Origin of the sequence: Pseudomonas baltica, from assembly GCF_031880315.1 — a bacterium.
In the GTDB taxonomy this organism is placed as follows: domain Bacteria; phylum Pseudomonadota; class Gammaproteobacteria; order Pseudomonadales; family Pseudomonadaceae; genus Aquipseudomonas.
Genome location: NZ_CP134771.1, coordinates 572,112 through 802,797, shown reverse-complemented (window position 1 = coordinate 802,797; position 230,686 = coordinate 572,112). Strand labels below are relative to the sequence as shown.

General features: G+C 63.9%; 186 protein-coding genes and 3 pseudogenes (2 of these 189 only partly in view). 105 read left to right on the top strand and 84 right to left on the bottom strand.

The window, feature by feature from the left end; all coding sequences use genetic code 11:
• Positions 1-759, bottom strand: the 5' portion of a protein-coding gene (gene rimI, locus REH34_RS03540; protein WP_311970783.1) for a ribosomal protein S18-alanine N-acetyltransferase. Its footprint begins 339 nt before the window's first position; 759 of the gene's 1,098 nt are visible here — the first part of the coding sequence; its start codon is at positions 757-759; the stop codon falls past the left edge of the window.
• A gap of 94 nt (positions 760-853) precedes the next feature.
• Between rimI and REH34_RS03535 the strand changes: the two genes are divergently transcribed.
• The 7 genes from REH34_RS03535 (at position 854) to REH34_RS03505 (ending at position 10,640) form a co-directional block, all read left to right on the top strand.
• The gene (locus tag REH34_RS03535) at positions 854-2,440 is read left to right on the top strand and encodes a RimK family protein (RefSeq protein WP_311970782.1); all 1,587 of its coding nucleotides are present in this window, start codon (positions 854-856) and stop codon (positions 2,438-2,440) included.
• Positions 2,441-2,467: 27 nt separating this feature from the next.
• Positions 2,468-3,400 carry a magnesium transporter CorA family protein gene (locus REH34_RS03530; protein ID WP_311970781.1) on the top strand — a complete coding sequence of 311 codons (933 nt, stop codon included), beginning with the start codon at positions 2,468-2,470 and terminating at the stop codon, positions 3,398-3,400.
• Positions 3,401-3,554: 154 nt separating this feature from the next.
• On the top strand, positions 3,555-3,644 hold the full coding sequence (gene kdpF / locus REH34_RS03525) for a K(+)-transporting ATPase subunit F (protein ID WP_226504855.1): 90 nt from the start codon (positions 3,555-3,557) through the stop codon (positions 3,642-3,644).
• A 3-nt stretch (positions 3,645-3,647) separates the two neighbouring features.
• Positions 3,648-5,342: a potassium-transporting ATPase subunit KdpA gene (kdpA, locus tag REH34_RS03520; protein WP_311970780.1), complete on the top strand. Its 1,695-nt coding sequence runs from the start codon at positions 3,648-3,650 to the stop codon at positions 5,340-5,342.
• Between the two features lie 13 nt (positions 5,343-5,355).
• The gene (gene kdpB, locus REH34_RS03515; protein WP_311970779.1) at positions 5,356-7,404 is read left to right on the top strand and encodes a potassium-transporting ATPase subunit KdpB; all 2,049 of its coding nucleotides are present in this window, start codon (positions 5,356-5,358) and stop codon (positions 7,402-7,404) included.
• A gap of 20 nt (positions 7,405-7,424) precedes the next feature.
• A complete protein-coding gene (gene kdpC, locus REH34_RS03510) occupies positions 7,425-7,985 on the top strand; it encodes a potassium-transporting ATPase subunit KdpC (RefSeq protein ID WP_226504852.1) in 561 nt (186 codons plus the stop codon).
• A 15-nt stretch (positions 7,986-8,000) separates the two neighbouring features.
• Entirely contained in the window at positions 8,001-10,640 is a 2,640-nt protein-coding gene (locus REH34_RS03505) for a sensor histidine kinase KdpD (protein WP_311970778.1), read from the top strand.
• A 97-nt stretch (positions 10,641-10,737) separates the two neighbouring features.
• Here the strand turns inward: REH34_RS03505 and REH34_RS03500 are convergent, their stop codons facing one another.
• From REH34_RS03500 to REH34_RS03490, 3 genes are read right to left on the bottom strand one after another with little or no spacing between them, the layout of a single operon-like run.
• Positions 10,738-12,114 (bottom strand): LLM class flavin-dependent oxidoreductase, encoded by a 1,377-nt coding sequence (locus tag REH34_RS03500; protein ID WP_311970777.1) that lies wholly within the window; start codon positions 12,112-12,114, stop codon positions 10,738-10,740.
• A gap of 19 nt (positions 12,115-12,133) precedes the next feature.
• Positions 12,134-12,979, bottom strand: coding sequence for an amino acid ABC transporter permease (locus REH34_RS03495; protein WP_311970776.1), 846 nt, complete (start codon positions 12,977-12,979; stop codon positions 12,134-12,136).
• Positions 12,976-13,680 (bottom strand): transporter substrate-binding domain-containing protein, encoded by a 705-nt coding sequence (locus REH34_RS03490; RefSeq protein WP_226504907.1) that lies wholly within the window; start codon positions 13,678-13,680, stop codon positions 12,976-12,978. Before REH34_RS03490 ends, REH34_RS03495 begins: the two co-directional genes overlap by 4 nt.
• A 452-nt stretch (positions 13,681-14,132) precedes the next feature.
• Between REH34_RS03490 and sfnG the strand changes: the two genes are divergently transcribed.
• The 6 genes from sfnG to REH34_RS03460 all read left to right on the top strand — a co-directional run bounded on the left by sfnG (position 14,133) and on the right by REH34_RS03460 (position 21,322).
• On the top strand, positions 14,133-15,233 hold the full coding sequence (gene sfnG / locus REH34_RS03485; protein ID WP_311970775.1) for a dimethylsulfone monooxygenase SfnG: 1,101 nt from the start codon (positions 14,133-14,135) through the stop codon (positions 15,231-15,233).
• A 128-nt stretch (positions 15,234-15,361) separates the two neighbouring features.
• Positions 15,362-16,282 carry a sugar ABC transporter substrate-binding protein gene (locus tag REH34_RS03480; protein WP_311972036.1) on the top strand — a complete coding sequence of 307 codons (921 nt, stop codon included), beginning with the start codon at positions 15,362-15,364 and terminating at the stop codon, positions 16,280-16,282.
• Between the two features lie 65 nt (positions 16,283-16,347).
• Positions 16,348-17,919 carry a sugar ABC transporter ATP-binding protein gene (locus REH34_RS03475; RefSeq protein WP_311970774.1) on the top strand — a complete coding sequence of 524 codons (1,572 nt, stop codon included), beginning with the start codon at positions 16,348-16,350 and terminating at the stop codon, positions 17,917-17,919.
• Positions 17,906-18,910, top strand: coding sequence for an ABC transporter permease subunit (locus REH34_RS03470; protein ID WP_311970773.1), 1,005 nt, complete (start codon positions 17,906-17,908; stop codon positions 18,908-18,910). The genes REH34_RS03475 and REH34_RS03470 overlap by 14 nt, the downstream gene beginning before the upstream one ends.
• The gene (locus REH34_RS03465; protein WP_311970772.1) at positions 18,907-19,887 is read left to right on the top strand and encodes an ABC transporter permease; all 981 of its coding nucleotides are present in this window, start codon (positions 18,907-18,909) and stop codon (positions 19,885-19,887) included. Before REH34_RS03470 ends, REH34_RS03465 begins: the two co-directional genes overlap by 4 nt.
• 91 nt (positions 19,888-19,978) lie before the next feature.
• The gene (locus tag REH34_RS03460; RefSeq protein WP_311970771.1) at positions 19,979-21,322 is read left to right on the top strand and encodes an ABC transporter substrate-binding protein; all 1,344 of its coding nucleotides are present in this window, start codon (positions 19,979-19,981) and stop codon (positions 21,320-21,322) included.
• Positions 21,323-21,377: 55 nt separating this feature from the next.
• Here REH34_RS03460 and REH34_RS03455 read toward each other — a convergent pair whose 3' ends face one another.
• The gene (locus REH34_RS03455) at positions 21,378-22,616 is read right to left on the bottom strand and encodes an acyl-CoA dehydrogenase family protein (RefSeq protein ID WP_226504842.1); all 1,239 of its coding nucleotides are present in this window, start codon (positions 22,614-22,616) and stop codon (positions 21,378-21,380) included.
• Between the two features lie 388 nt (positions 22,617-23,004).
• Between REH34_RS03455 and REH34_RS03450 the strand changes: the two genes are divergently transcribed.
• Genes REH34_RS03450 through REH34_RS03405 form a run of 10 tightly spaced genes read left to right on the top strand, consistent with a single transcriptional unit; the run spans position 23,005 to position 33,399 of the window.
• The gene (locus REH34_RS03450) at positions 23,005-24,207 is read left to right on the top strand and encodes an SfnB family sulfur acquisition oxidoreductase (protein ID WP_311970770.1); all 1,203 of its coding nucleotides are present in this window, start codon (positions 23,005-23,007) and stop codon (positions 24,205-24,207) included.
• A 16-nt stretch (positions 24,208-24,223) separates the two neighbouring features.
• The gene (locus tag REH34_RS03445; RefSeq protein WP_311970769.1) at positions 24,224-24,670 is read left to right on the top strand and encodes an acyl-CoA dehydrogenase; all 447 of its coding nucleotides are present in this window, start codon (positions 24,224-24,226) and stop codon (positions 24,668-24,670) included.
• 4 nt (positions 24,671-24,674) lie between these two features.
• The gene (locus REH34_RS03440; protein WP_311970767.1) at positions 24,675-26,075 is read left to right on the top strand and encodes an LLM class flavin-dependent oxidoreductase; all 1,401 of its coding nucleotides are present in this window, start codon (positions 24,675-24,677) and stop codon (positions 26,073-26,075) included.
• Between the two features lie 16 nt (positions 26,076-26,091).
• Positions 26,092-27,057 carry an acyl-CoA synthetase gene (locus REH34_RS03435; protein ID WP_311970766.1) on the top strand — a complete coding sequence of 322 codons (966 nt, stop codon included), beginning with the start codon at positions 26,092-26,094 and terminating at the stop codon, positions 27,055-27,057.
• Complete coding sequence (locus REH34_RS03430) at positions 27,054-27,833, top strand: ABC transporter ATP-binding protein (protein ID WP_311970765.1); 780 nt, start codon at positions 27,054-27,056, stop codon at positions 27,831-27,833. The genes REH34_RS03435 and REH34_RS03430 overlap by 4 nt, the downstream gene beginning before the upstream one ends.
• On the top strand, positions 27,830-28,711 hold the full coding sequence (locus REH34_RS03425) for a branched-chain amino acid ABC transporter permease (RefSeq protein WP_311970764.1): 882 nt from the start codon (positions 27,830-27,832) through the stop codon (positions 28,709-28,711). Before REH34_RS03430 ends, REH34_RS03425 begins: the two co-directional genes overlap by 4 nt.
• A 1-nt stretch (position 28,712) precedes the next feature.
• Complete coding sequence (locus REH34_RS03420; RefSeq protein WP_311970763.1) at positions 28,713-29,777, top strand: branched-chain amino acid ABC transporter permease; 1,065 nt, start codon at positions 28,713-28,715, stop codon at positions 29,775-29,777.
• 25 nt (positions 29,778-29,802) lie between these two features.
• Entirely contained in the window at positions 29,803-31,158 is a 1,356-nt protein-coding gene (locus REH34_RS03415; protein ID WP_311970762.1) for an ABC transporter substrate-binding protein, read from the top strand.
• Positions 31,148-31,942, top strand: coding sequence for an ABC transporter ATP-binding protein (locus REH34_RS03410; RefSeq protein ID WP_311970761.1), 795 nt, complete (start codon positions 31,148-31,150; stop codon positions 31,940-31,942). The genes REH34_RS03415 and REH34_RS03410 overlap by 11 nt, the downstream gene beginning before the upstream one ends.
• Before the next feature lie 23 nt (positions 31,943-31,965).
• The gene (locus REH34_RS03405) at positions 31,966-33,399 is read left to right on the top strand and encodes an FAD/NAD(P)-binding protein (protein WP_311970760.1); all 1,434 of its coding nucleotides are present in this window, start codon (positions 31,966-31,968) and stop codon (positions 33,397-33,399) included.
• Between the two features lie 50 nt (positions 33,400-33,449).
• Here the strand turns inward: REH34_RS03405 and REH34_RS03400 are convergent, their stop codons facing one another.
• Positions 33,450-34,556 (bottom strand): sigma-54 interaction domain-containing protein, encoded by a 1,107-nt coding sequence (locus REH34_RS03400; protein WP_409373239.1) that lies wholly within the window; start codon positions 34,554-34,556, stop codon positions 33,450-33,452.
• A gap of 2 nt (positions 34,557-34,558) precedes the next feature.
• A complete protein-coding gene (locus REH34_RS03395; protein ID WP_311970758.1) occupies positions 34,559-35,746 on the bottom strand; it encodes an acyl-CoA dehydrogenase family protein in 1,188 nt (395 codons plus the stop codon).
• A 229-nt stretch (positions 35,747-35,975) separates the two neighbouring features.
• Between REH34_RS03395 and selD the strand changes: the two genes are divergently transcribed.
• Both selD and mnmH read left to right on the top strand, forming a co-directional pair.
• The gene (gene selD, locus REH34_RS03390; protein ID WP_226504829.1) at positions 35,976-37,010 is read left to right on the top strand and encodes a selenide, water dikinase SelD; all 1,035 of its coding nucleotides are present in this window, start codon (positions 35,976-35,978) and stop codon (positions 37,008-37,010) included.
• The gene (mnmH, locus tag REH34_RS03385) at positions 37,010-38,110 is read left to right on the top strand and encodes a tRNA 2-selenouridine(34) synthase MnmH (protein WP_311970757.1); all 1,101 of its coding nucleotides are present in this window, start codon (positions 37,010-37,012) and stop codon (positions 38,108-38,110) included. The genes selD and mnmH overlap by 1 nt, the downstream gene beginning before the upstream one ends.
• Positions 38,111-38,136: 26 nt before the next feature.
• On the opposite strand, the gene REH34_RS03380 is transcribed toward mnmH, so the two are convergent.
• From REH34_RS03380 to ehuB, 5 genes are all read right to left on the bottom strand, one after another.
• Positions 38,137-39,192 carry a permease gene (locus tag REH34_RS03380; protein ID WP_311970756.1) on the bottom strand — a complete coding sequence of 352 codons (1,056 nt, stop codon included), beginning with the start codon at positions 39,190-39,192 and terminating at the stop codon, positions 38,137-38,139.
• 76 nt (positions 39,193-39,268) lie between these two features.
• Positions 39,269-40,060 (bottom strand): amino acid ABC transporter ATP-binding protein, encoded by a 792-nt coding sequence (locus REH34_RS03375; RefSeq protein ID WP_311970755.1) that lies wholly within the window; start codon positions 40,058-40,060, stop codon positions 39,269-39,271.
• Positions 40,053-40,703: an ectoine/hydroxyectoine ABC transporter permease subunit EhuD gene (gene ehuD / locus REH34_RS03370; RefSeq protein WP_311970754.1), complete on the bottom strand. Its 651-nt coding sequence runs from the start codon at positions 40,701-40,703 to the stop codon at positions 40,053-40,055. Before ehuD ends, REH34_RS03375 begins: the two co-directional genes overlap by 8 nt.
• Complete coding sequence (gene ehuC, locus REH34_RS03365) at positions 40,700-41,380, bottom strand: ectoine/hydroxyectoine ABC transporter permease subunit EhuC (RefSeq protein WP_226504824.1); 681 nt, start codon at positions 41,378-41,380, stop codon at positions 40,700-40,702. Before ehuC ends, ehuD begins: the two co-directional genes overlap by 4 nt.
• 138 nt (positions 41,381-41,518) lie before the next feature.
• Positions 41,519-42,391, bottom strand: coding sequence for an ectoine/hydroxyectoine ABC transporter substrate-binding protein EhuB (gene ehuB / locus REH34_RS03360; RefSeq protein WP_226504823.1), 873 nt, complete (start codon positions 42,389-42,391; stop codon positions 41,519-41,521).
• Between the two features lie 501 nt (positions 42,392-42,892).
• On the opposite strand from ehuB, the gene REH34_RS03355 reads away from it, so the two are divergent.
• The 8 genes from REH34_RS03355 to REH34_RS03320 are packed head-to-tail and all read left to right on the top strand — an operon-like array spanning position 42,893 to position 53,550.
• A complete protein-coding gene (locus REH34_RS03355; RefSeq protein WP_226504822.1) occupies positions 42,893-43,720 on the top strand; it encodes a class II aldolase/adducin family protein in 828 nt (275 codons plus the stop codon).
• A gap of 9 nt (positions 43,721-43,729) precedes the next feature.
• Positions 43,730-44,698 carry an ABC transporter substrate-binding protein gene (locus REH34_RS03350; protein WP_226504821.1) on the top strand — a complete coding sequence of 323 codons (969 nt, stop codon included), beginning with the start codon at positions 43,730-43,732 and terminating at the stop codon, positions 44,696-44,698.
• A gap of 6 nt (positions 44,699-44,704) precedes the next feature.
• Complete coding sequence (locus REH34_RS03345) at positions 44,705-47,161, top strand: TonB-dependent receptor (protein ID WP_311970753.1); 2,457 nt, start codon at positions 44,705-44,707, stop codon at positions 47,159-47,161.
• A 12-nt stretch (positions 47,162-47,173) separates the two neighbouring features.
• Positions 47,174-48,538: an LLM class flavin-dependent oxidoreductase gene (locus tag REH34_RS03340; protein WP_311970752.1), complete on the top strand. Its 1,365-nt coding sequence runs from the start codon at positions 47,174-47,176 to the stop codon at positions 48,536-48,538.
• Positions 48,535-50,130, top strand: coding sequence for an ABC transporter substrate-binding protein (locus REH34_RS03335; protein WP_311970751.1), 1,596 nt, complete (start codon positions 48,535-48,537; stop codon positions 50,128-50,130). Before REH34_RS03340 ends, REH34_RS03335 begins: the two co-directional genes overlap by 4 nt.
• Positions 50,127-51,113 carry an ABC transporter permease gene (locus tag REH34_RS03330; protein WP_226504817.1) on the top strand — a complete coding sequence of 329 codons (987 nt, stop codon included), beginning with the start codon at positions 50,127-50,129 and terminating at the stop codon, positions 51,111-51,113. The genes REH34_RS03335 and REH34_RS03330 overlap by 4 nt, the downstream gene beginning before the upstream one ends.
• Entirely contained in the window at positions 51,110-51,922 is an 813-nt protein-coding gene (locus REH34_RS03325) for an ABC transporter permease (protein WP_226504816.1), read from the top strand. Before REH34_RS03330 ends, REH34_RS03325 begins: the two co-directional genes overlap by 4 nt.
• Complete coding sequence (locus REH34_RS03320) at positions 51,919-53,550, top strand: ABC transporter ATP-binding protein (RefSeq protein ID WP_226504815.1); 1,632 nt, start codon at positions 51,919-51,921, stop codon at positions 53,548-53,550. Before REH34_RS03325 ends, REH34_RS03320 begins: the two co-directional genes overlap by 4 nt.
• A gap of 156 nt (positions 53,551-53,706) precedes the next feature.
• Here REH34_RS03320 and gudD (REH34_RS03315) read toward each other — a convergent pair whose 3' ends face one another.
• Positions 53,707-55,059 (bottom strand): glucarate dehydratase, encoded by a 1,353-nt coding sequence (gene gudD, locus REH34_RS03315; RefSeq protein WP_311970749.1) that lies wholly within the window; start codon positions 55,057-55,059, stop codon positions 53,707-53,709.
• Positions 55,060-55,087: 28 nt separating this feature from the next.
• Complete coding sequence (locus REH34_RS03310; protein WP_311970748.1) at positions 55,088-56,452, bottom strand: MFS transporter; 1,365 nt, start codon at positions 56,450-56,452, stop codon at positions 55,088-55,090.
• A gap of 331 nt (positions 56,453-56,783) precedes the next feature.
• Between REH34_RS03310 and REH34_RS03305 the strand changes: the two genes are divergently transcribed.
• A complete protein-coding gene (locus tag REH34_RS03305; protein ID WP_311970747.1) occupies positions 56,784-57,494 on the top strand; it encodes a FadR/GntR family transcriptional regulator in 711 nt (236 codons plus the stop codon).
• A gap of 24 nt (positions 57,495-57,518) precedes the next feature.
• Here REH34_RS03305 and REH34_RS03300 read toward each other — a convergent pair whose 3' ends face one another.
• From REH34_RS03300 to REH34_RS03255, 10 genes are all read right to left on the bottom strand, one after another.
• Entirely contained in the window at positions 57,519-58,526 is a 1,008-nt protein-coding gene (locus tag REH34_RS03300; protein ID WP_311970746.1) for a HAMP domain-containing sensor histidine kinase, read from the bottom strand.
• A 6-nt stretch (positions 58,527-58,532) separates the two neighbouring features.
• On the bottom strand, positions 58,533-60,017 hold the full coding sequence (locus tag REH34_RS03295) for an ATPase domain-containing protein (protein WP_311970745.1): 1,485 nt from the start codon (positions 60,015-60,017) through the stop codon (positions 58,533-58,535).
• A complete protein-coding gene (locus REH34_RS03290) occupies positions 60,014-60,448 on the bottom strand; it encodes a hypothetical protein (RefSeq protein WP_311970744.1) in 435 nt (144 codons plus the stop codon). The genes REH34_RS03295 and REH34_RS03290 overlap by 4 nt, the downstream gene beginning before the upstream one ends.
• 105 nt (positions 60,449-60,553) lie before the next feature.
• Positions 60,554-61,279, bottom strand: coding sequence for a Crp/Fnr family transcriptional regulator (locus REH34_RS03285; protein WP_311970743.1), 726 nt, complete (start codon positions 61,277-61,279; stop codon positions 60,554-60,556).
• A gap of 74 nt (positions 61,280-61,353) precedes the next feature.
• Positions 61,354-69,990 (bottom strand): GH36-type glycosyl hydrolase domain-containing protein, encoded by an 8,637-nt coding sequence (locus REH34_RS03280; protein WP_311970742.1) that lies wholly within the window; start codon positions 69,988-69,990, stop codon positions 61,354-61,356.
• Positions 69,991-70,300: 310 nt separating this feature from the next.
• Positions 70,301-71,365 carry an Ldh family oxidoreductase gene (locus REH34_RS03275; protein WP_311970741.1) on the bottom strand — a complete coding sequence of 355 codons (1,065 nt, stop codon included), beginning with the start codon at positions 71,363-71,365 and terminating at the stop codon, positions 70,301-70,303.
• Positions 71,366-71,367: 2 nt separating this feature from the next.
• Positions 71,368-72,738, bottom strand: a complete 1,371-nt coding sequence (locus REH34_RS03270) for an MFS transporter (protein ID WP_311970740.1) — start codon at positions 72,736-72,738, stop codon at positions 71,368-71,370.
• 56 nt (positions 72,739-72,794) lie between these two features.
• Positions 72,795-74,135, bottom strand: coding sequence for an MFS transporter (locus tag REH34_RS03265; protein ID WP_311970739.1), 1,341 nt, complete (start codon positions 74,133-74,135; stop codon positions 72,795-72,797).
• A gap of 42 nt (positions 74,136-74,177) precedes the next feature.
• A complete protein-coding gene (locus REH34_RS03260) occupies positions 74,178-75,077 on the bottom strand; it encodes a dihydrodipicolinate synthase family protein (protein WP_311970738.1) in 900 nt (299 codons plus the stop codon).
• Between the two features lie 11 nt (positions 75,078-75,088).
• On the bottom strand, positions 75,089-76,273 hold the full coding sequence (locus REH34_RS03255) for an enolase C-terminal domain-like protein (protein WP_311970737.1): 1,185 nt from the start codon (positions 76,271-76,273) through the stop codon (positions 75,089-75,091).
• Positions 76,274-76,426: 153 nt separating this feature from the next.
• Here REH34_RS03255 and REH34_RS03250 point away from each other — a divergent pair, with 153 nt between their 5' ends.
• Both REH34_RS03250 and REH34_RS03245 read left to right on the top strand, forming a co-directional pair.
• On the top strand, positions 76,427-77,308 hold the full coding sequence (locus REH34_RS03250; protein WP_311970736.1) for a LysR family transcriptional regulator: 882 nt from the start codon (positions 76,427-76,429) through the stop codon (positions 77,306-77,308).
• A 152-nt stretch (positions 77,309-77,460) separates the two neighbouring features.
• Positions 77,461-77,958: an MgtC/SapB family protein gene (locus tag REH34_RS03245; protein WP_226504806.1), complete on the top strand. Its 498-nt coding sequence runs from the start codon at positions 77,461-77,463 to the stop codon at positions 77,956-77,958.
• A gap of 68 nt (positions 77,959-78,026) precedes the next feature.
• Here the strand turns inward: REH34_RS03245 and REH34_RS03240 are convergent.
• The 3 genes and pseudogenes from REH34_RS03240 to REH34_RS03230 all read right to left on the bottom strand — a co-directional run.
• A pseudogene (locus tag REH34_RS03240) lies at positions 78,027-78,437 on the bottom strand (glyoxalase); the annotation flags it as partial.
• A 60-nt stretch (positions 78,438-78,497) separates the two neighbouring features.
• Positions 78,498-79,355 carry a transporter substrate-binding domain-containing protein gene (locus REH34_RS03235; protein ID WP_311970735.1) on the bottom strand — a complete coding sequence of 286 codons (858 nt, stop codon included), beginning with the start codon at positions 79,353-79,355 and terminating at the stop codon, positions 78,498-78,500.
• A 94-nt stretch (positions 79,356-79,449) separates the two neighbouring features.
• The gene (locus REH34_RS03230; RefSeq protein WP_226504804.1) at positions 79,450-80,238 is read right to left on the bottom strand and encodes a 2OG-Fe(II) oxygenase; all 789 of its coding nucleotides are present in this window, start codon (positions 80,236-80,238) and stop codon (positions 79,450-79,452) included.
• A 106-nt stretch (positions 80,239-80,344) separates the two neighbouring features.
• On the opposite strand from REH34_RS03230, the gene REH34_RS03225 reads away from it, so the two are divergent.
• A complete protein-coding gene (locus REH34_RS03225) occupies positions 80,345-81,268 on the top strand; it encodes a LysR substrate-binding domain-containing protein (RefSeq protein WP_311970734.1) in 924 nt (307 codons plus the stop codon).
• 55 nt (positions 81,269-81,323) lie between these two features.
• Positions 81,324-81,452 (top strand): annotated as a pseudogene (locus REH34_RS03220) (LysR family transcriptional regulator); the annotation flags it as partial.
• Here REH34_RS03220 and REH34_RS03215 read toward each other — a convergent pair.
• Positions 81,441-82,154, bottom strand: coding sequence for an NUDIX hydrolase (locus tag REH34_RS03215; RefSeq protein ID WP_226504802.1), 714 nt, complete (start codon positions 82,152-82,154; stop codon positions 81,441-81,443). The pseudogene REH34_RS03220 and the gene REH34_RS03215 sit on opposite strands and share 12 nt — an antisense overlap.
• Positions 82,155-82,320: 166 nt before the next feature.
• Here REH34_RS03215 and REH34_RS03210 point away from each other — a divergent pair, with 166 nt between their 5' ends.
• The 3 genes from REH34_RS03210 to nadE are packed head-to-tail and all read left to right on the top strand — an operon-like array spanning position 82,321 to position 85,041.
• Entirely contained in the window at positions 82,321-82,968 is a 648-nt protein-coding gene (locus tag REH34_RS03210; protein WP_311970733.1) for a nicotinamidase, read from the top strand.
• Between the two features lie 7 nt (positions 82,969-82,975).
• A complete protein-coding gene (gene pncB / locus REH34_RS03205; protein ID WP_311970732.1) occupies positions 82,976-84,205 on the top strand; it encodes a nicotinate phosphoribosyltransferase in 1,230 nt (409 codons plus the stop codon).
• Positions 84,205-85,041 carry an ammonia-dependent NAD(+) synthetase gene (nadE, locus tag REH34_RS03200; RefSeq protein ID WP_311970731.1) on the top strand — a complete coding sequence of 279 codons (837 nt, stop codon included), beginning with the start codon at positions 84,205-84,207 and terminating at the stop codon, positions 85,039-85,041. The genes pncB and nadE overlap by 1 nt, the downstream gene beginning before the upstream one ends.
• A 39-nt stretch (positions 85,042-85,080) precedes the next feature.
• Here nadE and REH34_RS03195 read toward each other — a convergent pair whose 3' ends face one another.
• Entirely contained in the window at positions 85,081-86,097 is a 1,017-nt protein-coding gene (locus tag REH34_RS03195) for a substrate-binding domain-containing protein (RefSeq protein WP_311970730.1), read from the bottom strand.
• 324 nt (positions 86,098-86,421) lie between these two features.
• Between REH34_RS03195 and REH34_RS03190 the strand changes: the two genes are divergently transcribed.
• From REH34_RS03190 to REH34_RS03150, 9 genes are all read left to right on the top strand, one after another.
• Entirely contained in the window at positions 86,422-88,095 is a 1,674-nt protein-coding gene (locus tag REH34_RS03190; RefSeq protein WP_311970729.1) for an ABC transporter substrate-binding protein, read from the top strand.
• Positions 88,096-88,260: 165 nt separating this feature from the next.
• The gene (locus tag REH34_RS03185; RefSeq protein WP_311970728.1) at positions 88,261-89,214 is read left to right on the top strand and encodes an ABC transporter permease; all 954 of its coding nucleotides are present in this window, start codon (positions 88,261-88,263) and stop codon (positions 89,212-89,214) included.
• 2 nt (positions 89,215-89,216) lie between these two features.
• Complete coding sequence (locus REH34_RS03180) at positions 89,217-90,110, top strand: ABC transporter permease (RefSeq protein ID WP_226504795.1); 894 nt, start codon at positions 89,217-89,219, stop codon at positions 90,108-90,110.
• 2 nt (positions 90,111-90,112) lie between these two features.
• Entirely contained in the window at positions 90,113-91,171 is a 1,059-nt protein-coding gene (locus REH34_RS03175; protein WP_311970727.1) for an oligopeptide/dipeptide ABC transporter ATP-binding protein, read from the top strand.
• Entirely contained in the window at positions 91,168-92,175 is a 1,008-nt protein-coding gene (locus REH34_RS03170; protein WP_311970726.1) for an ABC transporter ATP-binding protein, read from the top strand. Before REH34_RS03175 ends, REH34_RS03170 begins: the two co-directional genes overlap by 4 nt.
• Positions 92,172-93,344 (top strand): amidase, encoded by a 1,173-nt coding sequence (locus REH34_RS03165; protein ID WP_311970725.1) that lies wholly within the window; start codon positions 92,172-92,174, stop codon positions 93,342-93,344. The genes REH34_RS03170 and REH34_RS03165 overlap by 4 nt, the downstream gene beginning before the upstream one ends.
• A 143-nt stretch (positions 93,345-93,487) precedes the next feature.
• Positions 93,488-94,744, top strand: a complete 1,257-nt coding sequence (locus REH34_RS03160) for a Zn-dependent hydrolase (protein ID WP_409373307.1) — start codon at positions 93,488-93,490, stop codon at positions 94,742-94,744.
• Between the two features lie 432 nt (positions 94,745-95,176).
• A complete protein-coding gene (locus tag REH34_RS03155) occupies positions 95,177-96,220 on the top strand; it encodes an extracellular solute-binding protein (RefSeq protein WP_311970724.1) in 1,044 nt (347 codons plus the stop codon).
• Positions 96,217-97,941: a GGDEF domain-containing protein gene (locus REH34_RS03150; RefSeq protein WP_311970723.1), complete on the top strand. Its 1,725-nt coding sequence runs from the start codon at positions 96,217-96,219 to the stop codon at positions 97,939-97,941. The genes REH34_RS03155 and REH34_RS03150 overlap by 4 nt, the downstream gene beginning before the upstream one ends.
• 60 nt (positions 97,942-98,001) lie before the next feature.
• On the opposite strand, the gene REH34_RS03145 is transcribed toward REH34_RS03150, so the two are convergent.
• Positions 98,002-98,307 (bottom strand): hypothetical protein, encoded by a 306-nt coding sequence (locus REH34_RS03145; RefSeq protein ID WP_311970722.1) that lies wholly within the window; start codon positions 98,305-98,307, stop codon positions 98,002-98,004.
• 65 nt (positions 98,308-98,372) lie between these two features.
• On the opposite strand from REH34_RS03145, the gene REH34_RS03140 reads away from it, so the two are divergent.
• A complete protein-coding gene (locus REH34_RS03140) occupies positions 98,373-98,774 on the top strand; it encodes a VOC family protein (protein ID WP_311970721.1) in 402 nt (133 codons plus the stop codon).
• 18 nt (positions 98,775-98,792) lie between these two features.
• Here REH34_RS03140 and REH34_RS03135 read toward each other — a convergent pair whose 3' ends face one another.
• Positions 98,793-99,674 carry a LysR substrate-binding domain-containing protein gene (locus REH34_RS03135; RefSeq protein ID WP_311970720.1) on the bottom strand — a complete coding sequence of 294 codons (882 nt, stop codon included), beginning with the start codon at positions 99,672-99,674 and terminating at the stop codon, positions 98,793-98,795.
• Positions 99,675-99,749: 75 nt separating this feature from the next.
• Between REH34_RS03135 and REH34_RS03130 the strand changes: the two genes are divergently transcribed.
• The gene (locus tag REH34_RS03130; RefSeq protein ID WP_311970719.1) at positions 99,750-100,514 is read left to right on the top strand and encodes a sulfite exporter TauE/SafE family protein; all 765 of its coding nucleotides are present in this window, start codon (positions 99,750-99,752) and stop codon (positions 100,512-100,514) included.
• Between the two features lie 119 nt (positions 100,515-100,633).
• A complete protein-coding gene (locus REH34_RS03125) occupies positions 100,634-101,020 on the top strand; it encodes an ester cyclase (RefSeq protein ID WP_311970718.1) in 387 nt (128 codons plus the stop codon).
• Positions 101,021-101,074: 54 nt separating this feature from the next.
• Here REH34_RS03125 and REH34_RS03120 read toward each other — a convergent pair whose 3' ends face one another.
• Positions 101,075-101,971 carry a DMT family transporter gene (locus REH34_RS03120; RefSeq protein WP_311970717.1) on the bottom strand — a complete coding sequence of 299 codons (897 nt, stop codon included), beginning with the start codon at positions 101,969-101,971 and terminating at the stop codon, positions 101,075-101,077.
• A 90-nt stretch (positions 101,972-102,061) separates the two neighbouring features.
• On the opposite strand from REH34_RS03120, the gene REH34_RS03115 reads away from it, so the two are divergent.
• Positions 102,062-103,393, top strand: coding sequence for a PLP-dependent aminotransferase family protein (locus tag REH34_RS03115; RefSeq protein WP_311970716.1), 1,332 nt, complete (start codon positions 102,062-102,064; stop codon positions 103,391-103,393).
• On the opposite strand, the gene yfcF is transcribed toward REH34_RS03115, so the two are convergent.
• Positions 103,394-104,020, bottom strand: coding sequence for a glutathione transferase (gene yfcF, locus REH34_RS03110; protein ID WP_311970715.1), 627 nt, complete (start codon positions 104,018-104,020; stop codon positions 103,394-103,396).
• Positions 104,021-104,147: 127 nt separating this feature from the next.
• A complete protein-coding gene (locus REH34_RS03105) occupies positions 104,148-104,705 on the bottom strand; it encodes a thioredoxin domain-containing protein (protein ID WP_311970714.1) in 558 nt (185 codons plus the stop codon).
• A 201-nt stretch (positions 104,706-104,906) separates the two neighbouring features.
• On the opposite strand from REH34_RS03105, the gene REH34_RS03100 reads away from it, so the two are divergent.
• Positions 104,907-105,572, top strand: coding sequence for an ATPase (locus REH34_RS03100; protein WP_311970713.1), 666 nt, complete (start codon positions 104,907-104,909; stop codon positions 105,570-105,572).
• Positions 105,573-105,826: 254 nt separating this feature from the next.
• The gene (gene mntP, locus REH34_RS03095; RefSeq protein ID WP_311970712.1) at positions 105,827-106,390 is read left to right on the top strand and encodes a manganese efflux pump MntP; all 564 of its coding nucleotides are present in this window, start codon (positions 105,827-105,829) and stop codon (positions 106,388-106,390) included.
• A 244-nt stretch (positions 106,391-106,634) separates the two neighbouring features.
• Here mntP and REH34_RS03090 read toward each other — a convergent pair whose 3' ends face one another.
• Both REH34_RS03090 and REH34_RS03085 read right to left on the bottom strand, forming a co-directional pair.
• Positions 106,635-107,705, bottom strand: coding sequence for a diguanylate cyclase (locus REH34_RS03090; RefSeq protein WP_311970711.1), 1,071 nt, complete (start codon positions 107,703-107,705; stop codon positions 106,635-106,637).
• A 174-nt stretch (positions 107,706-107,879) separates the two neighbouring features.
• Positions 107,880-108,785, bottom strand: a complete 906-nt coding sequence (locus REH34_RS03085) for a LysR substrate-binding domain-containing protein (protein ID WP_226504776.1) — start codon at positions 108,783-108,785, stop codon at positions 107,880-107,882.
• A gap of 147 nt (positions 108,786-108,932) precedes the next feature.
• Here REH34_RS03085 and REH34_RS03080 point away from each other — a divergent pair, with 147 nt between their 5' ends.
• The 20 genes from REH34_RS03080 to REH34_RS02985 all read left to right on the top strand — a co-directional run bounded on the left by REH34_RS03080 (position 108,933) and on the right by REH34_RS02985 (position 137,609).
• Positions 108,933-111,965 carry an FAD-binding and (Fe-S)-binding domain-containing protein gene (locus tag REH34_RS03080; protein ID WP_311970710.1) on the top strand — a complete coding sequence of 1,011 codons (3,033 nt, stop codon included), beginning with the start codon at positions 108,933-108,935 and terminating at the stop codon, positions 111,963-111,965.
• Positions 111,966-112,054: 89 nt separating this feature from the next.
• Positions 112,055-113,659 (top strand): tetratricopeptide repeat-containing response regulator, encoded by a 1,605-nt coding sequence (locus REH34_RS03075; protein ID WP_226504906.1) that lies wholly within the window; start codon positions 112,055-112,057, stop codon positions 113,657-113,659.
• Complete coding sequence (locus tag REH34_RS03070) at positions 113,656-114,348, top strand: HAMP domain-containing sensor histidine kinase (RefSeq protein WP_311970709.1); 693 nt, start codon at positions 113,656-113,658, stop codon at positions 114,346-114,348. Before REH34_RS03075 ends, REH34_RS03070 begins: the two co-directional genes overlap by 4 nt.
• A 255-nt stretch (positions 114,349-114,603) precedes the next feature.
• Positions 114,604-116,865, top strand: coding sequence for a catalase/peroxidase HPI (gene katG, locus REH34_RS03065; protein WP_311970708.1), 2,262 nt, complete (start codon positions 114,604-114,606; stop codon positions 116,863-116,865).
• Positions 116,866-116,981: 116 nt separating this feature from the next.
• Positions 116,982-117,656 (top strand): hypothetical protein, encoded by a 675-nt coding sequence (locus REH34_RS03060; RefSeq protein ID WP_311970707.1) that lies wholly within the window; start codon positions 116,982-116,984, stop codon positions 117,654-117,656.
• Entirely contained in the window at positions 117,653-118,213 is a 561-nt protein-coding gene (locus tag REH34_RS03055; protein WP_311970706.1) for a SpoIIE family protein phosphatase, read from the top strand. The genes REH34_RS03060 and REH34_RS03055 overlap by 4 nt, the downstream gene beginning before the upstream one ends.
• Positions 118,214-118,224: 11 nt before the next feature.
• A complete protein-coding gene (locus REH34_RS03050) occupies positions 118,225-118,782 on the top strand; it encodes a SiaB family protein kinase (protein ID WP_226504771.1) in 558 nt (185 codons plus the stop codon).
• A gap of 21 nt (positions 118,783-118,803) precedes the next feature.
• Complete coding sequence (locus tag REH34_RS03045) at positions 118,804-119,190, top strand: DUF1987 domain-containing protein (RefSeq protein ID WP_226504770.1); 387 nt, start codon at positions 118,804-118,806, stop codon at positions 119,188-119,190.
• A gap of 14 nt (positions 119,191-119,204) precedes the next feature.
• Complete coding sequence (locus REH34_RS03040; RefSeq protein ID WP_311970704.1) at positions 119,205-119,945, top strand: GGDEF domain-containing protein; 741 nt, start codon at positions 119,205-119,207, stop codon at positions 119,943-119,945.
• 331 nt (positions 119,946-120,276) lie between these two features.
• Positions 120,277-125,406, top strand: coding sequence for an AAA family ATPase (locus REH34_RS03035; RefSeq protein WP_311970703.1), 5,130 nt, complete (start codon positions 120,277-120,279; stop codon positions 125,404-125,406).
• Between the two features lie 203 nt (positions 125,407-125,609).
• Positions 125,610-126,845, top strand: a complete 1,236-nt coding sequence (locus tag REH34_RS03030) for an SfnB family sulfur acquisition oxidoreductase (protein ID WP_311970702.1) — start codon at positions 125,610-125,612, stop codon at positions 126,843-126,845.
• A gap of 4 nt (positions 126,846-126,849) precedes the next feature.
• Positions 126,850-128,088, top strand: coding sequence for an SfnB family sulfur acquisition oxidoreductase (locus REH34_RS03025; RefSeq protein ID WP_311970701.1), 1,239 nt, complete (start codon positions 126,850-126,852; stop codon positions 128,086-128,088).
• 36 nt (positions 128,089-128,124) lie between these two features.
• Complete coding sequence (locus tag REH34_RS03020; protein ID WP_311970700.1) at positions 128,125-129,519, top strand: LLM class flavin-dependent oxidoreductase; 1,395 nt, start codon at positions 128,125-128,127, stop codon at positions 129,517-129,519.
• Positions 129,516-131,246: an ABC transporter ATP-binding protein gene (locus tag REH34_RS03015; RefSeq protein WP_311970698.1), complete on the top strand. Its 1,731-nt coding sequence runs from the start codon at positions 129,516-129,518 to the stop codon at positions 131,244-131,246. Before REH34_RS03020 ends, REH34_RS03015 begins: the two co-directional genes overlap by 4 nt.
• 24 nt (positions 131,247-131,270) lie before the next feature.
• Positions 131,271-132,938 (top strand): ABC transporter substrate-binding protein, encoded by a 1,668-nt coding sequence (locus REH34_RS03010; protein ID WP_311970697.1) that lies wholly within the window; start codon positions 131,271-131,273, stop codon positions 132,936-132,938.
• Between the two features lie 64 nt (positions 132,939-133,002).
• Entirely contained in the window at positions 133,003-133,974 is a 972-nt protein-coding gene (locus REH34_RS03005) for an ABC transporter permease (RefSeq protein ID WP_311970696.1), read from the top strand.
• Positions 133,971-134,822, top strand: a complete 852-nt coding sequence (locus tag REH34_RS03000) for an ABC transporter permease (RefSeq protein ID WP_311970695.1) — start codon at positions 133,971-133,973, stop codon at positions 134,820-134,822. The genes REH34_RS03005 and REH34_RS03000 overlap by 4 nt, the downstream gene beginning before the upstream one ends.
• Before the next feature lie 210 nt (positions 134,823-135,032).
• Entirely contained in the window at positions 135,033-135,875 is an 843-nt protein-coding gene (locus REH34_RS02995) for a MetQ/NlpA family ABC transporter substrate-binding protein (RefSeq protein WP_226504760.1), read from the top strand.
• On the top strand, positions 135,872-136,963 hold the full coding sequence (locus REH34_RS02990) for an ATP-binding cassette domain-containing protein (protein WP_311970694.1): 1,092 nt from the start codon (positions 135,872-135,874) through the stop codon (positions 136,961-136,963). Before REH34_RS02995 ends, REH34_RS02990 begins: the two co-directional genes overlap by 4 nt.
• The gene (locus tag REH34_RS02985; protein ID WP_226504758.1) at positions 136,956-137,609 is read left to right on the top strand and encodes a methionine ABC transporter permease; all 654 of its coding nucleotides are present in this window, start codon (positions 136,956-136,958) and stop codon (positions 137,607-137,609) included. Before REH34_RS02990 ends, REH34_RS02985 begins: the two co-directional genes overlap by 8 nt.
• Positions 137,610-137,730: 121 nt before the next feature.
• Here the strand turns inward: REH34_RS02985 and REH34_RS02980 are convergent, their stop codons facing one another.
• The 4 genes from REH34_RS02980 to REH34_RS02965 form a co-directional block, all read right to left on the bottom strand.
• Positions 137,731-139,062 carry a hypothetical protein gene (locus REH34_RS02980; protein ID WP_311970692.1) on the bottom strand — a complete coding sequence of 444 codons (1,332 nt, stop codon included), beginning with the start codon at positions 139,060-139,062 and terminating at the stop codon, positions 137,731-137,733.
• Between the two features lie 198 nt (positions 139,063-139,260).
• Complete coding sequence (locus REH34_RS02975) at positions 139,261-142,200, bottom strand: DUF6543 domain-containing protein (RefSeq protein WP_311970691.1); 2,940 nt, start codon at positions 142,198-142,200, stop codon at positions 139,261-139,263.
• Between the two features lie 111 nt (positions 142,201-142,311).
• Positions 142,312-143,928 (bottom strand): acyl-CoA synthetase, encoded by a 1,617-nt coding sequence (locus tag REH34_RS02970; protein WP_311970690.1) that lies wholly within the window; start codon positions 143,926-143,928, stop codon positions 142,312-142,314.
• A gap of 175 nt (positions 143,929-144,103) precedes the next feature.
• Positions 144,104-144,832, bottom strand: coding sequence for a DUF4198 domain-containing protein (locus REH34_RS02965; protein WP_311970688.1), 729 nt, complete (start codon positions 144,830-144,832; stop codon positions 144,104-144,106).
• Positions 144,833-145,111: 279 nt separating this feature from the next.
• On the opposite strand from REH34_RS02965, the gene REH34_RS02960 reads away from it, so the two are divergent.
• The gene (locus REH34_RS02960) at positions 145,112-146,212 is read left to right on the top strand and encodes a glycerophosphodiester phosphodiesterase (RefSeq protein WP_409373236.1); all 1,101 of its coding nucleotides are present in this window, start codon (positions 145,112-145,114) and stop codon (positions 146,210-146,212) included.
• Positions 146,213-146,382: 170 nt separating this feature from the next.
• Here the strand turns inward: REH34_RS02960 and prpF are convergent, their stop codons facing one another.
• The 11 genes from prpF to glgX form a co-directional block, all read right to left on the bottom strand.
• Positions 146,383-147,570, bottom strand: a complete 1,188-nt coding sequence (gene prpF / locus REH34_RS02955) for a 2-methylaconitate cis-trans isomerase PrpF (RefSeq protein WP_311970687.1) — start codon at positions 147,568-147,570, stop codon at positions 146,383-146,385.
• A gap of 134 nt (positions 147,571-147,704) precedes the next feature.
• Positions 147,705-150,299, bottom strand: a complete 2,595-nt coding sequence (gene acnD, locus REH34_RS02950; protein WP_311970686.1) for a Fe/S-dependent 2-methylisocitrate dehydratase AcnD — start codon at positions 150,297-150,299, stop codon at positions 147,705-147,707.
• A 251-nt stretch (positions 150,300-150,550) separates the two neighbouring features.
• Positions 150,551-151,678 carry a 2-methylcitrate synthase gene (prpC, locus tag REH34_RS02945; protein ID WP_311970685.1) on the bottom strand — a complete coding sequence of 376 codons (1,128 nt, stop codon included), beginning with the start codon at positions 151,676-151,678 and terminating at the stop codon, positions 150,551-150,553.
• Between the two features lie 66 nt (positions 151,679-151,744).
• The gene (gene prpB / locus REH34_RS02940; RefSeq protein WP_311970684.1) at positions 151,745-152,635 is read right to left on the bottom strand and encodes a methylisocitrate lyase; all 891 of its coding nucleotides are present in this window, start codon (positions 152,633-152,635) and stop codon (positions 151,745-151,747) included.
• Positions 152,632-153,342, bottom strand: coding sequence for a GntR family transcriptional regulator (locus tag REH34_RS02935; RefSeq protein ID WP_311970683.1), 711 nt, complete (start codon positions 153,340-153,342; stop codon positions 152,632-152,634). The genes prpB and REH34_RS02935 overlap by 4 nt, the downstream gene beginning before the upstream one ends.
• A gap of 100 nt (positions 153,343-153,442) precedes the next feature.
• On the bottom strand, positions 153,443-154,846 hold the full coding sequence (locus tag REH34_RS02930) for an MFS transporter (RefSeq protein WP_311970681.1): 1,404 nt from the start codon (positions 154,844-154,846) through the stop codon (positions 153,443-153,445).
• Positions 154,847-155,092: 246 nt separating this feature from the next.
• Positions 155,093-156,046, bottom strand: coding sequence for a 2-hydroxyacid dehydrogenase (locus REH34_RS02925; RefSeq protein ID WP_226504747.1), 954 nt, complete (start codon positions 156,044-156,046; stop codon positions 155,093-155,095).
• Between the two features lie 57 nt (positions 156,047-156,103).
• On the bottom strand, positions 156,104-157,525 hold the full coding sequence (locus REH34_RS02920) for a sodium:solute symporter family protein (RefSeq protein WP_226504746.1): 1,422 nt from the start codon (positions 157,523-157,525) through the stop codon (positions 156,104-156,106).
• A 126-nt stretch (positions 157,526-157,651) separates the two neighbouring features.
• Positions 157,652-159,004, bottom strand: a complete 1,353-nt coding sequence (gudD, locus tag REH34_RS02915) for a glucarate dehydratase (protein ID WP_311970680.1) — start codon at positions 159,002-159,004, stop codon at positions 157,652-157,654.
• Between the two features lie 202 nt (positions 159,005-159,206).
• Positions 159,207-160,250 (bottom strand): LacI family DNA-binding transcriptional regulator, encoded by a 1,044-nt coding sequence (locus REH34_RS02910; RefSeq protein ID WP_311970679.1) that lies wholly within the window; start codon positions 160,248-160,250, stop codon positions 159,207-159,209.
• A 155-nt stretch (positions 160,251-160,405) separates the two neighbouring features.
• A complete protein-coding gene (glgX, locus tag REH34_RS02905) occupies positions 160,406-162,592 on the bottom strand; it encodes a glycogen debranching protein GlgX (RefSeq protein WP_226504904.1) in 2,187 nt (728 codons plus the stop codon).
• A gap of 349 nt (positions 162,593-162,941) precedes the next feature.
• On the opposite strand from glgX, the gene REH34_RS02900 reads away from it, so the two are divergent.
• The 4 genes and pseudogenes from REH34_RS02900 to REH34_RS02890 all read left to right on the top strand — a co-directional run bounded on the left by REH34_RS02900 (position 162,942) and on the right by REH34_RS02890 (position 167,418).
• Positions 162,942-164,057 carry a Gfo/Idh/MocA family oxidoreductase gene (locus REH34_RS02900; RefSeq protein WP_311972035.1) on the top strand — a complete coding sequence of 372 codons (1,116 nt, stop codon included), beginning with the start codon at positions 162,942-162,944 and terminating at the stop codon, positions 164,055-164,057.
• Between the two features lie 218 nt (positions 164,058-164,275).
• A pseudogene (locus REH34_RS30105) lies at positions 164,276-165,046 on the top strand (MCP four helix bundle domain-containing protein); the annotation flags it as partial.
• Positions 165,038-165,901: a methyl-accepting chemotaxis protein gene (locus tag REH34_RS30100; RefSeq protein ID WP_409373306.1), complete on the top strand. Its 864-nt coding sequence runs from the start codon at positions 165,038-165,040 to the stop codon at positions 165,899-165,901. The pseudogene REH34_RS30105 and the gene REH34_RS30100, both read left to right, overlap by 9 nt.
• 128 nt (positions 165,902-166,029) lie before the next feature.
• The gene (locus REH34_RS02890; RefSeq protein WP_311970677.1) at positions 166,030-167,418 is read left to right on the top strand and encodes an FAD-linked oxidase C-terminal domain-containing protein; all 1,389 of its coding nucleotides are present in this window, start codon (positions 166,030-166,032) and stop codon (positions 167,416-167,418) included.
• A gap of 52 nt (positions 167,419-167,470) precedes the next feature.
• On the opposite strand, the gene REH34_RS02885 is transcribed toward REH34_RS02890, so the two are convergent.
• Genes REH34_RS02885 through REH34_RS02875 form a run of 3 tightly spaced genes read right to left on the bottom strand, consistent with a single transcriptional unit; the run spans position 167,471 to position 171,565 of the window.
• Positions 167,471-168,895, bottom strand: a complete 1,425-nt coding sequence (locus REH34_RS02885) for an efflux transporter outer membrane subunit (protein WP_311970676.1) — start codon at positions 168,893-168,895, stop codon at positions 167,471-167,473.
• Positions 168,892-170,463, bottom strand: a complete 1,572-nt coding sequence (locus REH34_RS02880; protein WP_311970675.1) for an MDR family MFS transporter — start codon at positions 170,461-170,463, stop codon at positions 168,892-168,894. Before REH34_RS02880 ends, REH34_RS02885 begins: the two co-directional genes overlap by 4 nt.
• A complete protein-coding gene (locus REH34_RS02875; RefSeq protein WP_311970674.1) occupies positions 170,456-171,565 on the bottom strand; it encodes an HlyD family secretion protein in 1,110 nt (369 codons plus the stop codon). The genes REH34_RS02880 and REH34_RS02875 overlap by 8 nt, the downstream gene beginning before the upstream one ends.
• 110 nt (positions 171,566-171,675) lie before the next feature.
• Between REH34_RS02875 and REH34_RS02870 the strand changes: the two genes are divergently transcribed.
• Entirely contained in the window at positions 171,676-172,377 is a 702-nt protein-coding gene (locus REH34_RS02870) for a CerR family C-terminal domain-containing protein (protein ID WP_311970673.1), read from the top strand.
• Positions 172,378-172,460: 83 nt separating this feature from the next.
• Here REH34_RS02870 and REH34_RS02865 read toward each other — a convergent pair whose 3' ends face one another.
• On the bottom strand, positions 172,461-172,769 hold the full coding sequence (locus REH34_RS02865; protein WP_311970672.1) for a putative quinol monooxygenase: 309 nt from the start codon (positions 172,767-172,769) through the stop codon (positions 172,461-172,463).
• 158 nt (positions 172,770-172,927) lie between these two features.
• On the opposite strand from REH34_RS02865, the gene REH34_RS02860 reads away from it, so the two are divergent.
• Positions 172,928-173,383 carry a bifunctional diaminohydroxyphosphoribosylaminopyrimidine deaminase/5-amino-6-(5-phosphoribosylamino)uracil reductase RibD gene (locus tag REH34_RS02860; protein WP_311970671.1) on the top strand — a complete coding sequence of 152 codons (456 nt, stop codon included), beginning with the start codon at positions 172,928-172,930 and terminating at the stop codon, positions 173,381-173,383.
• Positions 173,384-173,493: 110 nt separating this feature from the next.
• Here REH34_RS02860 and REH34_RS02855 read toward each other — a convergent pair whose 3' ends face one another.
• Both REH34_RS02855 and REH34_RS02850 read right to left on the bottom strand, forming a co-directional pair.
• Entirely contained in the window at positions 173,494-173,937 is a 444-nt protein-coding gene (locus tag REH34_RS02855) for a type II 3-dehydroquinate dehydratase (RefSeq protein ID WP_226504735.1), read from the bottom strand.
• The gene (locus REH34_RS02850; protein ID WP_311970670.1) at positions 173,934-175,301 is read right to left on the bottom strand and encodes an MFS transporter; all 1,368 of its coding nucleotides are present in this window, start codon (positions 175,299-175,301) and stop codon (positions 173,934-173,936) included. The genes REH34_RS02855 and REH34_RS02850 overlap by 4 nt, the downstream gene beginning before the upstream one ends.
• A gap of 144 nt (positions 175,302-175,445) precedes the next feature.
• On the opposite strand from REH34_RS02850, the gene REH34_RS02845 reads away from it, so the two are divergent.
• The gene (locus REH34_RS02845; RefSeq protein WP_311970669.1) at positions 175,446-176,330 is read left to right on the top strand and encodes a LysR family transcriptional regulator; all 885 of its coding nucleotides are present in this window, start codon (positions 175,446-175,448) and stop codon (positions 176,328-176,330) included.
• A 113-nt stretch (positions 176,331-176,443) separates the two neighbouring features.
• Here REH34_RS02845 and REH34_RS02840 read toward each other — a convergent pair whose 3' ends face one another.
• Complete coding sequence (locus tag REH34_RS02840; protein WP_311970668.1) at positions 176,444-177,301, bottom strand: LysR substrate-binding domain-containing protein; 858 nt, start codon at positions 177,299-177,301, stop codon at positions 176,444-176,446.
• A 348-nt stretch (positions 177,302-177,649) separates the two neighbouring features.
• Between REH34_RS02840 and REH34_RS02835 the strand changes: the two genes are divergently transcribed.
• Genes REH34_RS02835 through metC form a run of 11 tightly spaced genes read left to right on the top strand, consistent with a single transcriptional unit; the run spans position 177,650 to position 188,207 of the window.
• On the top strand, positions 177,650-178,489 hold the full coding sequence (locus REH34_RS02835; RefSeq protein ID WP_311970667.1) for a transporter substrate-binding domain-containing protein: 840 nt from the start codon (positions 177,650-177,652) through the stop codon (positions 178,487-178,489).
• Between the two features lie 22 nt (positions 178,490-178,511).
• Positions 178,512-179,348 carry a transporter substrate-binding domain-containing protein gene (locus tag REH34_RS02830; RefSeq protein WP_226504730.1) on the top strand — a complete coding sequence of 279 codons (837 nt, stop codon included), beginning with the start codon at positions 178,512-178,514 and terminating at the stop codon, positions 179,346-179,348.
• Positions 179,345-180,763 (top strand): FAD-binding oxidoreductase, encoded by a 1,419-nt coding sequence (locus tag REH34_RS02825; protein WP_311970665.1) that lies wholly within the window; start codon positions 179,345-179,347, stop codon positions 180,761-180,763. Before REH34_RS02830 ends, REH34_RS02825 begins: the two co-directional genes overlap by 4 nt.
• Positions 180,760-181,980, top strand: coding sequence for an aminotransferase class I/II-fold pyridoxal phosphate-dependent enzyme (locus tag REH34_RS02820; protein ID WP_311970664.1), 1,221 nt, complete (start codon positions 180,760-180,762; stop codon positions 181,978-181,980). Before REH34_RS02825 ends, REH34_RS02820 begins: the two co-directional genes overlap by 4 nt.
• Complete coding sequence (locus REH34_RS02815) at positions 181,977-182,702, top strand: amino acid ABC transporter permease (protein ID WP_311970663.1); 726 nt, start codon at positions 181,977-181,979, stop codon at positions 182,700-182,702. Before REH34_RS02820 ends, REH34_RS02815 begins: the two co-directional genes overlap by 4 nt.
• Positions 182,692-183,372: an amino acid ABC transporter permease gene (locus tag REH34_RS02810; RefSeq protein ID WP_226504726.1), complete on the top strand. Its 681-nt coding sequence runs from the start codon at positions 182,692-182,694 to the stop codon at positions 183,370-183,372. The genes REH34_RS02815 and REH34_RS02810 overlap by 11 nt, the downstream gene beginning before the upstream one ends.
• Positions 183,362-184,180, top strand: a complete 819-nt coding sequence (locus REH34_RS02805; protein ID WP_226504725.1) for an amino acid ABC transporter ATP-binding protein — start codon at positions 183,362-183,364, stop codon at positions 184,178-184,180. The genes REH34_RS02810 and REH34_RS02805 overlap by 11 nt, the downstream gene beginning before the upstream one ends.
• A gap of 40 nt (positions 184,181-184,220) precedes the next feature.
• Complete coding sequence (locus REH34_RS02800) at positions 184,221-184,811, top strand: cysteine dioxygenase (RefSeq protein WP_311970662.1); 591 nt, start codon at positions 184,221-184,223, stop codon at positions 184,809-184,811.
• Positions 184,808-185,458 carry a glutathione S-transferase C-terminal domain-containing protein gene (locus REH34_RS02795; RefSeq protein ID WP_311970661.1) on the top strand — a complete coding sequence of 217 codons (651 nt, stop codon included), beginning with the start codon at positions 184,808-184,810 and terminating at the stop codon, positions 185,456-185,458. The genes REH34_RS02800 and REH34_RS02795 overlap by 4 nt, the downstream gene beginning before the upstream one ends.
• A 33-nt stretch (positions 185,459-185,491) precedes the next feature.
• On the top strand, positions 185,492-187,051 hold the full coding sequence (locus tag REH34_RS30095; protein WP_409373234.1) for a rhodanese-like domain-containing protein: 1,560 nt from the start codon (positions 185,492-185,494) through the stop codon (positions 187,049-187,051).
• 7 nt (positions 187,052-187,058) lie between these two features.
• Positions 187,059-188,207 (top strand): cystathionine beta-lyase, encoded by a 1,149-nt coding sequence (gene metC, locus REH34_RS30090; protein ID WP_409373233.1) that lies wholly within the window; start codon positions 187,059-187,061, stop codon positions 188,205-188,207.
• Positions 188,208-188,341: 134 nt separating this feature from the next.
• On the opposite strand, the gene REH34_RS02785 is transcribed toward metC, so the two are convergent.
• The 12 genes from REH34_RS02785 to REH34_RS02730 form a co-directional block, all read right to left on the bottom strand.
• Entirely contained in the window at positions 188,342-188,632 is a 291-nt protein-coding gene (locus tag REH34_RS02785; RefSeq protein ID WP_311970660.1) for a hypothetical protein, read from the bottom strand.
• Between the two features lie 132 nt (positions 188,633-188,764).
• Positions 188,765-189,943: an alpha-hydroxy acid oxidase gene (locus tag REH34_RS02780; protein ID WP_311970659.1), complete on the bottom strand. Its 1,179-nt coding sequence runs from the start codon at positions 189,941-189,943 to the stop codon at positions 188,765-188,767.
• Positions 189,940-191,517: an ABC transporter substrate-binding protein gene (locus tag REH34_RS02775; RefSeq protein WP_311970658.1), complete on the bottom strand. Its 1,578-nt coding sequence runs from the start codon at positions 191,515-191,517 to the stop codon at positions 189,940-189,942. Before REH34_RS02775 ends, REH34_RS02780 begins: the two co-directional genes overlap by 4 nt.
• A gap of 141 nt (positions 191,518-191,658) precedes the next feature.
• Positions 191,659-193,251, bottom strand: coding sequence for a rhodanese-like domain-containing protein (locus tag REH34_RS02770; RefSeq protein ID WP_311970657.1), 1,593 nt, complete (start codon positions 193,249-193,251; stop codon positions 191,659-191,661).
• 26 nt (positions 193,252-193,277) lie between these two features.
• On the bottom strand, positions 193,278-194,420 hold the full coding sequence (locus REH34_RS02765) for an LLM class flavin-dependent oxidoreductase (protein WP_311970656.1): 1,143 nt from the start codon (positions 194,418-194,420) through the stop codon (positions 193,278-193,280).
• Positions 194,421-194,423: 3 nt separating this feature from the next.
• Positions 194,424-195,224 carry a class II aldolase/adducin family protein gene (locus REH34_RS02760; RefSeq protein WP_311970655.1) on the bottom strand — a complete coding sequence of 267 codons (801 nt, stop codon included), beginning with the start codon at positions 195,222-195,224 and terminating at the stop codon, positions 194,424-194,426.
• The gene (locus REH34_RS02755) at positions 195,221-196,192 is read right to left on the bottom strand and encodes an ABC transporter ATP-binding protein (protein WP_226504716.1); all 972 of its coding nucleotides are present in this window, start codon (positions 196,190-196,192) and stop codon (positions 195,221-195,223) included. Before REH34_RS02755 ends, REH34_RS02760 begins: the two co-directional genes overlap by 4 nt.
• Positions 196,189-197,217, bottom strand: a complete 1,029-nt coding sequence (locus tag REH34_RS02750; protein WP_311970654.1) for an ABC transporter ATP-binding protein — start codon at positions 197,215-197,217, stop codon at positions 196,189-196,191. The genes REH34_RS02755 and REH34_RS02750 overlap by 4 nt, the downstream gene beginning before the upstream one ends.
• The gene (locus REH34_RS02745; protein WP_311970653.1) at positions 197,214-198,044 is read right to left on the bottom strand and encodes an ABC transporter permease; all 831 of its coding nucleotides are present in this window, start codon (positions 198,042-198,044) and stop codon (positions 197,214-197,216) included. Before REH34_RS02745 ends, REH34_RS02750 begins: the two co-directional genes overlap by 4 nt.
• Positions 198,041-199,021, bottom strand: a complete 981-nt coding sequence (locus REH34_RS02740) for an ABC transporter permease (RefSeq protein WP_226504713.1) — start codon at positions 199,019-199,021, stop codon at positions 198,041-198,043. Before REH34_RS02740 ends, REH34_RS02745 begins: the two co-directional genes overlap by 4 nt.
• Before the next feature lies 1 nt (position 199,022).
• Positions 199,023-199,832 carry an SDR family oxidoreductase gene (locus REH34_RS02735; RefSeq protein WP_311970652.1) on the bottom strand — a complete coding sequence of 270 codons (810 nt, stop codon included), beginning with the start codon at positions 199,830-199,832 and terminating at the stop codon, positions 199,023-199,025.
• Between the two features lie 26 nt (positions 199,833-199,858).
• Complete coding sequence (locus tag REH34_RS02730) at positions 199,859-201,451, bottom strand: ABC transporter substrate-binding protein (RefSeq protein WP_311970651.1); 1,593 nt, start codon at positions 201,449-201,451, stop codon at positions 199,859-199,861.
• 1,075 nt (positions 201,452-202,526) lie between these two features.
• Here REH34_RS02730 and REH34_RS02725 point away from each other — a divergent pair.
• From REH34_RS02725 to REH34_RS02690, 8 genes are all read left to right on the top strand, one after another.
• Complete coding sequence (locus REH34_RS02725; RefSeq protein WP_311970650.1) at positions 202,527-203,414, top strand: ABC transporter permease; 888 nt, start codon at positions 202,527-202,529, stop codon at positions 203,412-203,414.
• Positions 203,401-204,159 carry an ABC transporter ATP-binding protein gene (locus tag REH34_RS02720; protein ID WP_226504709.1) on the top strand — a complete coding sequence of 253 codons (759 nt, stop codon included), beginning with the start codon at positions 203,401-203,403 and terminating at the stop codon, positions 204,157-204,159. The genes REH34_RS02725 and REH34_RS02720 overlap by 14 nt, the downstream gene beginning before the upstream one ends.
• 43 nt (positions 204,160-204,202) lie before the next feature.
• Positions 204,203-205,216 (top strand): hypothetical protein, encoded by a 1,014-nt coding sequence (locus tag REH34_RS02715; protein WP_311970649.1) that lies wholly within the window; start codon positions 204,203-204,205, stop codon positions 205,214-205,216.
• Between the two features lie 3 nt (positions 205,217-205,219).
• Positions 205,220-206,461 (top strand): acyl-CoA dehydrogenase family protein, encoded by a 1,242-nt coding sequence (locus REH34_RS02710; RefSeq protein WP_311970648.1) that lies wholly within the window; start codon positions 205,220-205,222, stop codon positions 206,459-206,461.
• Positions 206,458-207,759: an NtaA/DmoA family FMN-dependent monooxygenase gene (locus tag REH34_RS02705; RefSeq protein ID WP_311970647.1), complete on the top strand. Its 1,302-nt coding sequence runs from the start codon at positions 206,458-206,460 to the stop codon at positions 207,757-207,759. Before REH34_RS02710 ends, REH34_RS02705 begins: the two co-directional genes overlap by 4 nt.
• Positions 207,760-207,795: 36 nt before the next feature.
• The gene (locus REH34_RS02700) at positions 207,796-209,178 is read left to right on the top strand and encodes an MmgE/PrpD family protein (RefSeq protein WP_311970646.1); all 1,383 of its coding nucleotides are present in this window, start codon (positions 207,796-207,798) and stop codon (positions 209,176-209,178) included.
• A gap of 19 nt (positions 209,179-209,197) precedes the next feature.
• Positions 209,198-210,829, top strand: coding sequence for a rhodanese-like domain-containing protein (locus REH34_RS02695; RefSeq protein WP_311970645.1), 1,632 nt, complete (start codon positions 209,198-209,200; stop codon positions 210,827-210,829).
• Between the two features lie 251 nt (positions 210,830-211,080).
• Positions 211,081-213,114: a M10 family metallopeptidase C-terminal domain-containing protein gene (locus REH34_RS02690; RefSeq protein WP_311970644.1), complete on the top strand. Its 2,034-nt coding sequence runs from the start codon at positions 211,081-211,083 to the stop codon at positions 213,112-213,114.
• Between the two features lie 85 nt (positions 213,115-213,199).
• Here REH34_RS02690 and REH34_RS02685 read toward each other — a convergent pair whose 3' ends face one another.
• From REH34_RS02685 to REH34_RS02620, 14 genes are all read right to left on the bottom strand, one after another.
• Positions 213,200-213,919: a UTRA domain-containing protein gene (locus REH34_RS02685; RefSeq protein ID WP_311970643.1), complete on the bottom strand. Its 720-nt coding sequence runs from the start codon at positions 213,917-213,919 to the stop codon at positions 213,200-213,202.
• 48 nt (positions 213,920-213,967) lie between these two features.
• A complete protein-coding gene (pnuC, locus tag REH34_RS02680) occupies positions 213,968-214,552 on the bottom strand; it encodes a nicotinamide riboside transporter PnuC (protein WP_226504701.1) in 585 nt (194 codons plus the stop codon).
• 13 nt (positions 214,553-214,565) lie between these two features.
• The gene (locus REH34_RS02675) at positions 214,566-216,677 is read right to left on the bottom strand and encodes a TonB-dependent siderophore receptor (protein ID WP_311972034.1); all 2,112 of its coding nucleotides are present in this window, start codon (positions 216,675-216,677) and stop codon (positions 214,566-214,568) included.
• A 145-nt stretch (positions 216,678-216,822) separates the two neighbouring features.
• Positions 216,823-218,979 carry a phosphotransferase gene (locus tag REH34_RS02670; RefSeq protein ID WP_311970642.1) on the bottom strand — a complete coding sequence of 719 codons (2,157 nt, stop codon included), beginning with the start codon at positions 218,977-218,979 and terminating at the stop codon, positions 216,823-216,825.
• Positions 218,976-219,896 carry an ABC transporter substrate-binding protein gene (locus REH34_RS02665; protein WP_311970641.1) on the bottom strand — a complete coding sequence of 307 codons (921 nt, stop codon included), beginning with the start codon at positions 219,894-219,896 and terminating at the stop codon, positions 218,976-218,978. The genes REH34_RS02670 and REH34_RS02665 overlap by 4 nt, the downstream gene beginning before the upstream one ends.
• 673 nt (positions 219,897-220,569) lie before the next feature.
• Positions 220,570-221,382 carry a methyltransferase domain-containing protein gene (locus tag REH34_RS02660; protein WP_311970640.1) on the bottom strand — a complete coding sequence of 271 codons (813 nt, stop codon included), beginning with the start codon at positions 221,380-221,382 and terminating at the stop codon, positions 220,570-220,572.
• Between the two features lie 179 nt (positions 221,383-221,561).
• Positions 221,562-222,683, bottom strand: coding sequence for a sigma 54-interacting transcriptional regulator (locus REH34_RS02655; RefSeq protein ID WP_311970639.1), 1,122 nt, complete (start codon positions 222,681-222,683; stop codon positions 221,562-221,564).
• Positions 222,684-222,861: 178 nt separating this feature from the next.
• A complete protein-coding gene (locus REH34_RS02650) occupies positions 222,862-223,905 on the bottom strand; it encodes an ABC transporter substrate-binding protein (RefSeq protein WP_311970638.1) in 1,044 nt (347 codons plus the stop codon).
• Positions 223,906-223,919: 14 nt separating this feature from the next.
• Positions 223,920-225,038 (bottom strand): FAD-dependent oxidoreductase, encoded by a 1,119-nt coding sequence (locus REH34_RS02645; protein ID WP_311970637.1) that lies wholly within the window; start codon positions 225,036-225,038, stop codon positions 223,920-223,922.
• Positions 225,035-226,378, bottom strand: coding sequence for an FAD-dependent oxidoreductase (locus REH34_RS02640; protein ID WP_311970636.1), 1,344 nt, complete (start codon positions 226,376-226,378; stop codon positions 225,035-225,037). Before REH34_RS02640 ends, REH34_RS02645 begins: the two co-directional genes overlap by 4 nt.
• Positions 226,375-226,665, bottom strand: a complete 291-nt coding sequence (locus tag REH34_RS02635; RefSeq protein WP_311970635.1) for a (2Fe-2S)-binding protein — start codon at positions 226,663-226,665, stop codon at positions 226,375-226,377. The genes REH34_RS02640 and REH34_RS02635 overlap by 4 nt, the downstream gene beginning before the upstream one ends.
• Positions 226,665-227,459, bottom strand: coding sequence for an ABC transporter permease (locus REH34_RS02630; RefSeq protein ID WP_226504690.1), 795 nt, complete (start codon positions 227,457-227,459; stop codon positions 226,665-226,667). The genes REH34_RS02635 and REH34_RS02630 overlap by 1 nt, the downstream gene beginning before the upstream one ends.
• A 2-nt stretch (positions 227,460-227,461) precedes the next feature.
• Positions 227,462-228,328, bottom strand: coding sequence for an ABC transporter permease (locus REH34_RS02625; protein WP_311970634.1), 867 nt, complete (start codon positions 228,326-228,328; stop codon positions 227,462-227,464).
• Positions 228,325-229,353, bottom strand: a complete 1,029-nt coding sequence (locus REH34_RS02620; protein ID WP_311970633.1) for an ABC transporter ATP-binding protein — start codon at positions 229,351-229,353, stop codon at positions 228,325-228,327. Before REH34_RS02620 ends, REH34_RS02625 begins: the two co-directional genes overlap by 4 nt.
• A 244-nt stretch (positions 229,354-229,597) precedes the next feature.
• Between REH34_RS02620 and REH34_RS02615 the strand changes: the two genes are divergently transcribed.
• Both REH34_RS02615 and REH34_RS02610 read left to right on the top strand, forming a co-directional pair.
• Positions 229,598-230,437 carry an IclR family transcriptional regulator gene (locus REH34_RS02615; protein ID WP_311970632.1) on the top strand — a complete coding sequence of 280 codons (840 nt, stop codon included), beginning with the start codon at positions 229,598-229,600 and terminating at the stop codon, positions 230,435-230,437.
• A gap of 144 nt (positions 230,438-230,581) precedes the next feature.
• A protein-coding gene (locus tag REH34_RS02610; protein WP_409373231.1) for a carbohydrate porin crosses the window boundary here: on the top strand, positions 230,582-230,686 show its 5' end (the start). Its footprint extends 1,254 nt past the window's final position; 105 of the gene's 1,359 nt are visible here — the first part of the coding sequence; its start codon is at positions 230,582-230,584; its stop codon lies off the right edge, out of view.

Sequence of the window (230,686 nt, the reverse complement as noted above, 5' to 3'; positions counted from 1 at the left end):
ACGCATGACTTCTTTTTTTTCCTCGCTGCGCACGCCGCTGAGGAACAAAGGACCGTCGATGCTGACTTGCAAGCGCACTTTGAAACCCCGCCGCCAGGCTGCTAACGCCAGACCCTGGGGGCTGCAACCGCCGTGGCCCGATGTCATGAATACCGTCGTGGCTTCGCGCCAAAGTTGGACTTCTTCACGTCGAGCCAGCGGGCGACCCCGTGCCAATGCGGCCATGGCCATCAGCAAGCATGCCGGGCCACAGGTGAACTCGGTGGTCTGTTGGTAATAGGGCACCTGCCGGACTTTGCCCTCCGGCCGCTGAATGATGCGTTTCTCGAATCGGAGGGCTTCGCTATGGTCCTCGTAGTAGTCGCTGACCACTGCAAACGGGCGATACCCGGTCTTCTCGTAAAGCCTGATAGCGACGGCGTTATCGGCGCGAACCTCGAGTCGCACATAGGCGCAGTCATGCGCTCGGGCGTTATTTTCCGCCTGCTCGAGCAGGCGCATGCCTAGCCCCTGGCCGCGGCCGAGCGGGGATATCGCAATAGAATAAAGCCTGGCCAGTGAGGTCCCGCGGTGGAACAGCAGCAGGGCATAGCCCATCAAGTGTCCTTGCGCCTCGGCAACGATCAGGCTGGCGTTGGCGCGGCTCAACATCCACTGAAAACTGCGTGGTGTCATGCGGTCAAGTGTAAAGCACTGTTCTTCCAGCGCGAGCAGTGCTGGAAGATCCTGGGACGTAGCGGTACGGAATATAAAGTTCATGTTGGGCGCCGTAAAACTTTCGTAAAGAAACGAGACTTTTTCAAAGGTTCGTGATTAATAGTAATGCACGTGTTCCTCATCAGGTCAAAGAGAAATGACATCGGCACAAGTTGGTTGGCGCGAAGTATCGAGTAAAACTGAAAGTTCGGCAAGTGCGGCAAAAGTGGCGATCGAAACTGAGCGCAAAGGGCAGAGTCAGCTGATCATTATCGTTGAGCGCAGGGAGGATTGGGCTAAGTATTTTCCCAGCGAAGACTTGGTGACCGCCAAGGAATATCTCGAGCGGCCCTGTAATAAACAGCCTGGCAAACGCGTGCAGGTCATTAACTTGTGCAGAAGCTTCAAATACTTGGGTCATGGTTACTACTGCTCGCTGCTGGCCGAGGCGCGTGGTCATAAAGTTATTCCTTCGGTAAAAAGCATTAGCGAACTGGCGCGTAAGTCGTTATATGGTCTGGCGCTTGACGATATGGAAAAAAACATCGAGAAAGTGCTAGGTGAACACGCCTATCGGGGTACCGAGGGATTTACACTCAGCCTTTATTTCGGCCGCACCGACATGGAGCCATTGCAGGATATTGCACGCCAGCTGTTTGAAGCGTTTCCATGCCCGATAATGCTGGTCGAATTTCGAAAATCTACTACCTGGCAGATTGCTGGCATCAAGCCTGGCGCCCTGCACAAGCTTCGGGAAGACCAGGCCGGCCAGTTCGCTACCGCGCTGGATGGCTTCAGCCGACGACTGTGGCGTCAGCCTCGCTCCAAACGCCTGGCGCGCTATGACCTGGCGATTTTGCATAACCCCAACGAAGCCTTGGCGCCATCTAACGCCAAGGCACTGGAAAACTTCATCCGTGTTGGCCAAGGGATGGGGATTGATATCGAGTTGATCGAGCGTAAAGATTATTCACGCTTGGCGGAATATGACGCTTTGCTGATTCGCGAAACTACCAGCGTCGATGATCATACGTATCGATTTGCCAAAAAGGCAGAAAGTGAAGGGCTGGTCGTCATGGATGACCCGACCTCGATCTTGCGATGTACCAACAAGGTGTACCTCACCGACTTGATGCGCAGCCACCAGTTAGCGATGCCGGCCAGTGAAATTCTTTACAAGGATAATCCTCGGGAAGTGCAGCAGGTAGGACAGCGACTGGGTTTTCCCCTGGTATTGAAGATTCCCGACGGCTGTTTTTCTCGCGGGGTAATTAAAGTGCAGAACCAGGAGGCGCTGCTCAAGGCAACGGCAGAGTTGTTCGAGCACTCCGTGCTGCTGCTCGCTCAGGAGTATCTTTACACGGAGTATGACTGGCGAATCGGCGTATTGAACCGCAAGCCTATATTTGCTTGCCAATACTTCATGTCCAAGGGGCACTGGCAAATTTTCAATCACAAGGCAAAAGGCGCTGATGTCATCGGTGAATGCCGAACCTTGGCCATCGAAGATGTGCCCGCGACGGTCGTGGATCTTGCGGTTAAAACAGCCGGCTTGATCGGCGATGGGCTTTATGGGGTGGACCTCAAACAGGCCGGCGACAATGTCGTGGTCATCGAGGTCAACGACAATCCCAACCTTGACGCCGGTATCGAGGACGCCCATTTGAAGGATGGTCTGTATACCGTGGTGCTGGAGGAGTTCGTTCGGCGCCTGGAGCTGAAGCGACGCGGTATGACTTGGTAGTGAACGTCAGCAAGGTCCGGGAAAATCATGATCAATAGTTATCGCCTCACCCCGCGAGGCTTGCAGCCTGTCGACGACATCAACGGTGAAGTGCTGCTGTTCATCGATCCTGATTCCGAGGAATGCGAGCAACTGAAAAAACGATTTCACATCGACGAACATGGCTTGGCTTCGGCGCTCGATCCCGATGAAGTCTCGCGGATCGAGTTCCACCCCGACAGCCTCTTTCTGATATGGAAACGTCCGCAAAATTACTCGGGCGGTGACAGCTTCTCGTTCGAGGTCTCTTCCTTTGGCCTGTTGCTAAGTGATGACCGCCTGGTACTGATTGCCCCGGACGATTCGCAGATGCACGGGCTGGGCGAGCGCCATCCCTTACTGACACCGCTGGACGTCTTGCTGGATATGCTGTTTGGCAACGTGCATCACTATCTGGGGCACCTCAAGGTGATAAAGATGGTCGCGCGGGAGCTGCAGCAGCGTTTCAACAGCTCGATGCAAAACCACCACCTGGTGCAGATGTTCAATCTCAGCGAAAGCCTGATCTACTACGTCAACGCGATCCACAGCAATGGCACGGTTCTCTCAAGACTGCGCAACCACGCCGAGAAAAATCACTACGGCGCCCAGGTCATCGCACTGATCGACGACCTCATCATTGAAAACACCCAGTGCTACAAACAAGCCGAGATCTACTCGACGGTCTTCGCGGGCCTGATGGATGCTCGGGGTAATCTGGCGAATAACACCATGAATGACATGCTGCGCAAGCTCACCTTGATCACGGTGGTATTCCTGCCACTGAACCTGATCGCCAGCGTAGGGGGCATGTCCGAGTTCAGCATGATGACCGCCGCTATCCCGTGGTGGGTTGCCTACCCGTTGCTGCTGCTGGCGATGCTTGCGATGGGCGCGGCAATGGTCTGGTTCTTGACCCGCATGGCGCGGTGCGCGCGGTAGTCAGCCCGTCGATAGCGCTGCGGCCATGTGCGTTTGCCGGCAAAAAATTACACATTCTTTATGCATTCGCAGCCACTGCCATCTAGAGACTTTACGGGCATCACCGGGAAAATCTCCATCACGCGGCCTACACCGTACCTTGGAGATTCTGGTAATGAACGTTCTGGATGGGATTTCACTCATGCTCGCCATAGGGCTGTTTGCCTACCTTCTCGTCGCGCTGCTGCTCGCGGACAAGGGGTAAGCCATGCACAGCTATGACTATGGTTTGATCATCGCGTTCTTGTTGTTGGTGCTGGTGCCCGCGCCGTTTCTGGGGCGTTTCTATTACAGGGTGATGGAGGGCCAGCGGACGTTCCTGACGCCGGTACTGTCGCCCATAGAGCGCGCTTGCTATCGGTTGTCCGGGGTCGACGCCAAGGCTGACCAAAGCTGGCAGCACTACACCTTGGCGCTGCTGGTATTCAACCTGGCCGGCTTCGTGCTGCTATGGTTGATGCTGATGTTTCAGGGCGCTCTGCCACTCAACGACCAGCACTTTCCCGGCATGGAATGGACGCTGGCATTCAACACCGCCATCAGTTTCATGACCAATACCAACTGGCAGTCGTACAGCGGTGAGGCTTCGCTGTCGTACCTGAGCCAGATGGTCGGCTTGACCGTGCAGAACTTCGTCAGCGCGGCCACCGGTATCGCCGTGCTCGTCGCGTTGTGCCGCGGTATTGGTCGTCGCTCGGCCAACTCGATCGGCAACTTCTGGGTCGACATGACCCGTGCCACCCTCTACGGCCTGCTGCCGCTGTGCCTGATCCTCGCGCTGTTTCTGGTATGGCAGGGCGTACCGCAGACCTTCGCTCATTATGTAGGTGGCCTGACCTTGCAGGGCGCCGACCAGGTCATTCCTCTCGGGCCGGCGGCCAGCCAGATCGCCATCAAGCAGTTGGGCACCAACGGTGGCGGCTTCTTCGGCGTCAACTCGGCGCATCCGTTCGAGAACCCCACGGCCCTGAGCAACCTGTTCGAACTGGTGTCGATCATTCTGATTCCGGCCGCGCTGGTGTTCACCTTTGGCCACTACGTGAAGGATCTGCGTCAGAGCCGGGCGATCATGGCCTGCATGTTGACGTTGTTCCTGATCGGTGGCGCGGTTTCGCTGTACGCCGAGTATCAACCCAACCCGACTCTCAATCTGCCGATGGTCGAGCAGACGGCGCCGCTCGAAGGCAAGGAAAGCCGCTTCGGCACCACCGCTAGCGTGCTGTGGTCAGTGACCACTACGGCGGCCTCCAACGGCTCGGTCAACGCCATGCATGACAGCCTCAATCCACTCAGCGGCATGGTGGCCATGGTCAACATGATGCTCGGCGAAGTGGTGTTCGGCGGCGTCGGTGCGGGGCTCTATGGCATGTTGCTGAACGTGCTCATCGCGGTCTTCCTGGCCGGCTTGATGATCGGTCGCACTCCCGAATACCTGGGCAAGAAGCTGCAGGCCCGGGAAGTCAAATTGCTGGTGGCGACATTGCTGGTGATGCCGGTCGCCGTGCTGGTACTGGGCGCCATCGCCTCGGCGCTGCCCGGTCCTGCCGGGGCGGTCAGTAACCCTGGGCCGCATGGTTTCAGCCAATTGCTGTACGCCTACACCTCGGCAGGCGCCAACAATGGCTCGGCGTTCGGTGGCTTCAGTGCCAACACACCGTTCCACAACCTGATGCTGTCGCTGGCGATGTTGATCGGGCGCTTTGGTTACATCCTGCCGGTACTGGCCTTGGCGGGCAGCCTTGCCATGAAGAAGACGGCGCCGGTCAACGGCAATACCTTTCCCACCCATGGCCCGCTGTTCGTGGCGCTGTTGACCGTGACCATCCTGCTGGTGGGCGGCTTGACGTTCTTGCCGACGCTGGCCCTGGGGCCGATCGCTGAACAACTGAGTATGGGTTTCTGAGGCCTGGACGATCATGACTATTCCTGTTGCTACACCCGCTGTTCAACAACCGGTCAAGACGACGATGTCGGCCCTGTGGCGTCCCGCCCTGGTGCAGGCATTCGTGAAGCTGAACCCCCGCGAACTCAAGCGCTCGCCCGTGATGCTCGTAGTCGAATTGACAGCGATCCTGACAACGGCGCTGTGTGCGATACCGGACCCGACAGTACCGACATTCATCGCGGTGCAAATCGCCGTCTGGTTGTGGTTCACCGTATTGTTCGCCAACTTTGCCGAGGCCCTCGCCGAAGGCCGCGGCAAGGCCCGTGCGGACAGCCTCAAGGCCGGCAGCCAAGGGCTTGAAGCACGCCGGCGCACGTCCGGTGATATCTACGAAACGGTGCCGGCCGGCAGTCTGCGCAAAGGTGACGTGGTGCGCGTTCAGGCCGGGCAGATGATCCCCGGCGATGGCGAAGTGATCCAAGGCATTGCCGCGGTCAACGAAGCAGCCATCACCGGCGAATCCGCACCGGTCATTCGTGAGTCCGGCGGTGATCGCTCTGCGGTCACCGGCAATACGCAGGTGGTGTCGGACTGGTTGATTGTCAGAATCACCGCTGATCCGGGCGAGTCCACTCTGGATCGTATGATCGCTCTGGTGGAAGGCGCCAAACGGCAGAAGACCCCCAACGAGGTCGCGCTGGACATACTGCTGATTGGTCTGACGCTGATCTTCCTGCTGGTCGTCGTCACCCTGCAACCCTTTGCGCACTTCTCTGGCGGTAGCCTGCCGCTGGTGTTCCTGGTGGCCTTGCTGGTGACGCTGATCCCCACCACCATTGGCGGTTTGCTTTCGGCGATCGGTATCGCCGGCATGGATCGTCTGGTGCGCCTGAACGTGATCGCCAAGTCCGGCCGTGCGGTAGAGGCCGCCGGTGACGTGCACGTGCTGCTGCTCGACAAGACCGGCACCATCACCTTCGGTAACCGCCGTTGCAGCGCGCTGTATGCCGCCCCCGGTGTAACGGCACTGGAACTGGCCGAGGGCGCGCTGCTGGCATCGCTCGCCGATGAAACGGCAGAGGGCAAATCGATCGTCGAGTTCCTGCGCACGCTGCACAAGATCAACGAGCCGGCCACCTCGCAGCTGCTCCCGGTCGCCTTCAGTGCCGAAACCCGCTTGTCGGGCGTCGACTATGGCGCTCATGTCTACCGCAAAGGCGCCGTGGATTCGTTGCTCAAGTTCGTCGACATGCAGCGCCTGGACTTGCCCGCCGTATTGGCGCGCGAGATCGACAAGATCGCGCAAAGCGGCGGTACGCCACTGCTGGTGTGCCGTGACAAGCGCCTGCTGGGTGCCATCCACCTCAAGGACGTGGTCAAGCCCGGTATCCGTGAGCGTTTCGAAGAGCTGCGTCAGTTGGGTATTCGCACCGTGATGGTGACCGGCGACAACCCGTTGACCGCCGCAGCGATCGCCGCTGAAGCCGGCGTCGACGATGTGATCGCCGAAGCCACACCGGAGAAGAAACTCGCCCGCATCCGCCAGGAGCAGGAAGACGGGCGCTTGGTGGCCATGTGTGGCGACGGCGCCAACGACGCGCCGGCGCTGGCCCAGGCCGACGTCGGCATGGCCATGAACGACGGTACCCAGGCGGCACGTGAAGCGGCCAACATGGTCGACCTCGACAGCGACCCCACCAAGCTGCTGGACGTAGTACGTATCGGCAAGGAACTGCTGGTGACCCGCGGCGCGCTGACGACCTTTTCGATCGCGAACGACGTGGCCAAGTACTTCGCCATCCTGCCGGCGCTGTTCGCCGCGATCTATCCGCAGCTGGGCGTGCTCAACGTCATGGGCCTGACCAGCCCGCAGAGCGCGATTCTCTCGGCCATCGTGTTCAACGCCTTGATCATCGTGGTGTTGATTCCTCTGGCCCTGCGTGGCGTACGTGTCAAGGCCGCCAGCGCGGCCCACCTGTTGCGCCGCAACCTGCTGATCTACGGCGTCGGCGGCCTGATCGTGCCCTTTGTCGGCATCAAGGCCATCGACGTACTGCTGACCGCGTTGCACTTGGTATGAACCTGACTGGAGCTTCGAACATGAGCAATTTAATTCGTCCGGCGGTTAGCCTGGTCGTCCTGATGACCCTGATCACTGGCGTGGCCTATCCCCTGGTCGTCACGGGTATCGCTCAGGTGGCCTTCGCCGATCAGGCCAACGGCAGCCTGGTACGCGACGGCGCTGGCAAAGTACGCGGCTCGTCCTTGATCGCCCAGGATTTCAGCGGCGACGAGTGGTTCCATCCGCGCCCCTCGGCGGGGGCCTTCGCCACCGTCGCCAGCGGTGCCAGCAACCTGGCACCGAGCAATCCGGCGCTGGCGACGCGCGTCAAGGACGATGCCGCCAAACTGTATGTGGACGGGCAGGGGCCGGTGCCCCTGGCCCTGTTGACGACCTCGGGCAGCGGCCTCGATCCTCATCTATCGCCCGCTGCCGCGGCGTATCAAGTGGCAAGGGTAGCGGCGGCCCGTCAAGTCTCCGAGCAGTCCCTGCGAGACCTGATCGCGGCGCATACCGAGACTTCGCTGGTAGGCCCGCCGGTGGTCAACGTGCTAGCGTTGAATGCCACACTGGTACAGATGCCCACAGCCTCCCGATGATAGCGAGCAATCCCGATGAGTGACTCCGGCCGCGCCGATGCCTTGCTGGCAGCCTTACCCCGTAGCGGGCGGGGGCGCCTCAAGGTGTTCCTCGGCGCTGCGCCGGGGGTAGGCAAGACCTACGCCATGCTGCAGGCGGCCCATACCCAGCAGCGCCAAGGCGTCAGGCTGCTGGCGGGTGTCGTCGAAACCCATGGCCGGGCTGAAACCGAAGCCTTGCTGGTCGGGTTGGCGCAACAGCCCATGTTGCGCAGCCTGTACCGCGAGGTGGCGCTCGAAGAAATGGACCTCGACGGGCTGCTCAAAGCCAAGCCGCAGTTGGTGCTGGTGGACGAACTGGCTCACAGCAACGCACCTGGCAGTCGGCACGCCAAGCGTTGGCAAGATGTGCAGGAGTTGCTGGCGGCCGATATCGATGTCTACACCACCGTCAACGTCCAGCACCTGGAAAGCCTCAACGACCAGGTGCGCGGTATCACCGGCGTGCAGGTTCGCGAGACGGTGCCCGACTGGGTCTTGCAGGAGGCGTATGAACTGCTGCTGATCGATCTGCCGCCGCGCGAACTGCTCGAGCGCCTGCGCGACGGCAAGGTCTATGTGCCTGAGCAGGCGCGTGCGGCCATCGACGCGTTTTTCAGCCAGACCAACCTCAACGCGCTGCGCGAATTGGCCATGCAAACGGCAGCGGCTCAGGTCGATGCCGACCTGGCGCAGGGCTACCGTCGCCTGGGCCAGGACGCCCCCACGGTGCGCGGCCGGCTGTTGGTCTGCATCGACAGCGACGATCAGTGCGAACGGCTGGTGCGTCATGCCAGCCGCATCGCGCAGAACCGTCATTTGCCCTGGTCCGTGGTGCATATCGACACTGGCAGTGTCAAAGACGAGACCGCTCGCCAGCGCTTGCATCAGGCTCAGCAATTGGCCGAACGCCTGGGCGGCGAAGTGGTGGTGCTGCGTGCCAGTGGCGTCGCTCGCACCTTGATCCAGCACGCCAGCGATCGGCGCGCCAGCTTGCTGCTGGTGGGCCAATCGCGGCGGCGGATCATCGGCATGGGTTTGTCGGCCAGGTTGCTGCGCGAACCCTCGGGGCTGGAGATCAACGTGCTGCCCCGCGTCGAATCGCCGGTGCAGCGGCGCAGCCATGTCACGCAAGGCTGGCGCTGGAGTGATTACTCGCTCGCCCTCGCCGCGACGCTGCTGGCCAGCGGCTTTGCGTGGGGCGTATCGCTGGTCATGGACTTGCCCAATATCTCGCTGGTGTTTCTGGCCGCAGTGCTCCTGGTGGCGGTGCGCAGCAGCCTTGGGCCGGCGCTGGCCAGTGCCGTCTTGTCATTTCTGGCCTATGACTTCCTGTTCATACCGCCCACCTTTTCATTAAGCATCCAGCGCGAAGAAGACGTCCTGACGCTGATGTTCTTCCTGCTGATGGCCGCCCTCACGGGCAATCTGGCTGCGCGCCAGCGTCGGCAACTCAGTGCCTTGCGCGAGGCGCAGGCACAGACCGCCCGCTTGCTGGAATTGTCCCGCAGCCTGGCCGCCTCGACCGACCAACAGGCTGTGCTCAATGCCGCATCGCAGCATCTACAGGGCTGGCCGGGCCTGGAGATCTGCCTGCTGGAAAAGTCAGGCGATACCTGGATCGTGGCCAATGGCGGCAACGAGCAATTTTCCGAGTCTGAACGGGCGGCGGGCGAATGGGCGGGGCGCCACGACCAGGCCGCCGGCAAAGGTACCGGCACCTTGCCCGCCGGTCGCTGGTGGTGGTGGCCGGTATCGCTTGAGGGCCAGGTGCTGGCGTTGATGGCGGTGTCCGAGCGCCACGAAGGTGCGCTGAATGGTGAATTACGCAGGCTGCTCGGTGCGTTGAGCCAGCCGTTGGCCCAGGCCCTGGCGCGGGCCAATCTGGTTCAAGACCTGGAGGCCGCCCGTTTGCATGGCGAGACCGAGCAACTGCGCAGCGCTCTGCTGGCGTCGGTGTCCCACGATCTGAGAACACCGCTGACATCGATGCGCGGCAGCATCGATAGCCTGTTGGAACTGGGTGATCTCATCCCACCGAGCGATCGCGTCGAACTGCTGGAAGGCACCCGCGACGAAGCCGAGCGCCTGGACCGCTACATCCAGAACCTGCTGGACATGACCCGCCTCGGCCACGGCGCCTTGAAACTGGCACGCGACTGGGTCGCGCCTGCCGATATCGTCGGCAGTGCCGTCGGTCGACTGCGCACGGTGCTTGCCGGTCTCAAGGTCCGCGTGCAGGTACCGAGCGAGATACCGCTGCTTTACGTGCATGCCGCGCTGATCGAACAGGCCTTGGTCAACGTGCTCGAGAACGCCGCGCGGTTCTCGCCGCCCAACGGCCGTATCGAAGTCGAAGCCGCCGTGCATCAGGCGTTTATGGTCTTCAGCGTCAGCGACGAGGGGCCGGGCATCCCCCACGAGGAGCGGGCGAAGATCTTCGACATGTTCTATACCGCGGCCCGTGGTGATCGAGGCGGACAGGGTACGGGGCTGGGCCTGGCGATCTGCCAAGGTATGGTCGGCGCCCATGGTGGTCGTGTGGAGGTCGATCAGGGGATCGACGGCAAGGGCACCTGTATCGCGCTGTGGCTGCCGTTGCCAGCGCAGCCTTATGCCGAGTTGGAGGCAGATTGACGAGCCAACCCTCAACCCTTTTGATCATTGACGGCGAACCGCAGATCCGTTTCCAGCCCCCGGCCATGATCCATCTGGACCGGTTCCCAGCGTTACCTCACTCGCCAAACCGAAACGAAGCCCCATACGCCGAATCCGGCAGATGGTCTCTACCATCCGCGCGCAACCGCGAGCGCAAGGTCCCACGGTGCGGCTCGGTGCGATACAGCCCGCGTCGCTGCAGCTCGGGCACCACCCATTCGACGAAGTCTTCCAGGCTGCCGGGACTGATCAGCGGGTTGAGCATGTAGCCGCTGGTGCCACTGATACGCGCGTGTTCTTCGATGCGCTCGGCCACCTGTTGCGGCGTGCCGACCAGAATCAGATCAGTGCCGCGGGTAACGTTGGCAAAGCGCTGTTTGACGTCGCCGGCGGTAAGCGGCTTGCCACTGCCGTCGGGGTGCATCACGTAGGAGGTCATGCCTTCGGTGTGCGTCGACAGTGGATCTCCGTCGGCGTAGCGGCTGATGTCGATGCCGGTATCACCGGCGTAGCTGACCAGTTGCGCTTGCAGGTGATAGTTGCTTTGCAGGGCGTCATATTTGCGCTGCGCCTCGATCTGCGTTTTGGCGGTGACGATGCGCAGTACGGTCAGGGATTTGACGTCCTCGGCGCTGCGACCGCGGGCCTGCGCCTGCGCCCAGATGTCTTCCAGGCCCTGGCGAATCTCGTGGGGATTGGACTTGGCAGTGAAGATCATCTCGGCGTGCTTGGCGGCGAACGTTCGGCCACGGCCCGACCAGCCGGCCTGGATCAACAGCGGCGTGCGCTGCGGCGAGGGCGCAGTCAAGTGCGGGCCTGCCACCCGGTAGTGCGCACCTGAGTGATTGATCGGGCGGATCCGATCGCCCCGCGCATACAGCGGCGTGGACTTGTCCGCGACCACCGCATCATTGGCCCAGCTGCCTTCCCACAGCTTGTAGACCACGTCGAGGAACTCCTCGGCGCGCTCATAGCGATCATCGTGCTTGATCATTTGCTCCAGCCCGAAATTGCGCGCTGCACTGCTCAGGTAGGAGGTGACGATGTTCCAGCCCACCCGGCCATTGGTCAGGTGATCGAGGGTGCTGAAGCGCCGCGCATGGCTGAACGGGTGCTCGTAGCTGGTGCTCACCGTGACCCCGAACGCGAGGTTCTCGGTGACTGCGGCCAGGCCCGGAATGATCATCAGCGGATCATTGGCGGGGGCCTCGACGGCCCACTTCATGGCTGCATCGGCATTGGCGCCGAACACGTCGTAAAACCCCAGCACGTCACCAAAGAACATCAGGTCCAGATGCGCCTGGTCGGCGATACGTGCCAGGTTGGTCCAGTAGCTCAGTGAGTTGATGGCCAGGCGCTCGTCAGCCGGGTGTGTCCACAGGCTGGGGGCGCCACCGCAGCCCACGCTGGCCTGTTCGTAGAGGGCGAACAACAGAGGTGTTGGATCGGACATGGGATTTCCTGAAATGGGTTCAGCGCGGGTTTTTGAAACCCTTGCCGAAGTGGCGCTCCAAACGGTGCTGGATCAACTCGAGCCCGATGGACAGCAGCCAGTAGATGACGGCCGCGGTGGTGAGCATTTCGATGTAGCGATACGAAGAGCGGCCATACGACTGTGCCAGAAACATTACCTCCCAGACCCCCATCACCGACACCAGCGATGAATCCTTGAGCATTGAAATGAACTGACTGGTCGCCGGCGGTACGATGGTGCGCATGGCTTGCGGCAGCACGATGTGGATGAAGGTCGCCGTGGGTGTGAGGCCTAGCGCCGCAGCCGCTTCGCGTTGGCCAGCGGCGACCGAGACGATCCCCGCGCGGAAGATCTCGCTCAGGTACGCGCCATAATTCAATGACAGCGCAACGATGCCCGCGCTGATCGCGCCTGGCACGATACCCAGTTGCGGCAAGCCCAGGTAGATCAGCAGGATCTGGATCAGCAGCGGTGTGCCGCGAAAGAACGACACGTAGAAACTGGCGATGCCGAACGCAACCGCGCTGTTCGATAGCCGCGCCAAGGCGGTGATGAAGCCCAGGATCAGCGACAGCCAGATCGAGCAGAAACACAGGAAGAACGTTAACGCCGCGCCCTGCAGAAAACCGTCCGGGCCCAAGTGCACGCCGACCAGATTCGGCAGCTTGTCGAGGATGATCGAGAACTTCAGATTGAAGCTCATGAAAAACAGCACGCACACACCCAGCAGCGCCGCCCACGTCAAGTAGACGCGGCTGCGAAAACCAATGCGTGCGCGCACGCGGCTCAGCCACGATTCAGGTGCGCGACGGGTAGATGCAGAACGTGGGTCGAGGGCTGTCATTGGCTGATATCGGAGCCGATCCACTTCTGCGAGATCTTGCTCAACGTACCGTCCGCCTTCAGTTGGCCAAGCACCTCGACGACCTTCGCGTGCCACTGCGGGTCGCCTTTTTCGATAGCCACCACATTGGGCTCGGCATACAGCGGCTCACCGACAATCTTGAACCGCGGGTCCTGGGCGATGCGCTCGTGGGCGGTGATCAGGTTGGTGACCATGGCATCGAGCCGCACACCGCTGCCCAGGGCCAAATCCTGGAAGGCCACGGTTTCGTTGTCGTAGGGAGCCACTTGCACGGCGCTGAAAGGGTAGCTGATAGGCTTGTCTTCGGCGCCCTCGATCACCAGGTCCTTGTTGAGGTAAGCCTCATAGGTAGAGGCACTGATGACCCCGACCTTCTTGCCGGACAAGTCCTTGCCGCCGGTGATGGCCGTATCCTTGGCATTCACCACCACCACTGCCGGGGACTGATAGTAAGCCACCGGGAAATCGAACACTTCAGCGCGCGCCTTGCTGGGTGTCATCGAGCAAATACAGATGTCATAGCGCCCACTCCAGTGGCCCGCCGCAATCACATCCCAGGAGGGCGTTTCGATCTTGAGTTTGACTCCCAGCCGCGCCGCCACGGCCTTGGCCACGTCGACATCGAAGCCGTCCAGCTGATTCTGGTCATTGAGAAACGAAAACGGCGGATAGCTTTCCATCAGCACTTCGGTCAGTTCGCCCTTTTGCGTGACCCGATCAAGGGTTGCACCGGCGAAGGCCGACGAGCAGGTCACCAGCAATGCCAGGCCGATGGGGAAAAATTTGTTATGTTTCAAAGCCAAACTCCGGGGCGAAAAATTCGGCGAGATTAGAACGTGTTGAACCGGTGCATGGGTACGGCTTTTTTTATCTAGGGCACTTGCTTTTGGGTATATCGAAACAGGGCATCCTTGACGGGCGTGCGGGGCTTGTATCGAGGCGCCCCGTAAAACGGTCAGTTGTCTGTGGAGCAACAGTTGTTCAGCAGATTGTTCACTGCCCTGTGTGGGTCTCAGGTATCAATAGATCATCCAAGATATTGATACTTATTGAAAAAACCATTTGGCACGATTACTGCGATTGCTCTTGTACAGCGAGATGATGTCCATCTCGGCGGTGCACAGAGGTCAATATGAGTCAGCAACCTGTGAAATTTGCCTACTGGGTCCCCAATGTCAGCGGCGGGCTGGTGGTCAGCAAGATCGAGCAACGCACCAGTTGGGATATCGATTACAACCGCAAGCTGGCGCAGATCGCCGAGCGCTCCGGCTTTGAATACGCCCTGACCCAAATCCGCTTTACCGCCGGTTACGGCGCCGAGTTCCAGCACGAGTCGGTCGCCTTCAGCCATGCTTTGCTGGCAGCCACGGAAAAACTCAAGGTCATCGCTGCCATCCTGCCCGGCCCCTGGACGCCTGCGGTTGCGGCCAAGCAACTGGCGACGATCGATCAGCTCACGGCGGGGCGGATCGCGGTGAATATCGTCAGCGGCTGGTTCAAGGGCGAATTCACCGCCATCGGCGAGCCGTGGCTGGAGCATGACGAACGCTATCGCCGTTCCGAAGAATTCATCCGGGTACTCAAAGGTGTCTGGACCACCGACAACTTCACCTTCAAAGGTGATTTCTATCGCTTCCACGACTACACCCTGCGGCCCAAACCGCTGCAACAGCCTCATCCGGAAATCTTCCAGGGCGGCAGTTCGCGGGCGGCCAGGGACATGGCGGCGCGGGTCTCGGACTGGTATTTCACCAACGGCAACAGCGTTGAAGGGATCAAGGCCCAGGTCGAAGACATTCGCGCCAAGGCGGCTGCCAACGGCCACTCGGTGAAGATCGGCGTCAACGCTTTCATCATCGCCCGCGACACCGAGGCACAAGCCCGCGCGGTGCTCGCCGAGATCATCGACAAGGCTGACCCTGAAGCGGTCAACGCGTTTGGCGACGCCGCCAGGCAGGCCGGCAAGGCCAGCCCCGAAGGCGAAGGCAACTGGGCCAAGTCCAGCTTCGAGGACCTGGTGCAATACAACGATGGCTTCAAGACCAATCTGATCGGTACGCCGCGCCAGATCGCCGAACGGATCGTCGCGCTGAAAGCGGTTGGCGTTGACCTGGTGCTGTCGGCGTTCCTGCACTTTCAGGAAGAGGTCGAATATTTCGGCGTGCACGTGCTGCCGTTGGTGCGCGAACTCGAATCAGCCCAAGCGAGCCATACCAAGGCGGTGCCAGCATGACTGCTGCGCTTGTCAGCCGCGCAGCGGTTCCGCTGTCGGACAACGCCAGCCGTCGTGGCAGCCGGACCGCCCTGCGCTGCAGGCAGCTGGTCTGGTCAGCACTGACGCTGGCCCTCATCAGCATTGGCATGAGTGCCTCGGCCCACGCCGATGACGCGAGCGTGCCATCGCTGGCGGGCAAACGTATCGCTATCAGCATGACCGGTACCAGTCACTACTTCGATATCAAGGCCTTTCAGGCACAAGTCGATGAGGTCAAGCGCCTGGGCGGTACGCCGATTACCCTGGATGCCGGTCGCAATGACAAGAACCTGGTGACGCAGTTGCAAACCGTGGTCACCCAGAAACCCGATGCGGTGATCCAGACCCTCGGCACCCTGAGCGTGATCGATCCCTGGCTCAAGCGTATCAGCAAGGCCGGCATCCCGCTGTTCACCATCGATGCGCCCTCGCAATACAGCCTCAATAACACCACCTCGGACAACATCGCCACGGGCAAGGCGTTGGCAGACCAGCTGATCGCCGACAGCGGCGGCAAAGGCAACATTCTGGTGTTCAACGGTTTTTACGGGGTGCCGGTGTGCGCCATTCGATATGACCAGTTGAAGCTCGCCCTCAAGGATCACCCCGAGCTGAAGATCATCCAGCCAGAATTGCGCGATGTGATCCCCAACACTGTGCAGGACGCCTACAGCCAGATCAGCGCGTTGCTCAACAAGTACCCCAAAGGCAGTGTCACGGCGATCTGGTCGGCGTGGGACATTCCCCAGCTGGGGGCCAGCAAAGCGCTGGTAGACGCCGGGCGTAGCGAAATCAAGACCTATGGCGTCGACGGCACGCCCGAGGTGCTGGATCTGCTCAAGCGCGATCATTCACCTATCGGTGCGGTGGTGGCGCAACAGCCCGCCCTGATCGGCAAGACAGCGGTGCAGAACGTCGCACGCTACCTGGCCGGTCAGCACGACCTGCCCAAGGAAACCCAGGTGCCGACCTTGTTGACCACGGCGGCGAACGCCCAGCAGGTACAACAACTCAGGGGGGATCAATGAGCTCAGGCCCTGGCGGCTAAAAGGCCGCTGGTGCCACAACGCAACCGCCTCCCAAGGAGCCCGAGATGAGCAGCAACGCTACGGACAGTCACGCGCCGCCCCCGGCCCTGCACCTGCAGGGCATTCATAAACGCTTCGGCCCGACCCAGGCGCTGGACGGTGTCGACCTGCGCGTCGAGCGCGGCTCGGTGCATGGCCTGGTGGGGGAGAACGGTGCGGGCAAGTCGACCCTGATCAAGGTGCTGGCCGGTATTCACCGTGCCGACAGCGGTACGCTGGCCGTGGATGGGCAATCCTTCACCGCACTGAGCCCCAGGCAGATCGAAGCCCTGGGGGTGCATTTCATTCACCAGGAACGGCTGTTGCCGCCCAGCTTCAGCGTCGGCGAGGCGCTGTTTTTCGGTCAAGAACTCAAGCGCGGGCCGTTTATCCACCGTCACGCCCAGGACCGCGAGGGTGCGCGGCTGTTGCGCGAGTACTTTGCTCTGGAGTTCCCGGCGGGCGCGCTGGTGGGGGAGCTGGACAGCGCCCAGCGGCAGATCCTGCAGATCACTCGCGCGCTGCTGGCCAAGCCGAAAATCCTGGTGTTCGACGAGCCCAGCGTGTCACTGGTCAAGCGCGAGGTCGATCAACTGCTGGCGATCATTCGTCGATTGCGCGATCAGGGCCTGTCGATCCTGTACATCTCCCACTACCTGCAAGAGATCGAAAGCCTCTGCGATCAGGTCACCGTGTTGCGCAACGGCCGCGCCGTGGCGGTGGTCGACCCGCGGACCACCTCGACCGCGCAGATCGCTCGGTTGATGGTCAATCGCGAGGTAGGCGAGATGTATCCCAAACCCACCGTGGCAGCGGGTGATGTACTGGTCGAGCTCAAGGGCCTGGGGGCAGGGGGTGCCTACCGCGATATCGACTTGCAGGTGCGCCGGGGCGAGGTAGTGGGCTTGACCGGGCTGGTCGGTTCCGGGGCCAATGAGTTGCTCAAAAGCCTGTTCGGGCTGGTCCAGCCGGATCAAGGCAGCCTGGCCTTGCACGGGCGCCTGACGCGTTTTCGCTCGGCCCGCGACGCGGTGCGCCAAGGCGTCGCGTTGGTGCCCGAGGAGCGCCGCAGCCACGGGGTTGCGCCGCTGCTCTCGGTGCTCGAAAACCTCACCCTCGCCGGGCTCGCGCGCTTCAGTCGGCGGGGCTTGCTGGACGGGCCGGCCCAGGCCCGGGAAAGCGACCGGCTGATCAGCGAGCTGGGCATCAAGACCGCCGGCCGGGACGCCATGGTGCAGCAACTCAGTGGCGGTAACCAACAGAAGGTCGCGCTGGGCAAATGGCTTAGCCGCGACTGTGCGCTGTACCTGCTCGACGAACCGGGGGTGGGCATCGATATCGGCGCCAAGGTCGAGATCTACCGGTTGATCGGCCGCTTGGCCGAGCGCGGTGCGGCGGTGCTGGTGCTGTCCTCGGACTTGCCGGAATTGATCGGCATCACCGACCGCATCCTGGTCATGCACCGCGGCGCCCTGGCCGGGGAATTCGACGCGCGCGCAGTCGACAGCGACCGTCTGCTGGCCTGCGCGACCGGTGCCAGCGAATCCTCATCAATCTCCCATCTGCCCGCGCGCGAGACTGCCCATGTCATCGTCTGAAATCTTTGCCCGAGCGCAGCACGGCCTGTCCCGGCGGCTCGCCCTGTTGATATTGCGCCGCGGGGCGCTGTTTGCGTTCCTGTTGATCCTGCTGGTGTTTGCCGTGAGCGCGCCGAACTTCCTCAGCATCACCAATGTGGTCAACGTCTTCACTCAATCGGCGATTCTCGGCGTGCTCGCCTTCGGGCTCACGTGCGTGGTGATCGGCGGTGGCTCCAATGTGGTCTCCGGCGGGCTGGACCTGTCGCTGGCGGCCAACCTGGGTCTGTGTGCCGCGGTCTACAGCCGGTTGAACAACGCCGGATTGCCGGCCTGGCAGGCGATCGGCCTGACCCTGCTGTGCGGCCTGGCGGTGGGCGTACTCAATGGCTTGAGTGTGGTGCTGTTACGCCTGCCGCCGTTGCTGGCGACGCTGGCCAGCATGAACCTGGTGGCCGGGCTGGAACTGGTGCTGACCCAGAACACCGTGCTGCCCACCGACTCGCCTCTGCTCGACACCTTGGCCGATGGCACCTGGCTGCAGGTGCCAGTGCTGGCCTGGGTGCTGTTAAGCGTGGCGTTGCTGCTCGGCCTGTTGATCCAGCACAGCCCTTACGGTCTGCGTTTGTATGCGGTAGGCGAATACCCCGAGGCGGCGCGGGCTGCCGGCTTGGGCCTGGGCCGCTATGTGTTTTCCAGTTACCTGCTCGCCGGGTTGTGCGCTGCGGTCGCGGCGTTTTGTTCGGCGGCGTTGTTCAGCGGCAGCACCACCGGGTCCGGGGAAGTGCTGTTGTCGGTGGTCGCGATCGCCTTCCTGGGCGTGGTGTTCTCCAGGCGCCTGGTGGCCAACATCCCCGGCACCTTGCTGGCGACCCTGCTGCTGGGGTTTCTGGTCAACGGTTTCCAGCTGCTGAACATCTCCAGCTTCTGGGTCAACGGCGTGCAGGGGGTGTTGATTCTGCTGGTGGTCGCGGTGTCCGGGGCGTTGCGCAAAGAGGAGGGCGGCCAATGACCACGCTTGCGCCAACGCCGTTCTCCACTGTGCTGCTGGCGCGCGTGCTGCGCGCCATCCTGCCGTTGCTGATCGTGCTCATCGTCGGCTTTTTCGCGGCCACCGCGCCGGGGTTTCTCAGCGTCGGCAACCTGAGCAGCCTGTTGCTCAATAACTTCGTGCTGTTGGCCATCGTCGCCATCGGCATGACCTGGGCCGTGGCGGCGGGTGGCATCGACCTGTCGGTGGGCACCGCACTGGACTTCTCCAGCCTGGCGTTCGTAGTGTTGCTCAATGGCGACCACGGGCTGGGGCTGGCGATCGTCGGGGCATTGTTGGCCGCAGCGCTGGCTGGAGGTTTCAATGCGCTGTTGATCGCCGGGCTGCGGATCACGCCGTTCCTGGCCACTCTGGGCACTTTGTTCATCGGCACCAGCGTGCAGCAGTTACTGTCCGACGGTGGCCAGCCGATCTACATCGCCCAGAACGCGCTGCCTGGCATCACGGCCGTGACGGTGCTGGGGGTGCCTTTGGTGTTGTGGCTGGTGGCCGTCGTGGCCCTGGTGTACGGGGTGATCCTCGGGCGTGGCCGCCTGGGGCGCGAGATTCTCGCGGTCGGTACCCAGGTGCAACTGGCGCGTTATTCCGGGCTGCCGATTCGTCTGATCGCCCTCAAGGTCTTCCTCGCCAGCGCGTTGGCCTGCGCGGTGGCGGGCATCGTTCTCAGTTCGACGGTCAACGCCTACGTGCCGATGTCGGGCAATGCCTACCTGATCAACGCCATCGGCGCGGTGTTCATGGGCACCACCTTGAGTCGCACCGGGCGCCCCAATGTGCCGGGCACGTTGCTCGGGGTGCTGTTCATCAACGTCATCGCCAATGGCTTGCTGCTGATCGGCTGGAACTTCTACTGGCAGCAGGTCGCCACGGGCGCCTTGATCCTGTTGGTGCTGGCTTTCAGCTTCAGCAGCCGGCGCCTGGCGCACCAGTCGGTGTGAGCGTTCACTCAACGATAGCCGCCGTGCGGCCCACGACCCACGGCGTGCTCAGCGCGCGGTTTTCTGACCTCCCATCCTGAAGGTTCTACCCATGCTTGATTTGAAACATCGCCTCCTGGCGCCGTGGCTGGCGGCCACGGCCTTGGCGGCCTGCCTGCTGCCGACCGTCGCGGCCGCCGCCCCGACCCGCCAGTACATCCCGTTGCCCAGCTTTCGCGTCGGGCCTTACGCCTCCAGTGGCGTGCCGCTGTTCGGCGGCATCATCGACTACCTGACCTACGTCAACGAAGCCCAGGGCGGCATCAACGGCGTCAAGCTCAGTTGGTCCGAATGCGAAACCGGCTGGACCGCCGACAAGGGCGTGGAGTGCTACGAGCAGATGAAGGACGGTCGCGACGGTTCGCCGACGCCGTTCTTCTTCCCGATCTCGGGGCCGATCGCGGCGGCGGTCAACGACCGTACCGTGCAGGACAAGATCCCGCTGGTGACCATCGGCTATGGCATCACCGATGCCACCGACGGCGCGATTTACCCGTGGAATTTCCCGCTGATGGCCAACTTCTACAGCCAGTCCTCTTCGGTGGTGAACTACATCGCCGAGCAGGAAGGCGGCTTCGACAAACTCAAAGGCAAGAAGATCGTCACCGCCTACAACGACTCGCCGCCCGGGCGCGAGACCATCAAGTCCATGGCCTTGCTGGCCAAAAAGTATGGCTTCATCGATGTGCAGATCCCTATCGCTCTGCCGGGTAGCGAGCAGACGGGCGTGTGGCGGCAGATCCATCAGGAAAAGGCCGATTGGGTGTTTCTGCGCGGCTGGGGCGTGCTGACCCCCGTGGCGATCAAGACGGCAGTGCGCTTCGGTTTTCCGGCCGACCACCTGATCGGTGATATCTGGTCCGCGTCCGAGGAAGACGTATTGCCTGCCGGCGCCTCCGCCAAGGGCTATCTGGCGATCACGCCGAATCCGGGCGGTCGCGATTTCCAGATTCTGCAAGATATCAAGAAGTACGTAGTCGACACCGGCAAGAGCAACCTCAAGGACCCCAACAGTTTTGGCAGCGTGTTCTACAACTCGGGTGTGACCCAAGGCATCCTGATGGTCGAGGCGCTGCGCAAGACCCAAGAGAAGTACGGCCACCGAGTGGTCAACGGCGAAGAGACCCGCTGGGGCCTGGAAAACCTCAAGATCGATGCCGCGCAGATCAAGGCGTTGGGCGCCGAGGGCTTGTTGCAGCCGATCAACGTCACCTGCAACGACCACGAAGGCGGTGGCTCGGTGCGCGTGCAGCAGTGGGATGGCGAAAAGTGGCACACGGTCAGCGACTGGGTGACGGCCGACCGCGCGTTGTTGCGTCCGCTGATCGATGCCGGGGCGGCGGCCTATGCCAAGGAAAAGGGCATCACGCCACGCGATTGCAGCAAGCCGTTCTGATGTTCAGGCAGGGCGCAGGCCAGGCGCATCGGCGTCTGGCCTGCGGGTAGCGCGATCAGTCGGCTTTGCTGCCATTGCCGATCTGCCACACGTAGTTGGGCTCGGTGCCGTTGATTTTCCAGTCGCCGACGATGCGCGCCTTGTAGATCAGCGGGTTGTGTGAAGCCACCGTGCGGGCGTTGCGCCAGTGGCGGTCGAGGGCCTTGTTGACACTGATGCCCGAGGCGCCCAGCGCGTTGAACAGGTCGGTGGCGGCCCGCAGGATCAGTTCCGACACCACCACTTGCGCCTTGGCGGTTTCGATTTCGGCATCGATGTTGGCCTGACGTTCCTCCTGCGGGTCGTCGCCAAAGCGCGCAACGTAAGCGCGCTGCAAGGGCTCGGCCGAGCGCAGGGTCGCGGCCTCGGCGGCATAGACCTGGGCGCTGATCTGCCCGACCACTTGCTGGATCTGCGCGTCGGCGCTGACGCTGTCGGCATTGCCGTGGCTGTAGACGCGTTTGCGCTCGCGCACTTCCTGGGCGATATCCCGTTCGATGGCGCGGCCGATGCCGGACAACGCCGCGAGCAGCACCAGTTGGTAAAAGGCCGTCTGGTACTTGAAGCGGGTTTCGAAGGGGATCACCTGCTCGGCGGGCAGCGGCACCTCGACATACACCGAGGTGCCGCTGCCGGTGGTGCGCTGGCCGAAACCGTCCCAGTCATCGCTGTGGGTCACGCCAGGGTGATGGGCATCCACCACGGCAATCACGTCGGCGCCATTGTCCGAACGCTGCGCGTACACATCGATCCAGTCGGCAAAGATGCTCCCAGTGCTGTAGTACTTGGCGCCATTGAGCACGTAGTTCGCGCCGTCCGGGCGCACTTGAGTGATCACCTTGCCGAGCTTGACCGCGCCGACTTCGGTCCAGCCGTTGCCCACCAGTTCGCCGGCCACAAAGCGTGCGAACCATTTATCCCGATCCGCGCTCGGCGGGGCGTTGAGGCGGTCCTCGACAAAGGCGAAGTGGGCACGCAAGGACTGCGGGATATTGGAATCGGCTTCGGCCAGCTCGATCAGCAGTTCGAACAGCTGGCCGACCGAGGCCCCTGCGCCACCGTACTGCACCGGTACCCTGACGGCACCGAAGCCCGCCTGCTTGAGCCAGCGGATTGGCTCATAGGGCAGGCTGCGCGATTGTTCACGCTCGACGTTGCCTGCGGCGATCTGGCGGAACAGCGGGCGAAAGCGATTGGCGAGGGCCTCGTAATGGGTCCCCTCGGACAGCGGGTTGAACGCGGACGTCAGGCTCATGGCAGTGCTCCATCAATGAATAGAAAAGCTCGTCACGCTGCGAATGCATAGTCTGTGCCGTCAGATAACCCATTGAAATAAAACAGAATCCATTGGTTTTATGAATCGCCTCTGTTGGTGGGGCAGCAGCGCGACAACAGCCTGTGCAAAAACCGTACAACGGCGCGCTGCGCTCACTAACGCATTCGCCAGCCAGGCCCAGGGATGCCCCGCGGCAGCTGCCATAGGGGCAACTGTTGTTCAGGCAACAGCAAGTTGACAGATTGTCGGTCTGGCATCGGCGCTCACCGCATCAAATGTACTCAATCCACTGATATATATAGATAAATAAAACAGGCACGGGCTGTGCAAAGGACTCCACAGTGATTTTCCGAATTGGAGTCTGCCCATGAGCGTTCCTGCATCAAAACCGCCCAAGGCCCATGTGATCGCCTCGGATGCCGAAGCCATCGAAGTGGCGAAGGCGCTGGCTGTGCGCTTTGCCGAAGAAGCCTCGGTACGCGACCGTGACCGGCGCTTGCCGGTGGCCGAGCTCGACGAATTCTCTGCCAGCGGCCTGTGGGGCATTACCGTGCCCAAGGCCTACGGCGGTGCCGGGGTGTCGTACGTGACGGTGGCCGAAGTGATCAAGATCATCTCCGCCGCCGACTCGTCCCTAGGGCAGATTCCGCAGAATCATCTCGGTGTGCTCAATGGCCTGCTGCTGACTGGGACCGAGGAGCAAAAGCGTTACTACTTCGCCAAGGTGCTCGAGGGCTATCGCTTCGGCAATGCCTTCTCGGAGGCCAAGAGTAAAAACGTGACCGCCTTCGAGACCCGCATTCGCTTCGAGGGCGACCACGCCGTGGTCAATGGCGAAAAGTTCTACTGCACGGGCGCCTTGTTTGCGCACATCGTCCCGGTGGTGGGCGTCGATGAGCACAACCGCGGCTTTATCGCCTTCGTCGAGCGGGACAACCCCGGCCTGACCATCATCGATAGCTGGGACGGCTTCGGTCAGCGCACCACCGCCAGCGGTGGCGCCGTGATCAAGGACGTGCGAGTACCCTTGAGCGCGGTGATCCCCGCGCACAGGGCCTATGACGTGCCGACCGCCGATGGCCCGATCTCGCAGATCATCCAGGCCGCCGTCGATACCGGCATCGCCCACGGTGCCTTCGAGCAGGCGCTGATTCATGCGCGCTTGGCCCGCCCTTGGGTCGACAGCCAGTTGCAGCATGGCTGGCAGGACCCGTTCACCCTCGCGGCCATCGGCGATCTGCAATGGCGCCTGCACGGTACCGACGCGATCCTCGCCAAGGCCGGCCGCGCGGTAGACCACGCCCTGGCCGCGCCGAGCGAGGAGAGCGTCGCCGAGGCGTCCGTGGTGGTGGCCCAGGCCAAGGTGCTGTCCGCCGAAATCGCCTTGCTCGCCAGCAGCAAACTGTTCGAACTGGCCGGTACCCGTTCGGTACTGGGCAAGCACAATCTCGACCGCTTCTGGCGCAACGCGCGTACCCACACCCTGCACGATCCGGCGCGCTGGAAGTATCACCTGATCGGTAATCGCCTGCTCAACGGCGTCCCGCCGCCACGCCATGCCTGGAATTGATCGAGGAATCACGACTATGAACAGCCCGGCAATCGCCTTGCCCAACCAGCTCTCAGTGGCCGCCCACGACTTGCAGCATGCCCGCCAGGGCCTGCAACTGACCCTCGATTTCGTTCGCGAACACGCCCGGCCTTGGCCGCTCAGCGGTTTGCAACGCGCGGTCGAAGACCCTTACATCATCAGTCGCTTCGGCGACCTGCAGATTCGCATCGAAGTCGCCGCCGCCCTCTATGAGCGTGCCCAAGCCTTTGTCGGCAGCCCGGCCGAGGCGCTGGTGGCGACGGCCGAAGCGGTGATCGCCAGTGCCGACGCCTTGCAAGCGGTCGGCAACGCCCAGCAGGAACTCACCGGCAGCCGCTCCGAATACCCGGCCCTGGCCGCGCGCGAGCCGCTGCGCTGGCAGTACCAGATCATCGGCAACCAGCGCCTCAATGGCGTCGCGCCGCCGCAGCTCGAGGAATAATTCGATGTCCCGTGAAATTCGTCTCAACGCTTTCGACATGAACTGCGTCGGCCACCAGTCGCCCGGGCTCTGGGCGCATCCGCGCGACCGCTCGTGGCAGTACAAGGACCTGGAATACTGGACCGACCTGGCGAAAATCCTCGAGCGCGGCAAGTTCGACGGCTTGTTCATTGCCGACGTGCTCGGCATCTATGACGTCTACCGGGGCAACGGCGACGCCGCGATTCGTCAAGCCACCCAGGTGCCGGTCAACGATCCGCTGCAACTGATCACGCCCATGGCTTTGGTCACCGAGCATCTGGGCTTCGGCCTGACGGCTTCGCTGTCATTCGAGCATCCGTATCCATTCGCCCGGCGCCTCTCGACCCTCGATCACCTGACCAAAGGCCGTGCGGGCTGGAACATCGTTACCTCGTACCTCGAAAGCGGCGCCAAGAACATGGGCCAGCAAGCCCAGACCGAGCACGACGCGCGCTATGACTACGCCGAAGAATACCTCGAGGTTTGCTACAAACTCTGGGAGGGCAGCTGGGAAGAGGGCGCCATCCTGCGTGACCGCGAGCGGCGGATTTTCAGCGATCCGAGCAAGATCCACGAGATTCAGCACTTCGGCAAACACTTCCAGGTGCCGGGTATTCACTTGTGCGAACCCTCGCCGCAGCGCACTCCGGTGCTTTATCAGGCCGGCGCCTCGAGCCGCGGCAAGCAGTTCGCCGCCGAGCAGGCCGAGTGCGTGTTCGTCGCCGCGCCCTCCAAGGTGCTGTTGAAAAAAACCGTGGCCGATATCCGCCGCCGCGCCGCTGAAGCCGGCCGTGATCCGGCGAAGGTCCTCATCTTCAACCTGCAGACGGTGATCCTGGGCGAAACCGATGCCAAGGCCAAGGCCAAGTTCGAAGAGTACAAAAGCTGGGTCAGCTACGAAGGCGCCATGGCGTTGATTTCGGGCTGGACGGGCATCGATTTCAGTCAGTTCAAACCCGACGAACCGCTCAAGCATGTGCACACCAATGCCATTCAATCGGCGGTCGAGACCTTCTCCACGGCGGATCCGAACACGGTCTGGACGCCCAACGAACTGGCCAAGTGGGTCGGTATCGGTGGCTTTGGTCCGCTGTTCGTCGGCGGTCCGCAAACCGTGGCCGACTTGCTTGAGGAATGGGTCGCCGACACCGACGTGGACGGCTTCAACCTTGCCTATGCGGTCACTCACGAAACCTTCACCGACGCCGTTGAGATGCTGGTGCCCGAGTTGCAGAAGCGCGGTGTGTACAAGAAGGACTATGCGCCAGGCACTCTGCGCGAAAAATTGTTCGGCGACGGGCCGCGCCTGGCGGCCGGGCACCCGGGCGCGGCGTATCGCAACCTGGCCGAGTGGCAGCGCACGCGGCAAAAGGATCGCGCTTGATGAAAAGGATGACGCCATGACCTTGCATGAATTACGGCTGCGGGCGGTACCGTCGGCGACGTCGCCCGAGCCGTCACCCACCGCCCAGCGCCTGACCCATTGGGCGCAGGCGGCACCCTTGCAGATCGCCTTGCGCCATCGACGTCAGGGCGAGTGGTACGCCTGGCGCTGGATCGATGTGCTGCGCGAAGTAGAGCAATTGGCGGCGGGGCTGCGCCAGCAGGGCTTCAGCGAGCGTTCCCGGCTGGCCGTGAGCGGCGCCTACGAGACCGATCTGCTGTTGTTGAGCCTGGCGGCCCAGGCCAGCGGCGGCACGGTGGTGGGGGTACCGCGGCCAGCCTCGAGCGCCGCACTGGCGGCGCAGCTGCAGGCACTGCGGCCGACTCACGGTTTTGTCCAGGATCGCCGCGATCTGCCCCACTGGCAGGGTTGCCACGAGCGGGTCGCGGGCCTGCGCTTGTTGATTGCCGCACAGCCGCCGCTGGTCGACAGCGGCCCGTTGCCGGTGCTCGGCATCGGCCGCTTGCTGGGTGAGCGGCCATCGCCGACGGCGTTGTTCAGCCTTCCCGCCGGCAGCGACGCGACGTTGCTCTGGGTGGAAGAGGGCACCGACTGGGAAGCCGGCCTGGAGGTGATTCTCGGCCAGTGGCTGAGCAGCGGCCAGGCCTTGGCGTTTCCCGAGAGCCCAGGTTCGGCGTCCCGTGATCGGCGGGCAGTGGTGCCAACCGGACTGCTGCTGTCGAGTGCGCGATTGCAGGTGCTGGCGCAGGAGATCGAAGCCCGCCTGCCGCCCCCTGGCAGCTGGCGCCGAAGGCTCTGCGACTGGACCATCGAGCAGCCCCGACGCGGCCTGCGCCGGTTGTTGAAACAACGCGTGCAACGCCTGCTGGGTTTCGAAAACCTGCGTTCGATCTGGCAGGCACCCAACCACACGCAAGCGCATCACCCCTGGACCCTCGAATCCGGCAAGGACGTCGCATGAGCCAGCCAGCAGAAAACATCCTGCAAGTGCGCGGCATCTCTCTGGCGTTCAAGGGCGTCAAGGCCATCAATGACTTCTCTTTCGAGGTGCGCCGCGGCGAAATCTGCGCCCTGATCGGCCCTAACGGCGCGGGCAAAAGCTCGCTGCTCAACATCCTCAACGGCGTATACAGCTTCGATGCCGGCGAAATCATCTTCGAAGGCCGCGGGTTTCGCCAGATCGATCCCTTGAGCGCCGCCCGCCAGGGCATTGGGCGGACCTTTCAGAACAACGCGCTGTTCAAGAAGATGAGCGTCATCGACAACATCCTGACCGGGCTGTCGCGTCACACCCGCAGTCATTTTCTCGCCCAGGCCTTGCAGTGGCCGAGCGCGCGACGCGAGGCCGAGCAGTCTCGGGCCAAGGCCGAAGGCATCCTCGGGTTTCTCGACCTGCAGGCGCAACGCGACGTGCTGGTCGGCAACCTCTCCTACGGGCTGCAAAAGCGCGTCGAACTGGGCCGCGCGTTGATCGCCGCGCCCGCGCTGTTGTTGCTCGACGAGCCGATGGCGGGGATGAACGCCGAAGAGAAACAGGAAATGGCCGGTTATATCGCCGATATCAATCGCTCGCTGGGGACCACGGTGGTGCTGATCGAGCACGACATGGCGGTGGTCATGGACCTGTCCGATCACGTTGTGGTGCTCGACTACGGGCGCAAGGTGGGCGATGGCACACCGGCCGAAGTGCAGGCCAATCCGCAAGTGATTTCGGCTTACCTGGGGGTGGGACATTGATGGCGTTTCTGGAAACCCTGATCGGCGGCTTGCTGGCCGGGACCTTGTATTCGTTGGTGGCGATCGGCTTCGTGCTGATCTACAAGGCCAGTGGCGTGTTCAATTTCGCTCAGGGCTCGATGCTGCTGTTCGCGGCACTGACGTTCGTCAGCCTGCATGACCAGGGCGTGCCCTTTGCCTTGGCGCTGTTGCTGACGGTGCTGGTGATGATCGTTGGCGCGCTGCTCATCGAGCGCCTGGTGCTGCGCCCGCTGGTCAACCGCTCGCAGATCACCCTGTTCATGGCCACGCTGGGCCTGTCGTTTGTCATCGAGGGCCTGGCCCAGGGGTTGATGGGCGCGCAGGTACGGGCGCTGGACCTGGGTATCGACGATGTGCCGCTGTTCATCGGCGGCATCATGGTCAGCCAGTTCGACCTGATCGCGGCTGGCGCGGCGGTGGTGCTGGTGGTGGTCCTGGCGTTGCTGTTCAACAAGACCCGCATCGGCATCTCTCTGCGCGCAGTGGCCGACGACACCACGGCGGCCTTGTCCATCGGTATCAACCTCAATCGCGTGTGGCAGATCGTCTGGTCCGTGGCCGGGGTGGTCGGGCTGTTCGCCGGGCTGCTGTGGGGGGCTCGCCAGGGCGTGCAGTTTTCGCTGTCGCTGGTGGTACTCAAGGCCCTGCCGGTGCTGATCATCGGTGGGTTCACCTCGATAGGCGGAGCGATCGTCGGCGGCCTGATCGTCGGCGCTGCGGAAAACCTCGCCGAGGTCTATATCTGCCCGCTGATTGGTGGCGGCATCACCCCATGGTTCGCCTATGTGCTGGCCTTGGCATTCCTCTATATCCGTCCCGCCGGCCTGTTCGGCGAGCGGGCCATCGAGCGCGTCTGACATGAGCAAAACCTCTTACAGCCTGCCCCTAGAGCCGGTCATCGCGCCGCTGCGCCTACACAAACGCAAGGTGCCCTGGGCGTTGCTGGGCGTGTTGCTGATCGCCTTTGCTGCGGTGCCTGGGCTGGGCAACGATTACTGGCTGAATGCGATCTTCATTCCGTTTCTGGTGTTGTCCCTGGCCGGGCTGGGCCTGAACCTGCTGACCGGCTACACCGGGCAGACCTCGGTCGGCGCTGCGGGGTTCATGGCGGTGGGCGCCTTCGCCACCTATGGCTTGCTGCTGCGCGTACCTGAATTGGGGCTGCCGTTGTCGCTGCTCGGCGCCGGCGTGATCAGCGCGCTGGTGGGCTGGTTATTCGGCTTGCCCAGTTCGCGGATCAAGGGTTTCTACCTGATGGTCACCACCTTGGCGGCGCAGTTTTTTCTGGAGTGGCTGTTCGTCAAGTTTCCGTGGTTCTACAACAACGGCGCCTCGGGGACCATTTCTGCACCGCACCTGACGCTGCTCGGTCACGACCTCAACAACCCGGTGGATCGCTACCTGCTGACCCTGGTCACCGTGGTGATCCTGACCTGGGTTGCGGTGAATCTGGTCAAGAGCCAGGTAGGCCGCAACTGGATGGCCATTCGCGACATGGATACCGCCGCTGCAGTGGTCGGCATCGACGTGGTGCGTTACAAGCACCTGGCCTTCGCCATCAGTTCGTTCTACCTGGGCATCGCTGGCGCGCTGTGGGCGTTCGCCTATCTGGGCACGGCCAGCGCCGGCAGTTTCGACATCAATCGCTCGTTCCAGATTCTGTTCATCATCATTATCGGCGGCATGGGCAGCATCGCCGGCAACTTCGTCGGCGCGGCCTTTATCTGCCTGCTGCCGATCTTCCTCGACCACGCCGGCCAGGCGCTGTTCGGCGGTGCGGTGGACGCGGGGCAATTGCAGAACCTGCAAAAAATCATTTTTGGCGTGCTGATCATCGTGTTCCTGATCAAGGAGCCCGAAGGCCTGATTCGCCTGTTGAAAAACGCCCAGGAGCGGCTGGCCCGATGGCCGCTGCGTTTCTGATGTTCATGTGAGGACGAGTCATTTCATGCGAAACACATTCAAGCGTTCACTGCTGGGCATGGGTATAGGTCTGGGGATGAGCCTCGGCCTGGGTCTGATGGCGCTGGCGCCCACGGTACAGGCCGCCGCCGACCAGCAGTTCTTCCCGTTGGCCAATTATCGGGTTGGAGCCTACGCCTCCAGTGGCGTGCAGATCTGGGCCGGGATGATCGATTACCTGCGCTACATCAACGAGGTCGAAGGCGGCATCAACGGCGTCAAGCTGGTCTGGCAGGAGTGCGAGACCGAGTGGACCGCCGAGAAGGGCATCGAGTGCTACGAGCGCTTCAAGAATGGCCAGGACGGCGCGCCTGTGGCGGTCTACCAGCCCAATGGTGCGCCGGCAGCCTACGCCTTGAGCGAGCGCGCCGAGGTCGACAAGATCCCGCTGATCACCATGGGCTACGGGCGTACCGAGGCCACCGACGGGCGCGTGTTCCCGTACAACTTCCCGGTGATGCTGACCTTCTACAGCGAGGCTTCGGCATTCGTGAACTTCGTCGCTGAACGCGAAGGCGGCCTCGACAAGCTCAAGGGCAAGAAGATCGCCACCGTCTACCACGATTCAGCCTATGGCCGCGAAACCCTCGGGCCGATGAAGTTGCTGGCCGAGAAGTACGGTTTCGAGAATATCCAGATTCCAGTCGCCGACCCTGGCAGCGAGCAGTCTGCCCAGTGGCGGCAGATCCACCAGTTGCAGCCTGACTGGGTGTTCCTGCGCACCTGGGGGGTGTCGACCCCGGTGGCGGTGAAGACCGCCGCGCGCTTCGGTTTTCCGGTGGACCATATCGTCGGTGATATCTGGGCCAGTTCCAGTGAAGACGTGTTGCCCGCAGGTGCCGCCGCCAAAGGCTACCTGGCCCTGACGCCGTACCCGGCCGGCAGCGATTTCGAGATTCACAAGCGCCTCAAGCAGTACATCCTCGATCAGGGCAAGAGCGACCTCAAGGACCAGCGCAATTTCGGCAGCGTGTACTACAACTCAGGGTTGGTGAACGCCGCCGTGGCGGTTGAAGCGATACGCGCCGGCCAGGCCAAGTTCGGCCATCGCCCGCTTACTGGCGAGGAAGGGCGCTGGGGGCTGGAGCATTTGCACATCGATGACGCCCGGCTCAAAGCCATGGGCTACCTGGGCTTGATGCAAAACCTGACGCTGTCGTGCTCGGACCACGAAGGCGGTGGCGCGGCGCGGGTCCAGCAATGGGACGGCAGTCAATGGACCCTGGTCAGCGACTGGATCGCCGCCGATCGAGCCCTGTTGCGCCCGTTGATCGACGAAAAATCCGCGGCATTCGCCAAAGAGAAAAACATCGTGCCCAGAGACTGCAGCCATGACCAGTGACCCCGCCGCGACGCCTGCTTCGCGCCCACCACCCGGCGCCGAACAGGCCGACAGCATCCTGCGCGTCGATGATATCGAGGTCATTTACGATGCTTCGATCCTGGCCATCGCCGGGGTCACGCTGGAGGTCCCCCGTGGCGCCATCGTCGCGCTGCTGGGGGCCAACGGCGCCGGCAAAAGCACCACGCTGAAGGCCATCTCCGGGCTGGTCCGTGCAGAGCGCGCGCGGGTCACCCGCGGCAGCATCGAGTTTCTCGGTGCTGCCGCGCCGTTATCGCCCAGCGAGCGGGTGCGCCAGGGCATGGTGCACGTGCTGGAGGGCCGACACGTGTTCGGCCAGTTGACCGTCGAGGACAACCTGCGCAGCGGCGGTTTCGTGCGGCGCCTGTCGCGCCAGCGCATGGAAGAGGATCTGGAGCGCATTTACGCCTGGTTCCCGCGGCTCAAGACCAAACGCAAGACCCAGGCCGGATTGACGTCCGGTGGCGAACAACAGATGGTCGCGATTGGCCGGGCGTTGATGACCCGGCCTACTTTGGTATTGCTCGACGAGCCTTCGATGGGCCTGGCGCCGATCATCGTCCAGGAAATTTTCGAGATCGTCGCGCAGCTGAACCGTGATCAGCAGGTGAGTTTTCTGATCGCCGAGCAGAATATCAATGTCGCGCTCAAATATGCTTCCCGGGCCTATGTGCTGGATACTGGCCGAGTGGCCGCTGCTGGCTCGGCGGATGACCTGCTGGCGCGTGGCGACTTGCAAGACATCTACCTGGGCAAACGTTGAATCCATCCGAGAGTGAGTGAACCATGAGCGAGCCACAAGGCGGACAGGCCACCCCGGCCATCCGCGAGGCCGATGTGCTGATTGTTGGGGGTGGCCTGAGCGGCACCTTGTTGGCCATGCAGTTGCTGCGCCTGCCTGGGGCGCGGCACATCGTGGTATTCGAACCACGCGCCGAACTGGGCCGGGGCGAGGCCTACAGCGCGACGCAGCTGGGTCATACCCTCAATGGCAATGCGGCGCGCATGAGCGTCGATCCCGATGACGCCGACGACCTGACTCGCTGGCTGCAGGCACATATCGACGCCGGTGGCTGGCCCGAGGCCGCAGAGCAGGATGTCACCGTCGCCCATTTGTTTCCCCCGCGCGGGCTGTTCGGGGTGTATGCCCAGCAACGTCTGAGCGAGGCATTGGCCCTCGCCCAGGCCCGCGGCTCGAGCCTGCGCCACGTGCGCGACGAAGCCGTCGACCTGCAGACCGACGCGCAGGGCGTGACCTTGACGCTGCGCGGCGGTGAGCGCTGGCGCGGCGCGGCGGCAGTATTGGCCACCGGCATGTTCGCGGCGGCGCATACCGCCCAGCGCCAGTCCAGCGGCCTCAATGCCGTGGCGCTGGGGCCGTGGAACGTCGAGCAGATGCGCCGCCTCGACAAGCGCGCCCGCGTGCTGATCATCGGCTCCGGGCTGACCATGATCGACGCCTTGGTGTCGCTGGACCAGGCCGGCCACCGCGGGCCGATCGAGGTGTTCTCGCGCCACGGCCTGCTGCCGCAGGTGCGTCGTCAACCGCCGGCCTGGGAAGACTTCCTCAGCCTGGCCCCCGAGATTCGCAGCCCGCTGCAACTGCTGCGCGAACTGCGTCGCCAATGCCATCTGGCTGCGCAAGCAGGCATCGACTGGCAAGCGCCACTGGACACCGTGCGGGTGCATATCGCGCGGCTGTGGAGCCAGGCCAGCGATGGGCAGCGCCGCCAGTTCGTGCGCCATGTGCGGCCGTGGTGGGAAAGCCATCACCATCGCTCGCCACCCCAGGGCAACGCGCTGCTCGAACGCTTGCTGAGTGAGGGGCGCCTGAGTATCCACGCCGCCTCCTTGCAGGGGCTGGAGACCAGTGATGACGGCAAGCAGCGCATTCGCCTGCGGTATCGCGGGCAGACGCAGACCACGGTGGTGGAAGGCGATGCACTGATCAACTCCACCGGCATCGAATACGACTGGCGGCGCGTCGATAAACCCCTGCCTCGGCAACTGCTGAGCGATGGTTTGATTGCGCCGGGCAACCTCGGCCTCGGTATCGCCGCGGACGGCGGTGGGGCGGTGCTCGACGCGGCCGCGCTGGCCGCCCGGCGGCTGTTCGCCATGGGCCCGCCGCTGCGCGGGATGTGGTGGGAAAGCACTGCCGTGACCGATGTCGCCCTGCAGGCCAAGGCGCTGGCGGCGCGCTTGGCAGCGCTGGAGTGAGGGCCTCGGGGTGACAGGGCTTCTAAAGTGACAGGCCTGGGGCCGAGCCTTCAGATTGACAGATTGAGCATGCGCTCGCCCTGCACGTTTTCGGTCGGGCGGCGCTTGTTGACCGCCAGTTCGCCAATCTTGATCAGCCGTGTACGGGTCACGTTGCGGCTCAGGCCAAGCATATTGGCGGTGTGCACCTGGTTGTAATGGCAGAAGCGATAGGCCGCGCGCAGCAGGGTATCTTCGACTTTCTCATGGAGGGCGCCGGCCTGTTCTTCGAACAACTTCTTGAACGCCCGCTCCAGCAAGGCTTTGGCCGAGTCATCGCTGGGTGCAGTGTCTTCGTGGCGTTCGATGCGCAGGCTCGACAGGCGCAAGTCGTCGCACTGGATCAGCCCCTCGCGGCACACCAACAAGGTGTGGTGAATGACGTTTTCCAGCTCGCGGATATTGCCCGGCCAGCTGTAGCTGGTGAGCTTGCGCTCGGCATCCGGTGTCAGGCGTATCTCGCCATAGCCGAGCCGTGCGCTGTAGGCGGCGATGAAGTGGCGAATCAGCGGCAGGATATCGCCGGGCCGTTCGCGCAACGGGCTGAGCTCCAGGTTGACGACGTCCAGGCGATAGAACAGGTCCTCGCGAAAGTGCCCGGCGTTGATGGCTTTTTCCAGCTGCACATTGGTCGCCGCCAGCACCCGGACATCGATGGGGATGCTCTTGCGCGAGCCCAGTCGCACCACTTCGCGCTCTTGCAGCACGCGCAGCAGCTTGACCTGGATGCCCATGGGCAGGTCGCCGATTTCATCGAGGAACAGGGTGCCGCCGTTGGCCTCTTCGAACCAGCCGGCCTTGGCACTCAGGGCGCCGGTGAAGGCGCCTTTCTCGTGGCCGAACAGCTCGGCCTCCACCAGCGATTCCGAGAACGCCCCGCAGTTGACCGCCACGAACGGCCGATTGCGCCGCGCGCTCAAGTTGTGGATGTGACGGGCGACCAGTTCTTTGCCGGTCCCGGTCTGGCCGATGATCAGTACGCTGGCTTCGCTGGGCGCGACCTTTTCCAGGTGCGCGAGCAAGGCCTTGGATTTCGGGTCCTCGAACACCTGTGCAGTGGCGCGGATGGAGGTCGCCAAGGCGGGCGAGGGCGGTAAGGTCAGAAGCTGCATGGGCATCCCTATGAGTAGAACGTGGGCGTGGGCAGGTTCTGGTTCAATGCCCAGTCACCCAATTCGTGAAGTTTGTAGTCCAGCGGGTCGTGCAGGCTTTGGGTGCGCAGGTTGCGCCAGTGGCGGTCGAGGCCCACGGATGCATGGGTCGAGCGGGCGCCGGTGACTTCAAACACCTTGCTGCACAGCTCGAGGCCGTGGCGCTGGGCGGCGACCTTGGCGGTGGCGATGGTCACCGCCAGTTGCCCGCGCTCGTCGGCGCTCAGCCTGGCGCCCTTGGCCCAGGCCTGGTCCAGGCGCTGCGCGGCCAGCTCGACCAGCAGCCGGGCACTCTCCAGACTGACCCAGAAATCGCCGAAGTGCGCCAGGACGTATGGGTCCTGGCCGCTGTTCGAGGCGCCCGACTTGAACCACGGGCGGGTCTCGGTGAGGGTGTACTGGCGCGCTTCAGCGAACGCGCCCTGGGCGATGCCGAGGAAGATATTGGCGAAGTGCAGTTGCGCGATCAGGGGCCGCAGGCAGGCGAACGGGGTGCTCAGCGGGCCGGGATCGAGGAGCAGGTCGGATTCCTCGACGCGCACTCGTTCGAAGGTGGCGCTGCCGCTTTCGGTCTGGCGTTGGCCCATGTTCTGCCAGTCGTCGTGCACGGTGATGCCGGTGCGCGCGGTGGGGATCGCGCCGATCAACAATTTGCCGCCCGCGCTTTCATCCACCGCCGAGGCGACGAGCATTTGCGAGTCGCTGGCGCCGGAACAAAAACTCTTCTTGCCCGAGAATTCCCGCCAGCCGCCGAAGGTGCGCACCGTGGTGCGGGTGTCCAATGGATTGAGGGCGTTGCCCCAGAACCAGTTCTTGCGGGCGGTGAGTTCAAACCACGGCTGCCACTGCTCGGCGCTGCCGAACAGGCGCACGGTGGCCAGCATCAGGTGATGAAAGCCGAACACATGGGCAATCGAGCTATCGACCCGGGCGAATTCGCGGACCACCTCGAAGGTGTCGCTCCAGCTTGCGCCCAGGCCGCCGAACTGGCGCGGAATGCTCAGGGCCAGCAGGCCGCTCTCGCGCAGGGCATCGCGTTCGGCTTTGGGGGTGCCGCCACGCTCGTCACGCTCAACGGCGGTGCGGGCGAACTCGGTGGCCAGCTCCCGCGCGGTGTGCAGTGGGCAATGGCGGGCGTCTTGCAAAGAAGCAGTCATGCTCAGGGACCTCGATCTGTCTGCAGGCTGATGAGCTGTTCGCCCGGCAACAGTTGCTGGGCGGATAGTTGCAACGATGCGCTGATCATATTTGACATAAAGGCTCTAACAGAAATAACCAAATCGCATGTGCATAGCTCTATTGCTCCGCTGGCCCCTGTCGCGGCCCGCACGTGGGCCTCGCGCGCTCTGGTAGACTGCTGCCCCTTCACAGACACAAGGGCATCCCATGAGCGAACCCGTCCGCTTGACCCAGTACAGCCACGGCGCCGGCTGCGGCTGCAAGATCTCGCCTCAGGTGCTGGAAGTGATCCTTGCCGGCAGCGGCGCACAAAACCTCGACCCGCGCCTGTGGGTGGGCAACGCTTCGCGTGATGACGCGGCGGTGTATGCCATCGATGAAGAGCGCGGCGTGGTCTCGACCACCGACTTCTTCATGCCGATCGTCGACGACCCTTACGATTTCGGGCGCATTGCCGCCACCAACGCGATCAGCGACATCTACGCCATGGGCGGCGATCCGATCATGGCCATCGCCATTCTCGGCTGGCCGGTCAACCTGCTCGCACCGGAGATCGCCCGCGAAGTGATTCGCGGTGGCCGCGCGGTGTGCGATGCCGCCGGCATCCCCCTGGCGGGCGGGCACTCGATCGATGCCCCGGAGCCGATCTTCGGCCTGGCGGTCACCGGCCTGGTAGAAAAGCGCTTCATGAAGCGCAACGACACCGCCACCCTTGGCTGCACACTGTACCTGACCAAGCCTCTGGGCATCGGCATCCTCACCACCGCCGAGAAAAAGGGCCTGCTGCGTGACGCCGACATCGGCCTGGCGCGCGACCAGATGTGCACCCTCAACACGCCCGGCAGCCGCTTCGGCAAACTGGCCGGAGTCACGGCGATGACCGACGTCACCGGTTTCGGCCTGCTCGGCCACCTGGTGGAAATGGCCGACGGCAGCCAGCTGACCGCCCGCTTGCAGGCCGATGCCGTACCGCGTCTGGCCAGCGTCGATCACTACCTGGAGCAAGGCTGCATACCAGGCGGCACGCTGCGCAACTTCGACAGCTACGGTGGGCGTATTGGCCCATTGACCGAGTGGCAAAAGCACCTGCTCTGCGATCCGCAGACCAGCGGTGGCCTGCTCGTAGCGGTGACGCCAGAAGGCCAGGCGCAGTTCCTGCAGACCGCCACCGAGCTGGGCCTGGACCTGCAACCGATCGGCACCCTGGTCGAGCGACAGACACACGCCGTCGAGGTGTTCTGATGCGCGACAACAGCGCCGATCTGCGGCATATCTTCTTGAACGACATCCCGCTGATGGATGTTCGCGCGCCGGTGGAATTCGCCAAGGGCGCCTTCAGCCAGTCGCGCAACCTGCCGCTGATGAACGACGCCGAGCGCGAGGCCGTCGGCACCGCCTACAAGCAACAGGGGCAGCAGGCCGCCATCGAGTTGGGGCACCGGTTGGTGTCCGGCGCGACCCAGCAGGCACGTATCGAGGCCTGGGTCGAGTTCGTCCAGCGTCAGCCCGAGGGCTATCTGTATTGCTTTCGCGGCGGCCTGCGCTCGCAGATCACTCAGCAGTGGCTCAAGGATGTCGCCGGTATCCCGTACCCGCGGGTGCTGGGTGGTTACAAGGCAATGCGCACCTTTTTGCTCGACACGGTCGAAGACGCGGCGCAGTCATGTGAGCTGGTGCTCGTCGGCGGCTTGACCGGGTCTGGCAAGACCGAGGTACTGGTCGAGTTGAACAACAGCCTCGACCTCGAAGGCCACGCCAACCATCGCGGCTCCAGTTTCGGCAAACGGGTCAGCGGTCAGCCCGCGCAGATCGATTTCGAAAACGCCCTGGCAGTGGACATCCTCAAAAAGCGCCACCGCGGTGCGGAGTTCCTGGTGCTGGAGGATGAAGGGCGCGCCATCGGCAGCCGCGCCGTGCCGTTGTCGCTGTTCCGGCAGATGCAAGCCGCGCCGATGGTGTGGCTGCAGGACAGCGTCGAGCGGCGGGTCGAGCGGATTCTCAAGGATTACGTGATCGACCTGTGCGCCGAGTTCGTCGCCGCCAATGGCGTGGAGCAGGGTTTCAACGCCTTCGCCGAACGCCTGCGCCAGAGCCTGGCAAGCAACCTCAAACGCCTGGGCGGCGAGCGTTACCAGCGCCTGGCGGCGATCATGGACGATGCCCTGGCGGTACAACTGGCCGGTGGGCAGGTGGACGCTCATCGGCAGTGGATCGAAGTGCTGCTCAACGAGTACTACGACCCGATGTACGCCTATCAGCGCGACAGCAAGGCCAAGCGCATCGAGTTTGCCGGTGATCACGCGGCGGTCAGAGCGTACCTGCAACAGCGCCGCCGTGCCTGAACTCGGCGGCGTTTCAAGCCCAAAAGTCAGAGCAACAGCGCACCGGCGGCGCCGCTGACGATGCCCACCAGCATGGTCAGCAACGCCACGGCCACCAGCACCTGGCGGTCGAAGGATTTACGCAGCATCAACAGCGACGGCAGGCTGACACTGGGCAGCGTCATCAACAGTGCCACGGCGGGTGCAGTCCCCAGGCCCAGGCCCATGAGGGTCTGCACGATGGGGATTTCCGCCGCCGTGGGAATCACGAACAGCGTGCCGACGATCGCCAGCGGCACCAGCCACAGCCAGCCGTTGCCCATGGCGCCATCCACGTGGGGGAACAGCCAGACGCGCGCCGCGCCGAGAATCAGCACCGCCACCACGTAAATCGGGATGGTGGTCCAGAACAGCTGCCACAGCGTGCGCATCCAGCGCGTCAGCAGGCTGCCGGTGTCGACATTGCTGGCCACTTCAACCGCCTCCACCGCCGCATCCGGCAAGGCCTCTGGCCGCGAGATGCGCTGCGCAAACAACGCTACGCCCAGCACCAACGCCACACCGGCCACCAGGCGCAAGGCAGTGAACTGCCAGCCGAGCACGAAGCCCATGAAAATCAGCGTGGCAGGGTTGAGCACCGGATTGGCGATCCAGAACGCCAGGGCCGCGCCCACCGATACGTTCTGCCGGCGCAGCCCGGCCGCCACCGGCGCTGCGCAGCAACTGCACATCATGCCCGGCAGGGCGAACAGGCCACCGCGTAGCGTCGAGCCGAAGCCGGCCTTGCCGAACGCCCGCAGGAGCCAGTCCCGGGGGATCAGCACCTGCACCAGCGACCCGAGGATCACCGCCAGCACGGCGGCTTTCCAAATGGCCAGAAAATACACCTGGGCATAGGCGAGGGCGGCACTCAGCGGCGAATCTGGGTGATCGTTGATGATCGAGCCACCGATGCTGTGGCTGTCGGCCGCGACGAACGACTTGAGGTAATACGGCGACCACTTCACGTAGTACAGGCCGATCACGGCCACCAGCACGAACAGCGCCGGCTTGCACCAGAATGTCCAGGGGCGTGTGGAAGAGGGGAGTGACTGACTTGTCATGATGAAATCCGCAGCGTGGGCAAACGGCGATGATACGCGATCGCTGCCCAGGCCGCAGTGCCTTACGGCTGGGCAGTCAGCGCTGCTCGACACGATTCAAGAAGCGCCGGGTCCTTTCGTCTGCAGGCTCGACCAGAATCTCGCGGGCGCTGCCGTCGGCCAGGATTCTGCCGCCTTCCATGAACAGCACCCGGTCGGCGATTTCCTCGGCGAACTTCATCTCATGGGTGACCAGCAACAGCGTGGTGTTTTGTGCGTGGGCGATGGCACGGATCACGGCCAGCACTTCGCCCACCAGCTCCGGGTCCAGCGCGGAGGTTACCTCGTCGAACAACATCACTTGCGGACGCATGGCCAGCGCGCGCGCAATAGCGACACGCTGCTGCTGACCGCCGGACAACTGGCCGGGGTAGGCCGCCGCCTTGTGCTGCAGGCCTACCAAGCCGAGGTATTCATGGGCGCGCTGCTGCGCCTCTTCCTGGCTGAGTTTCAACACCCGCAGGGGTGCTTCTGTGATGTTTTCCTCCACGGTCAGGTGCGGGAACAGGTTGAACTGCTGAAACACCATGCCGACCCGATGCACCACCGGGGCTCTGGCCGACCACGGCCAGCGCCAGCCTGAACGCACGGCGGGCACTGCGGCACCGGCCACTTCGATGCTGCCTTGCTGATAGGTTTCCAGGCCCTTGATCAGGCGCAGCACCGTAGACTTGCCGGAGCCGCTGGGGCCGATCAGGGCGACCTTCTGGCCCTGGGGAATGCTCAGGTCGAGGTGATCGATGACCCGGGTCTTGCCGAAGTCCTTGACCACCTGCTTCAACAGGATCTGTGCCGGTGCCCCAGGGAGGCCGTGTGCGAGATCAGACATGACGGCGCCTTTCGAGAAATTTGAACAGCAGGGAAGTGGGCAGGCTGATCGCCAGGAACATCAACGCCATGACCGTGTAGGGCTCGTTGTAGCGATAGGTCATGCCGGCGATCTGCTTGGTTGCCTGGAACAGCTCGGGGATGGTGATGACCGCCAGCAGGGGCGTTTCCTTGAACATGCCGATCAGGTAATTGCCGAGGATGGGCAGCATCGGTTTCAGTGCCTGGGGCAGGATGATCCGCTGCCAGGTCGTGGCCGTGTCAAAATCCAGGGCCCGTGCCGCTTCCCATTGCCCGGCGGGCACTCCTTCGATGGCGCCGCGGTAGGCTTCGGCGATATACGCGCCGTAATAGAGGCCCAGCCCGATCACCCCCGTGGAGATCGGCGGCAGGGTGATACCGATCAACGGAAACGCGAAAAACAGCACGTACAGCTGCACCATCAAGGGCGTGTGGCGAAAGAAGCTCAGGTAGGCGCCGCTCAGCCGCTGCAGCCATACGCTTTTCGAGCGCTGAACGATCGCCAGCACCAGCCCCACCACCACAGCCAGCAAAAATCCCAGCACCACGACTTGCAAGGTGACGAGCAGACCCTGAAGCAAATCCGGCAGGATCGACCAGGCAAAGGTGTAATCGAAATTCATGGCGGCGACTCCTGACGCCAGGCGGTCATGTGCCGCTCATAGCGGCGTACCAGCCAGCTCAATGGCCAGGCCATGAGGAAATAACAGACCAGCACGATGCACCAGATCAAGGTTTGCTGGCCCAGCGTGGTAATCAACTGCGCGCCGGAAAAGGTCAGGTCGCTCAGGCTGATCAGCGACACCAGCGAGGTGGTCTTGAGCAGCTCGACCAGTTGATTGCCCATGGGCGGCAACATGAAGGGCAGGGCCTGGGGCAGGATGATCCGCCGCAGCGCCGTGAATGAATCGAAGTCCAGGGCGCGCACCGCGTCGCGCTGGCCACGGCTGACGTTGGCCAGTGCCGAGCGCACGATTTCCGAACCATAGGCCGAGAAGGTCAGGCCCAGGCCGATGACCCCGGTGGTCATCGGCGACAGCCTGATGCCGAATAGCGGAAGAATGAAGAACAGATAAAACAGCAATACCAACGCCGAAATACCGCGCAGGATTTCGACGTACACCGTGGCCAGCCACCGGAGCGCTCGCCAGGGCGACAGGCGCATCAGGGCAATGATGAACGACATCACCACCACGACGATCTGCGCCAGCAAGGTGATTTTCAGGGTCAACAGCGCGCCCGACGCCAACTGCCGGGCAATGAAGCCGGCAGTGTCTAGAACAGCAGGATCAAAAACCATCACATCAGCTCCAGGCCCGCCAGTGTTGGGTGGGTGAAGGTCAGCATTCATTCGCCTGAAAAGCCGGTTTCATCCCGGCTTGGCGTGTACAGGGCAGGCATCGAGAGGTCTCGTTGTGCATCCGAGGTCACTGCCGCGTCAGAGGCTGCAGCGCTGCTCGGCGGTCACGCTGGTGTCCGGCAGTTCGTTCTCGGTGTAGCCGTATTTCTGCAGGATCTTCAGCAGCTCGCCCGAAGCGCGCAGCTTGGCCAGTTGCTCGTTGAAGGCAGCGGTGAATGCAGGGTCGTTTTTCGGCAGGCCGTAGGCGTGGTAATTCCAGGTGGGTTTGCCTTGGGCGTCGGGGATCTGTTCATACGGCAGCGCCCTCTCGATGGTCGGGCTGTTGGCCTTTTTCACCAGGCTGATGATCTCGGCGTCCGGAAAGTACACCACGTCGACGCGGTCGGCCTGCAGGGCGGCCAGGGCCTCGGTGTCCTTGTCGAACAGCACCACATTGGCGCTGGCGATACCGCTGTCCTTGGCTTCCTGTACCTGATTGCTGCCAGGCTGGGTGGCCAGTCGCGCTTTGCCGTTGGCGGCGACGTCCTTGAGGCTGTGCAGCTTCAGCGGATTGCCGGCCTTGACGATAAACGCACCGCCGGAGCGGGTGACCGGGTTGGAGTAACCGATGACCTTGCAGCGCGACGGATTGATGAACAGCCCGGCGCCGATCAGGTCGAAGCGCCCGGCCGCGAGCCCAGGGACCAGTGAGCCGAAGTCGGTGATCGGCGTTTCAATCTTGTTGATGCCCAGCGGCGCCAGCACGGCTTTCAATATCTCGACGTTGGCGCCGGTGGCCTTGCCGTCGGTGCCGATGTAGGCATAGGGCTGCTCGTTGGCGATACCGGCGGTGAGGCCGTCGGCCCGACCCTTTTCCAGCAGCCCTGCCAGTGCGGGGAACGAGCACAGAGCGCTCAACAGCAAGGCTGAGCCGAATACAGCGGGCAGCGATAAAACTTTGCGGGCATTCATGAAGGAGGCTCCAAGACAAATAGTGAAGCGCGTTCCCTGCGAAGTTCATCGTCGACTGTGCAGCACCCTGTCGATCCGCACCGCTCTGTACAATCGCTAGGGCATAGGGACACAGCGCTATAAAGGAGTGGCGATTCCAAGCATATGGTTCTAAAGGATTACTTCTAAATACCCTTTATGCATAACCTTATAGCCGGATATGACGTTTAAAAGCACAGGTTCTCTAGCGGTATTCAGGATAAGCGACCGTTATCGAAAGCACGGCAGCGCAGGTTTTATGCTGGTAACGCTACCATTCGACCTCGAAGGGAGAAGATGCAATCTACGCATCATTTGCACGGTTTATAATCAGATCTGTTAATTATCAGCTTATGCATTAAAAGAATTTTACACGGCGTTTTTATACAAATATTGTCGTGTCCGGCTTATTACAAAGCCAGGCACCCCGACCCCCACACGGAGGAGGATAACCATCCCCCTTCTATCTGTGAGGGCCTGTTCATGAGCCACCGTTTCCCCCAGAGCATCTACACGCTGCCGTCCGACAACCATCGTCTGACCCTGCACAGCATTCCTCGTCATAGCGATCCCCTGCAAGAGCGCCAGCACCGCAAGGAGCGGCTGGCGGCGTCCTATCGGCTGTTCGCCCGCTACGGTTTCGAAGTTGGCGTGGCCGGCCACTTTACCGCCCGCGATCCGCTGGAGCCGGACCACTACTGGATCAATCCGCTGGGCGTGCCGTTCTCGCAGATATCCGTGTCGCACCTGCTGCGGGTCAATGGTCACGGGCAGGTGGTGGAGGGTGACGGCGTGCTCAACACCAGCGCTCTGGAGTTGCACTACGATCTGCAGCGCGCACGGCCCGAGGTCGTCGGCATCGCCCATCTGCATGGTTTTCATGGGCGGGTGTGGTCGTCGCTGGGGCGCCTGTTCGACCCCATCACGGCGGAGTCCGCGGCCTTCCACAACGACCAGGTGCTGTTCCCTCGTCATCAACTGCGCAATGCCGAAGGCGGGCTTGAGCAAGACCGCGACACGGTCAGCCGGGCCTTCGTCGAACACTTCGCCGACAACAGCCTGTTGATCTGGCAGAACCATGGCCTGTGGACGGTCGGCGAGTCGGTGGAAAGCGCCGCCTGGCGTTTCATCATTGCCGATGACACCGCCCGCGCCCATCTGCTGGCCCACGCAGCGGGCGCGCCGGTGATTCCGGCATTGGACCATCCGCCAGCAGAGAGCAACAAGGCGCGCCACGAGTTTTTTGGCTGGCTGAATTTCTTGCCGCTGTGGGACCGCATCCGCGTCGAAGAACCCGACCTCCTGGACTGAGGACACGCCATGCAGCACTTCTCACGACGCCGCTTGCTCGGCGTCGGTGCCACCCTGTGCGCGGGCGGCTGGCTAGGCGCCCCGGCGTTGCAGGCCGCCGAACCCCCGCTGCGGGTGTGGCGCTACAAGGGCCTGGCCGCGTCGTTTCTCGACCTCGCCGGCCAGGACCAGACGCCTTACCCGGTACAGTGGGTCGACACGGCCGGAGGCAACATCGTGCTCGAAGCCTTGCGCAGCGGCGACCTCGACTACGCCTACATGAGCGAGATACCGCCGGTGTTCGCTCAGGCGGCAGGCTCGCCGCTGGCGCTGATCGCCTCGTTCGAGGGGGACGCCAACGACACCGCCGTGGTGGTCAAGCGTCAGTCCGCCATCCACCAGGTGGCCGACCTCAAGGGCAAGAGCATCAGCTACGTGCGGGCCACCAACAATCATTTCTTCCTGCTCGACCTGCTACAGAAAAACAGCCTGACGCTGCAAGACATCACCCCGGTGCCGATGCCCATGCAGGACGCCCTCACGGCGTTTCGCAGCGGCCACATAGATGCTGTGGTGGTGGGCGGTATCAGTGCCTTGCAGGCCGAGTCCGGCATGGAGGGACGCTTGCTGCCCGACACCCGTCGCTATGGCTCGAGCAATTACCTGATCGCGACCACGGCCCAGGCGCTCGATGACGCGGGACGAAGGGCACGCATCGGCGACTTTCTGCTGCGCGAACGGGCCACTTGGGACTGGGTGCAACAGCACCCGCAAGCCTGGGCTGCGCGTAGCCAGGCACTGACTGGGATCGATCAGGCGCTGTACCTGCAACAGGCCGAACGGCGCAGCCGACCAGGGCGCCTGGTGGCCTTCAACGACACCGCCGTGAACACCCAGCAGCAGGTCGCCGATACATTTTTCAACAGCGGCTTGCTGCCCCGCCCGGTGGATGTCCGCCCACTGTGGCGCAACGATTTCTCTTCCCTTTTGAATGGTTGAATCGACATGAAGCTGATCGCCAATGCTGTCTCGCTGCGTCTTGCCCCCTTGCTGCTGGCCGGCTTCGCCCTGCAACCGGCCTTTGCCGACAGCACCGACACCGACGACACCCTCGGCACCGTTATCGTCACCGGTTCGCGCGGCAGCGAAGCGCGCACCGTCACCAGCAGCCCCGCGCCCATCGACGTCATCAGTGGTGCGCAGCTGCAGCAGGCCGGTGGTGGCAGCCTGCGCGCTGCGCTGTCGAAAGCCTTGCCGTCGTTCCAGCAGCGCCCGTCCGGATCGTCCAACGACAGCATCGCGCGGCCCTATAGCCTGCGCGGCCTCAACGGCTCCAACGTGCTGGTGCTGGTCAACGGCAAGCGCCGCCACAACAGTGCGGTGATCAACCTCGACTCCACCGCCGCCTACGGCACCAATCCGGTGGATCTGGACATGATCCCGGTGAGCGCCATCGATCACATCGAAGTGCTGCGCGACGGTGCCTCGGCGCAATACGGCTCGGACGCCATCGCCGGGGTGATCAACATCATCCTCAAGCAGAACGATCACGGCGGCACGGCCAGCACCTCGTATGGCCAATACTACAAGGGCGATGGCGGCACCCTTCGCCAGACGCTCAACAACGGCTTCGCGCTGCCCAACGATGGCTTCTTCAACCTGTCGCTGGATGCCAAGTCGCAGCAGACCGCCACCCGCTCGCGCGCCGCCACCGGGGCGTTCTACTACCCCCAGGCCGACGGCTCGCCCGACCCGCGTGAGGCCACGGTCGACCACGACGTGCAGAAAAACGGCCTGCCGAAAATCAAGGACATCAAGGTCGGCTATAACGCCGAACTGCCGCTGCAGGATGACGTCAGCCTGTACTCGTTCTCGACCTACAGCCACCGCGAAGCCAAGGGCGGGCAGAACTACCGCCGGCCCAACTCCACCAATATCATTCCGGCGATCTACCCGGACGGCACGGCGCCGTTCTACACCCTGGACGAAGACGACTACCAGGCCGCGGCAGGGGCCAAGGGGCTGGCCGGCGAATGGCACTGGGACCTGAGCTCGACCTTCGGCCGCGACGTCGGCCACTCCGGCGCCGACGAAACCCTCAACGCCTCGCTGGGGCCCAGCAGCCCGACTCACTTCGACACCTATACCAGCACCTTCGATCAGTGGACCAACAACCTCGATATTACCCGCGCTTTCGAGGTCGGCCTGAGCAAGCCCCTGCAACTGTCTGCCGGCCTGGAGCACCGCCATGAGCGCTACAAGACCGAATCCGATGATGCGTTGGCCTACCTCAACGGCGGCTATATCTACCCCAGCGGCCCCCTGGCCGGCAGGCCCGCTGCCGTAGGCGCCCAGGGCGCGATTACCCTGACCCCGGAAGACGCCGGCCAGGCCAGCCGCAACAGCTACGCCAGCTATGTGGACCTGGGCCTGAACCCCACCGAGAAGTTCTACGTCGGCGTGGCCGGGCGTTTCGAGCATTACGATGACGACTCGGGCAACACCGCCAGCGGCAAGCTATCGCTGCGCTACGACCTGACCTCGACTTTCGCCCTGCGCGGTACCCTGAGCAACGGCTTTCGCGCGCCATCGCTGTCGCAGTCGGTATATGCGCAAACCTCCAACCAGTACACCTTGGTCAATGGCGTGGCGCAGTTCGTCGAGGCCAAATCGGTGCGGGTCGATTCGCCCTTGGCGCAAGCGCTCGGCGCCGAGTCGTTGAAACCGGAGAAATCCCGCAACCTCAGCCTGGGCTTCACCTGGCAGCCCCTGCCAGCCGCCAGTGTGACCCTGGACGCCTACCAGATCGAGATCAAGGATCGCATCGCCCAGACCGGCTTTCTTTCTGGCGCCGGGGTCAATCAGGTGCTGGTCGCCAATGGCTTCAAGCCGGGCTACCAGATCAAGTACTTCACCAACGCCGCCGACACCACCACCCGCGGCATCGACCTGGTCACCGACTATCGCGTCGATTACGGCGCCTATGGGGCGGTCAAATATGGCGTGGCCTTCAACTACAACAAGACCCAGCTGGACGACATCAAGTCGACCCCTGCGGCGCTCACTGCGGCCGGCAGCAACCTGCAGTTGTTCGACCGGGTTGCCCAGGGCTACCTGACCGTCGCCAACCCCAAGACCAAGTTGATTTTCAGCAGCAACTGGAAGATCGACCGCTTCACCGTCAACGCCGCACTCACCCGTTACGACAAGGTCACCGCCCGCGACGCCAACCCCGACTACGACGTGACCTACGGCGCCAAGTGGCTGACCGATCTGGAAGTCGCCTACGCCGTGACCCACGACTTTGAGGTGGCGGTGGGCGCCAACAACCTGTTCGACGTGCGCGCCGACAACAACGGCTACCCGGCGGGCGACATCAACGGCTTCCCGCGCTTTGGCAGTATTTCGCCTTTCGACCCCTACGGCGGCTTCTGGTACACGCGCCTGAGCTACAACTTCTGACAAGGATTGGCCATGAGTACCTCGCACAAGCAGATCATCCTCGGCGCGTTCATCCCCAGCGCCGGTATCACCGGTTCGAGCTGGCGCCATCCTTCCGCCCAGCCGAACGCTTTTCAGGACTTCGAGCATTTTCGCCAGTTGGCCGACACCCTCGAAAAAGCCCGCTTTCACGCCTTGTTTTTCAATGACACGGTCAATATCGAGCCCGACCTGGAGCTGATCGCCAACGGCCCCAACAGCGTGCGCTGGGACCCGCTGGTGCTGCTCCCGGCATTGGCGCTGACCACCCGCCATATCGGCCTGATCGCCACGGCGAGCACCACCTACAACGAGCCGTACAACATCGCCCGCAAGCTGGCCTCGATCGATCACCTGAGTGGCGGTCGGGTCGGTTGGAACCTGGTGACGTCGCTGGGCGGCGGCGAAAACTTCAACCGCGACGCCCATGTGCTGCACGCCGACCGTTACGAGCGCGCCGAAGAGTTCTACGACGTGGTGACCGGTCTCTGGGACAGCTGGGAAGACGACGCCTTCGTGCAGGACAAGGCCAGCGGACGCTGGGCAGACACCGACAAACTGCACGTGCTCGACCATCACGGCAAGCACTTCCAGGTCCGTGGACCACTCAATGCTTCGCGCTCGGCGCAGGGTTACCCGGTGATCGCCCAAGCCGGCTCTTCGGATTCGGGCAGGGCACTGGCGGCGCGGGCCGGGGAGCTGATCTTCACTGCGCAGCACACCATCGAGCAGGGCGTGGCATTCTATCAGGAGATCAAGCAACGCGCCGCCGCGCTGGGGCGCGATCCCGAGCACTTGAAGGTCCTGCCTGGGGTGTCCACCGTGGTCGGCCGTACCCAGGCCGAGGCCGAAGACAAATACGAACAGTTGCAGGCGCTGCTCGAACCCAAAGCGTTCTTGCGCTCGATTTCGCGCTTCGCCAGCCTGGGCTTCGATCTGTCGCAGTTGCCCTTCGATTCGGTGGTTCCGCTGCCGCCCGAGCAGTTCGACACCAACACCCACAAGAGCCGGCAGAAACTGGTGTTCGACCTGATTCGTCGCGAACGGCCCACCGTGCGCCAGCTGTTCAACAAGCTCACGGCGGGCGGGCATCGGATCCTGATCGGCACCCCGCAGAGTATCGCCGATGACTTCCAGGCGTGGTTCGAGGCCGGTGCTGCGGACGGTTTCAATGTGATGTTCTCCGGCCTGCAACAGGGCATCAGCGATTTCGCCGAACAGGTGGTACCGGAGTTGCAGTGCCGCGGGGTGTTCCGGCGCGAGTATCAGGGCACCACCCTGCGGGAAAACCTCGGTTTGCCGCGCATCCCCAATCGGCATGCCGGCCGGCGCGCTGCGGCCCGTGGGGTGTCGGTATGAGCCAGCGTGTATTTTTACCCGTGGTGGCGCTCGCCAGTGCCATGGTCGTGTTGCTGGCCGCCTGCGGGCCGCAAGCCGATGCCCCGGCCAAGGTGGCAAATGTCGCGCCCCAGGTCGGCGGCACGCTGCGTGTCGCGCTGGACGGTGACCCGCAGTGTGTCGACCCCCAGCAGGCGGGCAACAACACGGCGTTGAACGTCGGCCGGCAACTGGTCGATTCCCTCACGGATCAGGACCCGAAAACCGGCACCATTGTGCCGTGGCTGGCGGAGCGCTGGGAAATCTCCGATGACTCTCGTCAATTCACTTTTCATCTGCGCGACGGGGTGACCTTCAGCGACGGCAGCCCGCTGAATGCCGAGGCGGTCAAGGCCAACCTTGAAGGCATCGTCGCCCTTGGCGCTCGTTCGATACTGGGCGGTACCTACCTGGCCGGCCTGGAGCAGATCCAGACGCCAGACCCCCATACCGTGGTGGTGCGCTTCAAACAATCCAACGCGCAGTTCCTGCAAGCGACTTCGACCATGAGCCTGGGGCTGCTGGCGCCGAGCACCGTGGCGCTGGCGCCGGCCGATCGTTGCCAGGGCCAATTGATCGGCTCCGGGCCGTTCACCTTGAAGGCTTTCGTGCACAACCAGGCGGTGTCGCTGCAGGCGCGCAAGGACTACGCCTGGCCGTCGAGCCTGGCCGCTCACCCAGGCCGCGCCTGGCTGGATAACCTGGAGTTTACTATCATCGCCGAGTCCGGTGTGCGCCTGGGCAGCCTCGCGTCCGGGCAGATCGACGTCAACACGGCGGTATCGCCGCAGGATGAAGGCAGTATCGAGCAGCAGGGCCTCAAGCTCCTGACACGGGCCAATCCGGGGGTGGTGTATGTGCTGGTGCTTAACGAAACCTCGCCGCTGTTCACCGATGGCCGGGTGCGCCAGGCGCTGAACAAGGCCATCAATCGTGCGGATTTCCAGCCGATCATCTCGCGCTATCAACGCCCGGCCACGGCGCTGCTGGCCAGCAGCACGCCGTATTACCGTGACTTGTCACCGTTGCTCAAGGCCGACCCCGGCGCCGCGCGGAACTTGCTCGAGCAAGCCGGCTGGCTGCCCGGCGCCGACGGTATCCGGCAGAAGAACGGCCAGCGCCTGTCGTTCAAACTGACGTACTGGCAGACCGTGCCGATTCTGGAGCTGGTCCAGCAACAGTTTCGCGAAGTGGGTGTGGAGCTCCAGCTCAACAAGACCACCATCAGCCAGGTCACCGCCATTCAGGCGAGCGGCGACTATGGCGCTCGGTTTCTCAACCTCACGCGTGCCGACCCCGATGTGTTGCGCACGGTGTTCCAGGCCCCCGGCTATAATGTCAGCAAACGCGAGCCTGGCCCGGTGGACGAGCGCCTCGCCCAATCGGCGGCGACCCTGGACGCCAAACAGCGCCAGGCATTGATCGATGATGCCAGCCAGCAGTTGATCGAGGGCGGGCACGCCCTGGCACTGATCGAGCTGGCGACGGTGATCGCTCGCGGGCCCAAGGTACACGGCCTGCATTACGAAGCATCGTCACGCTTGCAGTTCTATGACACCTGGGTGCAACCATGAGCCAGGCCCTGACCTTGACCCGCGCGCGCATTCCCATCGGTGCGCTGCTGGTGCGCGCGCTGGCACGCGTGGGCCAGGCCGCGCTGGTGCTGTGGGCGGCCTTCACTTTGTCGTTCCTGATCCTCTACGCGCTGCCCAGCGACCCGGTGAGCATCATGCTCAACCAGAGCGGCGAACAGAATGCGGTGGACGCGCAGCAGGTGGCGGCACTGCGTGCCGAATATCATCTGGACCAGCCCTTGGCCACGCAATACACCATCGCCCTGGGCCGGGCGCTGCAGCTCGACCTGGGCCGTTCGATACAGACTGGCCAGCCAGTGGTGCCGGCGTTGTGGCAAGCCTTGCCGGCCACTGCGGCGCTGAGCATCGTGGCGCTGGGTTTGTCGCTGCTGGCCGGTGTCAGCCTGGCACTGGCGGCCACGTTGAGTCGCTGGCGCTGGTTGCGCGATGCGTTGCTGGGCTTGCCGGCGGTTGCGGTTTCGCTGCCGACGTTCTGGCTGGGGCTGCTGCTGTTGCAGTGGTTGTCGTTCGGCTGGCACTGGTTTCCGGCCATGGGCAATCGCGGTTGGGCCTCTTTGGTGTTGCCCGCGCTGACGCTGGCGATCCCGACCTCGGCCGTCATCGCTCAAGTGCTGGCGCGGTCTTTGGCGGCGGTGGGCCGTCAACCCTTCATCGATGTGCTACGCGCCAAGGGCCTTGGACGAATTCAGGTGGTGCTGCGCCATAGCCTGCACAACGCGCTGGTACCGGTGCTGAGTCTGTCGGGGGTGATCGTCGGTAATCTGCTGGCCGGCTCGGTGGTCACCGAGACGGTGTTTTCCCGCGAGGGCATTGGGCGTCTCGCCCAGGCCGCCGTCAGCGTTCAGGACATTCCCATGGTGCAGGGCGTGGTGTTACTGGCAGCGCTGATTTTCGTCAGCGTCAACCTGTTGGTCGACGCCTTGTATCCCTTGCTTGATCCGCGCCTGGGCGGTGCCCGATGAACCTGTGGCGGCGTCGGCCGCTGTTGCCATTGGGCTTGATCGTGCTGGCGCTGGCGATCGGCTGGGCACTGTGGCCGGATCTGTTCGCCCAGCAGGACCCTCTGTTGGGCGTGCCGGCCCATGCCTTGCAGGCCCCCGGCGCCGCGCATTGGTTCGGCACCGATCAACTGGGCCGCGACCTGTACAGCCGCACTGTGCACGGTGCCGGGCTGTCGCTGCGCGCGACCCTGCTGGCGGTGTTGATCGCGTTGCTGTGCGGCATCGTCCTGGGCGTGCTGGCCGGATTCTTCGGCGGTTGGGTCGATGGCTTGCTGATGCGCATCGTCGAAGTGTTGATGGCCATCCCGACCCTATTGCTGGCCATGGCGGTGATTACCGTGCTGGGCTTCGGCACGGTCAATATCGCCTTGGCGGTGGGGTTGTCGTCGGTGGCCACGTTTGCCCGGCTGGTGCGCGGCGAGGTCATGCGTTGGCAGGCCAGCACCTTCGTCGAGGCAGCGCATGCCTGCGGCGTCGGGCCCTGGACGGTGATTGCCCGGCACATCCTGCCCCACGCCACCGGGCCGGTGCTGGCCTTGGCGGCACTGGAATTCGGTAGCGCGGTACTGGCGGTGTCGGCCCTGAGTTTCCTCGGCTTCGGCGCGCCGCCGCCGCAACCGGAATGGGGTTTGCTGGTGTCGGAGGGGCGCAACTATCTGCTCGCGGCTTGGTGGTACACCAGCCTGCCCGGGCTGGTCGTGGCCTGCACGGTGGTGGCTGCCAACCAGTTGGGGCGCGCGCTGCAACAGTACAACGAGGTAAGACCATGAGTGCCGACAACGTTTTGCAGGTCCAGGACTTGAGCATCGATTACCACACTCACGCCGGCCCTGTGCCCGGCATCAGTGAGGTCAGTTTCACGGTGGCGGCAGGCGAGGTGCTGGCCATCGTCGGTGCGTCCGGCTCGGGCAAATCCACCACTGCCTCGGCGCTGATCGGTTTGCTTGCCGACAACGCACGGCTGACGGGCGGGCGGCTGATCATGGCGGGCCATGACCTGACCGACGCCAGCGAGGCACTCTGGAAAACCCTGCGCGGGCGCACCGTAGGTTTCGTGCCCCAGGACCCGGGCCAGTCGCTGGACCCGGTCAAGCGCATCGGCGAGCAACTGATCGAAGCCATGACCGTGCACGGTGTACCCCGTCGCCTGGCCCGCGAGCGCTGCGTCGAGCTACTCACGCGTGTCGGCCTGGCGCAGGCGCATCGTTTGCAGCGGCGCTATCCGCATCAGCTGTCGGGCGGCATGCGCCAGCGCGTGCTGATCGCCATGGCCGTGGCCAACGATCCGCCGCTGATCATCGCCGACGAACCCACCAGCGCCCTGGATGCCGAGGTGCAGCGCCAGGTGCTCGATTGCCTGCAACAGCTGGCCCGCGAGCGCAACAGCGCGGTGGTGCTGATCACCCATGACCTGGGCGTGGCGCTGGAGCGCGCTGATCATCTGATCGTGATGCAGGGTGGTCGCGTCGTCGAGGCCGGGCCGGCCAGGCAGGTGTTCACCGCGCCGCGGCAGGTCTATACCCGCGCGTTGCTGGAAGCCGCCCCCGCCCGCCAGGTGCTGGTGGCCCGGCAAAGCGTGCGCCATGACGCCCCGGTGATCCTGCGGGCGAGCGGGCTGGTCAAGTCGTTCTCGAGCTGGTTCAACCCGCAACCCGCAGCTGTCGACGACGTCTCGTTCACCATCGCCAAGGGCAGTACCACCAGCCTGGTGGGGCAGTCCGGATCGGGCAAGTCGACCACCGCCAGGCTGCTGCTGGGGCTCGAACGTGCTGACCACGGCCAGGTGCATTTTGCCGGCGAGGAGGTGACCACCTTCAACCGGCGGCAATGGCAAGCCCTGCGCCGACGCATTCAGGTGGTGTATCAGAACCCCTATGCCTCGTTGAATCCGCGCCTCACTCTGGCGCAGATCATCAGCGAGCCGCTGCACGCGTTCGGTATCGGTGATCGCGCCACGCAACGGGCGCGTGCCGCCAGCCTGCTCGAACAGGTCCACCTGCCGACGCAGCTACTCGATACTCGCCCGGCGCAGCTGTCCGGCGGCCAGCGCCAGCGTGTAGCGATTGCCCGCGCCCTGGCGCTGGAGCCGGAGCTGATCGTGCTCGATGAGCCCCTGTCGGCACTGGATGCCTTGGTGCAGGCGCAGATCGTTGCCTTGCTGGACGAACTGCAACAGCGTCTGGGCCTCAGCTATCTGTTCATTTCCCATGATTTGGCGACCGTGCGGCGGTTGTCCGATCAGGTGGTGGTGATGCGCGCTGGCAAGGTGGTGGAGCAGGGGCCCTGCCAGCAGTTGTTCGAGCAGCCGGCACATGCCTACACGCGCCAGTTGCTGGGCAGTATTCCCGGCGCCGGGCTGCTGGAAGGCGGGCAACTGCTGGCGCAGTCCTGCGCCTAGACCGGCGGGCAACGTATCGCCGGGCGCTGCTGGTCGCTGCGGCTCACTTGCGGCCAGCTTCATTACGGTGCCCTGGTGGAAATCACCGCTGTCGCTGAACGCGTGAAGCTTGTTGGATAATGGCCGCGGCAGCTGCCGTGGCCATCCTCGATCGAGTCAACGTACCAGGCAAGGCGCCTTGTTATCGAAGCGCCAACCCGGAATCAGGAACTGCATGGCCACGCTGTCATCCCGCGCGCCCAGGCCCATGCCCTTGTACAACTCGTGAGCCTTGGCCACGGCATCCATGTCGATGTCCACGCCCAGGCCCGGCTTGGCCGGCACCTTGACCAAGCCGTCGACAATCTGCAGCGGGGCCTTGGTCAGGCGCTGGCCGTCCTGCCAGATCCAGTGGGTGTCGATCGCGGTGATCTCGCCCGGTGCGGCGGCGGCCACCTGGGTGAACATCGCCAGCGAAATGTCGAAGTGGTTGTTGGAGTGCGAGCCCCAGGTCAGGCCCCATTCGTGGCACATCTGCGCGACCCGTACCGAGCCCTGCATGGTCCAGAAGTGTGGGTCGGCCAGCGGGATATCCACCGATTGCAGCTGGATGGCGTGGCCCATTTCGCGCCAGTCGGTGGCGATCATGTTGGTGGCGGTCGGCAGGCCGGTGGCGCGGCGGAATTCGGCCATGACTTCACGGCCCGAGTAGCCGTTTTCGGCGCCGCACGGGTCTTCGGCATAGGCCAGCACGTGATGTTGGTCGCGGCACAGGCTGATGGCTTCTTTGAGGGACCAGGCGCCGTTGGGGTCGAGGGTGATGCGCGCATCCGGGAAGCGCTCGGCCAGGGCGGTGACCGCTTCGATTTCCTCGGCGCCCCGCAGCACGCCGCCTTTGAGTTTGAAGTCGTTGAAGCCATACCTGGCTTTCGCGGCTTCGGCCAGGCGCACCACGGCCTCGGGGGTCATGGCTTGCTCGTGACGCAGGCGCAACCAGTCGTCGCTGGCGTCGGCTTCGTTGCGGTAGGCCAGGTCGGTGGCGTTGCGGTCGCCGATGTAGAACAGGTAGCCGAGCATCTTCACCGCATCGCGCTGCTGGCCTTCGCCGAGCAGGGCGGCGACCGGGACTTCGAGGAACTGGCCGAGCAGGTCGAGCAAGGCGGCTTCCATGGCGGTGACGGCGTGGATGGTGATGCGCAGGTCGAAGGTCTGCAGGCCGCGACCGCCGGAGTCGCGAGCGGCGAAGGTGCTGCGCATCTGGTTGAGGATGCGCTGGTACTGGCCGATGGGCTGGCCGACCACCAGGCTGCGGGCGTCTTCGAGGGTCTCGCGGATGCGCTCGCCGCCGGGGACTTCGCCGACGCCGGTGTTACCGGCGCTGTCCTTGAGAATCACGATGTTGCGGGTGAAGAACGGGCCATGGGCGCCGCTGAGGTTCATCAGCATGCTGTCGTGGCCGGCTACAGGGATGACCTGCAGGCTGGTGACGACGGGAGCTTTGCTGGCGTGGTACTGGAGTTCTGTATTCATGGTGTCGGGTCCTTGTTCATGCAGTCGTTCAGTGCGACTTGCCCAGCGTCGCAGCGGCGGTCGGTGTGGTAGGGGTAACGGCGGCACTCGGCTTGGGCAGCGTGCGGGCGAAGAACACCAGGATCGCGGCGATCACCGAGGTCCCGGCCAGGCCGTAGAGGCCGCCTTGAATCGAGCCGGTGGATTGCTCGAGGAAGCCGAAGGTGGCTGGCGCTACGAAGCCGCCGAGGTTGCCGATCGAGTTGATCAGGGCAATCACTGCTGCAGCGATGCGTGCATCCAGGTAGCCCTGGGGGATCGGCCAGAACAGCGACGAGGCCGACTTGAAACCAATCGCCGCGAAGCAGATGGCGATAAAGGCGAAGATCGGCCCGCCGGTGGTCGACAGGAACATGCCCAGCGCCGCGATCAGCAGCGCCGAGGCGACCCAGGCCTGCTGGAACTTGAACTTGCCCGACAGCGAAGCGAAGGCGTACATCGCCACGATCGAGATCAGCCAGGGGATGGAGTTGTAGAAGCCCACCTGAATGTCGCTGAGGTCGCCCATTTTCTTGATGATGCTGGGCAGCCAGAAGGTGGCGGCGTAGATGGTCAGCTGAATGCAGAAGTACAGCGCGCAGAACAGCATGATCTGGCGGTCCTTGAGGAGCATGCCGATGGTCGGTCTGACGGTGGTGGCAGCATCGCGCTCGCGCTGTTCGCGGTCGATTTCACCCACCAGGGCATCCTTCTCCTCAGCGCTCAGCCACTTGGCATCATGGGGTTTGGAGTCGAGCCAGAACCACACGAACACGCACAGCGCCACCGAGGCCAGGCCTTCGATGATGTACATCCACTGCCAGCCATGCAGGCCCAGCCCGGTAATTTGCAACAGCACGCCGGACAGCGGGCCGCTGATCAGCGAAGCCAGTGCCGAACCGCTGAGGAAGATGGCGATCGCCTTGCCGCGCTCGACGCCTGGCAACCAACGGGTGAAGTAGTAGATCACCCCAGGGAAGAACCCGGCTTCGGCCACGCCCAGCAGAAAGCGCAGGATGTAGAAGTGGGTTTCGTTCTGGATGAAGGCCATCAGCGTCGCGGTGACGCCCCAGGTGAACATGATGCGGGTCAGCCACAGGCGGGCGCCGACCTTCTGCAGCAGCATGTTGGAGGGTACTTCAAATAGCGCATAGCCGATGAAGAACAACCCGGCGCCAAAGCCGTAGGCCGCTGCACCGATGCCCAGATCGTGCTCCATGTGCGTGCGCACGAAGCCGATATTGACGCGGTCGAGGTAGTTGACGATGAACATGATGACGAACAGCGGCAGGACATGCCGCTTGACCTTGGAGATGGCCCGCGCCAGCACGGGGTTGCCCGCGGACGCAGTAGGGGCGTTGGTTGAGTCATGCACAGTCGGAACTCCCGCTGATTATTTTTATGGGGACTGCAGGCGCTGGCGGATCAAGCCGCTGGCTGAGTCAGGACGTCATGGCCAGCCAGTGGCGTCCGGATGACGGACATCATACGAGTTGATTCTGATTTTATGCAATAACCATTGGGTGATATTTGTTTTGATCTTTAGTTGTCTGACGAGCTGGAGAGTCTCTTTATTGACCCTTTCGCTGCTGGCACTGCGCACCCTGTAGAAACAAAGCGTGCTCGCGAAGGGGCCCGCCGCAGCGCCGCTGAACCGCCAGGCCACAGGTGCTAATATCCGCCCACTGAAGATGACGGACCCCGCCATGCAAGACGAACCCCAAGCTCCCGATCGCAAGCGTTCCCCCGGCCTGGCACACGAAATCGTGGCCGGGCTGATCCAGCGCATCCGCCTCGGCCAGATCGCTCCCGGCGAAAAGATGCCTTCCGAATCGACCCTGGTGCGTGAGCATGGCGTCAGCCGCACCGTGGTGCGCGAGGCGATTTCCCAACTGCAGGCCTCAGGGCTGGTGGAAACCCGACACGGTATCGGCACCTTCGTATTGGCACGCGACGAGCGCCAGGGCTTGCACCTGACCCGCGATACCGAGCTCAGCGTGCGCGGCATCCTCGAACTGCGCCTGGGCCTGGAGACTCAAGCCGCGGCCCTGGCGGCCGTGCGTCGCAGCGAGGCGCAACTGCTGCAGATGCGCCAGGCACTGGATGATTATCAGAACTCGTTGACCAACAACGACAGCAGCGTCGAGGCCGATGTGCGTTTCCATCGACTGATCGCCGAGGCGACCGGCAACGTGTACTTCACCGACATCATCCATCATCTCGGCAGCTCTGTAATTCCGCGCACCCGCATCAATGCGCAGGAGCGGGGCGCCACCGACCTGACCCCGTTCGGTCGCCAGGCCAATCAGGAGCACGAGGCCATTCTCAAGGCCATTCGCCGCCAGGATCCGGACGCGGCGCGGGCGGCGATGTGGCTGCATTTGAGTAATAGTCTGGAGCGGATGACGGCATCTTGACCCGCTCAGGGCTGCCGCACCGACTCAACCCAGCAGCGGCAACGTCACGATAAACGTGCTGCCCTGGTTCGGCCCGTCGCTGAGCGCGACCACTGCGCCGCCGTGGGCCTCTACCAGTTCACGCACCACCGTCAGCCCTATCCCCAGGCCCGCGCCATTGAAGCCCACCGCCTGGGTGTCCTGGACAAAGGGCTCGAATATCTCCGAGAGCGCCTCGGGGGAGATGCCAATGCCGTTGTCGGCGATGCTCAGCATCACCACACCGTCTTCAGCGTGCATCGACAGCTGTACCGCGCCACCGCGGGGGGTGTATTTGGCCGCGTTGGTGATGATGTTGGTGACGACTTGAGTCAGTCGTACCGTATCGCCGTTGATTCGCAAGGGGTGGTCGGGCAAGTCGCTGGAAAATGCCAACTGCCGCTGCTCGATCACCGGCAGGCAGCTGTCGACCACCGTCCTGACCAACGGCACGATATCCAGCGGTTGCAGTTGCAGGCGCAGCTTGCCGGTGGTGGCCCGCGATACATCCAGCAGGTCGTCCACCAGGCGCGCCATGTAGCTCACCTGGCCTTCCAGCAGCGCCTGCAAGCGGGGCAGTTCGGTGCTCGACACCTTGGCGATGCGCCCGGCGATCAGGCTGATCGGGGTCAGCGGGTTGCGCAGCTCGTGAGCAACGATGGCGAGGATCTTGCGCTCCTGGGCCAGGGCGCGTTCGGCCAGCCCTTGAAGGTTTTGCGCGCTGAGTGCCGCGATGGTCAGCTGCTCATTGGCTTCGCGCAGCTGCGGCGCCTGTGCAGGACCGGGTATGACGGGGGCGTCGGCCACCTCGGACTGCGCCGAAAGAATGGCGATGACCAGTTGCTCGTTGGCTTCGAGCAACTGCGCGATGTTCTGTCGGTCGCTGATGCGGTCCTGGGTCTCGACCAGGGTGCGTTGCAGTGCCGCCAGCACCGTGCGGGCTTCGAGGGTCTTCTCCCCGAGCAGCTGCAGCTCGCTGGTGGCGCTGGCCATCTGCAGTTCCAGCTCTTTCATGGCAGTTCACACATTGTCCTCTCCCGCTGGCGCCAGGCTGACGTGTTGCCGGGTGGGGCTGCCGCCCAGCAGCCCTTCGCGATCCGCAACTCTGTCGCCGATCTGCAAGCCTTGGTCATCGATCCGGTATTGGCGCAACTCATCGCTGTGGGCGCTGGCGCGCACCTTCACCACGGCCATGATGCGCAACAGCCGACTCTGCACCTCGATGTAGCGTTGCACGATGATCGCATCGGTGAGGAACGCGGTGCCGTAGGGGCTGAAGCGCAGATCGGTGTAGCGATCTTCCAGCTCGGAGGTCATCAGCACACTGACGCCAGCCCCGGTCAGGGCATTGACCATCCGCGACAGCGACTCGCGAAAGTCAGCGCGGAAGGTCGGGGCCAACGCCAGCTCGAAGCCGGACAGCGAGTCGATCACCACACGGGTAGCCTTGAGGCGGGTGATTTCAGCCAGCAGCAAGTGCACGATCTCGTCTATCGACAGATCCGGCGCGCGGCTGTCCACCAGGCCGACCTTGCCTTCCTCGACCAGGCGCGCCAGGGTCGGATTCTGCGAGCGATCGGGGCGCTGCTCGAACACCGCGATCACGCCTGTTTCGCCCTCGTTGGCGCCTTGAGCCAGAAAGCTGGCGGCGAGAATACTCTTGCCAGATCCGGACGGCCCGGCCACCAGCAGCGAATAGCCCTGTGGCAGACCGCCGCCGAGCATTTCATCAAGGCTCGCGGAACCCATGCGCAGACGCTTGGGCAATGCGCCGGGCGGTGGCTGGGTCGCGGGCTGCGGACTGGCACCCGCCGGGGCGAACACGCTGATGCCGCTGCCGTCGATGCGAAAGGTGTGCAACCCCGGCAGCGTCGCTTGGCCGCGCATCTTCATGATTTCCATCTTGCGCACCATGGAGTTGCGCTGAACGCTCTGGCGCAGCCAGATCAAGCCGTCCGCCACGGTGAAGATCGGGTTGGTGTCGAGCTCGGTGAAGTACTCGCCAATCAGGAAGGTGGTGGCCTGCCAGGTGGTCATCAACATGCCCAGTTGCTGCACGAACTGCGGCAGGTTGTTGTTGGGGTTGTCTGCGGTCTGGCTGGCGAGCACCACGGAACGGAACGAGTCGACGAACACCAGGGCCGGGCCGTGGGCTTCCACTTCAGCGACGATCCGGCGCAGCACCTCGTCGAGATTGCCGGCCTGGGTTTCGTCCGCCAGATTGATGTAGCGCACCGAATGATTGATGGCGTCGCTGTCGAAAAAGTCGAACTGCTGCTGGTAGCGCAGCATTTTCAGGGGTGGCTCGCCAAGCACGGTGAAGAACAGCGCCGGACGCTCGGGCGTGGCCAGCGCGAACATGATCTGGTGCGCCAGGGTGGTCTTGCCGCAGCCGGGGGGCCCTGCGATCAGATTGAACGAGAATTCCGGCAGGCCGCCACCCAGGACTTCATCCAGCCCCGGTACGCCGGTGGCCAGACGGTTGATGGTCACTTTGCTGTTCATGGCGAACTATCCTGCGCCGGGGGCGCGCTGAGCGGAGCTGCGAATACGGCATCAAGAAGGCGCGCGGTGAGGGATGGCCCGATCAAGGTGCCGAGCAGGCGATAGAGCGTCTGCAGGAACTGTTCGCCCAGCAACAATGCCTCCTGCGGGGTACGCTGGCCGAGAAGGGCCAAGACGCATGCAGGGTCCAGAAGCTCCTGGGTACCTTCAGGCAGCCCGTTCAGCTCCGCCAGGGTCGAGCCGGTCAATTGCAGGCTGCGACGCAACAACGCCGCGACTCCCTTGCTGCCTATAACGGGCGAGAGCACGGTGTCGAGGTCTTGCAGGGTGGCACTGAGCGCCGCGGCGATCAGCGCACTGTCCGCGCCATCACCTGCTCGGCACGCCAGGAAAAGCTGGAAGTCCAGGCTTGCGTCGCTATCCGTTGACATCGTGATCGGGTTCCTGGGGGCAGACCTGATGGTACGCCCTATTCAACAACCGCGAAGGATTGATTGGTTCAGCTAGGGTTTTTAGAGCCACGCGGCTGATGTGGGTCACCTTTCCTGGCGCCGCGTGTAATGAAGCAACCGATCAGTCTCGGTCTTCACCACCGAATAACACTCGCAACTGAGCCGCTCCAACTGCGGGCGATCCAGCACCTTGATGTGCCCGCGGCTGTATTCGATCACGCTCTGGCGTTGCAGCTTGCCTGCCGCTTCGGTGACGCCTTCGCGGCGCACGCCGAGCATGTTGGCGATCAGCTCCTGGGTCATGGTCAGTTGATTGCCGGGCAGGCGGTCCAGCGACAGCAGCAGCCAGCGGCACAGTTGCTGGTCGATGGAGTGGTGGCGATTGCACAGGGCGGTCTGCGACATTTGGGTGATCAGCGCCTGGGTGTAGCGCAGCATCAGCAACAGCAGATCGCCGTGGCGATTGAATTCGTCCTTGAGTTTCTGCCCCGGCAGGCGCAACGCACTGCCGGCACTCTGCACCACGGCGCGGCTGGAGGTGCTCTCGCCGCCCATGAACAGGGCGATGCCGATCAGCCCTTCGTTGCCGACCACGGCGATTTCCGCCGACGCGCCGCTTTCGGTGACGTGCAGCAAGGACACGATGCAGTTGGTGGGGAAGTACACGTGGCGCAGGGTGTCGCCGGGCTCGTACAGGACCTCGCCCAGCGTCAGGGGGACCACCTCCAGATGCGGGGCGAGGCGCGCTAGTTCTTCATGGGTAAGGGCGGCCAGCAAGTGATTGCCGGTCGGTAGCGGTGGATCGGACATGACGAGCCCCAAAGGAGAAAACAGCCGAATTGGTCCAGAGTACGCTTGTATTTCTTGGCGCAGGGGATTAACCGCTAATGGTCCACCCCCTGGGCCATTGCACGGGTGTGCGCCACGGGCGCAGGGCACTCCACCCGCACGCGGCGCTCGACGCCGTCGTCGATCAAGCGCAGCGTGCGGCCCTCGATGATCTGGCCATCGACGCTCATCGAGCTGACATTCGCTTCGCTGCGGCGTACATCGAAGTGATACTGAGTGGCGCCGAATCGATAACTCAGGGTAAAGCCCGGCCAATGGGCGGGGAGCAACGGCTCGATGCGCAGCGTGTTGCCGACCCGCTGCACACCCAGCAGCGACTCGGTCGCCAGGCGATACATCCAGCCGGCGGAACCGGTGTACCAGGTCCAGCCGCCGCGGCCGGCATGGGGTGCGGCGCCATAGACATCGGCGGCCATCACATATGGCTCGACCTTGTAGGTTTCGATGGCCGCGTTGTTGGCTGGGTCGGCGGGATTGATCAGGTGCAGCAGCTCCCAGGCCTTGGCGCTGTCGCCCAATTGCGCGAAGGCCATGGCCGCCCACACGGCGGCGTGGGTGTATTGCCCGCCGTTCTCGCGCACGCCGGGCACGTAGCCCTTGATATAGCCCGGGTCTTCGGCGCCTTTATCGAAAGGCGGGTCGAGCAGCAGCACTGCGCGGATATCGGGCTTGACCAGGTAGCGGTCAAGCGCCTGCATGGCCTGGCGCTGACGGGGGGCGGAGCCGGCGTCAGAGAGCACCGACCAGCTCTGGGCGATGGAGTCGATACGGCACTCGGTGTTGATCGAAGAGCCCAGCGGCTGACCGTCATCGAACCAGGCGCGGCGGTACCAGGCGCCATCCCAGGCGGTCTTCTCCAGCCGCTCGTTGAGCAGCACCGCGTTTTCGTTGCAGCGCAGGGCGAACTCCGCGTCGCCCTGCTGCCCGGCCACCAGGGCAAAACGCTTGAGCACCTGGTTGGCGAAAAAGCCCAGCCACACGCTTTCGCCGCGACCCTGATAGCCGACGCGGTTCATGCCGTCGTTCCAGTCGCCACCGCCCATCAGCGGCAAGCCGTGTTCGCCCCGGCGCAGGCTGTGTTCGATGGCGCGTACGCAGTGTCGGTACAGCGATTCGCGCAGCGGCGACACCCCCGGCAGATCGTAGTAGGACTCCTCCTGCGGGTTCAGGGTGCGGCCTTGCAGGTAACCTGCGGGCTCATCCAGCACCGCCACATCACCGGTGATTTCCACGTAGCGGCTGGTCGCCGCCACCAGCCATAAAAAATCATCGGAGCAACCGGTGCGCACCCCGCGATCGAGCGGCGGATGCCACCAGTGCTGCACGTCGCCTTCCGGATACTGATGGCCGGCGCACAACAGCAAATGCTTGCGCACCAGCGCGGGACTGGCATGGATCATCGCCATGCTGTCCTGCAACTGATCGCGAAAACCGATGGCGCCCCCCGATTGATAGAACCCGCTGCGGGCCAGAAAGCGACAGGCGATGACTTGATACATCAACCAGCCGTTGACCATCACGTCGACCTCTGCGGCTGGGGTCTGCACCTGGATCACCGACAACAGCGAACGCCAATGCTCGCGGACCTTGTGCAATTGCTCGGCGGCTGCCTGGACGCCGCGGTAACGTTGCACCTGGGCGGTGGCGGCCTCGGCGGTCTGCTCGGCGCCCAGGCGCAGGACCACTTCGCGGCTTTGCCCGGCGGCCAGCTGCAGGGAGACCTGGATCGCCGCACAGGGGTCCAGGCCACCGCCGATGCGCCCGGACAGCCCGGCATGCTGCATCGCGGCCGGCGCTTTCAGGCTGCCACCACGGCCGATGAACTCGGTGCGGTCGCCGGTGACGCGATGGTCGGTGCCGTCGGTGTCGAAGAACGCCACGCGGTCGCTGAATTCCACCGAAAACGCATTACGGGCGAACAGTGCGCCGCTGACCGGGTCCGATTGCGTGACCACGTGCATGGCCGACTTGCTGCGCAGGTCGCCCAGCACCCACTCCACATAGCCGGTAACGCTCAGGGTGCGGCTGCGATCCGTCAGGTTGCGCACGATCAGCCGGGAAAACTTGATCGGCGCGTCCAGCGCCACGTAGACCCACAGCTCGGTGTGCAGGCCGTCGCCTTCGCGCTCGAACACGCTGTAGCCGAAGCCGTGGCGAGTCAGATAGCGGCCAGTGCCGGGGCAGGGCTGTGGGGTGGCGGACCAGAAGCGCCCGGTCTCTTCATCGCGCAGGTAGATCACCTCGCCACTGAGGTCAGTCACCGGGTCGTTGTGCCACGGCGTCAGGCGAAATTCGTGGGCGTTTTCGGTCCAGCTGTAGGCGCTGCCGGTCTCGGACAACACCGTGCCCACGTGCGCATTGGCGATGACATTGACCCAGGGCGCAGGCGTTGGCCGCGCCGCCGTGGCGTCGATCAGGTACTCGCTGCCATCGGCACTGAAGCCGCCGTAGGCGTTGCTCAGCAGCCGGGGTCGCTGCGCCGATTTGGCCGGCAGCGGCGTCGGGCGGTATTTTTGCGTCGCCACAAACGGTGCATACACCGGCACCACGCGGCGGCGATGAACCTGCTCGGCGAGCGAACCGGCGCCTTCGCTGAACACCAGCCGTGCCACCGACAGAATCAGGGTGCGATCTTCGCTCGACAGTTGCTGCGCCGTGCGCACGAAAATCCCGCCGGAGCGATCCACCAGCGCCGCTTCACTGCCGGAGGTCACCAGCCCCATGATCGCGTCCTGCAACTGCTGGCGGTAGCCGACCTTGTCTTCGTTCCAGATCAGCAGGTCGACCACCAGGCCCTTCTGGCGCCAATAGGCGTGGGCCTGAATCATGGTCTGCACCAGCTCGATGTTGTCCAGGCTGTGGATCTGCAACAGCACGATCGGCAGGTCGCCGGAAATCGACTGCCCCCACAGGCCCTGCTGGTTGCGCCGGTTGCCGATCAGCACGGCGCTGTCCGCGCGCAACGCCGGGTTGGCGTATACAAGGGACGAGGCCATCTGTTCGAACAGGTGTGCATCGGCCATGGACACGTTGAGCTGGCGCAGCAACACCTGCCCGTGGGTCCAGGACAAATCGAAGACCCGATCGGCCAGGTGCCGGTCGCGGTACTTGTTGATCAGCGCCAGGCACTCTTCGCGGTGGTCCGCCACCCCGGTGACCAAGTCGATGGTGGCCTGCTGGCCGGGTTGCAGGGTGATGCGGCAGCGGATCGCGACGATCGGGTCGAGCACCGGCCCGGCGCCGCCGGACAGCTGCTCGCAGTCAGCATCCAGGGCGGCGGGCGTGGCCAGATTGCGGCCGCGGCCGATGAACCGAGCACGGTCGGTTTCATAGGAAATCGCCTGGATATCGACGCCATGGGCCGCGAGCAGATGGCACATCCACGGCGGACTCTCGTCACTGGCGCGCGGGCGACGGCTGCAGATGATCGCTTGCAAGGCCGGCAGCAATTCAGTCTGCACGAACAGTTTGCTGAACGCCGGATGCATGGCATCGGCCATCGCGGGGGCCAGCACCACTTCGGCGTAGGTGGTGATCTCCAGCGTCTTTGCTGCGGCCCCGCGGTTGGTGACGTGCAGGCGGCGAAGCTCGATGTTGTCTTCGGGCGATACGACGATTTCCAGGTGCGAGTCGAAATCCAGCTCCCGGGTGCGAAACTCCGCGCGGGCGTTGCTGAATATGGCCTCGTGGCTCTCAGTCTTGCGCAATGTGGGCTGGAAGGCGGCAGACCAAAAGGCGCCGGTGGCGACGTCGCGCAAGTAACAGAACGTGCCCCAGTTGTCCTGGGTGATGTCCTCGTGCCAACGGCTGATGGCGATATCGTCGCGGCGGCTGTAGCCTGCGCCGGCACTGCTGAGCAGCACGTGATAGCGGCCGTTGGAGAGCAGCTGCACCGCAGGGCGTTTGTGGCCGGGGTGGCTGAATATTCGCAGTTGGGTGTCCTGACCTTCGGCGTCGCTCAGCGGCGGCGATTGCGCGGCTTGCAGGTAGGGCGCAGAGGCCTTGGGCACGCGCTCTTGCAGCAGGAGCAGGGCGGACTGCAACGCCGGATCGGATTCGAAGCGCCGCTGCATGGGCTGATCGAGCAGCACGCTGGTCAGCGCCAGCAGGCTCATGCCCTGGTGGTGCGCCATGAACGACTGCACCAGCGCGAAGGGCTGACCGGGTGGCAGCCGTGCCTCGGTGTAATCGACCGCTTCGTACAGCCCGTAACGGCCCATCGCGCCCTGGCGAGCCAGGCGTTGCAGGTTGCTGCTGGCTGCCGCGCTGTCGACCATCAACGCCAGCGCACTGGCGTAAGGCGCGACCACGATGTCATCGCCCAGCCCGCGCTTGAGGCCCAGGCCTTGGACGCCGAACGCCCGGTACTGGTAATTGAATTGGGCGTCGAGGGTGTAGTAGCCGGACTCCGACACGCCCCAGGGAATGCCCAAGCGGTTGCCGTGTTCGATCTGCACGGCCACGGCGGCGCGGCAGGTCTGGTCGAGCAGGCTGCCGTCGTAGTTAGGCATCACCAGGATCGGCATCAGGTATTCGAACATCGAGCCGGACCACGACATCAATGTCGTCACGCCGCCGCAGTCGCCGGCCAGGCGGCCGAGGGTGAACCACGCGCGCTGGGGGATCTGGCCCTGGGCGATGACCACGAAATTGGTCAGGCGCACCTCGGAGGCCAGCAAGTCGTAGTAGCCGGTGTCCAGGCGCCGTTCTTCGGTGGTGTAGCCGATGCAGAACAGATCGCGCTTGCGGTCGTAGAGCAGCCCGAAGTCCATGTGCGCCAGGGCGCCGGCCAGGCCGCTGAGTGTGTCGAGCTGTTCGATGGCGTTCAGTGCGCTGCTGCGTACGCTGGCTACGCGGCTGTGGTGCTCGCGGGGCCAGTCGTCTTGAAGCAGTTGGGCGAGGGCGCGCAGGGAGTGTTGTGGGGGCACGCGGCCGGGGAGGCAGGGGGGGAGGCGGTAGCGTTCGAGCTCGGTGATCCAGTCTTGGCATTGGGCGTTGAATGCGTGTCGCCAGTAGGTTGCATCATTGTCTGTACCGGCCTCTTCGCCGCCGAACGCTGACACTTCAGCCTGGGCGTCCCTTAGCAGAGACAGCAAGGCATCGATATCGAGCGACCCGTCGGGATCATCCAGGCGTTGGCGCAGGTCGCCGAACTCGGCGGCCCCGCGGCTCTCGATCAGCGTATCCAGGGTATCGCGCAAGCCACTGCGGATCGCCGGGCCGAACAGTCTCGCGTCCGGCATCTGTAGCAGCCCCGCGCGCAGGGTCAGCAGCAGGCCGGCGAGGTTGCCGCTGTCGACGGTGGAGATGTAATGCGGGCGCAGGGGTTGCAAGGTTTGCGTGTCGTACCAGTTGTAGAAGTGCTGCTGGTAGCGCTCCAGCGCGTTCATGCTGTTCAGGGAGGCCGACAGCCGGCTGGCCAGCCGCTGCGTGCTCAGGTAGCCGAAGTCGTGGGCGGCCAGGTGCGCGACCAGCGCCATGCCCATATTGGTGGGCGAGGTGCGGTGGGCGACACTGGCCTTGGGTTCTTCCTGGATGTTGTCCGGCGGCAACCAGTTATCCTGCGGGCCGACGAATTCATCGAAGAACGCCCAGGTGCGCCGGCTCAGCACCCGTAAAAAGCGCAGCACCTCGACCGAGGGCTCGAACCGCTGGTGCTGCGGCGCCGAACTGAGCCGCCACGCCACCCAGGGCCCGGCCGCCCAGCACAGCAGCAAGGGCAGGGCGATGACCAGCGTCAGCGGCTCATTGACCAGCGCGATCAGCCCGACCATGGCGAACAACGGCCCGATCCACATTTCGCGGTAACGCCTGGCCAGGCGGTTTTCCGAGTGCCGCTCGACCTCGCGCGACGGCTGCCACTGCAGCATCAGGCGCTGGCTGAAGGTGATGCGCCACAGCGAGCGGGCGATGGCATCACTGCTGTAGTACATCTCGAAAGGCAGCCAGGCGAGGGTCGCGGCGACGCGCGCCAGATCCTGCAGCAAGCTGGCGCAAAGGTCGCGCAGGTAGTGCCAGTAAGGCACCTTGACCGGCGGGTGCAGGGCGTCGGTGAGGGTCTTGAGCAGCGGTTGCACCACCAACAGGCCCAGCACCGTGAGCGTCCAGGCCAGCGGCTCGCTACTGGCGAACCAGCCCCAGGCCAGGATCACCAGCGACGCCAGCGGCTCCAGGCTGCGGCGCAAATTGTCGAAGAGTTTCCAGTGGGCCATGATGCCCAGCCGGTTGCGCGCCCATTCGCCGTTGACGTCGCGGGTCCACGGCACGGTCCAGGGCAGTAGTTGCCAGTCGCCGCGAATCCAGCGATGGCGGCGTTTGACGTCGGCGCTGTAGTGCGAAGGATATTGCTCGTACAGTTCGACATCGCTCAACAGGCCCGAGCGCGCATAACTGCCTTCGATCAGGTCATGGCTGAGGATGCGGTTGTCGGGCAGGCGGCCTTCGAGCGCTTGAGTAAAGGCATCGACGTCGTAGATGCCTTTACCAATGAAGGAGCCTTGCTGGAACAGGTCCTGGTAGATGTCCGAGACCGCCCGGGTGTAAGGATCGACTCCGCCGCCGTTGCCGAACAGGCGCGAATACAGCGAGCGTGGGGTGCTGGTCAGGCTGATGCCGACCCGCGGTTGCAGCAGCGCATAGCCGGCGATGATGGTGGCCTGGCTGGCATCGAAGATCGGCCGATTCAACGGGTGCATCATGGCGCCGGTGCACTGGCGTGCGACGTCCCGGGGCAGTTGCGTGTCGGTGTCGAGGGTGATCACGTAGCGCACCGATTGCAGTGCCTGAATGTCGCCGACGATGGTGCTGAAACGCTCGGCGCCCTGGCCGCGCAACAGTTCGTTCAGGTCATTCAACTTGCCGCGTTTGCGCTCGTGGCCCATCCATACGTTTTCGCCGGGGTTCCAGCGGCGCGAGCGATGCAGCAGGAAGAATCGATCAGTCGAGCCATCGGCGTATTGGCGGTTGAGCAGGTTGATGGCGTGCGCGGCCTGTTCGAGCAGTGCGGCGTCTTGCGGCTGTGTCTGCTCGGGGGCATCAAGAAAATCGGTGAGCAGGGCGAAGAACAGGTTGTCGTCGCGGTTGGCCAGAAACCGCACTTCAAGGCCCTCGGCCAATTCTTCGACATCAAGACGCGAAGCGATCAGGGTCGGGATCACCACCAGAGTGCGGGCCTGGTCGGGGATGCCGTCGCTGTAGTCCATCTTCGGCAGCATCACCGGCGCCAGGCTGAAGGTCGCCCACCAGTTGATCAGGCTGAACGCCAGCCGGCTGGTCATCACCAGGCACGGCACCGCGAGGCCCAGCAGCTCCAAGTAAGACAGTCCATCGCGCCCTGCGGAGGCGAGCAATGGCAAGGCCAGGATCACCGTCAGCACGGATGCCGGAGCCAGGTAGAAGGCCAGCGGCGAGCGTTGCAGCAGGCGCTTCCAGCGCTCATGGAAGGGCACCCGCGCGTTGAGTCTGCGTTCGAGTTCGGCGATGCCCGCGCCAATCAAGAAGTAGCCGATGTGCTGGGTGGGCGCCCCGGCGGGCACCTGGGGTGGGTATTCGCCGCACAGCGCGACGGCCAGCTGCGCCACCTGGATTTCCGAGTGGCGACTGCGCCGGGCGAGGCGCTCGATCATGTGCCGATAGCTGTCGCGGGTGGCGAAGTCCATGGCCGGGTAGATCGCTGCGGGGTCGTCGTTCAGGGCGTACTCGACATGGCTGACGGCTTCGACGAAGTCACGCCAGTTGGTCGCCGATAACAGCCTCAGGCTGCCGATGCTGTTGCTGATGGACACCTGATCGGCGGATTGCTGCTGCGCGTCGAGCTGTACCTGGCGTTCGATGCTCGAGCCGCTTTCGCCGAGCATCTGCTCGATCCAGTTGAGCGCCAGTGCCAAGGCCGCGCTTTGCCCCTGCAGGCGGCGGGCGACTTCGGCGACGAAGGCGGCGGTCAGTGGCGGTGCCGAGCGGGCCATGTCGGCTACGGTGAGCACCACGCTTTTGACGTCGCGCTCGGAGACCTCGATCAGGCGCTCGGCCCAGTCATCGGCCAGGTTGCGGTCGTCCCAGTTGGCCATGACCCGCGACGCCACCCGGCGCAGGTTTTCGATCAAGGCCAGGCGCAGCATGATGGGGATCGCCCAGAGTTCGCCGAGGGCCAGGGGCATGACGGTTTGATAGGCGACGATAAAGCGCTGCAGGCTTTGCTCGTCGAAGCGGCCGTCGCCGTGGGAAATAGTCTCCAGGGCAATGTCATAGACCCGCGGCAGGCCACTGGACTGGCCATTGATCAGGCGCGGCAGCTTGCGGCTGTAGCCTTTAGGCAAGTGCGTCCTGGCGGTGCGGATGTTTTCTTCCACCAGAAAGTAGTTGTCCAGCAGCCACTCGGCGGCGGGGGTGACGCGCCGGCTACTGCGCTGCGCCAAGGTCAGCGCACTGCAACTGCGGTTGAGCAGCCGCTCGTTGTCGTCCAGTCGGCCCAGCAGCGAGTCCCGTGCCGACAGCGCGCTGAGCTGATGTTGCCCGGCCAGGGCGATCCCGTGATCGGCCATCTGCTCGGCATTGAACAGCTCGGCGCGCAGGATCTGCTCGTAGGCGAATTTGACCGGGGGGTAGTTGCCGGTTCGGTACAACGTCGTCAGCCGGGACAGCAGCAACCGGACAGGCGCCCATATGCTTGTCATAAAATCCTAGGTCTGACACTCGCGCCAGCAGTCTCGTCAGCGCTGGCGCAATGCACAGCCCGGCGGGGTGCGCAGCAGGGATGCCGGCACCGGTACGTGCCTGGGTGAGCGGAGCTTCGCACCCTGAGTGTGAATACCGGCAGCGACGGCTGTCTGTTCGGTGGCGCACATAGTGGTTCTATCGGTGGCTGGGGGTCAGGGGCTTCTGGATCGGTGTGGTCCTTTGCTGCGGGCCTGTGCGGCTCGAAAGCAGAACCACCCCCAACCAGCATCACCGTCCTACCAAGCGCCGCTATTCAGGCCAACAACCTCAGCCCAGTGGCCCAGGAATCGTCACATTCAATCGCTCGGCCCAAGGCTGCAGCCGCGACAACACTTCATCACCGAGCGCGATACCGTGCACCAGCTGCCGCTCGCGCTCGGCCAGTGCTCGTTCGCCAGGCAAGCGAATACCCTTGGAATCCGCACGCAGACGGCTCTCCCGGCATCGGGCGACCAAGTGGTCCATCTCATCCAGAAATGCCTCGCGCCCGGCGAAGCTGTCGGGGTCGATCACCTGGATGAACACCCCCTGACCAAACATGTCCGGACCCTGGCGCCGACCGCTGCCGCCCAGTGCCAGGCTGAACGCTTCGACCATCAGGCCCAGGCCGAAACCCTTGTAGCCATGCTCCAGGCCACCCAGCGGCAAAATGCTGCCCGGTGGCGTGTGCTGCAGCACCTGCGGGTCGTCGGTGGGCCGGCCGTCGTTGTCGAGCAGCCAGGCTTCGGGGAGTCTTTGGCCTTGCTCGGCGAAGCGTTTGAAGAAGGTGTTGCTGGCCACCGAGGTGCATTGATCGATCAGGATCGGTGCCCCTCGGGTCGGTATGCCCCAGGCCACGGGATTGGTGGTGAGCACCGGATCGCTGCCGCCAAACGGCGCCACCGAGCGCACCCCCGGATTGGTGGCGCTGAGGGTGACCAGCAAGTTTTCCCGCACCAGCGGCAGCAGATAGGCCTGCAGACAGCCGATATGGGAGCAGTCGGCGATGGTGGCGCTGACCACGCCCTGGCTGGCCACGCGCTGGAGCAGTTCGGCGCTGGCCTGCTGCATCACCCAGGCACCGGGGGCGCGCTGGGCATGCCAGGCAAACGCGCTCGGCCGGTCGTGGAGCACCTGCACCTGCGCCTCGGGGCGAATGTGCCCGGCGCAGATGCGTTCCAGATACGCGCTCATGAACCACAGCCCATGGGTGCGGTGGCCCAGCAAGTCGGCATCGAGCATGCGCTGCGCCATGGGCAGGGCGCGGTCCTGGGGCACGCCGGCGCGCTGCAGCAGGGTGCAGGCAAAGCGCTCGAGGGCCGATGGATCAAAACGTTTTGGCTCGGCTGACATCATCAGGCTCCGGATTCATCGAAAGGTTTTGCAGGCATTTCAAGCCGGCGCAGAGGGCCGACCACCAACAGGTAGGCGAGCATGGCAATCAAGGCGTGGGCCGCGACGAAATACAGCGCGATGCTGAACGATCCAGTGGCTTGCACCGTGTAGCCGATCACGATGGGGGTGATGATCCCGGCGATGTTGCCAGCGATGCCGAACACCCCGGTGGCCATGCCGACGATGGGCGGTGGCGAGGTATCGACCACCACCGCCAGGCCGATCTGCGCCAGGCCTTTGCCGAACAGGGCCAGGGACATCAACCCGACGATCACGTAAATCGAATCGGTGAAATTGCAAAACACCAGGCCGGTCGCCAATGCCATGCCGATGATGAACGGCACTTTGCGCGCGAGGGTCACCGAGCCGGTACGCTTGAGCAAACGGTCGGAGAGCACGCCGCACAGGATGCTCCCGGCAAAACCGCAGATCGCCGGCAGGGTCGCGACGAAACCCACCTCCATGATGTTCATGCCCCGGCCCTTGACCAGGTAGATGGGAAACCAGGTGATAAAGAAGTACTGCAACCCGGTGATGCAGTACTGACCGATATAGATGCCCAGCATCATGCGGTTGTTGAACAGCACGCTGATGGCCGACAGCTTGGGAGGTGGGGTCTTGCCCTTGGCGCTTTCGATGTCGATCAGCGCGCCATTGTCCTTCAGGTACTCAAGCTCCGCCGGATTGACTCGAGGATGTTTGTCGGGGCTGTGCATCTGCCAGAACCAGAACAACGACAGCAGCATCCCCAGCGAGCCCATGAACCAGAACACGTAATGCCAGCTCAGGGCATGGCTGAGCATGCCCATGACCGGCACGAACAGCACGATGGCCACATATTGCGCGGATGAAAAGATTGCCGTCGCAAAGCCGCGCTCCTTGAGCGGGAACCAGGCGGCGACGATGTAGTTGTTGGCCGGATAGATCGGTGCTTCGACGAACCCCACCAAAAAACGCAGGATGAACAGCGCGGCCACCACCATGCTCGACGGCAGCCAACTGATGGTGCCCTGCATGAAGGTCAAAAACGACCAAATGAACAACGCGGCGCCATACACCTTCACCGAATTGAAGCGATCGAGCACCCAGCCGCCAGGGAGCTGCCCCAGCACGTAGGCCCAGGCGAACGCCGAAAACAGATAGCCCATGGTCACGGCATTCAGGCCGAGTTCATGGGACAGGGCGTCGCCGGCGATGGACAGGTTGGCGCGATCCCCCAGGTTGATGGCCGTGGCGAGCAGAATGAGGGCGAGGACGTAGTAACGGACATGGGTTCGAGCCGCCGTTATCACGGCCGAATGGTTGGCTTGCGCTTTCAGGAGCGTGGGCATGTCTATCTCCAGTTGCCTATCGGCTTGTTGTTTTTGGACGATATCGGACAGCGCTTTCAAACGTTATCGCGCGGCGCCTCCAGCGGTCGAATCTTGCCGACCACGCATAGATACGAAACGGCCCCGATCACGCCATGAGCCGCGACGAACCACAGGGCCTCGGTGAACGAACCGGTGGCCTGCAAGGCGTAGCCGATCACAATGGGCGTGACGATGCCCGAGAGGCTGCCGAACAGGTTGAACAGGCCACCAGCCAGGCCTACCAGGTGGCGCGGCGCGGTGTCGGCGACCAGGGCGAAATTTACGGCTGCCAGGCCCTTGCCGAACAGCGCCAGGGTCATCAACGCAACGATCACGTAGGTGGAGTCGACGAAGTTGCAGAACAACACGCTCGAGGACAGCAGCAGGCCGGTCACGAAAGGCACCTTGCGTGCGACTGAAAGGCTGTAGCCATGGCGCGTCAGGCGATCGGAAATCACCCCGCCGAGAATGCCGCCAATGAACCCGGCGATGGCCGGGAGCATGGCGACGAAGCCGACATCGATGATGTTCATGCCGCGGCCCTTGACCAGGTAAATGGGGAACCAGGTCAGGAAAAAATACTGCATCGACGCCAGGCAATACTGGCCCAGGTAGATCCCCAGCATTTGCCGGCTGCCCAAAAACAGCTTGAGGTCCGCGAGACGCAGTTTGCTTCCCTGGGGACGGGCCGAACCGCCGTCGACGTTGGCGCCGCCATCACGCAAGTGTTCCAGCTCCAGTGCATTGACACCGGGATGCTGCACCGGGTTATGCATGGTCCTGGCCCACACTACCGCCAGCAGCACACCCAGCCCGCCCATGACCCAGAACACCCACTCCCAACCGGCCTTGTGCACCAGGATGCCCATGCACGGCACGAACACCAGCACGGCGATGTACTGGGCCGAGTTGTAGATCGAGGTCGCGGTGCCGCGTTCCGCCACCGGAAACCAACTGGCGGTGATGCTGCTGTTGCCCGGTGACAGCGGCGCCTCTACCAGGCCCATGATGAAGCGCATGACGAACAGCCCCGTGACCACCCAGCCCACCGGCCCCAGCCCCATGAACCCCTGGGCCAGGGTGATCACCGACCACAGGCACAAGGCGATGCCGTACACGCGGATGGCGCCGAACCGATCGAGCATCCAGCCGGCGGGTAATTGCGCGAGCACGTAGGCCCAGGAAAACGCCGAGAACAGGTAGCCCAGCTGGATCGGCGTGATCCCCAGCTGCGCAGACATCGCGGAGCCGGCAATGGACAGGTTGGCACGGTCTGCCAGGGCCACGGCGCTGGCGATCACCAACATCGTGAGGGTGGTGTAACGCACGCGTGAGCGCTTCTGGACCAGGGTCAGGCCCAGGGTTTGTTCGTTCATCCAGCGTCTCCAGTATTGTTATTGTGCGGAGAAGGCCAAGTGTCAGCGGCCTAGACGGCGCTCCAAACGGGTGACCAGCCTGTCGATTTCGCCAAGGTCCTCGGTCGACAGCTTTGGCCCCGGCGTGCGCATCGTCGCGTGGCGAATGGCACCGCGGCGGCGCATCACCTCCTTGCGCGCGCAGACGCCCCAGAACCCCATGGCCTCATAACGCAGCAGCGGCAGGTAGACATCGAACAAATCGTCGGCCTCTTCGAAGCGCCCGGCCTGGTGCAGGGTGTAGACCTGCGAGAGCATCTCCGGGTAGGAGAAACCGGCCATCGGGCCATCGGCACCGCGTTGCAATTCGAGCGGCAGATACATGGCGTTATTGCCGGTCAGAATCGCCACGCGACGGCTCATCCCGGTACGCAGCCGGCTGATCTTGTTGAGGCAGGGCAGGTCCTCTTCCTTGATCAGCTGGATTTCTGCGTGACGGTTGATAAGTTGCTGGATGACCGGCACCGACATCGCCACCTTGGAGGCGAAGGGGAAGTCCTGCAGCACCGTGGGCGTATCTTCGATGCGTCGATAGACCTCGGCGAAGTAGCCAAGGATGTCTTCGTCAGTCTGCAGCCCGGTGGGCGGCGCGATCATCACGCCGGCGGCGCCCAGATCCATGACTTCGTTGCTGAAATCGGCGAGTTGCGCCAGGCTCGGATGACTGACGCCGACAATCACCGGCAGGCCCTCGGCGCACTGAATATAACGTTGCGCCACCTGGCGGGCTTCGGCGGCGCTGAGCTTGCCGGCCTCGCCACTGACGCCAAGTACGGTGAAGCCATTGGCGCCGTGTTCACGGTAGAAATCTACCAGGGTATCGATGCTGTCGAGATCGACGTTTCCCGCCTCGTCGAACGGCGTCTGCGCCACGATGTAGACGCCCTTTGCAGTATTCAACATGGGACCCTCTCTTAGCGTTTGTTCAGATCGAAGACGTGATGGGCGGTGGTGTGGCGCTTGATGTATTCCCAGTCATAGGTGACCCCCAGGCCCGGACCGGTGGGGACGGGCACGGTGCCGTCAGCGTCGATGCAGTCGATCTGGTCGGAGTACCCGCAGGTATAGACCTGCGGAATGTTGTTCGCGCAGTCGGGGCCGACCAGGGCGATTTCGTAGAAATTGGAGTTGCGGATCGCGCCCATCACGTGGCGGTGCGCCGGGCCGACGGCATGAATCTCGACATCCAGGCCGAAGGCCTCGGCCATGCGCGCGGTCTTGATGGCGCCGGTGATGCCCATGTCGTATTCGGGGTCGACGCGAACGAAGTCGGTGCCGCCGGCAATCACGAAGTCTGCTTTGGGTTCGAGGCCGCGCACGTGTTCGCCGATCAGCAGTGGGGTCTTGAGCATTTCGCGCAGCTTCTTGTGCGAGAACGCCGAGAGCCCGGCGTCACGGTAAGGGTCTTCGAACCAGAAGTACTCGGCCTCGTCGCAGGCCTTGCCCACGTAGAGCGCGTCGGCAAAGGTCTTGAGGTCGCAGGCGCCGTCGTACATCAGCTCCATGCTGTTGCCGACCGCCTTGCGGGTTTGCAGGATCGCGGCGGCTTCTTCTCGGGGATTGCCATCGAACCAGCCGTGGATCTTGTAGCCCTTGTAGCCCATTTCGCGACAGCGCACGGCGAATTCGCCATAGGCTTCGGGGCTGTCGAGACCGCCGTTGCGGTCGCCGTGGAAGGTGCTTGCGTAGGCTTTGAGGCGGCTGCGATAGCCCCCGAGCAAGGTCTGGATAGAGGCTCCGAGCTGCTTGCCGGTGAGGTCCCACAAGGCGATGTCGATCGGGCCGTGGCCCATGTGATCGAAGTGGTGCAGCTTGCGCTTGAACTCGTCGTAGATGGCTTCGCGGTCGTTGGGGTTGCGGCCGAGCAGGTCCGGGGCAAGCATCAGTGACTGGGCAAGGGCTGGGCGAGTGCCACCCCACATGGCGACGTATTCACCCCGCACACCGTCGTTGGTTTCGATGACCACGGCGTACTTGGACAGAGTCATTTTGCCGCCTTTTTTATAGGCCACGTGGTTGTGCGTGTGCTCGCCCTGGGAGGCGAGGTTGTGGACGTCGTAGGTAAAATCGAAGATTTCGACGCGAGTGATGTGCGACATAGAGCCGTTCTCCATTTGTTGTTGTCGAGGGCTGCGTCAAGTCGGTATCACCGATGCCCGGCATGTCAGCGCTCTCTTGGAAGTGAGAGTAAGTTGCCAATCGATGCATGTCTAAGCCATATTTGGTATTCAAACGATCCAAAAGGTGAATCGATGATAGGTTTCGCGCAGCTCCGATGCTTCGTCGCGGTAGCCACCGAACTGCACTTCGGCCGGGCAGCGGTGCTGCTGCACATGACGCAACCGCCGTTGAGCCGGCAGATTCAATTGCTCGAAGACCAGCTCGGGGTGCTGTTGCTGCAACGCACTTCGCGTTCGGTGTCTCTGACTCCGGCCGGTGTGGCGTTTCTGGGCGAGGCGCGCAAGCTGCTGGAGCAGAGCGAGCGGGCCATTCAGGTGGCCAGGCGCGCGGCCAATCTGCTCAGCGGCTCGGTGACGGTAGGTTTCATGGGCTCGGCGGCGTACAGCTTCCTGCCCAAGCTGGCGGAGCTGGCCCAGGTGGAGCTGCCGAACATCGAGGTGATCTTTCGCGAGATGACCACCCGCGATCAGCTGCAGGCCTTGCCCTTCGGCCGTATCGATCTGGGGCTGATCCGTCCGGGGCTGGAGCAGAAGGGACAGGAGTCGGTCTGTATCGACAAGGGCGATCTGGCGCTGGCGGTGTCGCGCAATCATCCGCTGGCTTCGCGCCGCCAGATGGTGGCGCTCAAGCAGCTCGATGACATGCCCTTCATCATGTACACCCAGGTGGGCTGGTACTTCCATGACTTGCTCATGAGCATGTTCGAGCGGGCCGGGGTCAAGCCGCGTTATGTGCAGTTCATGGACCAGACCCATGCGATTCTGTCGTTGGTGAGTGCGGGCATGGGCGTGGCGATCGTGCCCGAGGATGCGCGTAATGCGTGCTTCGAGAACGTGGTGTTCAAGCCGATTCAGGCGCAGGTTCAGTATGAGACCCATGCCATCTGGCGCGCTGACGACCATGATCCGGTAGTCGCGGCGGTGCGGGAGATAGTTTTACGGCAGCGGGTTTAAGGGATGATGTTCGGCGAACAGGCGCCAGTTTTTCATCGTTGAATGTGTTGGGGTTGGGGGGTGGTCCTTTGCTGCGGACCTGTGCGGCTCGCCCTGCACTTGCACCCCTCGTCGCGGTCTCAAGGTTCAGATCCAACAACCAAGGTAAACCCATGAATGCATGGTGGCAGGAAGTCTGTGACACGTTGGTGCTCGAGTTCGCCGATATCACCGACGCTTCGCAATTGACGCGGGTGACCATCCGCTTATTGATGGCGGCGGTACTGGGCGGCATTCTGGGCTTCGAGCGCGAGTCCCAAGGCAAATCGGCGGGGGTGCGCACGCATATGCTGGTATCGCTGGGTGCGGCGCTGTTCGTGTTGGTACCCAGCCTTGGTGGCGCCGAGCAGGACGCCATGAGCCGTGTGGTTCAGGGCGTGGTGGCCGGTATCGGCTTCCTGGGGGCTGGCACGATACTCAAGAACAGCACCCGGGACCCCCAACGCGTCAAAGGCCTCACTACCGCGGCGGGCCTCTGGATGACCGCCGCGATTGGTGTGGCCACCGGCATGGGCAAGGAAGCCACGGCATTGCTGAGCACCTTGTTGGCACTGCTGGTGCTCAGCGTGATGCCGTGGCTCCTGAGTCGCTTCGAGAGTGAGCCGCGTTGAGGTTTGGCACCCCTGGCGCTGGGTGCCGCGGCACAGGGCTGCGCCCGCCTGGCGATCTGCTCCGACTTGCCCCCCGGCATCCATTTCTCCCGATGCTCGAACAGGAAGCACTGCGAAGTATCAGCGCTCGAAGGCTCGGTGCGCGGCGCCCAGCTGTCGTCGTGCAGATCCATGTCGGGGTCGTACTCCACGTGGCAACCCAGCGGGCTGTTGAAGTACCAGAACCAGTTTGAACCCAACTGATGGCGGCCCGGCCCCCAGAACGACTCGTCGCCCTTTTCCACGAACCGGGTGCCGGCCAGCATCACCTCCGTCGGCCCGGCCATGTGGAAGGTGAAGTGCTCGATGCCCTTCATGAACGGCGGAGTCTGAATGAAGAATAAGGTGTGGTGATCCAGTGTGCCGGCCGGGCGCAGGAAGGGGTCTGTGCCGATGAAACGGTCGGTGCAGACGAAGCCCAGGCGCGTGTAGAACGCCTCGGCCCCGGACCAACAATGCGCCCCGACTTGAAGGCCAGGGGGCACAAGCGTGAGCTTCGATCAGGGCCGAATATCCGCCTTGAACCATTTCTGCGACAGCCGTTGCACCGTGCCATCTGCCAGCGCCGCGGTCAGTGCCTGATTGAATTTCTCGCGCAGGTCGTCATCGCTTTTGCGAAACGCCAAGGCCTCGCCTGGGCCCCAGATCTGCCCGCCGATCTTCGGCCCGACCATGTGCACGGCCTTGTTGTCCGGGTTTTCCAGCGCGGAGGCGAAGAAAGTCACGTCGTCGAAGGCCAGGTCGATGCGCCCGGCACTGAGGTCCATCATGTGCTCGCCGGACTTCTTGTATTCGCGAATGGTGGCGATGTCGTTGAAGTTCTTTTCCACGAATTCGGTGTAGGCGGTCCCGGACTGGATGCCCAGCACCTTGCCCTTGACCAATGCCTTGAAGGTGTCGATGACGGCTTTGTCCGCCGTTGCATCACCGCTGAGCTTGAGCACGTCGGTGCTGGGCATGGAGGCGATGATCTTCGGATCGGCACTGGCGAACACGCCTTGAGTGTTGGCATAGGGGTGGGAGAAGGCGACCACTTGGGCGCGGTCCGGAGTGATCACGATGGCATCCATCAGCACATCGAACTTGCCGGCGTTCAAGGCGGCGATCATCCCGTCCCAATCCTGCGCCTGCAGTTGGCAATCGAGCTTGAGCCGGGTGCACAAGTCCTTGAGCAGTTCGGGTTCGAACCCGGAAATCTCGCCACTCGGCAGGGTGGTGTTCCAGGGTTCATAGGCCCCTTCGGTGGCGACCCGAACGGTGCTCCAGTCCTTGGCCAAGGTAAAACCCGAGAACATCACGCTGGCGCTGAGGGCGGCGCAGGCGAGGATTTTACTGGTGACGCGGTAGGTGTGACCCATGAAGTTCCCCAACGATTGGATTAAAGGTGGCAGGGTCGAGCTAAGGGCGAAGCACAGGATCCTTTTTATTGTGGTTGACGCGTTATGTGTGGGTTCAGGACGCCCGACCGTAGAAGCCGATCTGCTCTTCGGCGGTGAACATCACCCCCGGTTTTTCGTAGTAGGAAAACACCGCCACCATGCGTTCACGCTGGCCGCGCACGGGGGTGACCCGGTGCGCGGTATTTTTGCCGCGGAACACATTCAGGGTGCCGGCTTGTAGTTGCAGCGACTGCACCTTTGGATCGTGCCCCTCGAGCAACTGCGCGACGCCTGCGTAGTTGGGGTCGTCGTTGCTGCGCAAGTCACTGCGGTACTGGAATTCCCCGCCTTGGTCGGGTGCCTGCAGGAGCAGGGTAGTAGTGAATTCCGAGCGGTCGAAGTGCCAGTTCAGGGTTTCGCCCTGGCGATAGCTCATCACGTTGACCCGCGCCAAAGGGTCGGTCATGACGTGCAGCGCGGTTTTTTCCATGACCGCGGCCAAGAAGGCGACCAGCCCGGGATATTCGTATACGGCGGTGACCAAGGTGTCTTGCAACTGATCGGCGCACAGGGTGTGGCTGACGGTCTCGACACTGCGAAGGGCAGGGTGGTCGGCAGGCAGCTCGGGAATCTGCGGCTTGAAGTAGATGTTGTGCGAGCGCTTGTGGGTATGGGACTGGCTGGCCATGATCGGCTGAATCTGCGCTGCGGCCCGTTGCACCTGTTCGGCGAGCACGAAGCCTTCGAGGCTGAACATGCCGTCGCGTTGCAGATCCTCACGTGCCCTATGGACCAAAGCGGTCCATTCTTCAGTCCCCTCCCGGTCCAGCGGGTAACGTTGCAGATCGATGACGTTGTTCATTGCGTCGGCTCCAATGGTTGAGCCTTCAAGCTAACCCGCAAAAAACTTCGCATCAATGCTACAAATTGTTAGGCTCCCTACAGTAAAACTTAGGGAGGCTTCTTTCTTGAAACGACTACCGCCGCTCAATGCCGTCAGGACTTTCGAAGTGGCCGCCCGCCTGGGCAGCTTCGCCATGGCCGGCCGGGAGCTGGGCGTATCGGCGGCAGCGGTCAGCCAGCAGGTGCGTCATCTGGAGGAGTATTTTGGCAAGAAGCTGTTCATGCGCAACGGTAATCGCCTGTCGCTGACCGACGCCGGCCTGGCGATCTATCCGCAGACTTCGCGCGCGCTGGACGAAATCGCGACCATGACCACGCGCATTCTCGAGGGTGAGTTGCGCACGCGGCTGATCGTCAGCGTGCCGTTCTCCTTGGCCGAGGGCTGGCTGGCGCCCAAGCTGGCCAGCCTGCTGGAGATCTACCCGCAGTTGTCGGTTGACGTGCGGGTGGAAGATGATCCGGTCGACCTGGCGCGGCATGACGTGGATATCCGCGTCAGCTACGGCGATTATCACTACCCGTCGTTGACCGCCATTGCGTTGTTCCATGATCAGGTAGTGCCGCTCTGTGCGCCGGAACTCTGGTATCGCCATGGCAATCCGACGTTCGATCTGTCCCAAGTGCACGAAAGTCTGTTCATCCATACGCAGTGGGGGCCCAATTACGCGTCGCATCCGACTTGGAGCGAGTGGTATGCCCAGCAAGTTGGACAGCCAGCGCCGGACCCGGCGCAGGGGCGCAGATCGGGGTTGTCGAGCCTGTCGATTACCTTGGCGCGGCTGGGCTGCGGGATTGCCTTGGGGCAGAAACTGTTGGCGCAGGCGGATCTCGAAGCGGGGCGGCTGTTGGCGTTGTCGGCTGCTTCGTTGCCGTTGGGGCATGCCTATTGCGCTTTCGTCCCGGCGGATAAGTGCAAGCGTGCGAATGTACAGCGGTTTATCGAGCTGCTGGGTGGGGAGACCCTGGGTAGTACGGGCTCGTCCCGCTGATTCACACGTGCGCTAGCGTATGGGGACTGGTCCAGTGCCCTTCAGCAGCGCGTTGTTGCCGTTGTGCGTCGCGTTTCCACCGAATCGCCCTATCAGCAGCAAGGTGCGGGTGTTTATCGAGTGGGTTACCGAGTTGATGGCTGAGCAAGCGCCGGTCGCGGGGCATCCGGGTTCAGGCGAATGAACGATCAAAATAGAACACCTCTCCCGGCCGCCGATTCTCCACCGTGGCCTGCGCCTTGATCCCCTCGCCGGATTTCTTGCGCCCGGTCTCAGCGATAAACCCCTCATCCACCAGCTTCAACAACCGCTGGCGAATGCTGGTCTTGAGCACCGGCCGCCCCAGTACCACCGAATACACCGTCGTCGCCTCCGGCGCACTGAATTCCTGCCCCAGAAACAGCAACGGCAAGCTGGTGTACAGCGACTTCGAATACAACCGCTCGCGAACCTTGTCGACCAGCTCGTTGTGATCGAAAGGCAGGCGCGTCTCGCGGCTTTCCAGGGACTTGAGCGACACAAATTTCTGCTCGTCGCTCAAGGCGGCTGGCTGGGCCAGAATCGCCAGATAGATGGTCGAGGACGACCAGCAGCGCGGATCTCGGTAGGCATCGCCGACGGTGGCGACCTGCTCGATATAGTCGAGCGCCAGGCCGATCTTGCTCGATGCCACCAGGCGCTGCACGCCTTCGTCCATGGTCACATCGCGCACACTGCCGTTGAGTACCAGCCCCGGCAGCGCCCAGCTGTCAGCGAAGGGAGCTTGCTGGCGGCGGTTGAGCAATACCTGGATGGCCTGGGTCTTGCGGCAATAATGCAGCACGACCATGTCGATGGTGTGCAGGTAGTCCATTCTCTTGCCGTGTTCGAGTGCGGTCTGGGGCATGTCGAGAATTCTCCTTTGGGGTAAAAGTACATGACGGATACCATGTATGCAATTCGAATGCCTCCTTGCCGCGCCTTTGGCAGAGTGATTTTAATTGTTTTTTGACGGGTGTTGATATTACGGTACATCACGTGTACTTTGTAGTCAGGCAACGGAGGAACACGATATGACTCTAAGCAAACTCACCACCGCGTCATTCGATGTCGATGCGCAGAAGTCCTTCACCCCGCTGTGCCCTGACGAGCTGCCGGTGGCAGGTGGCGAGCAGATCGGCAGCGAGCTGAACTTCATGGCTCGTTTCGCCAGCCTACGGGTCGGCAGCAAGGACGCCCACGCCAGCAATCCCGCCTGGCTCGTGACCGGCCACGAGAACATGCTCCAGCCCACCGGCCTCAAGCATGCCGACCTCACCTGGGTCAGCCACTGCGTACCGGGCACCGAAGGCTTCACCCTGCTGGACGAATTACCCACTCCCTATGACTACGACTACTTCGTGTGGAAGGGCGTGGAGCCGGATCTGCATCCTTACGGCGCCTGCTACCACGATCTGGACAACAAGCTGTCCACGGGTGTCATCGAGTTCCTCAAGGCCAAGGACATCGAACGCGTGATCGTTGGCGGTTTGGCTTTGGACTTTTGCGTCAAGACCACGGCCCTGCAACTGGCTTCAGCGGGTTTTGCGGTGCTGCTGTACTTGCCTGCCTGCCGCGGTATCAGTGAACAGGGTGGCATCGACGCGCTGGCGGCGATGCAGCAAGCAGGGATTCAGGTCATCAGCGATCAACCGGCGTTGATCGCGGCCACTCAGGAGTAAAGGCATCATGGAAAGCGCATACATCCAACAACCACGGATCATCAACAGCCTGCTGGACAACGACTTCTACAAGTTCTCGATGATGCAGGCCGTGCTGCACCAATTGCCGAACGTCGAGGTCGAGTACAAGTTCATCGTTCGCTCCAGGGAAGACTTGACGCATCTGATTCCGGACCTGCGCGAGCAGCTCGAAAGTCTGGTCAGCCTCGAGATGCGTGATGACGAGCTGCGGTTCTTGTTCGATGCGCGCTTTCGTGAATACCTGACGCCTGATTTTCAGCGCTTTCTGGGGCTGTTCCGCTTCAAGTTCAGCTACGTGCACATCGGTGTCGAGGACGGCCAGTTAGCCATCCGCGTGCGCGGCCCGATGCTGCACTGCATCCTGTTCGAAATGCCGATCCTGGCCACCGTCAGCGAGCTGCGCAATCGCCATCGCTACCCGGATGCGACCTTGAGCCAAGTGCGCGATCGGCTGTATCAGAAGTTCGAATGGCTGGAGAAAAACGCCTCCAAAGAGGAGCTGTCGCAGTTGCGGGTGTCTGACTTCTCCACCCGCCGGCGTTTGTCGTTCGCCGCTCAGCGTGAAGTGGTCAGCGTGATGCAGCGCGACTTCCCCGGCGTGTTCGTCGGCACTTCCAACGCGCAGTTGGCCTATGAATTCAACCTGCCGCTGATCGGCACCATGGCCCACGAATGGCTGATGGTCCACCAGCAGCTGACGCGCCTCGATCAGAGCCAGAGCATGGCCTTGGAACGCTGGGTACAGGAGTACCGCGGGCGCCTGGGCATCGCGTTGACCGATTGCATCTCGACGGACTTTTTCCTCAAGACCTTCGACCTGTACTTCGCCAAACTTTATGACGGCTTGCGCCAGGATTCGGGTGATCCGTGCGTGTGGGCCGACAAGGTCATCGCCCGTTACGAGGCGCTGCGCATCGACCCCAGGAGCAAGGAATTGATGTTCTCCGACAGCCTGAATTTCGAGAAGGCGCTGAATATTTTCCGCCACGTCGGTGGCCGCGCCCGCGCGGGTTTCGGCATCGGCACCAATCTGGCCTGCGACGTCGAAGGCGTCGAGCCGCTGAGCATCGTCATGAAGCTGGTCAAGGTGCACGGCCAGCCGGTAGTGAAGTTCTCCGACGATCCGATCAAGAACGTCTGCGAAGACCCAAGCTTTTTGCGCTACGCCGCCAGCGTGTTCGGCGTCGACACCGTCAACGACCAGGGAGCCAAGTGATGAACATTCAAACCCGTCTGCAAGCCGACATCCAGGTCGCACTGGGTATCGATCCAAGCATCATCGATGCCGCGACTGCCCGCACCGAGATCACCCGCCGAGTCGAATTCATCAAGGGCGTGCTGCTCGACTCCGGCGCCAAGGCGTTGGTGCTGGGCATCAGCGGCGGGGTCGATTCATCGACGGCGGGGCGCCTGTGCCAGTTGGCGGTCGAGCAGTTGCGCGGCGAGGGGCACGCGGTCAAGTTCGTCGCGGTGCGCCTGCCCTACAAGACCCAGGCCGACGAGCAGGATGCGCAGCTGGCGCTGCAGTTCATCCAGGCCGACGCGGTAACCACCGTCAATATTGCCGACGCAGTGGATGGCCTGATGGCCAATATCCACCTCGACGGCCTGCAGCCGAGCGCCGAGCTCACCGACTTCGCCAAGGGCAACGTCAAGGCCCGCAGCCGGATGCTGGCGCAATACGCCATCGCCAACTTCGTCGGCGCCTTGGTGGTCGGCACTGACCACGGTGCGGAAGCGGTGATGGGCTTTTTCACCAAGTTCGGCGATGGCGCCTGTGACCTGGCGCCGCTGTCGGGGCTGACCAAAGGCCAGGTACGGCTGCTGGCCGAGACCTTGGGCGCGCCCGCGCAACTGGTCGGCAAGCCGCCCACGGCGGACCTTGAAGAGCTAGTGCCGGGCAAGCTGGACGAGGTGGCCTACGGCTGCACCTACGCTGACATCGACAACTATCTGCTAGGCAAGCCGCTGCCAGCGGGGGCGGTGGCGATCATCGAAGCGGCGTATCTCAAGACGGCGCACAAACGGGCGTTGCCGATCGTGCCTGAATGAAGGTCGAGTGACGGGCGGCGGCGAGGAGGCCGCCGAGCCTCAGGGCGAACACACACTACTGTCCCGCACAATCAACGCCGCCGGAAACCGATGTGACTGCACCGGCTCACCCTTGATGCGCATGAGCAGGGTTTCCACCGCGCGCATTCCCTGCGCGTGCATGCTGGTGCTGATGCTGGTCAGTTGCAGGTGGGCTGCCAGGGGCGTGTCGTTGTAGCCGACCACGGCGATGTCGCGGCCGGCCACCAGGCCGCGATGGCGCATCGCGCCGAACAGACCGATCGCCAGAAAGTCGTTGACGGCGAAGATCGCCGTCGGTGGCTGTGGATGGGCGAGCAAGCGTTCGCCGATGCTGAACCCGGCCTCGGTGTCGAAGTGGCCGGGGATGATGCGCTCGGCGCCGATCTCTATGCCGCGTTCGCGGTAATACGCCACGAAACTTGCGGTGCGGTCCCGCGCGTTGCTGCTGTGCGGCTCGCCGGCGATCACGGCAACACGGGTATGGCCTTGGGAGTACAGATGCTCGGCGACCAGGCGGCCCCCCATTTCGTCGTCCGAGGTGACCGAGCAATGCTCGCCGCGGCGGCGGCTGACCAGCACGAAAGGCACCTGGCGCTCCTGCAGCTCTTCCAGAAAACCCGGCTCGGCCGTGCAATGCACATCGCTGATGATCAGGCCCGCGACATTGCGCGCCAGGGCGCGTTCGGCACGTTCGCGCTGGCGCTCGGGGCGGTCCAGAGTGTTGGCCACGAAAGTGGTATAGCGCTCGGCCCCGGCGGCTTCGTCGATTCCCTCATAGATGGTCGCCAGGACGATATCCGACAGCCGCGGTACCAGCACGGCGATCTCGTGGCTGTGCCGGGTCTTGAGGGTGCGCGCATGGGTATTGGGCTGGTAATCGAGGCTGGCGGCCAGGGCGCGGATGCGCTCGATGGTCTCTTTGGACGCGGCCCGCCCGGCGTGGTCGAGGTTGCCGTTGAGCACGCGGGACACCGTAGACACATGGATGTCGAGTGCCTGGGCGATACCGCGAAGCGTGGCCGGGCGTTTGTTCATGAGGTAGGCCTGAGCGCAAGAAGCTGGGTAGGAGAATCGCATTTTTCGCCCCCATTTGCGCAAGCTGGTGGGCGTTAAAGCATCATCTCGTGCGGCTGCGCCACTATGGAGCGCCGCGTACCAAAAGATTGCATGAAACATCACGCAACACTACCCAAACGTTTGGGTGGTTTTGGGGGATGATTTTTTAAAACACTTATCTATCTGAAAATTAAGCGAAAAAAGGCTGTGGTGAATATTTCGCCAGACCATCTGGTAAAAGTTGGTATGGCCATTGCGTTGGACCCTCCCAGCTCTCCTTACCTGACTGATGGGACATACGCCATGACGCACGCTTCAGCAACTCGCGCACGCCGCTTCACCCGCCTGGCACTGGCCTGCTCGATCGCCATCGGCGCCCTGTCGCCATTGGCCGCGATGGCCGAAAGCACTCTGCGTATCGCCATGACCGCGGCGGATATCCCATTGACCTACGGCCAGCCGGATCAAGGCTACGAGGGCAATCGTTTTACCGGTATCACGATGTTCGACTCCCTGGTGGAGTGGGACCTTTCCCAAGGCGAAAAACCCAGCACGCTGGTGCCGGGCCTCGCCACCGAATGGGCGGTCAAGCCCGACGATCACACCAAGTGGATCTTCAGGCTGCGCCCAGGAGTGAAGTTCCATGACGGCTCCGCGTTCAACGCCGATGCGGTGGTGTGGAACGTCAACAAGGTGCTCGACAAGCAAGCTGCGCAATATGCACCGGGACAGATCGGCATGACCGTCTCGCGCATGCCGACCTTGCGCAGCGCGCACAAGATCGACGATCTCACGGTCGAGCTGACCACCAGCGAACCGGATGCAGTGCTGCCTTACAACCTCACCAACCTGTTCATGGCCTCGCCGACCGCCTGGCAGAAGGACTTCGACGCCGTGCCGGCGACCACCACCGATCCGGCCGAACGCTCGAAGCTCGCCTGGACTGCCTTCGCCGCCCACTCGGTGGGCACCGGCCCGTTCAAGATGGACCGCATGGTGCCGCGCCAGGAGCTGGTGCTGGACAAGAACCCCGGCTACTGGGACCCGAAACGCATCCCCCGGGTCGATCACGTGGTGCTGATTCCGCTGCCTGAGGCCAACGCTCGCACCGCCGCGTTGCTGTCCGGCCAGGTCGACTGGATCGAAGCGCCGGCCCCCGATGCCATGGACCAGATCAAAAGCAAGGGCTTCAAGATCTACGCCAACGGCCAGCCGCACCTGTGGCCTTGGCAGTTCTCCTTCGCCCCCGGTTCGCCATGGCTGGACAAGCGCGTGCGCCAGGCCGCCAACCTGTGCCTGGATCGCAGCGAGCTGAAAGCCTATCTGGGTGGCTACATGCAGGAGGCCACGGGCATCTACGAGAAGGATTCGCCGTGGTACGGCAACCCTGAATTCAAGATCCACTATGACCAGGCCGCAGCGCAAAAACTCATGACCGATGCGGGCTTCAGCAACGACCATCCAGTCAAGGTCAAGGTCCTGACCTCGGCGTCCGGCTCCGGGCAAATGCAGCCGTTGCCGATGAACGAATACATCCAGCAGAGCCTCAAGAGCTGCTATTTCGACGTCGACATCGCCGTCACCGAATGGAACACCCTGTTCAGCGGCTGGCGCCTGGGCGCCAAGGACCCTGCGGCCCAGGGCGCCAACGCGATCAACGTCAGCGCGGCGGTCATGGACCCGTACTTCGGCATGGTGCGCTTCTCCAGCGAGAAGGCTTTCCCGCCGGTGTCCAACAACTGGGGCTACTTCGCCTCGCCGCAGGTCGAGAAGCTGATCACCGAGGTGCGCAATTCCTTCGATCCGAAGGCGTTGGATGAGGCCTCTGGCAAATTGCACGCGGCGATCGTCGATGAAGTGCCGTTTCTGTTCGTCGCTCACGACGTCGGTCCGCGAGCCATCTCGCCGAAAGTCACCGGTGTGGTGCAGCCGCAGAGCTGGTTTATCGATCTGACGCTGGTGTCCAAGCAGGACTAGAGAAGCCTGCTGGAGGAGGGTTGCTCTTTAGGGCCCTTTCGCGGGCAAGCCTTGCTCCCACAGATGTACGACATTGGAACTGTTTGCTCTGTGGGAGCAAGGCTTGCCCGCGAAGAGGCCCGCCAGGCCACCGCAAAACCGTGAACGACCCCAAGAGGAAAGCCCATGCTTGCCTATATCTTTCGCCGCGTGCTGCTGGCGACCCCGATCCTGCTGGGCGTGGCGCTGGTGTGTTTCATGCTCGTGCACATGGCCCCCGGCGACCCGCTGGTGTCGGTGATGCCGCCGGATGCCTCCGAGGCCCTGCGCCAACAGCTGGTAACGGCTTATGGCTTCGATAAACCCTTGCCCGTGCAATTCGGCCTGTGGATCTGGCACGCGCTGCATGGCGACCTGGGCATGTCCATCGCCAGCGGCCGGCCGGTCGCCAGCGAAGTACTCAACGCCGTCAGCTACTCCTTGCGCCTGGCGGTGCTGGCAACCCTGTTCGGCTTCGTCCTCGGCAGCCTGTTCGGCTTTGTCGGCGGGTACTTTCAGGACAGCTGGCTGGACAAGATCGCTTCGGCGTTCTCGGCCATCGGCGTCAGCGTGCCGCACTACTGGCTGGGCATGCTGATGGTCATCGTGTTCTCCTCACAACTGGGCTGGCTGCCCGCCACCGGTGGCGGCCCCATGGGGCAGTCGGCCTGGGCGTGGGACTGGGCGCACCTGCAGTTCATGATCCTGCCGGCGATCACCTTGTCGGTGATCCCCACCGGCATCATCGCCCGCACCGTGCGCGCCCAGGTGGCGGAGATCCTCTCCCAGGAATTCATCATCGGCCTGCGCGCCAAGGGCCTGGGCGAATGGGGGCTGTTCCTGCATGTGGTGAAGAACGCCGCGCCCACCGCCATGGCGGTCATGGGCCTGCAGATCGGCTACCTCATGGGTGGTTCGATCCTGGTCGAGACCGTATTCGCCTGGCCCGGCACCGGGCTGCTGCTCAACTCGGCGATCTTCCAGCGTGACCTGCCGCTGCTGCAGGGCACGATCTGGGTGCTGGCCTTGTTTTTCGTCGCGCTCAATCTGCTGGTCGACATCCTGCAGACGCTGCTCGATCCACGTATCAAGAGGGGCTGAGCATGAACCTGTCGATGGTACGACCGGCCGCGCCGGTCATCGCAGCAGTCGAGAGTTCGCCAGGCTACTGGCGTGAAGTGTTCGGGCGCGTGCGCCGCGACCCGGTTGCCCTGGCGGTGGCCCTGGTGATCCTGGCGTTGCTGGTGCTGGCGGTATTGGGCCCGTGGATAGTGCCGGGTGATCCGTTCACCACCTCGATGTTCAAACGCCTCAAGCCGATCGGCACGCCAGGCTTCCCGCTGGGCACCGACGAGCTGGGCCGGGACTTGCTCTCGCGCCTGATGCTGGGCGCGCGGCTGTCGCTGTTCATGGGCATCACCCCGGTGATCTTCGCGTTCTTTATCGGCGGCGCCATCGGGGTGATCGCCGGCTACTTCGGTGGCTGGCTGAACAGCCTGATCATGCGCACCGTGGATGTGTTCTACGCGTTCCCGTCGGTGCTGCTGGCCATCGCCTTTTCCGGTGCCCTGGGGGCAGGGGTCAATAATGCGCTGATCTCCCTGACCCTGGTGTTCGTGCCGCAAGTGGCGCGGATCGCCGAGAGCGTCACTACCCAGGTGCGCAACCGAGATTACATCGAAGCGGCGCGGGCCTCGGGGGCGGGTGCCTTCACCATTATCCGTACCCAGGTGCTGGGCAACGTATTGGGGCCGATCTTTGTCTTCACCACTGGCTTGATTTCAGTGTCGATGATCCTCGCGTCCGGCCTGTCGTTCCTCGGCCTTGGCGTGACCCCGCCAGAGCCGGAGTGGGGCTTGATGCTCAACACCCTGCGCACCGCGATCTACACCCAGCCGCTGGTGTCGGCGCTGCCGGGGGCGATGATCTTCATCACCTCGATCTCATTCAACGTGCTCGCCGACCGCTTGCGGGCGGCCATGGCGATCAGGAGCTGAGCATGAAGCAACGTGATATTGGCGGTCCGGCGCAACCCTTGTTGAAGGTGGAGAAACTGGTCAAGCATTTCTCTATAACAAAGAGCCTGGTGAAAGGTGGGTTAGGCAAAAAGAATGTGGTGCGCGCTGTCGATGGCATCGATTTCGTGGTGCACAAGGGCGAGACCCTCGGCGTGGTCGGCGAGTCCGGTTGCGGCAAGTCCACCACCGCGCGGCTGTTGATGCAATTGATCGCCCACGACAGCGGCGAGCTGGTGTTCGATGCCATGCAGGTGGGCGGCCATCAACTGCCGCTGCGTGATTATCGGCGGCAGGTGCAGATGGTCTTTCAGGACAGCTACTCGTCGCTCAATCCGCGCATGACCATGGAGCAATCGGTGGCCTTCGGGCCTTCGGTGCATGGCGTCAGCCGCCGCGAATCCCTGGAGCGGGCGCGCGACTTGCTCGACCGTGTGGGCCTGGAGCCGGGGCGCTTCGCCGGCCGCTACGCCCACGAGCTGTCGGGTGGTCAGCGCCAGCGGGTCAATATCGCCCGTGCCCTGGCGGTGAACCCAAGACTGGTGATCCTTGATGAAGCGGTCTCGGCCCTCGACAAATCCGTCGAAGCGCAGGTGCTGAATCTGCTTCAGGACCTCAAGGACAACCTGCAACTGACTTACGTGTTCATCAGCCACGACCTGCACGTGGTGCGTTATCTGTCTGATCGGATCATGGTCATGTACCTGGGGGAAATCGTCGAAGTCGGGCCCGCCGAGTCGCTGTTTTCGGCGGCGCAGCATCCTTACACCCAGGCGTTGCTGACCTCGATGCCGTCCATGGACCCGAACCAGCGCACCTTGGTGTCGCCGCTCTCGGGCGATCCACCCAGCCCGATCGACCCCCCTTCGGGCTGTCGTTTTCATACCCGTTGCCCGCACGCCGAAGCGATCTGCGGGCACACCGCGCCGACCCTGACGGTTACCAGCGACAGCCATTACGCCGCGTGCCTGATGGTGCAGCCGGGGGCAGGGCACAGCCAGAGCCCGACGGCCGAGTTGATTTTTACAGGAGCCTTGGCATGAGCGAACAACCCATGGTCGCCGTGCGCGACCTCAAGGTGCGGTTCCAGCGCGGGGGGCAGACCTTGTCGGCCGTCAATGGCGTCAGCCTGGAGGTCGCCAAAGGCGAAGTGCTGGCGCTGATCGGCGAATCCGGCTCGGGCAAGAGCGTCACCTTGCGCGCCTTGATGCGTTTGCATTCCGAGCGCTCGACGCGCATCGAAGGGCAGATCGAGATCGCCGGCCGGGACCTTATGGCGTTATCCCGCAGCCAGTTGCAGGCCCTGCGCGGCCCGGTGGCGGCGATGATTTTCCAGGAGCCGCTGTTGGCGCTGGACCCGGTCTACACCATCGGCCAGCAGATCATCGAAGCATTGCGCCGCCATCTGCCATTGTCCAAGGCCCAGGCGCGCAGCCAGGCGCTGGAGGCGTTGCGGCAGGTGCGCATTCCCAGCCCGGAACAACGCCTGGACGCCTACCCGCACGAGATGTCCGGGGGCATGCGCCAGCGCGCGATGATCGCCTTGGCGCTGGCCTGTCAGCCGCAGATTCTGTTGGCGGACGAGCCGACCACGGCGCTGGACGCCACGGTGCAGATCCAGATTCTGATCCTGCTGCGCGAACTGCAGCAAGCGTTGGGGCTGTCGATCATTTTCGTGACTCACGACATCGGCGCCGCTGTTGAAGTGGCCGACCGCGTGGCCGTGATGTACGGCGGGCGCATCGTCGAACAGGCCAGGCTGGCCGAGTTGCTCGATAACCCGCGGCACCCCTATACCCAGGTGCTGCTGGGCACCCGGCCCAAGGACGGCCTGCGCAAGGGCGAGCGCATGATCAGCATCCCCGGCGCGCCCCCTGACCTTGCCAATCTGCCGGCCGGCTGCACCTTTGCCCCGCGTTGCCCGCAGGCCACCGATGTATGCCGCAGCACCGTACCTGCCATCGAAACCGTTATCGCCGACCACCGCGTGAGCTGCCACCACTGGCAGCCGGTGCCTGTTCAACCCCTTTGCGAGTCCTTGTCATGACCGATTCCGCCTTTGCCTTCATGCCCTATCCTGTCGTCGCCGTGCCCCACGCGGCCAGCGGTCCGTTGGCCGGGTATACCTTTGCTGCCAAGGACCTGTTCGACGTGGCCGGCTACCCCACGGGCGGCGGCAATCCTCACGTGCTGGCCATGTCCGGGATCAAGACGCAGACCGCGCCGACCATCCAGCGCCTGCTCGATGCCGGCGCCGAACTGATCGGCAAGGCCCACACCAACGAAATGGCGTTCTCCATGAGCGGCAAGAACGCTCACTACGGCACGCCGCGCAATGGCGCCGCCCATGATCGAATTCCCGGCGGATCGTCGTCGGGCTCGGCCTCGGCGGTGTCCAACGGCTTGTGCGACTTTGCCATGGGCAGCGACACCGGCGGCTCGGTGCGCACGCCGGCGAGCTACTGCGGGCTGTTCGGCCTGCGCCCGAGTCATGGGCGCATCTCCCTGGCAAACACTCAGGCGCTGTGCGAGAGCATGGACACCGCCGGGTTTTTCACCCGCGATGCCAAGCTTTTCGGATTGGTGGGCGAGTGCCTGCTGGGCGAGGACTCGGCACCTCTGCCTGCGCAACCGCAGCTGCTGAGCAGTGACGAATTGTTCGGGATGCTACCGGCGGCTTCCATCGATGCCTTGGCCCCGGCATTGGCGCAGATCAGTGCCGTGGGTGGCCCGCTGCAAACACTCGACGGCGAACTACCGTCCCTGAAAGAAGCCTACTGGGCGTTCCGCTATATCCAGGGACGTGAGGCCTGGGAGGCGCAAGGCGAGTTCATCGAGCGCAATGGCCTGGCCCTCGGACCTGACGTGGCCGCACGTTTCGCCTGGTCCAAGGCAGTGACCGATGAGCAGTACGACGGTGCCTGTGCGTTCCGTGAAACCTTCGCGGCGCGCTGGGACGCGCTGCTGGGCAATCGGGTGTTGGTGATGCCGACCGTGCCGGACATCGCGCCGCTGTTGAGCGCCAGGGATGAAGAGATCGAAGAGACCCGGCAGATCTCCCACCACCTGCTGGCCATCGCCGTGCTGTGCCGCATGCCGCAGTTGAACATGCCGCTGGTCAACAAGGACGGCGCGCCGCTGGGGATCTCGCTGATGGGGCCGCGGGGGAGTGATTTGAGTTTGGTCAAACTGGCGGTGCGTATCGCTGGAATTTGAGGTGACCATGCGGGCGCCTTTGCGGGCAAGCCTTGCTCCCACCGGTGCAACGCTGGATCCGTTTGCACTGTGGGAGCAAGGCTTGCCCGCGAAGAGGCCGGCGACGACTGCACACCTGTCATTGGAGAACCATCATGAATAACCTGTCCACCGCCACCAGCCCGTTCAATACCAGCGCACCCCTGATCAACACCCAGCGCCTGTGGCAGTCCCTGATGGACCTCGCCCAGCTCGGCGCTACGGTCAAGGGCGGCGTCTGCCGTCTGGCCCTGACCGATCTCGATCGTCAGGCCCGTGACCTGTTCGTGCAGTGGTGCACTGAAGCCGGCTGCGAGGTCAGCGTCGATGCCATCGGCAATATCTTCGCGCGCCGCCCCGGCAGTGACCCGCAACGCGCACCGGTGATGACCGGCAGCCACATTGACACGCAACCCACCGGGGGCAAGTTCGATGGCTGCTTTGGTGTGCTCGCTGGGCTGGAAGTGATCCGCACCCTCAACGACCTCGATCTCGACACCGCTGCGCCGATCGAAGTGGTGGTCTGGACCAACGAAGAGGGTTCGCGCTTCCCGCCGTGCATGATGGGCTCGGGCGTCTTCGCCGGTAAATTCGACCTCGCCGAGACCCTCGCCAAGCGCGACGAGCAAGGGCTGGGCGTCGGCGATGAGCTGCAGCGCATCGGCTATGCCGGCCCGCGGCCGGTTTTGGGCCATGCAGTGGGCGCCTACTTTGAAGCGCATATCGAGCAGGGCCCGATCCTCGAAGACCAGCGCAAGACCATCGGTGTGGTCATGGGCTGCCTGGGGCAGAAATGGTTCGACCTGACCCTGAGCGGCGTCGAGGCCCACGCCGGCCCGACGCCGATGTCGCTGCGCAAGGACGCCCTGGTCGGCGCCGCGCATGTGGTCACTGCGGTCAACCGCATCGCCAACGCCAGCCAGCCCCATGCCTGCGGCACCGTTGGCTGCCTGAACCTGCACCCAGGCTCGCGTAACGTGATCCCCGGCGAGGTGAAGATGACCATTGATTTTCGTCATCTGCACAGCGACAAGCTGCAGGCGATGGTCGATGAGTTGCGACAGGCCATCGATGAAACCTGCGCACAGAATGGCTTGACCTGTGTGCTGACGCCCACCGCCGACTTCCCGCCGCTGGACTTCGCCCCCGAGTGCGTCGATGCCGTGCGTGACGCTGCCGCGCAACTGGGTTTGAGCCATATGGATATCGTCAGCGGCGCCGGCCACGATGCGATCTTCATCGCCGAACTGGGCCCGGCCGGGATGATCTTCGTGCCCTGCGAGGGAGGCATCAGCCATAACGAAATCGAAAACGCTACTCCCGAGGATTTAGGCGCCGGGTGTGCGGTGTTGTTGCGGGCGATGGTCAGCGCGGCGGGGTAGAGGCCGCAGGCCTGATTGGATTTTGAATTGGCCGGAATCGGCAGCGGTGAAGGCTCAGCGCCAGAGGCAGTACCCTCGGCCAGCCGTGCGAAGCGTAGGCGGGCGGCAGCTGGTATCTAAGATTCCTTCTCATTTGCACTGCCTACGCTTAGGGATCCTTTCCCAGCGGGTTTTCGGGCAGTTTCTCTCTATAGAGTAGGGCGCTTCAGGAGCTAGCCGGACGGGGGGGGCGGCGCATTTTCTCAAGCAAGCCCACCAATGGCGCGCCAAAGGGGCGGTCACGGTGGCGTACGCTCTCTGGAAACTCGGGCTTGAGTAAAGTGCTGGGAGGAGCCGACCATCCGACCAAAGGTCCACCTCCAAATCACGATAATGAGCAGCGGCACATTGCCATCTGTATACTCGGCGCCATCGCATGCCCGAGCTCCGCCCATGCCCTACTTGCGTCCCCTCTGGTTGGCCCTATTGGTGTTCCTGACCGCTGCCCAGGCGCTGGCCGAAGAGCCACGCACGCTGCGGGTCCTGACGTGGCCGGGATATGCCGACAGTGACGTGGTGCAGACCTTCGAGAAGCGCTACAAGGTCAAGGTAGAGATCACCCTGGTGGGCAGCGACGAGGCCTTGCGCAGCAAGATCGGCGAGAACAAAGGCGCCAACTTCGATGTGATCGCGGCCAATACCGCGGAGATCCACAACTATGCCGATCAGGGCCTGCTGCAGCCGCTGACGCCCTCGCGCGTGAGTAATACCGCTCAGCAAATGCCGCGGTTTCGCGACTACTCACGCATTCCCGATATCCGCGTCAACGGCAAACTGTACGCGGTGCCGTATGTGTGGTCGGACATGGGCCTGATCTACGATCGCAAGCAGTTCAGTCAGCCGCCGGACTCCATCAACGCCATGTGGGACCCGCAATTCCAGGGTCGGGTGCTGGCGTTCAACACCAGCAACCATAATTTTTCCCTGGCCAGTCTGTCGCTGGGCGGCGATCCGTTCCAGATCAAGCCCGAGGACTTCCCCAAGGTGTCCGAGCGCCTGATTGCGCTGCGTCGCAACGTGCTGACGTTCTACACGCTGCCAGAGGAGGCCGCCGAGTTGTTTAGCAGCCACAAGGCGGCGTTGCTCTTCGCCAACTATGGCCGTCAGCAGCTCAAACAGCTGCAAGATGCGGGTGCGGATGTCGGCTACGTCATCCCCCGCGAAGGCGCGCTGGCCTGGCTCGACTGTTGGGCCATCAGCCGTGGTGCACAGGATGCGGCGTTGGCAAGCCTGTGGATCAACTACATGCTTGAGCCGCAGGTCAGCCGTTTGCTCAGCGAGCGCCAGGGGCTGGCCAACACCTTGCAGGACCCGGACGGCGCCAGTACCTCCGTTCACCTGATATGGCTGCGCCCGGTCGAAGACGACGCGCGCCGTGCCGCGCTCTGGCAGCGCATCGTTTCCGGTGAGCGACCGCCCCTGCTGGAGGTGCGATGAAGTTCGGTATCGCGTTCAAGCTGGGCTGCCTGATGGCGGTCTTCGGAGTGCTGCCGACGGTGCTCGCCGGCTATTCGATCTACAACAACTCACGAGAAGTGATGCTGCAGGCCGCCGAGCGCGATCTGCTGACCTCGGCGCAGGTGCTGGGGCGCAACCTGCACAGCAGCTTGCGCAACATTTCGCTGGACGCCACGGTGTTGAGCAATGGCCCGCACCTGGCCAGCCTGAGCAGTCTCGGCGATCCGCGCCAGCGTGCGACCGTGCAGGATGATCTGGCGGCGTCGTTCCGGGCGATGCTGCTCGCGCATCCGGACTACATGCAGATCCGCTTGATCAGCGCCACCGACCATGGCCTGGAATGGGTGCGAGAGGACCGTGACGGCCGGCGAATCGTCCGGGTCGAGGGCGCCGATCTGCAGGAGAAAGCCCATTATTCCTACGTGTTCGAGGCGCTGCGCCTGAAGCCAGGCGAGGTGCGCATCTCGCCGATCGTGATCAATCACGAGCAGGGCGCGCATTCCGGGCTGGACAAGCCGACGCTGCATGTCAGCACGCCGGTAGCAGACGCGGACGGCAAGATATTCGCTCTGGTGGTGATCAACGTCGACCTCGATCAGTTGTTCACCCAGCTGCAAAGCGACCTGCCAAGCGAGTATCAAGTCTATCTGGCCAATCGTTGGGGCGACCTGCTGGTGCATCCGGATCATCGCCGCACGTTCGGGTTCGATCTGGGGCGGCGCCTGTTTTTGCAGGACGAGTTTCCCGACGTGAGCACGCTGCTGGGCGACACCAGTGCCCATAGCCTGATCAGCCGCAGCGTCGAGCAGCCTCGCGAGGATCGTCTGGTGGCCGCCTTTGTGCGGCTGTCCAACGACACCCGCAACTCCGAGCCATTCGTGGTGCTGGGCCTCGGCCAGCCCCAGGCCCACGTGCTGGCGCAGGCCTCACGGGCCGGCACCGATATCGCCCGCATCGCGCTGTTCTTCAGCCTGTTGGCGTTGCTGGTAGCGTTTATCGTCTCGCGTGCGTTGATCCGCCCGCTGCGCAAGATGACTGACGCCGTCGAGCTGTTTTCTCGCGAGCGCAAGATCAGCACCCTGGCGCCGCGGCAGGATGAGCTAGGGGTGTTGGCGCGCAGTTTCCTGGCCATGAAGCAGGAAATCCTCAGTCAGCTTGAAGACCTCACCCGCAGCCGCGCTGCTTTCGAGCATTTGGCCCGCCACGATCCGTTGACCCATCTGCCCAACCGCCGACGCTGCTTCGAGCTGCTCGACCAAGCGCTGTTGGCGGCACGGCGCAACGGCCAGAAAATGGCCTTGCTGTTCGTCGATCTGGATCATTTCAAGCAGTTGAACGATCAGTACGGCCACGCCTTCGGCGATCAGGTACTGGTGGCGGTGGCGCGGCTGCTGACCTCGGCCAGCGATGGCGTCGACAACGTGGCGCGCCTGGGCGGCGATGAATTCGTGATCTTCTTCGAGAACGTCCAGGACCCGCAGAAGATCGTCACCCTGTTGCAGCGCCTGCACCTGTGCCTGCAGTTGCCGTTGCTGATCGGTGGCCACAGCGTGAACATCCATGCCAGCATGGGCGTCAGCCTGTTCCCACGCGACGGTGATGACATCGGCACCTTGATGCAGCATGCCGATCACGCGATGTACAAGGCGAAGAGCGCGGGCAAGAATTGTTATTCGTTCGATAGGGTGGATGAGGCGTAGGGCGCTCAGTGTACAGGCCTGCTGCGGCCGTTCAGGCATTTCGCAAGCCTGCCGCTGCCGTCAGCGACTCACGACTTGCGGTTCCGGTATCGATGCGCTCGAAGGGCTGGCGCCGCGCACCACCCGAGGAAACAACCCCGCCGCCGCTAGCCCGCACACTGCACACCCCAGCCACAACGTCCCCCAGCCCCAATGCGCCACCAGCGCAGATGCCACGATCGGTGTGCCGAACAGCACCAGAAACACTCCCGTGTTGCCCATCGCCAGAGCCGTGCCGGAGCGTTCGGCGCCGGCTTGGGTGGCCAGTTCCGCATAGCCCACACCATGCCGCCTGGAGCGCCTGACGAAGATCGTTGGCGATGCCATTCGCTTGCACTTGGGATAATCCGGCAACCGTCTAGACTGCTGGTCATTCAGCATCGGGAGATACCATGTTCAGCCACATTCAGCTCGGTGCCCGCGACCTGGGCGCCATGATCGCATTTTATTCGGCGGTTCTGCCGCACCTGGGGCTGGTCCGAATGCCGGACGAAGACGACAGCGGGCCGCCAGGCGCCGGGTGGCACGCGCCTGGCAAACCCTGGCCGCAGTTCTACGTGCAGTTGCCCTTCAACGGTCTGCCAGCCTCGGCCGGCAATGGCACGCAGGTGAGCTTCGCCGCGTGCTCTCAGGAGCAGGTGCGCAAGGCGTGGGAAACGGCAATGGCCATGGGCGCGACGGACGAGGGCGGCCCAGGATTGCGGCCGCACTATGCCGCGGATTATTACGGCGCCTATTGCCGCGATCCGGAGGGCAACAAATTGTGTTTCGTCCATGCGCATGGGCTGGGGTAGCAGATCACCCACGTTTCACTATTGTTGCAGCAATTCAACGAGCCCCCTGGCATACCCCGGCAAGCTGGCGAAGTCTGTAGCGCAAAGCACAAGCTTGCGCGCGGCCCACGGTTCGCTCAGCGGCTCGATGATGAAATCCAGATGCCCGTGGCAGCGCTCGGCCGCCGCGCGGGGCACTACGCCGACCCCTGCGCCATGGGCGACCATGCGAATCAAACCGTCGAAACCCTCGGCTCGCACCCGTACGGCCAAACGTCGAGCGCTGCGTCGGGCTTGCTCGTCCAGATGCAGCGCCAGGGCGCTTTGGGCGCCGAGGCAGACGTGGCGATGGTCGAGGCTGGCAATGAAGTCAGGACTTGGCGTCTGGGTCAAAGGATGGTGACGGGGCATGATCAGCACCAGCGGGTCGTCGCGAAACGCCAGCGTCTGTAGTCCGCTGGTATCGACCGCGTCGGAAAGAATCGCCAGGTCGGCCCTGCCATCGCGCAGATCCTGCACGCTTTGCAGGCTCGGGCGCTCCTGAACATCAAGGTCGACGCCGCTGAAGCGTTGAAGAAATCCCGCCAGCAGTTCCGGCAAGTACTCGGTCAGCGCGGCGGTGTTGCACAACAGGCGAACCTGGCCTTGGCTGCCTTGGGCGAATTGGGCGAGGTCGAACTGTAGATGGTCGACCTGTTGCAGTACGCGCAGTGCGTGCTGGCCCAGCGCCAAACCCGCCGGGGTCGGGTTGACGCCGCGCCGAGTGCGGTTGAGCAACGGCGTACCCAGCGAAGCTTCCATGGCTCGAATCCGCGCGCTGGCCGCTGCCAGGGACAAGTGGCTTCGTTCGGCACCGGCGGTGATATTGGCGGCTTCCAGCGTGTTGATGAACAAGCGCAGGTCAATCAGGTCGAAGTGCATGGCTCTGTCCAGACAAGAGGCTGACTCAGTATATGGCAGATGTTCAGCCGTGCCAGGAACGGGCAGGATAGCGCCATGACAGACATCCTCGCATTCTATCAGCAGCTCGGGCTGGCCCTCACCTTGATGGTGTTGGCGACGTTCTTCGCCGCAGGCACGGTGAAAGGAGTAATTGGCCTGGGCTTGCCTAGCGTCTCCATGGGGCTGCTGGGTTTGGCTATGGCTCCGGTGCAGGCTGCCGCCTTGTTGATCGTGCCGGCGACATTGACCAATATCTGGCAGGTGGCCTTCGGCGGGCATTTTCGCAGCGTAGGGTTGCGCCTGTGGCCCATGCAATTGGGGATTGTACTGGGTACGGTACTTGGCACGCTGTGGTTCGGGCTCGGCAGCGGTACGGGGATGGCGCGAGCCCTTGGCGCAGCGTTGCTGATTTACGCACTGGCAGGGCTCGCGGCGCCGGCCCTGCGCATCGCTCGGCGCTGGGAGGTAGGGGTGGGGCCGTTATGTGGGTTGCTGACCGGGGCGATATCGGCAGGGACTGGCGTGTTCGTGATTCCTGCCGTGCCGTACCTCGGTGCATTGGGGTTGCATCGTGACGAGTTGGTCCAAGCGCTAGGGCTATCGTTTACCGTATCGACCCTGGCGCTGGCGGGTGGCCTGTTGTGGCATCAGCAGTTGGGCACCGCCGAGTTGGGTGCGTCGGTACTGGCGGTGGTGCCAGCACTGCTGGGCATGCTGGCGGGGCAATGGCTGCGCGGCCGCATCAATGGGTTGTGGTTTCGGAGGATATTTTTTGTCGGGATGGGCGCGCTCGGGCTGCATCTGCTAGTGAACGGTTAGCCATCATCCAGCGTCCAACGATTACACCTGCGACGGGCACACGTGCCGGGCCCTTTTGCGCACCTGCCGTTGTTGCGATAGCGCCAAAGCCTGCCACACCCTGCATAAGGAATCCTCAGATGCTCAGGCACGTTCTAGTCGATCACTATCACGGTTACATCGCCTGCCTGAACCGGCAGGACTGGGACCATCTTGGCGAATTCGTCGACCCGGACGTACATCACAACGGCCGGCCGCTGGGTGTGGCTGGCTACCGGCAGATGCTCGAAAAGGACTTTTCCGACATCCCGGACCTGCAGTTCAACATCGGCCTGCTGATGTGCGATCCACCCCACATCGCCGCCCGGCTGGAGTTTGATTGCTCACCCAAGGGCGAGTTTCTCGGCTTGGCGGTGAACGGCAAGCGGTTGTATTTCACGGAGAACGTTTTTTACGAGTATCGCGAAGGGAAGATCTGGCAGGTGTGGTCGATCGTCGACAAGGCGGCGATCGAGGGGCAGCTGTAGTTGGCGCTGTGGGAGCAAGGCTTGCCCGCCAAGGGCCAACTGTTTACTCACTGGCTAGCGCGAAAACCGTCTGGCCCCGGCCACACAGACGATCACCGCCACTGTCACCCCGACCATCCCGGCGCTCACCTGTTCATGCAGCAATCCCGCCGCCAGCGCCAGGCCGAAAAACGGTTGCAATAGCTGTAATTGCCCCACCGCGGCGATACCGCCCTGGGCCAGCCCCCGGTACCAGAACACGAAGCCGATCAGCATGCTGAACAGCGACACATAGGCCAGGCACCACCAGGCACTGGGGCTGATCGCCACAAAAGAAGCGGGCATCAGCACGGCCGTCAAAGTCGCCATCACCGGCAGTGCCAGCACCAGTGCCCAGCAAATCACCTGCCAACCGCCCAGGGTTCTCGACAGCTTCGCACCTTCGGCGTAACCCAGGCCGCAGACGACGATGGCCAGCAGCATCAGCAGATCACCTTTGGGGGCCGCCGTCAGGCCTTGGCTCAACGCAAAACCGACCACTAGCGCACTGCCGAACAATGAAAAAATCCAGAACGCCCGCCGTGGCCGTTCGCCGCCGCGCAACACCGCAAAAATGGCGGTCGCCAATGGCAGCAGCCCCAGGAACACGATCGAATGGGCTGCGGTCACGTGCTGCAAGGCCAGCGCCGTCAGCAGCGGAAACCCCAGTACCACGCCTGCCGCCACCACGATCAATGCGGCCAATTGCGCGAGTGCCGGACGCTGTGGCTTGAACAGCCATAGCAGGATCACGGCCAAAAAGGCCGCGAGGGTCGCCCGCGCCGCAGTCAGAAACAATGGATCGAACGCGGTGACCGCCAGCCGCGTTGCGGGCAGCGAGCCGCTGAAGATCACCACGCCGATCAAGCCGTTGATCCATCCGCGGGTATTGTGGCTCAAGGCCGGTTCGTGCAGTCGAGAGGTCTTTTCCATGGCGCTCACTTCGGTCGCAGGGGTTGTCAGGCGCCCATCCTAGGAGCGAGTATCAGGACAATCAAAAAATTGTCATGGATACAGTTACCGATGCCACCCCCGCGTTACAAGACTCTTGTCGATAGCTTGGCCGTCGACATTCGTAACGGCGCTCTGCCGCCGGGTACGCGCCTGCCCACCCACAGGGACCTGGCGGCTCGCGAAGGGATGGCGTTGGTCACCGCCAGCCGCGTGTATGCCGAGCTCGAAGCCATGGGCCTGGTCAGTGGTGAGGCGGGGCGAGGGATGTTCGTCCGGGAGATCGCGTTGCCGCCCGGGTTGGGGATCGATCAACAGGACGTTGCCGCTGGCATGATCGACCTGAATTTCAACTATCCGTCGCTGCCAGGACAGGCCGAGATGTTGCGCGCGGCGTTGCGGCAGTTGGCGTTGTCCGGGGACCTTGAATCGCTGTTGCGCTACCACCCCCACGGAGGTCGCCTGCACGAGCGCGCAGCGGTGGCGCGGCACTTGATCGAGCGCGGCGTGCAAGTGCCCGCCGAGCAGGTGTTGATCGTCAATGGTGCGCAGCATGGCCTGACGGTAGCGCTGATGGCGCTGTTGCAGCCCGGTGACGTGGTCGCGGCAGATGCGTTGAGTTATCCGGGGTTCAAGGTGCTGGCCGAAGCCCTGCGCCTGGAACTGGTGGCGATCCCCGTCACTGCCACAGGGCCGGACCTCGACGCCTTCGAGGCGCTCTGCCGGCGTCGACCGGTGCGTGCGGTGTACAGCATGCCGACCCTGCACAATCCATTGGGCTGGGTGATGCCTGCCGAGCAACGTGTGCGGTTGGTGGCCATCGCGCGTCTGTATGGCGTGCAGATCGTCGAGGACGCGGCCTATGCGTTTTTGGCGGACAACCCGCCAGCGCCCTTGGCGGCCCTGGCGCCCGAGCGCACGGTGTATGTCTCGGGCTTGTCGAAAAGTGTCGCGACCGGTTTGCGCGTCGGTTTCATCGCTGCACCGGCTGCGTTGGTTCCGGCACTCGAGCGCAGTATCCGCGCGACGGCCTGGAACACCGCAGGTGTGTTGACCGCCATTGCCACAGGGTGGCTCGAAGACGGTACCGTCGCCGCCCTGGAGGTGCAAAAACGTGCTGACGCCCGCGCTCGGCAGACCGTCGCTGCGCAGGCGCTGGCCGGCTTGTCGTGGCACAGTCATCGCGCGTCGTACTTCTTGTGGTTGCCCTTGGCCGAAGATGCCCGCGCCGATCAGATCGCCATGGCGCTGATGCGCGAGCAGATTTCTGTGTCGACTGCCGAGCCCTTCGCAATCGGTGCGCCGGTGCCCCATGCGCTGCGCCTGGCGCTGGGCTCGGTGAGCCTGCAGACGCTACGCGAGGCGCTGGCCAGGGTGAAATGGGTGGTGCAGGCCCATACCTGATTACAGCGCAGCCCGTGGCAACTCGAGCCACTTCACCACACTGGGGCGCCGCCATTGCCGCTGCGCATAGGCCTGCAATGCAGCGGGTACCGGGTCGCCGTTGAGGATCAGGCGGTTGAGCATCAGCGCCAGGTCGACATCGACGATCGACCACTCGCCGAACAGGTACTCGCGGCCATCAGCCAGCCATGCCTGCGCCGCCTCGAGCAACTTGCTGAAGGCGACCTGCGCCCGCGCCGACAGCGGCCCGTAATGTTGCCCGCAAAAGACCACCAAGGTGGATCGCTCCTGGCCGATCACCAGCAAATCGCTGCGCAGCCATGCCTGGATCTGCCGCGCGGTTGCCCGTGCCTGGAGCTCGCGAGGGTAGAGCGGCACCTGGGCGAACGCCTCTTCCAGGTATTCGGTAATCGCCGAGGACTCGGCCAGGACGAAATCGCCGTGCACCAACGTCGGCACGCGTTGGGTCCGCGACAACCCGGCGAACCCTGCGCGGTGCTGTTCACCGGCTTCGAGGTCGAGCTCGAGCAGATCGAAGTCGAGGCCTTTTTCATGCAATGCGACGAACACCGACATGGCATAAGGACTGAGAAACAGGTTGTCGGTATAGAGCTGCAGCGGCTTCATGGCGGTCACTCCTGTGGGGGAGAGGACACGCTACGAGATCACGCAGAGGAAATACAATGCAGGATTTTCATGCGCGTATTCCCTCCAGGAATGGGCGCCGCAAGGCCGCACGACGGCGCCCTTGTTGTCAGTCTTGCAGCTGCAACTGCTTGACCCAGTCCTCCACCGAATCACCGCTGCCGATATTCGGTTGTACCAACCCGTCGACCATGAACGTCGGTGATACATGGATGCCGTTCTGGCGCGCATATTTGCACTGCCATTTGATCGTCTGTTCCAGCTCCGGCCGGGCAAAGGCTTCGGCCAGTTTGATACCGCTGTAGGCTTCGAGGCGGGCGATGATGTCGTTGGGCGTGGCGTCCATGTTCGGGCCAAAGGCATGTTTCTCGAACTCGAACTCCTCGCGATGGGCAGCTACCGCTGCCAGCACCGCTTTGGCCGATTGTTTGCCACCCTCCACCGTGGAGGCTGCCAGCACAGCGCGGGTGACAACCCCGGAATACAGATGCCATGGCTGCGATTGCAGGCGGATCTTGACGGTCACGCGCGCTTCACCGGCCAGCGCCAGCAGTGCATCGAGTTTGTTGAAAGCACGCACAGAGAAGGGGCAGGTGGGCTCGAGAAACACCTCAAAAACGCGCGGGCCATGGCCCCAGGTAAGTGCATCGGCATGGAAGTCGGACATGATCGTTTCTCCTTGAGTGGATAAGGCTATGGACGACTTTAACGGATGAAAGGTTTCAGCTGTCACTGCGATCTGGCTGACGTAATAACCATTCGCACCATTCATGCAATCGATAGTGACCATCAATTTTTGCAAGTACTGTTTTTGCGCAAAAGGAGGAGGATAGCCACATCACCACCCTGCTTGTGAAGGACACTTGCCATGAGGATTTCTACGCTGTTGACGCTGGTTGCCGTACTGACTGGAGCATTCGTCGCCACTGCCGGGGCTACCGGTCGTGACAACTGCCACCTGCAGCCTGTGGCCAACAGCCCTGTGACCCTCAAGTCGTCGCAGACCGTGGGCGTGCTCTACAGCGAAAATACTGTCGGTACCCTCGATTACCTCACCCGCTACCACGCCATGGCCCAGCAGGGCGCGCCGGGCAGCACGCTCGATACGCGGATTCGCAACGCGTTCATCAACAGTTCCGACCCGCGCCTGGCCATCGATTGGCTGCAGGGGTCGCTGCAAAAGACTTTCGCCAAAGTCACCGTGTACGACAACCTCGATGCGTTGATGCAGGCTCATCCTGACGTTACGGTGATGCTCGACGCCTACAGCCAGCTGGTGACTCAGCGCAACAGCCAGGTTGAAGCGCGCTACGTGGCGACCTTTTACGACGCCAACCTGCAGTACATCGGCAAGGCCCAAGGCGCCGGAATGAAACAGATGTCTGCCGTGTGGGTGCACGACAAGAGCGCCGAGCAGATTGCCGCGCAGATCGACCAGCAGCGCCAGTTGCAGGTCAATGCCCTGCAGCAGTTCGACGGCTCTTTGCAGGCGCTGATCGGTGCCGGCGACGGTGCCCGGGTGGCAAGTAACTAGCTGTTACAATTAGTGAGCCGTACTCCGATCCAGCCAAAAAATTTGGCTGGATTTTTCATTTCAGGCTGTTATTATCGCGGCCTTCGTTGGGGAGTAGCCTGCTTGCACAGCAACGTGCAAGCGTTCGTATCAACATTCTCGGCAGCATGCCGTGGTGCGAACACCGTTCCGGTTGGTGAGACCAGCGACACTTTCATGCCTAAAGTCGGGCGTGTGGAGGTGTCGTTGACTCATAGCCCGACTGGACGTAATCCGTGAATCCCATTTCCCTCATTCTGCTGGCACTGGCCATGTCTACCGACGCATTTGCGGCGGCCATCGGCAAGGGCTCCAGCCTGCACAAACCTCGTCTTTCAGAAGCGCTGCGCACCGGCCTGATCTTCGGTGTGATCGAAGGCATTACGCCCATGATTGGCTGGGCCGTCGGCCAGGCGGCGACCCGCTGGGTGCAGCAATGGGATCATTGGATCGCCTTTACCCTGCTGGTGATTCTCGGTCTGCACATGATCTATAACGGCGTGAAGCACGACGACGAAGAAGAGCAAAAACCCGACCAGCATTCGTTCTGGATTCTTGCCGTGACCGCCTTCGCCACCAGTATCGATGCACTGGCAGTGGGCGTGGGTCTGGCCTTCGTCGACGTCAATATCTTCGTGGCAGCCGCAGCGATCGGCCTGGCGACCATGACCATGGTGACCATCGGCGTAATGCTGGGCCGTGTGCTAGGTAACGTGGTTGGCAAGCGCGCCGAGATCATCGGGGGTGTGGTGCTGATGCTGGTGGGCGCGACCATTCTGTACGAGCATCTGTCGGCCTGAACAGAGTAGGTGCGGCGACCGGCCGCGTCGCCGCCTGCTCCCACAGGAGTACGACTTGGCAGTTACCACGGTGATCACCGCTCCTGAGCCCTGCACCTGCGGGAGATTCCAGGGTGCTGGGCAAGCTGGACCGGCCCCTTCGCGAGCAAGCTTTGCTCCCACGGGTGTACGGCTCAGATGCGGCACAGTGGGAGCAAAGCTTGTTGGCGAAGAGGCCCTCGCAGTCAACTCGAGCCGCTCGGATTCAGCCCGTTGACGCGGTGCCACGCCCCAACGCGGCGTTGGCCACGGTGACGGTATTGCGTCCGGCACTTTTGGCGTCATAGAGGGCCATGTCCGCTTCGTGCAGCCACATGTCCGGCGCCGCCAGGTGCGGGCCATACGAGGCAATCCCGATGCTCAGGCTCAAGGACAGCTGCGGCAGGCCCGGGTATTCGAATTCATTGACCACGCGGCGCAAGCGCTCGAGGATGTCCCTGGCCTGCGGCGCGGTGGTATCCGGCAGAATCACGCAGAACTCGTCGCCGCCATAGCGGCCCACCAGGTCGGTCTTGCGCAGATGGCTGGACAACGTCTTGCTCACCGTCCGCAAGACCGCGTCCCCGACCAGATGGCCATAGGCATCGTTGATCTGCTTGAAATGATCGATATCGATCAACGCCATGCTGTGGTGCCGGGCACCGCTCTGGGCGCGGGTAAACTCGCGCAGCAGCAGGTTCTTCCAGGCACCGTGGTTGATCAGGCCGGTCAGGCTGTCGGTCTGGCTCAGGCGCGCCAGGATGCGCTTGTGCTGAGCCAGTTGCCGGGTGACGCGGTTGTACATCATGCCGATGGCCATCGGGTACGCCACGAGCACCGGCAGGCAGGCGAGCATCTGTAGCTGGCTGGTGGTCGGGAACAACGGTGGAGCGAACAACCATAGCCCCGCGGCGATACCCAGCGCTTGCATCAGCAAAGTGCGAAACAGCATGTTCCAGCCGCCCGCGGCCACTTTGTCCATGGCGATCATCGATAGAATGATCACGCTCGGCAGCGGATTGAGGCCTATGGCGCCCACCCACACCCCCCCGGCAAACGCATCGAACAGCAAACTGCGGCGCTCGGTGCGAAAAGGCTTGCGGGCGCGACGGCCGATCAGGAATGCCAAATGCGGCCAGGCGAAGGCCTGGAGGAACATCAGCGCCCAGGTCCACCACGGCGGATCGAGCGGCCAGATTCCGATCGCCACGCAAAAGAAGCCCAGTCCGGTCCCTACGACCCGTGGCATGTACATGCGCTTGACGAATGAAAGACCTTTGCGTGGACGAGTGGTCATCGCGAATCACCTAATGACGAGGGCCGCGACGGGAAGGAGCGGGCGCTATGAACAGCCTGGACTGATGAATGTGCAGTCTGAGTAAGGCGTCATTGTGCCATCATTGCTCCGTCAATAGCGATACGGGCCGACCAGTGTCATCCCCGTGTGGGGCGCCAGTCGCTTCTCGACGCGTCAGCCTTCAGTAAATGAGTGATCCAGCAGCCACTCCCTGAAAGCCTTGAGTGCAGGCAACTGCTGATACGGCGCCGGGTACGCCAGATAGTAGCTGCGGCCGCTGTCGGTGGGCGCGTGCAGGGCAACCAGGGCGCCGCTGTCCAGTTCGTCCTGGACCAGAATGCTGGGCACCAGGCCGATACCGATGCCTGCCACTACGGCCTGAATCAGGTGCGCGGTCAGCTCGAAGCTCGGCCCGTTGCGCAGGGTGGCGGCGGGCGTCATGCCGATGCTCTCGAAATACTCGCCCCAGGCATGCGGGCGCGACACGACGTTGAGCAGCACCTGCTGAGTCAGGCTCTGCAACGCCACCCCGGCCTGCTCGGGCAAGGCCGCCGGGCTGGCGACCACGACCATCTTTTCGGCCAGCAACCGGTGCGCGACGAAACCCGGCCAATCGCCCGAGCCGGCGCAGATCAGCGCCGTCATGTCGCTGGCATCGCGGGACAGGTCGGCGGGGAATATCCGTGAATGGATGTGCACCAGATTGTCCGGGTGGCCGGCGTAGAACTCCGGCATGCGCGGCATAAGCCACTTCGACGCGAAGGTCGGCAACACCCCGAGGTGCAGCACGTCACCCTCGGCCTTGCGCGCGATGGTCTGCAAGGTGGCGCTGCGGATGCGGGCCAGGGCACCGGCCAGTTCCTGTTGATACAGGGCGCCGGCGGCGGTCAGCTCGATATGCCGCCCCTCGCGCTTGAACAGCGCCACCTCTAGCGAAGCTTCCAGCGCCTGCACCTGACGGCTGACGGCGCTCTGGGTCAGCGCCAGTTCATCGGCCGCCTTGGTGAAGCTGCAATGCCGGGCTGCTGCCTCGAAGGCCAGCAGCAAGGACATCGACGGCGTGAGACGCTTGGGGTTCATTCATGAAACTCATGCAAAACGGACAGGAATTACGTTTGTTTTACCCCGCCAAACCCCGGAAAATCAAGCGATCATCTTATAAAGCACGGGCCAGCCTGCCCGCCGTACCCGTGCATGGAATGCATTTGCCTGCCGAGACCGCCGACCATGATTGCCTATCTCCCGCTTCAATCGACCTTGCCGCAGCGTTATCAGGAATTTCTGCGCCAGCTGGCCCAGGCGGGCTTCAAGGGTGAGATCGCTGACGATCTCGGCTTGCGCACCGTGTTGGCCACCGATAACTCGATCTATCAGCGCCTGCCCCAGGCGGCAGTGTTCCCACGCGACGAGGCCGATGTGCAGTGCCTGGCGCGCCTCGCCGCCCGGCCCGAATACAGCACCGTGGTGCTCACGCCCCGTGGCGGCGGCACCGGCACCAACGGCCAGTCGCTGACGGACGGCATCGTCGTCGACCTGTCACGGCATTTGAACAATATTCTCGAAATCAACGTCGAGCAGCGCTGGGTGCGGGTGCAAAGTGGCGTGGTCAAGGACCAGCTCAACGCCGCGCTCAAGCCCCAAGGGCTGTTCTTCGCCCCCGAGCTGTCGACGTCCAACCGCGCCACCATCGGCGGCATGATCAGCACCGACGCCAGCGGTCAGGGCAGTTGCACCTACGGCAAGACCCGCGACCACGTGCTCGATCTGCGCACCATCCTGCTCGACGGCACACCGCTGGACAGCGGCGCGATCGATGCCGCCGCGCTGCAAACAGCAAGCGCACGCAACGATCGCATTGGCGCGATCTATCGCTGCGCCGCGCAGATCGCCGAACACGAAGCCGAGCGCATCCAGGCGATCTTTCCCAAACTCAACCGCTGCCTGACTGGCTACGACCTGGCGCACCTGCGCGACGGGCAGGGCCAGTTCAACCTCAACAGCGTGCTGTGCGGCTCCGAAGGCTCGCTGGGCTTTATCGTCGAAGCGCGGCTGAACGTCTTGCCGATCCCGCGTCATTCGATTCTGGTCAACGTGCGCTACGCCGGCTTCATGGATGCGCTGCGCGATGCCAACGCGCTGATGGCGCACAAGCCGCTGTCCATCGAGACCGTCGACTCCAAGGTCCTGCTGCTGGCCATGCAGGACATCGTCTGGCATGGCGTGGCCGAGTACTTCCCGGCGGATGAACAGACCCCCACCCTGGGCATCAACCTCATCGAGTTCAGCGGTGACGATCACGCCGAGCTCGAACAGCGCGTGCACGATTTTATCCAGCACCTGGAAACCGACACCTCGGTGGTGCGCCTGGGGCACACCCTGGCGATCGGCGCGCAGGCGGTGGGTCGCGTGTATGGCATGCGCAAACGCGCGGTAGGCCTGCTGGGCAATGTCGAAGGTGAAGCGCGGCCGCAGCCGTTCGTGGAAGACACCGCCGTGCCGCCGCAGCATCTGGCCGAGTACATTGCCGAGTTCCGCGCACTGCTCGACAGCCACGGCCTGCAATACGGCATGTTCGGGCATGTCGATGCCGGCGTATTGCACGTGCGGCCGATCCTCGACATGAAAGATCCGGCCCAGGCAGCATTGATTCGGCCATTGTCGAACGCCGTCGCGGCGCTGGCGCAAAAGCATGGCGGCCTGCTGTGGGGCGAGCATGGCAAAGGCCTGCGCTCGCAGTACGTGCCCGAGTACTTCGGCGAGCTGTACCCGGCGTTGCAAGCGCTGAAGGCGGCATTCGACCCCGGCAATCAGCTGAATCCCGGCAAGATCGCGACCCCCAGCAGTGTGCCCGATGCACGGCTGACGGCGGTGGATGAGGTGACCCTGCGCGGTGAACTGGATCGCACCATCGATGAGCGCGTGTGGCAGCACTACGAGTCCGCTGTGCACTGCAACGGCAACGGCGCCTGCTACAACTTCGACCCCAATGACGCCATGTGCCCGTCCTGGAAGGCCACGCGCAACCGCATTCATTCGCCCAAGGGCCGCGCCTCGCTGATTCGCGAGTGGCTGCGACGCCAGGGCGAGCAGGGCGTCAATGTGCTGGACGGCGCCGCCAAGGTGCGGCCACTGGTGGCGCGGCTATGGAACACCCTGCGTGGGCGTGGGGATTTTTCCCACGAGGTCTATGACGCGATGGCCGGCTGCCTGGCCTGCAAATCCTGCGCGGGGCAGTGCCCGGTCAAGGTCAACGTGCCGGATTTCCGAGCGCGCTTTCTCGAGTTGTACCACAGCCGCTATCTGCGCCCGCTCAAGGATTACCTGATCGGCTCGCTGGAGTTCAGCATTCCGCATCTAGCCCATTTTCCCCGCGCGTACAACGCGGTGATGGGCGCTGCTCCGGTGCGCTGGCTGCTGGAGCATGGCGCAGGGATGGTCGACAGCCCGCTGTTCAGCGCAGTCGACTTCCAGGCGGCGTGCAACCGCTGGCAGGTCAAGCTGGCCACGCCTCGCGCGTTGGCTGTGTTGTCGGATACCGAACGCCAGCGCAGTGTGGTGCTGGTCCAGGATGCCTTTACCCGCTACTTCGAGACGCCGCTGCTGGCCGAATGGCTGGAGACCCTGTCGCGCCTTGGCTATCAGGTGTACCTGGCGCCGTTCATGGCCAACGGCAAGCCGTTGCAGGTGCAAGGCTTCCTCGGCGCCTTCGCCAAGGCGGCGCGGCGCAATGCCCAGAGCCTGCTGCAGTTGCAGGCGTGCGGCGTGCCGTTGGTAGGGCTGGATCCGGCCATGACCCTGGTCTATCGCCAGGAATATGCGAAAACCCTCGGCGGCGACAACGCCCCCAACGTCGCTTTGCCCCAGGAGTGGCTGGCTGGCGTGCTGCCCAAGGCCGACGCGGACGCGACCGGCGAAACCTGGCAGTTCCTGCCACACTGCACCGAGAAAACCAACGCCCCGAACAGCATCGAGGCGTGGCGCCAGGTGTTCGAAAAGTTCGGCGCGCGCCTGGAGGTGCTGCCCAGCGGCTGCTGTGGGATGTCCGGCACCTATGGCCACGAAGCCCGCAACCTGCAGACCTCGCAGGTGATCTACGGGCAATCCTGGCAGCCACTGGTGGCCCGACATGGGCAGCAGGGCAGGCTGTTGGCGGATGGCTATTCGTGCCGCAGTCAGGTCAAGCGTCAGGATGGCCGCAGCTTGCAGCATCCGTTACAGGTGGTGCTGGCCAATTTGCGGGCGAGGGCGGCAGTGCAGTGAGCTAACCTCAAGAAGTGCCGCGCCATGCCGATAGTGTCTCTATTGCAAAGCCCCGGCCGGTACCTTGTGGCCTTTCTGACAGGATGCTGATCTTGGCGTACACCCAAAAAAAGTTTCTGATCGTCGATGACTTTTCCGATTTCCGTAGCTCCGTGCGTTCGATGCTGCGCGATCTCGGGGTCAAGGACGTGGACACGGCGGACACTGGCGAGCAGGCTTTGAAGATGTGCGCGGCCAAGCGCTACGACTTCATCCTGCACGACTTCAACCTCGGCGACGGCCGCAAGAACGGCCAGCACGTGCTAGAGGACCTGATGGTCGACAAGCTGCTGAGCCGCGAATGCGTGTTCATCATGGTCACCGCCGAGAACACTCAGGCGATGGTCATGAGCGCCCTGGAATGGGAGCCGGACGCCTACCTGACCAAGCCGTTCAACCGCGCCGGCCTGGCCCAGCGGCTGGATAAACTGGTTCAGCGCAAGACCCTGCTCAAGCCGATCCTGCAGGCGCTGGACCGCAGTAAGCCGAACGAGGTGCTGGCCGCCTGTGCGCAGCTGACCCAGCAGGATCAACGCTACGCGCCGCTGTGCCTGCGCTATCAGGCCGACGCCCTGCGTGACCTCAATCAGCACGACGCGCTGGAAAAACTGCTCAAGAGCATCATTGCCGATCGGCCCACGCCCTGGGCGTATCGGATGCTCGGCACGCTGCTGTTCAAACGCAACAAGATCGCCGAAGCGCAGGGCGTCTACGAGCACGCGCTGGAAGCTTTCCCAATGTTCCCGGCGCTCTACGACGGCCTGGCCGACGTGCTGGTGTCCGCCGGCGAAGTGCGCCGCGCCCAACGCGTGCTCGAAGATGCGGTCAAGCTGTCGCCGCTGGCGGTGCGCCGGCAAAGCCTGTTGGGCCGCCTGGCGTTCGAGAACGAAGACTTCGAAAGTTCGACCCGCGCCTATCGCAGCGCGGTCTCGCAAGGGCAGCACTCGCGGTTCAAGAATCCGGAAACCAATCTCGGCTTCGCCAATGCGCTGCTCAACAAGAACGGTGATCAGGGCCTCGATGCCCGCAGCCGTATCGAACTCAACAACACCCTGGGTGAAGTCACCAAGGAGCACGGCAGCGACGAAGGCCTGCAGATCCGTACCCGCTTGATGACCGCCACCAGCCTGCAGAAATCCGATCCGGAGACCGCCGCCAAGCTGACCCAGGAAGCCATGGAACGTCTGCAACGCATGGACGAGTTCATGACCTCCGGCGCCGCGCTGACAGTGGCGACCCAACTGCAGAACCTCGGTCAGGCCGGGGCCGCTGCCGGGGTCTTGAAAAGCTGTGCGGAAATCTACGGTGACGACCCGCAGGTCATGCTGCGCATCGCCGCCAAGACCGACGATCCGGCGATTCTGGGTGCCAACAAGGCGGCCATCGACTTCAACCTGCAGGGCGTGCGCGCGTACAAGGCGGGCGACATGGATCAGGCCCGAGAGATGTTTCGCAAGGGCCTCGGGCTGCAGCCGAAAAACATCAGTATCGCCCTCAACCTGGCGCAGGCGTTGCTGCCGGGCAAAGGCGAGGAGCAGGACCTGACCCAGCTCAAGGAGTGCCAGAACTGCCTGCGCATGGTCGGCAAGATGCCGTCCACCGATCCGCGCTTCGAGCGCTTCCAGAAACTGCAGATCAGGGCGTTCGGCGCATGAGTGAATCGCAAGCGGGTCTGGATTTTTCCATGGTCATCGCCTCGACCGTGCACGACATGAAAAACGCCTTGACCGCGGTCATGCGCGCCCACGGTGAATGGCTCGGGCGTTTGCCCGAGGCGCAACGCCATGGCCCCGAACGCGCGGTGATCGATTACGAGTTCGCCCACCTCAACGGCATGATGGTGCAGTTGCTGGGGCTCTATAAGCTGGGGGTCAATCAACTGCCGCTGCGGCCCGACTACCACGAGCTGGATGACTTCATCGGCGCGCAACTGGCCGGGCATCAGGAGGTGCTCGACAGCCGCGGCATCAGCGCCACCTGCGAGGTCGATGCATTCTGCCCGTTGGGCTTCTTCGACCGCGAGCTGATCGGCTCGGTGGTCGGCAATGTGCTCATCAACGCCATTCGCTACGCGCGCCAGGCCATTCAGGTCTCGGTCAGCGAAGCGCAAGGGCAACTGGTGCTGAGCATCAATGACGACGGCCCGGGTTATCCCGCCGAGATGATCGAGCGCCAATCCGATTTCGTGCAGGGCATCAATCCGGTGAGCGGCAGCACCGGGCTGGGCCTGTACTTCTCTGCTCGCATCGCCGAGCGGCATCAGCGCAATGGCGTGCATGGCCGGATCGAACTGGCCAACGGCGGCGCGCTGGGCGGCGGATTGTTCCGGTTGTATCTGCCCTGAGAGATCTTTGGCATCTGCATTGACTGGCCAAAAACAGCAGTTTCACCACGACCGCCAGGTGGGTGTGGCACTCTTTCCCCTCGGCGTCTAATCTTGAAGCTGCATCGGCCCAGGCCGATTCGTCAGAGCCTGATGATCACAACTGAATGCGCAATCGGTACAGGCCAATATGCTCCTGACCATGCCATCGACCACATCCGGACATCGCCGCCCCCAGGGCAGCAGCGGGTGATCAAGACCAAAGGAACAGCAACCATGGCTACAGAATCGAAGTGTCCGTTCAATCACGCCGCTGGCGGTGGTACCACCAATCATGACTGGTGGCCCAAGCAGTTGAACTTGAAGATTCTCCACCAGCATTCCTCACTGTCCGATCCCATGGGCGGCGATTTCGACTACGCCGCCGCCTTCAACAGCCTCGATCTGGCGGCGGTCAAGGCCGACCTGCTGGCGGTGATGACCGACTCCAAGGACTGGTGGCCAGCGGATTTCGGCCATTACGGTCCGCTGTTCATCCGCATGGCCTGGCACAGCGCCGGCACCTATCGCACCGGCGATGGTCGTGGCGGTGCCGGCGCCGGCCAGCAGCGCTTCGCCCCGCTCAACAGCTGGCCCGACAACGTCAGCCTCGACAAGGCCCGCCGGCTGATCTGGCCGGTCAAGCAAAAATACGGCCGCAATATCTCCTGGGCCGACCTGATCATCCTCACCGGCAATGTCGCGCTCGAGTCCATGGGCTTCAAGACCTTCGGCTATGCCGGCGGTCGTGCTGACGTGTGGGAGCCGGACGAGGACGTCTACTGGGGCACCGAGACCACCTGGCTGGGTGGCGACTCACGCTACGGCAAAGCCGCCGCTGGCGAGGGCACCCTGGTGGCCGAGCCCGACCTGCATGGCACTGAGCACGGCCGCACCGACGGCGCCGGTCGCAACCTGGAAAACCCCCTGGCCGCGGTGCAGATGGGCTTGATCTACGTCAACCCTGAAGGCCCGGAAGGCCATCCCGATCCGGTCGCTTCGGCCAAGGACATCCGCGAGACCTTCGGGCGCATGGCCATGAACGACGAAGAGACGGTCGCGCTGATCGCCGGAGGCCACGCCTTCGGCAAGACCCACGGCGCCGGGCCCGCTGAAAACGTCGGCCCCGAGCCCGAAGCCGCTGGCCTTGAAGAACAAGGCCTGGGCTGGCGCAACAGCTTCGGCACTGGCAAGGGCGCGCACGCCATCACCAGCGGCCTGGAAGTCACCTGGACCTCGACGCCGACCCGCTGGAGCAACCAGTACCTGGAGAACATGTTCAACTTCGACTGGGAGCTGACCAAGAGCCCGGCCGGTGCCCACCAGTGGCGGCCGGTCAATGGCGGCGGTGCCGGCACCGTTCCCGATGCCCATGATCCGGCCAAGCGTCACGCGCCGACCATGCTCACCTCGGACCTGGCCCTGCGCTTCGACCCGGAATACGAAAAGATCGCCCGACGCTTCAAGGACAACCCCGAGCAGCTGGCCGATGCCTTCGCCCGCGCCTGGTACAAGCTCACCCACCGCGACATGGGCCCGCTGGCGCGCTACCTGGGCCCGGAAGTGCCCAGCGAAGAACTGCTCTGGCAAGACCCGATTCCGGCCGTGGATCACCCACTGGTGGATGCCGACGACGTCACCGCGCTCAAGGCCAAGGTGCTCGACTCGGGTCTGTCGGTCTCGCAGCTGGTGTCTACCGCCTGGGCGGCCGCGTCGACCTTTCGTGGCTCTGACAAGCGCGGTGGCGCCAATGGTGGTCGTTTGCGTCTGGCGCCGCAGAAAGACTGGGCCGTCAATCAGCCCGCGCAACTGGCCAGCGTGCTCAAGACCCTGGAAAGCATCCAGGCCGAGTTCAATGCCGGGCAGGCCGGGGGCAAGAAAATTTCCCTGGCCGACCTTATCGTGCTGGCCGGCGCCGCCGGGGTCGAACAGGCGGCCAAGAACGCCGGGCACACGCAGATCATCGTGCCGTTCACCCCAGGGCGTACCGATGCCTCCCAGGCGCAGACCGATGTCGAGTCGTTCGGATTTCTCGAGCCCATCGCCGACGGTTTCCGCAATTACCTCAAAGGTGACTACAAGGTTTCGGCCGAGGCGCTGGTGGTCGACAAGGCACAACTGCTGACCCTCACGGCGCCGCAGCTGACCGTGCTGCTTGGCGGCCTGCGGGTGTTGAACATCAATGTCGACGGTGCAGCCCATGGCGTGTTCACTCAACGTCCGCAAGCCCTGACCAACGACTTCTTCGTCAACCTGCTGGATATGGGCACGGAGTGGAAGCCGGTGGCCGGCGGTACCACGTATTTCAACGGTGTCGATCGCACCACCGGCGCGCCGAAGTGGACGGCCACCCGGGTCGACCTGGTGTTCGGCTCCCATGCGCAACTGCGGGCGATCGCCGAGGTGTACGCCAGCAGTGACGCCCAGGCACGCTTCGTGCGTGACTTCGTGGCCGTATGGACGAAGGTGATGGATCTGGACCGGTTCGATCTCAAGTAACACTGTTCCCACGGCGGTCGCAGTCTTGGCTGCGGCCGCCGCTTTTTTTCGCTGTAACATCACTTTAATATCACTGGCCTAAGCTCGCCCGTTCAAACCTGCGTGAAGTATGTCGCATGAACGCCAAGCTACCCTCCCTGCCGGCCACTGACGGATCGTGGAATCGTCGTTGCGCCTTCGACCTGTGCCAAGCGGCGCCGACCGTCGATGCCGATGCGCTCAATATCGTGGTCATGGACCTGTTTTCAACGCACCGCGAGCTGGTGTCCCTGGCCGTGCTCGAGCACGGTCGGCCAATCGGCCTGATCAATCGCACTATTTTCATGTCGCAGATGAGCCGGCCCTTTCACCGCGAGCTCTACGATCGTAAAAGCTGCATTGCCTTCATGGACAAGCAGCCGCTGATCGTCGACGCGCAGATGAGCATCGAAGCGCTGACGTTCAAGACAGTCGAGTCGGGCGAAAAGGCCTTGGCCGACGGCTTTATCATCACCCGTGATGGCCAATTCGCCGGCCTTGGCAACGGCTTGCAGTTGATGGCCGTGGTGGCCGAGATGCAGGCGGAAAAGAACCGCCAGATGATGCAGAGCATCGAGTACGCCAGCGTCATTCAGCGCGCCATGTTGCGGGCCTCGCGCGATACGCTGGCCGCCACCCTGGCAGACGCCGCCTTGCTGTGGGCGCGCGGGATGTGGTGGGTGGCGACTTCTATCACTTTGCCAGCTATGACGATGGCTGGTTCGGCGCGATCGCCGACTGTACCGGGCACGGGGTGCCAGGGGCGTTCATGACCCTGATCGCGTCGTCGTCCTTGACCCAGGCACTGGCGCAGCTCGGTCCTCGCCAGCCGAGCGCCTTGCTGGCCGCAGTGAACCGCAGCGTCAAGAGCCTGCTGGGCCAGGAGCAGGGCACCGCGCAGGTGCCGGAGTCCGACGACGGCCTGGATGCAGCGTTGTTCTGGTTCGATAACGTCCACCAGACCCTGACGTTCGCCGGCGCACGCATCGCGCTGCACGTATTGCGCCCTGATGCCGAGGCCTTCGAGTCCATCCCGGGTCAGCGCATGGGTGTGGGTTATGTCGACAGCGATATCGACCAGCAATGGAGCGATATCTGCGTGCCCATGCCGGCCGACAGCCTGATGTTCATCTGCACCGATGGCCTCACCGATCAGATCGGCGGCCCACGGCGCATCGCCTTCGGCCGGCGCCGTGCCATGGAGACACTGTTGCCGCACCGCCATGCGCCCGCCAACGCCATGGGCGAGGCCTTGCAGGCTGCCCTGCGGCAGTGGCAGGGCGAACAGGTGCGCCGCGATGACCTGACCCTTTTTTGTGCCCGCCTCTAGGAGAGCCGTCAATGACCTGTGCTTTGTCTGTACACGATTATGCGTTCCTGGAGCTCGCCCAGCAGCGCCAGGTGATTTTCTATCACCAGGGTTACTTCTCCCATGGCATCGTCTCGGCGATGGCCGAAGTGGTGAAGCTGCAACTGGAGGTGGCGGGCGTCAGCGGCCCGACCCGGCGTCGGTTGTTTTCATCGTTTGTCGAGCTGTCGCAGAACATCATTCACTACTCGTCCGATGCGCTGGGCAGTGACGAGGCTTCGGTGCGCCAGGGCGCGGTGTGCATCAGCGTCGAGGGTGACCAGCACTTCATGCTATGTGCCAACCCCATCGCCAGTGGCGAAGTCCAAGCGTTGCGCGACAAGCTCGAGCCGCTGCGCAGCATGTCGCTGGAGCAAATAAAACAGGCTTACAAGGTCTCGCTGCGCGCCGAAACGCCCGAGCACAGCAAGGGCGCGGGATTGGGGTTCCTGACCATGGCGCGGGACGCCAGCGCACCGCTTGAGTTCGCCTTCAGGGTCCGCGAGGACGATCCTGAGACCACCGTGTTCTGCCTCAAGGCCATCATCTGACTGCAACGGAAGACCGACTCCATGGATAACCTGTCAATTGCTGCAACGGCCACGTCACCGCGGGTCGACTTTCGCTTCGATGAGCATCGGCTGACGCTCAAGGGCGAGTCGTATCCCGAAAACGCCGCCGCCTTTTACGCGCCGATCATCCAGCAGCTACGCGAGTACCTGGCCGGTTGCGAAGGCCAGACCATCACTGCCGATATCGCGCTGGCGTACTTCAACAGCTCCAGCACCAAGATGCTGTTCAGCCTGTTCGACGCGCTGGACCAGGCCGCTCAGGCTGGCAACACCGTGCACATGAATTGGTACCACGACGCTGAAGACGAAACCATTTTCGAGTTCGGCGAAGAGCTGCAAGCCGATTTCACCGCGATCCTCTTCACCGATCATCCGGTGACCACCTGACAGGAGCCAGGGCCATGCACAGTATCGCCAACACTGCAGCGCATTTACCCGACCTTTTCGAAAGCGAAACCCAGGCCCTGGAACGCGTACGCCAGACCCTCGCGGCGTCAGGCGTCACCGCGACGGTGTACCGCGAATCGCTGGTGGAAATCATGCTGCATTTCGAACGCCTGATGCGCGAGACCCGCCGTCTGATAGGCCGTAGCGACCGTGCCGAACGGGAGATGAACGCCCTCAACCTGCAACTCGGCACCCTGGCCCGGCAGCTGGAATACCGTGCCACCCACGATGCCCTCACCGGGGTGCTCAACCGCGGGGCGATCATCGATAGAGCCTGCGAAATGCTAGGCACTGCCGGCGCCGTGGTGGTCGTGCTGGACATCGATCATTTCAAGCGGGTCAATGACGATTTCGGTCATCCGGTGGGCGATGCGGTAATCAAGGGCATCGTCGACTGCCTGCGCCAGGTCGTCGGTGCCTGCGGACAGGTAGGGCGAGTAGGGGGCGAGGAGTTCACCGTTCTCGTCCCTGCGGCTTCCCTCGAACAGGGCCAGACGCTGGCCGAGTCCATGCGTCTGGCCATCGCCGAGCACGTGTTCGACACACCCGTACAACGGCTGATCACCGCCAGCTTCGGCGTCAGCGCCAATGCCGCCGGCACGCCGTTCGACACGGCCTACGGCGCGGCAGACGCGGCGCTGTATCGAGCCAAACGAGCAGGGCGCAACCGCGTCGAGTGCGCGCCGCAGGAGTGACGGGTCAGGTCAGGCGCTGCATGCCTGTGCATATGCCTGGGAATATTGACCCGAATGTCATCTCTGACGCTCTGGTGTTTTCGCTCTAACGCTTGGTGCCCAATACGGACATTGAGGTGCTCAATCTGGCCACGCTCGCGCCCTGCTTTGCCCTGATTCCCCGTAAACAGGGCGTTTCGCCTAGATCCATAGCATTCATGCTGCAGGCAATAAACTTGCGCGCAAATCAGTTGCTTCGCTATAACGCCATACTCTCTGTGCATTGAACCCTTGCCCCGCAGCCACGCTTGAGTCGTGCGTGTTGCATTAACCCAATGGACAGCCTGCGACCATGACCGCACTCGACCCCCATAGCCTGGCCTGGGCTGCCGTCAATCTGCGGACCGATGCCGAGCGTTTCGACGAGCAGTGGCTGGGTGATCTGGAGTGGACGCTGCTGCAGGATCACGGCGGCCTGGTGTGGTGGCGGGTGCGCTCGCCCATGGCCACGCGCAGCTGGTTGGTGGTGCGCTCGCGCGATGAGGCGAGTGAGGCCGATGTGCGCCGGTTGGACCGCGAGTTGCTGTTTGCGGGTTACCTGCAACCGGCTTGGGCGGTGCTGCCGATGCTCAAGCTGCACTCCAGCGAAGGGCCGCTGCTGGTGCTCGATGATAACGGCGGGCGGCCGCTATCGGCCTTGGCGGATGGGCAGATTGCGGTCGGGCGTTTTCTGCGTCTGGCCACGGCGGCAGCATCGGCCCTGGCGGCGGCCCACGATCAGGGCATCACCCACCGCGACATCAAGCCCGCGCATTTCATCCTCGGCAGCGACAATCAGCTGCGCCTGAGCGGCTTCATGCTGGCGGCACATCCACAGTTGCCCCAGCCATCGGACGCCGATGCCATCAGCGGCAGCCTGCCCTACATGTCCCCGGAGCAGGGCGGGCGCCTCAATCACGGGGCTGATCAGCGCAGCGATCTGTATTCGCTGGGCGTCTGCCTCTTCGAATTGCTCACCGGGCAGTTGCCGTTCAACGCCAACGATGCCGCAGGCTGGTTGCACCAGCACGTTGCGGTAGCGCCGGTGCCCTTGGCGCAGTATCGCCCGGGTTTGCCCAACGCCTTGCAACGCTTGATCGACGGGTTGCTGGCCAAATCCGCCAGCGAACGCTTCGCCAGTGCGGCGGTGCTGGCCGCGCAGCTGCGCCAGGCCTTGAGTGAGTGGAACGAATTCGGTCATATCAACGAACCCATCGGCGCCCACGACGCCGAGGCCCTGGTCAGCGCACCCGCGCCGCTGCTCGGGCGCGCGCTCGAGTACCAGCAATTGCTCGCCAGTGCTCAGCGCCTGAGTGCCGGACGATCGGGTGGCATGCTCTGGATCTCGGCGCCTGCGGGGATGGGCAAGACCGCGTTGGTGCGCCAATTGCGCGGCGAGCTCGCGGGTGGGTCGCTGATGTTCGGCAGTGGCAAATTCGAAGCGGGGCTGCAGAAAAGCCCCTATGCGGCGCTCTCCAGCGTGCTGGCCTCGTTGCTGACGCGGGTCGTGGGCGACGAGCCCGAAGAGCTCGAGCGCTGCAGTGTGCGGCTCAAGGCGGCATTGGGTGCCCATGGACAATTGCTGACACGCCTGGTGCCTGAGCTGGAGTGGGTCACTGGGCCACTGCCCGGCGACAACGAGCCCATCGCCGCCCAAGACCGTCGACGCCTGCTGGGGTTGTTCCTGCGCACCTTGCGCGCGCTGGGCAGTGCCGAGCGCCCGGTGATCGTGTTCGTTGATGACCTGCACTGGCTCGACAGCGAAAGCCTGGCGTTTTTCCAGGCGCTGCGCGCGGAGGATTTCCAGCACCTGCTGTTGATCGCGGCCTATCGCAGCGACGTCGAGAATACGGCATTGCAGAGCCTCCTAAGCTTTGCGCGAGGCTTGCCCGTACCGCGTGACGAGGTGCAGCTGCAGGGGCTCAAGACCGTTGAAGTGTTGGCCATGGTTCGGGCCGGCCTGGCCCTCGCCGAGCCTGACGCGTTGCGCTTGGCGCAGCGGCTGCAGGCGCAGGGCGACGGCAATCCACTGTTCGTCAGCCAAGCCTTGCAGGCTTTCAAAGAGAGCCCGCCGCAGGCCGAAGACTTGGCGGTGGGGGACCTGATCGAGGTGATGGACGTGCGCATGGCGCGCCTGCCCGAGCCGACCCGGCGATTGCTCGGGTGCATGGCGCTGCTCGGCAGCCACGTCGAGCGCTCCTCGCTGGCGGCGGCTTGCGGTGTCTGGCCGAGTGCACTGGATGAGCTGCTGACGCCTGCCTTGAGCGCCCGTCTGATTCGCGAAAGTCACGATGGCCTGCTGTTCTGTCACGACCAGGTACAAGAAGCCGCCCTGCGTCTGCTGCCCAAGCGACTGGGCGCCGAGCACGCCCGTATCGCCACGCGTCTGGTGCAGGCGCTGTGCCCGAACGCGACTGCCGAGCAGCTCTTCCGTACCGCCGCCCACGTATTGCAATCCGACAGTCAGGTGCTGAGCGATGAGCAGCGCCAGGCTTTCATTCATCTGTTGCTGCGCGCCGCCTATCGAGCCAAGGACGCCGCCGCAGCAACCTTCGCGCTCGACTACCTGGCCCACGCGCAGCACTTGCTGAGTGAACAGGGGACGCCAGCGGATTCGCCGCTGATCTATGAAATGGCCTTTCTGCGCGCCCAGTGCCTGATCCTCAGCACCCAGTACCTGAAGGCCGATGAACAGATCGTCGCGTTGCTCGGCTGGGTCGATGACAGCGCGGCGTTGTCGTCGCTGTACGTTCTCAAGACCGAGATTCTGCTGCTTGCCGGCGACTACGCCGGGGCCGTCGGTGCCGCCGTCGAAGCGTTGGCATGTCTGGGCTTGCAGGTCGATGTCGCGCCCGATGACGCCCAGGCCGACGCGGCCTGGCGGGCGGTACAGGCTAGCCTGGCAGGGCGCCAGGTCGCTTCCCTGAGCGACCTGCCCGTTACCACTGACGGCCGTATCGCCCGCTTGGTCGGATTGCTGACCACCGCCGGCATCATCGGCTGCTTCGTGCAGCGCAATTTGATGTTCGTGCTGCTCTGCCACGGCGTGCGGCTCAGCCTTGAACATGGCCTCAGCGCTGCGGCCGCCCGTACCTTCGCCTGGTTCGGGGTGTCCAGCGCGCACCGCCACGACAGCCATGGCGAAGGTTTCAAATGGGCGCAGATGGCGCTGCATCTGGTCGATCAGCGCGGCTATGTCGAGCAGCGCCCCTCGGTGCTGCTGGCACTGGACCGCATCAGTGCCTGGGCCCGGCCGTTGCCCTTCGCCCTGGGCTGTGCCGAGCAGGCGCTGCGCACCAGCCTGGCGCAAGATACGCCGGTCATGGGCTGTTATGCCAACAACCATATCGTCTCCGACCTGTTGGTGATGGGCGCGCCGATCGAGCGTACGCTGCGCCAGATCGACACCGGCCTGGCGTTGGCGCAGAACCTCGAATTCATCGACTCCCAGAACATTCTGTTCATCCAGGCCCTGTACATTCGCCGGCTGGCGGGAGGGGGCTCGGGCGCTATAGCGCTGCCCAGTCGTGACGAAATGGCTCGGCGCATGGCGGTGACGCACGTCGGGCCGGCGCAGTATTGGTGGCACCTGTTCGAAGGGCTGTTCTTCTATCTTGAAGGCAACTTCCGGCGCGCCAGCCTCGAACTGGATCAGGCCTGGGCGCTCAGCTGGGCGGCGCCGGCGCATATTCATCTGATTGATCTGGCGTTGTTCTCGGTGCTCAACAGTGCAGCCCGGCTGGACGGTTCGCCTGCCTCGCTGAGCGCACTGGAGCACCCGATGGAGCGCCTGCAGTACCTGGCGTCGCTCAACCCCAAAGCGTTCGGCGATCGTCTCGATCTGGGCCGCGCCGAGGTGTTGCGCGCCAAAGGGCAGACCCTGGAGGCGCTGCGCCTGTACGACGCGTCGGTGTCCAAGGCGCTGGGCTGTGGCGCGGTACACATTCAGGGCCTGGCCCACGAGCTGGCCAGCCGCTGTCATCAGGCGCTGGGCCTGACGGTGTCGACCCGCACCCACCTGCGCAAGGCGCGCGATGCCTGGCGGCAATGGGGTGCCCACGGCTTGGCCGAGCAGATGGAAGCGCAACATCCTTATCTGCAAGAGCAGGCCATGGGCCCCCGAGCCAGCGTCGACCTGCCAGGCGGTCAGCAACAGTTGGACATGATGTCCATCACCAAGGCCTGCCAGGCGCTTTCCCGCGAGCTGCAGGTCGAGCAACTGCTCAAGACCCTGCTGGCCAATACTATCGTGCATGCCGGCGCCAGCCATGCCACGTTGCTGCTGATGCAAGGCGACAACCTCAGCGTCGAAGCGCTCGGGCACGCCAGTGCCGAGGGCGTTGACGTCAGCCTGGTGCGCCATGCCCCGCGGGCCGATGAACTGCCCTTGAGCCTGGTGCGGACCGCCTTGCGCAGCCGGCGCTCGATCGTCATTGAAAATGCCCGCCATCCCGAACGCTTCGTCGATGATCCGTACTTGCGTGGCCGCCGCACCGGCTCGGTGCTGTGCGTGCCGTTGCTCAAACAAAGCGAGATCATTGGCGCCCTGTACCTGGAAAATCTACTGGTGGCCGGGGTGTTCAACCCGGCCAGGGTCGACGTGCTCGAAGTACTGGCCGCGCAGGCGGCGATTTCCCTGACCACCGCGCGGCTTTACGAAGACTTGCTGGAAGAGAACCGCCGGCGGCGCGACAGCGAAACGCGGCTGGTGGGCTCCCAGGCCGCATTGCGCAGCGCGCGGGCGGAGATGGCGCAGATCAGCCAGCGCACGGTGCTGGCCGAGCTCGCTGCTTCGATCGCCCACGAAATCAACCAGCCGCTGCTGTCGATCCTGGCCAACGCCAGTGCCAGCCTGCGCTGGCTGGAACGCGATACCCCGGCGCTGGAAGAAGCCACCGAGGGCGTGCGCGACATCCTCAGCGACGGCCGCCGCGCCGCCGATATCGTCAGTGCCATGCGCTCGCTGGCATGCCAGGAGCCCATGCGCCGTCAGCCGCTGGCCCTCGACGCACTGGTGCGTCGCGTCGTGGAGTTGACCCGCGCGGAGCTGGAGGACAAACACGTCGCCGTGCGGATGCTCATCGATCCGCTGCCCGCGCTGCAGGGCGACCCGGTGCAATTGCAGCAGGTGGTGCTCAATCTCATCAGCAATGCGGTGGAGGCCATGCACCGGGTCGAGCCCGCCGCACGGCTGCTGCGCCTGGAGCTGCGGGCGCTGCCGCAAGGGGTGCTGTTGATGGTCGAGGACAGCGGTCCTGGCGTCGCTGCGGCAAACAGCGAACAAGTCTTCCAGGCGTTCTACTCCACCAAGGCCAGCGGTATGGGCATGGGCCTGGCCATCTGCAAGTCGATCGTCGAGGCCCATGGTGGGCGGCTGATGGTGGTGCATGGGCGAGGCGGGGAGACGATATTTGTGCTGTTGCTGCCGGGGCGCGCTGATTGATCGGCGATGCGAAGTGATTTAGGGGGCTCAGCAGTAACGCGAATATATATATATTCTAAATCGCTATTTATAATTTTTTTTATTCCCGCATAACATAAGCACACCGGTCCACCGGACATCGCCGCCGTTCTAGCAAAACAGCATTTCAAACGATGACCGGACCTGCCCGCAGTTCCGGCCTACGCCAATGAAGCGAGGCCCGTGTGACTACCTTTTCCGCGCAGCTCCCGGCAGACACCGCTCCGGCTGTGTTCCCCGCCCATGTGATCGCCACCGACGCCGAAGCCCTACAGGCGGCCCGCGAGTTCGCCGAGTACGCGAGCCGTGATGCGGCCTTGCGTGATCGCGAGCGACGGCTGCCCTGGGCCGAGCTTGAGCGCTTCACCGCCAGCGGTCTGGGCGGCATCACCGTCCCTCGTGCGTACGGCGGCGCCGAGGTCAGCTATGTGACCGTCGCCGAAGTATTCAAGATCATCTGCCAGGCCGACCCGGCGCTGGGGCAGATCCCGCAGAATCACTTCGGGGTGCTCAGTGTGCTGCGTCATGTGGCCGAGCCCGCGCAACAGCAGGCGTTGTTCCAGAGCATCCTCGAAGGCCGGCGCATCGGTAACGGCGGCCCGGAGCGGGGCACTAGACATACCCTCGACCTGCGCGCCACTGCACAGCGCCAGGCCGATGGCAGCTACCGCATCAAGGGCGAAAAATTCTATTCCACCGGCGCCTTGTTCGCCCATTGGGTCAGTGTCAAGGCGCTGGACGAGAACGGCCAGGCGGTGATGGCGTTCGTCGAGCGCGGCAGCCCTGGCCTGCGCATCGTCGATGACTGGTCCGGTTTCGGCCAGCGCACCACCGCCAGCGGCACCGTGTTACTCGACGACGTGGTGGTGCCTGCCGAGCGGGTCATCCATAGCGGGCATCTGGCGCAGATGGCGAATATCCAGGGCGCGTTCTCGCAGTTGATTCAGGCCGCCATCGACGCAGGCATCGCCCATGCCGCGGTGGCCGATGCCATCGCTTTCGTGCGCGACAAGTCGCGGCCCTGGCATGACGCGCAGGTCGAGCACGCGCGGATGGAGCCCTTTGTGATCGCTGAGGTCGGCAAGTTGCAGATCGAACTGCTGGCCGCTGACGCCCTGCTCGAGCGGGCTGGCCGCACGCTCGATGAAGTCGCCGCGCAGCCACTGGATGATGCCAGCGCTGCGCGAGCTTCGATCGCGGTGGCCGAGGCCAAGGTGCTGACCACCGAGATCGCCCTGCAGGCCAGCGAAAAACTCTTCGAGCTGGCCGGCAGCCGCGCCACCCTGGCCGAGTTCAACCTCGATCGCCATTGGCGCAACGCCCGCACCCATACCCTCCATGACCCAGTGCGCTGGAAGGTGCACGCCGTCGGTAATTACTACCTCAACGGCGCATTGCCTGCGCGCCACTCCTGGATCTGAGCCCATGAACGCACCCTTGCAATCAGGTACATCTTCGTCGGGAGCCAGCCCCCTCGCTACAGGGCGCGTTGTGCTGATCGAGAATGATGCCCAGGCCCTCGCTGCGGCCGAGGTATTGGCGCAGCAGTTCAGCCTTGACGCTGCGCTGCGTGATCGCGAGCGCCGCTTGCCGCATACCGAACTGGAGGCGTTTTCTCGCTCCGGGCTATGGGGCATCACCGTGCCGCGAGCCTTTGGCGGTGCCGAGGTCAGCAGCGTGACGCTGGCCAAGGTGATCGCGCGGATTGCCCAGGCCGATGGCTCGCTGGGGCAGATTCCGCAGAACCATTTTTATGCACTGCAAGTGTTGCGCGTCAACGGCAGCCTGGCCCAGCAGCAGCGCTTGTTCGCCGAAGTGCTGGCCGGTGCGCGCTTCGGCAACGCGCTGGCCGAGCTGGGCACCAGCACCTCGCAGATTCGTACCACTGCGTTGACCCGCGACGGTGAGGGTTATCGCATCAACGGCCGCAAGTTCTACGCCACCGGGGCTTTGTATGCCCAGCGGATTCCGACCTCGGCGGTGGACGAGCAGGGTGTGCAGCAGATGGTCTTCATCGATCGCGATACCCAAGGGCTGAGCATCGTCGACGACTGGTCCGGCTTCGGCCAGCGCACCACCGGCAGCGGCTCTGTGGTGCTCGACAACGTTTACGTGCAAGCGCGCGACATCGTGCCGTTTCAGGCGTCGTTCGATCGCCCGACCAGCGTCGGCCCGCACGCACAATTGATGCATGCCGCCATCGACACCGGCATCGCCCGCGCCGCTTATGAAGACACCCTGCGCTTCGTGCGTGAACACGCACGGCCGTGGCCGGATTCCGGCGTCGACAAGGCCAGCGACGACCCACTGACCATCAGCGAGATCGGCCGCCTGGCGATCCGGCTGCACGCCGCCGAAGCCTTGCTCGAACGCGCAGGCACCGCCGTCGATGCCACGCTGCACGCGCCCGATGCCGCGAATGTTGCCCACGCATCCTTGGCGGTGGCCGCCGCCCGGGCCTTGAGCACGGAAGTATCGCTGGCTGCCGGCAGCAAGTTGATCGAACTGGGTGGCGCCCGCGCGTCCCTCAGCGAGCACGGCCTGGATCGCCACTGGCGCAACGCCCGCGTGCACACCCTGCACGACCCGGTGCGCTGGAAGTACCACGCCATCGGCAACTTCCACCTCAATCAGCAACTGCCGCCGCGCAAAGGCTACATCTGACTGCGCAGGCTGCTCGCGCCACCAAGAGATCACTCCATGGCACACAAACAGATCCTGCTCAACGCCTTCAACATGAACTGCGTGGGGCACATCAATCACGGCCTGTGGACCCATCCGCGGGACCGGTCGACCGAATACAACACCCTCGAATACTGGACCGACCTGGCCAAGACCCTGGAGCGCGGGCTGTTCGACGGGCTGTTCATTGCCGATATCGTCGGGGTCTATGACGTCTACCAGCAGGGCATCGACCTGACGCTCAAGGAGAGCATCCAGCTGCCGGTCAACGATCCCTTGCTGCTGGTCTCGGCCATGGCCGCGGTGACCCGCCACCTGGGCTTCGGCCTGACTGCCAACCTCAGCTACGACGCGCCGTATCTGTTCGCCCGGCGCATGTCGACCCTCGATCATCTGACCCGCGGCCGCATCGGCTGGAACATCGTCACCGGTTATCTGGAAAGCGCCGCCACTGCCATGGGCCGCCCGGCCCAGGTCGAGCACGACCGACGCTACGATCAGGCCGATGAATACCTCGAGGTGCTGTACAAACTCTGGGAAGGCAGCTGGGAAGACGACGCCGTGGTCAAGGACCGCGAACGCCGCGTCTATGCCCAGCCCGGCAAGGTGCACAAGGTCGAGCACCGTGGCGAGTTCTATCAGGTCGAGGGCTATCACTTGTGCGAGCCCTCGGTGCAGCGCACCCCGGTATTGTTCCAGGCCGGCTCTTCGCCCCGTGGCCAGCGTTTCGCTGGCGAGCATGCCGAGTGCGTGTTCATCAGTGGCCAGAGCCGTGCGGCAGTCAAAGTCGCGGTCGACACCATTCGCGACAGCGCGCGCAAGGCCGGCCGTGACCCCCAGGCGGTCAAGGTGTTCATGGGCATCAGCGTGGTGGTCGGCGCCACCGAGGCCCTGGCCCGCGAGAAACACGCCGAATACCTGCGTTATGCCAATCCCGAGGCGGGCCTGGCGCACTATGCCGCGTCCACTGGCATCGACCTGTCGCGCTATGCACTGGACGAGCCGATCCGCTATGAGAAAAACAATGCCATCGAGTCGGCGGTCAAGACCCTGACCCGCAACAACGACTGGACGGTACGCCGCATCCTTGAAGAGAACGCCTTGGGTGGCCGCTACCCGGCACTGGTCGGTGACCCCGAGCAAGTGGCGGATGCGTTGCAGGCCTGGATCGAAGACACCGGCCTGGACGGCTTCAACCTGACCCGCACCGTGACCCCGGAAAGCTACGAAGACTTCATCGACCTGGTGATCCCGGTGTTGCAGGCCCGCGGCCTGTACAAGACCGAATACGCCCAGGGCAGCCTGCGCCACAAGCTGTTCGGCCAGGGCGATCGTTTGCCCGCCGAGCACAGCGGCGCGCGCTGGCGTCAGGCGCCTGCTTCGGCCGACAACGCCAAAGTGGCCCGTTCATGACAGCGCTGCTGGATGTCCGCGGTCTGCAGGTCAGCTTCGCCGGCCAGGCCGTGGTCCGTGATCTGGACTTCACCCTCGAGGCTGGGCAGACCCTGGCGTTGGTGGGCGAATCCGGCTGCGGCAAGTCCAGCACCGCAATGGCGCTGATGCGCCTGCTGCCCAAATACGCCGAGGTCAAAGGGCAACTGCTGTTCGAGGGCCGCGAGCTGCTCGGCCTTTCGGACAAGCACATGAGCCAGTTGCGTGGCGATGCGCTGTCGATGATCTTTCAGGAGCCCATGACCTCGCTCAACCCGCTGCAGAGCATCGGCCAGCAGGTCGCCGAAACCTTGGTGCTGCATCGCGGCATGACCCACCAGGCAGCGCTGGCCGAGGCTCTGACCTTGCTTGATCGGGTCAAGCTGCCTGAAGCGCACAAGCGGTTGCTCGACTATCCCCATCAGCTGTCTGGCGGTCAGCGGCAACGGGTGATGATCGCCGCAGCCATCGCTTGCAAACCGCGCCTGCTGATCGCCGACGAGCCGACCACCGCCCTGGATGTCACCCTGCAAGCACAGATACTCGCTTTGCTTGATGAGCTGCGTGCCGAATTGGGCATGGGCCTGCTCCTCATCACCCACGACCTGGGCGTAGTGGGGCAGTGGGCCGACCGCGTGGTGGTCATGCACGGTGGGCGCAAGGTCGAGCAGGCCAGCACCGAGCGCTTGTTCGCGGCCCACCCGCAGCCGCCGTTGCACCCCTATGCCGCCGGTCTGTTGCAGGCGTCGATGCACGACGGCGGCAAGGGCCATTACCGCGACAACCGTCTGAGCGAGATCCGCGTGCGCGAAGATGCTCAAGGCCAGGTGCTGTTTCAGGGCTTCACCCCTGAGCCCGTACAGTTGTTGCCGATCGGCCGTCAGCCGTTGTTGCAGGTGCGCGACCTCAAGGTTCACTACAGCGCGCCCCATGGCCAGCGCGTCGAGGCGGTGCGCGGCGTCAGTTTCGAGGTGCGTGGCGGCCAGACCGTCGGGTTGGTAGGCGAGTCAGGGTGCGGCAAGTCGAGCCTGTCGCGGGCGATCATGCGCCTGGTGGACAGCGCCGGCGGGCAGATCGTGCTCGACGGCGAGGACATTACCGCGCTGCACGGGCGCGCGCTCAAGCCGTTCCGCCGCCGGGTGCAGATGGTCTTTCAGGACCCTTACGCTTCGCTCAACCCGCGCCAGACGGTGGCGACCTTGCTCGACACTGCGCTGCGCATCCATGCCGTGGGCGATCGCCGCGAACGCCAGCAACGCGCCGCTCGCATGCTCGATGCCGTCGGCCTGCCGAGCAGCGCCCTGGCGCGCTACCCCCATGAGTTCTCCGGCGGCCAGCGCCAGCGCATCGGCATCGCCCGGGCGCTGCTGCTGGAGCCGCAACTGTTGATCTGCGACGAGCCGGTGTCGGCGCTGGACGTCTCGGTGCAGGCACAGATCCTCAATCTGCTGGTCGAGCTCAAGGCGCAGTTCAACCTGGCCTACTTGTTCATTTCTCACGACCTGGCGGTGGTGCGCTACTTCGCCGATCAGGTGCTGGTGATGAACGCCGGGCGCATCGTCGAAAGCGGCGATCACCAGCAGGTCTGGCAGCACCCGCAACACCCGTATACCCAGAGCCTGATCGAGGCGGTGCCGAGCTGTCGGCCCGAGGCGAGCTGGCAATCCCTGTCCCGGCCCGCGGCAGTGTCCGCCGCTCAAGCGCTATAGAGGCGCTCTCAAGGAAACAACCTCATGCACGACCTTTCATTGGTGCCCCGCCGCGCATTCGCGATGGTGGCCAACGCGGTGCTGGCTGGCAGCTTGTTGTTGAGTGCCACGGCATTTGCCGCCGACACTGCGCCCGCTAACGGCAACGCTGCGGCCAGCGAGCAGGGCGCCCAGCGCGGCGGCGTGCTCAAGGCGGTGATCCAGCCCGAGCCGCCGACCCTGGCGTTTTTCATCAATACCGCCACGCCGACCCGCGCCGTGGCGAGCAAGATCTTCGACGGCCTGTTCGACTACGGGCCGGACTTGAAGCCGCGTCCACAACTGGCCCAGAGCCTGGACATCTCCCCTGACGGCCTGACTGTTACCTTCAAGCTGCGGCCCAATGTGCAATGGCATGACGGCCAGGCGTTCACCGCCGCCGACGTCAAGTTCAGTGCTGAAGTGATCTGGAAAAAATACGCTCCCACCGCGCGGCGGATCTTCCAGAACCTGACGTCGGTAGATACCCCGGACGACCTCACCGTGGTCCTGCACCTGTCCAAGCCGGCGCCGGTGCTGGTCAACGCCCTGGACGTGGTCAGCGCGCCGATTCTGCCCAAACACCTGTACGAAGGCACCGACATCCTCAACAACCCGTACAACAACAAGCCGGTGGGTACCGGGCCGTTCGTGTTCAAGGAATGGCAGCGCGGCAGCTTTATCAGCCTGACCCGCAACGAGCACTACTGGGAAGCCGGCAAGCCGTATCTGGACGGTATCGTGTGGAAGATCATCCCCGATGTCGCCGGCCGCGCCACCGCGTTCGAAACCGGCGACGTGCAATACGGCGAGCGCAACCCGGTAACCTTCGCCGACGCCAAGCGCCTGGCCAAGCTGCCTGATCTGGAAGTTTCCACCGACGGCTACAACGGCTTCGCCTCGTGGTTCTGGTTGATGCCCAACCTGCGCGATCCGATCCTCGGCAAGCTGCAGGTGCGTCAGGCCATCGCCCACGCGATCGACCGCCAGGCACTGGTCAAGACCGTGTGGAATGGCTATGCGGTACCTGCCACCGGGCCGGTGTCGTCGTTGCTCAAGGGGTTTTATGACAAGGACACCCAGCAGTACAACTACGACCCTGCCGAGGCCGAACGGCTGCTCGATGCGGCGGGCTTCCCACGGCAGGCCGACGGCTGGCGGTTCAAGCTCAACCACGACTACATCCCTTATGGCGATGACTACAAGCGCACCGGCGAGTTTGTCCGCCAGGCACTGCGCAAGGTCGGTATCGACGTGACCCTGCGCAGCCTCGACCTGGCCACCTGGACCAAGAACGTGTTCACCGATTACAACTTCCAGCTGGTCAGCTCCTGGGGCGCCAACTGGCAGGATCCGCAACTGGGTGTCGAGCAGCATTTCTGGTCCAGGTCCGAGAGCAAAGGCACCCCGTGGTTGAACGCCACCGGCTACGCCAACCCGGAGATGGACGCGGCTCTGGAAGATGCCCAGACCCAGCTCGATCCGGCCAAGCGCGTGCTCGACTACAACAAGGTGCAGGAGCTGGCGCAGCGTGATCTGTCGCAGATCGTGCAGTTCGAGTTCCGGTGGTTCGGCATCTGGGATCGCCAGTTGCGCAACGTCACCGACACCTACGATCACTCGCAAAGCAACTTCGCCCACGTCTGGCTCGCTCCCAAGGCCGGCGCCCAGTAATACCTCCTGGCCGCGGGGCGCCTTTGCCGGCGTCCTGCGCAGGACCTGACCCGGTGACACAGCCATGCTGAACCTGGTATTGCGCCGCCTGCCGTTGATCGTGTTGACGGTGTTGGCCACGGCGGTGCTGAATTTCTTTCTGCTCAAGGCCGTGCCCGGCGATCTGGTGGATGTCATCGCCGTGCAGAGCGGCTCGGCCACCCCTGAATACATGGCGCAACTGCGCGCCGCCTATGGGCTGGACAGCGGTCTGCTGACCCAGCTGGGGCACTATCTGTGGCAACTGGCGCACCTGGATCTCGGCCATTCGTTTCGCTACAACGAATCGGTGCTAGGCCTGATCCTCGGGCGCTTGCCGGCGACCCTGGCGCTGGTGGGCGCGGCGCTGACCTTGGCGGTGGTCTTCGGGGTGCTGTTCGGTATCGCCTCGGCGCAGCGCCCCCATGGCTGGCTCGACACTGTGTTGTCGAGCCTGTCGACCCTGGGCTACAGCGCGCCGATGTTCTGGACTGCGCTGATGCTCATCGTGCTGTTCGGCGTGCAGCTGGACTGGCTGCCGGTCTCGGGCATCGAGGAAATCGGCGTCGACCGCCACGGTGCGGCGCTGTGGCTGGACCGCGCGCGGCACCTGGTACTGCCGGCGTCGACCCTGGCGTTGTATTACCTGGCGGTGTTTGCGCGGCTGTCGCGGGCTTCGATGATCGAGACCCTGCAAGAGGATTTCATCCGCACCGCACGCGCCAAGGGCAACCGTGGCCCGCGGATCGTCTGGCGGCATGCCCTGCGCAACGCCATGCTGCCGGTGGTGACCATGTTCGGCTTGCAGAGCAGTGCCTTGCTCGGTGGCAGTATCGTGGTCGAAAGCGTATTCGCCTGGCCGGGGCTGGGGCAGTTGTCGTTCGATGCCATTACCAATCGCGACCTCAATGTGCTGCTCGGCATCCTGCTGTTCAGTGCGGTGCTGGTGGTGCTGTTGAATCTGCTGGTCGACCTGCTGTATCGCGTGCTCGATCCACGAGTGAGGCATGAGCCATGAAACAGCTGTTACGCAATCTGGCACGGCAACCCTCGGCCTGGGTCGGCGGGATCATGTTGCTGCTGGTCGCAGGCGCCGCGCTGAGCGCGAGCCTGTGGTTCCCCGGCGATCCGCTCGAGATGGTCGGGGCGCCGTATCTTGCACCGGGGGAGGACGGCGATTTGCCGCTCGGCACCGACCTCATGGGTCGTGACCTGCTGGCCGGGCTGTTGCACGGCGCGCAGGTGTCGTTGCTGGTGGGCGGGGTGGCGGCCTTGATCGCCTTGAGCATCGGTATCGTGATCGGTGCCTTGGCCGGTTTCTATCGCGGCAAGGTGGATGCAGCGCTGATGCGCATCACCGAGTTTTTCCAGACCATCCCGGCGTTTTTGCTGGCGATCATCCTGGTGGCGGTGCTGCAACCGTCGTTGGCAACCCTGGTGTTCGCCTTGGGCGTGACGTCCTGGACGGGCATCGCGCGCCTGACCCGTGGCGAGTTCCTGGTGTTGCGCGAGCGCGAGTTCGTGCGCGCCGCCGAGGCGCTCGGGGCATCGCCGTTGCGCTTGATGGTGCTGGAGATTCTGCCTAACGCGCTGACGCCGATCATCGTCAGCACCGCGCTGCTGGTGGCCAACGCGATATTGTCCGAGGCGGGTCTGGCGTTTCTGGGGTTGGGCGATCCTAACCATGTGAGCTGGGGAAGCATGGTTGGTGTGGGGCGCGAGGCGTTGCGTACCGCGCCTTATATGACCGCGTTGCCTGGGGCGGCGATCATGCTCACGGTACTGGCGTTGAATCTGCTTGGCGATGCGCTCAATACCGCGCTCAATCCCAAGCTCGCCCGGCAGCGCGGCGCGGCATTGGTTTGAATGTAGCGAGGGGGCTTGCCCGCGAAAATCGTACCGGCGCCATCAATGCGTAGAGCATGCCGAATCGGGGGCAAGCCCCCCGCTACAGGCATATTTATATTCCATTAGAGTATTTAAACCTCTGCGCTTATTCGTATAACGTTAGTGCTCCTAGCCTAAATCCCTGCCTCGACCGGACTACCGGAGATCGCTTCCTTCAGGAGCTTTGCCGTGTCGATCAGGTCCGTTTTGCGTCACTCTCTGTTGTTTTCCGTGTTGCTGACACCGCTGGCGAGCTTCGCCGCCCAGCCCACTCAGCACATCCGTATCGGCATCAACGACAGCCCGCAGAACGTCGCGCTCGAGGTGGCCGCCAAGCGCGCCGCTGCCAAGGGCCTTGACGTTGAACTGGTGTCGTTCAGCGACTGGAACACGCCGAACATCGCGCTCAACAACGGTGATATCGACGTCAACTACTTCCAGCATCAACCCTTTCTGGATAACGCCAACAAGCAGAACGGCTTCGATCTTGTGCCGATCGGCCTGGGCGTGGAAAACCGCGTCGGGCTGTACTCCAACAAGGTCAAATCTTTCGACGAGGTCAAGGATGGCGACACCGTTGCAGTGGCCGACGATCCAGTCAATCAGGGCCGGGGCCTGCACCTGTACGAGCAGGCCGGCTTGATCACCCTGCGCGCCGATGCCGGGCCTAAAGCAGGTCTGCAAGACATCACCGGCAATCCCAGACACCTGAAATTCATCGAGCTGCCCGGCCCGCAACTGGCACGCGTGGTGGATGACGTCACCATCGCTCAGAGCTATCCGTCGCACATGCTGGCCGCCGGCAAGGACCCGAACAACGCATTGCTGTTCAGCCAGAACGCTCCGGGCGATCACCTGTATGCACTGCGTTTCGTAGTAGCACGCAAGAACCTCGATAACCCGGCCATCAAGGAGTTTGTGCAGATTTTCCAGAACGACCCTGAAGTGCGCGCGGCCATCGAAAAGTCCTACGGCAACCCGAAACTCTACTCGCTGGGCTGGCTCGATGATGCCAAAGAGGCTTCGCGATGAGCCAGGTGGTGCCACTGCGTCCATTGACGCTTGTGGCTGAGCCGGTGCCGGACGCCGCTCAGGTGCATGTGCAGATCACCCAGCTGGGCAAGACCTATCAGGCCGGCAGCGGCGCGGTCACAGCCCTGACCGGGGTTGACCTGAGCATTCGACGCGGGGCGATCTTCGGTGTTATCGGCCGCAGCGGCGCCGGCAAGTCGAGCCTGATTCGCATGCTCAATCGCCTGGAGGAGCCGACCGAGGGCAGCGTCAGCATCGACGGTGTCGACATCGGCACTTTGCACGGCAAGGAGCTGGTGGCGTTGCGCCGGCGCATCGGGATGATCTTCCAGCACTTCAATCTGCTCTCTTCGCAGACTGTGCTGGAAAACCTCGCGCTGCCACTCAAAGCCGCGGGCATCGGCCGCGCGGTGATCGAACAACGCGCTCGCGAACTGCTGGCGCTGGTCGGCCTGGAGGGCAAGGAGAAGGTCTACCCATCGCGGTTGTCCGGCGGCCAGAAGCAGCGCGTGGGCATTGCCCGGGCGCTGATGCTCGAACCGCAGATCCTTTTGTGCGACGAGGCCACCAGCGCGCTGGACCCGGAGACCACCCAATCAGTGCTCGCGCTGCTCAAGGAAATCAACCAGCGCCTGGGCCTGACCCTGGTGCTGATCACCCACGAGATGGCGGTCATCCGGCAGATCTGCGACCACGTCGTGGTGCTGGAGCAGGGCCGCGTGGTGGAGCAGGGCCCGGTGTGGAAGATCTTCGGCCAACCTCAGGCCGAAGCCACCCGAGCGTTGCTGGCGCCACTGTCAACACAATTGCCAAGCGACCTGGCGGCGCGTTTGCAGGCCAGCGATGGCAGCGGTGCGACCGTGCTGGAGCTGATCTTCGATGGCCAGAGTGCGCGCGAACCTGATGTGTTCGCCATCGGCCAGGCACTGGGTGGCCAGGTCGAGTTGCTGCATGGCGGTATCGATCGGATCCAGGGCCGCGCGCAGGGACGGTTGCTGATTTCTACCGTGGCGCCGGCCAGCCGTGTCGCGGCCTTTCTGGAAAAAACCGGGCTGTTCAGCAGCGCCAAGGTGATCGGTCATGTCTGAATTCATGCTTAAAGCGTTGTGGAAGGCCTTTGTCGATACCCTGACCATGGTCGGTATCTCCGGCGTACTGGTGTGGTTCGCCGGCATTGCCTTGGCCATGGTGCTGATCACCACGGCCCGCGGGGCGATCTTCGAGGCACCGACCCTCAACCGGGTACTGGGCGGCATCGTCAACGGCTTTCGGGCCACGCCGTTCATCATCTTGCTGGTGGCGCTGATCCCGCTGACACGCTTGTTGACGGGCACCACCATTGGAGTCTGGGCGGCGGTGGTGCCTATCACCCTGAGCGCCACGCCATTTTTCGCGCGCATCGCCGAAGTCAGCTTGCGTGAAGTGGGCGGTGGGGTGATCGAGGCAGCCCAGGCCTTGGGATGCGAGCGCCGACATATCATCTTCAATGTGCTGCTGCCCGAAGCGTTGCCGGGCATCATTGGCGGCTTCACGATCACCTTGGTGGCGATGATCGGCGCCTCGGCCATGGCCGGTGCCATTGGTGCGGGTGGTTTGGGCGATCTGGCGATTCGCTACGGCTATCAACGCTATGACACCCAGGTGATGCTGTGCGTGATCGCCATGCTGATCGTGCTGGTGTGCGGGATTCAGTATTTGGGCGATCGCTATGTGCAGCATTTGCGGGCGCGGTGAATGCCCTGCGGGAGTGACGTGACCAGCCGCCCTGCGGTTACCCGAAGGGCGGCTGGTGGTGTCGCATTCGATTCAGGATCTGCCGACTCGGGAGAGTGCGTAGCATCCTTATCGCCGGGTGTTATTGGGGCTCACCGCCTTTGAGCCACCAGATATCGTTTCTATCACCGAGGATGATGTCTTTATCTGACAAAAGCTGGATATGCGATGTGGTAGTGGGGCCGGCGGACCTGTCGAAAGCTGCTTTTCCGTCTTCTCCAAAGTTCTTATCGAACTGGCCATCGCCGAGCAGGCGTGCGATGCCGATGAGTCTTCGAGACGGGATGGGGCCGGACAGGACCATTCGGGTTTCCCCCTTCTCTGTGTAAAAGATACCTCTATGCCAATTGCCGTATCCTGGCTCGATCTCGGTCAGCAGCAACTGTCCTCCATAGAAGGAAAGATCTTGTTTTCCTTGATCGGTATATCCGCGAACCGCCCCGATGAAATTGTCATCGTCGAACGTACTGCCTATCACTTTCAGAGCACCATCTTCGCCGGCCCATAAGCTGTAGACGATAAAAAAATCTTGCCAGTCTATGCGCACCAATCCCTGGTCGTTACCGCAACCGCCGAAGTCAAAGTGGCGCTGGCCTGTCACGTCGTACCGCAGCATGAAGTAGTTGCCTTCGAGTGGATCGACGATCTTCAGTGCTTCCTGAACAAGTATGACGAGTTCGCTTTGCTGACCTCTCGTCTGTAGTACTGCCTGTCTGGCGACGTTGTAGGTGATGCCGGACCCTGCCAATGTCTCCACTACGTAACCGGTTTTATTGAACGCTCTGTCGAGCTCACCTGACCCGTCGATTCGTACAACGACCGCGTTCAGTTGTTCAAAATCGCCCCATGTCACGGTAAACACTAAGTATGCGCCTAGGCTGTCAGCGGCGCTGTACACCGTTGCGGACTTCGGCGGTAGGCGCTTTTGCTGATCAGTGGTGAGCCCCAGGTCTGGACTGCTTACCAGAATACGAGGGTCCTTACGGCCTTCGATGTTCAGATCGGACACCCGGACGATGGCGTGCCCGCCTACGCCATAGGCGGTGTCCAAAGCGCCATGCGCGTGGAAGCGCGTAATCGATAACTGGTCGGCATGCCCGCCGCCCGTCACCAGAAACGATCCATCGTCCAATTGGTGAAATTGGTCGAGATCCAGGAAGACGGGGTCCTCGAACAGAAAGAATCCCTTTGTGTCCCCGAATGATGTGTCCAGCGTGCCTTGGGGGGTGAATCGGGAGAGGTAGTAGCCTTGCTGAACGCCGGAGCGACGCGAGAGCACCAGTATGTTGCCTTGGGCAGTCAATTCGAGCCAGACCAGGTAACCGTCGGCACCCGTATGGTCGAGCGTGACTTTGCCGTTGTTGAACACCGGGTTGAGATCCCCCGGTCTTTTTGCTTGATGTTGATCAACCATGGTGCTCACCTCGGTGGGGTTGCAGATGAACCGTAATGATTCGGTGCCAAGCAGCATATTGAGGCCACGGGCTAGGCACAGCTCGCAGAACAACTAGCTTGTGGTTTGCCAATAAGGGTGAGTGGCATCCAGGGTAGGTCGGCCCCGGGACTCGCATCAGTCTTCTTCTGCCCAGGTTCTGAGGGTATGCGCGGCCATTCACGGCAGCTCCAGCCAAGGACTGCTGATGCCTGTCTGCTTGACCATGATCTGCCAGCGTCGATCATTTGGGTCGCGCCGCAACAACACCGTCGCGGGGCGCAATACATCACCGCTTTGCGCTAATAGCAGTCGGTAGCGCCCCCGTACCAGGCTTTTACGCACCTCGTAGAAGCGCTCTCCCAGTTGCACGAATCGCTGATGGTCCCGTGTTGCCATGCCCCGGCGATTGACGTTCAGACCCTCGGGGGCGGGTTGCAATCGCGCCTCGGTGAGTAGTCTGCGCAGATCCGGCTGGGTGCCTTGCCAATACAGATCCGAGACGATTTCGTAGTGGCCTGCCGCGTTCTTGCGCACTTGCGGGGGATGATTCGCTTCGGGGTTCCGGGCATCGATGATGTGCCAGTAGTCGCCGTCGAATTCGATCTTGTAGCGCCGCCCGGCGCGGTCTTCTATCAGGTATTCGGCAGCGGCACCGTCTTCGCCGAGGGTTTCATACACCCCCTCGCGATAGATGCCGTCGATGCGGTAACGCAGACGGGTATTTTCCCGCGGCACGGCCATGACGCTGTTGAGCACCGAAGGCGGTTGCAATGGCAGATTGCGGAAGGACCTGGCAAATGTGGGTGAGCCCGCCAGGCTGATGCCGACATCGCCCAGATAAGTGATGCTGCTCATGAAGTGCTGCAGGGCGATATCGCGATCGTGGCGGTTCTCCAGGCCCTCCCACAGGGTGCCAAGCGCCCGCGCCAGTGCCACTTGCAGCGGTACCGGCGCCGGGGCCAGGCTGGCCATCATCTCGAGGACCGAGAGCCCGGCCTGGGTAAAGGCGGTGGCCTCCAGTCTCAGGGTGCTGATGGCCTGGGCCCGGACATCGGCGAGCACCTGCCGGACTTCAGCGTCATAGCAGCGCTCGATGAAGTCGCCATCGATGGCGGCCAATCTCACGTTGGCGCCCCCGCTGGTATTGCTCAGGGTTCGTCTGACTCGTGCTTGCTCGCCCAGGCTGGCCCTGTTGACCAGATAATCCAGCAGGATCGGCGTGCTGGCGAACGCGCGTAAAAATTCCGCACGGCTGGCGAACTCGCGCCAACTGCGCCGATCGGGAGCGGCAGGCGTGTAGACCACGACATTGGACGGCGCATGCGGCTGCGTCGCGGTGATGACCAGCACCCCGTTGAGGGTTGCCTCTTGAACCAGCAGTTGATTGACCGCCAGTTGCTCGGACCGTTGCAGCGACTGGCGTTGGTGGGCAACCGGGTGATTCAGCACGGCGCAGGCCCAGGCGAAGCCCCGTTGCTGTGGATGGGCGAGAAATCGCCCGCTGGCATTGCCCTTGTAGGCTTCATAGCGCATGCGCGCCAGGGCCAGATGACGGTAGCGCTCGCGCCGCCATTGCGCATCGCTGTCACGCAGCAGCCGTTGCTCCAGAAACTCCGCGTAGGTACTGCCCAGGCTGAGCTGGCGCACGAGGGTTTTCACCCGGCCAGCGGTCAGCCCGCGCGGGGCGGGTGCGCCGTCGATGGTGACCCGCGCCGTCAGGATAAAATCAAGGTCGAGCAGGCTGACATTCTCGAGCGCCAGGACCGCCAGGCTGCGGCGGTGCGTGATGAGGCTGACCGACTCTCCTGTCTTGTCTCGCAGTACGCCGGCGATGTAGCTACTGGGTTGCAGTGGATGCAGGAGGGCGCCGGTACGCACCGCTTTGGTGGTGGCGATCATCACATGATGGGGGTCGACGTCGATAGCCAATTCGATACGGATGCGTTGGCGCAGTTGGGTAGCGGCGTAGCGCAGCAATTCTTTGCGCTGGCTGAACCGATTGACGCTGGGCAGTGCCGGGGTGCGCGCCAGGGTCATGGCCAGGATCAACTCGCGAATGGCCTGCATGGCATCGATCTTGTGCGCTTCGGCGGTGTTCTTGAACCAGGGGAGCATGTGCCGGGCCAGCAACAAGGCATAGCGCGTTTGCAGTGCGCCACGGCGATGCAGCAGCTGCGCCAGGTCCGAGCTTTTATTGAGGTGCTGTTCGAGGGTCGCCAGGTCGGCGTTCGACGGCCGATTATCCCAGGCCTGACGCAGTTGGCGCAGATGCCATTCGCGCAGGTCGCGGGCGATGGTTATGGCCAGTGCGCCCTGGAGAGTTTCGAACGTCAGGGCATCGGCCTGATAGGCCTGGTGACGTTGGGCGGTGGTCAACGGCGCCAGCAGGGCGCCGCCTTGACGTGGGTCGTCCAGGCGTTCGCTGAACTCGCGTTCGAGGCGGGCCAAGGACGCGAAGCGTTCGAAGCCGAACGCCAGGCTGTGCAGCAAGATGGCCGGGGCGCTGTCGTCACCGATGACGAAGATCCCCGGCAGGGCCAGGCTCGATTGCTCAGGCCCGCAGAGCTGTGTCCCGGATAGCTCAGTCTCGGTCGTCAGGTGCAGTTGTTTGATCCAAACGCCATCGGTAGTGCCTGCCAGCGCCCGGTGCATCAGCGCGATGCTGTCGGGTTCCAGGGTGTGATCTTCACGGCGCAGTTCCAGTTGCACGCGCCAACGCTGTTGCAGCTCCGCAGCCAGGCCTTGCAGTGCGGTCAACTGCGTGCCTGGCCAGCGCGCGGTTTTCCAGAAGCCGACGGCATGGTCCACGGCAGTGAACGGCAGTTGGCCGGCCAATTGCCTGATACCGTCGAGCAGGTGTTGGTGACTGGGTTCGGGTAATGGGGTGCCGTCAGCCTGCAGGATCGTCGCATCGTCTTGCAGCTCGCCATTGAGTCGGGCGATCACCGCCTCGGGCAGGGTCCGCAGGCCGATGTGCAGCGTGGTGGTATCCAGCCTCGGCAGCCGGTCGGCGATGCGTTTGGCAACGAGCTTGCTCAGGGACTGGGTGCTTGCCCACTGGGCATGCAGCGCTTGATCCAGGGCTTCGAGTTGTTCCAGGGGGCCGGTGGCGCTCATGTCGGTGTACCGCTTGAGAAAGGGACGCCGAGCCTAGGGCCGAGCCAGCTTTCTCAAGGGGTAGATGGTTACCGCCACGGCCCGCGGATTGCCACCGCAACGCCACTTGGTTTATTGCAGCTTCTTGGCCTCCTCGCGCAGCACGTACTTCTGGATCTTGCCGGTGGAGGTTTTTGGCAGCACGGTGAACACCACGGTTTTCGGCGCCTTGAAGCTGGCCAGGTGTTCGCGCACGAAGAGAATGATCTGCTCGGCGGTGGCGCTGTGGTTGTCCTTGAGGGTGACGAACGCGCAGGGCGTTTCGCCCCATTTGTCGTCTGGGCGCGCGACCACGGCCGCTTCCAGCACCGCCGGGTGACGGTAGAGCACGCTCTCGACCTCGATGGTAGAGATGTTCTCGCCGCCGGAGATGATGATGTCCTTGAGCCGGTCGCGGACCTCGACGTAGCCATCCGGGTGCCACACGGCCAGGTCGCCGGTATGGAACCAGTCGCCGGCGAAGGCCTCGGCCGTGGCTTGCTCGTTGCCCAGGTAGCCTTTCATCACCGTGTTGCCGCGCATGAAAATCTCGCCGAGGGTTTTGCCGTCCTGGGGCACGGCGAGGCCTGTGTCGGCATCGGCGACCATCAGCCCTTCGAGGGTCGCATAGCGCACGCCCTGACGGGCCTTGAGGCGGGCGCGTTCATCGGCGCTGTGTTGGTCCCAGTCCGAGTGCCAGGCGCAGACGGTCACCGGGCCGTAGGTTTCGGTCAGGCCATAGGCGTGGGTGACCTGCACGTTCATGGCTTCGACCGAGGCGATCACCCGCGCCGGTGGCGCCGCACCCGCCGTCATGACTGCCACAGGGTGCTCGAAGGGCGTGGTGTCCGGCGCATTGGCCAGTGCGTTGAGCACCACCGGCGCACCGCAGAAGTGGCTGACGCGGTGTTCGCGGATCAACTCGATGATCTTGACCGGGTCGACCCTGCGCAAAAACACGTGGGTGCCGGCCTGGGCGGTGATGGTCCAGGGGTAGCACCAACCGTTGCAGTGGAACATCGGCAAGGTCCACAGGTACACCGGATGGTGCGCCATGCCCCATGCCATTTGGTTGCCGACGGCGTTGAGGAACGCGCCGCGGTGGTGATAGACCACGCCCTTGGGGTTGCCCGTGGTGCCGGAGGTGTAGTTGAGCGAGATGGCATCCCATTCGTCCGCAGGCCAGGCCCAGGCGAAATCGGGGTCGCCGCTTTCCAGCAGCGCTTCGTAGTCGAGGTCCGATACGGGCTCGCCTTGGGGGTATTCAGGGTCGTTGACGTCGATCACCAGCGGTGGGTTGTCGAGCTGGGCCAACGCGGCGCGGATCACTGTGGCGAACTCGCGGTCGACCAGCAATGCCTTGGCTTCGCCGTGGCGCAGCATATAGGCGATGGCCGTAGCGTCGAGGCGGATGTTGAGGGTATTGAGTACCGCACCCAGCATGGGCACGCCGAAATGCGCTTCGAGCATCGGCGGGATGTTCGGCAGCATGGTCGCCACGGTGTCGCCAGGGCCGATGCCGTGGGTGGCGAGGGCAGCGGCCAGGCGCCGGCAGCGCGCGTAGGTCTGCGCCCAGGTACGGCGTAGCGAGCCATGAATGACCGCGAGGTGATCGGGGTAGGTGTGGGCGGTTCGCTCGATGAAACTGAGCGGGGTGAGGGCCACGTGATTGACTGGCCCTTTGGCCAGGCCTTGCGTGTAGATCGACATGCGGGCACCTGTGGCGTTTGTTAGCTCTGTAGTGCACGGCGTCTGGGCCGGGCATCGGGTGTGCAAGGCGAACTATGCCACGGTAATGCGGCGCTGGACAGTCGGCGAAAGGCAGCCGTTATCGCTACCTGATGCAGCGAGGGGGCAAGCCTCCACGCTGCAGCAAAAGCCGGTATCACTCGTGCTCGGGCGTACCGATGAAGGTCAACGAAGTGAAGTAGCTGTTCTTGTTGACATCGGCATCCTTGGCCACCTCCTGCGAGGTATAGGCGGCGATGATGTTGAGTCCGTCGTTGCGCACCGGGATGGACGCGCGGCCTTCGGCGTCGGTCTTGGCCGACACGGTGTGCGGTGCGCCGCGAAAATCACCCATCAGCGACACGTCCTTGACCGGCTTGCCGTCGAGCAGCACCTGCACAGGCAACTCTTTGCCCACGCCGACGTGCAGCGGATCGACCTGAGGCACGATCACGAAGTGTACGTCCTTGGGCACTACGATCTTGGCTTTCTCCTCATGGATGGCCAGGCTGTAGCGCACGCTGCGCAGGGCATCGAGGGCGCCAGGGACATCGCGCTTGCCCTGCGCGACCCAGGTCTTGTCCGGTTTTTGCGCCCACAGGCCGCCGTCCATGACCACGAACAGGGTGGCAGCCTCGCTCGCGGGTTTGAGTCGGGCGTGGTCGGCCTGGGGATCGATGCTCACGGCGATTGCCTTGCCGGCCGGGTCATAGGCCCAGGCGCTTTTGACCTGTTCGGCCTGGTAGGCGTCATCTTCGGCGCCATCGCCGAACACCACCTCGATATGACCGCGGCGTTCTTCGGTCCACAGGCCATGGGCGCAGGCATTGGCGCTGATGAATACGCCGAGGGCAGCGGCGAGCAGTGTTTTGGGCAGGTGACGCATTGGGCAGATCCTTGAGTGATGGCAGGGTAGGGGTCATACGAAGGCGCTGCGAGGGGGCCGATGGATGCTCGGCTCGAAGCCCTGAGCGTCTGAAATCCAGAATATACAGATGCATATCATTCGTATTTGCGCATCCTAACGGCAACTGCAAGTGGGCTGCTTGCCCACGCTGTTTCAGGATGTTTCCCCGGATTACCCTGGGTACATTTGTCTGTAATCTTCGGCACCGACTATGGTCGTCCTCGAACCACAAAAACTACCCACGCAGGAGCGTCGCTATTGTCCAGCTGGCACAAAACCCTATTGATCAGCGCGTTGTCGCTGGCCCTCGCTACCACCACCGTGTACGCCGCGCCATCACCGGGCGAGGCGCTGGCCAAGGCGGCAGGCATTCCCTGGCCGGCCGTGATCGCCCACCGTGGGGCGTCGTTCGATGCGCCGGAATCGACCCGCGCGTCCTATCTGCTGGCTCGCGAGCTGGGTGCCGATTACCTGGAAATGGACCTGCAGCGTACCCGCGACGGCCAGTTGATCGCGCTGCACGACACCAACCTCAAGCGCACCACCGATATCGGCCAGAAGTTTCCCGAGCGCAAGGACCAGCCCGTCAGTCAGTTCACGCTGGCCGAGCTGCGCACCCTGGATGCCGGCAGCTGGTTCAACCAGGCCTATCCGCAACGTGCGCGCGCCAGCTACGCGGGGCTGAAGATTCTCACTCTCGACGAGATCATCGATATCGCCGAGCAGACCCCGCAGCATCGCCCCGGCCTGTACATCGAGACCAAGGCACCGCAGCTGTTTCCGGGGATCGAAAAAGACCTTCACGCCAAGCTCCAGCAGCGCGGCTGGATCACCGCCAATGGCGATGTCGCCAGCGGTCATCACCTGATCCTGCAGACCTTCGAGCGCAACAGCCTGACGCTGCTCGATCAGTACATGCACAAGGTGCCGAAGATTCTGCTGCTGTGGGTCGGCGAGGGCGGTATGGAGCCGGCGTCGGACAAGGCTTTCGATGCCACCACAGGCCAGACCAAGGCCGCCTATTACGCCCAGCAACAACCCAAGGACCACGCCGAGTTCGAGCGCTGGATCGACTTTGCCAAGGCCAACGGCGCTGCCGGCACCGGCCCCTCGGCGGCCCTCACTCAAGGCGGCGACCAGAGCTACATGGACCTGGTGCAACCCTGGATGAATAAACTCACCCACGACAAAGGCCTGCTCGTGCACGTGTACACGGTGGATGATCCGGTGGATTACAAGAAAGTCATGGAGGCCGGTGCCGACGGCATCTTCACCAACCGTGCCAGCGAGTTGCTGAAGTTCTACAAGCGCCCGGCGACGCGGTCGGTGGCGGAAATCTTGAAGGAGCAGGGGTATTGAGTTGTCTGTAGTGTTGGCGAAGGGGCGGAACATGCGGCGAAGACTTTCCCGCAACACGCCCTGAAAGCAACAAGAGAACGGGGCCGCACTGGTTCGTTTCGATAGCCCGGCAGTAGGCTGGCTGCCGACGCTCTCTTGACAGCGTTACTCTGTAGCGAGAAGGCAGCGGATCAGCCCGGAATTCGCACCCAGCCTTCCATCAACACCCGCGCGCTACGGCTCATGATCGCCTTGGTTACCACCCACTGGCCCTTCTCGAGCCGGGCCTCGGCGCCGACGCGCAGGGTGCCGGACGGATGACCGAAGCGCACCGCCGTGCGCTCGACTCCCCCGGCGGCGAGGTTGACCAGCGTGCCCGGAATCGCCGCCGCCGTGCCGATGGCCACAGCCGCCGTGCCCATCATCGCGTGATGCAGCTTGCCCATGGACAGCGCCCGAACCAACAGGTCGATGTCACTCGCCGCCACGGCCTTGCCACTGGAGGCGACATAGTTCGCGGGTGGCGCGACGAACGCGACCTTGGGCGTGTGCTGGCGGGTGACGGCTTCGTCCAGGTGCTTGATCAGCCCCATGCGCAGGGCGCCATAGGCCCGCACGGTCTCGAACATGGCCAGGGCCTTGGGGTCGCTGTTGATTGCGTCCTGCAGCTCGGTACCGGTGTAGCCCAGCGCCTGCGCGTCGATGAAGATGGTCGGGATGCCAGCGTCGATCAGGGTCGCGCGGAAGGTGCCCACGCCCGGGACTTCAAGGTCATCGACCAGGTTGCCGGTAGGGAACATGGCGCCGCCGCCGCCGCCGTCGCCTTCATCGGCGGCCGGGTCGAGAAATTCCAGCTGCACTTCGGCGGCCGGGAAAGTCACGCCGTCGAGCTCGAAATCACCGGTTTCCTGGACCTGCCCGGCGGTGATCGGCACATGGGCGATGATGGTCTTGGCGATGTTGACCTGCCAGATACGGACAGTGGCGATGCCGTTTTCGGGGATGCGTTCAGGGTCGATCAGGCCGTTGGCGATGGCGAACGGACCCACCGCAGCAGAGAGATTGCCGCAATTGCCGCTCCAGTCGACGAAGGCCGAATCGATGGACACCTGGCCGAATTGGTAATCGACGTCGAAGCCGGGGCGCTGGCTGCGCGAGATGATCACCGTCTTGCTGGTGCTGGAGGTAGCGCCGCCCATGCCGTCGATCTGCTTGGCATAGGGGTCGGGGCTGCCGATGACTCGCAACAGCAGCGCGTCGCGGGCGGGGCCGTGTACCTGGGCCGCAGCGGGCAGGTCTTCGAGCTTGAAGAACACCCCCTTGCTGGTACCGCCACGCAGGTAGGTGGCAGGGATACGGAGTTGCGGTGGATGGGGCATGGTGATTGTCTCCGAATAAGGCTTGGGATAGCGGTGTTGCTACCGGCCCCTTCGCGGGCAAGCCTTGCTCCCACGGGCGTGCACCTGTGGGAGCAAGGCTTGCCCGCGAAAGGGCCCTTGCAGGCGCGACAAAATCACGCCACCGCCGACGACTCTAGAAAGTCCTGAGCGAAGCGCTGCAACACACCACCCGCTTCATAGATCGAGACCTCCTCGGCGGTGTCCAGGCGGCAGGTCACCGGCACATCCAGGCGCTCGCCGTTGCGTCGCGTCAGTACCAGGGTCAGGGTCGCTCCCGGCGTGCGATTGCCGATCACGTCAAAGGTCTCGGTACCGTCGATGGCCAGCGTATGGCGATCGGTGCCCGGCTGGAACTCCAGCGGCAGCACGCCCATGCCCACCAGGTTGGTGCGGTGAATGCGCTCGAAGCCTTCTGCGGCAATCGCTTCCACTCCCGCCAGCCTGACGCCCTTGGCGGCCCAATCGCGCGAAGAGCCCTGGCCATAGTCGGCGCCAGCGATGATGATCAGCGGCTGCTTGCGCGCCATGTAGGTTTCGATCGCTTCCCACATGCGCATCACCTGGCCCTCCGGCTCGACCCTGGCCAGCGAGCCCTGCTTGACCTTGCCGTTCTCGACCACCATCTCGTTGAACAGCTTGGGGTTGGCGAAAGTAGCGCGCTGGGCGGTCAAGTGATCGCCACGATGGGTGGCGTAGGAGTTGAAGTCTTCTTCGGGCAAGCCCATTTTCGCCAGGTACTCACCCGCAGCGCTGTCGAGCATGATTGCGTTGGACGGCGACAGGTGATCGGTGGTGATGTTGTCCGGCAGCACCGCCAGCGGGCGCATGCCGGTCAGGCTGCGCACGCCGGCCAACGCGCCTTCCCAGTAAGGCGGGCGACGGATGTAGGTGCTCATCTCGCGCCACGCATACAACGGTGCGACCTTGGGGCCGGTGTCTTCATGGATGGCGAACATCGGGATATAGACTTGCCGAAACTGCTCGGGCTTGACCGACGACTTGACCACCGCGTCGATCTCTTCGTCGCTGGGCCAGATGTCCTTGAGACGAATCTCGTTGCCGTGGGTGTCGACGCCCAACACGTCCTTCTCGATATCGAAACGGATGGTCCCGGCAATCGCGTAGGCTACCACCAGCGGCGGCGAAGCGAGGAACGCCTGCTTGGCATAGGGATGGATGCGCCCGTCGAAATTGCGGTTACCCGAGAGCACGGCGGTGGCGTACAGGTCGCGGTCGATGATCTCCTGCTGGATGACCGGGTCGAGCGCGCCCGACATACCGTTGCAGGTGGTGCAGGCGAAGGCCACGATACCGAACCCTAACTGCTCCAGCTCAGTGGTCAGGCCGGCTTCGTCGAGGTACAACGCCACGGTTTTCGAGCCGGGCGCCAGCGAGGACTTGACCCATGGCTTGCGCGTCAGGCCCAGGCGATTGGCGTTGCGCGCAATCAGCCCGGCGGCGATGACGTTGCGCGGGTTGCTGGTGTTGGTGCAACTGGTGATCGCCGCGATGATCACCGCGCCATCGGGCATCTGCCCGGGGACCTCATCCCAATGCCCGGCAATGCCCTTGGCCGCGAGCTCGGTGGTGGCCAGGCGTGCGTGGGGGTTGCTGGGGCCGGCCATGTTGCGCACCACGCTGGACAGGTCGAAGCGCAGCACCCGCTCGTACTCGGCGCTGGCCAGGCTGTCGGCCCACAGGCCGGTGAGGCGCGCGTATTGCTCAACCAACTGCACTTGCTGGTCTTCACGGCCGGTGAGCTTGAGGTAGTCGATGGTCTGTTGGTCGATGTAGAACATCGCCGCCGTAGCGCCGTACTCCGGGGCCATGTTGGAGATGGTTGCGCGATCGCCCAGGGTCAGCGCCGACGCACCCGCGCCGTAAAATTCGAGCCAGGCGCCCACCACTTTTTGCTGGCGCAGGTACTGGGTCAGCGCCAGCACCATATCGGTGGCGGTGATCCCCGGTTGCAGTTTGCCGCTCAACTCGACGCCGATGATGTCCGGCAGGCGCATCCACGAGGCGCGGCCGAGCATCACGCTTTCGGCTTCGAGGCCACCGACACCGATGGCGATGACCCCCAGTGCATCGACATGGGGCGTATGGCTGTCGGTACCGACGCAGGTGTCGGGGAACACTACCCCTTCGCGTGCCTGGATCACCGGCGACATTTTCTCCAGGTTGATCTGGTGCATGATGCCGTTGCCGGGCGGGATCACGTCGACGTTCTTGAAGGCCTTCTTGGTCCAGTTGATGAAGTGGAAGCGGTCTTCGTTGCGGCGGTCCTCGATGGCGCGGTTCTTCTCGAAGGCGTCGGGGTCGAAGCCGCCGCTTTCCACGGCCAGGGAGTGGTCGACGATCAGTTGCGTGGGCACCACCGGGTTGACCTGCGCCGGGTCGCCGCCTTGATCGGCGATGGCGTCACGCAGGCCGGCGAGGTCGACGAGAGCAGTCTGGCCGAGGATGTCGTGGCACACCACGCGTGCCGGGTACCAAGGGAAATCCAGATCGCGCTTGCGCTCGATGAGTTGGCTCAGGGAGGCAGTGAGCGCGGCCGGATCGCAGCGCCGCACCAGATTTTCGGCGAGCACTCGCGAGGTATAGGGCAGGGTGGCGTAGGCGCCTGGCTGGATTGCGTCGACTGCCGCGCGGGCGTCGAAGAAGTCCAGGGGGGTGCCGGGAAGGTTGGTGCGGTACTCAGTGTTCATGGTCTGGGACTCGCTCACGGTAATTGGGCTGGGCTCTTGTGGGTGGCCCTGGTCTGTTGGTGGGGATAGCTGCTGGCCTCTTCCACAGGGTGTGCGCTCGGCGCCTGTATTTGTTGCTGTCAGTACCGGTCTCTTCGCCGCCGAACGCGCAACCTTGCTCCTACAGGTGTACGACGCTGGATCTGTGTGCACTGTGGGAGCAAGGCTTGCCCGCGAAGGCATCCGTAAGGACGCCATCGCCGCCGGCTAGCTCACCGCTCGCCAATCGGCACATAGCTGCGTTGGTCAACCCCGGTGTACTCGGCACTCGGGCGGATGATGCGGTTGTTGGCGCGCTGTTCGAACACGTGCGCCGCCCAGCCGGTCAGCCGCGAGCAGACGAAGATCGGCGTGAACAGCGGGGTAGGAATACCCATGAAGTGATAGGCCGAGGCGTGATAGAAGTCGGCGTTGGGGAACAGTTTCTTCTGCTCCCACATGGTCTTGTCGATGGCCTCGGACACCGGGTAGATGACCGTGTCACCGACCTCGGTGGCGAGTTTTTTCGACCACACCTTGATCACCTCGTTACGCGGGTCGGACTCTTTATAGATGGCATGGCCGAAACCCATGATCTTGTCCTTGCGGGCAAGCATGGCCAAGGTACCGCTCACGGCTTCGTCCGCCGACGAGAATTTCTCGATCATCGCCATCGCCGCTTCGTTGGCGCCGCCATGCAAAGGCCCGCGCAAGGTGCCGATGGCGCCCGTGATGCAGGAGTGCAGGTCGGACAGGGTCGAGGCGCAGACCCGCGCGGTGAAGGTCGAGGCGTTGAACTCGTGTTCGGCGTAAAGAATCAGCGACACGTCCATGACCTTGCGGTGCAGCTCGCTCGGTGCCTTGCCATGCAGCAGGTGCAGGAAGTGGCCGCCGATGGAGGGTTCGCCGGTGTCGCAGTCGATGCGCTTGCCGTGGTGGCTGAACTGGTACCAGTAGCACATGATCGCCGGGAACAGGGCCAACAATCGGTCGGTGGCGTCCCGTTGCTGTTCGAACGAGGTCTCTGGCTCGAGGTTGCCGAGGAACGACGCGCCGGTGCGCATCACGTCCATCGGATGGGCGTCGGCGGGGATGCGCTCCAGCACTTCCTTGAGTGCGGTGGGCAGTTCGCGCAAGGCGCCGAGCTTGTTCAGGTAGGCGTCGAGCTCGGCCTGGGTCGGCAGCTCGCCGTACAGCAACAGGTAGGCGACTTCCTCGAAACGCGCGTGCTCTGCCAGCTCGCGAACGTCGTAACCACGGTAGGTCAAGCCGGCACCCGCCTGGCCCACGGTGGACAGGGCGGTCTGCCCGGCGACCTGGCCGCGCAGGCCAGCTCCGCTCAATACTTTCGCTTCGGCCATGAGTTTTTCTCCAATCTTGTTGTTATGCGTCTCAGTACTGCGCGCCTTCAGGCAGGCGCACCACGGTCAGGCTTTTTTCTGCGCGAACAACGCATCGAGTTTTTGCTCGAACACGTGGTAATCGATGGCGTCGTACAGCTCCATGCGCGTCTGCATGGTGTCGATGACGTTCTTTTGCGTGCCATCGCGACGCAGCGCCGTGTAGACGTTTTCCGCCGCCTTGTTCATCGCCCGGAACGCCGACAGCGGGTACAGCACCAGCGACACATCGGCGCTGCGCAATTCATCGACGGTGTACAGCGGCGTGGCGCCGAACTCGGTGATGTTGGCCAGGATCGGCGCCTTCACTCGGGCGGCGAACAGCTTGTACATGTCCAGTTCGGTGATCGCCTCGGGGAACACCATGTCAGCACCGGCTTCGATGCACGCGGCGGCGCGTTCCAGTGCGGATTCCAGGCCTTCCACCGCCAGCGCATCGGTGCGCGCCATGATCACGAAGCTGTCATCGGTACGCGCATCCACAGCCGCCTTGATGCGGTCGACCATCTCCTGCTGGGTGACGATCTCCTTGTTGGGGCGATGGCCGCAGCGCTTGGCGCCGACCTGATCTTCGATGTGCATGGCCGCCGCGCCGAACTTGATCATCGACTTGACCGTGCGCGCCACGTTGAACGCCGAGGAGCCAAAGCCGGTATCGACATCCACCAGCAGCGGCAGGTCGCAGACGTCGGTGATGCGTCGCACGTCAGTGAGCACGTCATCCAGGCCACTGATACCCAGGTCCGGCAGGCCCAGCGAGCCTGCCGCGACACCGCCCCCCGACAGGTAGATGGCCTTGAATCCGGCGCGTTTGGCGAGCAGGGCGTGGTTGGCGTTGATGGCACCGACCACCTGCAGTGGGTGTTCGCTGGCAACGGCGTCGCGAAAGCGCTGGCCGGGGCTGTTGGACTGACTCATGACTCACCTCGTAGGCTGTTGTTATGGGCGGCGTCCTGGTAGTGACGCTCGACGTTACGTTTGGATGCAGCGATGTGCCGACGCATCAGCAGCTCGGCCAGCTCCCCGTCGCGGTCGGCAATGGCATCGAGGATGCGATGGTGTTCGGCGAAGGCCTGGCGCGGGCGATTGGGCGTGGCCGAGAAATGAATGCGGTACATGCGCACCAGTTGGTACAGGTCGCCGCACAGCATCTGCGTCAAGGTACGGTTGCCGCTGCCCTGGATGATCTTGTAGTGGAAGTCGAAATCGCCTTCCTGCTGGTAATAGCCGACGCCCGCCTGGAACGCCGCATCGCGCTCATGGGTATCGAGCACGTGGCGCAGCTCGTCGATCTGCACCTGCGTCATGCGCTCGGCTGCCAGACGGCAGGCCATGCCTTCGAGGGATTCGCGGATTTCATACAGCTCGATCAGTTCGGCGCGGTTGAGCGACACCACCCGAGCGCCGACATGGGGCACGCGCACCAGCAGGCGCTGGCCTTCGAGGCGGTGGATGGCCTCGCGCAGGGGGCCGCGGCTGATGCCGTAGGTGCGGGCGAGTTCGGGTTCGGAAATCTTGCTGCCTGGGGCGATCTCGCCACCGACGATGGCCGCCTGGATGCGACGAAAAATGTTTTCCGCCAGAGTGGCCGAGTCGGCGTTGGAGGTTTCGATTGGGTCTGACATTGTCGACACATTATGATTGGACTGCCTCGAATCTAATCATTGGAGGGCTTTCAGTCAAATTAATATGTGCTTGTGTCGACAATCCTTGGTCAGTGCCGTGCTAGCGCTCCCACGCGGGCGCAGCTGAACGGCGGCGTTCTTCGACGCTCAGGTTCGAGCCGCTGCCCACGGCATCGGCCAGGTCGGTGAGATCGCGGCCACGGGTTTCGACCGACAGCCAGGTGCCGATCAGCGTCAGTACCGCCAGCACCAAGGTGTACACCGCCAGCACCCAGTAGGCGCCACCCGTGATCCCGACCAGGAAAATCCCCAGGATCGGCACGATGCCGCCCGATAGCATGGCCCCGACTTCGCGCGACAGCGCTACGCCGGAGTAGCGATAGCGATTGCCGAACAGTTCGGTGAAGTGCGCGCACTGCGCGCCGAGCATACTGTTGGCGCCAGTGGCAAAGCCGCCCACCGTGGCCAGGGTGACCCAGCCTTGCTGGCCGGTATCGATCATCCACCACGCCGGGAAGGCCCACAGTGCGGCGAATATCGCCCCGCCGCGGTACACCTTCAAGCGCCCGATGCGATCCGACAAGGCGCCAAAAAGCGGTGTCGTAAGGATGCTGGCCAGACTCGCCAGCAACACGGCGTTGGTGCCGATGGTGCCCAGGCCGGCACTCCCGTTGGCCATGTGCTGGGAAGCGAAGCTGGTCAGGAAGGCGATCGATACCGTGGTGTAGAGCGTTGACGAGCCCGTTTCGGCCATGCGCATCAGGGTCGTGGCCAGCAGCGGCCGGCGGGCGTTGCGCAGCATCGAGCGCATCGGCGAGGCAATGACATTCTTCGATTCGGCCAGTTGCTTGAACACCGGGCTTTCCTTGAGCGTCAGGCGAATCCAGATGGCCATGACGATCAACACCACGCTGGCCAGAAACGGCAGGCGCCAGCCCCAGGCGATGATTTCTTCTGGGGTGAGCAGCGCCTGCATCACGCGAAAGGTCACGGTGGCCAGGGCCAGGCCGCTGAATATGCCGATAAAGGGCAAGGCCGCATACAGACCGCGGCGCTTGGCGGGGGCCAGCTCGGCCATCAGGGTGGCGGCGCCAGTCTGTTCGGCGCCGGCACCGAAGCCCTGCAGCAGGCGCAGCAGCACCAGCAACACCGCGCCGAGGCTGCCAGTGGGCAGCAGGCCGATGGCGGTGGTGGCCAGGCCCATGAGGCCGATGGTCAACAACAGCACCAGCTTGCGGCCTTTGCGATCGCCCAGCGAACCGAAGAACAATCCGCCGAACGGCCGCGCCAGAAAGCCCGCGCCATAGGTGGCGAAGCTGGCCAGCAGGGCTCCTGTGGTGCCCAGGGAGGGGAAGAAGATATGCCCGAAGACCAGCGCTGAGGCGAGGCCATAGATGGCGAAGTCGTAATATTCCAGGGCGCTGCCGACGGCGCCGGTGAATATGGCGCGGCGCAGTTGCTTGGCATCAGGGGGCGTGACGGCTGGGGTGGCATGAGTGGGCATGACGGGCCTCGCTGTTGTTTTTATAGGCCTGCAAGGCCGAACGACAGTCTGGAACGCATGCAGGCAAGGCCTTCACGCTAGAAGCTGGCTACGATAAGTACCAATGGTAAATGTTCAGTAACCGATAACTGCAGGTTATCAGCGGCCCCTGTGGGAGCGGGCTCTGGCCGCGCAGGCGTCATATCGGCCGCAGCGGGTTCGCCGGCGAACCCGCAAGCCGGCTCCCAGGTGCACACAGCGTATCCGTCAATCAATGACCGGCGTGATCAACGTCCCATCCGCAAAAAACTGCTGCAGATTGGCGAACACCAGATCCGCCATCGCCTGGCGCGTCTCATGGGTGCCGCTGCCGATATGCGGGGCCAGCACCACATTGTCCATGCCGAACAACGCTGGCGGCACATTAGGCTCGTCCTCGAACACGTCCAGCGCCGCACCGGCGATCTCACCGGCCTGCAACGCCGCGATCAGGGCCTTTTCATCCACCACCGAACCGCGCGCGACGTTGATCAGATAGCTGTCCTTGCCGAGCGCCTGCAGAATCTCGCGGTTGACCAGGTGCTGGGTCTGGGCGCCGCCGGGCACGATCAGCACCAGGTAGTCGGAAACCTTGGCCAGTTCCGCCAGATCGCTGTAATGGGTGTAGCTCACATCGCTGTAGGCCTGACCGCGGCGGTAATAGGCGATCTGCATCTCGAACGCCTCGGCGCGCTTGGCGATGGTCTTGCCGATCTTGCCGAGGCCGACGATCCCGCAGGTCTTGCCGGTGAGCTGGCGGCCCAGCGGGAACTTGCCGGTCGGCCAGGCACCCTTGCGCACGAAGCGGTCGGCCTCGGGGATGCGACGGGTCAGGCCCAGCATCAGCGCCAGAGCAGTTTCGGCCACCGCGTTGTTGAGCACGTCCGGGGTGTTGCTGACCGGGATGCCGCGTTCGTTCAGATAGTCGATGTCGATGGGGTCGTAGCCGACACCGAAGCTGGTCACGACTTGCAGGTTGGGCAGGCGCTCGAGCACGTCGATTTCGGTACCAAAGGCGCCGGTGGTGACCACGGCCTTGATCTTGCTGCCGTGGGTATCACCCCAACTGGCCAGATCGGTGATCTCGTTGCGCAGGTGCACGGTGTAGTCACGGCGCAGGTTGGCCATGAGTGAAGGGTTCAATTCGGCCCAGGCCAGTACATCGGCTTTGCTTGCGGTCATGCTTGACTCCGTTGCAGCGGCCCCGACATTGGGGCCGGAATGAATGAACAGCCGGCTTCAGCGGCGAGCGGTGCTCAGCGGTGCCGGGTTTGGCGCCGTGCTGAGTGTAGCGTCTTTGCCCTTGAACAGATGGGCTACGGTCATCGTCAGGATCGGTGCGAACAGGGCGAAGTACGAGCTGTCGATGCCGTAGGGGTTGCCTGCCACGAACCAGCCGATGGTCGAGATCACCGAGAGGATCACGCCGACCAGTGCACCGCGCGGCGTGCCGAACTTCGGTGCATAAAAGCACATCAGTACGATCACCGCGAGGGTGGCACGCAGGGCCTTGCCGAGAAAAGCGATGAGCAGGATCTTGTCGGCGTACAGCGCCAGCACCAGCGGCAGGAAGCCGATGACCACGATGGCGACTTTGACGAAGATCACCGATTTGAGGTCGTTCTTTTCCTTGTTGAAGAAGGGGTCGTAGAAGTCCTTCAGCGCCAGGGTCGCCGAGGCCAGGGTGTTGGCCGAGATACCGCCGAACAGCGCACCGGCCAGGCCGATCACCACCAGGCTGGCGGAGTAGGTGGGCATGTGCGCGATCAGTGCCGGGAAGGCGTCGATGGACTTGATGCCCGGATACAGGAAGGCGCTGCACATGCCGATGGTCGCGGCCATCAGGCCGAACGGGATCATCAGCGACGACACGTAGAAGCAGGCGCGCTTGGAGGTCTTTTCATCCTTGGTGCTGACCAGTGCCTGGATCACGTATTGAGTGGCGAAGATCGAGCCGATGCCGCCGATCATCCACGCCATGATCTGGCCCCAGCCCACGCCGGTGAGGTCGAACATCTTGCTCGGCAGGTTGGCCTGCAGGTTGGCGATGCCGCCGCTGGCCTTGAGGGCGAACACCAGCGCCAGGACGATGCCGATGTACTTGATGGTCGCGTGAATGAAATTGGTGTAGACCACCGAGCGCATGCCGCCCAGGCTCACATAGAACACTGTCACCACGCCCACCAGCAGGATCGCGAGGGTCTTGTCGATGTTCAGCACCGCTGCCAGCACCGCGCCGCCGCTGGCGTACAGCGCCACCGAAACGATGCTCAGCGCGCAGATGGTCAGGATCGAAGCCGCGTAGCGCACGCCTTGGCCGTAGTTCTGCGCGAGGATGCCGGAGATGGTGTTGAGCCCGGTCTCGCGGTACTTCTTCGCCAGAATCAATGCCAGCAGCAAAAAGCCCAAGGCCAGCGCCACCAGGTTCCAGGCGGCCGAGATGCCTGCTTCGAAACCCTTCTGCGCGGTGCCGATGCTCACCGAGCTGCCGATGAATTCGGACAGCAACAGCGCGCCGATCAGGAACGGCGGGAAACTGCGCCCGCCACCGGTGAAGCCGTCGCTGCTCTTGGCGTGTTTGCGCACGCCGTAGCCAATGCACGACATCACCACAAAGTAGCCTGCCGTCAGGGCCAGGATGATCATTATTCTTGTATCCATTGCGGTCTCCTCATTCCAGAGAATGGTCGAACATTGTTATTGGATGGGTGAGGCTTTTTGTAGCGAGGGGGCTTGCCCCGAAAAGCTGATACATCTATCAGGGGCGAGCCCCTCGCTACGGATTTGTCAGCGCACCAGGCACGGGCGCTTGGCGTCGAACTGCCAGTCGGGTACCAGGTACTGCATGGCCACTGCATCGTTGCGTGCGCCCAGGCCCATGCCCTTGTAGGTTTCGTTGGCGGCGGCCAGCGCGTCCCAGTCGAGCTCGATGCCCAGCCCCGGCTTCTTCGGTACCTGCACCAGGCCGCCGTTGATCTGCAACGGCGCTTTGGTCAGGCGCTGGCCGTCCTGCCAGATCCAGTGGGTGTCGATGGCGGTGATCTTGCCCGGCGCGGCCGCCGCCACATGGGTGAACATCGCCAGCGAGATGTCGAAGTGGTTGTTGGAGTGCGAGCCCCAGGTCAGGCCCCATTCGTTGCACATCTGCGCCACCCGTACCGAACCGCGCATCGTCCAGAAGTGCGGATCGGCCAGCGGGATGTCCACCGATTGCAGCTGGATGGCATGGCCCATCTCGCGCCAGTCGGTGGCGATCATGTTGGTAGCGGTGCGCAGGCCCGTGGCGCGGCGGAACTCGGCCATCACTTCACGGCCCGAATAGCCGTTTTCGGCGCCGCACGGGTCTTCGGCGTAGGCCAGCACCTGATGCTGGTCACGGCACAGGCTGATGGCTTCTTTCAGCGACCAGGCGCCGTTAGGATCGAGGGTGATGCGCGCGTCCGGAAAACGCTCGTGCAAGGCCGTTACCGCGTCGATCTCGGCGCCGCCCGCGAGCACGCCACCCTTGAGCTTGAAGTCCTTGAACCCGTAGCGCTGGTAGGCGGCCTCGGCCAATTCGACCACCGCCTCAGGGGTCAGCGCGGTGTGGTGACGGCGGGCGAACCAGGCGTTGTCGGCGTCGTCTTCGCGACGATAGGGCAGGTCGGTACGGCTGCTGTCGCCGACATAGAAGAGATAACCGAGCATCTCCACCGCGTCGCGCTGCTGGCCTTCGCCGAGCAAGGCGGCGACCGGTACGTCGAGGTGCTGGCCGAGCAGATCGAGCAGGGCGGCTTCCAGGGCGGTGACGGCATGGATGGCGATGCGCAGGTCGAACGTCTGCAGGCCGCGGCCACCGACATCACGATCGGCGAACGCCGTGCGGGCCTGTTCGAGGATGTTCTGATAACGGCCGATGGAGGCGCCGAGTACCAGCGGGCGGGCGTCCTCGAGCGTCTTGCGAATGGCCTCGCCGCCGGGCACCTCACCGACGCCGACGTGGCCGGCACTGTCCTTGAGAATCACCACGTTGCGGGTGAAGTAGGGGCCATGGGCGCCGCTAAGGTTCATCAACATGCTGTCGTGGCCAGCCACCGGTACCACGTGCAGTTCGGTGATGACGGGGGTGCCGGTCTGGGTGTGCTGAGTCAGTGAGTTCATTGTTATTAGATGCTCGTCGTTGATATCGAAAGGCGCAGCAGACGTTCGATTGAATATCGTACGTCATCGTACAACTACGAGATAGATAATATACTGATAGCGCTATCATTCAAGGCCGATGGTCAGAATTCTTTTCTGTTGCCTGCGTGCAGTTATCTGTCGCCAAAAACCGTGGCGTCGCTGGCGCCAAGGTTCTTCGACATCAGCTACTGCCCCGATCCTGCAGCACGAACCCGGTATCCACCGCCAAGGCGCGGTTGCACGCTCCATCGGCAAAGCGACCCAACAGCGCTTCGGCCACCTGCAAGCCCATCCGCGCGGGATTGATGCTCACCGTGGACAGCGACGGGTGAGCGAAACTCGCCTCGCTCAAATCGCCAAAACCCACCACCGCCAGTTGCTCGGGCACTCGCAGGCCCCGGCTGGCGGCCTCCGCGAGCACGCCCAGGGCGATGGTGTCGGAGCTGCATAGCACCAGTTGCGGCGGTACTGGCAAGGCGAGCAACTGGCGCAGGCCTTCGCGGCCCAGTTGCCAGGAGGCGGGCAGCGGCATGACCTGCACGGGCACGTCGCTGATTCCGTTTTGCGCCAACTGCCGGACCAACGCCTGGCAGCGTCGATGGCCACGAGGATCGTCGGCGGTGATCACGGCGAAGCGTCGGTAGCCTTTGTTCAGGTAGTGGGTGGCCAGGGCGGTGCCTACCGCTTCGTGAGAAAACCCCACCTGCATGTCCAGCGGCTGGTCGCTCAGGTCCCAGGCTTCGACCACCGGAATGCCGGCACCGACCAGGCGTGCGCGGCTGTTGGGTGTGTGCAGCGAGCCGGTCAGGACGATGCCATCGGGGCGCCGACCGAGAATGGCTTCGAGCAACGCCTGTTCCTTTTCCGGTGAATAGCCGGTGGGCCCCAGCAGCGTCTGATAGCCGGCCTCGGTGAGCCGATCCATGATCGCTTGCACGGTGTTGGCGAACAGCGAGTGGCTGATAGTGGGCAGCAAGATGGCCACCAGGCGGCTTTTGCTCGATGCCAGGCTGCCGGCCAGCAGGTTGGGCACGTAGCCGAGGGTCTGCACCGATTCGAGGACTTTTTCGCGGGTAGTCTGGCTGACCAGTTCCGGGCGGCTGAGGGCGCGCGAGGCGGTCATCGTCGATACCCCGGCATGGCGGGCGACATCGGCGAGCGTCAGGGGGATATCTTGGGAGACGGCGTCGAGAGAAGCCAGTTCGCGTCTGGATTTTTTTACCACGAGGGGTCCTGCTACGGCCACGTTTTGAATCGCATCGTAGCTGCAACAGGCGGTTGGACGCTATGGCTGTGGGAGTAAAGCGTGCTCGCGAAGCAGCTGGAGGAAGCAGCACAGAATCTACGGTGCGGCTAAAGCTCTTTCGCGAGCACAGGGTGTTACGAAGCGCGGCGCTTCTTCTTGCTCACTGCCATTTCGAACAGCAGGGTCGAGCGCCCAGTCACCTGGTAACTGCTGTTGAACTCGAACTTGTCGCCCGCATCCAGATCTGGCTGGTTGGTGTCCAGTTGCAACAGCCAGTGCTGACCTTGCGGCACAGCCGGCAAGACGAAGTCCACCACGTCATAGTGCGCGTTGACAATGATCAGCAACGAGGCGTCACCGCCTGCCTTGCGAATCCCGGTCGGTTGCGCACGGCCGTCGAGCAGTATGCCCATGCAGCGGTTGTTGCCGTCGCTCCATTGCTCGCTGCCCATTTCCTCGCCGCTGGGCTGCAGCCAGGTAACGTCCTTGATGTCCAACTGCTCGTTGTACATCCCGGTAAAGAAGCGATTGCGACGCAGCAGTGGATAACGTTTGCGCAGGTCGATCAAATACCGGGTGAAGTCCTGCAGCTCGGCGCTCTTCTCACTGATCTCCCAGTTGATCCAGCCGATTTCGCTGTCCTGGCAATAAGCGTTGTTGCTGCCACCCTGGGTGCGTGCGAACTCGTCGCCGGCCAGCAGCATCGGCGTGCCCTGAGCCAGGAACAAGGTGGCCAGCAGGTTGCGCATCTGCCGGTAGCGCAGCTCGATGATCTCGGGATCGTCGGTCTCGCCCTCCACGCCGCAGTTCCACGAGCGGTTGTCGGAGTGGCCGTCGCGGTTGTCTTCACCGTTGGCTTCGTTGTGCTTCTCGTTGTACGAGACCAAGTCGTTGAGGGTGAAGCCATCGTGCGCAGTGATGAAGTTCACCGACGAGGACGGCTTGCGGCCTCGCTGGTTGAACTGGTCGCCCGACGCCAGGAGGATCTTGGCGAAATCGCCGATCTGCTCGTCGTCACCTTTCCAGAAAGCGCGCGAGATATCGCGGAACTTGTCATTCCACTCCATCCAGCCGGGCGGGAAGTTCCCCACCTGATAGCCGCCCGGGCCACAGTCCCATGGCTCGGCGATCAGCTTGATGCCGTTGAGCACCGGGTCTTGGCGGCAGGCGTCGAGAAAACCACCGCCTTCGTCAAAACCATGGGGCTCGCGGCCAAGAATGGTCGCCAGGTCGAAGCGGAAACCATCCACGCCCATTTCCTGGGTCCAGTAGCGCAGCGAGTCGGTGACCATCTGCAGCACGCAAGGATGGCTCATGTTGAGCGTATTGCCGGTGCCGGTATCGTTGATGTAGTAGCGCGCATCATCCGGCATCAGGCGATAGTAGTTGGCATTGTCGATGCCTTTGAGCGACAGCGTCGGGCCCATCTCGTTGCCTTCGGCGGTGTGGTTGTAGACCACATCGAGGATCACCTCCAGCCCGGCCTTGTGCATGCGCGAGACCATCACCTTGAACTCGCCGATCGACTGCCCGGCCATGTAGCGCGCGTGAGGGGCGAAGAAGGCCAGGGTGTTGTAGCCCCAGTAGTTGTGCAGGCCCTTTTCCAGCAGATGATTGTCATCGAGGAAATAGTGGATCGGCATCAGCTCGACCGACGTCACGCCCAAGGATTTGATGTAGTCCACCACATCGCTTTCATGGAAGGCCGCAAAGGTGCCGCGCACGTCTTCCGGTACGCCCGGATGCTGTTTGGTGAAGCCGCGCACGTGGGCCTCATAGAAAATGGTCTTGTCCCACGGCACGCTGGGCTTGGGCACGTTGCCCCAGGTGAAGGCCGGATCGATGACCCGGCAGCGGGGCATGAACGGCGCGCTGTCACGCTCGTCGAACGACAAATCGGCATCGGGGTGGCCGATGGTGTAGCCGAACAGCGCGTCATCCCATTGCAGCTCACCGACGATCTGCTTGGCATAGGGGTCGATCAGCAGCTTGTTATGGTTGAAGCGATGACCATTTTTCGGATCGTACGGGCCGTGCACTCGGTAGCCATACAGGGTGCCGGGGCGGGCGTTGGGCAGGTAGCCGTGCCAGATCTCGTTGGTGAATTCGGGCAACTCGATCCGTTCGATTTCTTCCTTGCCCTCGGCGTCGAACAGGCACAGTTCGACCTTGGTGGCGTGGGCGGAAAAGATCGCGAAATTGACCCCCGAGCCGTCCCAGTTGGCACCTAGCGGATAAGGCTGGCCTTCCTGGACTCGCGATTGGGATTTGTTCTGGAAAGCGGTCTCGGCGGCACTCGAAACCCCGCCATCAAGCGTCATCGTGTTCATGGGCATAGCTCTTCAGTCAAATTGAATCGCGGCAAGAAAGCCGCGAACGCCAGGCGGACGCTGCGTGATAGGTAGAGCGCCGGCCGACTCGGACAGTTCAGAAAATTTCATTGGGTCGATGTTTGAAACCGTCGGTGGGTCGAGACAAGGAGCTGTCACCGGCACAGCCTGCATTCCCACGATCCGATTCCTCGGGGGGCCGATATAGTGCTGTAGGTATCGGGGATAATTTTTCTATTTCTTGATGAGTGGGAATTATTATTCTATAAAGACGGCACCCAAAACAAAAATTTCAAAGGTGATCTTCCCCATGGCCGAGCATTCCAACCATAGCCATCCCTTGCCTGAGCTGGGCATCGGGCTCATCGGCACAGGATTCATGGGCCGGGCCCATGCCTTGGCGTTTCGCAACGTCAGCGCGGTATTCGAGCTGCCATTCCAGCTCAAACTGGCGGCGCTGGCCGATGCCGATGCCTCGCGAGCCCGGCAGTGTGCTCAGGCCTGGGGCTTTGCCCAGGCCCACAGCGATTGGCAGCAGTTGATCGACGACCCTGCGGTGGACCTCATCGCGATCACCACGCCCAATCATTTGCATTACCCCATGGCGATGGCTGCTTTGGCCGCCGGCAAACCGGTCTATTGCGAGAAGCCCCTGGCGGTGAGCCTCGAGCAGGCCGAGCAGATGCAACAGGCGGCGCAGCGGGCCGGGGTGGTCACCCGTGTCGGTTACAACTATCAGCACAACCCGATGATCGAGTGGGCGCGTGAGTTGATCCACAGCGGCGAGCTGGGCGAGATCATCAGCTTTCAGGGTGAGTTCAGCGAAGACTTCATGGCTGACGCGCAATCGCCGTGGTCGTGGCGCTGCGAGGCGCAGCATGCCGGCGGCGCACTGGCGGATCTGGGCAGTCATTTGTTGTCCATGGCGCGCTACCTGCTGGGCGATGTCGAAGCGGTGTGCGCCGACACCCACACCGTGCATCGCCAGCGTCCGGCCAGCAAAGGCAGCCTGGAGTTGCGCGATATCGGCGTCGACGATCAGGTCCACGCACTGCTGCGTTTCGCCAGCGGTGCGCGAGGCACTGTCAGCAGCAGTTGGCTCAAGCACGGCTACAAGAACCACCTCAGTTTCGAGATCAGCGGCACTCGGGGCACCTTGGCCTTCGATCAGGAGCGCTTGAACGAACTGCGCCTGTGCCGCGCGGGCGAGGCGGGCTTCCAGCGCCTGCTGGCTGGGCCGCACTTGCCGGGTTACGCCGCGTTCAGCCCGGCGGCAGGGCACCAGTTGGGCTACAACGAACTGAAAACCCTGGAAGTCCATGAATTGATCATGGCCTTGGCGGGGCAGGGCGAGCGAGGCACCGATTTTGCCGGGGCTCTGGCGGTGGAACGGCTGGCGTCGGCGATTCGACTGGCGGCGCAAGAGTCGCGCTGGGTGGTTGTCGAGCAAGCCTGACAAGTCATCCGTGCGTGCGCGCCGCCGAACGCGCAACCTTGCTCCCACAAAGGCCTCTGGACCGGTGTGCACTGTGGGAGCAAAGCTTGCTCGCGAAGGGGCCATTCGCCTCACCGCGCATAACCAGCCTGCCTCAAGTCGCACCCTGATCCGCCGATAGCGTTGAGGCGTACGACGACTATCCGATCGTACACCCCAACAATAACGAGCCTACGGTCATGACCCTACGCAATTTGACCATCGCCCGCCGCGCGGGCATCGGTTTCACCTTGATTTCGCTGCTGGTGGCCCTGCTGGGCTGGTTCGCGATGAGTCAGATGTCCGACATCCGCCAGAACGAAGTACAGGTCGAGACCGACCTGCTGCCGAGTCTGCGCGTAGTGGGTGATATCCGAGAAGCGATGTTGCGCATCCGCACCATCTCCCTGCGCATGGCGCTCGATCCGGACCCCAAGAACATCAGCACCTATCACAGCCAGATGGACGCCCGCAGCCAGCAGCTCGCCGAGCGCCTGCAGACGTTCAGCAAATACGTCGATACCGCCGAAGAAAGAACCCTCGACGACGCCTTTCGCAAGAATCTCGCCGAGTACCAGCAAGGCCTGGCGCAATCGTTTGTGATCGCCGAGCGTGGCGACATGGCCGCGCTGAACAAACTGCTGCTGGTGGACATGAAGGTGGTGGTCGACGGTTCCGGCAAGCAGCTTGCCGACCTGGGCGACTACTACCAGAAGCAGGTCGACCTGCAAGGCCAGGCCGCCAAGAGCCAATACGACCAGTCGCGCAACGTCGTGCTGGTGTTCATTCTGCTGGCCGGCGTCGCGACGGTGATCCTAGCCCTGTGGCTGACCCGTAGCATCATTCGCCCCCTCGAAGGCGCCGTGCGCGCTGCCGAGCAAGTGGCGGCCGGCGACCTCACACAAACGATTCAAGTGGACGGCCAGGACGAAGTCACCCGCCTGCAGCGCGCCCTCGAACAGATGCAAGGCAACCTGCGCACCACGCTGCGACTGATCAACGACTCGGCAACCCGGTTGTCGTCGGCGGCCACCGAGCTGAACAGCGTGACCGAAGACAGCCATCGTGGCCTGCATCAGCAGAACGCCGAGATCGAACAGGCGGCAACGGCCGTCACCGAGATGTCCTCGGCCGTGGACGAAGTGGCGCGCAATGCGGTGTCCACCTCGCAGGCCTCCAGCGATTCCAACAGCGCCGCTCAGGATGGCCAGAGCCGCGTGCTGCAGACGGTGCAGTCGATCAAAAGCCTGACGACCCAGGTCCAGGGCACTTCGGTGCTGGTGCAGAACCTCGCCGACCGTTCCCAGGACATCGGCAAGGTGCTTGACGTGATTCGCGCCATCGCCGAGCAGACCAACCTGCTGGCGCTCAACGCCGCCATCGAAGCCGCGCGTGCCGGTGAGTCGGGGCGCGGCTTTGCGGTGGTCGCCGACGAGGTTCGCGCCTTGGCCCATCGCACCCAGCAATCGACGTTGGAGATCGACAGCATGGTCTCGGCGATGCGCAGCGGCTCGAGCGAGGCGGTCGCATCGATGCAGGTCAGCCGCGATCAAGCGGGCTCGACCTTGGCCCTGGCCCAGGGCGCGGGTGAATCGTTGAGCCGTATCGCGACCTCGATCAACGAAATCTCCGAACGCAACCTGGTAATTGCCAGCGCCGCGGAAGAGCAAGCCCAAGTGGCCCGCGAAGTGGATCGCAACATCGTCAACATCCGCGATCTGTCGGTGCAGTCTTCCTCGGGGGCGGATCAGATCAGTGCTTCGAGCCACGAACTGTCACGCCTGGCCGTGGAGCTCAATCAAGTGGTAGCGCGCTTCAAGGTCTGATTCAGGTTGTCCAGGCACGGGAATGAATGGTGCGCGTGCGAAGGGGCGGCGCACTCTCGGCGGATCGTCTACGCTTGAGCCATTTCCTGCGTCGGGAAACCACAATAATCCGCCTGAAGGGCCCTTTCATGAGCGCTATTCTCTTCTCTGTGCCAGACCTGTTCGACGCCTTGCGCAGCATCCTCGGCGAGCGCTTGAGCACCGGCCTGGCCGAGCGCGAACAGCATGGTCGCGGCGAGTCCTACCACGCCAGCCAGGCCCCCGACGCCGTGTGCTATGCGCAAACCACCGAGGAAGTCGCGGCGATCGTGCGGGTCTGCGCGGCCCGGCGTGTGCCGATCGTCGCCTTTGGCGGCGGTACGTCGCTGGAGGGGCACGTTGCGGCGCAGCAAGGTGGTGTGTGTATCGACCTCAGCCGCATGCAACGGATCATCAAGGTGCGCGCCGATGATCTGGACGTCACGGTCGAGGCCGGCGTGACCCGTCAGCAACTCAATACCGAGCTGCGCACCACCGGGTTGTTTTTTCCGGTGGATCCGGGCGGTGAAAGCACCCTCGGCGGCATGGTTGCGACTCGTGCCTCGGGGACCAACGCGGTGCGCTACGGGACCATGCGCGAGAACGTCCTGAACCTGACCGTGGTGCTGGCCAACGGCGAGATCATCAAGACCGGGAGCCGGGCGCGCAAGTCGGCGGCCGGTTATGACCTGACGCGGGTCTTCGTCGGTTCTGAGGGCACCCTGGGGATCATCACCGAAGTGACCCTGCGCCTCTACGGTATTCCGGAAGTGCTCAGCGCCGCAGTGTGTGCCTTCAGGGATGTGCAGGCGGCGGTGAGTACGGTGGTCGCGATCATTCAGTACGGTATTCCGGTGTCGCGGGTCGAGCTGCTGGACGCGCGCACGGTGCGGGCGGTCAATCGCTACTCGCGCTTGGCCTTGGTGGAGGCGCCGACGCTGTTTTTCGAGTTCGGTGGCACGCCGGCCAGCGTCACCGAGCAGTTGGAATTGACCCGTGAAATCGCCCAGGGCATGGGCGCCGTGAGCTTTGAGTTCGCCGCCGATGACGATGCCCGTCGCAGCCTCTGGCGCGCGCGCCACAACGTGCACTATGCCATGCAGGCGATGCGTCCCAATGCGCGGATCTGGAGCACCGATGTGTGCGTGCCGATCTCGGCGTTGCCTGAGTGCATTGCCGAAACCGCCGAAGATGTCGACAAAGCGTCGTTTTTCGTCGGTATGGTCGGCCATGTGGGCGACGGTAACTTCCACTTGGGCATGGTCGTCGACCCCGACAACCCTGCCGAGCTGGCGGAAGCCGAAGCGCTTAACGTGCGCGTGGTGGAGCGGGCGATTCGTCTTGAAGGCACCTGCACCGGCGAGCATGGCATTGGATCCGGGAAGATCAAATTCATGACCCTGGAGCACGGCGCCGCGCTGCAGGCCATGCAAGCGATCAAGCGGGCACTGGATCCGTTGGGGATTCTCAATCCTGGCAAGGTGTTGCCACAGCAGTAGCGGCGGCCAAGAGGTCCTGTAGAACCCCGCAAACGCCGCATACTGCCCAGCCTCAAGACTGCCAACCCAGCCCCAGCGCCTTGTGCAACGACACAAAATCCTTGAGCAACTGCGCATCGCCACCGATGCGATTCTGCTGAGCGTCGAAGCGTGTGCGTTCCGCGTCCAGCCAGTCGAGAGTGCTGGCGGTACCGGCGCGATAACGTTCGCGGGTCAGCTCGGCGGCGCGGGCAGCGGAGTCTTCGATGCTGATCAGCAGGGCCAGGTTCTGGCGGTCATGGCCGTAGCGCGACAGCGCCACATCGGCATCGCGCAAGGCGCCCAGCACTACGCCGCGATAGTGTGCCTCGGCCTGGTCCCGGCCGGCCTTGGCGCTGTCGACGCTGGCCCGAACGCGTCCAAAATCCAGGGCGTTCCAGGTCAATCGTGGCAGCATCAGCCAAGTTCCGTTGTCCTTGCGTACCAGATGCGAAGGATCACCGGCGGAGAAGCCCAGGTCGCCCATCAGACTCAGCTTGGGAAACCAGTCCGCGGTCTTTTCGCCGATCTGAGCGTTGCTCGACGCCAACTGGCGCTCTGCGGCGCGGATGTCCGGGCGCTGCTTGAGGAGCGCGGCGGGGTCGGCAATCGGCAGTTGCTCAGGCAGTGTCGGCAGCGCCTTGACCGGGCCGAGGCGGGCGTCCAGTTCACCCGGTTCGAGGCCGCACAGGGCGGCCAATTGATCCTGGGATTCGATGATCTGCGCCTGCAACGGCAAGCGTTGCGAGCGGGTGGTCTGCTCCTGGGTGAGCACCTGTTCAAGCTGCAACTGCGAGGCGACGCCACGGCTGCGGCGTTGCTGAGTGAGGTCGAGCACCTGGGCCTCGAGGTCGGCGGTGGCATCCACCAACGCCAGGCGCGCCTGCTGTTCACGCAGCCCGACGTAAGCCTGGGTGACTTCGGCCGTCAGTTGCACCTGCGCATCGGCCAGTTGCGCGGCGGCGGCGTCGGCGCTGGCCGAGGCCGCCTCGATGGCGCGGCGCGTGCCACCGAACATGTCCACTTCCCAGCTGGCATCGAAGTCCGCCAGGTACAAGCTCAACGGCCCGCGTCCGCCGCCACTTTCGCCGCCGGTAAAGGATGAGATATCGGGCGAGCGCATGCGCAGCATGTTCGCGCTCATGCTGGCCTTGGGCATGCCGCTGGCCTGCTCGCTGCGCAGCCCCGCGCGGGACTGTTGCAAGGCCGCGCGGGAGGAGGCGATGTCGGGGTTGTGGGCCAGTGCCGCGCTGATCAGCGCATCCAGCTCGGGGTCGGCCAGGCGCTGCCACCACCGCGCAACGGCCGGTGCAGCCTGCGGGCTCTCGGGCGCATGGGGCAGGCGCCCGGCCTGCAGGGTGTGCTCAGCCGCCGCGGGGGCGCCGTGGTAGTCAGGGCCCACAGTGCAGCCGGCCAGGGCCATAAGGATCAGGGTCGATAACAGGGAACGCTGGATCATTGTTTAACACTCGCCGTGCGCTTCTTCAGGGTCAATGCCAAGGGCACGCAGGCCAGCAGCGCGAGGCCCAGCAGGAAGAAGGATTCGTTGTAGGTCATGACGGTCGCCTCGCGGGCGATGGTACTGGCCAGCTGCGCGTAAGCCTGGAGTTGCGCCAGGGCGGCGTCACCGCTTTGGGCTAGAAACGAGGCGCTGCTGCTGGCGATATGTGCCTGGCCGATGCTGCTGTTGGCGGTCAGCGACTCGCGAATGACCTCGTCGTGGTAGTGCGTGCGGCGGTCGATCAACACGCCGAGCAAGGCCAGGCCGATCGAGCCGCCGAGGTTGCGTGCCATGTTGTACAGGCCTGCCGCATCGCCTGCTTCGTGAGCCTCCACGGCGGCCATCGACGCCTGGTTGAGCGGCATCATCGCCAGCATCTGGGCAAAGCCACGCAGGATCTGCGACAGATAGAAGTCGTGGCCCACGCTGTCGGCGGTCAGGCTGATGTCGAGCATGCAACTGGCGAAATACATCAGCAGGCCGATGCACACCAGCACCCTCGCCGAATAGCGGTTAAGCAGCGTCGGCAAAAACGGCATCAACAGGAACGCCGGAGCCCCTGACAACAACATGATGCCGCCGGCCTGCTGCGCGTTGTAACCGGCCACCGTGCCGAGAAACTGCGGCAGCAGATACGACACGCCATACAGCCCTGCTCCGACGGCGGCGACGATGATAATCACGCTGGCATAACGCGGATTGCGCAGCAGGGCCAGGCGCACGATGGGCTTTTTCGCCGTGAACTGGCCGACGGCGATCAGCAGGAAGCCGATCACCATCAGCACGCTGAGGGTGACGATCATGGTCGATTCGAACCAATGATCTCGCTGGCCTTCCTCGAGCACAACGGTCAGCGAGCTCAAGCCCAGCGCCAGGCCGAGAATGCCCAGCCAATCGGCCTTGAAAAACTGCTCGAGGTCCATCTTGTCGGACTTCAGCCCGGTCCACAGCAAAGTAATGAGCGCCGCGCTGACCGGCAGATTGAGGAAGAAACACCAGCGCCAACTGGCGTTTTCGGTCAGCCAGCCGCCCACCACCGGGCCCATCAGCGGGCCGAGCAGCACGGTCAGGCCGAACACCGTCATGCCGATGGCCATCTGGTGCGCTGGCAGGCGCGTGCGGATGATGGTCTGCGCGGTCGGAATCATCGCGCCGCCGGCGAAACCTTGGCCGATGCGGCCGATGATCATCGCCGTGAGGCTGTTGGACATGCCGCAGTACATCGAGCATAGGGTGAACAGCACCGCCATGGTCATCAGGAAGCGCCGCAAGCCGAACACCCGAGTCAGCCACGCCGCCAGCGGGATCATGACGATTTCCGAGAGCAGGTAACCGGTTGAAATCCAGGTGCCTTCGGTGCCGGTGGCGCCGATCTGGCCCTGGATCTGCGGCAAGGCCGAGTTGGTGATGGAGATGTCCAGGGTGGCCAGCAATGCCCCCAGCGACCCGGCCGCCACGGCGATCCAGTCGGTGAACGAGGCGTTGGCGGGTTTGCCGGCAGCGCTGAGGGGCAGGGCATCAGCCACGATCGTGGGCCTGGCTGCGGAGATCGACATCGACATTTACCGACAGGCCCGGTACCAGCACCTGACGCACGTCATCGGGAATGTCCACCTGGATGCGCACCGGTACGCGCTGGACGATCTTGGTGAAGTTGCCGGTGGCGTTGGACGACGGCAGCAGGGCGAATTGCGATCCGGTGCCCGGAGTGATGCTGTCGACATGGCCCACCAGGTCGCGGCCGGACAGCGCATCGACGTGCACGGTGGCCGTCTGGCCAGGGCGCATGCCGCCGATCTGGGTTTCCTTGAAGTTGGCGGTCAGGTACAGCGCCTGCACCGGCACCACGGTCAGCAAGCGGGTACCGGGCTGGGTGAACTGGCCAACGCGCACGCTGCGATCACCCACGCGGCCATCGATGGGCGCACGCACCGTGGTGTCCTCAAGATCAAGCCCCGCCTGCGTAGCGCTGGCCTGAGCCACCGCCAGTTGTGCGCGGGCTTGCAGCAACTGCGCCTGCAAGGTCCCGATGCGGGTCTGGCTGGCGCGCAAGGCGGCCTGACGCGCGGCCAGGCTGGTGCTGGCGCGGGCCATGTCATTTTGCAGATCGGCCAGGCGCTCTTCGGTCTCGGCACCCGAGCGCGCCAGCGGCGCATAGCGCTGGACCTGCGCCTTGGCGTGGCCGGCATCGGCCTGGGCGCCCTGCATGTCGGCGCGGCTCTGGGCGATGCTGGCGTCCTGCTGGACCAGATCGGCTTCGGCCTTGGCGACATCGGCCTGGCGCGCGGCGACGGTGGCCTGGGCTTGGTCGAAGGCGGCGCGGTATTTGCGATCGTCCAGGCGGGCCACGGGCTGACCGGCGGTCACCGTCTGGTTGTCGCCCACCAGCACCTGCGCGATATAGCCGCCGACCTTGGGTGCGACGGTCATGCTGTCCGCTTGCAGGAAGGCGTCGTCGGTGCTTTCGATAAAGCGCCCGACCAGCCACCATTGCCCGGCCCACAGCAGGGCGGCGACTAAAGCGACGATCAGCAAGGACAACAGCACCCAGCGTGAACGCTTGGCTTGGGCGGGAGGCGCGGGCTGCTCGGTGGGGGTAGGCGGGCTCGCGGTGGGCTGAGCGGTCATGCGGGTGCTCCAAAGTATTCCAGTCGGAATAAGTTGAAGTTTGGCGGAATTTTTGTCAAATGATATATTTTCGTCAGCGCGCCTCATCCAAATTCAGGAAGAACTTCCCCATGGCACGACATAAACCCGCCGCTGAAGGCGGCTACCAGCGCGGTGAAGAGACCCGCGAGCGCATCATCGAGGCGGCCTTGGGCATTTTCGGCGAGCGCGGTTACGAAGGAGCCTCCACCCGCGAGATCGCTGCAGCAGCGGGGGTCAATGCCCCGGCGCTGCAGTACTACTTCGATAACAAAGAGGGCGTTTACGTTGCTTGCATCGAGTACATTCTCAAGCGCGTGTGGCTGCAGGTGGCGGTGCCGGTCGAGGCAGCCGAGGCGCTGCTGAGCGCTGACGAAGTCGATGACGCGCACTTGATCGACGCGCACCTGCGCATTCTTGGCTGTTTTTTTTCGTTCATTCACGACACCCCGCAGTCGACCAGCTGGCGCCAGTTCATGGCACGCGAGCACGCCGAGCTCGGGCCGGCGCCCGCGTTCGAGCGCATTGACAACTCGGTGCATCAACGTATCGGTGAGGTGACCTGCGCGATCATCGGCCGCTTGACCGGCATGCCGGCCAAGCACGAGGAAACCATCATCCGCACCTTCGCCATCAACAGCCAGGCCATGGCGTTTCGCGTGCTGCGGCGCAAGGTCCTGAAGGCGCTGGAATGGGACAGCATCGACCGTGAGCGCATGGAACGGGTGCGCGATTTGCTGGTAGCGCAAACGCGCATCACCCTCGAAGGCCTGGTCAAACAGCGCAACGCCTGACGCCTGGTGCGAGGGGGGCGCCCGCGAGAATCCCCCAGCGTCGCTAAGCGGGGGCAAGCCTCCTCGCTACAGGAGCAGCGCAGTCAAACGGTGCTGCCTGGAAATTGATTCAGGCGGATTTGCTGCATGGGCTCGGCGAGGATCTTTTCCAGCGCCGGCATGGCGTTGGTCAAGGTCGGGGCCTTCATGTGGGCTTGCAGCGCCGCCTCGTCGTCCCAGCTTTCGTAGGACACGAAGCGGGTCGGGTCCTCGAGATCGGTAAGCAGTGCGTAAGCCTGGCAGCCGGGTTCCTGCTGGAAATGGGGCAGGGCTGCTTGCAGCAAGGTGTGCAACTGCGCTTCCTTGCCAGGCTTGGCTTTCATGATGGCGACGACGTTCAGGGGCAGGTTCATGCACGGTGTCCTTGCAGGGCGGTACCGGGGCGGCGCCGCTAGTGCTTGAGACCCGGCCCTGAATCCTTTCATTCAGAAAAGTTGCTGCGCCTGTCATGATGCACGCCTTAGCCACAAGCCAGTAGCGCTTGTCGGCCGTATTTACCAGTGAGCTGAATATGACCCGTTCCACCGATATCGACTTCATGCGTCTCGCCCTGGCCCAAGGCCGCCTGGCCTTGCCAGGGTGCCTGCCCAATCCACCGGTGGGCTGCGTGCTGGTGAAGGACGATGCCGTGCTCAGCCAAGGGTTCACCCAGCCACCCGGGCAACATCATGCCGAAGCCATGGCGTTGAGTCGGCTGCCTGACGATTGTTACGGGGTGACTGCGTTCGTCACGCTTGAGCCCTGCGCCTTTCATGGCCGCACGCCCTCGTGCGCGGAGGCGCTGGTCGAGAGCGGCGTCGATCGAGTGGTGGTGGCGATGCTTGACCCTGATCCGAGGAACTCGGGAGCGGGGATCGAGATTCTTCGCGACGCGGGGATTACGGTAGTCGTGGGGGTGTTGGCGGATGAAGCTGCTGAAGAGATGGGGGAGTATTTGATGAAGCCGCCGCAATTGCCTGCGGCCTGAGCAACACCGTTCCTGCGGCGATACGGGAGTACCGCATCGCTGAAGGTTCAGCCATGGAGGTCTGGATTTCTATAAGGGTGGCTTGGCCCATGCCACCAGCGACCCGCTACTCAGTCCCCCTCCAGCAACCCCGCCACCGCCTGCAACGCCAAGCCATACCCCTTGGCCCCCAGCCCGCAAATCACCCCATCCACCACCGTCGACATGATCGAATGCCGATGCAGTTCATCCCGCGCATGGATATTCGACAAATGCAGTTCCACCACCGGCGCTTCGATCAGCTTCAACGCATCCAGCACCGGAATCGAATGAAACGACAGCCCCGCCGGATTGATGATCAGCGCCGCCCCGCAGTCGAACGCCTCCTGAATCCAGTCGACCATCACCCCTTCGTGATTGGTCTGGCGAAACTCGCACGTCAGGTCCAGGCCGTCGGCCGTGCGCTCGCACAGCTGCTGGATCTGCGCCAAGGTGGTGTGCCCGTAGATGTGCGGCTCGCGGCGACCGAGGGTATTGAGGTTGGGGCCGTTGAGGATGTACACGGTTTTCATCATGGCTGCTCGACGAGTGTGGGGGTGGAGAGGTTCTGGGGGCTGGCGGGTGCCGTTTCGGTGACGTGATCCAGATCGACACCGCGGGTTTCCGGGCCGATGGCGATCATCGCCAGGGATACCAGGTTGATCACCGCGCACAGGCCTACCAGCGGCCAGGGCGAGTTGCCCGATTGGCTCATCAGCCATACGGCGACCATCGGCATCGGCCCGCCGACCAGCAGGTTGGCGCCGGTGTAGGCCAGCGCCGAGCCGGAATACCGCACCTGAGTGGGGAAGGCTTCGGCGAAAGCCACTGGCTGGATCCCGCTCTGGAACTGCGTAAAGCCGAGGAACAGGCCCATGATCGCCATGATGGCGAAGGTGTTGCGGGTATCGAGGATCGGGAAGTACACCAGCATGATCGCCAGGGTCATGATCGATCCCAGCATCAACGCCTTGCGCCGGCCCCAGCGGTCCGACAGGTAACCGCCAGCCAGGGCGCCGACGATGGCGCAGAGATTGGCGACCATCAGCGCGCTGAAGCCCAGCGACTGGCTCAGGCCCAAGTGTTTGGTGAGGTAGCTGAGGGTGAAAATCACGATCAGGTAGAACAGCGCCGCCGGCGAGCAGAAGAACAACATCAGCCGCAGGATGGCCTTGCGATGGCTGCCCAGCGCCGCTTTGAGCGGGCTGCGTTCCTTTTTCACCGGGGTCTGTTTCAACGCGACGAAGGCGGGCGTTTCATCGACCTTGAGACGGATGAAGATCGCCACCAGCACCAGCACGAAACTCATCACGAAGGGGATGCGCCAACCGAAGCTCTCGAACTGCTCGGCGCTGAGCAATCCGGCCAGGGTGAGCAATACGGCGTTGGCAAGGATCTGGCTCAAAGGCGAGCAGATGCCCAGCAGCCCCGAATAGCGACCGCGGCGATCGGGGGCGGCGTGCTCAAGCGCCATCAACTGTGCGCCGGTGGATTCACCGCCCAGGGCGAAGCCTTGGATGATGCGCAACACCACCAGCAAGATGGGTGCCCACACCCCGACCTGGTTGTAGGTGGGCAGCAGGCCCATCATTACCGAGGCCAGCCCCATCAATGTCACGGTGGCGAGCATCAGGCGCCGGCGGCCCAGCTTGTCGCCCAGGTAGCCGCAGGTGATCGCCCCCAGTGGCCGCGCCGCGAGGCCCACGCCGAAGGTCGCCAATGAGGCCAGCAGCCCGGCGGTGGGCTCCATGGCCGGGAAGAACAGCTTGGGCAGAATGGTCGCCGACACGGCGCCATAGAGGGTGAAGTCGAACCACTCCAAGGCGGTGCCGAGGGTGGCGGCTGTCACGGCCTTGCGCGACATGCGCGAGTCGTGCGGCGTTGCAGACGAAGTGCTCATGCTGGGCCTCGTTATTGTTGTTATGAAGGTGACGATAGCCGCACCGGGCGGGCTGTCGACCTGGGTAGACAGTACGCCTGCGGGAGTAGAAGATAATTATCGAAAACCCGACAAATCGATAAGTTCACCTTATGGCGGAGTGCCATGGAATTACGACACCTCAAGGCCTTCGTCGCAGCGGCCGAGCTCCAGCATTTCAGCCGTGCCGCCGAGCAGCTGGGCATCGCGCAGCCGGCGCTCAGCCAGTTGATTCGCACCCTGGAGCACGAGCTGGGGCTGGTGTTGTTCAAACGTCAGAACCGCGGAGTGATACTCACCGCAGCTGGCCATGCCTTCGCACCCCATGCCCGCCGAGCCATTGCATCGAGCGATCTGGCGGTGGCGGCGGCGCGGCAGGCACGGCGTGGCGAAGTGGGGGAGATCAAGCTTGGCTACCACTCGGCGCTGCTGGAGCCGAACCTGCCGCAGTTGCTGCGCCATTACTTCACCGCGTTCCCCGGCGTGAAGGTATCGCTGGTAGATGCCGGTATCCGCACGCAGTTCGAGCAGTTGCTCGGCCACGACCTGGACCTGGGCTTCGCTCGGGTATTCAAGGACCACCTGCCCGAGCGCCTGCGCACCCACAGCTTCAGCCAGTGCCCGCTGGTGCTGCTGGTGCCGGACAATCACGGACTGATGGCCGGCTTCAATGGTGAACTGGCGAGCCTGCGCAACGAGCGCTTCGTGTTCCTGCAGGACCCGACGGGTATCGGCCTGACGTCCCATACCCTGCAAGCGTGCCGTCCGTATCAATTGCACCCGCAGGACATCCTTCACGTGCCGTCGCTGATGAGCATTCCCGGGCTGGTAGCGGCGGGGATCGGCATCAGCATCGTGCCCCAGACCTTGGCTCAATTGAGCATGCCGGGGGTGCATTTCATCGAGCTGCCTCAGCCGGAGATGGTCAGTGAGCTGTCGTTGATTTCCCGTATCGATGAGCGTTCGAGTGCGGTGATGCACTTTATCGACGAGGCTAACGGTTGGGGGTAGGGGGGGGTGATGCGGATGGCGTCTTCGCCGCCGAACGCGCAGCCTTGCTCTCACAGGTGTGCGACTCAAGATCGGCTAGCACCGTGGGAGTAAAGCTTGCTCGCGAAAAGCCCTCACAACCCCTGACTCGTCCGGATCAGCTCATAAGCCTTCTGCACCAACGGATTCACCGCGTTACGCCGCACCCACAGGTAATACGTCACATCCGGCAGCCGCGGCAATCCATCGCTTTCACCCAGCACGCGCATGTCCGGGCCGACCATTTCCATGCTCCGCGCGGTGACCCCCAGCCCTGCCCGCACCGCCGCCTTGATGCCGATCAGGTTGGAGGCCAGATAGGCCTGGCGCCACGGGATGTTGTGCGCTTCCAAGGCCTCCAGCGCCACCCGGCGGAAGATGCTCGGTTCATCCACCACCACCAGCGGCAGCGGTTGCGAGGGATCGTGCTGATACTGCGCCGCGCAGATCCACCACACCGGCGAGGTGCGCAGGGCGAAGCCTTGCAGGGTCGGGTCGGTGCGGGTCGAGATGATCATGTCGACTTTGCCGCGGTGCAGATCGTCCATCAGGAACGGGCTGCGGCCGACGTCGATTTCCAGGCGCAGGTTCGGCGCCGAGCGGGCGATGTGGCTGAGGATCGGCGGCAGGATGGTGTCGGCGATGTCGTGGGGCGAGCCGATGCGCAGCATGCCGCTCAGGCTGTTGTCCCGCAGGCGGTCAAGGATGTCGTCGTTGAGGGCGAGCATCTGCCGGGCGTGGCGCAGCAGTTGGCGGCCGCCGTCGGTGAGGGCTTTTTGCCGGCCTTGTTTGTGGAACAGGCTGACGCCGGCTTGCTGCTCCAGGCGCTGCATGTGCTGGGTCACGGACGATTGCGTGCGCCCCAGTTGTCGCCCGGCGGCGCCGAAACTGGCTTGGTCGGCCACGGCGACGAAGGTGCGCAGGAGCTCGAGTTCCAGGGTGGATTGGGTCATTGGCAGGGTCCAGGTGGGGCGATCTTGAGGGCCTCTTCGCGCGCAAGCCTTGCTCCCACAGGTGCATGACGCTGGACCTGTCGGCACTGTGGGAGCGAGCCTTGCAAAGAAGTCCGCAACGCTTAAGCATTCAACGATAAAACATTAAAAATCATTATGTATTTGGATGTAAAGCCCCATCCTCGTAAACCTGAAGCCCAATGTTTCTAGGTCAGGCGCCCGACGGATACGCCCGGCTGACTTTAAAGTTATAACAATATTAGATATTTGAATTTCCTTCCGCCCCGCCAACTCCCTAGCATGCCCCACCATTGCGCCGCCTTTTGCGGCAGGGAAGGGGAGTTCACCATGTCGCTACTGTTCAAGGCTCGTGTTCAGGTACTGAGTGCTCTGGTCGCTGCCGCCACGCTGAGCGTCTGCGCGACAGCCCATGCAGATGCTACGCTGGACAAGATCCAGGAGCGCCACAAAGTGGTGATCGGCGTGCTGCTGTCCGGCGGCCCGTTCGGCGCCATCGACCCCAGCACGCAGAAACCGGTCGGCCTGAACGTCGACATGGCCAACGATCTGGCTCGCCAGCTGGGCGTCGAGGTCGAGCTGGTCTCGGTACTGCCTGCCAACCGCGTGCAATTCCTGCAGCAGGGCAAGGTCGACCTGCTGATCGCCAACATGGAATGGACCGCCGAGCGCGACAAGATCCTCGGCCACGTGGCCACCCCGTTCTACACCGTGGGCGGCACGGCGCTGGTGCGCGCCGACAGCCCTTACCACGCCTGGGCCGACCTCAAGGGCCAGCCGGTGTGCATCTCCCAAGGCAGCAGCTACATCCCGGCAATCACCCAGCTGGGCGGCGAGCCCAAAGCCTTCAAAGGCTCCGCCGAGTCGCTGCTGGCCTTTCGCGGCAACAACTGCGTTGCCGCCGTGCACGACGCCACGTTGATCAACCCATTGCTGGCCCGTGGCGATGAATGGCAGGGCTACCGCGCGATTACCCCGGAACTCAATCCGGCGCCTTCGGTGATCTGGACCCGCCTCGGCGAAACCGACACCCAGGCGCGCCTCGACCCCATCGTCAAAGGCTGGCACCGCAGCGGTTGGCTGATCGAGCACGAGAGCAGCAACCACATCAGCCCGGCCTCGCCAACGCTGGTCAAGCTGCATAAAGAGCTGAGCGCCGAAGGCGCCTGAATACTCCGATAAGGACCTGATGATGAAAACCCCAATCGCCGCCACCCTCGCGGTGCTCTGCAGCCTCAGCCTGGGCGTCGCCCACGCCGATGCCACCCTCGACAAGATCCAGCAACGCCACCAGATCAGCGTGGGCGTGATGCTCACCGGCGCGCCGTTTGGCACCATCAACCCGCAGACCCGCGAACAGGAAGGCTACAACGTCGAGCTGGCCAAAGAGCTGGGCAAGCGCCTGGGCGTGGCCACCGAAACCGTCTCGGTGCTGGCGCCCAACCGCGTGCAGTTCCTGCAGCAGGGCAAGGTCGACGTGCTGATCGCCAACATGCAGTACACCGACGAGCGCGCGCAGATTCTCGACTACGTGCCGACCCCGTACGAACAGGTCGGCGGCGCGGCGATCATCCGCAAGGGCGCCGGCATCAAGAGCTGGGCCGACCTCAAGGGCAAGCCGGTGTGCGTGTCCCAGGGCAGCAACTTCATCGAGCCGCTGCAACAGCAGTACGGCGCGCAGATCAAGGCTTTCCGCAGTCAGTCCGAGTCGCTGCTGTCGCTGCGTGGCAATGGTTGCGTAGCCGCGGTGCACGTCAGCCCGACCATGCACGGCTTGCTGGATAACGCCGAATGGGCCGACTACGAAATCCCGCTGCCCACCGATCTGATCCCGTCCGATTCGGTGATCTGGGTGCGCAAGGGCGAGCACGATACCCAGGCGCGCATCGACGCCATCGTGCGTGACTGGCACCGCTCCGGCTGGTTGATAGAACTGGGCAACCGCACCGGCATGCACCCCTCCGCCGCGCTGCTGGCCCTGCACGAAAAGTACAAAGACGCGGCGCCATTGCAGGCCGCCGCGCAATGAGCTTGTTCGCCACCCTGCAGGCGTTGCTCGGCGAGCGTTACGTGCAAGCCGACGACAGCAGCCTGGCGGTCCTGAGCGACAAGCATCGCCAATACCACGGCCGCGTCGCCGCCATCGTTCACCCTGGCTCCACAGAAGAGGTTGCCGCCGTGGTCCGCGCCTGTGCGGCCTATTCGGCGCCGGTGGTGGTGCAGGGCGGCAACACCGGCTTGATGGCCGGCGCGACCCCCGACGACAGCGGTCGCTCGGTGCTGTTGTTGCTTGACCGCATGAACCGCGTGCGCGACGTGGACACCGACAACGACACCCTCACCGTCGAAGCCGGCTGCATTCTCGCCAACGTGCAGACCGCCGCACGCAACGTAGGGCGCCTGTTCCCCTTGAGCCTGGGCGCCGAAGGCAGCTGCACCATCGGTGGCAACCTCGGCACCAACGCCGGTGGCACCGGGGTGCTGCGCTATGGCAACACCCGCGAGCTGACGTTGGGCCTGGAAGTGGTCACCGCCGAAGGCGAGATCTGGCACGGCCTGCGCGGGCTGCGCAAAGACAACACCGGCTACGACCTGCGCGACCTGTACATCGGCAGCGAAGGCACCCTGGGCATCATCACTGCAGCAACGCTGAAGCTGTTTCCGCTGCCCGAATCGCGCTGCACCGCATTCGTCGCTTTCCCTACCTTGGCCGCCGCCGTGGGTTTTCTGTCCCATGCGCGCGGCGGCTTCGGCGCCAGCCTGACCGCCTTCGAATTGCTCTCGGCAGCGTGCCTGACCCTGCTGCAACAGCAGTTTCCCGAGTCGGTGCTGCCGTTCGGTGAACGCGCGCAGCCTTGGTACGCCTTGATCGAGCTGTCCCACCCGCAAGCCGAGGACAGCGCCCGCGCCCTGTTTGAAGCGGTGCTCGGCAGCGCGCTGGAAAGCCAATTGATCGAAGACGCGGTCATCGCCCAGAGCCTGGCCCAGAGCGAAGCCATGTGGCAGCTGCGCGAAAACATGAGCGAAGCCCAGGCCCGCGCCGGGCGCAACATGAAGCACGACATCTCGCTGCCGGTTTCGCGCATCAATGAGTTCGTCGAGCACACCGACGCCGTGCTGCAGCAGCACTTCCCCGGCGTGCGCAATTTCACCTTCGGCCATCTGGGCGACGGCAACCTGCACTACAACGTCGCTCACCCGCTGACCTCCAGCGTCGCCGAGCACATGGTGCATTACGCCGCGCTCAGCCAGCTCGTGCACGACAGCGCCCACGCCTTTGGCGGTTCGATCAGCGCCGAGCACGGCGTCGGCCAGCGCAAGCGCGACCTGCTGCCACGCTACAAAAGCCAGGTAGAGCTCAACCTGATGCGTCGCATCAAGCAGGCCCTCGATCCCCACAATCTGCTCAACCCCGGCAAGGTCCTGCCGCTGGAGGCCTCATGAGTCTGCAACTGTCCCAACGCGTGCAACGCGTCTCGCTGTCGGCCAATGCCGCGGCCAAATCGCGGGTCACCGAATTGCGTGAAGCGGGTCGCGACATTCTCGACCTGACCACCGGCGAGCCGGATTTCGACACCCCCGAGCACATCAAGCAGGCGGCCTACGCGGCCATCGAGCGCGGCGCCACCAAATACACCGCGACGCCGGGCGTGAAAGCCCTGCGCCTGGCCATCCAGCGCAAGTTGCAGGACGAGAACCGCCTGGCCTACGAGCTGGGGCAGATCGTCGTCGCCAACGGCGCCAAAGGCATCATCTTCAACGCCTTCGCTGCCACCCTGGACGACGGCGACGAAGTCCTGGTGCCGGTGCCGTACTGGCCGACCTTCCCGGACAGCGTGCGCTTCAACGGCGGCGTCCCGATCCTGCTGGAATGCCCGCTCGAGCATGGCTGCAAACTCACCCCGGCGCAGCTCGAAGCGGCGATCGGGCCGCGCACCCGCTGGCTGATCCTCAACAGCCCGAGCAACCCCAGCGGCGCCGTGTACAGCGCTGCGGAGCTAGAAGCACTGGCGGTGGTGCTGCGCCGTCATCCGCAGGTGCTGGTGCTGCTGGATGAGCTCTACGAACACATTCGCTTCGATGGCGGCCAGCCCCTCAACCTGCTCAACGTAGCGCCTGATTTGAAGGCGCGCAGCCTGTTGGTCGGTGGCGTCTCCAAGACCTACGCCATGACCGGCTGGCGCATAGGCTTCGGTGCCGGCCCGCAAAAACTCGTCCAGGCCATGGCCGTGGTGCAGTCGCAGTCGGCATCAGGGGCTTCGTCGGTTGGCCAGGCCGCCGCACTGGCCGCCTTCGAAGGCGGCCTGGCGTTTCTCCAGCCACAGGTGGCCGCCTACCGCGAACGCCGTGATCTGCTGGTGCAGGCGCTGAGCGACGTCGAAGGCCTGCAAGTGCTCGAGCCCGAAGGTGGATTCTTTGTGTTTATGCGTTGCGCTGACCTGATCGGCCGCAGCACGCCGGGCGGACAGGTTATCGACAGCGACAACGATCTGGTCGACTGGTTGCTGGAGGAGGGCGTGGCCGCCGTGGCTGGCAGCGCCTACGGCCTGTCGCCGTGGTTCCGATTGTCCATAGCGACCGCCACCGACAGTGTTGCCGAAGCCGGCAAACGCATTGCCAGCGCCTGCGCCAGACTCAAGCCGCGCGGGGCCGCTGCATGATGCAAGGGTTCGTCGATGGGGCCGCCAAGCTCGGCCTCAATTACCAGTTCCTGCTCGACGCCTATCAGCGCGGCACGTTGCTGGACGGCGCGGTCACCTCGCTGTGGCTGTGCCTGCTGACCATCATCGGCAGCCTGCTGGTCGGTATCGGCCTGGCGGCAGCACTGACCAGTGGCCGCCGCTGGCTGGCAGTGCCGGCGCGGGTGTTCATCGAGATCACCCGCAACACCCCGACCCTGGTGCAGCTGTATTGCGCTTTCCTGGTCCTCAACATGCTGCTGACCCAGGCCGTGGGCGCGGCCAACCCGCTGACGCCGTTCGCCTGGGTGGTGATCGTCATCTCTCTGCACAAGGGCGCCTTCCACGCCGAATCCCTGCGGGCGGGTATCGAAGCGGTGCCCGCTGTGACCCTCGAAGCCGCCAGCTCGCTGGCCTTCGATCGCCGCCAGTTGCTGTGGAACGTGCAACTGCCGTTGGCGCTGCGCTTCGCCTTGCCGGCGCTGGTCAACAACCTGATCGACCTGGTGAAGATGACCGCCGTGGCCTCGGCCATCGCCGTCAACGACGTCACCTACGCCTCGATCATGATCTGGACCCAGAGCGACAACGTCATCGAGCTGATGATCCTGCTGCTGGCCTTCTTCGGCTTGCTGAGCTTCGTGGTCAACTGTGTCGGCCGTGCCCTTGAAACACGCCTGAGGATGCCTGGCTATGGTCACTGAAGTGTTCGCCGCGCTGTGGCAATGGTCGCCTGCACTCGGCATCGGCCTGCTGCAGAACATCCTGATCAGCATCACCGCCATCGGCCTGGGCACCCTGGCCGGGTTGTTGATCGGCGCGCTGGCGATGTCGCCGCTCAAGCCGCTGCGCTGGGCCGCGAAAGTGTGGGTGCAGGTGTTTCGCAACGCGCCCTGGCTGGTGCTGATCTACTTCACCACCTACGTGTTCCCGTTCGAGATCCATGTCGGCGGCCACTACCTGCCGTTCCCGGATTGGCTCAAGGTCACCGTCGGCCTGGCACTGCCGGCCAGTGCCAACGTGGCGGAGATCTTCCGTGGCGCCATCGCTTCGATCCCCAGCACCCAGTGGGAAGCCGCGCGCTCGCTGGCCTTCGATCGCGGTCAGATCTTTCGCTCGATCATCCTGCCGCAGTGCTTCAAGCGCATGCTGCCGCCGTGGATGAACCTCTACGCGGTGGTCACCATGGGCACTGCGCTGTCGTCGCTGGTGGGCGTGCACGACCTGATCGACACCGCGCAGATCGCCAGCAACACCGTCAACCTCACCGGCTTCACGGTGCTGATCTACTTCAGTCTGCTGGCGCTGTTTTTTGCTTATTGCTATCCGATTTCCCGACTGACCCAACGCCTGGAGCGCCGTTATGCCTTCTGAACCCCTGATCAGCCTGCGCGATGTGCAACTGGCGTTCGGCGACAACCGCGTGCTCAAAGGCATCGACCTGGATGTCGAGCGTGGTCAGGCGGTGTCGATCATCGGCCCGTCGGGCTCGGGCAAGTCGACCATCCTGCGCTGCATCACCGGGTTGCTGCGCCCCCAGGCGGGTACCTTGCGGGTCGCCGACACCGCAGTGCACGGCTTGAGCAGCGAGGCCGAGTTCATCAGCCTGCGCAAGCGTGTCGGTTTTGTGTTCCAGCAATACAACCTGTTCCCGCACCTCTCGGTACTCGAGAACCTGGTGATCGCCCCGCGCAAGGTGCTCGGCCGCAACCGCGCCGATGCCGAGCGCGAAGCCCGGCAATTGCTGGCCAAGGTGCGCATGGAGCACAAGGCCGATGCCTACCCCGGGCAGTTGTCCGGCGGTCAGCAGCAGCGGGTGGCGATCGCTCGCGCCCTGGCCATGCGCCCGGAGCTGATCCTGTTCGACGAAGTCACCTCGGCGCTGGACCCAGAGACCGTTGGAGAAGTGCTCACCGTGATCCGCGAGCTCACCGAAGAGGGCATGACCTGCGTGCTGGTCACCCACGAGATGCGCTTCGCCGAAGAAATCAGCGACGTGGTGTATTTCACCGAAAACGGCCTGATCACCGAATCAGGCAGCGCCGAGCAGATTTTCCAATACCCGCAAAACGAGCGCACCCAGGAATTCCTGCGGCATGCCTTGGGCGAGAGTGGCCGTCGCCACGCCAAGCCCGGCCCGGATGTGTTCAGCAACCTGAGCCGCTACAGCATTTCGGTTTAACCGTGCGTTTCCAACCAACAGCCTGAGAAGAGACCTCATCATGTCCGCTGATTCCGTTGTGCAATCGTTCCTCGAAAAAATCCGTGTGATCCACCAGCGCGGCGTCGACCGCGAAGCGCTGAAAGAGATCGTCAGCCTGCTCGAAGGCCTGGCCGAGCGCCGCGAGCTGTTCAACTTCGAGCGCTTCCCGGCGCCCACCGAAGCTCAAGGCACCACGCAGTTCCGCTACCGCCTCAACGATGACGGCGAGACCCCGACCCTATATGTCAACTCGCTGCTGCCGGGCAAGAGCACCATCCCCCACAACCACGAGACCTGGGCCGTGATCGTCGCCATCGAAGGCCAGGAACTCAATGAAGTGTTCCGCCGCGCCGACGACGGCAGCGACCCGACCCGCGCCGATCTGCAGCTGGAGCAGAAAGTCATCGTGCAGCCCGGCACCTCGATCTCTTTCCTCGGTGAAGACCTGCACGGCATTCGTGTCGATGGCGAGCACGCGACCCTGCATTTCCATCTGTACGGGCGCCCGCTGGAGTCGTTGGAAAACCGTTACGGGGTCAAGGCCGACGGCGCCGTGGTGCTCTACAACAAGTCGCAGATGACCCCCTCGATCGAGGCCTACGGACTGTGATCGATCTCTACTACTGGCCCACTGCCAATGGCCTGAAGATCGGCATCCTGCTCGAAGAACTGGGCGCCGACTACCGTCTGATCCCGGTCAATATCCGCACCGGCGAGCAGCGCCTGGAGAGCTTCCAGCGCATCAGCGCCAACGGCCGCATTCCGGCCATCGTCGATCATGCGGCCGCAGGCGAACCCCTGAGCCTGTTCGAGTCGGGGGCCATTCTCAACTACCTGGCCGATCGGGCCGGGCGCTTTCTGCCGCCCGCAGGCAGCGTCGAGCGCCAGCGCGTGCAGGAGTGGTTGTTCTGGCAGGTCGGGCATGTGACCCCGTATCTGAGCCAGTTGCAGGTGTTCCTCGAGAAAGCCCCGGAGCCGATTCCCTTTGCCCTCGACCTGCTGCAAGGCGAGGCCAAGCGCTTGTACGGCGTGCTCGAGCGACGCCTGGCCGAGCAGCCATTCGTGGCGGGTGAGTACTCCATCGCCGATATGGCCATCTTCCCGTGGATCCAGCCGACGCGCCAAGGCATCGAGCTGGCCGCGTATCCGCACATTCATGCCTGGCGCGAACGCCTCAAGGCGCGTCCGGCGGTGCAGCGCGCCTATGCCAGCGGCGCCAGCGTGGCGGCGGGCGAGCGCTCGTTGATCCTCGAGTAACGGTTTTTTCCATTCAGTTTCGACGGTACTTTCATGAGCCAGACCCTCACATCCGCGCAACTCAAGCAATGGCTGTTCGACGGACAGGAAATCGCCCTGTTCGACGTGCGCGAGCACGGCCAGTACGGCGAAGCCCATCTGTTCTACGGCGTCAATCTGCCCTACAGTCGGCTCGAAATCGAGGTGCCACGCCTGGCCCCCAACCCCAATGTGCGGCTGGTGGTCTACGACCAGGACGGCGGTGCGCTGGCGCAATTGGCGTTGGCGCGCCTGGCCAACCTCGGCTATCGCAATACCTGGGCGCTGGAGGGCGGCGCAGACGGTTGGCAAGCCGCCGGCAATCAGTTGTTCGCGGGCGTGCACCTGCCCTCCAAGGCCTTTGGCGAAATCGTCGAACATGCCTGCGATACCCCGCGAGTGACCGCGCCACAGCTGTTGCAATGGCAGCAGCAAGGCAGCGCGCTGGTGGTGCTCGACGGTCGGCCGCTGGACGAGTTTCGCAAGATGAACATCCCGGGCGCGGTGTGCTGCCCGAACGGCGAACTGAGCTATCGCCTCGAGGATCTGGTGAGTGACGAACACACGCCGATCGTCATCAATTGCGCCGGCCGGACCCGCAGCATCATCGGCGCGCAGACGCTGCTCAACCTCGGTATCAAGAACCCCATCTATGCGCTGGAAAACGGCACCCAGGGCTGGTTCCTGGCCGATCAGACGCTGGAGCATGGCAACCAGCAGCACTATCCGTCACGCGGCCCGGTGACCGCCGAACAGCTGCAGCGCTCGCGCCAACTGGGCGAGCAGACCGGGGTGCAGTGGGTGACGGCCGAGCAGGTTCGTCAGTGGGCCGATGATGACCAGCGCAGCCTGTTTCTGGGCGACGTGCGCACGCCGGAAGAATTCGCAGCGGGCAGCCTTGCGGGTGCTCAGCACACGCCGGGTGGGCAGTTGATTCAAGGCACCGACCTTTACGTCGGGGTGCGCAAGGCCCGGATCGTGCTGTTCGACAGCGATGGCGTACGCGTTCCGGTGGTCGCCAGCTGGCTGCGGCAGTTGGGGCATGAAGTCTATGTGCTCGAAGGTGGCCTCGACAGCGGGCTGGTGCTGCCGAGCGCAGCGGGCGTCGCGGTTGATCTGCCGATTGCCACGACCGCCGAGCTAAGCGCTGCGCGGATCATCGATCTGCGCCCGAGCACGCTTTATCGCAAGGCTCATTTGCAGGGCGCGCAGTGGTCGATTCGTCCACTGCTGGCGGAGCAGGTCGCTGATGAGACGCGGCCATTGGTGCTGGTCGCCGACGACCCGCAGGTGGCGCAATTGGCCGCGCGTGAGCTGCCTGCGGCGCAGCGCCAGCGCACCTCGGTGCTGGTCGATTGGCAAAGACTGGACCTGCCGCAGGTCGAAAACGACTTGTCGTTGGCCGATGCTCAGTGCATCGACTTCCTGTTTTTCGTCCACGACCGGCATGCCGGCAACAAAGAGGCGGCCCGCCAATATCTGGCCTGGGAAACCGGCCTCATCGCGCAGATGACTGCCCAGGAAATCGCCAGCTTCACGCCGTTGCAAGCCGTTACCGGGGTGCAGCATGCATGAGCAACCCTTGCGTACTCGTTTGATCCATGGCGGTCGTGGACCGCGCGGCGCCGGCGCGCAAGGGGTCAACCCGCCGCTGGTGCGTTTGAGCACGGTGCTGTTCGACAACCTGGCGCAGATGCGTGATGCCCGCGCCAGGCGTGACCACGAGCGGGTGCTCAGCTATGGCGCCCGAGGCAATCCCACGGCCTATGCGCTGGAGGACCTGGTTACCGATCTCGAGGGCGGCCATCGCACCAAGCTGTTCGCCACGGGCCTGGCAGCCATTGCGCAGACCTTCCTGGCGTATCTGCGCCCCGGTGACCACCTGTTGATCACCGACGGCGTGTATGGTCCGGTACGGCGCCTGGCCAGGGATTTCCTGCTGCCGTTCGGCATCGAGGTCGATTATTACCGTGCCGACGGGCAGGGGCTGGCGGCGGCGTTCAAGGCCAATACGCGGATGGTCTATGCCGAGTCGCCGGGCTCGTTGCTCTATGAGCTGGCCGACCTGCCGGCGATCGCGGCGCTGTGCAAGGCCAACAAGGCCCTGTTGGCAGTGGACAACACCTGGGGCAGCGGCTACCTGTACCAGCCGCTGCAACTGGGTGCCGACATCTCGATCATGGCCTTGACCAAGTACCTGGCTGGCCACAGCGATGTGGTGATGGGCAGCGTGTGCACGCTTGAGGGGGCCTTTGCGCCGTTGTCGCGCATGAGCGATACCTTCGGCAACACTGTGAGCCCGGACGATGCCTGGCTGGTGCTGCGCGGCGCACGAACCCTGGCCAGTCGCATGGAGGTGCATGAGCGTCAGGGGCTGGAAGTGGCTCAGTGGCTGCAGTCGCGGCCGGAGGTGGCCCGGGTGTTTCATCCGGCGCTGGCCTCCCATCCGGGGCATGAGCTGTGGAAGCGTGACTGCGCGGGCAGCAATGGCTTGCTGTCGTTCGAATTCGCCGAGCCGGGGCTGGCTCGGGCCGAGGCGTTTATCGATGCGCTGCAGGTGTTCGGGCTGGGGGCTTCATGGGGTGGCTATGAGAGTCTGGTGACCCTCGCCGATCTGGGCGACCGGCACTATCCGGTGGCTACGCAGGGCGCGGTCGTGCGGCTGCATATCGGCCTGGAAGACGTGACCTCGCTGACTGCCGACCTGCAACGCGGCTTCGCCGCCATCTGAACAACGGCACCACCCCCTCGCTACAGGATGGTGGTTTCAATCACTCACCCCAATGATGGCACCTGCGCCGATCCGCGTCAGCCAGCGCTCGCGGCGCGGGCTGTCGACGCCGTACAGCAGGTTCTCGACGAAGCTCATGTGCGCGCGCAGCGATTGCACCACGTTGGAATCGGCTTCCCCCAGCTCGACCAGCAGGGCGAACAATTCGCTGATACGGATACCACTGCCGCCATGGCTGGGGGAATAGGCAAAGCGGTGAAGCCGGCCTCGCGCAGCCAGTGGATCTCTTCGGTGGGCAGGCGTCGTTCGAAGTCGCGGCTGACGGCGCCGGTGCGAATGCGCTGGAAGATCGGCCGAAAACGTTCGGCCAGCGCTACATAGTCAGCGCTGGGCGGACGGCCCCAGGCCAGGTTGATCTGTGACATGTGCTACTCCTTGTGCAAGGGGGTGTTGTGCAGACAGCAAGGGCCCCTTCGCGGGCAAGCCTCGCTCCCACAGGATTAAGCGGTACACCTGTGGCAGCAAAGCTTGCCTGCGAAGGGGGGTAATGATCGCCATCATCGATAAACCAAGCCGAAATCCTGCAGGCAATGGGCGTTGATTGCCGCCAGATCCGGCGTGCCGGCAAACGCCATGCAGCGGTCCAGCTCCTCCTTGAAAAACGTCAAGCTGCGCAAGCCTCCCGCTTCGCCACCGGCGGCCAGGCCGTACAGCGTGGCGCGGCCGAGCAGTACTGCCTCGGCGCCCAGGGCCAGTGCCTTGAACACATCGCTGCCGCGCACAAAGCCGCTGTCCACCCACACCGGGCAACGCCCAGCCACGGCCGCCACCACCTGCGGCAGCAATTGCGCGGGGCTCACCGCGCTGTCGACGTTGCGCCCCCCGTGGTTGGAGACAATGATCGCGTCCGCCCCGGCCTGCGCCGCCGCCAAGGCATCCTCCACGCAACCGATGCCCTTGACGATCAGCGGCCCGGACCAGCGCTTGCGCACCTGCGCGACCGCGCGCCAGTCCGCCGACTCGTCACGCTTGACCGGCGCCCAGCGCTGCTTCTGGCGCCCGGCCACGCTGTTGCGCATGCCCTGCGGATAGTTTTCGAAACGCGGCATGCCACCATTGGCCAGGTAGCGGCCGATCACCCCAAGGGTCCAGCGCGGATGAAGCACGAAGTCGAAGATATTGCGCCGGTTGACGGTCACCGGCACGCTGAAGCCGTTGCGCGAGTTGTATTCACGGTTGGGCGACACCACGGTGTCTACGGTGAGCACCAGCGCATCGAATCTGGCCGCCCGCGCGCGGTCGATCATGCCATCGCTGATTTCCTGGTCCGGCGACAGGTACAGCTGGAACCACAGCTGTCCATCGCAGGCCGCGCGCACGTCCTCCAGCGGCGTGATCGACGACATCGCCAGCACATAGGGCACCCCGGCCGCCGCCGCAGCCCGCGCCAGTTGCGCCTCGCCCTGGTACCAGAGCAGCCCGGCGGCGCCGGTGGGGCCAACGATCAGCGGCAGTTTTTGCCCTCGGCCGAGCAGCGTCGTCGAGGTGTCGCGGCGGCTGACATCGGTGAGCACCCGCGGCTTGATCTTGATGCTGTCGAGCACCGTGCGGTTGTGCCCCAGGCCCACTTCGTCCTCGGTGCCGCGGGCGACGAACTCGTACACCCCGCGCGGCAGGCGCTGCTTGGCCAGGCGCCGCAGGTCGTCGATATTGCAGGTACGCTCCAGTGCCTTCATGGCTTGATCCATACGTTCTTCAGCGACGACAAGGCCGCATCGGGAGCTTGCGAGATGCCACCGAGGCGCTTGGAATACACCGAAAAATTCTGCATCTCGAACAACGGCAGCACCGGCAGATCGGTCTGGGCGATGCGCTGGAATTCATGAAAGCTGGCCACCCGCTGCGGGCCATCGCCTTGCACCTGCAGCGCCTCGATCACCTGATCCATCTGCGCGCTGTGATAGTTGGAGGCGTTGACCCACGGAATCCCGGCCTTGGCGGTCTTCGACCAGTACTGGCGCAGCACGCCCATCTGCGGATCGGAGTAGCCCGAGAACTGCCCGCCATCGATGTCGTAGTCATACTCGCCGTAGACCTTGCGCAGGAAGCTCGGCAGGTCCTGGTTGCGCACCGTGGCGTCGATGCCGACGCGCTTGAGGTTCTGGCGCAGGTACTCGTCGGTGTTGGCGAAGGTGTCGTTGAACGGCTGGTGATCGAGGGTGATCTTGAAGCGCACGCCGTCGGCACGGCGTGGGTAACCGGCCTCGTCGAGGAGTTTTTCCGCCAGCGCCGGATCGAAGCCGTACTGCGGCAGGTCCGGAGCATGGAAGCGCGTCACCGCCGAGACGATCGGGCTGTCCGCCGGCTTGCCGAAACCGTACCACACGGTATCGATCAGGCCCTGACGATCGATGGCGTGGGCGATGGCCTGGCGCACCTTGAGGTTGGCCAGTTCGGGCCGGCGCAGGTTGAACTCGATGAAATAGTAGGGCGCTTGCCACTCGTAGCCATGGGTGTCGACGGCCAGGTCCGGCAGCGCCTTGAGCCGTTGCACATCGGCCAGCGGCACCGGGTTGTACGGCGCATACAGCACCTCGCCGGTCTCCAGCGCGGCGGCACGCGAGGCCGCGTCGGGGATGATCCGGAAGATCAGCTTGTCCACCAGCGGCTTGCCGGCGTCCCAGTAATCGGGGTTCTTTTCCAAGCTGATGAACTGCCCGCGCTGCCACTCCTTGAAGCGGAACGGGCCGGTGCCGATGGGCTTGACGTTGTACGGGCTGTTGGCGATATCGGTGCCGGCATACAGATGCTTGGGCAGGATTTGTGCCTCCACCGCGTTGACCGCGCTGAAGATTACCGGTGAAGGATGATCGAGCTTGAGGATCACCGTGTAGTCGTCCGGGGTGTCGACTTCGCGCACGGCAGCGAAGGTGACGCGGCCGCGGGCGTGGAGTTTTTTCCAGACTTCTTCGAGGCTGAACTTGACGTCGGCGGCGGTGAACGGCTGGCCGTCGTGCCACTTCACGCCGTGGCGCAGGTGGAAGGTGATGGTCAGGCCATCGGCCGAGTTTTCCCAGGCGGTGGCCAGCGACGGCTGCGGGTTGAACTGGGCGTCGTAGGTCACCAGGCCGTCGAAGATATTGCTCGAGACCACGCCGTTGGCATAGGTGTTGTTGATGGCGCTGGTCATCGCCGTGGGTTCGGGCTGCACGATGGCCGTCAGAGTCCCGCCGGGGCGCGGTGTATCGGCTGCAGCCGGCCCGGCCAGACAGGCGAACAAGGCGATGGAACTGAGCAAGGCTTTAAACACGATGAAGCGACTCCGGATCAATGCACACCACCGTAGCGAGGGGGCTTGCCCCCGATCGCGGTGTGTCAGATAAATCAATGTGGTTGACACACTGTCAGCGGGGGCAAGCCCCCTCGCTACAGGGTCGGAGCAGGCACCGGATCACTTGATCCGGAACCGCCCATTGACGTGATCGCCGATCTGCCGTGGCAGGTCTTCTTCCCAGGCGATATACGCCGCGCTGGCCTGGGTATTGCCCTCATGGCGGTCATGCAGCCAGAACAGATAATCGACCCGCAGCCCGTCCTCCAGCGGCCCGTCGACCACCTCGATGCCCGCCGCCTGCCAGTCCCGCACCCCGGCATTCACCACATACACCGGCAAGCCGGCCTGGCTCAGTTCCCGCGCGACGCCGCGAGCCAATTCGAGCGCTTCGGCAAACACCAGCACCCGCTCGGCGCCTTGCAACTGTGCCGCCAGGGCCTGTAAGCGCGAGCGGTTGACCCACTGCGCCCCCTGGGGATGAGCCTGCTGGAAATCACCACTGCGGTCGGCACTCAAGGCCACGGCGCCTTCGCTCAGCCACTGCGCGGCGGTCTGCGCATTGATGTGCTCCAGGCCGCTCCAGTCGGCTTGCGGCAGTGGCCGCGGCATGGCGTTGGCGGCGATGCCGATCAGCACACTGGCCTCCCAACCCAGTTGCTGCAGCCAATGGGCAGTGGTGATGGCGCGCACGCCGTCTTCGTCGTTGAGCACGATGCGCGCATTGCGCGTGCCTACCCACAGGTCCAGCGCCTGCACCAACTGGCCGCCGGCCACGTGGCGGGCATCGGCGCGATGGCTGTGGGCGAATTCCTCGCGGCTGCGCACATCGAACACATAGGTAGTGCGTTCGGCGTCGGCCTGCCAGCGGCTGAGCGTCTGCTCGTCGATGAACTTCAAGGCATGCCGCGCCGCCAAGGCGTGGGCGCGCTGGATCGCCTGTTGCCGGGCACCGGCGCTCAAGCCCGAGTAGCGGGTCGAGTCGTTGTTCACCGTCGACAGTCCGGCCAGGCGCCAGCCCTGGGTGCCGCCGGCCAGCGCCACCACCTTGTTAGGCACCCCGGCGTTGATCAACGTCTGCGCGCCGACGATGCCGCGGGTACGGCCTGCGCAAGAGACCACCACCAGGGTGTCTGGCGACGTCACCAGGTCATCGAAGCGGTACAGCAGTTCGGCGCTCGGCACGCCCTTGGCGGTGGGGACGTGGAAGCGCTGGTATTCCTCCAGGGTGCGGCTGTCGAGCAGCACGTAGTCGGCTTCATCGATGATCAAGCGCTGCAGCGCGTCCGGGGCGATGGCCGGGGTGTGCAGACTGTGCTCGACGCATTCGGCGAAGGCCTTGCTCGGCACATTGATGCCCTGAAAGGTCGCCAGCCCGGCGTGCTGCCAGGCCTGCAGGCCGCCACCTAGCACGTGGACGATGCTGTAGCCCAACTGGCCCAGCAGCTGTGCGGCGTGCTGGCCATGGCGATCGTGCTCGGCCAGCAGCACGATCCGTGTGCCCAGGCGCGGCACCCGCGAAGGCAGCTCGGTTTCCAGCAGGCTGTAGGGCACGTTGATCGCCAGCAGCGGGTGATCTTCGCCGAACAGGCCTTCTTCGCGGATGTCGACGAACGCCAGCTCGGCGCCGTCGTCCAGCCACTGTTGCAGCGTGTCGATATCGATCAGCGTCGCGTGGGCCAAGGGGGTTTCAATCTGAGAATCTGCGCTCATGCTCGTTCCTTGTCGCAAGTGAGTGGTCATAGCCGAAGGCCCGCCTGGTGCAACAGCGGGAGGATGTGCTCGCCGAAATACGCCAGCTCCGGCTGGTAGTCGACGAAGCACAGCTGCAAGCCGTCGCAACCGGCGGCCTTGAGCTGGATGATCTGTGCGGCAATCTGCGCCGGGGTGCCGATCAACTGGATGTTGCCGCCAACGATGCGCTCGTCCCGTTGATGGCCGCGCCAGGAGCGGCTGTCACCGGTGGCGTGGGTATGGAAGAAACCGGCCACCGCAGCGTCATCGACCTGATCGAGAATCGCCTGATACACCGCCCAGGCTTCGGCCTCGGTGTCGCGGGCGATAATCATCGGGTTGACCAGCGTGCGCACGTCGCGGCCGATGGCGGCGGCGGCCTCTTTGACCTGACGATTGATCGCCGGCAAGGCCTCGATGGCGGCGTCGAAACGGGCACCCGCCGGGCTGGTGACGAAGATCAGATCAGCCTGGGCCACGGCATGCCTGATGCCTGCCGCCGAGCTGGTGGCGCTGACGATGATCGGCCGACCGTGCACCGGCTTGGGCGTCACGAAGGCCTTGTTCAGCTGCCACTGCTCGCTGTGATGATCGAAGTTCTCGTCGCTGCTCCACAGGGTTTGCAGGATATCGACGTATTCTCCGGCCAGTTCGTAGCGGCGGTCGTGTTCGATCTGCTGCTGGCCGAACATGGCCCATTCATCCTGGCGAAAACCGGTCACCAGGTTCAGCCCCCAGCGGCCACCGGACATGTGGTCCAGAGTGGCGCCGAACTTGGCCAGGTGCAGCGGATGCCAAGGGCCATAGAACACATGCACGGTGGAGATCAATAGAATGCGCTGGGTGATCGCCGCCAGCCCGGCGCTGGTCATCAGTGTGTCGAGGGCGGTTTCGCGGTAGTGCATCTCGCCACCGAAGCCGCCCTTGGACAGCCAATGCGCGGGGCCGAACACCAGGTCGAAACCCAGCGCTTCGGCCTGCTGGGTGAGGGCGGCGTTGTAGTCGAATGTCCAGTCGGTGTCGCGCGGGTAGCTGGACATGGTCCAGCCACCGTTGTGGATCGGCAGGAACAACCCCAGCAGCAACGGCTGGCGCAGGGCCCGGCCGAGCGGGCTGTGGGCGGGGAGTGCGGGTAGAGGCGTGGGCACGGATCAGTTCCGGTAGTCGGGTTCGCGGCGGTCGAGCAGCCGGCGCAGGGCTTCGAAATGCAGCTGATAGCCCGGCTTGTAGGTCGTGCTGGCGGCGTCGTGCAGCGGTGTGTTGTGGATCTGGTCCTGGACCCTGTCGACCTGCGCGCTGCTCAGGCCGCGCAGCGGTTGGCCAGTCCACAGGGCGAACACTTGCAGGCGTGCAGCGCGCTCCAGGGTGTAGAGCCGGTCGTAGGCTTCGGCAACGCTGCGCCCGGTCACCAGCACGCCATGGTTGCCCATGAAGAGGATGCTGCGTTCACCGAGGATGTCCGCCAGGCGCTGGCCCTCGGACGGGTCGCGGGCCAGGCCGTCGTAGTCTTCGTCGTAGGCGATCTGGTCGACCAGTTGCGCCTCCAGATGGCCCACGGCGTGCAGGTGCTGGTCGCGCAGGCGGGTCAGGGTGCTGACGTAGGGCATGTGGGTGTGCAGTACGGCGGCATGCTTGGGATGGGCGGCGTGGATCGGTGCGTGGATGCAGTAGGCCGAGCGCTGGATGATGCCTTCGCCGCTGAGCTGCCGACCGTCGAAACCGATCTCCATCAGTTCGCTCGCTATCACTTCTGACCAATGCAGGCCGAAGGGCGGCAGCAGAAAACTGTCGCTGCTGCCCGGCACGGCCACGGTGAAGTGGTTGTAGATGCCCTCGCTGAAATCGTGCCACACGGCCAGGCGGTGGGCGGCGGCGAGGTCTTCGCGGGCTTGCTGCTGTGCGGCAACGGGGGCGCCAAGCGCGCCAGCGTGGGCTTGCGAAAGAATAGTCATGCGGGCGCTCCGGAGGTGGCGTCATAGAGGTGGCAGGCGACGTGGTGCCCGGCTTGCAGCGCTTGCAGGCGCGGTGCCTGTTCGCGGCAGCGGGCGTGGACGTGCGCGCAGCGGGTATGAAAACGGCAGCCGCTGGGCGGCGTGAACGGGCTTGGTACATCGCCGGCCAGCACCTGCTTGTCGGCGGCGCGGCTGCGGCTCGGGTCCATGATCGGTACGGCGGCGATCAGCGCCTGGCTGTAAGGGTGGGCCGGGCGTTGCCAGAACAACGCCCGGTCGCCGATCTCGACGATCTCGCCCAGGTACATCACGGCGATGCGATCGGCCAGGTACTGGACCACCGACAGGTCGTGGCTGATGAACAGGTAGGCGACGCCCAGTTGCGCCTGCAGGTCGCACAGCAGGTTGAGGATCTGCGCTTGCAACGAGACGTCCAGCGCCGACACCGGCTCGTCGCACACGATGAGCGCCGGGCGTGGTGCCAGGGCGCGGGCGATGACCACGCGCTGGCGCTGGCCGCCGGACAGTTGATGGGGCAAGCGACTGGCGAGGTCCGGGTGCAGGCCCACCTGCTGCATCAATTCGGCGACCCGCGCCTGGCGTTGCTGGCGGTTGAGTTCGCCGCGGGCACGCAGCGGTTCGGCGATCGAGTCGAACAGGCTCAGGCGAGGATCGAGGGCGCTGGACGGGTCCTGGAAAACCATCTGCACGTCCTGACGGCGGGCTTGCAACTGGCGCCCGGAGAGGCTCGCCAAATCGGTGCCGTTGACGCGGATCTCGCCTTCGCTGGGCTTGACCAGGCGCACCAGAGTGCGCCCTAACGAGGACTTGCCGCAGCCCGATTCACCCACCAGGCCCAACGTCTGACCGGTGTCGAGGTCCAGATTCACAGCGCTCACGGCATTGAGCTCGCCGCGTGCAGTGGGGTAGCGCACCGAGAGGTTGCGCACTTCCAATAGACGGCTCATGCCATGGCCCGGTGCAGCCGCTGGGGCGCTGGACAGGGGTGATGGCAGGCGACTGCGGCCAGTGGCTCGAAGGGCAGCAGCTCAGGCAATTGCTGGCAGCGCGCGTCGGCATGTTCGCAGCGTGCGGCAAAGGCACAGCCGACGGGCAGTTGCGAGAGCATCGGGACCATGCCGGGGATTTCCTTGAGGCGTACGCGGCGCTTGCCGGGGCCGACCGCCTCGAGTTGCAGGGCCGGGCGCGCGCCGATCAAGCCGCGGGTATAGGGGTGGCGCGGGTGGGCGAACAGGCCGTGCACCGGCTGCTCTTCGACCTTGCGCCCGGCGTACATGACCATCACCCGGTCGGCGGTTTCGGCGACAACGCCAAGGTCGTGGGTGATCAGGATCAGGCCCATGCCCATTTCGCGCTGCAGGCTGGCGAGCAGGTGGAGGATTTGCGCCTGGATGGTCACGTCCAGTGCGGTGGTCGGCTCGTCGGCGATCAGCAGCGACGGGCCGCCGGCCAGGGCCATGGCGATGACCACGCGCTGGCGCATGCCACCCGAGAACCGATGCGGGTAGTCGTCCAGACGCTTGTGCGGTTCCGGGATGCGCACCCGCTCCAGCAGCTCGACTGCGCGGGCTCGGGCCTGGGCGCGGGGCAGGGGTTGATGGGTCTGGATGGCTTCGATCAGTTGGTCGCCGATGCTCATCACCGGGTTGAGTGCCGACATCGGGTCCTGGAAAATCATGCCGATGTGCCGCCCGCGAATGGCGCGCATGGCGCGCTCGTCGAGGTCGCTCAGTGACTCGCCCCGGTAGCGCACCGAACCGCTCAGGCGCGCCTGGCTGCCGTGCAGCAGACGGGTCAGCGCCAGCGCGGTGACTGACTTGCCGCAACCGGATTCGCCAACGATGGCCAGGGTTTCACCGGCCTGTACCTGCAGTGACAGGTCGTTGACGGCAATCAGTGGCGTGCTCGGTTTGCCGAACTCCACGCGCAGGTTTCGTACGTCCAGTAATGGCGTGCTGGCAAGTGTGGTCATCGTGCCTCCGTGCGCGGATTGAGCAGGTCGTTGAGGCCGTTGCCCAGGTACATGAAGCCCATCACTGCAACAAAGATCGCGCCGCCGGGGATCGCCGTCATGTACCACGCGGTGCGCAGGGACGAGCGCCCGGCACCGACCATGCTGCCCCATGAGATGACGCTGGGGTCGCCAAGGCCGAGAAACGACAGCGATGCCTCGGTGAGGATCGCCTGGGCGATGAGGATCGAGGTGGCGACGATCACCGGCGAAATGCTGTTGGGCAAAATGTGCCGCCAGATGATCGCCGGGTGGCGGATGCCCATGGTCAGCGCTGCGCTGACGAAATCCTGTTGGCGCACGCGCAGCGCTTCGGCCCGCACCAGCCGGGAAATCTGCGGCCATGAGGTGATGCCAATGGCGAACACGATGCTGGCGATCGACGGTTGCAAGATCACTACCAGCAGGATCGCGAAGAGGAAGCTGGGCATGGTCTGGAACAGCTCGGTGAGTCGCATCAGGCAGTCGTCGAGCCAGCCACCGGTGTAGCCGCTGACCACACCCACCGTGGTGCCGATCAGCACTGACAGGGCCGCGGCACCGACGCCGACCAGCAGTGACACGCGTGCGGCGTGGAGCATGCCGGCGGTGAGATCGCGGCCGAGCATGTCGGTGCCCAATGGGTAGCGCGGGTTGCTGCCCGGCCATTGGTTGGCGCGGCCGACGATGTCGAACGGGTCGGCGGGGTATAGCCAGTTGGCCAACAGCGCGGCGATGCTGATCGACAGCAGGATCGCCAGCCCGAGCAGCAGTGCGCGGGAATGACCCAGACGCAGGACGCGTTTCATGAGCGAATCTCGATGCGCGGATCGAGCAGCGCGTAGAGCAGGTCGACCAGCAGGTTCATGAGGATCACCAGAAACGAACTGCACAGGAAAATCCCCAGCAACAGGTTGATGTCGCGCTGGAACACCGCGTCGAACGCCAGGCGCCCCAGGCCCGGCCAGGAGAACACGGTCTCGACCACGATCGAACCGCCCATCAGCGAGCCCAGTTGCAGGCCGGTGACGGTCACCAGGGGCAGCAGTGCGTTGCGCAACACGTGCCGCACTGCGACTCGCGCTTCGCTGATGCCTTTGGCGCGTGCGGTGCGGATGAAGTCGAGGCCGTAGACTTCGAGCATCGCCGAGCGGGTCATGCGCACATAGATCGACAGGTAGAAAAACGACAGGCTCAACGCCGGCAAGGCCATGTAGCGCAGCCGATCGAGGAACGAGGCCCAGGCGCCGTCGACGCCGCCGATGGTCTGCATGCCGGCCGAGGGCAGCCAGCGCAGGTTGATCGAAAACACCACGATCAATATCAATCCGACCCAGAACACCGGTGTGGCAAAGCCGATGGTGGACAGGGTCGAAATCACTTCATCCGGCCACCGGCCGCGATAGCGGGCGGCCACGGCGCCCAGGGCGATGCCCAGCACTGCGGCGATGAACACCGCCACCAGCATGAGGGTCAGGGTGGCCGGCACACGATCGGCGATGAGCTCGGCCACGGGCATGCTGTTGCGAAACGAGTAGCCGAGGTTGAGGTGCGCGAGGTTGTCCAGGTAGCGGCCGAACAGCACGTAGCCGGGGGCATCGAGGTCGAACTGCTCACGCAGCTGGGCCATGTATTCCGGGGTCGCCGCGCCGGATTCGCCGGCCATCACGTCGACCATGTCGCCGGGCGCCAGGCGCAGCAGCAGGTACGAGGACAGCACGATGATCAGGGCCACCGGCAGCAATTGGGCGAGCCGGCGCAGCATGTATTTGGCGAGGGCTGGCATGTCAGATGACCGGGTCCGCGCCGCCGTTGACCGGGATCACCGCGCCGGTGATGTAGCTGGCGCGGGCGCTGGCGAGGAACACGGCGAGGTCGGCGACTTCTTCGGGGCGGGCGAAACGGCCCAGTGGAATCTGCGCCTCGGCATCTTGCAGCGCTTGCTCCTTGCTGATGCCGCGGCGGGTGGCTTCGAGGCTGATGGCCTGGTCGACGCGGCCGGTGTAGGTGAAGCCCGGGTTGATGGCGTTGATGCGAATGCCGTGACGGGCATAGTGCCTGGCCAGGCCGACGGTGGACAGCAGCAGGGCGGCGTTGGCCGAGCCCCCGGGCAGGTGGGTGGCGGTGGGGTGTTTGCCGCCGGTGCCGACGATGTTGACGATGGCCGCGCTCTGCAGCGGCTGGCCACTGGCTTCGGCCCTGGCCAGCAGGCGCTTGAGCACCGCATCCTGGGTATGGATGGTGGGGAAGAACTTGGCGTCCAGCGCCGCTTGCCAGGTCTGCGCGTCGAGAAGCTCGGGCTCGGTACGCTTGGCCGCACCGGCGCTGTTGACGAGGATATCGATCGGTCCTTGGCGGGTTTCGGCATCGGCAATCGCCGCTTCGGCCGCAGCGGCGTCGCTGAGGTTGGCACTGATCACCTGCACCTGGATGCCGGCATGGGCGAACTGGCGCCGGGCCTCTTCGAGGGTGGCCGGGTCGCGGGCGATCAAGCTCAGGCGCGCACCTTCGGCGGCGAACGCATGGGCGATGGCCAGGCCGATGCCCTTGCTGGCGCCGGTGATGACGACGTGCTTGTCAGTGAGTTGCAGGTGCATGGCAGTACTCCTTATACACGGGCTGGTCAGGGCGCGATGGACACGTCTTTGAGGGATGACAAGGCGCCGTCCGGCGCCACGCTCACCCCTTGCAGGCGCTTGCTGTAGACGGTGAAATTCTGTTGTTCGAACAGAGGTACTACCGGTAGGTCGTGCTGGGCGATGCGCTGGAATTCGTAGAAGTCCTGCTGGCGCCGCGCCGGGTCGATCTCGCCTTGCAGGGCGGCGATGACCTTGTCCATGGCCGGGCTGCTGTAGTCGGAGGCATTGCTCCACGGCACGCCGGGGGTGATGTTGGCGGTGGAGTACTGGCGCAGGCCGCCGATCTGCGGGTCCATCATCGGTACCCAGCGGCCGGTGTTGATGTCGAAGTCGTAGTCGCTGTAGACGCGTTTGATGAAGCCGGCGAGGTCCTGGGTGCGCACGGTGACATCGATGCCGACTTTCTTCAGGCTCTGGCGGATGAATTCGGACTGGTTCTTGAAGCCTTCATGGAACGGCTGGTAGTCGATGTTGATGCGAAAGCGCACGCCGTCGGCGCCACGGGGGTAGCCGGCTTCATCGAGGAGCTTCTCGGCCTGGGCGATATCGAAGGGGTACTGCTGGACGCCGTCGGTGGTGTAGAAGTTCTTGAGCGAGGAGGGCACCGGCCCGGTGGCGGGTTTGCCCAGGCCATACCAGACCACGTCGATCAGCGCCTGTTTGTCTATCGCCTGGTCGATGGCCTGGCGCACCTTGAGGTTGGCCAGCACCGGGTTGCGCAAGTTGAATTCGAGGAACACGTAGGCGGCGGACGACTCATAGCCGCGTTTGGCGACCACCAGTTCAGGGTTGTGGCTGAGGCGCTCGACATCGCTGAAAGGCACCGAATCGTAGGGCGAGTACTGCACCTCGCCGGTCTCCAATGCGGCGGCGCGCGAGCTGGCGTCGGGGATGATGCGGAACACCAGCTTGTCGACCTTGGGCTTGCCAGCGTCCCAATAGTCCGGGTTGCGGGTGAGCTCGATGTATTGGCCACGCTCCCATTTGACGAACTTGAATGGGCCGGTGCCGATAGGGTCGAGGTTGTGCGGGTTTTTCAGGATGTCGGTGCCGGCATACAGGTGCGCCGGGAGGATCTGCGCTTCGTTGGCGTTGATCGAGCTGAGGATGACCAGCGACGGTTGCTTGAGCTTGAATACAGCGGTGTAGGGGTCGGGGGTGAGCACGTCTTCCAGCGCGGCGAAGGTGGTGCGCCCACGGGGGTGGACCTTTTTCCAGACTTCCAGTGCGGAGTATTTGACGTCGGCCGAGGTGAAGGGCTGGCCATCATGCCATTTGACCCCGTGGCGCAGGTGGAAGGTGATGCTCAGGCCGTCCTTGGCGATGTCCCACGACAGCGCCAGGCTCGGTTGTGGCTGCATGTTCTGGTCATAGCTCACCAGCCCTTCATAGATGTTGTTGGAGACCACGCCGTTGGGGAAGTTGGTATTGAAGCTCGAGGTCAGGGCCACCGGTTCCGGCTGCACGATGGCGGTCAGGGTCACGGCCATGGCCTGGGCGCTGGCGAGCAGCGTGATCAAACCGGCGGCGATCACGGGCACACCACTACGACGTAGGGATGACAGGTCGAATCTCATTGACGATATCCAGTCAGGCCCGCGCAGATCGTTGGCGTTCTGCTTCGCGTGGCGACTCCAGAAGAAAGCGTTTGGCGTTCAGGCTGATACGCGCAGGAGCCGGTATTCCGGTGTGGCCACGCTATAGAGTCGTGCTGCGTAGTGCCAATATCGTTAGTGCATATTCTTAGGCGATGAGGATTATTCGAAATAAGCGCGGGTTGGGGATATAAGCTTATTCCTTGGGTGGTTATTTCTGACTTGTCGTTTTTTTGGGGACTGCGCTGGTTCTGCTTTCGAGTCGGCCTTGGGGTCGCGGCCCCCGCCATTGGCCCTTCGCTTTGGCTCAGGGTGCCCGCGCTTCGACGCACTGGCGAGGGGCACGCCCCGATGGGCCTTCCGTGGCCCAACGGGGCTTAGCCGGCATCCATGCCGGCTATCCCCTCGTCAGTGCGTCGAAACGCGGCCTGCTGGAAGGGGGCCGCGACCCCAAGGCCGACTCGAAAGCAGAACAGCGACATCAGTGCCGTTGCTTCAAAAAAGCTTTAGGACGCTCACCAAATCTCGGCTGGTCCTTTGCTGCGGGCCTGTGCGGCGCGCCCCTCCAGCAGGCCGCGTGGAGGCGCCTGAAGAGAGGGAGATCCCGGCAGGATGCCGGGTCAGGCGCGTTGGGCCAAGGATGGCCCATTGCGCCGTGCCCTCTCTTCAGGTGCCGGAACGCGGGTACCCTGAGCCTAAGCGAAGGGCCAATGGGCAGGGCGAGCCGCACAGGCCCGCAGCAAAGGACCACCCAGATCTCAGACCCCACCTCCAAAAAACCTCCGGCATAAATACCTGCGTTGTTCAATGCAAGTCCGTAGCGACATCGTTCGATGCAAGCTCCAAGCGAAAGGACGAAACAAACTCAAAGTGCCAATTGGTTTTAACTTTATAACCTCGAGCATTAATCAATAGTGTTCAGGCGTTTATATAACCATAGAACATAACGCTCTTTCCGTTCCGTATGGCTTTGCTCTATTACTGCTGTGCCTTAACCGCGCGAGTGACTGCTTGAAAGTCGCCGTGTCAGTGCACATTCTGTAAAGGAGTCATCGTCATGCGTCAGCCTGCTTCGCCCTTGTCGCCGCCCGCACTCACAGTCGCCGATGTGCCCTTGGTCGAGTACCGGTTTCACGATGGCGTGCTGGTGCCCGCTGGCTGGTTGGGGCGGGTGCGGCGTCAGGCCGGTCGGTTGGGCGGGTTGCGGTTGCTCATCCCGATTGTGCTGCTGGGCCTGTGGCAACTCAGCGCCAAGGCTGGCTGGCTGAGCGAATTCGTCTTGCCCTCGCCCTGGAGCATCATCCAGGCCTATCAGGAACTTTGGCACACCGGCGAGCTGCAGGCGGCGCTGCCGGTGTCTTTGGGCCGGGCCGGGCTGGGGCTGTTGATCGGCGGCGGCCTAGGGCTGGTGCTGGGCGTCATCGCAGGCCTGTCGACCTTGGCCGAGCGTCTTTATGACGCGCCGCTGCAGATGCTGCGCACCATTCCGTTCATTGCCTTGGTGCCGCTGTTCGTGGTGTGGTTCGGCATTGGTGAGTGGTCCAAGGTACTGCTGATCATCGGCGCGTCGATCTTCCCCGTGTACCTCAACGCCTACCACGGTATTCGCGCCATCGACAAACGCCTGCTGGAACTGGGCGCCAGTTTCGACATGAACCAGCGTCAGGTAGTGCGCCTTATCGTACTGCCGCTGGCCATGCCGAGCATTCTTGTGGGCTGGCGCTATGCCGCCGGCGCCGCGCTGCTGGGGCTGGTGGCCGCCGAGCAGATCAACTCCAACGCTGGCATCGGCTACATCCTCAACAACGCCAACCAGTTTCAACGCACCGACATCATCATCGCCGGCATCCTCATCTATGCCGTGCTCGGTGTGATCGTCGACATCGTCATGCGCCTGATCGAACGCGCGCTGCTCAGCTGGAGACCCCGTCATGAGCCATCTTGAAAGCCTCGGCCCGTATCAGGCCGCGCGCTTGACGCCGCCTGCCGCCACGCCCGCCGTCATTGACCTGCAAGGCCTGAGCAAACGCTATGGCGACCAGGTGATTCTCGACGCCTTGGACTTCACCTTGGGCAAAGGCGAGTTCGTTGCTCTGGTCGGGCCTTCGGGCACCGGCAAGACCACCTTGCTGCGCATCGTCGGTGGCCTCGAAACCGCCAGTGGCGGCAGTGCGGCGATCGCCGAGCGCACCTCGGTGGTGTTCCAGGACCCGCGCCTGATCCTTGCGCAGCGGGTCTGGCGCAACGTCGTGCTGCAAGACCACAAGGCCCCCGACAGCTATGCCCGTGCCGTAGCGGCGCTGACCGAAGTCGGGCTGGGCAACAAGGCCGATGCCTGGCCTTCGAGCCTGTCTGGTGGCGAGGCGCAGCGGGTCGGCCTGGCCCGCGCGCTGTACCGCGCGCCCGACCTGTTGCTGCTCGACGAACCTTTCAGCGCGCTGGACGCCTTTACTCGGCGCAAGGCCCAGGACCTGGTGATCGAGCTGTGGCGCGAGCATCAGCCAGGCGTGTTGCTGGTGACCCACGACATCGAAGAGGCGATCTTGCTGGCCGACCGCGTGCTGGTGCTCGGTGCGGGCTTCGTCAAGGCCGACATCCCGGTCAACCTGCCGCGCAAGCGTGACCCCACCGCCAGCGATTTCAACCAGATCAAGCGCAGCGTGCTGCACCACCTTGGCAGCGTCGCCTGACTCGCCTTCCGCTAGATGCCCTTATCAAAAGTAGAGAACATCGATGAACAAGATTGTCCGCGGGCTGTTGCTGCCCACCTTGGGTCTGATTGCATTCCACGCCACTGCCCAGGAGCGCACCACGCTCACCATCGCCTATCAGGATGCCGGCTTCCCGGCTCTGATCAAGGAATCCAAGGTCCTCGACGGCGCGCCGTTCGACGTCAAATGGGTATTGCTCACCGGCCCGGCCGCCAACCTCTCGGCGCTGTACGGCAAGGCCATCGATGTGGGCCACATGGGCGACACCTCGCTGACCATCGAACAGGCCAATGCGCGCACTGACTGGACGGCTGCCGACGCGCCGCTGAAAATCGTCGCCGGCTGGCGCAACGACTACAGCCCCGACTACTCGCCGCTGGTCACCGCGGTACGCACTTCGGCCCACATCGACACCCCGGCGCAGCTCGCCCACCACAGCTGGGCCTACAACTACGGCGGCTACAACCACGCCCAGTACCTGGTGTCGCTGGTCAAAGCCGGGTTGACGGAAAAAGACATCAGCCCGTTCAAATTCAACGACGGCGCGTCTTCGGCGGCGGCGTTCAACTCCGGGCAGACCGACGCCTATTCCGGCAGCCTGGGGCCGATTCTGCAGAGCGTACGCGGTGGTCAGGCCAAGGTGCTGCTCGATGATCGCGCCACGGGTATTCCGGCCCTGGGGGTATGGACCGCCCGCGCCGATGTACTTGCCGACCCTGCCAAGAGCGAAGCGCTCAAGGGCTTCTTTCAACGGGTGAGCAACTACTGGGCGTGGCACAAGAGCCACCAGCAGGAAGCCACCGCGGTGCTGCAGACCACCCTCAAGCTGACGCCGGAGCGGGCGGTCTACGAGTATCAGGTGCGCAGCGGGGCCTTCCGGCCGTTCGATGCCAAGTTGCTGGCCGAAGAGCAGAACGTCGCCGACGCCTTGTTCGCCGGTGGCGCGATCAAGAAGAAGGTCGACGTCAAGGTCGGTTTCGATGACCGCTACAACGCCGTGCAGCAGGCCGTTCCTTCACAAGTGGCGGGGCGCTGAGCCATGACCGACGCCGTGAAATTCCTGGCCGAGCTGAGCGCTCTGGCCGAAAGTATCGCTACCAGCGCCGACGCGCGCGACCGCCAGCGCGCCTACGGCCATGACGTTATCGATCAATTGCGCGCGCTGGGCTTCTGGCGCCTCAACGTGCCGGTGGCCTATGGCGGCCTGGGCTTCGATCATGAGGTGCTGATCCAGGCGGTGGCCATCGTCGCCAAGGCCGATGGCAGCCTGGGACAGATCCCGCAGAACCATTTCAACTCCGTCGAGCGTCTGCGCATCGCCGGCAGCCCGGCGCAGCGCGACCATTATCTGTCGCAGATCGGCGCCGGGCAGTTCTTCGGCAATGCCACCGCCGAGCCCGGCGAACGCTACCCCGGGGAAGCCGCTGCCGCCTTGACGCCAGCGGCTGAGGGCTGGCGCCTGAATGGCCGCAAGGTATATTCCACCGGCGCCTTGCTCGCTGATCACATCAGCGTGCAATGCCTGGACGAGACCGGCCGCGCCTGCTCGGCCATCGTCACCCGGGGCGCCGCAGGCGTGACGATCACTGACGATTGGGACGGTCTTGGGCAGCGCACCACGGCCTCTGGCAGCTCGGTGTTCGTCGACACTCCGGTGTCGGCCCTGGGGGTAATCAGCCATCCCCGCGATCCGCAGGTGTCTTACCGGATTTCGGCGCAAAGCCAACTGCTGCACGCGGCGATCGACGTCGGCCTGGCCGAGGGCGCGCTGCAGCGTGCAGTGGATTTGTCACGGCATGTGCATGGTGGCCGCGGCAGCGGTGCCAAGGCGTTCGCCGATGATGTGCTGGGCATCGCGCAGCTGGGCGAACTGGTGCTGCTGGCCGGTGCCGCGCGGCGCTTGACCGAAAGCGCCGCGCGGCGTTTGGCGGCCAACGACGCGCACACCGAGCTGGCGACGGTACTGGATATCTTCTATGAAGTGGCCCAGGCCAAGGTTCTCACGACTCGCGCGGTGCTGGAGGTCAGCTCGGCGCTCTTCGATGTCGGCGGTGCCAGTTCGGCGCGGGTCGGCAGCGGCCTGGATCGCTACTGGCGCGATGCGCGCACCCACACTCTGCACGATGCGGTGCGCTGGAAACCCCATTCCATCGGCCTGTGGGCCAGCCAACGGATCGTCGCCGACCCCTGGAGCATCGGCCATCCGTATCGCCCCTATGACGAGCTGTTGACCGCACACCGCCTTGCCCGCCTCGCCGCAGCTCAGGAGGTACCCGCATGACCCGCCAATTGCACCTGAACGTTAACGTCAACAACAGTGGTCGTCATCCCGCCTCGTGGCGCGTGGCCGATGATCCGCTGGGGTTTCTTAGCCTGGAGTTCTACGAGAACATCGGCCGCCTGGCCGAGCGCGGCAAGCTCGACGCGGTGTTTTTCTCCGACGGCTTCGATTATGGCGGCCCCCATGTGGAGCGCCCCTGGCAAGCCCTCGATCCCTTCATTCCTCTCACCGCCGTGGCGCGGGTGACCCAGCATGTCGGCCTCGTGGCGACGGTGTCATCGAGCTTTCACGAGCCCTACAACATCGCCCGCACCGTGGCGTCGCTGGACTTTATCAGCGGCGGTCGCGCGGCCTGGAACGTGGTGGGCACGCGCACCCCGGAAGTGGCGCAGCTGTTCGGCCTGGAGCAACTGCTCGACCACGACGCCCGTTACGCCCGCGCCGAGGAGGCCGTTGAAGTGGTCAAGGCGCTGTGGGGCACGTGGGACAAGGATGCGCTGCGCGGCGATCAGCGCAGCGGCCAGTTCGTCGATGTGCGGGGCATTCACCCCATCGATCATCAGGGCACCTACTTCAAGGTCAAGGGCGCCCTGAACGTGCCGCGCTCGCCCCAGGGCCGTCCGGTGGTGCTCCAGGCTGGCGGCTCGCCGCAGGGCATGGGCCTGGCGGCGCGGCATGCCGATGCGGTGTTTACCGTCAATCACAGCTTCGAGGCGGCGCAGGCCTTCTATCGCAGCATCAAGTCCGAAGCCGCGCAATACGGGCGTGGCGCTGACGAAATATTGATTCTCCCAGGGCTGCTGCCGATTCTTGGCAGTACCGAAGCCGAGGCCATCGCGCGCAAGGATTGGCTCGATGAAGTGTCCGGCTTTGAGCGCGAGCGCCTTGACCTGGCCAACTCTTTGGCCATCGACGCGCAGCACCTGAAACTCGACGAACAACTGCCGTGGACGAAAATCGAAGATGCCGCCCGCAGCCGTGCGGGCCAGGGCTTTGCCAAGGCGGTGCTGGACCTGGCCGCGCGCGAACGCCTGACCGTGCGCGAGCTGCTCAAGCGCAACCCCAATGGCCACCGCAATATCGTCGGCACCGCCGAGCAGGTCGCCGACTCCATCGAGCAGTGGTTTCGCGGGCATGCCGCCGACGGTTTCAATTTGAACGCCGACTATTTTCCCCAGGGCCTGGAAGCGATCGTCGAGCAATTGGTGCCGGAACTGCAGCGCCGCGGGCTGTTCCGCCGCGAATACGAGGCCAGCACCTTGCGCGGCAACCTCGGGCTGCAATTGCCGTGGTCGTGAAGGTGCGACGCCTCGACGGGGGCTGGAGGAGGGCGCATGCGCGGTGACTCCATCACGCTGCGCCTGGCCACGGCCGCCAGCCGCCTGCGCTACGACGATCTGCCTGGCGAGGTGGTGGATCAGGCACGCTTGTTGATGACCGACACCTTGCTGGTTGCCGCCGCCGGGCAGACCTCGACCCTGGCCCGCAACCTGTGCGCCACCCTGGCGCCCTCGGTCGGCAACTGCCACGCCTGGTTCGTCGACGACCGCGCGCCGATGTCGCCGGTGGACGCGGCCTTCATCAACAGCCTGCACGCGGCGATGCCCGGTTACGCCAGCATCAATGACAAGGTCCATGCCGACATCGTGTGCCTGCCGGCCGCTTGGGCCATGGCCGAACACCTGGGCAGCAGCGCCGCCGAGTTGCTGCTGGCGTTCGTCGCCGCCAGCGAGATCGTCGGGCGTTTGTCCCACCATGCCACCCAGCGCAGCGCGGGCTGGTCGCACACCTCTTTGTACGGATGCCTGGGCGCGGCACTGGCCGCAGGCTTGCTGATGAAATTAGCGCCCGAGCAGTTGTCCGATGCCATGGGCCTGGCCCTGGCCCAGGGCGCGGGCACCCAGCAGGGCAGTCTGGAAGCAGCGATCAGTCGGCGTTTGCAACCGGCCTTCGCCAGCCGCAACGGCGTGTTCGCCGCGCAGTTGGCTGCGGCCGGTGCCACGGCGGCTAGCCAGGCGGTAGAGGGGCGTTTCGGCTTGCGTGCGCTGTATGAGGCAGGCGACGACAAGCGCCTGTTCAGCGCTTTGTGGCAAGACTGGCAACTGCTCGACACCTCGCTCAAGCCTTGGCCAGTCTCGGCTTGCAGCCAGGCGGCCATCGCAGCCACCCTGGACTTGCGTCAGCGCCATGAGGTCGACGAGCAGGAGATTCTGGAGATCGTCGCCTACGTCTCGCCCTTCATGTTTCGCTATGTGGGGGCCGAGTTCAGCCTGGAGGGCGATCTGGAAATGCTCGCCCAGTTCAACCTGCGCTACCACCTGGCAACCGCCGTGTTGCGCGGCCCGGTGACCTTCGCCCATCTGCGGCCGGAGGCGCTGCAGGACGCCGACATCGCCCGGGTGCTGCGCAAGGTGCACCTGCGCGTCGACCCGCGCAACAACCATGATTTCGCCCCGGTGACCGTGGCCATCACCCTGCGTGACGGACGGGTATTGGAGGCGCTGCAGGCGCACTTGCCGGGCTCGCGTCAGCAACCGCTGAGCGCTGCCGAATTTGCCGCCAAGGCTGCCAGCTGCGGCGCGCAAGCCGGTATCGACGGCCTGGCGTTGCTGGAGCGCTTGCGCCATTTCGAACACGCCACTGTCCCTGTGGGAGCGGGCTCTGCCCGCGAAGCGCTGCGTCAATTTTCCCGCGGATGTCCCTCGCCCACTCACTAACTCGATGAAGGATCACGACATGTCAGCTCCCCAAAATACCGAACAGGCCATCGTCCCGACCGTGACCGTCGGCCAGTTGCGCGAGCGCTTGGCCGGCACCGGCGAAATCGCTTTGATCGATGTCCGCGAGCAGGGTGTGCAGGCGCGCGACGGTTACATCCTGCGCAGCGCCGGCCTGCCCCTGAGCCAGCTGGAGTTGCGCGCGGCGACCTTGCTGCCGCGCTTGCACGCCCCGGTGATCGTCACCGATGCCGGGGACGAAAGTCTGGCCCGCCGCGCCGTTGCCAAGCTGCAGGCACTGGGCTACAACCAGGTCAGTGTGCTGCTGGGCGGCGTCGCGGCGTGGCGGGCCCAGGGTGGCGAGCTGTTCACCGGCACCAGCGCCCTGAGCAAAGGCTTCGGCGAATTCGTCGAGCATCAGTACGGCACGCCGCACCTGAGCGCCGAGGCCCTCAAGCAGCGCCTCGACAACGGTGAACGGATCGTCCTGCTCGATGGCCGGACCCTCGCCGAATTCGACACCTTCAGCATTCCCGGCGCCCAGGCGTGCCCCAATGGCGAGCTGGTCTATCGCGTGCATCCGCTGCTGGCCGACGACAGCACGCCAGTGGTGATCAACTGCGCCGGGCGTACGCGCTCGATCATCGGCGCGCAGACGCTGATCAACGCCGGGCTCAAGAACCCGGTGCTGGCCTTGGAGAACGGCACCATGGATTGGCTCATGGCCGGCTTCGATCTGCAAAGCGGTGTCGAGGCCACAGTGGCGGCCCCGGCACGCTTGCAAGCCGCGGATGCCGCAGCCAGGCACCTGATCGAGCACTTCAGGGTGCCGGTGATCGATCTGCCGACGCTGGAGCATTACCGCCTGGAAGCGACCCAGCGCACCTTGTACCTGTATGACGTGCGCACCCGCGCCGAGTACCAGGCCGGGCATCTGCCGGGCGCACGCTGGGCCGAAGGCGGGCAGTTGGTACAGGGAGTGGACGTGTACATCGGCGTGCAGAACGCGCGGGTAGTGCTGGTCGACGATGAGCATGGCGTGCGCGCGGCGGCGGCGGGCTCGTGGCTGGCGCAGATCGGTTGGGCCGAGGTGTCGATCCTGCGTGTCGACGCCGCGCAGGCCAGCGAACGCGGCGATGATCCACAGCCGTTGCGCGCGCCGTTGCCCAAGGTGCAGCGTCTGACCCCGGCGGCGTTGGCCGAGCTGTTGCCTGCGGGTGACGCCGTAGTACTCGACCTGGACAGCAGCCTGGCGTATCGCGAGGGGCATGTGCCGGGTGCCTGGTTCGCCATTCGCGCACGGCTCGACCAGCGGTTGCGCGAGTTGCCCGGCAGCGGCGCGGTAGTGCTCACCTCCAGTGACGGACGTATCGCCCAGCTGGCTGCGGCCGAAGTGCAGGCGCACGTGGTGCGCCAGGTGCTGGTGCTTGAAGGGGGCACCCAGGCCTGGCGCCAGGCCGGGCAAAAGCTCGAGCAAGGGGAGCAGCGTTTGTGGGACAGCACCGATGATGTGTGGCGTTCGCCGTATCAGCTGCAGGATCGCAACGCCGCGTTCCGCGAGTATCTGGACTGGGAGCTGGGGCTGGTAGAGCAGTTGCAGCGCGATGGGACATCGCGGTTCAAGACCTTTCCTGCGGTGACCGCACTCTGAACCTGTCGCAAGGGGGCTCGCCCCGTGGGCCCGACCTGCCCGGCGCGCACCCTTGCTCCCACAGCTAAGTACGACTCGATATCGGCTAACACCCACGGGCGCAACGCTTCCTCGCGAAGAGGCCATGTGCCACACCGCACCACTCCGACGACTGACCTTTCACCCTTCTGGCGCAGGCCCGAAAAGCCGCTAGGGTCAAGGAGCCGAGGCGCGACGCCTCTTTCCTTACCACCCGCGCAAAGGACTGTCCCATGGCCGCTCTCGATACCTCCGCACTTGACACCACAGCCCATACCACCCGCACCTCCCCAGGCAAGACCGTGCTCGACGTCACCGGTTTTGACGACCTCAACCAGAGCATCGCCGTGCAGGACGACGGCAAGATCCTCGTCGCCGGCTTCACCTTCTACGGCGGTATCTTCGAAACCGATTACAACTACTCCATCGTGCGCCTCAACGCCGACGGCACCCTCGACCACAGCTACGGCACTGACGGGCGCACGGTGATCGACGCCGAGGTCTCCATCGATCAGGGCTACACCCTCGCCGTGCAGCCCGATGGCAAATTGCTGATGTCCTACATGACCTACAATGGCAGCAGCTTCGATTTTCAGGTCACCCGCTTCACCGCCCAAGGGGCGCTGGACAGCGCGTTCAACGGCACTGGCCGGGTCGATATCGCCGCCGGGATCGACCCGGGCAGCGCCACGATCAAGCTCAACGCCGATGGCTCGATCCTGCTGACCGGTACTGCCGACGATCACGTCGTGGTGACCCAATTGCACGCCGATGGCAGCCTCGACCGCAACTTCGGCGACCAGGGCACCGTGATCATCTCCAGCATCGAACTGTTTGACGCCCGTGCCACGTTGCTGGCCGATGGCAAGCTGCTGCTCGGTGGCACCGTCTACGCCGACGGCAGCTATCAATATGCCGTGGCGCTGATCAACGCCGATGGCAGCCTCGACACCCGCTTCGGTACGAATGGGCAGGTGGTGCTGGGCAACAGCACGGGCCTGGATTACACCAGTGCGGTGACCGAGCAGGCCGATGGCAAGATCCTCATCGCCGGCGCCGGTTCCGCGGATTTTGGCCTGGTACGGCTCAACGCCGATGGCAGCTTCGACACCACCTTCAGCGGTGATGGCCAGACCACCCTGGACGTCCAGGGCCACGACGCAGCCCACTCGGTAACGGTGCTTGCCGACGGCAAGATCCTCGTCGCCGGCACCAGTGCACTGGGCAACAACCAGGACTACAGCATCATCCGCCTTGACAGCGACGGCTCGCTCGACACCACCTTCGCCAGCCCCAACGGCAAGTCCTATATTCAGGGTTCGGCGGTAGACGACGTGCTGGTCGGTACCGCTGCCGCCGAGACCCTGCAAGGCCTGGCCGGTACCGATGTGCTGGAGGGCGGTGGCGGTCGCGATCAGTTGGCAGGCGGCAGCGGCGCGGACGTGTTCCGTTTCCCCTCGCGCGACGACAGCTATCGCACCGCGACCACCAGCGCCAGCGACCATATCGTCGACTTCAACGCCGAGCAGGACCGCATCGACCTCAGTACCCTGGGTTTTACCGGCCTGGGCGACGGCCACAATGGCACCCTGGCGGTGGTTGCCAACAACGACAGTAGCTTCACCTATTTGAAAAGTTTCGACGCCGACGCCAGCGGCCACCGTTTCGAGCTCGTCCTCAACGGCGACTATGCCGGGCAACTCAACAACGACAACGTGCTGTTCAGCACGCCGGAAATCCTCGGCACGGCGGGCAATGACGTGCTCAGTGGCTCGCCCATCGACGAGATCATCCGCGGCCGCGCCGGCGACGATCAGCTCTCTGGGGCGGGCGGTGATGACGTGCTGGTGGGCGGCGCCGGCCGCGATGTGCTCAACGGCGGCAGCGGCAGGGACGTGTTCCTCTACACGGCGGCCAGTGACAGCTATCGCACCGCCCAGGTCAGCCACGGCGATCTGATCGCCGACTTCGAGCTGTACCAGGACCGCATCGACGTCTCCAGGCTGGGCTACACCGGCTTTGGCGATGGCACCGACCACACCCTCAAGATCAGCTACAACGGCGCGCTCGATCGCACCTACCTCAAGGACCTGCAACCGGATGCGCAAGGGCATCGCTTCGAAATCGCCATCCAGGGCGATGTCGAGTACGACCTGACTCGCTCCAACGTGACCTTCGCCAAGGCCGCGGCGGCGCTGGCGGCCCCCGAAGTGCCATTGGTGGCGCTAGGGGTGGCGGACACCTTGCATCATGACGTGCTGGGCTGAGTAGCCACTCGGTTCGCAGCACCTTGCACCTGTGTGACCGGTCGCTGCCCGGTCATGCGCCTGCATCGGCCCGACAAGATAGCGCTCACCCACTGATCGCCATCACCACTTCTACCGCATCCGCCCGCCAATGCTCCTGGTCATACTCCACCACTGCACCGCTCTGATCGAAGCACAGGCGTTGCAGGTACAGGCCGTTGGAGCCCTCGGCGATGTCCAGCAGGTCGCTCTGCTGCTGATCGAGCAGCAGCGGTTTGAGGCTGATCTCGCTGCGTGCCAGGCGGCGGTCGAAGCGCTCGCGCAGCAGGGTCGTCAGCGAGCCATTCAAGGGCTGGTCGAGCAGGTCGGGGCAGTTACTGGCGCGCAGCACGTTGGTCTCCAGCAGCACCGGCACGCCATCCACCCAGCGCCGCCGTTGCAGCCAGTACACCGGCTCGGCGGCATCGACCTGCATTTTTGCTGCCAGCCACGGACCGGCCGGGCGGTATTCGGCGATCAGGCATTCGGTGCGCGGTTCGCGGCCCTGGGCGGTGACGTAGTCCATGAAACTGGTGGTGCGGGTCGGGTCGTAGTGCACCGCCAACGGTGATACGAACCAGCCCCGGCGCGGGCCGCGGTACAGGCTGCCCTGTGCTTCGAGGCGCTGCAGCGCCTGGCGCAGGGTCACGCGGGTGCAGCCGAAGTGTTCGGCCATCTCGCGTTCGGGGGCCAGCCGCTCGCCGCGTTGCAGGCGGCCGGCGTCGAGGTCCGCGCTGAGTTGCTCGCTGATGCGCAGGTACTGATGCTGCGGGGCCTTATTGCTCATTCCGGGACCTGTGCGTGCAAGCAGAGGATGTCGATACTGGGGCCGCGCTCATGACGGCACCGGCGCGGCGGCGTTGTCGTTCTCCACATCACGCTGCCAGGCGCGCAGGCCATAGGCTGCCAGCAGGATGAAGCCGGCGTAGAGCACGGCGGTCAGCGGCAGCGCCTTGTAGTAGTACAGGCCGCTGTAGATGGCATCGAGGATGATCCACAGCCACCAGCTGGCGATGAACTTGCGCGCTGCCCAGTAGCTGGCCACCAGGCTGAAGCCGGTCAGGCTGGCGTCGAGCCAGGGCAGCGAAGCATCGGTGAAATGCGCCATGCTGGCGCCTAGCGCCACCGAAATCACGGCGCCCACTGCCAGGCTGACCAGCGCCAGGCGTGGTGCCAGGGGTTCGATACGCACCTTGCCGTGGTCCATGCGCCCGGTCTGCCAGCGCCACCAGCCGTAGCCCTGCAGGAAGGCGAAGACGATTTGCAGGAGCATGTCGGAGTAGAGTTTCACGTCATAGAAAATCCACACGTACAGCAGCACCGCGACCACGCTGACCGGCCAGCACCATGGCGTGCGCCGCGCGGTGAGCCAGACACCCAGGACGTTGACCAGTACAGCAATGATTTCAAGAGGGGACATCACGCAGACTCCTTCAGAAGTTGACTGTGGCCGACAGCCGCGCGGTACGCGGGGCGCCGAGGAAAAGGTAACCGTCGCCGACGGATTCGCCAACGTCGCGCCAGTAGCGTTTGTCGAACAGGTTGTCGACCGTCAGGCGAAACACCGTGTCATACCCGTCGATGCGGGTGGTGTATCGCGCGCCGCTGTTGAACACCGCGTAGTCGCCGACCTTGACGTCGGCGCTGCGGTCGGCGTACTTGGCGCCGCTGTACTGCATGCCGCCGAGCAGCGACAGACCGTCGATGCCCGGCACGCTGTAATCGGCCGACAGGCTGGCACGCAGCGTTGGCACATTGATCGATTGATGGCCTTCGTAGGCATCGGTACCGCTGCCGGTGACCCTCGCCCGTATCGCCGCGACACTGGCAGACACCTGCAAGCGCTCACTGGCGCGGCCGCTGGCGGTGAGCTCCAGGCCGATGTTCTTCTGCTGACCCTGCTGCACGTAGGTGCTGGTGCCATCGTCGTTGGGGCGCGAATATTGATACGCCTGGGTGATCTGGAACAGCGCGGCGCCCAGGCTCAGGCGTTGCCAGTCCTGCTTGATGCCGATTTCCACTTGCCGCGAGACACTCGGGGCCAGGGTCTGATCGGCATTGGTGGTGTACCAGGCCGCTGCACTGCCCAGCGACAAACCCTTGCTGTAGCGGGCGTACAGCGACAGGTCGGCGCGCGGTTTGTAGAGCACTGCCAGGTTGGGCAAGAACTCCCACATTTGCGTATGGCGGGTGACGCTGCCGTCGGTGTCGTAGGACTTCTCGTCGAGGCGCACTTCGCGGCCGCCCAGTAGCAGCTGCCACTGCTCGTTCAGGTGCAAACGGTCGTTGAAGAACAACCCGTACTGGCGGCTGTCGAGGTTGCGGTAGGTGTGGTTGAGGGCGCCATCGTAGGGCGCGAAGGTGTCGGGATACGCGTTGATATTGCCTTCCCCGACGTATTGGTTGATGGCTTCGCGCTTGTCGACGGTACGGCGGAACGCACTCACGCCCAGGTCGAGTTCATTGCGCAGGCCGCCGGTAAAGAACTCCCCAGATACTGCCGCTTCGGCTTCGTCAGTGCGCCGCGTGTCGTCGGGGCTGCGAAAGTCATAGATGTCGTAGTCGCCTTCGCGGCTGAATGTATTGGGCACCGCCGTGTCGGCGCAACTGGCAGCGCCGTAGCAGGCCCAGGGGAAGGCGCTGTAATCATCGATGACCACGCGGCTGCGCGACAGGCTCAGGCGCGCGCTCCAGTCGTCGCTCAGGCGGTATTCATAGCGTCCGCTCATGTTCAGCGAATCGATACCGACCGGGTTCGACCAGCTCTGATAGCCCAGCAGATCGTGGGGATTGGCGTGATGGGGCAGTGCGATGCCGCCGAGCAGTTGATAGCCGGGCACGGAGCGTTGTTCGCGGCTCTGGTACTCGACGTCCAGCTGCAGGGTCGAGCGTGGATCGATGTTCCAGTCCACCGCCAGGGAAGCGAAATCGCGCTTGCCGTCGGCGTGGTCGACATAGGAGCGCAGGTCTTCATGGGCGAGGTTGGCGCGCACGCCGAATTGCTGCTCGCTGCCGAACCAGGTGCCCAGGTCGGTGGCCAGGTAGCGACCGCCTTGCTCGTCGGTACCGGCGGTGATCGAGCGCACGTCCTTGGGCCGCTTGGTCACGTAATTGACCACGCCACCGGGTTCGCTGACGCCGCTTTGCAGGCCGGCCAGGCCCTTGAGCACCTCGACCTGCTCTTTATTTTCGAGGGCGATGTTCTGCTCCCCGGTCACGGTGCGGCCGTTGATCTTGTAGCTGCTGGCGGCGTTGAGGGAGAAGCCGCGCACCACGAAGTTCTCGTAATAGCCGACCGGTGCATAGCTGTCGCCGACCGCGGCATCGTTGCGCAGCACCTCGCTGAGCAGGCGGGCCTGCTGATCCTGCAGCAGCTGGCTGTTGAAGACCGAGATGGCCGCGGGGGTATCGATCAGCGGCGCTGGCTTGCCTCCGCCGACCGAGGCTTCGGTGGCGCGATAACTGTCGGCGGCTTCACCCGTGACGGTGATGGCGCTCAGGGTGGTGGCGTCGTCGGCGAATGCCCAGGGCGAGAGCAGGCTCATGCTCGCGACCAGTGCCCGGACGGGGAAGGGAAGGCGATGAATCATTACAGCTCCTTGCATGACAGAGGGATGGCCGAGCGCACTCATCCGCTGCGCCGTTTTTTATTGGGAGCGCAGGATGAGGCATTGGAATTGAATCGGCAAATCAGGCCGGAGTTGGTCCGGTGGTCATTGGCAAGGCGGGGTTGGCGCTCCACTGCTGTAGCGAGCCATCGTAGATCATCACGTTGGCGCGCCCCAGCAGGGTCAGGGCGAAAGCAGTGGCAGCCGCTGAAATACCGCCGCCGCAGTACAGCAGCAGGGGCTCGTGACTGACTAGCAACGCCGCACCCAGGACTTCTTTGAGCTGAGCGCGGGGCAAGTAGCGGCCTTGCTCGTCGAACAGTTGCCGGGCAGGGCGATTGAGGCTGCCGGGGATGTGCCCGCGGCGCTGATAGCGGGTGGCGGCAGTGCCTTCGAACACCCCTTGGCCCAAGGCGCAGACCAGTCGGCCCGTAGTTTGGCCCTGGCTGACGGCCAGCACCTGTTGTTGATCGACCCAATGGCCGGGCTGTGGGCGCAGCGTCGGTGCCGAGGCGCTCGGCTGCTCGCGGCCCGGCCCTGTGTCGATCGGCTGGCCCGCAGCACGCCAGGCTGTCAGGCCGCCGTCGAGGAGGCTGGCTTGGATGCCGACGCTGCGCAGCATCCACCACAGGCGCGCGGCCCAGAAGCCGTCGTTGCGATCATGGATGACGATGCGGCTGTGATCGTCGATGCCCAGGCGTTGCAACTGCGCGGCCAGGGCGGCGAGGTCCGGCATGGCGAAGCTGTAGGCCGCGTCGGCGTTGTGCAGATCGCGGGTCAGGTCGGCATGGCGGGAGCCAGGGATGTGCTCGTCGAGCCAGCCTGGGTAGCCGCTGTCGGCCCGATAGTCGCCGTCGAAACGGGGGGAGGGCAGCACGACCGTGGCGTCGAGAACGATCAGGCCGGGCTGGTGCAGATGGGCGGCGAGCCAGTCTATGGATACCAGTGGGTCAGTGTCTTCTCGGGTGTCTGTAGGGGTCTCTTCGCGGGCAAGCCTTGCTCCCGCAAGTGGACGATTCAGTGCCTGTTGTCTCTGTGGCAGCAAGGCTTGCCCGCGAAGAGGCCAGCCCTGCTCGCACAGATCCGTCAGCTCCTGCGCCGGCCCCGACGAAAATCGTTTGCGCTGCAGATGCGCCAGCAATCGCTGCCCCTCGACCCCGGCGAACCACTCGGTATGCCCAAGCAGATACCGCTGCCAGGCGATATCGGTGCTCTCCAGATTGCCCAGGATCTCGGCGAAATAGACCATCTCCGACAGCGCGAAGTCGGCATGCACCACCGGCAGCAAGGCCGTCAGGGCCGTGATCGATGACGCGGACAACGGCCGCAGCGCGTGATACCCCTCCAGCAATGCGTCGACCATCTCCAGGTCGGCACGGGCCTGTCCGTCGCTGTCCAGTTGCAGCCAAGGCACGGTATTGCGTTCCAGCGCGGTGGCCAGGTCATAGAGCGCGAAGGTGCGGTCGCACAAGCCGAAATCCAGCACGCTCTCGACCAGGTCGTGGGCGTCCCACAGCAGATTGGAAGCGTGCCAGTCGTTGTGCGTCCACAAGGGCGGCTGGTCGGCCAGCCAGGGGCGCAGGGCATGCAGTGCCGGCAGCACGTGGCGCTGCAGCTCGGCCTGCCAGTCCCGTTGCCCCAGGTAGGCGGCCACGGCCGGATGTGCGCGCAGGTAGCCCGTCAACGCTGCGAGGGGATCCTCAGCGGCGAACACTTGCCAACGGCTGGTCAGCACCTGCGCCTGGCGCAGTCGCGCGCTGAACCCTTCGGCGCCATTGTGCAACTGCGCCAGATTTTTCCCGGCGGCATAGGCGTGAGCGCGGGTCTGGAACGGCGACCAGGACTGCGCATCGCGGTACAGGTCCTGGCCGCCGGCGCGGCGGTGGATCTCGTAGGTCCAGTCGCCGATCTGCAAAGCGCTGCGCCCGTCACTGCTGGCCTGCACCTCGGGGGCGCCGATACCGCGCTGGCGCAAATGCGCGATAAAGGCGTGTTCCTCCTCCAGCCACGCAGGCTCGCGCACCGTGTGATGGTGACGCTTGACGAACCATTCACCGCGATCGGTGCTGATCAGCGCCGCCGAGGAGAACGGCCGCGGGCTGTGCCAATCGATGCGCAACAGTTCGCCCAGGTGCGGGAAATGCCTCAGCACACTGTTCACGTCGCTGCTGCTCAGTGCCGGCCAGTCGGCGGCCACTTGTTCGCCGGCCAGACCATGGGTGTGCAGGGGTTGGCTCATGCCTGAGGCTCCGTCAGGTAGTCGTTGGTGATCGCCTGCTGCCAGGCATGCGGGTGGGTAACGATACCGTGTTCGTGCAGCCAGTGGGCATAAGGCTCCACCAGTGCCTGACGTTGCTGGCCCCATTGCCCTTGATGCAGCCAGGTCGGCGCGATCAGGTGCAGCGAGCGCTCGATCAGTGTGGTGGGGAAGTATGGAATGACCCGCTCATAGGCCGCCAATGCCAGGCCCGGCTCTTGCGCAACGGCCTCGAAGCCACGTTTGCTGGCCTGCAGAAACGCTTGCAGCGTTGCCTCGTTGGCCGCCCGCCAGGCATCGCCCGCCGCCAGCAGATAACTGTGGTAGGCCACAGCCCCCCAATCGCTGACGCGGTGCACCACCCGGCGTTCTGCGGGTATGGGGCTGTCCATCAAGGCTTCCCAGGCCCAATAGCCGCCAAAGCTGGCGTCGGCGACCCCGGCGGCGAGTTCTTCTGGGCGCAGTTCGCGGGCGCCGCTGTCGACGATGATCACCGCATCGGGGTCGCCGCCATCGCGGCGCACCAAGTCGCGGACCATTGCCAGGCCACGGGGTGTGGGATTCAGCGCCAGGCGTTTGCCCATCAAATCGCGGGGGCGCTCGATGGCGAATTCCTTGAGGGTTTGAAACGCTTCCAGACCGGCATGGTTGATGGCGGCGACGCCCGTGAGCGCTTGACCCTGATCACGGCGTACCAGCAGACGATTGCTCGGGCATACCGCCAGTTCCACCTGCTGCTCGACCAGGTGCTGCAGGCTGTCGCCGCGCTCCGGATCGGCCACGCGCAGCTCTACATCCAGGCCCAGTTCGGCGTACCAGCCACGTTCGCGGGCCAGGTAGAACCCTGCCGAATTCGGCCAAGGGTGGAAGTACTCGAGCATTAATTTCAGCGACGCCATGAATCAGATTGCCTGCACGGTGGGGGGCACTCTTTATAATCCAGATATTTGGTATATACCAAATAGTAGATAAGCCTATGCTTAGATCCGGTTAGCGGGGTGGGCCGGGCACCAGGCGGCCTACGCTCATGCCAGCACGGTATTTTGAGCGCTGGGTCCAAGCGTCATGATGCTGGCGTATCGCGCAGGCGTTGCAGGGATCGGTTGCTGATGATTGCCATGATCAGTTCCGCATCGGCCGCAGTGTGGCGAAGCGCAAAATTCAAAGCGCCGGACTTCGCACCGGCAAGCGGTGCAACGTGGAAGAAGCGAAATCGAGTACCTAGCGCTCTGCAGTGCGGTATCGGCGGCAACCACGATCCCCACTGGCAAGCTGAATTTGCACATCAGGTGTGCCGAGCAGTTACATCGCCACCCTTAGTGGCGATTGGCGGATATCCAGCAAGGCGCTCAAGGCCAAACACGTTGCATCCGGTCATTGCGACAGGTGCGAGTCTCAGCTATTCGGTGGGCAAGGTGTACTAGCAGATCTGACAGGTGTGCGCGGAGGCGCCCCTGGCGGGTAATGGCATCGCCGATGAGCCATCGCGCAGGGGCGGTTTGGCCCCTGCGCGGACTGCGCGAAGCAGGCGCTGTGCTACGAGCATTGCTGCCTGTTGTCGGGGGAGGCGATCTACTGCTCGACTCTGCCAGGTTTCACGAACCGCAACGTCAACCGATCCGACTCGCCGATCGCCACGTACTTGGCCCGGTCCTGATCACCCAGTTTCAGGGTCGGCGGCAGCGTCCACACGCCTGCCGGGTAGTCCTTGGTGTCTTTGGCGTTGGCGTTGATTTCGCTTTGTGCCTGCAATTTGAAGCCCGCCGCGGTCGCCAGCTTCACCACATAGGCGGTGGGCAGGTAGCCGCTGTCCTTGATGCTCTGCAGGTCGACGCCATCCTTGGCGCGGTGGTCGACCACGCCGAGCACGCCACCTGGTTTGAGCACCTTGAAGAAGGCCGAGAACATCTGCGCGGCGTCATCGGCCATGACCCAGTTGTGCACGTTGCGAAAGGTCAGCACCAGGTCGGCGGAGGCCGGTTTGCCGAATACCGGCGCAGCGGGATCGAAGGTGACGAATTGCGCCTTGGCGTAATGCTCGGGGTCGGCATCGAACTTGCGCTTGAGGGTGTCGGTGGGCGTCGGGCCTTGCAGGGCGGCGATGTAGCGGCCGTGATCCTTGAGCAAGGGCGCGAGGATTTCGCTGTACCAGCCGCCACCTGGGGTGATCTCGATAACCGTCTGGTTGTTGCGCAGGCCGAAGAACTTCAGGGTTTGTTCGGGGTGGCGGTACGGGTCGCGGACGCTGTTTTCCGGCGCGCGCCATGGGCCTTTGAGGACTTGCTGGTATTGCGTATCGGTAATCGCGGCAGATGAAGTCGCGGCGTGGGACAGAGCAGGTGCCAGCAGAGTGGCGAGGGTCAGGGCCAGTAGCGAACGGTTCATGGATGTCCTTGGATTGAGAGAAGGTCCGGATCTAAGGTAGCAGGTTGAGAGGGGGTGTCAGCACTGGCCGCGTCGCGAGCAAGCGCTGCTCCCACAGGTGTACGACGTTGGAGGCTGTCGTATTGATGGCTTGCTGTACCGCGACATGTAGTGCATGACGTCGCGCTACAGGATCGTTCTCAAATCGAGAAATGCGCCAACGGCGGGTTGTCGAGATCCAGCAACGGCGCCCGCCGCTTGTTGACCACCAGCGCCCCGATCCGAATCAGATGCGCCCGTGTGATGTTGCGGCTCAGGCCCAGCAGCTCGGCGGTGTGCACCTGGTTGTGCTGGCAGTAGCGGTAGGCTGCCTGCACCAGCCCATCGGCGACGTGCTCATGCAGGCGCTCGGGCTGTTCCTCGAAGAGCTGATCGAAGGCGCGCTGCAGCAAGGCGTCGGCCGTGTGTGGGGCGTCAACGGCAGCGGCGGGCTGCGCGGCTGAATCGTGGAACACGGCCGGCAGTTCGGACAACTGCAGGTCGGCCTCGCGGATACGCTGATCGCTACACACCAGCAGCGCGTGATGGATGGCGTTCTCCAGCTCGCGGATATTGCCGGGCCACGAGTAGCGCAGCAACTTTTGCTGGGCCTGCAGCTCCAGCTCGATATGCCGAGCCCCCAGACGCCGGCCATGGCGCGCCACAAAATGCCGAGCCAGCGGCAGGATGTCGCCGGGGCGTGCCTGCAGCGGTGGCAGGTCAAGCCGCGCGACGTTGATGCGGTAATACAGATCGGCACGGAAGCGTCCCGCCGCGACCGCCTTTTCCAGCGCGACGTTGGTCGCCGCGACGATCCGCACATCCACCGGGATGCTTTTGCGTGAACCCACACGTACGATCTCGCGCTCCTGCAAGACCCGTAGCAGCTTGACCTGGATGGCCATCGGCAAATCGCCGATCTCGTCCAGGAACAGGGTGCCGCCATGGGCCTCCTCGAACCAGCCGGCTTTGGTCGTGAGGGCGCCGGTGAAGGCGCCTTTCTCGTGGCCGAACAGTTCTGCTTCGACCAGATTTTCGGCGAACGCCCCGCAGTTGACCGCCACGAACGGTCCCTGGCGCCGATCGCTGAGCTGGTGTACGTGGCGCGCTCCCAGCTCCTTGCCGGTGCCGGTGGCACCGATTACCAGCACACTGGCATCGCTGGGGGCGATCTGCTCCAGGCGCGCCAGCAGCGCACGTGAGCGTGGGTCTTCGAAGACTTGCGCCGTGGCGCGAATAGAGGTGGCCAGCAGCGGAGTGTCTGGCAGGGTAACGATGTGCATGGCAGGACCTTGGGTCTGAGGTTGAAGCGGTCGCCAGCGAGCGCGGTCGCCGAGGCGAGCCCCGGCAACGCCTGCCGAGGGCCGTGCAGCCTTGGAACCATAGGTAGGCGCGAGTCGTTCGTAAAAGAACTTGTGGTTATTTGCTAATGAAAAAGCCATGAAGCCCGCACACAAATGCCTATCGCTCGATCGACCGGCTCCAACGCGCATTCCATGCAGGCCGCTGTTGGTTGACCTGATCCCAGTCGATGGAGATCGCTGTCTCGAGGTACTTGTCCATGGCCTCGACACCCGCCCGAGTCTTGTCGGTGGTCGGGGTTTTCGGGTTGGAGGGGATCTGGTCGCCTTCTTCCAGTGCCGGCGACTGGGCCTCTGGCGAGAGCAGGAAGGCCACCAGTTTTTGCGCCAGTTCGGGTTGGTCGTTGTGGGCGATCGCGCACTCGGCGACGTTGAGCACCACCGCGCCTTCCTTGGGCTGGGCATATTCGACCGGCACGCCTTTGAGCTTCAGGGCGCTGACCTGGGTCGGGGTCAGTGGGAACAGCGCGGCTTCGTCGGTCTGCACCATCTCGGAGATCTGCGCGGAGCTGGCGATGTATTCCAGCACGTTGGGTCCGATGGTTTTGGGCCAGGCCGTGAAGCCCGGCTCGACGTTGGTTTCGCTGCCACCCTGGATGCGGTTGAACATCAGGAAGCCGTGCAGGCCGAAGGTCGACGAGGCCAGCGACTGGAACACCACTTTGTCCTTGAAGCGCGGATCGGCCAGATCCATCCACGAGGTCGGCGTAGCCCAGCCTTTTTCCTTGAACAGGCGGCTGTTGTAGGCCAGCCCCGTCACACCCAGCGTCACGGCTACCGCTTGCTCCTTGATCTTCGCCTTGGCCGGGATGTCGGCGAGCACCGGGCTGTCTTCGAGCGTGTTGCACAGGCCCATGGAGATGGCGCGGTACATGATGCCGTCATCGAGGAACATCACGTGCATCTGGGGGTTGTCCTTGCTGGCCTGGACCTTGGCAAGGATGTCGGAAGAGGTGCCTGGGACGATCACTACCTTGACGTGGTTGGCCTTCTCGAAAATCGGCAACACCTTGTCGGCGTACAGCCGTTCCATGGTGCCGCCGTTCATGCCCAGGTACAGGGTCGGGTCGGCCTGGGCGCCGGTAGCGGCGCCGAGCAGGGCCAATAGCGACAGGGATGCAGTGCAACGTTTGACGTGGTTCATGGTGCAACCTTCCTCTAGGCAATGGATGGAAAACGGTGAATCGAAAACGCGTCGAGCGGTTGTGCGCTGCGGCCCTCGCAGACCCACTGCGCGAGGGCCTCGCCGACTGCCGGGCCGATCTGAAAACCGGCCCCGGCGAAGCCGAAGGCGTGCAGCAGGCCAGGCGTGGTGCTGCTGGGCCCGATCACCGGTTCGCGGTCGGGCAGGTAACCTTCGGTGCCGCTCCAGGTGCGAATCGCCTGGGCGCCGGTCAAAAAAGGATAGAGCTCGGCGGCGTTGCGTAGAATGTCCAGCACCGCCGCCTGGCCAGGGCGCGCGGTGCTCGCATCCAAAGCAAAGCCCTGACCGCCGCCGAGCACGCAGTTGCCGCGGGCGACCTGACGGGCATAGATACCGCCGCCTTCGACGCCGGTGCTGACGTCCATCACCCGCGTCAAGGGCTCGGTCACCAGCATCGCCGGATGGCCCGAATGCATCGGTACGGCTTCGTCGAACCAGCCTGCTACCGTGCCGGCCCAAGCCCCGGCGCAGTTCAGCAGCCACGGCGCCTCGGCCTGCAAACCGTTGGCGCAGCGCACCTTGAATAGCGTGCCATGATGCTCGACAGTCTCCACGGTGCTTTGCTCGAATACCCTTGCTCCCGCGCGCTTTGCAGCTTGGGCGAAGGCCGGTGACACCAGTCGCGGATTGGCATGGCCGTCGTCGGGGCACAACGAGGCGCCGACGGCCACGTCTCCGATCCACGGGAAGCGTTGGCGCAGTTGCTGACGATCAAGCAACTGTAGATCGAGGCCGAAGCCACGGCTGGCGTGGGCGTAGGCGACCAATCGCTCCATGTCGGCATCGCTGCGGGCCAGTTTCAGATGGCCGCTGCGCAGGTATTCTCCGTCGATACCTAGCAGTCCCGGCAACTCGCCCCATATCTCATGAGCACGTTGCGACAATGGCAATTGGGTCAGCGGTCGCCCCTGCCGCCGTACCCCGCCATAGTTGACGCCGCTGGAATGCGCGCCGCAAAAATCGCGCTCCAGCAAGGTTACCGGTGTGCCGTGCCGGGCCAGCCAGAATGCCGCCGAGGCGCCGACGATGCCGCCTCCGAGGACGATGACTTCGCTGCTCAATGGCCCGCTCATGCGTCCACCTCGACGCCGAACGGCAGCGGCTTGATCGGTGCCTGTGCACGGAGGCGGCCGATCTCGTCGATCCTCCGGCCGCTGCTGTGGGCGACCAGCTCGCAGGCCGCAGCACCACACATGCGGCCCTGACAGCGGCCCATGCCGACGCGGCAATGGGCCTTGACCCGGTTGATCTCCCAATGGCCTTCGGCGACGACCTGGCGAATGTCGCCGGCGCTGACTTCTTCGCAGCGGCAGATCAGTGTGGCGTCAGCCGTCTCGGCGGCCCAGTGGGTCGGGAACGGAAAGGCTTTTTCCAGACCGTGACGAAAGCGCTGGATGCTCGCCAGTTGTTCGAGCAACTGCTTGCACCGGCCGTGGTCGATGTTCACGCCGGTGTCAGCAAGCAGTGCCAGGGCCGCCAGTTCGCCGGCCATTTGCGAGGCGTCGGCACCCATGATGCCCGCCCCGTCGCCGGCCAGGTAAACCCCTTCGACGCTGCTGCGGCCCAACGCGTCGCGTTGTGGCAGCCAACTGCGGTTGAGCGCGCTCCATGCGAACTGGCAGCCGAGCAGGTCGGCCAGTTGTGTCTCGCTGCGCAGTGCGTGGCCGATGCCGACCGCGTCGCAGTCCAGCGTCTGGCCGTCGTTCGAGGTCAGGCCGCTGACCCTGTGTTCGCCGTGGATGGCTTCGACCTGTACGCCGCTGTGCACAGGGATGCCATGAGCGGTGAGCCAGGCGCGGTAATACAGGCCCTTGGCAAAAGTCGCTGGCTGCCCGAGCAGTGCGGGCGCCGCTCGGACCTGCGCGCTGAAGGGCGCACTGTCGAGAACGGCGACCACGCAGGCGCCGGCCTTGGCGTACTGGTAGGCAATCAGATACAGCAACGGACCGCTGCCGGCGAATACCACGCGCTGGCCGATGGCGCAGCCCTGAAACTTCAGGGCGATCTGCGCGCCGCCCAGGCTGTAGACACCCGGCAGACTCCAGCCTGGCACCGGCAGGATGCGATCGGTAGCGCCGGTGGCCACGATCAGGTGTTGATAATCGACGCGCCTCACATGGCCGTCGCAGAGGGTATCGAGTTGGCCACGTTCGGCGTTCCAGACGAGCGTCTGCGGGCGGTAGTCAATCTGGTCAGCCAAGTCATCCATGGCCTTATGCACCGCCGTGGCCTTGGCCGCGTCGAAACCGTACAGCGCCTTGGCATCGCGCTTGAAGTTGGCCGGCTGGCGGCGGTAGATCTGCCCGCCGCCGCGCAGGCCCTCGTCGAGCAGCAGCGGCTGGATGCCGTAATGCACCAGCGTTTGCGCCGCGCTGATACCGGCCGGGCCAGCGCCGACGATCACTGTGCTCATAGTTGGCGCCCCGGCTCGCGTTCGACTATCAGGTCGGCTTCCAGCAAGGTCGAGCATGCCCGCACTCGAAGGCCGCCGCCAAGCTTGACCCAGCAGTCCTGGCAAGCGCCCATCAGGCAGAAGCCTGCGCGCGGCTCGGCGCTGAAGTCGCTGCCGCGCAGGTGGTCGGCCTGGGTCAGCACGGCGGTCAGCAGGGTGTCACCCAGCAGGCCGACAGCGGGTTGGCCGTCGAGGGTGAAGGGCAGTGTCGGACGGTCCTGTTCGGCCAGGCGCTTGAGCAAGGTCATCAGTGTTTTCCTACCAATACGCGGTCCAGCCCGTAGACACGGTCCAGGACGATCATGGTTACCGCGGTGAGGGCGATGACCAGCGCCGAGACGGCGGCCATCATCGGGTCGATGGATTCGGTGGCATACACGTACATGCGCACGGGCAGCGTCTGGGTCGCGGGCGAGGTGACGAAGATCGACAAGGTCACTTCGTCGAAGCTGTTGATGAACGCCAGCAACCAGCCACCGGCCACCCCCGGCAGGATCATCGGCAGGGTGATCTGGCGGAACAGCGTCCAGCGGCTGGCGCCCAGGGATTCGGCTGCCTGTTCGGCGCTGCGGTCGATGCCGATGGCGGCGGCGATCACCAGGCGCAGCACATAGGGCGTGATGACCACCACGTGGGCAAGCATCAGCCACGCGAAGCTGCCGTTGACGCCCATCAGCGCGAACAGCCTGAGCATGGCCACACCGAGCACCAGGTGCGGAATGATGATCGGCGACAGAAACAGCGCATTGAAAAAGTTGCGCCCGCGAAACCGATAGCGGGTGATCGCCAGCGCTGCGGGCACCGCGATCAAGGTCGCCAGGCTGGCGGCGACGAACGCCAGAATCAGACTGTTGTAGAACGCATCGATAAAGTCGGCGCGCTCGAATACCGCGCGGAACCATCGCAGCGAAAAACCGTGGGTGGGCAGGCTCAGGGTGTTTTCCGGGGTGAAGGCCACGAGGCACACCACCACCAGCGGCGCCAGCATGAACACCACCACCAAGGCATGAAAAGACAGCGCAAGCGGACCGTTACGGGACATCGTCATTCCCCCAGGGATTTCTTCACGCGGCCTTCGACCATTCGGTTCCAGGACAGCATGATCAGCAGGTTGGCCAGCAGCAGGACTACGGCGAGCGCTGCGCCCATGGGCCAGTTGAGTTCCGAGAGGTATTGGTCGTAGACCACGGTGGCGACCATCTTCAGGCGCCGTCCGCCAAGCAGGCCGGGGATGGCGAACGAACTGGCCGCCAGGCCGAACACGATCAAGGTCCCGGACAGCACGCCGGGCATGATCTGCGGCAGTACCACCAGCCGCATGACCTTGGCATGGCTGGCGCCCAGCGACAGCGCCGCCTGCTCGCCGGCCGGGTCGAGTTTTTGCAGCGAAGTCCAGACCGGAATGATCATGAACGGCAGCATCACGTGCACCAGCGCGATGATCACCGCAAACGGCGTGTAGAGCAGCTTCAGCGGGCGTCCACCCAGCGCCTGGATGGCTTGGTTGACCAAGCCGTCGGCGCCCAGCAGCAGGCTCCAGCCAAAGGCGCGCACCACCACCGAAATCAATAACGGGGTGAGGATCAAAATCAGGAACAGCGAGCGCCAGGGTGTGCCCATACGGCTGAGGATGTAGGCCTCGGGCACGCCGATGGCCACGCACAGCAAGGTCACCAGGGCACTGATCCAGAAGGTTCGCCAGAAGATCTCGTAGAAGTACGAGTCGCTGAACACCGCCACGTACTGATGCAAGGTCCAGGCGTCGCTTTTGACCCCGACGCTGTAGTCGAAGACGTTGAACGACAGCACCAGCGTCAGCAGCAGCGGCATCACCAGCAGCCCGGTGAACAGCAGCAGCGCAGGCGCCGACAACAGCGTCGGCGTGGTCCAGCGGGGAGGGGCTGAACTCATGCCGACACCTCGTCCTGAGCCAGCGCGCGCAGCAATTCATCGGGCCAGTCGAGGCCGACCTCGGTGCCTTCGGCCAGCGGCGCGCTGCCGTCGTTGCGCCGCACTACAGTGACCTCGCCCAAGGCTGTGCTCAGGCGATACAACCACTGGCTGCCGAGAAAATAGCGCACCACAATGCGCCCCGGCAGGCGGCCACTGCCCGCGGGCAGCAGATCGATTTTTTCCGGGCGCAGGCTCAACAGCAGATCGCCGGTGCCCTGAGTGCTCAGCACTTGCACGCGGCCGTCGGCGTCGGTGTGGCCGGGCAGCAGGTTGGCCTTGCCGACGAAGTCGGAAATGAACCGCGTGCGCGGATGCTCATAGAGTGTGTACGGCTCGTCGATCTGCGTCACCCGGCCGGCCTGCATGACTACCACGCGGTCGCTGATGGACAGCGCTTCGGACTGATCGTGGGTGACCATCAAGGTGGTGATGCCGACCTCGCACTGGATGCGGCGGATCTCGAACTGCATTTCTTCACGCAGGTTGGCATCCAGATTCGACAGCGGCTCGTCGAGCAGCAGCACCGGCGGTTCGATCACCAGCGCCCGGGCCAGAGCCACGCGCTGGCGCTGGCCGCCGGAGAGTTCACGAGGGTAACGCTCGGCATGGGCCTGCAGACGCACCAGCTCCAGTACGCGAGTGACACGGGTGTCGATCTCGGCGCCGGCGACCTTGCGCATGCGCAGTCCGAAGGCGACGTTGTCACGCACGCTCATGTGCGGGAACAGCGCGTAACTCTGGAATACCACGCCCAGGCCGCGGCTGCTGGGTTTGGCGTGGGTGATGTCGCGGCCGTCGAGCACGATCTTCCCGGCGCTGACCTCGACGAAGCCGGCAATCATCTGCAGGGTGGTGGTCTTGCCGCACCCCGAGGGGCCAAGCAAGGAGACGAACTCGCCTTTGGCAACGCTCAGGTCGGTGGCGACCACTGCATCGATCGCGCCGTAGCGTTTGCATAAACCTTGAAGTTGGAGAAAAGCCATGGCTGCGTTCCACCTCGTTATCGGCCCTTGGCGGGCACTTTGGTCTGGGGCAGAAGCGAAGGGTTACTGCAAAGAAGTTCGGCGCGCGATCTCGAGTCGGCTGCCAGGCTGTTGTTTTTGATTTCGCCTCTGTGGACTGGAGAGTAGGACGAGGCATAGGATGGCCTCAATGAGTAATTTCACTGAGAGAAGATTATTTTCGTTTTCTTTCATCTAATGAATTTATATAGGATCGTGCGCGCAAATGGATTCCACTGAGCGGAATATCAGCAGCAAGGAAACAGGTCCCGGCGGCGTTGCGCGACTGTTCGCGCTGTTGCGCTGCCTGGGCGAGGTGCCAGAAGGCGGCGAACGGGTGACGCAACTGGCCTTGGCTGTGGGGCTGTCGCAGCCGACCACCCACCGCTTGTTGCGCAGCCTGATGGACGAGGGCATGGTCGAGCAGGATGCGCGCAGCAAGCGTTATCGCTTGAGCCTGGAGTTCTTCGCCCTGGCCGCGCGCGCGGGCCACAGCGGCAACCTGCGCGACCTGGTGCGGCCCAGCCTGTTGCGGCTGTCGGCGTCTTTGGGCGACTCGTTGTTCTTGCTGGCGCGCAGCGGCTTCGATGCCATCTGCCTGGACCGCAGCGAAGGCCCGTACCCGATCCGCACCTTCACCGGCGACATCGGTGGGCGCGTGGCCCTGGGTGTAGGGCAGGGCAGCCTGGCGATTCTGGCGTTTCTGCCCGATGACGAGCGCGAGACGGTGATTCGCTACAACCTGCCGCGGCTCAAGGATTTCCAGCTATACGACGAAGTGTTCCTGCGCTCGGAAATCGACAACGTCAGGCGCCTGGGCTATGCCGGGCGCAACACCAACGTGCTGGATGGCATGGCTGGCCTGGCAGTGCCGATTCTGAACCGCGATGGCCATGCGGTGGCGGCCCTGAGCGTCGCGACCCTGACCGATCGACTGGGCCCCGATCGCCTGCCGACGGTGGTGGAGATGCTCAAGCGCGAAGCCAACGCCATCGGCCCGCGCATCAACCCGTTCGACCCGACCTTGCGCCGGCCTTCTCAGGTGTTTGGGCAACCGTCGGCCTGAGCGTCGCCTCCCAGAAGATAAAATTTGTCCATGCTGGCCCTCCATTCACCGTAAACGCGATAAATTCGCGGCCGCTTTCTCCACCCCGATAAATGCGCTCGGCCCTGTCATGCCGTGACGCCTATTCAGATATGGATTTCCATCATGTTTCTATTCAAACGGGCCCTTGCCCGTCCTGCCCGCCATTCCCCACTCGTTTTCGCTCTCGCTGCAGCCTGCAGTTGGAGCACGGCCAGCCACGCCGCCGGT

What these genes read in the sequence shown, in the direction of transcription:
- sfnG (WP_311970775.1), top strand. Translation starts at nt 14,133, where the DNA reads ATGAGTCAGCAACCTGTGAAATTTGCCTACTGGGTCCCCAATGTCAGC.
- REH34_RS03460 (WP_311970771.1), top strand. Translation starts at nt 19,979, where the DNA reads ATGCTTGATTTGAAACATCGCCTCCTGGCGCCGTGGCTGGCGGCCACG.
- REH34_RS03080 (WP_311970710.1), top strand. Translation starts at nt 108,933, where the DNA reads ATGATTGCCTATCTCCCGCTTCAATCGACCTTGCCGCAGCGTTATCAG.
- REH34_RS02635 (WP_311970635.1), bottom strand. Translation starts at nt 226,665, where the DNA reads ATGACCTTGCTCAAGCGCCTGGCCGAACAGGACCGTCCGACACTGCCC.
- REH34_RS02930 (WP_311970681.1), bottom strand. Translation starts at nt 154,846, where the DNA reads ATGCCCACTCATGCCACCCCAGCCGTCACGCCCCCTGATGCCAAGCAA.
- REH34_RS02855 (WP_226504735.1), bottom strand. Translation starts at nt 173,937, where the DNA reads ATGATGAAAACCGTGTACATCCTCAACGGCCCCAACCTCAATACCCTC.
- REH34_RS03440 (WP_311970767.1), top strand. Translation starts at nt 24,675, where the DNA reads ATGTCCCGTGAAATTCGTCTCAACGCTTTCGACATGAACTGCGTCGGC.
- REH34_RS02700 (WP_311970646.1), top strand. Translation starts at nt 207,796, where the DNA reads ATGCGCGGTGACTCCATCACGCTGCGCCTGGCCACGGCCGCCAGCCGC.
- REH34_RS03045 (WP_226504770.1), top strand. Translation starts at nt 118,804, where the DNA reads ATGGATAACCTGTCAATTGCTGCAACGGCCACGTCACCGCGGGTCGAC.
- REH34_RS03190 (WP_311970729.1), top strand. Translation starts at nt 86,422, where the DNA reads ATGACGCACGCTTCAGCAACTCGCGCACGCCGCTTCACCCGCCTGGCA.
- REH34_RS02745 (WP_311970653.1), bottom strand. Translation starts at nt 198,044, where the DNA reads ATGAAACGCGTCCTGCGTCTGGGTCATTCCCGCGCACTGCTGCTCGGG.
- REH34_RS02685 (WP_311970643.1), bottom strand. Translation starts at nt 213,919, where the DNA reads ATGAGCAATAAGGCCCCGCAGCATCAGTACCTGCGCATCAGCGAGCAA.
- REH34_RS03340 (WP_311970752.1), top strand. Translation starts at nt 47,174, where the DNA reads ATGAGTACCTCGCACAAGCAGATCATCCTCGGCGCGTTCATCCCCAGC.
- kdpC (WP_226504852.1), top strand. Translation starts at nt 7,425, where the DNA reads ATGAGCAATTTAATTCGTCCGGCGGTTAGCCTGGTCGTCCTGATGACC.
- REH34_RS02755 (WP_226504716.1), bottom strand. Translation starts at nt 196,192, where the DNA reads ATGAGCCGTCTATTGGAAGTGCGCAACCTCTCGGTGCGCTACCCCACT.
- REH34_RS02780 (WP_311970659.1), bottom strand. Translation starts at nt 189,943, where the DNA reads ATGAAGGCACTGGAGCGTACCTGCAATATCGACGACCTGCGGCGCCTG.
- prpB (WP_311970684.1), bottom strand. Translation starts at nt 152,635, where the DNA reads ATGAGTCAGTCCAACAGCCCCGGCCAGCGCTTTCGCGACGCCGTTGCC.
- REH34_RS03335 (WP_311970751.1), top strand. Translation starts at nt 48,535, where the DNA reads ATGAGCCAGCGTGTATTTTTACCCGTGGTGGCGCTCGCCAGTGCCATG.
- REH34_RS02800 (WP_311970662.1), top strand. Translation starts at nt 184,221, where the DNA reads ATGTCCGCTGATTCCGTTGTGCAATCGTTCCTCGAAAAAATCCGTGTG.
- REH34_RS03105 (WP_311970714.1), bottom strand. Translation starts at nt 104,705, where the DNA reads ATGTCCGACTTCCATGCCGATGCACTTACCTGGGGCCATGGCCCGCGC.
- REH34_RS02925 (WP_226504747.1), bottom strand. Translation starts at nt 156,046, where the DNA reads ATGACCGCAAGCAAAGCCGATGTACTGGCCTGGGCCGAATTGAACCCT.
- REH34_RS03100 (WP_311970713.1), top strand. Translation starts at nt 104,907, where the DNA reads ATGAGGATTTCTACGCTGTTGACGCTGGTTGCCGTACTGACTGGAGCA.
- REH34_RS02860 (WP_311970671.1), top strand. Translation starts at nt 172,928, where the DNA reads ATGACCCGTTCCACCGATATCGACTTCATGCGTCTCGCCCTGGCCCAA.
- ehuB (WP_226504823.1), bottom strand. Translation starts at nt 42,391, where the DNA reads ATGAATGCCCGCAAAGTTTTATCGCTGCCCGCTGTATTCGGCTCAGCC.
- REH34_RS03120 (WP_311970717.1), bottom strand. Translation starts at nt 101,971, where the DNA reads ATGGAAAAGACCTCTCGACTGCACGAACCGGCCTTGAGCCACAATACC.
- nadE (WP_311970731.1), top strand. Translation starts at nt 84,205, where the DNA reads ATGAACATTCAAACCCGTCTGCAAGCCGACATCCAGGTCGCACTGGGT.
- REH34_RS03345 (WP_311970753.1), top strand. Translation starts at nt 44,705, where the DNA reads ATGAAGCTGATCGCCAATGCTGTCTCGCTGCGTCTTGCCCCCTTGCTG.
- REH34_RS02980 (WP_311970692.1), bottom strand. Translation starts at nt 139,062, where the DNA reads ATGGTTGATCAACATCAAGCAAAAAGACCGGGGGATCTCAACCCGGTG.
- REH34_RS03505 (WP_311970778.1), top strand. Translation starts at nt 8,001, where the DNA reads ATGAGTGACTCCGGCCGCGCCGATGCCTTGCTGGCAGCCTTACCCCGT.
- REH34_RS03420 (WP_311970763.1), top strand. Translation starts at nt 28,713, where the DNA reads ATGAGCAAAACCTCTTACAGCCTGCCCCTAGAGCCGGTCATCGCGCCG.
- REH34_RS03450 (WP_311970770.1), top strand. Translation starts at nt 23,005, where the DNA reads ATGAGCGTTCCTGCATCAAAACCGCCCAAGGCCCATGTGATCGCCTCG.
- REH34_RS03455 (WP_226504842.1), bottom strand. Translation starts at nt 22,616, where the DNA reads ATGAGCCTGACGTCCGCGTTCAACCCGCTGTCCGAGGGGACCCATTAC.
- REH34_RS02740 (WP_226504713.1), bottom strand. Translation starts at nt 199,021, where the DNA reads ATGCCAGCCCTCGCCAAATACATGCTGCGCCGGCTCGCCCAATTGCTG.
- REH34_RS02655 (WP_311970639.1), bottom strand. Translation starts at nt 222,683, where the DNA reads ATGCACATCGTTACCCTGCCAGACACTCCGCTGCTGGCCACCTCTATT.
- REH34_RS02935 (WP_311970683.1), bottom strand. Translation starts at nt 153,342, where the DNA reads ATGTCAGACCCAATCGAAACCTCCAACGCCGACTCGGCCACTCTGGCG.
- REH34_RS03355 (WP_226504822.1), top strand. Translation starts at nt 42,893, where the DNA reads ATGAGCCACCGTTTCCCCCAGAGCATCTACACGCTGCCGTCCGACAAC.
- REH34_RS02885 (WP_311970676.1), bottom strand. Translation starts at nt 168,895, where the DNA reads ATGATCCAGCGTTCCCTGTTATCGACCCTGATCCTTATGGCCCTGGCC.
- REH34_RS02965 (WP_311970688.1), bottom strand. Translation starts at nt 144,832, where the DNA reads ATGCGTCACCTGCCCAAAACACTGCTCGCCGCTGCCCTCGGCGTATTC.
- REH34_RS02710 (WP_311970648.1), top strand. Translation starts at nt 205,220, where the DNA reads ATGACCGACGCCGTGAAATTCCTGGCCGAGCTGAGCGCTCTGGCCGAA.
- REH34_RS03250 (WP_311970736.1), top strand. Translation starts at nt 76,427, where the DNA reads ATGATAGGTTTCGCGCAGCTCCGATGCTTCGTCGCGGTAGCCACCGAA.
- REH34_RS02805 (WP_226504725.1), top strand. Translation starts at nt 183,362, where the DNA reads ATGCCTTCTGAACCCCTGATCAGCCTGCGCGATGTGCAACTGGCGTTC.
- REH34_RS02875 (WP_311970674.1), bottom strand. Translation starts at nt 171,565, where the DNA reads ATGACCGCTCAGCCCACCGCGAGCCCGCCTACCCCCACCGAGCAGCCC.
- pncB (WP_311970732.1), top strand. Translation starts at nt 82,976, where the DNA reads ATGGAAAGCGCATACATCCAACAACCACGGATCATCAACAGCCTGCTG.
- REH34_RS03010 (WP_311970697.1), top strand. Translation starts at nt 131,271, where the DNA reads ATGCACGACCTTTCATTGGTGCCCCGCCGCGCATTCGCGATGGTGGCC.
- REH34_RS02690 (WP_311970644.1), top strand. Translation starts at nt 211,081, where the DNA reads ATGGCCGCTCTCGATACCTCCGCACTTGACACCACAGCCCATACCACC.
- REH34_RS02810 (WP_226504726.1), top strand. Translation starts at nt 182,692, where the DNA reads ATGGTCACTGAAGTGTTCGCCGCGCTGTGGCAATGGTCGCCTGCACTC.
- REH34_RS03125 (WP_311970718.1), top strand. Translation starts at nt 100,634, where the DNA reads ATGCTCAGGCACGTTCTAGTCGATCACTATCACGGTTACATCGCCTGC.
- REH34_RS03015 (WP_311970698.1), top strand. Translation starts at nt 129,516, where the DNA reads ATGACAGCGCTGCTGGATGTCCGCGGTCTGCAGGTCAGCTTCGCCGGC.
- REH34_RS02865 (WP_311970672.1), bottom strand. Translation starts at nt 172,769, where the DNA reads ATGAACCTGCCCCTGAACGTCGTCGCCATCATGAAAGCCAAGCCTGGC.
- REH34_RS03470 (WP_311970773.1), top strand. Translation starts at nt 17,906, where the DNA reads ATGTCATCGTCTGAAATCTTTGCCCGAGCGCAGCACGGCCTGTCCCGG.
- REH34_RS03070 (WP_311970709.1), top strand. Translation starts at nt 113,656, where the DNA reads ATGAGTGAATCGCAAGCGGGTCTGGATTTTTCCATGGTCATCGCCTCG.
- REH34_RS02870 (WP_311970673.1), top strand. Translation starts at nt 171,676, where the DNA reads ATGGCACGACATAAACCCGCCGCTGAAGGCGGCTACCAGCGCGGTGAA.
- REH34_RS30095 (WP_409373234.1), top strand. Translation starts at nt 185,492, where the DNA reads ATGAGCCAGACCCTCACATCCGCGCAACTCAAGCAATGGCTGTTCGAC.
- REH34_RS03380 (WP_311970756.1), bottom strand. Translation starts at nt 39,192, where the DNA reads ATGACAAGTCAGTCACTCCCCTCTTCCACACGCCCCTGGACATTCTGG.
- REH34_RS02625 (WP_311970634.1), bottom strand. Translation starts at nt 228,328, where the DNA reads ATGAGTTCAGCCCCTCCCCGCTGGACCACGCCGACGCTGTTGTCGGCG.
- REH34_RS03195 (WP_311970730.1), bottom strand. Translation starts at nt 86,097, where the DNA reads ATGAACAAACGCCCGGCCACGCTTCGCGGTATCGCCCAGGCACTCGAC.
- REH34_RS03050 (WP_226504771.1), top strand. Translation starts at nt 118,225, where the DNA reads ATGACCTGTGCTTTGTCTGTACACGATTATGCGTTCCTGGAGCTCGCC.
- REH34_RS03330 (WP_226504817.1), top strand. Translation starts at nt 50,127, where the DNA reads ATGAGCCAGGCCCTGACCTTGACCCGCGCGCGCATTCCCATCGGTGCG.
- REH34_RS03495 (WP_311970776.1), bottom strand. Translation starts at nt 12,979, where the DNA reads ATGACAGCCCTCGACCCACGTTCTGCATCTACCCGTCGCGCACCTGAA.
- REH34_RS03170 (WP_311970726.1), top strand. Translation starts at nt 91,168, where the DNA reads ATGAGCGAACAACCCATGGTCGCCGTGCGCGACCTCAAGGTGCGGTTC.
- REH34_RS03005 (WP_311970696.1), top strand. Translation starts at nt 133,003, where the DNA reads ATGCTGAACCTGGTATTGCGCCGCCTGCCGTTGATCGTGTTGACGGTG.
- REH34_RS03285 (WP_311970743.1), bottom strand. Translation starts at nt 61,279, where the DNA reads ATGTCCGATCCACCGCTACCGACCGGCAATCACTTGCTGGCCGCCCTT.
- REH34_RS03295 (WP_311970745.1), bottom strand. Translation starts at nt 60,017, where the DNA reads ATGAACAGCAAAGTGACCATCAACCGTCTGGCCACCGGCGTACCGGGG.
- REH34_RS03210 (WP_311970733.1), top strand. Translation starts at nt 82,321, where the DNA reads ATGACTCTAAGCAAACTCACCACCGCGTCATTCGATGTCGATGCGCAG.
- REH34_RS03175 (WP_311970727.1), top strand. Translation starts at nt 90,113, where the DNA reads ATGAAGCAACGTGATATTGGCGGTCCGGCGCAACCCTTGTTGAAGGTG.
- REH34_RS02890 (WP_311970677.1), top strand. Translation starts at nt 166,030, where the DNA reads ATGAGCGCTATTCTCTTCTCTGTGCCAGACCTGTTCGACGCCTTGCGC.
- REH34_RS02720 (WP_226504709.1), top strand. Translation starts at nt 203,401, where the DNA reads ATGAGCCATCTTGAAAGCCTCGGCCCGTATCAGGCCGCGCGCTTGACG.
- REH34_RS02750 (WP_311970654.1), bottom strand. Translation starts at nt 197,217, where the DNA reads ATGACCACACTTGCCAGCACGCCATTACTGGACGTACGAAACCTGCGC.
- REH34_RS03400 (WP_409373239.1), bottom strand. Translation starts at nt 34,556, where the DNA reads ATGCCCATGCAGCTTCTGACCTTACCGCCCTCGCCCGCCTTGGCGACC.
- kdpF (WP_226504855.1), top strand. Translation starts at nt 3,555, where the DNA reads ATGAACGTTCTGGATGGGATTTCACTCATGCTCGCCATAGGGCTGTTT.
- REH34_RS03500 (WP_311970777.1), bottom strand. Translation starts at nt 12,114, where the DNA reads ATGTCCGATCCAACACCTCTGTTGTTCGCCCTCTACGAACAGGCCAGC.
- selD (WP_226504829.1), top strand. Translation starts at nt 35,976, where the DNA reads ATGAGCGAACCCGTCCGCTTGACCCAGTACAGCCACGGCGCCGGCTGC.
- REH34_RS03090 (WP_311970711.1), bottom strand. Translation starts at nt 107,705, where the DNA reads ATGACCACTCGTCCACGCAAAGGTCTTTCATTCGTCAAGCGCATGTAC.
- REH34_RS02835 (WP_311970667.1), top strand. Translation starts at nt 177,650, where the DNA reads ATGTCGCTACTGTTCAAGGCTCGTGTTCAGGTACTGAGTGCTCTGGTC.
- REH34_RS30100 (WP_409373306.1), top strand. Translation starts at nt 165,038, where the DNA reads ATGCAAGGCAACCTGCGCACCACGCTGCGACTGATCAACGACTCGGCA.
- REH34_RS03000 (WP_311970695.1), top strand. Translation starts at nt 133,971, where the DNA reads ATGAAACAGCTGTTACGCAATCTGGCACGGCAACCCTCGGCCTGGGTC.
- REH34_RS02620 (WP_311970633.1), bottom strand. Translation starts at nt 229,353, where the DNA reads ATGGCTTTTCTCCAACTTCAAGGTTTATGCAAACGCTACGGCGCGATC.
- REH34_RS02985 (WP_226504758.1), top strand. Translation starts at nt 136,956, where the DNA reads ATGTCTGAATTCATGCTTAAAGCGTTGTGGAAGGCCTTTGTCGATACC.
- REH34_RS03465 (WP_311970772.1), top strand. Translation starts at nt 18,907, where the DNA reads ATGACCACGCTTGCGCCAACGCCGTTCTCCACTGTGCTGCTGGCGCGC.
- gudD (WP_311970680.1), bottom strand. Translation starts at nt 159,004, where the DNA reads ATGAACTCACTGACTCAGCACACCCAGACCGGCACCCCCGTCATCACC.
- REH34_RS03060 (WP_311970707.1), top strand. Translation starts at nt 116,982, where the DNA reads ATGAACGCCAAGCTACCCTCCCTGCCGGCCACTGACGGATCGTGGAAT.
- REH34_RS03530 (WP_311970781.1), top strand. Translation starts at nt 2,468, where the DNA reads ATGATCAATAGTTATCGCCTCACCCCGCGAGGCTTGCAGCCTGTCGAC.
- kdpB (WP_311970779.1), top strand. Translation starts at nt 5,356, where the DNA reads ATGACTATTCCTGTTGCTACACCCGCTGTTCAACAACCGGTCAAGACG.
- REH34_RS03305 (WP_311970747.1), top strand. Translation starts at nt 56,784, where the DNA reads ATGCAAGACGAACCCCAAGCTCCCGATCGCAAGCGTTCCCCCGGCCTG.
- REH34_RS03185 (WP_311970728.1), top strand. Translation starts at nt 88,261, where the DNA reads ATGCTTGCCTATATCTTTCGCCGCGTGCTGCTGGCGACCCCGATCCTG.
- REH34_RS03215 (WP_226504802.1), bottom strand. Translation starts at nt 82,154, where the DNA reads ATGCCCCAGACCGCACTCGAACACGGCAAGAGAATGGACTACCTGCAC.
- REH34_RS02975 (WP_311970691.1), bottom strand. Translation starts at nt 142,200, where the DNA reads ATGAGCGCCACCGGCCCCCTGGAACAACTCGAAGCCCTGGATCAAGCG.
- REH34_RS03055 (WP_311970706.1), top strand. Translation starts at nt 117,653, where the DNA reads ATGACCCTGATCGCGTCGTCGTCCTTGACCCAGGCACTGGCGCAGCTC.
- REH34_RS02840 (WP_311970668.1), bottom strand. Translation starts at nt 177,301, where the DNA reads ATGACCCAATCCACCCTGGAACTCGAGCTCCTGCGCACCTTCGTCGCC.
- REH34_RS03300 (WP_311970746.1), bottom strand. Translation starts at nt 58,526, where the DNA reads ATGAAAGAGCTGGAACTGCAGATGGCCAGCGCCACCAGCGAGCTGCAG.
- REH34_RS02705 (WP_311970647.1), top strand. Translation starts at nt 206,458, where the DNA reads ATGACCCGCCAATTGCACCTGAACGTTAACGTCAACAACAGTGGTCGT.
- REH34_RS02670 (WP_311970642.1), bottom strand. Translation starts at nt 218,979, where the DNA reads ATGAGCCAACCCCTGCACACCCATGGTCTGGCCGGCGAACAAGTGGCC.
- REH34_RS03020 (WP_311970700.1), top strand. Translation starts at nt 128,125, where the DNA reads ATGGCACACAAACAGATCCTGCTCAACGCCTTCAACATGAACTGCGTG.
- REH34_RS03435 (WP_311970766.1), top strand. Translation starts at nt 26,092, where the DNA reads ATGACCTTGCATGAATTACGGCTGCGGGCGGTACCGTCGGCGACGTCG.
- REH34_RS03035 (WP_311970703.1), top strand. Translation starts at nt 120,277, where the DNA reads ATGACCGCACTCGACCCCCATAGCCTGGCCTGGGCTGCCGTCAATCTG.
- REH34_RS02650 (WP_311970638.1), bottom strand. Translation starts at nt 223,905, where the DNA reads ATGAACCACGTCAAACGTTGCACTGCATCCCTGTCGCTATTGGCCCTG.
- yfcF (WP_311970715.1), bottom strand. Translation starts at nt 104,020, where the DNA reads ATGAAGCCGCTGCAGCTCTATACCGACAACCTGTTTCTCAGTCCTTAT.
- REH34_RS03115 (WP_311970716.1), top strand. Translation starts at nt 102,062, where the DNA reads ATGCCACCCCCGCGTTACAAGACTCTTGTCGATAGCTTGGCCGTCGAC.
- REH34_RS02845 (WP_311970669.1), top strand. Translation starts at nt 175,446, where the DNA reads ATGGAATTACGACACCTCAAGGCCTTCGTCGCAGCGGCCGAGCTCCAG.
- gudD (WP_311970749.1), bottom strand. Translation starts at nt 55,059, where the DNA reads ATGAATACAGAACTCCAGTACCACGCCAGCAAAGCTCCCGTCGTCACC.
- REH34_RS03260 (WP_311970738.1), bottom strand. Translation starts at nt 75,077, where the DNA reads ATGTTGAATACTGCAAAGGGCGTCTACATCGTGGCGCAGACGCCGTTC.
- REH34_RS03145 (WP_311970722.1), bottom strand. Translation starts at nt 98,307, where the DNA reads ATGGCATCGCCAACGATCTTCGTCAGGCGCTCCAGGCGGCATGGTGTG.
- REH34_RS03180 (WP_226504795.1), top strand. Translation starts at nt 89,217, where the DNA reads ATGAACCTGTCGATGGTACGACCGGCCGCGCCGGTCATCGCAGCAGTC.
- REH34_RS03445 (WP_311970769.1), top strand. Translation starts at nt 24,224, where the DNA reads ATGAACAGCCCGGCAATCGCCTTGCCCAACCAGCTCTCAGTGGCCGCC.
- REH34_RS03280 (WP_311970742.1), bottom strand. Translation starts at nt 69,990, where the DNA reads ATGACAAGCATATGGGCGCCTGTCCGGTTGCTGCTGTCCCGGCTGACG.
- REH34_RS02630 (WP_226504690.1), bottom strand. Translation starts at nt 227,459, where the DNA reads ATGTCCCGTAACGGTCCGCTTGCGCTGTCTTTTCATGCCTTGGTGGTG.
- REH34_RS02640 (WP_311970636.1), bottom strand. Translation starts at nt 226,378, where the DNA reads ATGAGCACAGTGATCGTCGGCGCTGGCCCGGCCGGTATCAGCGCGGCG.
- REH34_RS03255 (WP_311970737.1), bottom strand. Translation starts at nt 76,273, where the DNA reads ATGTCGCACATCACTCGCGTCGAAATCTTCGATTTTACCTACGACGTC.
- REH34_RS03535 (WP_311970782.1), top strand. Translation starts at nt 854, where the DNA reads ATGACATCGGCACAAGTTGGTTGGCGCGAAGTATCGAGTAAAACTGAA.
- REH34_RS02820 (WP_311970664.1), top strand. Translation starts at nt 180,760, where the DNA reads ATGAGTCTGCAACTGTCCCAACGCGTGCAACGCGTCTCGCTGTCGGCC.
- REH34_RS03265 (WP_311970739.1), bottom strand. Translation starts at nt 74,135, where the DNA reads ATGAACGAACAAACCCTGGGCCTGACCCTGGTCCAGAAGCGCTCACGC.
- REH34_RS02785 (WP_311970660.1), bottom strand. Translation starts at nt 188,632, where the DNA reads ATGTCACAGATCAACCTGGCCTGGGGCCGTCCGCCCAGCGCTGACTAT.
- REH34_RS03275 (WP_311970741.1), bottom strand. Translation starts at nt 71,365, where the DNA reads ATGTCAGCCGAGCCAAAACGTTTTGATCCATCGGCCCTCGAGCGCTTT.
- REH34_RS02970 (WP_311970690.1), bottom strand. Translation starts at nt 143,928, where the DNA reads ATGTCGATCTACACGCAAGGCCTGGCCAAAGGGCCAGTCAATCACGTG.
- acnD (WP_311970686.1), bottom strand. Translation starts at nt 150,299, where the DNA reads ATGAACACTGAGTACCGCACCAACCTTCCCGGCACCCCCCTGGACTTC.
- REH34_RS03405 (WP_311970760.1), top strand. Translation starts at nt 31,966, where the DNA reads ATGAGCGAGCCACAAGGCGGACAGGCCACCCCGGCCATCCGCGAGGCC.
- kdpA (WP_311970780.1), top strand. Translation starts at nt 3,648, where the DNA reads ATGCACAGCTATGACTATGGTTTGATCATCGCGTTCTTGTTGTTGGTG.
- REH34_RS03480 (WP_311972036.1), top strand. Translation starts at nt 15,362, where the DNA reads ATGAGTGCCTCGGCCCACGCCGATGACGCGAGCGTGCCATCGCTGGCG.
- REH34_RS02695 (WP_311970645.1), top strand. Translation starts at nt 209,198, where the DNA reads ATGTCAGCTCCCCAAAATACCGAACAGGCCATCGTCCCGACCGTGACC.
- REH34_RS03140 (WP_311970721.1), top strand. Translation starts at nt 98,373, where the DNA reads ATGTTCAGCCACATTCAGCTCGGTGCCCGCGACCTGGGCGCCATGATC.
- REH34_RS03135 (WP_311970720.1), bottom strand. Translation starts at nt 99,674, where the DNA reads ATGCACTTCGACCTGATTGACCTGCGCTTGTTCATCAACACGCTGGAA.
- REH34_RS03415 (WP_311970762.1), top strand. Translation starts at nt 29,803, where the DNA reads ATGCGAAACACATTCAAGCGTTCACTGCTGGGCATGGGTATAGGTCTG.
- REH34_RS03270 (WP_311970740.1), bottom strand. Translation starts at nt 72,738, where the DNA reads ATGCCCACGCTCCTGAAAGCGCAAGCCAACCATTCGGCCGTGATAACG.
- REH34_RS03085 (WP_226504776.1), bottom strand. Translation starts at nt 108,785, where the DNA reads ATGAACCCCAAGCGTCTCACGCCGTCGATGTCCTTGCTGCTGGCCTTC.
- ehuD (WP_311970754.1), bottom strand. Translation starts at nt 40,703, where the DNA reads ATGAATTTCGATTACACCTTTGCCTGGTCGATCCTGCCGGATTTGCTT.
- REH34_RS03040 (WP_311970704.1), top strand. Translation starts at nt 119,205, where the DNA reads ATGCACAGTATCGCCAACACTGCAGCGCATTTACCCGACCTTTTCGAA.
- REH34_RS03475 (WP_311970774.1), top strand. Translation starts at nt 16,348, where the DNA reads ATGAGCAGCAACGCTACGGACAGTCACGCGCCGCCCCCGGCCCTGCAC.
- pnuC (WP_226504701.1), bottom strand. Translation starts at nt 214,552, where the DNA reads ATGTCCCCTCTTGAAATCATTGCTGTACTGGTCAACGTCCTGGGTGTC.
- REH34_RS02920 (WP_226504746.1), bottom strand. Translation starts at nt 157,525, where the DNA reads ATGGATACAAGAATAATGATCATCCTGGCCCTGACGGCAGGCTACTTT.
- REH34_RS03245 (WP_226504806.1), top strand. Translation starts at nt 77,461, where the DNA reads ATGAATGCATGGTGGCAGGAAGTCTGTGACACGTTGGTGCTCGAGTTC.
- REH34_RS03230 (WP_226504804.1), bottom strand. Translation starts at nt 80,238, where the DNA reads ATGAACAACGTCATCGATCTGCAACGTTACCCGCTGGACCGGGAGGGG.
- REH34_RS03490 (WP_226504907.1), bottom strand. Translation starts at nt 13,680, where the DNA reads ATGGAAAGCTATCCGCCGTTTTCGTTTCTCAATGACCAGAATCAGCTG.
- REH34_RS02730 (WP_311970651.1), bottom strand. Translation starts at nt 201,451, where the DNA reads ATGAGATTCGACCTGTCATCCCTACGTCGTAGTGGTGTGCCCGTGATC.
- REH34_RS03235 (WP_311970735.1), bottom strand. Translation starts at nt 79,355, where the DNA reads ATGGGTCACACCTACCGCGTCACCAGTAAAATCCTCGCCTGCGCCGCC.
- mnmH (WP_311970757.1), top strand. Translation starts at nt 37,010, where the DNA reads ATGCGCGACAACAGCGCCGATCTGCGGCATATCTTCTTGAACGACATC.
- ehuC (WP_226504824.1), bottom strand. Translation starts at nt 41,380, where the DNA reads ATGGTTTTTGATCCTGCTGTTCTAGACACTGCCGGCTTCATTGCCCGG.
- REH34_RS03130 (WP_311970719.1), top strand. Translation starts at nt 99,750, where the DNA reads ATGACAGACATCCTCGCATTCTATCAGCAGCTCGGGCTGGCCCTCACC.
- REH34_RS02825 (WP_311970665.1), top strand. Translation starts at nt 179,345, where the DNA reads ATGAGCTTGTTCGCCACCCTGCAGGCGTTGCTCGGCGAGCGTTACGTG.
- REH34_RS03430 (WP_311970765.1), top strand. Translation starts at nt 27,054, where the DNA reads ATGAGCCAGCCAGCAGAAAACATCCTGCAAGTGCGCGGCATCTCTCTG.
- REH34_RS03410 (WP_311970761.1), top strand. Translation starts at nt 31,148, where the DNA reads ATGACCAGTGACCCCGCCGCGACGCCTGCTTCGCGCCCACCACCCGGC.
- REH34_RS02660 (WP_311970640.1), bottom strand. Translation starts at nt 221,382, where the DNA reads ATGAACCGTTCGCTACTGGCCCTGACCCTCGCCACTCTGCTGGCACCT.
- REH34_RS02990 (WP_311970694.1), top strand. Translation starts at nt 135,872, where the DNA reads ATGAGCCAGGTGGTGCCACTGCGTCCATTGACGCTTGTGGCTGAGCCG.
- REH34_RS02760 (WP_311970655.1), bottom strand. Translation starts at nt 195,224, where the DNA reads ATGACTATTCTTTCGCAAGCCCACGCTGGCGCGCTTGGCGCCCCCGTT.
- REH34_RS02675 (WP_311972034.1), bottom strand. Translation starts at nt 216,677, where the DNA reads ATGAGCCTGCTCTCGCCCTGGGCATTCGCCGACGACGCCACCACCCTG.
- REH34_RS03290 (WP_311970744.1), bottom strand. Translation starts at nt 60,448, where the DNA reads ATGTCAACGGATAGCGACGCAAGCCTGGACTTCCAGCTTTTCCTGGCG.
- REH34_RS02850 (WP_311970670.1), bottom strand. Translation starts at nt 175,301, where the DNA reads ATGAGCACTTCGTCTGCAACGCCGCACGACTCGCGCATGTCGCGCAAG.
- REH34_RS02615 (WP_311970632.1), top strand. Translation starts at nt 229,598, where the DNA reads ATGGATTCCACTGAGCGGAATATCAGCAGCAAGGAAACAGGTCCCGGC.
- REH34_RS03325 (WP_226504816.1), top strand. Translation starts at nt 51,110, where the DNA reads ATGAACCTGTGGCGGCGTCGGCCGCTGTTGCCATTGGGCTTGATCGTG.
- REH34_RS02715 (WP_311970649.1), top strand. Translation starts at nt 204,203, where the DNA reads ATGAACAAGATTGTCCGCGGGCTGTTGCTGCCCACCTTGGGTCTGATT.
- REH34_RS02645 (WP_311970637.1), bottom strand. Translation starts at nt 225,038, where the DNA reads ATGAGCGGGCCATTGAGCAGCGAAGTCATCGTCCTCGGAGGCGGCATC.
- REH34_RS03320 (WP_226504815.1), top strand. Translation starts at nt 51,919, where the DNA reads ATGAGTGCCGACAACGTTTTGCAGGTCCAGGACTTGAGCATCGATTAC.
- REH34_RS02830 (WP_226504730.1), top strand. Translation starts at nt 178,512, where the DNA reads ATGAAAACCCCAATCGCCGCCACCCTCGCGGTGCTCTGCAGCCTCAGC.
- REH34_RS02815 (WP_311970663.1), top strand. Translation starts at nt 181,977, where the DNA reads ATGATGCAAGGGTTCGTCGATGGGGCCGCCAAGCTCGGCCTCAATTAC.
- prpF (WP_311970687.1), bottom strand. Translation starts at nt 147,570, where the DNA reads ATGCCCCATCCACCGCAACTCCGTATCCCTGCCACCTACCTGCGTGGC.
- glgX (WP_226504904.1), bottom strand. Translation starts at nt 162,592, where the DNA reads ATGACGCTTGATGGCGGGGTTTCGAGTGCCGCCGAGACCGCTTTCCAG.
- REH34_RS03165 (WP_311970725.1), top strand. Translation starts at nt 92,172, where the DNA reads ATGACCGATTCCGCCTTTGCCTTCATGCCCTATCCTGTCGTCGCCGTG.
- REH34_RS03350 (WP_226504821.1), top strand. Translation starts at nt 43,730, where the DNA reads ATGCAGCACTTCTCACGACGCCGCTTGCTCGGCGTCGGTGCCACCCTG.
- REH34_RS02725 (WP_311970650.1), top strand. Translation starts at nt 202,527, where the DNA reads ATGCGTCAGCCTGCTTCGCCCTTGTCGCCGCCCGCACTCACAGTCGCC.
- prpC (WP_311970685.1), bottom strand. Translation starts at nt 151,678, where the DNA reads ATGGCCGAAGCGAAAGTATTGAGCGGAGCTGGCCTGCGCGGCCAGGTC.
- REH34_RS03025 (WP_311970701.1), top strand. Translation starts at nt 126,850, where the DNA reads ATGAACGCACCCTTGCAATCAGGTACATCTTCGTCGGGAGCCAGCCCC.
- REH34_RS03395 (WP_311970758.1), bottom strand. Translation starts at nt 35,746, where the DNA reads ATGACTGCTTCTTTGCAAGACGCCCGCCATTGCCCACTGCACACCGCG.
- REH34_RS02665 (WP_311970641.1), bottom strand. Translation starts at nt 219,896, where the DNA reads ATGGCGTCGCTGAAATTAATGCTCGAGTACTTCCACCCTTGGCCGAAT.
- katG (WP_311970708.1), top strand. Translation starts at nt 114,604, where the DNA reads ATGGCTACAGAATCGAAGTGTCCGTTCAATCACGCCGCTGGCGGTGGT.
- REH34_RS02770 (WP_311970657.1), bottom strand. Translation starts at nt 193,251, where the DNA reads ATGAGCGCAGATTCTCAGATTGAAACCCCCTTGGCCCACGCGACGCTG.
- REH34_RS03375 (WP_311970755.1), bottom strand. Translation starts at nt 40,060, where the DNA reads ATGTCTGATCTCGCACACGGCCTCCCTGGGGCACCGGCACAGATCCTG.
- REH34_RS03155 (WP_311970724.1), top strand. Translation starts at nt 95,177, where the DNA reads ATGCCCTACTTGCGTCCCCTCTGGTTGGCCCTATTGGTGTTCCTGACC.
- REH34_RS03150 (WP_311970723.1), top strand. Translation starts at nt 96,217, where the DNA reads ATGAAGTTCGGTATCGCGTTCAAGCTGGGCTGCCTGATGGCGGTCTTC.
- REH34_RS02735 (WP_311970652.1), bottom strand. Translation starts at nt 199,832, where the DNA reads ATGCACCTGCAACTCACTGACAAGCACGTCGTCATCACCGGCGCCAGC.